Below are 228,982 nucleotides of genomic sequence, written 5' to 3'. Positions count from 1 at the left end.
ACAGTTCGACTTCAAGCATGCGGCGCAGGTATTTGACACCGCTTGTGCCCCCCGTGCCCCGCTTGAAACCGATGATGCGTTCCACCGTGGTGACATGGTTGAACCGCCAGCGCCGAAAGTAGTCTTCCAGATCCACCAGTTTCTCTGCCAGCTCGTACAGCATCCAGTGTTTTGCAGGGTCTTTGTACACTTGCGTCCACGCCTTAACCACGCTGTCGTCGCTTTGGTGTGGTTGATCCATGGCAAAGACCGCGGCATCGAAACGCACATCAAGCGCCCCTTCCAACATCCGCAGCGCCACATGATAAATCGAGGGCTGCGTCAGCTCATATTGCAGCATCTTGTGCAGGTCGGTGCGATGTTCATGCACTTTCATCATCGCCTGATTGCGGTTGCCCAGCATAAATTCGATCAAGCGATATTGATGTGACTGAAAGCCCGACGACGCGCCTAAATCCTCCCGAAACGTGGTGTAATCACTGGGCGTCATAGTCCGCAGAACATCCCAGGCATTGTTGAGTTGTTCAAAGATACGCGCCACGCGGGTCAGCATCTTAAACACCTGATCGACGTGGCCCTGCAGCATCAGTTGGCGGGCCGCATCCAATTCATGCAAAATCAATCGCATCCAAAGCTCGGACGTTTGATGCTGAACAATAAAAAGCATTTCGTCATGGGCTTGCGACAAGGGTTTGGCCGCGCCCAGAATGCCATCCATTCCAAGGTAATCGCCATAGCTCATGTCCTTGGCAAAGGACATCTGAGCCCCTTCCGTGGCGGGATTGTAGGCGCTTTGTCGCGGGTCTTCAGGGGCGTCGGCCATGTCAAATTCCTTTCGAATTTGGGGCCAGCTTATGCCTTGGCGCACATTCCTTCAAGCATGAAACTTTAGACATGAAGGAAATACACGGATGCTTTTTCTGGACTTAAACCGCAGCGCTTTGCGCCTGAATGTCTTGCGCGATTAAGTCCTTGTAAAGCTCTCTGATCCGCGCCGTGACGGGTCGATGGCCATCACCGATGGGCTTGCCATCAATCTCTGCCACAGGGGTCTGCGCCCCAAACGTTCCGGTCAAAAAGGCTTCATCCGCGCCATATGCCTCATACAGTGAATAGTTTTTCTCAAAAACCGGAATGTCGTTGGCGCGACACAGATCTATGACCTTCTGGCGGGTGACACCGTTCATGCAATAGTCTCCCGTCGACGTCCAAACAGCCCCTTTGCGCACGATGAAAAAGTTGCAAGCGTTGGTGGTGTTTACAAACCCATGGGGGTCCAGCATCAGCCCCTCGTCGGCCCCCGCCTGTTCGGCCTGCAGACAGGCAATGACACAGTTCAGCTTGGAGTGGCTGTTGTACTTGGCGTCTTGCGACATCGGCAAACCGCGCACTTGGGGCACTGTGGCCAAGCGGATACCTTTGGATTGCAGAGCATCTGCGGGTTTGGAATGTTCCATAATGATGACCAGCGTGGGGCCAGAGCGGCTGAGCGACGGGTGCTGGAAAGGTTTGACCTTTACGCCACGGGTCAGCATCAGGCGGCAATGCACATCGGTGTGCATGTCGTTGGCACGCGCTGTTGCGGTCAAAGCCTCCATGATGCCCGCGCGGTCCATGCCCACATCCAATGAGACGGCTTTGCAACTGTCATAGAAGCGGTCCATGTGATCATCAAAGAACGACCAAACCCCGTCATACAGGCGCATACCTTCCCACATGCCGTCCCCCAGCATAAAGCCGCTGTCGTAGACCGACACTTTGGCATCGTCGCGGTGCACAATATCACCGTTGACGTAGATCTTGATGTCGTGGTTGCGGGCATCTTCCAGCGCGTCATGGGTGGTATGTGTATCGGTCATGTAGGTCCCTTGGACAGGTGGTGGGCTGAAGCCCACCTTACGAGGTCAAAATCGTAAGGTGCACCTTGGTGCACCCCGCCTTAAAAGGCTTTGAACGTCATGGTCGTCAAAGACCGTTCGATCCCAACAATATCCAGCAAATGATCGTTGATGTATTTCCCGACATCTTCGTCACTTGGAATGTAGGCTTTCATCAGCAAATCATAGTCGCCGGATGTCGAATACAGCTCTGAATGAAATTCGCGCAGCGCAATATCTTCCGCGACTTTGTAGGTCGATCCGGGTTTGCAACGGATCTGGATGAATACACAGGTGCTCATGGGATACTCCTTCAAGCTGTTGCCCATTGCTGACACATCCCCCCAAGGGGGCGCAATCCCAAAGGCTGCATCTTGGCGCGGACGCACAACCTGCCTATAAGCGGGCCAACACCAGCCGGAGAGCCGATATGCGCCAAGCCACCATCACCCGCACCACCGCTGAAACCGAGATTTCAGTGACCGTCAATCTCGACGGCACAGGGGTCTACGACAACCAGACCGGTGTGGGCTTTTTCGACCACATGCTGGACCAGCTGGCGCGCCATTCCCTGATCGACATGACGATCCGCGCCAAAGGTGACACCCACATCGACGATCACCACACCGTCGAGGACACAGGTATCGCCCTTGGACAAGCCCTGACCCAAGCCTTGGGCGACAAACGCGGCATCGTGCGTTACGGCAGTTGCCTGTTGCCCATGGACGATGCCCAGGTGCGCACAGCTCTTGATCTGTCGGCCCGGCCCTACCTGATCTGGAATGTGGATATGCCAACCCAGAAGATTGGTGCATTCGACACCGAACTGGTGCGTGAATTCTTTACAGCGCTGGCCACCCACGGCGGCATCACCTTGCACATCGACATGTTGCATGGCTTCAACAGCCACCACATCGCCGAAGCCACTTTCAAATCTGTGGCCCGCGCCCTGCGTCAGGCTGTCGAAGTGGATCCACGCAAATCGGGCGACATTCCTTCGACCAAAGGGGCGTTGTAAGCAATGCTCACAGCCATCATCGACTATGAAAGCGGCAACTTACACTCTGCCCACAAAGCCTTTGAACGCATGGCGCGCGAATTGGACGCGGGCGAGGTTGTTGTGACATCGGACGCCGATGTCGTTGCGCGCGCCGACCGCATTGTTCTGCCCGGAGACGGTGCGTTTCCGTCGTGTCATGCGGCGCTTACCGGCACGGGTGGGCTGTTTGAGGCCATGAAGGAGGCCGTCGAACAAAAGGGCCGCCCCTTCCTTGGCATCTGCGTTGGCATGCAGCTGATGGCCACATGGGGACGTGAGTATCAAAACACTGCCGGCCTGGATTGGGTCGGCGGAGAGGTTGTTGAAATCAAACCCGATAGCGCGTCTTTAAAGGTGCCTCATATGGGGTGGAATGATTTGATCATTTCGCACCCGCATCCGGTTCTGGACGGGGTCGTGTCCGGCGACCATACCTATTTTGTGCACTCATTCCACTTTAAGGTCAACGACCCCGCACAACGGCTGGCGCATGTGGACTATGGCACCGATGTCACCGCAGTCATCGGCCGCGACACGATGCTGGGCATGCAGTTTCACCCCGAAAAAAGTCAGGGTGTCGGTCTGCGTATGATCGGGAACTTTTTGCGCTGGACGCCTTAGCCACCCCGCGCAGACCTAAACCGGCCCGATTTAAACAAGAAGGTGCGCCAAGGCGCACCTTACCCCGACACGAAAGCTGTTTAGTTTACACGCGTCCATGTCTGTTTTTTGCAAATTGGGCCAACGCAACCGGACACTTTCAAAGAATTGCCCGACAAAGACATCTTGGATTTGTAGACCTTATCCGTGGACGGCTGCCAGATTTTGCCCGACGCATAGTAGCCGTCGCCTTTTGGGACCATCGCCCAGACCAGTTTTTTGCCAACGTTGTCAGTTTGGATCGGGCCACTTGCGTCAAAAGCTTTGGCGATTGTACCGCACACTTTGTCACCGCATTTCGCCATTTTGATATGGGCATAGTTGCCATCGTCAACTTGGGTTTTCCATGTTCCCAATACGGGATCCGCCAATGCGCCCCCGGCCAGTCCAAGTGTCAGCGCTGCAGTTGCTATAAAAGTTTTCATGTTCGTCCTCCCATTTGCCCCACAGCTTCCCTTAAGTGTCCCCGTCTGGCAAGCCTGACCTTAGGGTCAGGACCCATTAATTTTGCGTCGTCAGCGCACATTTCACGAAATATCAGTGGTTTGCGCCGTGCGGCGAATAGTGGTTCTATTTGCAAGCGGGGGAGGCCGCTGAGATGAAGTGAAATGTGCGCCCAAAGGGTTTGTCAGAGTTTCCCTGTGAGAGGCGTCTTACCTGCTTGAAATAGATCCACTTTTCCTGCGCAGATATTCCTTTTCACAGGGAAACTCAGACAAACTGACGATGCAAGATTAATGGGTCCTGACCCTAGGTCGCGCTGCAAATGAGCCCCCGCGTTGCAAATCGGGCTGGGTCGTGCATAAAGCGGCCTATCATCATCACACGAAGGCACATCCTATGATCCTCTACCCTGCCATCGACTTGAAAGACGGCCAAGCCGTGCGCCTTGTACATGGCGACATGGATCAAAGCACCGTGTTCAATGACGACCCCGCAGCCCAAGCCCGTGCTTTTGTGGAGGCTGGGTGCGAATGGCTGCATCTGGTTGATCTGAACGGCGCTTTTGCAGGCACACCAGTGAACGCGGCCCCGGTCGAAGCCATCCTGAAATCCTGTCCCGTTCCTGCCCAGTTGGGTGGTGGCATCCGCGACATGGCCACCATCGAAGGGTGGTTGGACAAAGGGCTGGCGCGGGTCATCCTTGGAACAGTTGCTGTCGAAAACCCGGATCTGGTGCGTGAAGCGGCCCGCGCGTATCCGGGCAAGGTGGCGGTGGGCATCGACGCCAGAAACGGTAAAGTCGCGACCAAAGGCTGGGCCGAAGAAACCGATGTCATGGTGACGGACCTTGCAAAATCGTTTGAAGACGCAGGGGTCTCGGCCATCATTTATACTGACATTATGCGCGACGGCGCCATGGGGGGGCCGAATATCGACGCCACGGCGCAGTTGGCGCGGGCCGTCTCCATCCCCGTCATCGCCTCGGGTGGTGTGTCGTCGTTGCAAGATTTGACACAGCTAAAAGACACCGGCGTCATTGCAGGCGCCATCTCTGGGCGCGCCCTTTATGACGGGGCGATTGACCTGAACGCGGCCCTTACCGCCTTAAAGGGGTAAGCCGCATGTTCACAGTCTTTGGATTGATGGCCCCTTGTCTGGCCGCACTAGGTTTGGCGCGATTTGCCAAAAGCCGGATTGCAGCGCGTTTGCTCATATCGGGAGGACTGTATTTCCTGATCGTGCTATTTTTGTCCGTACTGTTTGGCAATCAATGCATTGGCGGGTCCTTGAACGGATTCACAGAATGCACACCTTCTTTTTTGACACCTGTCGCGCAAACCCTTGCCGGACCTCTGTTAATCTCTTTCTTGGGGTACCTTTTTGTAGGGCCCGCAATTCTGGTTGTGGCTGGAATTTTCGAATTTCTCAATCGGCGGGCGCAGGTCCAGTGATGGTCCAAAGCCCTTCCCCCGCCCCCAATTCCAAGCGATAATGCGCCCATGTTAAAAACCCGTATTATTCCCTGCCTTGATGTCGCTGACGGTCGTGTCGTCAAAGGCGTAAACTTTGTGGGCTTGCGCGACGCAGGCGATCCCGTGGATGCAGCCCGCGCATATGATGCCGCCGGCGCAGACGAACTGTGCTTTCTGGACATTCATGCGACACATGAAAACCGTGGCACAATGTTCGACGTTGTGACGCGCACCGCTGAACAATGCTATATCCCGCTGACGGTGGGTGGGGGCGTGCGCACAACTGCGGATGTGCGTGACCTGCTTTTGGCGGGTGCAGACAAAGTCAGCTTCAATTCCGCCGCCGTGGCAAATCCCGATGTGCTGGCAGAGGCGTCAGACCATTTTGGCAGCCAATGCATCGTTTGTGCCATCGACGCCAAAACAGTCAGCCCCGGCAAATGGGAAATTTTCACGCATGGCGGGCGCAAACCCACAGGAATAGACGCTGTTGAATTTGCACGCACGGCTGCGGCCAAGGGGGCGGGCGAAATCCTGTTGACCTCCATGGATCGCGACGGCACGAAACAAGGCTTCAACCTGCCTTTGACGCGTGCCATTTCGGATGCTGTTACAATCCCTGTGATCGCCTCCGGAGGCGTGGGAAATCTGGATCATCTGGTGGATGGTGTGACCAAAGGCGGGGCATCTGCTGTGTTGGCGGCCTCAATCTTTCACTTTGGCGAATACACCATTCAAGAGGCCAAGCAACACATGGCTGACGCCGGTATCGCGATGAGGCTGACATGACCCTGCAAGACCTGTTTGAGACAATTCAATCGCGCAAAAACGCAGATCCCACGTCAAGCTGGACGGCACAATTGCTGGCCAAAGGCCCGGAAAAATGCGCCGAAAAGTTCGGGGAAGAAGCGATCGAAGCGATTATCGAAGCTGTGAAAGGCGACCGTGCCAAACTTACGTCAGAAGCTGCCGATGTAATGTATCACTTGATGGTAATGCTTGCTGCGCGCGATGTCACTTTGGACGAGGTCGTGACGGAATTGGCCAGTCGTCAATCCAAATCCGGCATCGCTGAAAAAGCGAGCCGCTGAAACGATCACAGCTTGGAACTGATCACTCCGGTCGCGAATCCACCCTGCCGCAATTCTCCAAACAGGCGTTGGTATTCAATCTTTGGACACCGGTTTTGGATCACCGCGACACCGCGCGCTTGTGCCAATGCCGCGGCCTCGGCGTGTTCAACGCCAATCTGCATCCATATTGTTTTCAGGTCGGGAAAACACGCCAATGCTTCGTCTACGATCGCGGGCACAGCTTCAGAGCGGCGGAAAATATCAATCATATCAACCGGTTTCTCGATGTCACTCAGGGTTCCGACAACCGTTTCACCCAAAAGTGTCTTGCCGGCATGACCGGGATTTACAGGCACGATGGTGAACCCTTTCAACCCAAGATACCGCGCCACAAAATAACTGGGGCGCACTGGGTTCATCGACACCCCCACAATTGCAATGCGTTTGGAGCTTTGCAGAACAGTCTTCAAAAACGAGTCAGTGTAAGTCATGAAGAATCTCTACACATAAAATCACGCAGAAAAAAGCGCCCACAGGCCGAAGCCCGGGGCGCATAAAGTGCGGAACGAGGGACAGTAGTGCACCTGCGGGTGTTCCAATCCCGCGTGCTGTAAATTGCACATATGATGTTTTGTGCGCCTTAAAAGACCCTCGACGGATTGTGTGAACAAAGCGCTAATTTTCGGCGGGTTTTTGCCGAAATTCTCAAGCGCGAAATGCACTAATCAAAAATATCCTCAACAAAATCAACGGCCTCTTCGAGAAAGTCTTTGAAAAAGCCCTTACGCTTTTTTGACTTCTTCTTTTTGGGCGGCTTTTTCTCGGGTTTGTGCGACTTAACAGGTTTCGGCGACCGCACCGCACTGGGCCGCACCAATTCACGGTCGCCCATCTTGACCATTGGCAAGCGTTTCAGATCATGCAAGGGTGCACCACAACTGCTGCACATCAACTCGTGCCGCCCGGAGTTTTTCAACACCAGCGCCGCGCGTGTGCCGCAATAACAGCATGTCATAATCTTTGTTGGAAAGCCCAAATACCTGTCTCCTAGCCCCTGCTCTGAGACGCATATAGGGCCAAAGCTGCAGCATTTGAGACGTTAAGCGATCCAAATGCACCAGATGCGTCAATCCGCACCAACATATCGCATGTTTCTTTGGTCTTTTGACGCAATCCTGGCCCTTCAGCCCCCAAAACAAGCGCAACGGGGCGGTCCTGAACACCGTCCACGGCCGCTTCGATGGTTTTATCGGCCTCGCCATCCAGACCCAGCACCAGATATCCCATGCCCTGCAATGCCACGATGGCATCCGACAGATTGCGCACCCGCAAATAGGGCTGGCGTTCCAACGCGCCACTGGCCGTTTTCGCCAAAGCCCCTGTTTCGGGGGCCGAATGGTGGCGCGTGCCAATCACGGCGGATGCACCAAGCACTTCAGCCGATCGCAAGATCGCACCTACATTGTGCGGATCGGTCACGCGGTCCAACAAAATCAAACGCGGCGCTTCTCGCCCGATGGCCACATCGTCCAGACGCCCCCAATCCAGCGGCTTGACCTCTAACGCGGCCCCCTGATGCACGGACCCCGGATCAAGCGGCGCGTTGAATTTGCGCGGATCGACCAACTCGGGAGTCATTCCCGATGCCGCAATCGCATCTTCCAGCTTGTTTTGTGCATTCAGCGTCACAATCAAACGCAACCGCTTGCGCGCGGGGTTCATCAAAGCATCGCGCACCGCATGCAAACCAAACAGCCAAACCGTCTCGTTCGCTTGCGCTTTTTTGCCCTGTTCTTTCTCAACAACCCACTTTGGTTTTTTCATAAAATGCACCTTTGTATTGATGCCACGCCACGTATGCGCATTTCGCGCAATTTCCGTCTTGACGGGCCTTTAGGTCGCTTGTAATCACGCCCTCACGTCAGACGCAACGCGTTAGACAGTGGGCGACAGGCCGCAAGGTGTGGCAGGGGACTGTAACTCCCTCGCGGAGACGCACGCCTGGTTCGATTCCAGGGTCGCCCACCATTTTCTAAGTATTTGAAAGTTAACAATAAAAACTTTCCCGCCCCGACGCAAATGTATCGATTGCGCATGGGCAAAAACTTCTCATCTCAAGGCAAGTTCGGATATTTCAAAATCATTGCAATATGTTACCAGCATGATCCACGTGTTCAGGCATCGTCCCTGCTCTCACGGGCTTCTAGTTTCCTGAGGCTTCATCAAAATGCGCACGTGCGGTGTCGATTGTCGACAGATTACCAAGCGCCCAGTGGCCCAATGCGACAACGGGTTCCCGGAATGACTCTCCCAACGGCGTTAGGTTGTATTCGACTTTTGGCGGAATCGTCGGGTGGTACCTGCGATTGACCAGACCGTCGCGCTCAAGCTCCTTCAAGGTGAGGCTTAGCATGCGCTGTGAGATACCCAAGTTTCGCTTTAACTCATTAAAACGAAGCGTCCCGTACTCGGCCAGCGATATGACAACGAGAACACTCCAGCGATCACCGACACGCGAGAGGACTTCGTTGATACGTTTGCAATCAGGGCATCGCTCTGCGTCAAGCATGTTGGTTCCTTTCGTGTGACCGAGGTTCATTTTTGTGCCTTCTTGCAGCTGGCATGGGTTCCGAATACATCGTAAGTAACAAAAGTATACCGCACCCCATGAGTGCCAGCAACAGGAACGTTCCCATGACCAAAAGCACCCTTATCGAACAGTTGAATTGGCGCTATGCGACCAAAAAAATGGACCCTAGCAAATCTGTTCCACAAGAAAAGTTGGACACGATCATCGAGGCTATCCGCATGGCCCCTACATCAAGCGGCACCCAGCCCTTTGAAGTGGTCGTTGTGACCAATAAGGCCGCGCGGGAAAAAATCCAAAAAGCCGCAGGCGATCAGGGCCAGATTACAGAGGGTTCTCACCTTTTGGTCTTTGCGGCCTGGGATAACTACACGTCTAACCGGATCGACGAAGTTGTCGATCTCAACGTTGCAGCGCGTGGTGACCTGCCAATGTTGCACGCCTACTACGACAACCTGAAAAGCAATTATGTTCCTCGTGACGCCGAGGTGAACTACGCCCATGCAGCCCGCCAAGCCTATATCGCATTGGGTGTGGCCCTCGTTGCTGCCGCAGAACAAGAAGTCGACAGCACCCCGATGGAAGGGTTTGACCCTGCCCAAGTCGACGACATTTTGGGCTTGAAAGAACGAGGCCTACGCTCTGTTGTCTTGCTGCCCTTGGGGTATCGTGACGAAAGCGGCGATTGGTTGCTGCCAATGGGAAAAGTGCGCAAATCCCGCGACACCATCGTCACAGAGGTCAACTGATATGAGCATTCTTCGCAAACTTTTCCGTGCCTCGCCGACGCCAACATCAGATGGCGCATTTAGCCCGTCACCCCTGGCAATCAAGCTGGGGACATCTTCGACAACGAACTATGACGGCGGCGACTACGACACTCGATACAAAGGCGACACATCAAAGGTGCTGATGATCTGCACCCAAGAACGCAACATGACGATGGCGAACGGCAAGAAATTCTCGACCGGCAACCATCCCGTCGAAATGGGGCTGCCCATGTTGCACCTCATCAACGCCGGGTTTGAAATTGACATTGTGACGCCGACGGGCGCACCCGTCGCAATCGAAATGTGGGCAATGCCTAACGATGACGCAGATGTGCAAAAACTATACCGCGACTATGCGGATGCGTTCGCAAACCCAGGTAGTCTTGCCGAATTCGTTGCCAACGACATGACCGACGTTGCGCCCTACGCCGCCGTCTACATCCCAGGTGGCCACGGTGCCATGCTTGGATTGCCGGATAATGCCGATGTAGGCAAAGCTCTGCATTGGGCGCATAATCAGGGCCTGTACACACTCGCACTTTGCCACGGACCAGCCGCCCTGTTGGCGGCAAAAGATGAAGATGGCTTCTTGTACTCGGGCTACAAAATGACGGTCTTTCCTGATTCAGTGGACAAACAAACCCCAATGATCGGGTATCTGCCCGGCCCTATGCCGTGGTGGGTTTGCGAGAAACTGAACGCGTTGGGCGCACAAATCATCAACAAAAAGGCAGACAATTCATGCCATGTTGACCGCCGTTTGATCACCGGTGCAAGCCCACAAGCAGCCAATGATTTCGGAAGATTGGCGGCGATTACTTTACTGGCTAGCTCAACGGCAGCGTAGCGAACAGCATAACGCTTTCTAAACTTCGATCCCGGGTTTGCCTTTGGTGGGCGCACTCGCGGACCGAGGCGAAGAATAGAAGTAGTGGCTTCGATACATCTTGACTACTTCTCGATACAATCTGAGCATTCAGCAAGACAAAAATAACATTAATATTTTGATTTTATAAGATAAAATACGTCATGGCGAAGCATGCTAAATTCGATTCCAGGGTCGCCCACCATCTCTTAAACAAACTGAACAGCTGTCTATGACTATCTCTGCTTAGTCGGCGAACCCTCTCCAAATCGAGCGGTGCGGCGCAATGCGGCTAATATGCCCGCAAACAATCGTCTAGGGTCAGGACCCTAGGGGCCAGTCGCTTCATCATAAGTTGCGCGGGCCGCGTCGATGGTCGACAAATTTCCAAGCGCCCATTGCCCGAGGGCCGCAACAGGTTGGCGAAACGATTCTCCCAAGGGGGTCAGGTTGTATTCCACCTTGGGCGGAATGGTCGGATGGTATGTGCGGTTGACCAGGCCATCGCGCTCAAGTTCTTTTAGCGTCAGGCTGAGCATCCGTTGCGAGATGCCCAAATTACGCTTTAATTCATTGAAGCGCAGCGTTCCGTATTGGGCCAGCGAAATAATGATCAGAACACTCCAACGGTCCCCGACACGCGAAAGCACTTCGTTGATACGTTTGCAATCGGGGCAACCCTGTTCGTCTAGCATGGTGGTTCCTTCTTTGTGACCAAGGTCCATTTTTGTGCCTTCTTGCGACCCATGTCGGTTCTGAATACATCGTTAGTATAAAATGTATACCGCACACACCCTGTGCCAGCAATAGGACTGTTTCTATGACAAAAAGTACCCTGATCGAGCAATTGAACTGGCGCTATGCCACCAAAAAGATGGATCCCGCCAAATCTGTCCCACAAGAAAAGCTGGACATCATCCTTGAGGCCATCCGGATGGCCCCAACGTCAAGCGGCACGCAGCCCTTCGAGATCATCGTGGTCACCAATCCCGACGTTCTGGCCAAAATCCAAACGGCGGCTGGTGATCAGGCACAGATCACGGAAGGATCGCATCTGTTGGTCTTTGCAGCGTGGGACACCTACACGGCAGACCGCATCGATGAAGTGACCGATCTGAACGTGGCTGCGCGCGGCGACTTGCCGATGTTGAACGCCTACTATGACAATCTGAAAAACAATTATGTGCCACGTGACGCCGAGGTGAATTACGCCCATGCCGCCCGCCAAGCCTATATCGCGTTGGGTGTCGCCCTTGTCGCTGCCGCGGAACAAGAAGTCGACAGCACCCCGATGGAAGGGTTCGATCCAGCCGCAGTGGACGATATTCTGGGCTTGAAGGCACGTGGGTTGCGCTCTGTTGTCTTGCTGTCCTTGGGGTATCGTGACGAAAGCGGCGATTGGTTGTTGCCAATGAAAAAAGTGCGCAAGCCAGCCGAAACTATCGTCTCTCACGTTGATTGAGTTTCCATAAAATCGACAGCGGCCGGGCCGAAAGCATGCCCGGTCGCCTTAAACGTCGCGCCCGCCCTTTGCGCGGTATGCCTTCAAAACTACGTCAGCGATTGCAATATCCTGGGCTGCGATCCCTGTCAGGTCGGCGATGGTGATGTGACCCGGGCTTTTGCGTCCCGTTGCAGCTTGCAACAATACCTGCCCAAGCTCCAAAACGTCCTGCCCCGCGATCAGGCCCTGAACTGCTGCATGGGACATTTCCCCGTGATCCAGGCATTGCGCAGCCAAATCCACCACCCGCAGATCAGCACGTGCCACCAGATTGACATCCAGTTCTTGTTTGCCCGGCGCATCTGCCCCAACAGCGGTGATGTGAGTGCCTGCACTGACCCAATCGCTTTGAAACAATGGCTTCGTTGATCCTGTGGCCGTCACAATGACGTCGGCACTGCGCACCGCCGTCTCAAGATCGGACACAGAACGCACAGCAAACCGGCCCCCGAGCTTATCTGCCAGCTGCGCGGCTTTGGATGCGGACCTGCCCCAAACCTCGAAGTTTAAATGGTCCCCCATCACTGCCGCGTGACTTTCGATTTGCCGCATCGCTTGTGGACCAGTGCCCACAATCAGAACCGTGCGACTGTCCGACCGCGCCAAAGCTTGTGTGGCGATGGACCCCGCAAGACCGGTGCGCATGTCCGTCATTACCATCTCATCATGCAAAATTGCCTGAACCGCGCCAGTCGTGGCAGACAGAACCAAAGACATCCCGTTGCCTGTGCCGCCTTCTGTTTCTGCGTTTTGTGGAAAACCCGTCGCAATTTTGATCACAAAGTCAGGCTTGCCCTGCATGTGACCGTATTTGATGTGGCAATCCCCCGACACCTGCGGAAATGTAATATGCCCGACCGGGGGCAGATTTACCTCACCACGGCTTGTGGAACAAAAAGCATCACGGATGGCAGTAGCCGCCGCAGGCAAATAGATTAGGTCTTCGATTTGGCGTCGATCCAAGATAATCATAAAGTGTTGCCCTTTCCTGAAAGCCCTTCTGATAATGCCCACATTGCCTGACTTTCGCCTAGAGACCCATTTTGCAAAATGGGAATTCAAAGCCCGCTATCATATGACGGCATCAGATGCCGAAAGCCTGTCTTTGCGTGATTTACTGGCGATGGCCACCCCGCAAGAACGCGAATCCTTTGAGGGCATGTGGCTGGGATACACCGAAACCTACGGCGCACCCGACCTGCGTGAAACCATCGCCACCACATACCAGCGCCAGACTGCGGATGACATTTTGTGTTTTGCCGGGGCCAGCGAAGGCATCTTTGCCGCCAACAACGTGATCCTTGACCAAGACAGCCACGCCATTGTTGTCACACCAAATTATCAAAGCCACGAAACCCTGCCCCTTGCCATTTGTGACGCCACAGGCGTGCCATTGGACCCCGACGACAACTGGTCTTTGGACATTGACCGCATCAAAGCCGCCATTCGGCCCAACACCCGTCTGGTCACAATCAACTTTCCGCACAACCCGACCGGCGCCATTTTGCCATTGGACCGCTATACCGCGTTGGTTGATCTGTGCCGCATCCACGGCATCTACATCCTGCACGACGAAATTTTCAACGGCTTGGGACCGTCCGACGCCACACATTTGCCCTTCATCGCCGACATCTATGAACGCGGATTGTCTTTGGGTGTGATGTCCAAGTCCTATGGTTTGCCGGGGTTGCGCATCGGATGGATCGCCTGTCAGGACCATGATGTCCTGTCCAAGATGGAAAGGATGAAACACTATCTGTCGATCTGCAATTCTGGTCCAAGCGAACGTCTGGCGCAAATCGCGCTGACACACCGCGCCGCCTTGCTGCAACGCAACTGCCAGATCGTGGATGAAAACCTGCCCAAGTGGGACGCCTTCTTTGCACGTCATCCCGATCTGTTTGACTGGCACCGCCCGGGTGGGGCCTGCATGGGCTTTCCCAGATACAAAGGGCCGGAAGGCGCGCAAGAGTTCTGCCGCGCCCTTGTCGAAGACAGTGGGGTTCTGTTTTTGCCCAGCGCAATATACCGCTCTGACCTTGGCCCCACCCCCACAGATCGCTTTCGGTTGGGGTTCGGGCGCAAAGGTCTGGATGAAGGTTTGGCGGCACTTGAAGCACATGTGATGAAAAATAAGCCAAACTAGGCCCGCACAAGCGCAAATCTGACCACAAATTTCTACCCGCACGGCCATCGCCCTGCTAGCATTGCATGGAACGGCAATATGCAACGCGGGACGGATCATATGGAAACAGCGGAACTGATCGTGGCTTTGGCACGTGTTTGGGGCTGGGTTGGCGCGGCTGTGGCCTTGGCATTCCTGACGATCGGCATCGACCGTATCGACGCGGACGCGCAAGGCGCTTATGTGTTCCGCCCCTTGCTGATCCCCGGTATCTTGTTGCTGTGGCCTTTGGTCTTGTGGCGCTGGTGGCAAATCGAGACCTCCGCCACCGGTTGGGCCGCGCGGTATCGCCCCGTGCGCCGGGCACATGGCATGGCCGCAATTGCCATGTGCGCAGGGTTGGCCTTGATCCTGGTCTTTGGCCTAAACGCCCGTCAAAGCTGGCCCGTTGACACCCCCCCTGTCCAACTAAGCGCAGGATCAAACCCATGAGCGTCAAATATATCCCCGTTCAATGGAACAAAAACAAATGGCGCTACAATGCTGTGATGCTGGCGGGCGTTGCGGCGTTTCTGGTGCTGTTCATTTACGTCACACCCGGTGTCCTGAACCACGACCGCGCCATCACACCGCAAATCCACAACGCCCGCGCCTTTGGGGCCTGTGCCTTCATCATGCTGACGGTCATTTTATGCATAGGGCCGATGGCCCGGCTGGATCGCCGGTTTTTGCCGCTTTTATACAACCGCCGCCACTTTGGCGTTATGACCACCTTTGTGGCGCTGACCCACGCAGGCTACGTCGTGAACTGGTATTTTGCCTTCTCTGCGACCCCGAAATTTGAAGCCGTTCTGTCGGCCAACACGTCCTTCGGGCAGCTTGCCGGTTTCCCCATCGAAGCGTTGGGGCTGTTTGCGTTGTTGTGCTTGTTGGTGTTGGCCACAACCAGCCATGATTTCTGGCTGAAATTCTTGACGCCGCCTGTGTGGAAGCGCCTGCATTACCTGATTTATGCCGCCTACGTCGCCATCGTAGCCCATGTGACCTTGGGGGTATTGCAAGACCAGCAGAACCACCTTTTGACCTTCATCGTGATCGCAAGTGCGGCCTGCGTAGGGGGCACCCATTTGGCAGCTTGGCGGATGGACGCCGCTGAAACGCGCCTACAGGCCAGCGACGCATGGGTCACAATCGGTGATGTGGCGCAGATGCGCGAGGGCTATGCAAGGATCGGACTGTTGCCTGATGGTGATCGCGTTGCGGTGTTTTTGCTGGAGGGCAAACTGAGCGCCATTTCCAATGCCTGCGCCCATCAGAACGGACCTTTGGGGGAAGGCAAAATCATTGCCTGCCTTGTGACCTGCCCCTGGCACGGGTTTCAGTACGATGTGCTGTCGGGCCGATCCCCTGCCCCTTTCACAGAAATGGTGCCCACCTACCGTGTGCGGGTGCAAGACCGGGCGGTGCAGGTGCACCCGGATGCCAACCCACCGGGCACGCATGTTGATCCTATACCGTTGGCCGCAACGCCAGAACCGGAGGTTATGACATGAAACCCAAACCGTTTTTTGTCGGCTACTTTCCGATCCCGAAAGCCTTACGGATGTTTTTGCTCTGTGCCGCGTTGTTTGTGGTCACGCTGATGGCCGCCATGGGCTTTGTGATGGGCGCAGTTCAAGACGATCCCGGCCCCGGCGCCTACCGCTTTGACTATGGCCGCCAAACGGTCACAGGCGTTGTCGAACTGACGCCCTATCCCTTGTTGCATGTAACGCAAGGCAACGACCGCATCAAAGCAGGCGATACCTTGATGATGTCCGCGGGGGGCAAAGCCGGCGTCGATGCTCGCGCCGTGTCCCTTGATGGCCAGATGGCGCAGGTGTCAGGCGTGGTGCTGGAACGGGGCAGCTTGAACATGTTGCAACTGCGCGGCGGTCGAAATGGCATGCAAGCGGCCAAAGGCACAAGCCGTGCGCCCGCACCCGTGGATGAAGGCCGTTGGAAACTGACCGGAGAGATTTGCGACGGCAAATGCGTGGCGGGTTCCATGCGGCCCGGGCGTGGATTGGCACATAAAGCCTGTGCAAACCTGTGTTTGCTGGGGGGGGTACCGCCGGTATTTGTGTCTTCGCAACCTGTTTTGGACAGCGAATTTTTGCTGATTACCGGTCCCGACAACACCCCCCTACCACCTGCAGCCTATGACGCGGTGGCGCAGTTCATTTCTGTCGAAGGCCACATCACGCGTCGCGGCAGCCTGCTGGTCTTTGCCATCGACACAGACACATTGGAGCTGGTGCAATGATGCGACGTCTGGTGGCTTTGTCTGTGGTTGCATGTCTTGCGATTGCGCTTTTTTATGTATCGCGCTTCTGGTTTTTGGACCTTTGGGGACGCCCGGGCCTGTTTGGCTTCGCAGAACTGCCGGCGCGCGGCGGGCTTTTGGCAGGATGGTTGCGCGGCACGGTGTTCGCCCCCTTTGAGCTGTTGATCTGGGGCTGCGGCGTATTTTTGGTGCTGACATGGGCCGAAAAACTGTTTGCGCGGTTCAAACGCGGCAAAGACGAGCTTTAGGGGATTAAGATGGCGCCTCGCTCAAACCTCGCCTCGTCCACGGTCAAATCATCATAGGTCACACGGACAGACAGGTTTGCAACGGACTGCAAGGCAAAGACGGCATAAGGCAATCCGTCGCTGTCTGTCACGCTGTTGGGTTGCGCTGTGCCAGAGTGACATGCAGGCATGGGCCAAACCGCAAAGCCCGCGTCGTTGACGGACACTTCAATCTGCGCAAGCCCGCAGCGCCATGCCCAAAGATGGGTGACATAGACCAGATCCTGCCCGTCCCATTCGCGCACAGCAATCCAGTTGCCCCGCGTGGCGTTCAGGATTGGCTTAACTTCCGTGGCCGTGGTGAATTTGCCGGTCGGTGTCTGATCTTCCGCCACCAAAGTGCTTTGGGCCTGCGCTGCGGCGGCAGCCCCCATCCAAAATGCCACAACCGCTACTTTCAAACCCTGCATATCGCCCTCATTCAAATCTTACCGCTAAATCGCTTTTTTCGCGGATCATTCCACCCTATACTCTTCCACAAAAAAGAGGCTTAGGGCAGCATGGCACGAAAACCTGGCAAACAACAGAATTTCAACGTGGTGGTCGTCGGGCAATCCGGGCGCCTTGGCTATGAAGCCGTGCTGTTTGCGGCATCTCTGCGCCACCATTGCCCGGATTTCAAAGGCCGTTTGTTGGTGGTAGAACCGCAAGCGGGACCATTGTGGCCCAACGATCCCACAATGAAAGGCCCTGTGCGCGAAGCTTTGGAAGCCTTGGGCGCAGACATCGTGCCGTTTCAGTCGCAGCACTTCGGTGCCGACTATCCCTATGGCAACAAGATCGAGATGTTGCAGGCCTTGCCAAAAGGTGAGCCGTTTGTGTTTTTTGACACGGACACTCTTGTGACGGGTGATCTGACAAAAGTGCCGTTTGACTTTTCACGCCCCACTGCGTCCTTGCGCCGCGAAGGCACATGGCCCCATCCGCCCCTTTATGGCCCGGGATACAGCGGCATCTGGAAGGCGCTATACGACCGCTTCGATCTTGATTTTGAAAGCAGCCTCGATCTGTCAGAACCGGATGAATACTGGAAGCGCTATTTGTACTTCAACGCAGGCTTTTTCTTTTACACCTGCCCCCACGCATTCGGCGCCGTTTTCTTGGAATATGCGCTGAGCGTCAAAAACGATGTGCCCCCTGAGCTGGCCTGTCAGGAACTTACCCCCTGGCTGGATCAAATCGTTTTGCCTTTGGTTATTCACAAACTTGGTGGCGGGCGCGACACCCTGCCCCAAGGGCTGTTGGATGGTGCCGTCACATGCCATTACCGTCTGTTTCCGCTGCTTTACGCGCGTGAAAGCGATCAGGTGATCGAGGCACTGGAAACAGTCGCCGCCCCCAACAAGATCAAGAAAGTCCTAAAGACCTACGATCCGATCAAACGCACTGTCTATCAGGGGCGGGGTCACAAGGTGCGGGCGTTGTTTGATCAAAACAACATGCCGCGCCGTGAACAGGCCATTCGCAACAAAATCAAGTCTGAAGGCTTCTGGATGCGTTAAGCCGAAACGATGTTCTGCTTTGAGCTACCTTAACAGAACAAACACGCCATCTGCGCCCACGACAAGGCCGTTGGACTTGTACCCTCTTGGCCCTTCCCGTACCCCTGTGCGCAACTGATGTAATCCAATGGAGACCCAAGATGACCGACGGCCCGACATATGGCTTCGACACGTTGCAAATTCACGCAGGCGCACGCCCTGACCCGGCAACCGGGGCACGGCAAACGCCAATCCACCAAACAACGGCTTATGTGTTCCGTGACGCCGACCACGCAGCGGCTTTGTTCAACCTGCAAGAAGTGGGCTTCATCTATTCGCGCCTCACGAACCCTACCGTGGCTGTTCTACAAGAACGCATCGCCACGCTGGAAGGTGGCGTGGGCGGCGTTTGTTGTTCTTCGGGGCACGCCGCACAAATCATGGCGCTGTTCCCCCTGATGGGGCCGGGCCTGAACATCGTGGCTTCGTCGCGCCTTTACGGCGGCACGATCACCCAGTTCAGCCAGACCATCAAACGCTTCGGCTGGGAATGCACCTTTGTGGATTTCGACGATCTGGACGCGGTCAAAGCGGCCATCGACGACAACACACGCGCGGTGTTCTGCGAAGCCATCGCCAACCCGGGCGGCTACATCACCGATCTGGATGCGATTTCCGCCATCTCTGACGACGCAGGCATTCCGCTGATCGTCGACAACACCTCTGCCACACCGTACCTGTGCCGCCCAATTGAACACGGTGCGACGCTTGTGGTGCATTCCACCACCAAATACCTGACAGGCAACGGCACGGTCACAGGCGGCTGCGTTGTGGATTCGGGCAAGTTTGACTGGTCCGCCAACGACAAATTCCCGTCGCTGAGCCAACCGGAACCTGCCTACCACGGTCTGAAGTTCCACGAGACCTTCGGCCCGCTTGCCTTCACCTTCCACGGCATCGCCATCGGTCTGCGCGATTTGGGCATGACCATGAACCCCCAAGCCGCGCACTACACGCTGATGGGCACCGAAACCCTGTCCTTGCGCATGGAACGTCATGTCGAGAACGCCGAAAAAGTCGCAGCATGGCTCGAAAAAGACCCGCGTGTCGATTACGTCACCTACGCTGGCCTGAAGTCATCGCCTTACCATGACCGTGTGAAGAAGATCTGCCCCAAGGGGGCGGGTGGTTTGTTCACCGTGGCGGTCAAAGGCGGCTATGATGCATGCGTGAAACTGGTCAATGCGCTGGAAATTTTCAGCCACGTTGCCAACTTGGGCGACACGCGGTCTTTGATCATCCATTCGGCGTCCACAACGCACCGTCAGCTGACAGTCGATCAGCAACGCGCGGCCGGGGCCGCCCCCGAGGTCGTGCGGATTTCCATCGGCACCGAAGATGCCAATGACCTGATCGCGGATCTGGATCAGGCGCTGAGCAAAGCCAGCAGCTGATCGTCCACGCCGATCAGCACATCATGGTGCACTTGAAAAACACATTAACGCGCCGCTCTTTTCTTGAGCGGCGCGTTGCTCTATCTTAGGACTGACGCACACGCGCCAACCTTGGTTAGAACAGGCTTAACAGCAACACTCATGACGCCCAAATTCGCGCTCTCATTGTCTTATGACGGCATCCGTCTGGCTTATCGGGCCAATGACGGCTGGCAAACTGTGGGCGACGTGGCCTTCGATACCGCCGATCTGACAGGCGCATTGGAGGATTTACGCGCACAGGCCGAAGATATCGCACCGGGCAATGTGGCGTGCAAACTGATCATCCCCGACGATCAGATCAAGTTTCTAGCATTGGATCACAGTGCCAATAGCAGTGCGGATGACACGGCCCGCGCCGCACTTGATGGCGCCACACCCTACGCTGTGGAAGACCTGGCATACGACGTCAGCACCACAAAGCATCAGATTTTTGTCGCAGCCGTCGCCAAGGAAACACTGGCCGAAGCGCATGCTTTTGCAACCGAACATAAATTCAATCCCGTCAGCGCCGTCGCACAACCCGACGCCACCGCTTTTGTCGGTGAGCCTTTTTTTGGGCCGACGGGAGATGCACAAGACATCAATCGCTACGATGATCTGGTCATCATTACAGGGCCTTACATTGCTCCGGCACCAGCGGTCGTAGAAACCGTGGAAGAAGACATCCAGCCTGCGCCCACGAAGCCGGATGTTGATGTATCTGCCTCTGTTTCACAGCAACCCCCGGTGGACGATGGTGAGCTGCTGACCAAACGACCCGATGACATTGCGGCGGCATCCGGTGCCGAAACGCCCCAAACCGCCACATCCGCTGCTTTGGATGATGATAGTCCCGCATCAAATGCCGACAAAAACCCGCAAAACGCGCCGCTTGCCGTTGGGTTTGCCAGCCGACGCGCCCCATCCAGTGGCGCCCCATCACTTGCGGGCGTTGCGCGCGACGACGTGCCCGCGACAAAAGCGCAAGTCGCAAAGCCGGTTCCCGACGCCGCCCCCCAGTCAAAAGCGCCGCAAAAACCCAAAGTCGATGTCGTCGCAGCGACCATCCCGATTGAAGACGACACATCTGCAACCGCCAGCGCTGGCGGTGCCGCTTCCACCGCTGCTGCGTCTACAGCCAAGCAGGCCATGCGGTTTTTAAGCAGACGCAAACCTGCAAAAACCGCACCACCGGTCGCAAAAGCTGCACCCGTTGCAGCTGCCATAGCGACCGCGCCGACATCCGAAGCACAGCGCCTAACCGTTTTCGGTGCCCGAAAATCCGACCCGATTGTCGTGGGTGGAAAGCCACGGTTTTTGGGATTGATTCTGACGGCCACATTGCTGGTGTTTCTGGCAGGTGTCGCAGCCTGGGCCACAGTGTTTATGGATGACGGCCTGGCCCGGTTCTTTGGCAAAGACACACAAACCCCAACTTTGGCCGCACCTGCCGAAATCATACCACAAGACGCCACCACAGAAGACGCAACCACAGTTGTGGCATCGCTGGACCCCACGCTTAGCCCTGAAGATGCGGCTGTGCTGGATGCCTTGCAAGACCCTTTGCCCGAACCCGAACTGGACCAACCTGACCTAAGCCTTGCCGAACAAGAAGCGCGCTACGCAGTCACCGGCATTTGGCCCGTCGCACCCTCGACCCCTGAACCTGCAAGTCTGGTGTCTTTGGATGACCTGTATGTCACCGGCATTGATCCCTTAAGCCCTGCGCAAGACGCTGTGGCGTTGCCGGATGCGGCCTCTTACCAATCCGATCTGGCCTTAGCAGCCGTTCCCGCGCCCGCAGCAGCAGGCACCGCATACACGTTAGACGATCGCGGATGGGTTATCCCGACACCCGAGGGGGCTGTGACCCCGGACAATGTCACTGTTTATCTTGGACGCCCTCCCGTTGTGCCGCCAACCAGACCTGCCGCACCCGAAGCGGCACCAGAAATTGACGTTGCAACGGCAGCATTGGCAGGGTTTCGCCCCAAATCACGCCCCTCTGATCTGGTTGAAAACACCGAACGTTCCAATTTGGGCGGTGTAACCCTGTCGGAGCTGGGCGGATTGCGTCCGCGTTTGCGCCCCGGCGTGCAGCGGACCACCGAGGAACAGGAAATTGAAGACGCGCCGGAGGTGATCGAAAATCCGCTGGCGACCGCGACCAAACTGGCAACAGCCGCCTCTGCGCGCCCCGACACGCGGCCTCGTAACTTTGCCAGAATTGTTGCCCGTGCCCGCCAGAAACAAGCGGACGCGCCTGCGGCCGAAACAACGCGTGTGGCTGCCGTCGCGCCACGCACCGTGACGCCAAAAATCCCCACAGCGGCCAGCGTGGCCAAGGAAGCCACCGTGCGCAACGCAATCAATTTGGGTCGCGTCAATCTGATCGGTGTGTCTGGCAAACCGTCCAGCCGCCGGGCGCTGGTACGTTTGGCCAATGGCCGTATGAAACCGGTTAAAGTTGGCGACCGCATCGACGGGGGGCGTGTCACCGCTATCGGGGATGCCGAACTGCGCTATCAAAAAGGCAGCCGCAATTTGGTTCTGAAAATGCCCAAAGGTTAGGATCATAACCTAACCTCCACAAAAAAGGCGCAGATCACACTGCGCCTTTTTTGTTTTTGATTGGCGGCCGGTCTTATCCCGCTGCAACCTCTGCGTTGATCTCACCATTGTCGATCTGTTCTTGTTCGATGCTTTCAAACAAAGCTTTGAAGTTCCCTTCCCCAAAGCCATCGTCGCCTTTGCGCTGGATGAATTCGAAAAAGATCGGGCCAATCACGGTTTTCGAGAAGATTTGCAGCAGGATTTTTGTCTCGCCGCCGTCCACGACCCCTTCGCCGTCAATCAAAATTCCATGGGTTTTCATCCGGTCTAACGGTTCGTCATGGCCCACAACACGCGATTTGCTCAGGTCATAATAGGCATCGGGGGGGCCCGGCATAAACTTCAGCCCGTTTTCGGCGATGATGTCCGTGCTGTTGTAAATGTTATCCGATCCCACTGCGATGTGCTGGATGCCTTCGCCTTTGTATTTTTTCAGATAGGCCACGATTTGCCCCGTCTCGCCACGGTCCTCATTGATGGGAATACGAATGCGACCACAGGGCGATGTCAGCGCACGACTGAGCAACCCGGTAAATTTGCCTTCGATGTCAAAAAAGCGGATTTCCTTGAAGCCAAACAGATCGCCGTAAAAATGGAACCATGTGTCCATGTTCCCTTTGTGGACGTTATGCGTGAGGTGATCGAGATAGAAAAACCCGACGCCTTGCGGCTTTGACTGTGCGATCCAGTCGTATTCGTCGTTGTAAGGCGACGTGTCGAAATATTGGTCCACAAAATAGATCAAAGACCCGCCAATGCCTTCGATGGCCGGCACATCCAACACTTTGCCGTGGCCTGTGTAGGGCGTGGCCCCTTTGGACACCGCATGATCAAAAGCGTGTTGGGCATCCCGCACCCGCCATCCCATCGACGGGGCGCATGGGCCGTGATCCGCGATGAACCCATCCGCAAAACTGTCTTTTTCCGCATTCAAAACATACGTAATGTCGCCCTGCTGCCAAAGCTCGATGGCTTTGGTTTTGTGGTTGGCCACATGTTCGTACCCCATGCGCGAGAACAGATCGCGCAATTCTTGTGGTTCGGGGTGGGCAAATTCGACAAATTCGAACCCGTCTGTGCCTGCAGGGTTTTCTGCGGTGATTTCGGCGCGCGGTGCGCTGTGCGGGAAAGGACCCATGTGTGCGTCTCCAAGAATGCAGCGGTGTTTGATTGCGAGGATACGGCTAAAACGATGCGCAGTGTGCGCAAAGTGCAGCGCATGGATGGACAAATATGCGCCAACTGTGCAAATATTACCAAAAAATCAAAAAAGCGACGCATCATGCTGGACCCCACTGACCGCGCCCTACTGGCAGCACTGCAAAACGACGCACACTCAAGCGCAGGCCAGCTCAGCGAAATGCTGCATTTATCGGCCAGCCAAATCAGCCGCAGACGGCAACGACTAGAGACGGAAGGGTTCATTCAAGGCTATACTGCAAAGGTCGATGCGACGCGGATGGGTTTAAGTGTGCAAGGCTTTGTACAGGTGCATTTGGCCACGCATGGTCCTGACAATTCAACCAGCTTTGCGCGGATGGTTGATCTGCGTCCAGAGATCACCAGCGCATGGACAATGACCGGCGATGCGGATTATCTTCTAAGGGTCTACTGTGCCGATCTGGCCGCGCTGAACACCTTGATCCATGACGTTTTGCTACCCCACCCTGCTGTGGCACGGGTGCAGAGCCAAATTGTGATGGACCAGTTGAAACGGGATGGGCCGCTGCCAACAGGGTGACGCCCGCAATATAAGGAAACCCCATGGAAGGGTTCTTTTACCAAGCCTCGATCTATCTTGCCGCCGCTGTCATAGCCGTACCCATCGCCGCCCGTTTGGGGCTTGGGTCTGTGCTGGGATATCTGGCCGCAGGAATCGTCATCGGACCTGTGTTGGGCTTGGTGGGTGCTGAAACCAAAGATCTGCAACATTTTGCAGAGTTTGGCGTCGTGATGATGTTGTTCCTGATCGGGTTGGAGCTGGAACCACGCGCGCTCTGGGACATGCGGCACCGGCTACTCGGGCTTGGGGGCATGCAAGTGGTCCTTAGCACAGCGGCTTTGATGGGTGTCGCCATGGCGTATGGCCAACCCTGGGGCACCGCGCTTGCCATTGCGTTGTCCCTGTCTTTAAGTTCGACCGCGATTGTCCTGCAAACCCTGTCCGAAAAGGGTCTGATGCAAACCAACGGTGGGCGGTCGGTGTTTTCCGTGCTGTTGACCCAAGACATCGCGGTCATCCCGATCCTTGCGTTTTTACCGCTTTTGGCTGTGACTGTGCCGGCGCAGGTTAGCCCGGACGGATCTATTCACCGCCTTGCCGTTGAAGATCACGGTGGTGGCCACCATGCCGCCGCCATGAGCCTTGTGGAAGGTCTGCCAGCTTGGGGCGTGACCGCTGTCACGATAGGCGCTGTGGCGGCTGTGATCTTTGTGGGGGTGTTTCTGACGCGGCCCGTGTTCCGCTTTATTCACGCGGCCCATCTGCGCGAGATGTACACGGCATTGGCCCTGCTTATTGTGGTTGGTATTTCATTCCTGATGACGCTTGTGGGCCTGTCTCCGGCTTTGGGTGCGTTCATTGCGGGTGTCGTTCTGGCATCCAGCGAATTCAGACACGAACTGGAATCCGACCTTAACCCCTTCAAAGGTCTGTTGTTGGGGTTGTTTTTTATCACCGTGGGGGCAGGCATCAACTTTGCGCTGCTCTTTTCCAACGCACCTGCCATCATAAGCATGGCATTGTTGGTGATATTGCTGAAAGGCCTGATTTTATGGGTGCTGGGCCGCGCCTTTAAACTGAAAGGCCGCGATCATTGGTTGTTTGCGCTTAGTTTGGCACAAGCGGGGGAATTCGGATTTGTCCTTGTTGGGTTTTCAGCATCGCAATCCGTGATTTCACCGGGTGTGGCTGATACGTTGTTGCTGGTCATTGCTTTGTCGATGTTGATTACGCCACTTTTGTTCATTTTGTACGAGATGATCAGCCGGTCTATGAAGGACACTGCCACCGATCACGAAGCTGACGAGATCGACGAAGAAGGCCCTGTAATCATCGCGGGGATCGGGCGGTTCGGACAGATTGTGAACCGGCTGGTTCAGGCATCCGGTTTCAAAACCGTAGTTCTGGACCATAATATGGAAACCATCCAGCTGATGCGCCGCTTCGGGTTCAAAGGCTTTTTGGGCGACCCGACACGCCCTGACATCCTACATGCCGCCGGTTTGGATCAGGCGCGGGTGCTGGTTGTTGCTTTGGACGACAAGGCCGCCGCCATTCGTTTGGTGGAAGTGGCGCGTAAGATCAGACCTGATCTGCACATCGTGGCCCGCGCCTATGACCGCAGCCACACCTACCGCCTGTATCAGGCAGGTGCCAACGACATTGTGCGCGAAATGTTCGACAGCTCTTTGCGGGCGGGCCGGTATGTTCTGGAAAACATTGGCCTCAGCGAATTTGAAGCGGCAGAAGCTGAAAAGGTGTTCTATCACCATGACCGCGAAGCTGTGAAAGAGCTTGCGGCCCTTTGGAAGCCCGGTGTGTCAGCGGCTGACAATGAAGCGTATGTGGCCCGCGCAAAAGAGCTGCAAAAGGATTTGGAGACGGCGTTTCTGGCCCAGACAGACGAGCGCAAAAAAGCCTGACGGCCACGGTCGGGTGCGCCAAGGCGCACCTTACCAAAAAACCGCAGGCCTCCTGCTATGCGTCCGACACGCCTGCCTCTGCAAAGGTGGCCATTCCGCTATGGCAGGCCACAGCCCCTTGCAAGACGCCAATCGCAAGTGCCCCACCAGACGCCTCGCCCAATCGCAGCCCAAGCTGCAACAAAGGTGCCTTGCCCAAAGCCTGCAACATGCGTGCGTGGGCCTGTTCGTCGCTTTGGTGCCCTGCGACTGTATGATCCAATGCGCCCGGATGTGCCTTTTCAAGGCAGGCGGCCGCAGCCGTGCAAATGAAGCCGTCAAGGATCACAGGAATGCGCAATGTACGCGCCCGTAAAATCGCCCCCGCCATAGCCGCCAGTTCGCGCCCGCCCAAGGCCCCCAGCAGCGCCAAACCGTCGCCCGCCGCACTGTGCAGGGCCACGCCGTCGGCCACAACTTTGGTTTTTGCATCAAGTGCCGCACCGGCCACGCCCGTGCCTGCGCCCGTCCAATCGGACGCATCCCCCCCGAACAATGCGTGCCCCAAAGCCGCGGCAGATGTTGTGTTGCCGATGCCCATTTCGCCTGTCACCAACAGGTCTGCATCCACATCAACCGCGTCCCAACCCGTTTGAAGGGCAGCGCATAGCGCGTGTTCGGACATTGCAGGCCCTTGGGTGAAATCCTCCGTAGGTGTGTCCAGCGACAACGCATGCACATCCATCTTCGCACCAAACGTCTTGGCCAACTGGTTGATAGCGGCCCCGCCATGTTGAAAGTTCAACACCATCTGTTCCGTCACTTCAGGCGGAAAGGCAGAAACCCCCCGCGCCGCGACCCCGTGGTTGCCCGCAAAAACAATGATCTGTGGAGACGTGATGACGGGCCGGTCCGTGCCCCGCCATCCGGCATACCAGATCGCCAAATCCTCAAGCCGGCCCAAAGCGCCGGGGGGTTTTGTCAACTGTCCGTTGCGCGCTTCGGCCCCCGTGATCGCATCCGCATGCGCCCCCGGCAGTGCCACCATTACATTGCGCACATCCGTCAATGTCTTGAATATCGCAGTCATTCTAGATCCTATCGCTTGCCAGAGGCTTTGCGCCTGTTTACCCAAAGCCACAGCCCCTGCAACAGTTGAAAAAGGCGCAGATATGCAAAAAAGCGACCCTTCACGATCTGTGTTCTGGCAAGCCATCGCTGCTGGTGCGCTTTTGACGCGCCTTCCCTTGCCACATGCCCCGGACGAAGTGTTCCGCTACCAGGCACGCACAGTTTGGGCCTATCCTGTCTGGGGGGTGGTTCTTGGGTTCTTTGGAGTGGCAATCGCCTTGGCCGCACTGTGGTTGACAGGCTTGCCACTGGTTGCCGCGATCGCGGGCCTTGGCGCTGCCATGGTGATGACCGGTGCCATGCACGAGGACGGGTTGGCTGACAGCTTTGACGGATTGTGGGGCGGTTACACCCCCGAGCGACGTCTGGAGATTATGAAAGACAGCCACATCGGCACATACGGCGTTTTAGCTTTGGTGTTCAGCTCCGGCGCACGGGCTGTGATGATCGCCCCCCTGCTTGTGACGGCCCCGGTGGCCGTGATCGCGGCCATGAGCCTGTCACGCGCGATGATGCCCGTGGTCATGGCCGCCCTGCCCCACGCACGGCGCACAGGATTGTCACACAGTGTTGGCCAACCTGTCGTTTTTGCGGCAATGCTGTCGGTGGTTTTGGGCGGATGCATCTCAGTTATCCTCACAGGATGGGTGGGATTTGTGGCGGCGCTGATGGCCGGCCTCGCCAGCTATGGTGTTATCCGCGTGGCGCGGGCGAAGATCGGCGGGCAGACCGGCGACATCGTCGGGGCCACGCAGATCATCACGGAATTGGTGATTTTAGGCGCTATGGTGTCTGCCTTCACCAGCCTGTAACCCAAAGGCAAGACATGAAAAAACCCACGCTTGAAAGCCAAGCATGGGTTGTGTCGATATTAGAATTTGCAATCCGCTGACGCTTAGGCCGCAATACGGCTTTGCAAGACATCACCGATTTGTTTGGCGGCTGCCAGTTCGTCGCCACCGGCCACAGCGGACACTTCGCGTGTCAGACGTTCAAGGGCTGCTTCGTACAGCTGACGTTCCGAATAGCTTTGTTCACGCTGGTCATCGGTGCGGTGCAAATCACGGACCACTTCAGCGATGGCAATCAGATCACCGGAGTTGATTTTTTGTTCGTATTCTTGCGCACGACGTGACCACATGGCGCGTTTGACTTTGGCTTTGCCTTTCAGCGTCTTCATGGCATGGGCAATCACGTCAGGCGAGCTGAGGGCGCGCATGCCAATTTCAGTGGCCTTGTTTGTCGGGACACGCAGGGTCATCTTGTCTTTTTCAAAAGAAATCACAAACATTTCCAGCGAAAACCCTGCGACTTCCTGCTCTTCTACAGACACGATCTGGCCAACGCCATGTGCCGGATAAACCACAAATTCATTTGGGCGAAAGTCGAGCTTCTTCGATTTGGTCATTCATTTTCCTCTTGGGACATATGGCCTGTCAAAACAGTCAAAACCGCATGTACCCGAAACGCTTGGGTTTCGGCATGACGCGCGGGATTTCAGGTGATGTTGATAGGTGATCCAGCTTTTAGATCACGCAAAGGCCAATTCCGTTCTTTGGTTACAGCATAGACCATACCACAAAAATGACCCTAACGAAAGCTGACCTGAGGTTAACTTCCGCAAAATTTAGAAAAATCGGATCATTTTCAGCGCGTTATTGGCTGTTTTGCCCGCCACCACCGCAACCTTCAGGTGATTCGCTTATCCACCCTCACCAGGTGTTTCCGAAAAGTACTTCTCAAGCTTGCCTTGTTCGCCGTCACGCTCTTCGGCGTCTGGCAACGGGTCTTTCTTGGTGATGATGACCGGCCACATCTCGGAGTACTTGCGATTAAACTCAACCCATTTTTCCATGTCAGGCTCTGTGTCGGGACGGATCGCATCTGCCGGGCACTCGGGTTCACACACACCGCAGTCGATGCATTCATCGGGATGAATGACCAACATGTTTTCGCCCTCATAGAAGCAGTCCACAGGACAGACTTCGACGCAGTCGGTGTATTTGCAGGCAATGCAGCTGTCGTTGACGATATAGGTCATGAAGGCTCACTCATGTATCAAATGTTAGACAGTCGCTAAATGAAATGGCGCAATCATTCAAGACGGTCAAAGGTCTGAGATTTCAAAAGGTCCGCTTTACGGCGATCACGTTTTGTTGGGCGACCTTTTCCCTCATAGCCCGGATTTTCGGGTGGTTTGTCCTCGGGCTTGGGCGGTGGCGGGGACAGGTCGGTATACAGATCTTGCGCTTCGGTGGCCGGACCACGCCGTGTGCCCAAGGCGTCGATCTGGATCACCTTTACGTTTTTGCCAATCACAAAGGTCAAAACATCCCCCGGCGATATGGTCGTGGCGCGTTTGGTGACGGGTTCGGCGTTGACACGAATGTCCCCCGCCCCGACCTTGTTGGCCGCCAATGAGCGGGTTTTGAAAAAGCGCGCGAACCACAGCCATTTGTCCAGCCGTAACTTTTCGCGCGCTTGATCCATCACTTGTCGTTTTTGAGGCCCATCAAGGCCGCTGCAAACGGGTTATCGGGGTCGATGGCTTTTTCCTTCTTGGGCGGACGTGCCGAGAAGGATTGCTGCGCTTTGCCACCCGGCTTGCCCTTACCACGTGGGCCACCCTTGCCTTGCGGTTTGCCACGGCCTTTGCCTTGGGGCTTGTCGCCTTGACGTTGCTGCGGACGGTTGCCGCCACGCGCGGGCTGGCGGCCCCATGTGAAGGTGTAGAACACTTCCATCTCCGGGGCGGCACCGGCGTCTGCAGGGGTGCCAATTTCGGCCTCGGCAGCGGCGACATCGGGGATCGCGGCAGACACTTCCGGATCTGCGGCAGGTTCCGCCGCGATGGGGGCTGTACCCTCATCGGCAATCTGACCCACAGGCGCAGGATCGGGCGTTTGCGCGTCTGCTTCGGCCGGTGTCACAGGTGCGGCAATGGCGGCGTCCACGGCTTTGACCTTTTCGCGTTCGCCTTTTTCCGCCTTGTATCCCAATCCGGCCATAAGGTCGGAAAACTGTTCCAGCGTCATGCCCGTGATCGACAACATGTCTGCTTTGGCTTCAAAGCCGCCGCGCGAATCCTCTGACCGCAGCATGTCCGCCAGACGTTCCAGCATATCGATGCGAATGGCACGCGTGCCCGCATTGCGGTATCCCGACATGGTATCGGACCCTGCGGCAGCGTCCGCTTCAACCGGGATTGTCACCAATCCGGGTGGGGGCGATTCCGGGAAGATGTCCAACCCTTTGTGCAAAGACCACAGCACCAGACGCAGGCGTGTCGGTGCGGGTTTCAGCAACAAGGGCATAAAAATGGTGAATTGGCCAAAGCGAATGCCGTGCTTGCGCAGCGCACCACGGGCGTCTTGATCCAGTGCCTTTACGTCATCGGCCACAGTCGCACGGGGCAGAACGCCCAGACCCTCGACCATCTGAAAGGCGAAACCACGGGCCAGCCCCGTCAATTCTTCGTCACGGCTTAGGTTCAAAAGCGGTTCAAACAGGGCAGCAACCTTGCGGTCGATGAAATGCTGCAAACGGCGTTGAACCTTCTGGGTCACATCAGGGCCTGCCACCTCGTCGACAAACACCTCGACCTGAGGCTTCATCGCATCGGCGCCAGCCACAAGCTTGCCCACAGCATCTTTGCCCCACATGAGGCCACCTTGTTCGGTGAAATCAATTTCGGTATCGGGGGCATTGTAGAAACGATCCGCCCGCAGATGGAAATGCGGTGCCAACGCTTGCAGCGATGCCGTTTTGATCGTTTTGGCCTCAGCCGCCCCTGCGCCTTTGTCCTGGCTAAAGCGGAACCCGTCCAGCTTGCCTACAAATTCGCCCTCAATGGTCACTTCACCAGCGTCGTTTACGTCTGCCACTATGGCTTCCTTCTGTCCCAACCGGCGCAAAAGCACGGATGTGCGCCGGTCTACAAATCTTTGGGTCAAACGCTCGTGCAGCGCGTCCGACAGTCTGTCTTCTACGACACGTGTCTCGCCACGCCAATGGCTTTCGTCGTCCGTCCACCCTTTTCGCTGTGCGACATAAGTCCACGTGCGGATAAACGCCAATCTTTTGCTAAGCGCATCAATGTCCCCGTCGCTGCGGTCGATGCGTTTGATCTGACGCGCCAACCAGTCATTGGGCAACGTGCCGCTTTGGTGGAGGTAGTTGAAGATGGTTGCCGCCAAATCGCTATGTTCACCGTGGCTGATGCCCCGAAAATCAGGGATACGGCAGACATCCCACAGCAGTTTGATAGATGTCCCGTCAGACGCACGCGCTGCGACTTCGGTAATCTCGGAAAGGGTTTTTAGCGTTTTTAAATCATCCGCTTCGCGTGCTTTGACCAGCCGTTCATGATCGGCTGGCGCTTCCAGTGACCGGATCAAATGATCAATAGATCCGAATTTCAGTGCATGATTGCGGTAGTTCAATTTGGATTGTGGCGTAAAGCGGTGGTCCATGATCGCTTGCGCCATGCCGTCGTCCAAAGGCCGCGCATCCCCCGTCACACCAAATGTGCCGTTTTTCATTCCGCGCCCGGCGCGGCCCGCAATTTGCGCAAGCTCGTTCGGAGCCAAGGGGCGCATGCGGCGACCGTCAAATTTGGTCGTGGCAGAAAATGCGATGTGGTCCACGTCCAGATTAAGGCCCATCCCGATGGCGTCTGTGGCCACCAGATAGTCCACTTCGCCGTTTTGATACATATCGACCTGCGCGTTGCGGGTACGGGGGCTGAGGGCCCCCATAACAACCGCTGCACCGCCTTTCTGACGACGGATCAATTCGGCAATAGCGTACACATTTTCAACCGAAAATCCTACGATCGCAGACCTTGGCTTCATTCGGCTTATCTTTTTCTGACCAGTATAGGTCAGTTCGCTCATTCTGTCGCGGCGCAGGAATTGTGCGTGCGGCACAAGGTCCGCAATTGCGCCGCGCATCGTGTCAGAACCCAAAAACAGCGTCTCGTGCTGGCCTCTGGCACGCAGCAACCGGTCAGTGAAGACGTGCCCGCGTTCCGGATCAGCACAAAGTTGAATTTCGTCGATGGCTAGAAAATCGGCGCCCATTCCGTCCGGCATCGCCTCAACGGTGCAGACCCAATATTGGGTGCGCGGCGGCACAATGCGTTCTTCGCCGGTCACCAACGCCACAACAGACGGTCCCCGCAACGCCACGATGCGGTCATAGACTTCGCGCGCCAGCAAACGCAACGGCAGACCGATCACACCAGTGCGATGTGCAAGCATGCGTTCGATTGCATATGTGGTTTTGCCAGTGTTGGTGGGGCCGAGCACGGCCACAACACGCCCTTGGGTGGTCACAAGTTCATCCCCTTCGACTTCATCCCATGCGGTGGGCGTTAAAGCGTACGCCCAATGCCTTCACGCTCCAGACGCTTTAGCGCATCGGTGGCGTTTTGATGATTGGGATGCAAGTCCAAAACAGCCTGAAAGGCTTGTTCGGCCCGGTACAGATCGTCAAATTCGCTGAAAATAACGCCCAACCCGAAGATCGCGTTGTAGTTGTCGGGGTTGAACTGCAAAGCCTTTTGCAGATCGACAATCGCGGGACCGTATTTGCCGGACTGGAAATAGGCGGTCGCCCGCCCATGGTAGCCTTCGGCAAACTCCGGGGCGTGGTCCACAAGTGCAGTAAAGTGCTCAATCGCGGCGGTGTAGTCTTGTGATTCCATCGCATCACGGCCGCGGCGCAACAGCAAGTCAAGTGCAGTAGAGCCCGATTTGGACCATGCCAGCTCAAGGGCGCGTTCCACCTGTTTGGCCTGCGTGGCGTCAGCTGTTTTCAGCTGGTCCAACAGATCGGGAACAGTCCCTTCCGCGCTAAGGGGTAAGGAAAAACTGACTACAATTGCGGTTGCCGCAACGATAGGTTTGAGATTGCGTGTAATGATGCCCATACTATCAATGTAACAGGCGGCTTAGACAATTCCAGTGATCCTTTGCCGCCGCACATCACAATCAGGCCAAAAGGGCATTAAAAATGAGCGACGTAGTCTCCCAAGCTGTTGAAGCATTGAACGAAAAACTTGGTGGTGACGGTTTTTCCGGCACAGCAAAATTCGAGATCGAAGGCGAAGGATCGGTCATTATCGATTCGAACGGGGCGCGTGCCGGTGATGACGACGCCGACGTGACCATGACGGCAGACGTCGAAACCTTCCAAGGCATCATGTCCGGCGACACAAACCCGACAAGCGCCTTCATGACAGGCAAGCTGAAGGTCGACGGCGACATGGGCATGGCGATGTCTTTGGCCTCTTCTTTGGCATAAACTATATGTCCCTTTCCATTGCCCCCCTGTTCACTGACGTTTGTGCAGGTCCCCCAAGCGGAGCTGCGTTTTGGGTGCACACCGAAGACGGTTTGCGCCTGCGCTTCGGGGCATGGAACCGCGAAGGGACCAACAAAGGCACCATTCTGGTGTTTCCCGGCCGCACCGAATACGTGGAAAAATACGGCCCCGCAGCGTGCGAATTCGCGGCCCGCGGCTATGCAACGGTGGCCATCGACTGGCGCGGCCAAGGCTTGGCCGACCGCATGCTGGATGATCCGCGCATTGGTCACGTTGGTGATTTTGAAGATTACCAAAAAGACGTGGCGGCCATCATGGACGCATTGGACCAGCTTGATTTGCCCAAGCCCTATTTCATGGTGGGCCATTCCATGGGTGGCTGCATCGGTTTGCGCGCCCTTTACAACGGCTTGGACGTGGCGGCCTGTGCGTTTACGGCCCCCATGTGGGGCATCCGCATATCACCCTTTTTGCGCCCGCTCGCTTGGGCTTTGGGGCATTCTATGCCTGTTATGGGGCAGGATCACAGGATCGCACCGACCACCTTTCCCGAACCCTACGTGCATATCGCGCCCTTCGAAGACAACAAGCTGACCACAGATCCCGACACCTACACGCGCCTGCAAGACCAGCTTACAGCCCATCCCGGTCTGGCATTGGGGGGCCCAAGTTTCGCATGGCTGCGCAAAGCGTTGTTCGAAACCCAGGACCTTGCAAAATTGCCTGCACCGAACCTGACTTGCGCCACATTCCTTGGCACAAACGAACGTATCGTTCACGTCCAGCGCATTGAAGACCGTATGGCAGGCTGGGAAAATGGCACGCTTGTGATGGTCGAAAACGGCGAACATGAAGTCTTGATGGAAACGCCACAGATGCGCGCCAGCGTGTTTGACGGCATAGCCAAGACATTTCGATCGGTGACAACGCCCGCAGCGTGATCCCTGCGCCCCGCCGTCTTGCGCAAAAACACCCCTAGAAAACCGGCCTGTCCACGCTAACTTAATGGCATGAAACCATTGGCCCTGACATTCACCGACCGCGGCATTTACTGTGCTGCGGGCGACTTCTACATCGACCCGTGGAAGCCCGTCGCACGGGCCCTGATCACGCATGGACACGCCGATCACGCACGGCCCGGTCACGGCTCATATTTATGCACCGACTTGGCAGCCCCCGTCATGCGTCACAGGCTGGGCGACATCAAGATCGACACCGTGCCATACGGAACACCCCTGCGCATCGGAGACGCCACGGTGTCTTTCCATCCCGCCGGACATGTCCCCGGCAGCGCCCAAATCCGCGTCGAAGTAAAAGGCGAAATCTGGGTCGCATCAGGTGACTACAAGGTTGAGAACGACGGGCTGTCCACACCTTTTGCTCCGGTCAAGTGCCATCACTTCATCACCGAAAGCACCTTTGGTTTGCCCGTGTTTCGCTGGCAACCACAAGCCGTAATTGCGAACCAGATCAACACATGGTGGGCCGCGTGCCGGGATGCAGGCCAAACCGCGTTTTTGGGGGCCTATGCATTGGGCAAAGCGCAGCGGTTGCTGTCTATGCTTGATCCGGACATTGGCCCGATTTTGACGCACACTGCGGTTGAAAACACCAATGAGATTTTGCGCGGGCAAGGTCTTCGTTTGCCCGATACGATCCGCGCCGATGCAAGCCTTGATCCCAAGGCGCACCCCGGCGCGCTGGTGCTGACGGTGCCATCCGCTTTGGGCAGTGCATGGGCGCGAAAATTCGGACCGCAACAGACTGCATTTGCCTCGGGCTGGATGGCGATGCGCGGTGTGCGCAGACGACGGTCGGGCGACCGAGGCTTTGTCATTTCGGACCATGCGGACTGGGATGGCCTGCTATCTGCCATCCAGCAAACCGAAGCGGAAAATATATACGTAACACATGGTTACACTGATACCTTTACGCGCCACTTGAATGAATGCGGCTGGAACGCCCAAGTGATCCCGACACAGTTTGAAGGCGAAAGTCTTGATGCCAGCGCTGCGGAAGAAGACGCCGCATGAAGCAGTTCGCCACCCTGTTTTCCGCCATCGACCAAAGCACGAAAACGAACGCCAAGGTTGCGGCTATGGCGCGTTATTTCACACAGGCCAGTGACACGGATCGCCTTTGGACAATCGCGATTTTTTCCGGCCGCCGCCCAAAGCGCGCCGTCACCACCACCAAACTACGCGAATGGGCGTCCGAGCGTGCAGGCATTCCCCTGTGGCTCTTTGAGGAATGCTATCCGGTCGTAGGCGATCTGGCCGAAACCATCGCATTGGTTTTGCCCCCCGCCACCCATAATATTGACCGATCTCTGTCCGATTGGATCACTATTTTACGTGACCTGAAAGACGCGGAAGACGACGTTAAAAAGCAAACGGTTCTGGACGCATGGGACGGGTTGCCGACAACGGAAAGATTTTTGTTCAACAAACTGATCACAGGCGGGTTTCGAATTGGTGTCAGTCAAAAACTGATGACACGCGCATTGGCGCAGGCCACCGACAAGCCAGAGGCCGAATTGGCCCATCGGTTGATGGGCGACTGGACGCCAGACACGATCACATGGCACGCCTTGATTGAGGCGGAAGATGCCAGCGCACACGCCTCGCGCCCCTATCCATTTTATCTGGCCCATGGACTGGAAGACAGCCCTCAGGCTTTGGGGCCACCAGACGACTGGCAAGCCGAATGGAAATGGGATGGCATACGCGGGCAGCTTATCTTGCGCGACAACCGGTATTTCGTGTGGTCGCGTGGTGAAGAACTGATGACCGACCGTTTTCCCGAATTGGCCCGCGCACTTGATCTGCTTCCGCAGGGCACCGTGCTGGACGGCGAAATTTTGGTATGGGGTGAAGGTGGGCCACAATCGTTCAATGCTTTGCAAAAACGCATCGGGCGCAAAACCGTCCCGAAAAAGCTGCTTCAGGACGCACCGGTGGTTTTATATGCCTATGACGTTCTGGAATGGGGCGGACAGGATCTGCGCGAAACCCCTTTGGAGGCGCGGCGCGACATTCTGGAACGCGCCCTCGCTGACGTGCCGGATGATGCACCGGTGCGCCTGTCCCCTACTGTGCCCTTTACCGCTTGGGACGATCTGGCCGCGATCCGTGCGGACGCGCGCGCCGCCAGCGCAGAAGGCTTGATGCTGAAGCGCAACGACAGCCCCTACAGGATCGGGCGTAAAAAAGGCGATTGGTGGAAATGGAAGCTGGATCCGCTAACCATAGACGCGGTGATGATCTATGCTCAGGCCGGTCACGGGCGACGGGCCAATCTGTTTACGGATTACACCTTTGCGGTCTGGAACGGCAATGAACTGGTGCCATTCACCAAAGCCTATTCGGGGCTCAAAGATGAAGAGTTCCGCAAAATCACCGCTTGGGTCAAAAAGAACACGCTGCAACGCTTTGGTCCTGTGCGACAAGTGACACCGCACCATGTGTTTGAAATCGCCTTTGAAGGTATTCAAGCCAGCACACGTCACAAATCAGGGGTCGCTCTCAGGTTTCCACGGATGCTGCGTTGGCGGCAGGACAAACCTGTGCAAGAAGCAAACACACTGGATGACTTGAACGAGATGCTTGCGACCTATGGATAAACCCGACGCACAAATGCCGCCACGACCCACGGCCCCAAAGATACAGTTGCCGAAAGGCGCGTGTGATGCCCATGTGCATCTGGTAGCGGGCCGCGATGACTTTCCCCTTTGGGAGGGTCGCGTAGAAAACCCCGCCCCCGGACCAAACTTTAACCAATGGTTAAGCTTGTACCAGCAACATCTTGATATCATGGGATTTGAGCGCGGCGTTATTGTGCACTCGATCCTGTATGGCACGGACAACTCAGTCACGGTCGCGGCAGTGCGGCGCATGGGGAGAAACTTCAAAGGTGTGGGCCTGCTGCCCGACGGGGCGACGGAAACACAGATAGACCAATTCGCCGAATGGAACATGTGCGCCGTGCGGCTGAACTATGTGCATGGCGGCGTGCTGACGTGGGACGGGGCCAAAGCAATGGCGCCCGCACTGGCCGACCGCGGCCTGCACATTCAAATGCTCTGCCACGCCGATCAGCACATGGACGCCTTGGCGGCAGACATCAAATCCTTGCCAGTGCCAGTGGTCTTCGATCACATCACATGGCCCACACAAGGGCTCGCCGCGGATGGAAGAGGCATCGACACGTTGTGCGCCCTTCTGGACAGCGGGAAGATCTGGATCAAATTGTCGGCGCTTTACCGCATGTGCGACGCCCCCTTTGACGCAGCGGCAAAGCTGGTAGAGCGATTGATCAGAACAAATCCGGATCGTTGTCTGTGGGGGTCGGATTGGCCCCATCTGATGCTCAACGGTGCGGACATGCCCAACGGCGCAGATTTGTTGGACGCACTCGACAACGTCGCATCGACACAGGATCGTCAAAAGATCTTCGTGGACAATCCAAAAGCACTTTTCAAATTCGCAGATTGATTTCTTCTTGCCGAAAATATCTCGGGGTGTGCGCGAAACGCGCGAGGGGCAGAGCCCCTGCAGCCGAAGCTGGCACGCGCAAATCTTACGTTTTAACCTTGCCCTAACGCCATAGGCTTCATACCTATAAATCTGTAAAAAACCGGCAGCTCGTACACGCAGATGCCGGCCCAAAAGAAAGGTTTCCTTCAATGTTCCAACTGCCCTTCCCCGTTCGCGATGCACATGCCGACACCGGGGGCGAACCGCTGGGCAATTTGCCCGAATGGAACCTTGATGACCTTTACACCGGCGAAGATGCGCCCGAGTTGAAGCGTGATCTGGACTGGCTGGAACAGGCATGTGCCTCATTCGCCACAGACTATGAAGGCAAATTAGACACACTCGACGCCGCTGGCTTGCTGGACTGCGTGCTGCGCAACGAAAAGATCAATCAGGTCGCAGGCCGGATCATGTCTTACGCTGGCTTGCGCTACTACCAGCTGACCACAGACGCGGGTCGCGCAAAATTCATGTCTGACGCGCAGGAAAAAATAACCAATTACACCACGCCGCTGGTCTTTTTCACGCTGGAACTGAACCGCTTGGACGACAGCCATATGGAAGGGTTGCTCGCTGAAAACGCGGACCTCGCCCGCTACAAACCTGTCTTTGACCGCATCAGGGCCATGAAGAAATACCAGCTTTCAGACGAGCTGGAAAAGTTCATGCACGACCTCGGCGTGGTCGGGGACGCATGGGAACGGCTGTTCGACGAAACCATTGCTGGGCTTGAATTCGAGGTCAACGGTGACGCGCTGAACATCGAAGGCACGCTAAACCTGCTGACCGACCCCGACCGCACCACCCGCGAGGCGGCCAGCCGCGAATTGGCTGCTGTCTTTGGCAAGAACATCAAAACCTTTGCGCGTGTGCACAACACACAGGCCAAGGAAAAGGAAATCATCGACCGCTGGCGCGGCATGGAGACGGCCCAAACCGGACGGCACCTCAGCAACCACGTCGAACCCGAAGTTGTCGAGGCCCTGCGCAACGCAGTGGTCAACGCCTACCCCAAACTCAGCCATCGCTACTATGAGCTGAAACGCAAATGGCTGGGGCTGGACAAAATGCAGGTCTGGGACCGCAACGCCCCCCTACCGATGGAAGACACCCGTGTCGTGGACTGGGCGCAGGCCGAAACCATGGTGATGGACGCCTACAACGCTTTTGATCCGCGTATGGGTGAAATCGCGGAACCCTTCTTTTCCAAAGGGTGGATCGACGCGGGTGTGAAACCCGGCAAAGCGCCCGGGGCTTTCGCCCACCCGACCGTCACAGACGTGCACCCTTATGTGATGCTTAACTATCTGGGCAAGCCACGCGATGTGATGACACTGGCCCACGAATTGGGCCACGGCGTGCATCAGGTGCTGGCAGCGGGGCAAGGCGAAATGCTGTCCTCGACCCCTCTGACGTTGGCCGAAACCGCGTCTGTTTTTGGCGAAATGCTGACCTTCCGCACCATGCTCGACAATGCCAAAACCACGTCTGAACGCAAAGTTCTGCTGGCTGGCAAAGTCGAGGACATGATCAACACCGTTGTGCGCCAGATCGCCTTCTACGACTTTGAATGCAAACTGCACGCGGCGCGTGCGCAGGGTGAACTAACGCCGGAAAATATCAATGACATCTGGATGTCCGTGCAAGGCGAAAGCCTTGGACCAGCCTTCGAATTCATGGACGGCTATGAAACCTTCTGGGCCTATATCCCGCACTTCGTCCACTCGCCTTTCTACGTCTACGCCTACGCCTTCGGAGACGGCTTGGTGAACGCGCTTTATGCAGTCTACGCTGAGGGCGACGCAGGGTTTGAAGACAAATACTTCGACATGCTCAAAGCAGGCGGATCCAAACACCACAAGGACCTACTGGCCCCCTTCGGGCTTGATGCCTCAGACCCGAAATTCTGGGACAAAGGCCTGTCGATGATCTCGGGCTTCATTGACGAATTGGAAGCCATGGAAGAGTGAACGTCACCCTCTATCCTCTGACGTCCAATGACCTGCCACGCGTCGCCCATCTGCGCGTGGCCCCCGACCAAATTCGATTTTCTGGCACAGTGCATGAGGCCTTCGCGGCAGCCGAACCACTGGTCGATTTCCATGCCATCGCTGTGGACACAGACACCGTAGGCTTTTTCAAGATCGACCGCGGTTACCACAAGAACTACCCGTTTGCAGGCCCCAGCGATGTTGGCCTGCGCGCATTTCTTATTGACCTGCACCACCAGGGCAAAGGGTTAGGCGCCGCCGCTTGCGGCGCCCTACCCGCCTACCTGAACGCCCACTATCCAAACGCCAAGATGTTGTGGCTGACGGTAAATATGATCAACCCGGCCGCCATTCGCAGCTACATCAAGGGTGGATTTACTGATACCGGCAACACATGGCCCCACGGCGACGCCGGACCACAGCGCATCATGCGGCTTGCCATATGCTAAGGTTGAAACAGTACCTCACCTTAAAGACCCAAACGAAATCATTGCATTTGACGAGATAGATTTTTACGCTCAGCGAAATATAGTCAGTTTCGGGTGTTCGATGTCTTTTTTCAAACCGCTTTTTGTCAGTGTTCTTATTGCTTCCGCCGCATCCGCCGTCCCTGCCAAGGCCAATGAATGCATGGCCCTTTGGCTTGAACGAAATGCAATTTTCAAAAACGCCGGGTACTGCTTTGGATCTGCATTGGGCCAAGGCGTTTTTGGCAACTCTGGCTGTTTCACCAAAAACCCGAACATTGGCAGTTCAAACAAATCCCGCGTTGCCCGCATCAAAAGCCGCGAATCCGCTTTGGGATGTGCTGCACAGAAAAAGCGCTGGTCCGTCAGCGGCGTTCGGAACTACGCGTCGCAATTGGCCGGAACCTCATCGCGCACACCTGCGCCACAGCCGCGCAAACCTGCTTGTCGCCAACAGGCAGAAATTTATTTCAACATCGCAAGCCGGTTGGAAAGCGTCCATGATTTGCAAGTGTCAGCCCCTTGGTATGTGACTGTCAGCGTGTCCGGATCGCAGGCCTTTCTCTATGCCAACGGCAGCAATTGCATTAGCGGCAACTACAAATACAGCTATACGGCAGAAGTTGATGATCTTGGCGACAACCCCGTCAAACGCTTTTCCGGCGGGTTCAGTCTGGGCAGTCAGACGCGCCACTGTGAGGTGAATATCACCTTCTACAATGGCGCGACGAACCTGTATTGCCAACAATAGTCTTGCTAGACGGCTGAGCAAAGCAGCGTTTGCGCTTTAGCTCAATGCGTCCGAACACCGCCCGCACACAGCCTCATGCGTGAAGCTGCCGACATCCGGCAACACCTTCCAGCACCGTGCACATTTCTGGCCTTCCGCTTTGGCAAACACGACAGACACACCGTCTACGTCGGGCAAGGTAAACGCACCCTCGGGGGCCGCACCGTCCGTCACCTCGATTGAAGATGTGATGCAGATGTCATCAAAGCGTTCCGCCTGCAAAGCTGCACGCAGCGCATCATCCGCAACGAACACAGTTGGTCCCGCCTCCAACGACGCACCAATCACCTTCTCGGTGCGCTGCACCTCCAACGCTGCCGTCACAACACGGCGCGCGGATCGAATTCCAGACCATTTCTGAGCCAAAGCTTCATTGCGCCACCCCTCGGGGGTTTCGGGCATATCGGTCAAATGCACGGAACTGTCTGCGCCGGGATACCGTTCCAACCAGACCTCTTCCATGGTGAACACCAACACAGGCGCCAACCAAGCGGTCAGCCGGTGAAACAGAATGTCCAGAACAGTCAGTGCCGCGCGGCGCTGCACGGTGTCGCCATCACAATAAAGCGCATCCTTACGCACGTCGAAATAAAACGCCGACAAGTCTACGGTGGCAAAGGTAAACACCGCCGAGAACACGCGCTGGAAATCAAACGCTGCATAGCCAGTACGCACAACCTCGTCCAACTCGGACAAACGGTGCAACACCCACTGCTCTAGCTCCGGCATATCGGCAGGATCCACACGGTCGCTTTCCGTGAAATCGTTCAACGATCCCAGCATATAGCGCATGGTGTTGCGCAAGCGGCGATAGCTGTCTGCCACACCTTTCAGGATTTCAGGCCCGATCCGCTGATCCGCGGTATAATCGGTCTGCGCCACCCAAAGACGCAGGATATCCGCACCGTATTGTTTGACAACTTCCTCGGGGACGATGGTGTTGCCGATGGATTTGGACATCTTCAAACCCTTGGAATCCAAGGTAAATCCATGCGTCACAACATTGCGGTAAGGTGCCCGCCCCGTGGTGCCCACAGATTGCAAAAGTGACGAATGGAACCAGCCACGGTGTTGGTCGGTGCCTTCCATATACACATCTGCAATGCCGTCTTCGGTGCCATCTTCACGATCACGAAGGGTGAAGGCATGGGTTGATCCGGAATCGAACCAAACGTCAAGAATATCCGTGACTTGCTCGTAGCCATCCACATCCACAAGACCGCCCAGAAAGCGCTCTTTCGCGCCTTCGGCATACCACGCATCGGCGCCTTCAACTTCAAAGGCCTCCGCAATGCGGGCATTCACGTCGGCGTTGCGCAACAGAAAATCATCCGCCGTCGGCAGCGCGCCTTTCTTGGTGAAACAGGTCAGCGGCACACCCCAGGCGCGTTGGCGCGACAGAACCCAGTCAGGCCGCGCTTCCATCATCGAATGCAAGCGGTTGCGGCCCGCTTTCGGCGTCCAGTTCACATTGTCGATCTCGGTCAGCGCACGTTCGCGGATGGTGGTGCCATGCATGTCCAAGCCGTCGCCCACAGGCTTATCAATCGCCGCAAACCACTGCGGCGTGTTGCGGTAGATAACAGGCGCTTTCGACCGCCACGAATGCGGATAGCTGTGCTTGATCTTGCCCCGCGCGAGCAAGCCGCCAACCTCAACCAACTTGTCGATCACCGCTTTGTTGGCATCCCCTTCACCGCCTTTGCGGGACAGGATGTATTTGCCCCCAAAGAACGGCAGATCATCGCGGAAACCACCATCGTCCTTAACGTTGTAGGTGATGACCTGAGACAACATGTTCAGATCGCGATACAGCTCATATTCCTCCATCCCGTGGGAGGGCGCACAATGCACAAAACCTGTGCCTTCAGTGTCGGTGACAAACTCGGCGGCGCGGAAATCACGCAGATCGTCCCATTCGCCGTTGCCACCTTCAGCGCCATGCAGCGGGTGCTTGAGCGAAACGCCCTCAAACTCGGCGACATCCACATCGCGGACGCGGGTCCATTGCCCGTCTTCCAGACGCGCACGCCCAAAAACATCCGCCGCCTGATTGTCGGCCAACAGATAGCGATCCCCGACAGAGGCCCAGCATTCATCAGGCGTTTCGGTCACCTCATAAAGGCCATAGGACATGCCTGCACCATAGACGACAGCCTTGTTGGACGGCATGGTCCAGGGGGTCGTGGTCCAGATCACCACCTTTGCGCCTTCCAACTCACCGCCACCCACAACATCAAACTTCACCCAGATCGTGAAACTGTCCTTGTCGTGATACTCAACCTCGGCCTCAGCCAGAGCCGTCTGCTCCATCGGCGACCACATCACAGGCTTGGAGCCCTGATAAAGCGTGCCATTCATCAGGAACTTCATGAACTCTTCGGCGATCACGCGTTCGGCGTGGAAATCCATGGTCAGATAGGGGTTTTCCCAATTGCCGGTGATGCCCAAACGCTTAAATTCCTCGCGTTGGATATCAACCCAACCTGCCGCAAACTTACGGCATTCACCGCGAAATTCGTTGATCGGCACCGCATCCTTGTTCTTGCCCTTCTTGCGGTATTGTTCTTCGATCTTCCACTCGATGGGCAGACCGTGACAATCCCAACCGGGGATGTAACGCGCATCAAAGCCCATCATCTGGTGGGAACGGACGATCATGTCCTTGATGGTTTTGTTCAGCGCATGACCGATGTGCAAGTGGCCATTCGCATAGGGGGGGCCATCATGCAGGGTGAAAGGTTTGCGACCACCCTTTTCACGCAAGCGATCATAAACCCCAATATCGGCCCAACGTGTCAGCCATTCAGGTTCGCGTTTGGGCAGACCTGCACGCATGGGGAAATCAGTCTTGGGCAGGTTCAGGGTTTGTTTATATTCGGGGGTGTCGGCGCACATATCAGGCGTCCTTCGGATCAGGGAATGTCAAGGATGGGGAACGGTGCGATGGCTCAAGCACCTAAGGCCCGGCGTCTCATGGTTCAGAGCGCCGGGGATATAATTCGCATAATGATCATTTGACCAAACATAGGCGCTGTATAAGCAGCGCAAACAAGGCTCACAAGCCCAGAGTTCTTCCCCGCCCCCTTCTTTTCGCCCCAAATATCCCGGAGCGCGAGGCAGCGCCTCGTAGGGCGCACACTGTGCGCAAAACATAACGTCTGCGCGAAAGCGCAGGCATTTTACAACAAATCAGATGGGCGGATCAGAAGGGCGCTTGGGGTCTGCGGCCTGTGACGCTTTCGTTTTCGCCCATTTGTTCAGCCACGCCAGACCGGCCAAAGACAGACCAAGCACCAACAGCGAAAACACGCGGGTCAACCCATCCAGTCCCGAGATATCAACCAAAAACACCTTTGCGACCGCCGCCGCAATGACACCCAGACCCGCTTTGCGCATCACAGCCGAATTGCGGGCCAGTGAATTATAGAACAATGCCGCCCCGGCCACCAAAAGCGCGATGGTGTAGCTGTACAGCTCCGGTTGTGACATGCCGCGGCCCAGATACAGGCCTTGATCGCCCTGCCAGAAATCGCGAATGACGCAAAACACCCAGTACAAAATCAAACCCGCGGCTACCGCTTTCATGGCCAGCACCAATTGCGCAGGCAACGTAGGAATGCGCCAAGCGCCAAGCGCCAGTACCGCTGCAGGCAACAAATACCCGATGATCAGCGAATTGAAGATCGGCAACCCAATGACCTCGGGGGCACCACGATCAAACAAAGGAGACAATGGACCAATAATGGCAAACAGCGACACAGCCCCCAAAGCTGCAAACGCCCCGCCCAAAACGACGCGCATCATCCACAGCCAGCGATGGCTTTGCAGTTGCAAGCGTTGGGCCTGCGCCAACGCGATGCCAAACCAGATTGTGACATACAAACCGATGCCCCAATGGCTTTCCGATCCGTCACTGCCCGCAATGGCTTCAAGTAAACGGAACAACACCACAGACACGAAAATGCCGCCTGTCGACCACAAGGCGCTGTCCAACATCACTTTTGCAGTAATGCGATAGGCCAAGCCACGCATCAGGTAAAGACTGGCTGCAAGCGCCACAACAGCGCCACCATGGGACAGCAACATAGCCCCCAAAGGCGCGTCGATGGCCCAACCAAGACCCGGATCCGCGACCAAACGGTAGCCGACCGTCACAACGCCTGCAGCGATATAATAAGACATCGGTTTCAGGTCATACTTCCTGTCCATCGCAGCCGCAGCAACGACTGTCACAGCAAGGGCCGCCGTCAAAGCCGCTTCCGAGAAAATCATAACCAGCGCAAAGCTGATACATGACAACATCGACAACACGAAAAAGGACATGCGCAACCGGTTTTGCGAGCCATCGATCCGCGCAAACCGCTCGGCCCAGAACAGCATCAGCACCGCCAAAGCCGCGCCATGTAAAGCCCAAGGATAAGCGCCGATCACCACGGCCGGACGCCAGGTCATTTCAATCAACACAGCAATCACAGGGGCCGCCAATGCAGCCGCCGCCGCCCATATTGCGCCGTGATCCCCACGGCTTAGACTGCGCCACGCAGCCAAAGCCGACAAAAGCCCGGCAATCGCCACCAATACGGTCACGCTCATCGGAAAGGGGGTTTCCGGTCCGGCATTGCCCGCCGCCGCAAAGGCGCGGTAGGCGTCTTGGTAATCGCCCTGCATCACAACAACAGCCGCAAAAGCCGCGAACTGCAAGGCAGCGGCGTCCTGCAAGGCGGGGGCGCGCAAGGACCACACCACAAACAGCGCTGTAAGACCGGCCAAAGCGACGGCAGAAAGCCAGAACGCGCTTTCACTGTCCAACGCCAAAGGCACCAACGACCAAGCAGCAACGCCCAAAACAGACACCGCCAGAAGCGTGGGGAAAATAGGCCGCACGTCTTTGTGCGGCTTGGCGACAAAAGCACTTACCATCAGGCCGCCATGATCGGGAAACAGCGACCTTGCGGGAATTGCGGTTGCGGCGACAGCCAACAAAACCAGATACAGTTGAAACGCCAAAATCAAACCACTGTCCGATAAGAACAGCGCCCACCCGACCAGGAACGCCAATACAACCGTCAGAACCGATACCCACGCCCATCGGCGCAGCGTATCAACGCCCAAGCCCACAATTGTGACAATCCCGAAGTATACATACAGGGCGCTGGCATCCGAATTGGACCCGCCCAACACCACAGGGGCAGAAAACGCGCCGATAATGCCAACTGCCGCCAAAAGCGGGCCATGAAACCACCCCAACACCAATGCGACGCAAGCCACGACAACCATGCCCAACAGGCTCATTTCGGGGCCAATCAGGCCGTATAGCATACGCGCCGACAATACGCCCCCGAACAACGACACGATACCCGCGCCGGAAAACACCGACGGAAGATAGGCCGTTGTGCTGTCCTCTGCTTCGCCAAAGCGGCGGCGGATAAATTCCCCTGCCCCGATCAATGCAGCCCCAAACGCCAAAGCCGCAGCGACCCTTGCGGCAGGGGGCAACAACCCGTTTTCCATGCCGTATTGCACCAAAAACAAACCGGCCAATGCCAGCGACAAGGCCGAAACCGCGTAAAACCAATTTTCGACGATCCATCCCAAAAAACGATCAAACACCGGGGGTTCTGTCGGGTGCAACGGCTGTGGCGACTGTGGCCGTGTCGGGGGCTTTTGGCTGGCATTGGACGCGTTGGACGGCATCGGGGTGTCTTTGGACACCTGTTCTGCGCGGGCAGCATTGCGGGCTGCAATCACTCGGGCTGCGGGCGGCAAATCTTCCAACGCCGGCTCTGCCGGTTGATCGGATACCGAAGGTGTTGCAAGGTCAGGCGTATCCGCATCATCAGCCGCAACAGGTTCCACATCTGTAGCGTCTTGCCCATCTGTAAGGTCCGGTTCCGAAGCCCTGTCCGCTTCGCCATCGGGGGCTTTTGACACAACGGGATCAACACGCGGCGCCACATCTTCGATGGAAGCCACAGGCAAACCTGTGCGGCGCAGCACCGCTATTTCGCGGCGCAGTTCAACGACTTGGGATTTCAAACCTGAATGGCTGACCAAAAGATACAAAACCGCAATCGGGATGGCCAAAACCAACAACCCGAGCAAAATCAACAAACCTTCCAAGGTGCACACTCCACGCAATCATCCCGTCACCAAGGTTAACGTGAAGCGACGGCAGCGAACAGTCTGAAATTCCAGACCTTTTGCACACCCCCCCGCGGGCTTGGATTTCAGGTTTCGTTGTTAAACAGCCCTGCAAGCGCCTGTTTGACAAGCACACGTGCCTTGGGGCGATCCAATGCATTGAATGCCATCGGGCGGCAGACTTCCATGGCCGCAACACCGACGCGGGCGGTCAGCGCACCATTGACCAAGCCTTCGCCAAACCGTCGCGACAGCTTACCCAAGATGGATCCGCCCAAGATCGGCTCAAGCATGTCGTCGCCCACAGCCACGGCCCCTGTCGCCACCAAATGTGTCATCACCGCACGGGTCAAACGCCAACTGCCAAACAGCCCAGAGCGCCCGCCGTAAACTTCCGCCACGCGGCGGATCATGCGCAGATTTGCCATAAGGGCTGCCACAACATCCGCCAGCGCCAATGGCACAAGCGCTGTCACGGTCGCCACTTGGCGCGCGGCGGCCTGCACCTCGCGTGCTGCAGCGGTATCCAAAGATGCCAGCACTTCGCGTTCTGTAAGATCCAGCAGCCCCGACGCATCAAGTTGATCGCCTTGCAACTGTGCCACCCGTTCCCTGCCCCACCGCGTGTCTTCGCGCCCTTTGTACAGCGCCAAAACACGGTCGGATGTAGCACGGGCCGCTTTCAAGTCATTGTTTTCGCGTGCTTCCAGCGTCGCATGCCGCAACCCGTCAATGCGGGTCAAACGACCCAAAGCCGCAAGTTCGCGCACCGCCATCAGCAAAAGCAGGATCACAAACAGCGCCATCAACCCTGAAAATACAAGCCCAAGCAACGGGTACGTTGCCATCACATCCGTCACAAAGTTCCACGCAGACAACGATACGATGCCACCCAGCAAAGCCAGTGTCACAAACCAAAACAATCGCGCCAGCCGTGACGGTTTGCCCGATGCGATCTTTGCGGCCACTTGCATCGCTTGGCCTTTGGGCGCTGCCCCGTCCAAATCCGGCACAGGCGGGGCCGCTGCCACATCTAGGTGTGCGGCGTCCTCAGGTTCAAGATCAATCAGAACAGGTCCTTTGGCCATTACATGCCCTTTCTTGTCCATTTCAAACGGATGTCGGGCAAACCTTCGTCGTTGCCTGCCCCATCTGTGCGTTCGATTTCTGTAAACCCTGCCGCTTTGTAAAAGCTTTGGGCCCCCGGATTGTTCTGGAACGTCCACAAATACAAAACGTCACAGTGCGCCTTTTCCCTGTCTAACAGACAGGTGCCAATGCCCTGCCGGTGCGCCGATGTCGCAATGTAAAGGGAATGGATTTCGCACCCATCACGGGCCACAAAACCTTGCACACCTTGCGTATCTTCAGCCACCGTCACCCACTCATTCGCGATCATGCGCCCTGCATGTGCCAAATCCTCAGCCCGTGTATATAGGCGCGGCATCCAAGGGGTTTCATCAATGAACTGGGACAAGATGGCACCCACGGCACCTGCGTCAGTGGATCGCGCCTTGCGCAGATGAAGGGTCACAATTTGTCTCCGATCAGGAATTGCGCGGCGCGGTCCAGTCGCAGATGCGGCGGCCCGTCGCCGGGGCGCAACGTCAAGGGCGCAGGCGCAAAACGCATCACTTGGTAATCCTGATCCAGCCACGCCTCTGCACCAGCACGTGCAGGGCCAAGAAGATGGTTGGGATCATTCGGCAAAGCCCCCGGATAGAAGGCCGCCGCCTTGCCTGTGCTTTCCAAAATACCGCGCACAACATCAAGATCAGCGCCCTCATGGGTCACAGTGTCTTCGGTGGTGGCCCGCAAAGATGCAATTGCCATGGCTTCGGTTTTTGCCCCTGCAAACTGTGCGCGATCATGGGCATCGCGGATCAAGGCTTGCATGATTGCGGACAATTGCGGGTGCTGACTGTGGTGCAAATGATCAGCTTTGGTCGCTGCAAACAGGATTTTCTCGACCCGCTTTCCGCGCAATAAATTCGACAGAAACGCATTTCGCCCCGGACGGAACGCCGACAAAATATCTGTCATGGCCCCGCGCATGTCTTCCACCGCTTGGGGGCCGTTGTGGATGGCGCCCAGCGCATCCACCAGCACGACTTGACGGTCAATCCGGCTGAAATGGTCCCGAAAAAACGGGCGCACCACTTGGGATTTATATGCCTCAAAACGCCGCTCCATCTCGCGGATCAGCGATCTGCGCGGGCTGGCGTCGGTGGCCGGCAAAGGCGCAAAGGTCAGCACAGGACTGCCCGCCAGATCACCGGGCAAGATGAACCGCCCCGGCGTGCAGTCATAAAAACCGGCATCACGCGCGGCATTCAGATAGGCGGCAAAGGCCGTCGCCAGCCCTTGGGCCTGCGGTTCTTCCAGCTTGGCTTGCGCGTCTACAGCTTGGGCCTGCGCCAGAAATGCGGCAGCTTGGGGGCGGTTTTCGATCCGTTCCAGCACTTGCGCCGACCATTGGGCATAACTCAGATCCAGCAACGCGAGATCCAGAAGCCATTCCCCGGGATAATCAACAATATCAATGTGAACCGTGCGCGGCCCCTGCAATCCCGCCAACAGACCGTTGGGTTTGATGCGCAAAGAGACCCGCAATTCACTTATGGCACGGGTGCTGTCGGGCCAGCTTGGCGTTTTGGACGTCAGAGCGCCCAAATATGTCTCATAAGCAAAGCGTGGCACCGTATCATCGGGCTGCGGTTGCAAAAAGCTTGCCACAATGCGTCCTTCCGCAGCGGCCAGCAAATGTGGCATGCGGCCATTGTCCAGCAGATTGGCCACCAACGACGTGATGAACACCGTCTTGCCCGACCGCGCAAGACCCGTGACGCCCAAACGGATCACCGGCTCGAACAGGGTTTCGTTGACGGTGTCCTGCACCGTCTCGACACCGCGCCAAATCCCGTCTGCGATTGCTGTGATAACCACCCTGCACTCTTTCTGTAGCCCTTTGACAGCAACATAGGGCCGCAAAGGGACCGCTACCAGTGGGGATTGCGTAAGGCTTTTCCCCGCGCTAGGTCGGGGCATGCCCCGTTACGCCCTTAAAGTTGAATACCACGGCGCCCCCTTCGCAGGATGGCAGCGCCAAAAAGACCACCCTTCCGTGCAGGGCGCGATCGAAAGCGCATTGGCGAAACTGGAACCCCGCGCCCATACCATTGCCGCAGCGGGACGTACGGATGCAGGGGTACACGGTCTGGGTCAAGTGGCCCATTGCGACATGGACAAAGACTGGGATCCGGACCGTTTGGCCGGGGCGTTGAATTTTCATCTCAAACCCGCACCTGTGTCCATCGTGGCCTGTGCGCAGGTGGCTGAGGACTGGCACGCACGTTTTTCCGCCCTGGAGCGGCAGTATTTCTTTCGCATTTTGTGCCGCCGTGCGCCGTCTACACATCAAGCGGGACTTGTTTGGCAAATCGGTCACCAGCTGGACGCCGCAATGATGCAGGACGGTGCAAATCACCTGATCGGCAACCATGATTTCACGACGTTCCGGTCGTCCATTTGTCAGGCCGAAAGCCCCGTAAAAACCCTAGATGCTTTGCGCATTGAAACCGTTGACACACGCTGGGGACCCGAAGTGCATTTTCATGTGCGTGCAAGGTCATTTTTACACAATCAGGTGCGCAGCTTTGTAGGGACTTTGGAACGTGTTGGGGCGGGTGCGTGGGCACCGGCGCGGGTGGGCGAAGCCCTGTCCGCTTGCGACCGCGCGGCCTGCGGCCCTGTCTGTCCGCCACAAGGATTGTATTTGGCGGCCGTGCGCTATCCGCAAGACCCTTTTGCCGGTGCGTAAAGCAAAGATGGCGTATGATGTTTCTCGGCGATATAACCTTTAAAGCCCCGCGATCCGCTTCAAGCAGCGACGCAGTATAATGCCTTCCTCAGGTGAAAATGACCGTGCGAAATCAGCATTAAAATCTTGTGCCGCTTTGTTGAGTTCCCCAAACACCTGAGCGCCTTGTGGTGTCAGGCTAAGTTCTTCCAAACGTCGGTCTGAGGTGTCTATTTCGCGCTTTAGGTAGCGCTTGCTTTCCAATGCTCCGACACCGCGGCTGATTTTGGTCTTGTGCATGTTGGTGCGGTCACAAATTTCCTTGGCGGTCATCGCACCGTAGCGGCCAAGGTGAAACACAATCCGCCATTCGGTCCGCAACATTCCATAGCGGGCTTTGTAAAAATGCTGGAATTCTATGCTGGTCGCCTCAGCCGCCTGATTCAACAAGTAAGGCATAAAGTCGACAAGATCGAAGCCCAAATCATCCGAACTTTTTGACATTTTATTCATCCCGGCGCTTGTTAGTTACAAAAACAACTAATATTCGATGTGAAACCTTGTCAATCATTTCCAGGGACATTCATCATGACCACCAGCTTTGCCCCCAGCGGCCTGCACCAAGCCACCTCACCGTTAGGCACAACTGCAGGCTACATGCCCGGCTTTGGGAATGACTTTGAAACCGAAGCCTTGCCCGACGCGTTGCCCCAAGGGATGAATTCGCCCCAGAAAGTGAACTACGGGCTATATGGTGAACAACTGTCAGGCACGGCCTTCACAGCCCCCTCACATCAGAATGAACGGACATGGTGCTACCGCATCCGTCCTTCGGTAAAACACACACACCGCTTTCAAAAAATCGACCTTCCCTTGTGGGCATCAGCCCCCAACGTCGATCCGGACATAATATCTCTGGGACAGTATCGCTGGGACCCGATTGAACATTCAAAAGAGCCTCGGACGTGGTTAACTGGCATGCGCACCATGACAACCGCAGGGGACGTGAATACTCAAGTGGGCATGGCAAGCCACGTCTATCTAGTCACCCAAAGCATGGTCGATGCCTATTTCTATTCTGCCGATTCCGAGATGCTTGTCGTTCCTCAAGAGGGGCGCATGCGCTTTTGTACGGAACTGGGTATTATCGATGTCGAACCACAAGAAATCGCCATACTGCCGCGCGGGCTTGTGTACCGTGTCGAGGTTCTGGACGGCCCATGCCGTGGTTTCGTGTGTGAAAACTACGGTCAGAAATTCGAACTGCCCGGACGTGGCCCTATCGGCGCCAACTGCATGGCAAATCCGCGCGACTTCAAAACCCCTGTGGCCGCATTTGAGGACCGCGATGCGCCCTCTACCGTCACCGTCAAGTGGTGTGGCCAGTTCCACGAGACCAAAATCGGCCACTCGCCGCTGGATGTGGTGGCATGGCATGGCAACTACGCGCCGTGCAAATATGACTTGCGGACATATTGTCCGGTCGGCGCGATCCTGTTCGACCACCCCGATCCCTCAATCTTCACCGTGCTGACCGCGCCTTCTGGCGTCGAAGGCACTGCCAACATTGATTTTGTGCTGTTCCGGGATCGCTGGATGGTGGCAGAGGACACATTCCGCCCCCCTTGGTACCACAAGAATGTCATGTCCGAGCTGATGGGCAACATCTTTGGAATTTACGATGCCAAGCCAAAGGGTTTCATTCCCGGCGGCATGTCTTTGCACAACATGATGTTGCCCCATGGACCGGACAAGATTGCATTTGAAGGTGCGTCGAATGCTGACTTGCAGGCCGAAAAACTGGAAAACACCATGTCGTTCATGTTTGAAACCCGCTTTCCGCAGCACCTGACATCCTTCGCCGCCAAAGATGCCCCCCTGCAAGACGATTACATCGATTGCTGGGCCGACATTGAAAAGAAATTCGACGGCACCCCCGGCAAAAAATAGGGGTGGGCCAAGCCCCACCTTACCCCACCTCTCAAACCGTGCCACTTTGCGGCGCAACACGGGTGGCTCCGCCCCCACCTGACACAAAGGAACGACAATGCCATTGATGAAAAGCTGGGTGCCCTCGGCCAATACACCCGACACCCCCTTTCCGCTCAACAACCTGCCTTACGGCGTGTTTTGCAGCACGGGGTCCGATACGCAGCCCCCCTTTGGCCCCTATTGTGGCGTCGCAATCGGCAATATGATCCTTAATATCACTGACCTCGAACACGAGTATTTCCAGTACAACGTCGATCCCGTCTTCGATATCGGATGCTGGAATGAGTTTATGGAATTAGGTCCAGACACTTGGGCCGAGTTCCGGGCCAAGTTGACCGAAATGCTGTCGGAAAACTCACCCTACCAACCCGAAATCGAAACCTATCTCGTGGCGCAATCCGATGTCGAAATGCTCATGCCTTTTGTCGTTCAAGAATACACCGACTTCTATGCGGGTCGCCAACACGCCGCCAACATGGGCGCAATCCTGCGTGGCAGCCCCGATCTGCCTGCCAACTGGCTGCACATTCCTATCGGCTACAACGGGCGGGCATCTTCCGTGGTGGTATCGGGCACTGACATCCACCGCCCCAACGGCCAAATGAAGGCGCCAGACGCAGAAATGCCCAGCTTTGGCCCCTCCAAACGGCTTGATATTGAACTTGAAATGGGGGCCATCGTGGGCACGGCATCGAAATTCGGTACCCCCATCACAGTGGACGAAGCCGACGCCATGATCTTCGGGTACGTGCTGCTCAACGACTGGTCGGCGCGTGACATTCAGGGGTGGGAATACCAGCCGCTGGGACCGTTTCAGGGTAAAGCATTTGGAACATCCATCAGCCCGTGGATCGTAACCACAGCTGCATTGGAACCGTTTCGCACGCCCACACCACCGCGCGAAAAAGACTTGCTGCCCTATCTCAACAGCACCGTTGACGGGCTCTACAACATTGACCTTGAAGTGCTGATGCAGCCACAAGGGGCCGCAACCGCCACGTCTTTGAGCAAAACAAACTACAACCGCATGTACTACTCAGCTGCAGAACAACTCTGCCACCACGCGGTTGGCGGATGCGGCATGAACGCAGGCGACCTGCTTGGCTCTGGCACGATCTCGGGACCCGACAAATCCGAATACGGATCACTGATGGAAGTCTCATGGGCAGGGCGCGAACCCTTCACACTCGACACCGGTGAAACCCGTACCTTCATCGAAGACGGGGACAGGCTGACATTGCGCGGGGCGGCCAAAGGCGACGGCTACCAAATCGGGTTCGGCGATTGTGCAGGCACTATTCTGCCAGCGGTGAAGCACCCCTGATCCGGACTTCATCTCGCGAAATAAACCTCCGCCGGAGGCATCCGACAGCGCCACCCAGACCAAACCCAAACGACAAAACATGAAGGCAACCGCAACGCGCAGGCCAAAGCCCCGGAGACCACACAACATGGCTGATGTCACCTTATGGGACTATCCCAAATCCTCTGCCAGCTACCGCGTGCGCATTGCGTTGAACTTGGCGGGCATCCCCTATGACATTGAAACGGTGGACTTGCAGGTCAAAGACCATCGACAGGCGGATCACTTGGCGCGAAATCCGCAAGGGCTGGTGCCTGTGCTGGACATAGACGGGCAACGCTTCACACAATCCATGGCCATTCTGGAATACCTCGACAGCACCCGCAGCATGGGTCTTTTGCCGCAAGGCGCAGGCCCACGCGCCCATGTTCAAGCCCTTGCACATATCATTGCCATAGATTTGCATCCGGTGTGCAATATGTCCGTTATGATGCACGCAACAGGCGGGGCCGACCCTGCACGCACAGACTGGATGCATCACTTTATTGCCCCGCGCCTGCGCGAATTTGAAACCGTTCTGGCACGTTTCCACCAAGCGCCCTTTGCGTGCGGCGCGGCACCGGGATTGGCTGACATTTGCCTTATCCCACAGCTTTACAACGCCAAACGCTGGGGGGTGCCTTATGGCAATTGCCCCCGTATTTGCGCGATTGAAGCGGCCTGTGCAGACCTGCCTGCTTTTTCCATGGCCCATCCGGATCATTAGGATGGGGTGCCCAACGCAATGTGGCGATCACTATTGCGGGTGTGCCGTTTGGGGCGCCCCCCTAGGGGGACTGTGATTTGGCGTATACCCATCCAAACCAGACAACACCAAAGCCCCCCACACCTTCGCGCCGTGTCGCGATCCTTGGGTTTGATGATGTTCTGATGATGGATATCGCGGGCCCTGCACAGGTCTTTGGGTGTGCCAACACCATTTTGGGCTATCCCGCTTATAGCCTGTCTGTTGTCACAAGCGACGGTGCCGATCCGGTCACAGACACCGGTTTGACTATCGGAACCAGCGACAGTTTTGCGACCATGCGCGCGTCAAAGTCCGATTGGGATGATATTGTGGTGCCCGGAGGGCCCGGTGTCGATGCAATTTTAAACGATGCGCATGTCCAAAGTTTCATCAGACACATGACCCACCGCACGAACCGCGTTTTGTCCATCTGTTCCGGCAGTTTGCTGACCGCTGCAGCGGGGTTACTGGATGGCAAATCCGCGACATCGCATTGGGAACGGTCCGCCCAAGCGCAGGACCTTTTTCCACAGGTGCATTGGCAGATGGACCGGATCTACACCTCAGACGGCAAGTTTCATTGCTCAGCCGGGGTCACAGCTGGCATCGATCTGACATTGGCGATGCTAGAGGCAGACCATGGCCGCAAACTGGCATTGGATGTGGCGCGTGAAATGGTGGTGTTTTTGCACCGGCACGGCGGACAGTCGCAGTATTCACATCCCCTAAAGGCTCAATCGGCCTCTAATGAAAAACTGGGGGGTCTGTACGCAAAGATCCAAGCCGAACCTGCGCGAAACTGGACAGTCAGCGCCATGGCGCACAGTGTTGGCACAACCGAACGCACATTGCACCGTGCCTTTGTGCGTGACACCCGCAAAAGCCCTTCGCAATTTGTACAAGACTGCCGCCTTGGCATCGCGCGCAGCTATTTGGAACATAGCGCGATGCCCATCAAGGACGTGGCGCGTCAGGCGGGGTTCGGGGATGCGCAATCCATGCGCCGCTGTTTTCAGAACCTTCTGGGCATAACACCCACCGACTATCAACGCCGCTTTGGTACAGACCCTCACAGGCGCGAAAGCCGCGGTACTGAATAACGCACCGAACAATCGACTTATATTGTCCGCCACACTCAAGATCGGGCCATTTTAATCTGCCACCCCCTTTTCCCTCGCATCAATCTCACCTACAAAAAAGCCAAGCCACCCTAAGGAGTTTCCATGAAAAAAGTATACGGCTCTGCCGCTGAAGCCCTCGACGGGTTGTTGTTCGACGGCATGTTTATCGCCTCTGGTGGGTTTGGCCTGTGTGGCATCCCCGAATTGCTGCTGGACGCAATCAAGGATGCAGGCACGCAAAACCTGACTTTTGCGTCAAACAACGCAGGCGTAGACGACTTTGGGATCGGCATTTTGCTGCAAACCAAACAGGTCAAGAAGATGATCAGCTCTTATGTCGGAGAGAACGCAGAGTTCATGCGTCAATATCTGTCGGGTGAGCTGGAACTGGAATTCAACCCGCAAGGCACATTGGCAGAGCGGATGCGATCCGGCGGCTGCGGCATTCCGGGTTTTTACACAAAAACAGGTGTGGGCACTGTGATTGCCGACGGCAAGGAACACAAAGACTTCCCGACAGGGGAAAACGGCACACCCGAAACCTACATTATGGAAGAAGGCATCTTTGCCGATCTGGCCATTGTAAAGGCGTGGAAAGCCGATGAAACGGGCAACCTTGTGTTTCGCAAAACGGCCCGCAATTTCAACCCGCCAGCCGCTATGTGTGGCAAAACCTGCGTGGTTGAAGTCGAAGAAATCGTCCCCACGGGATCGCTTGACCCAGACAGCATCCACTTGCCCGGTATCTATGTGCACCGCTTGATCCAAGGGGAACACGAAAAACGCATCGAGCAGCGTACTGTTCGGCAAGGTTAGAACAGAACAACCTACAGAAAACTACGCTTAAGTCCTGCAAAAAGGATCTTCCCATGCCATCGCCCTATGCAAATCTACCGTCCCGCGCCTATTGGCGCTCTGCTGTGGGGGAACGGGCATCGCTTGATCCGGGCGACGTGTTCCAGCCCAAGTTTCCAATCACCAAGGAAATGAAAGTCACAACCGCGGGGTCCTGTTTTGCCCAGCATGTGGGCCGCGCCTTGCGAGGGGCCGGTTTCAATGTGCAAGACACAGAACGCCTGCCCCCGGTGGTCAGCGATGCTGTCGCCACGCGCTTTGGCTACCGTTTGTATTCGGCGCGTTATGGCAACATCTACACCATGCGCCAATTGCTGCAGTTGAACGATGAAACAAAAGGCAAAGCCACCCCGGCCTTGCCTGTCTGGGAAAAAGACGGTCGGTTTTTTGACGCCCAGCGCCCCTCTGTGGAACCCGAAGGGCTGGCATCGGAGGCCGATGTCATGACACACCGCGCCTCACATTTGAAACATGTGCGCGCAACCTTTCGCAATTCCGATCTGTTTGTCTTTACCTTCGGGCTGACAGAGGCTTGGATTCATAAAGAAACAGGCACCGTTTATCCCACCGCCCCCGGCACGATCGCCGGTGAATTCGATCCGGATGTGTTTGAATTCAAAAACTTCTCATATGACGAAATTCGCTCTGATTTCCTGACCTTCCGCAAAAAAATGATGGTCGCAAACCCTGACATGAAGTTTCTGATCACTGTGTCACCGGTGCCTTTGACCGCCACAGCCAGCGGACGGCACGTCGAAGTCGCCTCAAGCTATTCAAAGTCCACTTTGGTGGCGGTCTGTGGGTCTTTGCGCGAAGAATTCGACAATGTGGATTATTTCCCCTCATACGAAATTATCACCTCTCAAAATGCGCGCGGTGCTTACTATGCGTCCAACAAGCGTGAAGTCAGCAGTCAGGGTGTGGCAACCGCGATGGGTGTTTTCCTGAAAAGCCACGGCTTTGCCCTAAGCGCTCCGCCCGCCACCGAACGCCAGACCCGCAGTGCCATGGTGCGCAGCTATGATGCGTCAGCCGGACGCGCGGCGGCTGCGTCGCGCACCGCCGAAGAAACCGCCGAAGACATTGTCTGCGAAGAAGCGCTTTTGGACGCATTTTCGAAATGAGCCGTATTCTGTTGATCGGAAACTCACATCTGGCAGCCTTTCGTACAGGCTGGGACACGATCCGTGCCGCATACCCCGATGTAACGATCGACTTTTTCGCCCAACCCGGCCCAGAGTATTACCATATGACTTTGAACCGGAAATTGTCGCAGTTCGGCGCCATAAACGAAGCGCGTTTTACCCCGCAACAATTGGAACGGCTGGACAGATTCAATGGCAAGCGCATCGTGTCGTTGGATGGATATGACCGGATCATGGTTGTGGGCAACCAACATGGCATGGCAGATGTGCTAAAACTGGTGGCGCACCGTGATGTGGTGGGATTGCGCGATACGGGGGCTGCCCATTTCCTGTCGCGTCCGGCGTTTGATGCGGTTGTCGACGATATTGCCGCGTCCTTTATGCCGCATCCGGCATGGGAACGGTTTTCGGCCACGCCTGTCACGTTTCACGCAATTCCGCGTCCCGCCGAAACGGCCTTTGATAAAGTGGACCGCGACAGCAACGTGGGCCGCACCTATACCAAAATCGAAGCCTGCACCGACGGCATAAAAACCGCTCTGGACCAATTGGCAGACGTGTTCACGCACCATATGGAGGCGATCGGCTTGCGCTTTTTACAGCAGCCCCAAGACACGGTGAATGCCATGGGCTTCACAAAAGCGCCCATGAACACAGAACTGGAAAGTTTCACGGGGCACTCAATGCCCGCCAAAGACTTTCAGCACATGAACGCCAGTTACGGTGCCGCGTGCCTCTGCGCGGCCTACCCCGACATTTTACCAAGCCGCGACGCGGCTTAGACACATCGACATACGCATATAGCAAGGAGAGACCCTTATGGCTTGGGATCGCAATCAAATGGCAGAACGCGCAGCACAAGAGTTGCAAGACGGCTGGTACGTGAACCTTGGCATCGGTATCCCGACGCTGGTCAGCAACTACATCCCCGAAGGCATCGAAGTTACGCTGCAATCGGAAAACGGCATGTTGGGTATGGGCCCCTTCCCTGTTGAGGGATCCGAAGATGCCGACCTGATCAATGCAGGCAAGCAAACCATCACCGAATTGCCCCAAACCGCTTATTTCGACAGCGCCCAAAGCTTTGGCATGATCCGTGGCGGCAAGATCGCCATGGCAATTTTAGGCGCGATGGAAGTGGCCGAAAACGGTGACTTGGCCAACTGGATGATTCCTGGCAAGCTGGTCAAAGGCATGGGCGGTGCCATGGATCTGGTGGCAGGCGTTGGCCGCGTGGTTGTGGTGATGGACCACACCAACAAACACGGCGACAGCAAAGTGTTGCCCGCCTGTACCCTGCCGCTGACAGGTAAAGGGGTCGTGGACCGGATCATCACCAACCTTGGTGTGCTGGATGTGGTCGAGGGCGGTTTGAAAATCGTAGAATGTGCTGACGGCGTGTCCGAAGACGAGCTGCGCACTGCAACACTTGCCAAAATCGTCTAGACGCATGTGCCAAGGGCGCAGGTCACAGGGGGCGCAGCTGAAGTGACACGTGTCGCGGTCATAGGCACGTCGCATGTCGCGGCCTTAAAGCTGGCGTGGGACGAGATTGGCGGGCGCTATCCGCACATCGAAGCCGAACACTTTGGCATGAACCGCGCCCGCTTTTTGAAAACATCGCTTAGGCCGGATATGACGTTTGGCCTTCCAGACGATATGCGCAGCGACGACGCAACCCCCAGACGGTTACGGGGCCTTGTTGATTTAAGCACCTTTGATGTTGTTTGGCATGTAGGCGGTTGGACCTTCTTGCAAAAGCCGATGCTAGAGCTGTGTGTCGATTTCAATATCGACGGGTTCGAGACCTCTGGCCATGCCCATTGCATGTCACAGGCCACGTTTCATGCGTGTCTGGATGCCATCACCACCAAAGCCATGCCAGACACAGCCTGGCACAACTGGACACCCGGGCGATTGTTCTTTTCCACAGTGCCGCGGCGCAATGAAATCGCGCGGCAAGATGCACTGTATCACACCGGGGAACCGCATTCCTTCAAGCGCGTATGGGACACCGCGGACAAGCACCTTAACGCGCGCATGTCAGCGGTTGCGATCCAGCGTGTACCGCAACCAGATTGCACTTTGGACGCTTACGGATTTACAAAACAGAAATTTGGAACCGAAAAACCAGTCAGCACTGACGGTTCTGTGGATACAGCGCATATGAACACCGCCTTCGGGGTCTGCATGTGGGACAGTTTCTTATCCCATGCGTTCCACTAAAATAACAGCCAACGCTTTCACCATCACACGATTTATCGGGGCACTTTGGATCAAATGACACGTATCGCAGTCCTAGGCTCATCCCACGTCGCAGCCTTAAAGACGGCATGGGACGAGATGAAGGGCGATTTCCCGCGCATCGACGTGTCTTTTTTGGCCATTGGCGGCAAGAAATACAGGAAAACCTTTCTACGCAAAGACATGCGTTTTGGATTGCCAGATGACATGCTGCAAGATGAAACGATTATGGCATCTTCACGAATTTTATTGGACCTAAGCCAATTCGATCACGTCTGGAACGCAGGCGTCTGGCAAGTTCCACAATCGGCCATGAACGAGATTTTACTATCGTTCAATATCGATGGGTTCGAAACCACCACCTTCAAACAGAACATGTCGCACACAGCGTTCGAAAGCATCGTACAGGACTTGGTGCACCGCGTTGTGCCGGGTCCGCAGTGGCACCATTGGACCACCCCGAAGCTGTGGTACTCTAGCATTCCAAGACGCAACGCCGCTTTGACGTCGCGCAAGCGCTTTCAAACGATGGACCTACAGGGTCATGCACGCGGGTGGACCCTTGTCGATAGTCGACTGCGCGAGGCGATGGCTAATGTGGGGATCACACATATCGCACAACCCCCCGACACCATGACACACACCGGGTTCACTCAGTCCCAATACGGCTCTGATCGGAAACTTATCCAGACCCAAGCACAAGACATGGCCCACATGAACACAGCCTTTGGCCAGCGCATGTGGCAACAGTTTCTGGAAACCTCCGCCCTGGGCCCGCTCAGTGAAGACATTGCAAAACGAGTCCAGTAATTTCGTATTGAACCTTATCGTGAAGCGGCTAATTGTTCCTCCTTTTCAAAGACTAACCGCAACATCGCGGCGTTGAAGAAAGTTCAAGAAACCCCTTGCACGTATATCGCGTTACGGGATAGACCCACCAGCGGAGACGTGGCCGAGTGGTCGAAGGCGCTCCCCTGCTAAGGGAGTAGGCTCGGAAGGGTCTCGAGGGTTCGAATCCCTTCGTCTCCGCCACCCACACTTTTAATCCTTGTTTTTCAGAACGATACTGCAAAACAAGGCTTTGTGCAACTTGCGTTGCTACAATAGACTGCTACAGTAGCAGTCATGAACCCACGTGTATCAGTCCCCAAAATCTTCCTTCGTGGCAACAAATGGTATGTCCGTGTGCAGGTGCCAAAGTCGATGCAGAAGCGGTTAAAGCGCAAGGAACATTGGGTATCACTGAAGACATCAAGCAAAGCCGAGGCCCTTCAGCGGGCGACTGCGGCGACCCAGCAGAAGCGTCGTGAAATAAATGCAGTGTATCGTCGCTTGGAGGATATCCGTGAAACGATCACTGAACTCACAGAGGAACAGTTGATCGCCTTGGGGCGCGAGGAATACGCCCGTCACTCACAGGCACAATCGGACTTGATTAACGACCAGAAGCAAAGCGGCCTATCTTGGGCTGAGTTTGTGGATACTCGTGCCGCAGCCATAAAGGGTGCGGTGGCAGAGCTTCGGGCTAACCACGACACCATCCCCATGACAGAGATCAGGGCACACCAGCTTATGGATGAGAACCAAGTTCTATTCCCGAAGAACTCAACGGCATACCAACAGTTATTGAAGGTCTGTGCTGATGCTTTCATTGACGCCAAACGAGCCGAATTGGCTGTGCTGGAGGGTTACTCAATTCACGAAAACCCGAACCCAATGTTCATCAATCTCGCGACGGGTCAACCACATCCGTTTACAGCGTTGAGTGATCAACTTGCTATGCCACCCGAACCGACGCCAAGTCTAACCGCATTGATGGAAAAGTTCCTGAACAACCCGACCAAGCTGCGTACCGACAAAACTAAGAAGTCGATCAGAGGTTACCTTGGCGTAGTATTTCAAATCCTCGGCGACGACGCACCTGTCGGTGACATCACCGAGGCGGATTGTGAACGTGTGCGTGATCTTATCGCCAGGCTTCCACCAAACTTCATGAAGCTGCCTGACGCGGACAAACACACCTTGGATGAGCTTGCTGACATAGCTGAGCGAAAGAAGATGCCAAAGTTATCACCAACTGGTGTGAACAACTATCTACGCTGGCTGCTGACTTTCTTGGCCTATTGCCACCGCAAGGGAATGATGGATCGGATGCCCACCGCCTATGCTGAGATCAAAGTGGCCGACCCTGTGCGAAAGCAAGACAAGCGCGAAGCGTTCTCCAACGAACAGTTGAATGTCATCTTTCGCAGTCGGGTGTATCAGGACCAAGAACGTGAAAGCAGCTTGTTCTGGGTGCCTCTGATCGCACTTTGGAATGGTATGCGTTCGAACGAAATCTGCCAGTTGGATGTGGCGGATATCAAACTGGAAGAAAATGTCTGGGGCTTCGATGTCACGCACATCAGCACCACGGGTGACGACGATAAGTCTGTGAAGACCAGCAGTTCGATCCGCTTTGTCCCAATGCACCCACGGTTGATTGATTTCGGTCTGTTGGATTTCCATGCAGCGCGGCCAAGGGATGCAAAGCTGTTCGGTGACATCACTCGTGGGGTTGATGGGTATTATTCAACCAACTTCAGTAAGAAGGTGAACCGCTACCTCAAAGGGATCGGTGCACATGGGCCGAAGCACAAGTTCCATTCGTTCCGTCACAACTTTCGTGATGCATTGCGAAGGGGTCGTGTGGACCGCGAGATTGGCAAAGCATTGGGTGGTTGGACAGGCGGTAACACGGACGCTTTCGATATCTATGGCAACGGGTTCGAAGTGGGTGAACTCAGCAACGAGATCGGTCTAGTGGACTATCCCCAAGTGGATTGGTCAAAAATTTAGCGACCACGCTCACCCGCCTGTATCAACTCGCCAATATCGATACTGGTGCATCTCTCGGCTGAATAGACCTTTTCGGCAAGACTTTTGATTGCTCAATCGAAGTTCGAACAAAACGAAGCACAGCTTCTGACAGTATAGGGGAAACACTATTTCCGATCATTCTGAACGAGTGCCACACAGTCGGATGGAAATCGAAATGATCGGGAAATCCTTGCAACCGTGCAGCCTCCCGCACAGTTATAACGCGGTGTTGTTCGGGGTGAATCGGTCTAACAGATTGAAAAGACCCTTTGTCCGATCCTGTTCCTGCTCTCAGTGTCGGCGCTTGCCCCAACCAATTTAACCTTGGATGTCTACCAACCTTGTCGGTCTTGCCCTGCTCAACAGTGGAAAACCGTTTCAGAACAGCATCTGTATGTTTCGTAAGTGCGTTGCCCGAAAATTGACGGTCACTAGTTACCAAGTTTGAAGCATAAGGGCTAAGTTTTCTTCTCCGATCTGCTTGCCAAATCTCAAAGCCTCCACGCTCTTCGGCGACGGGAGTTGGGTTCACCAAGTCAGAGATGGCATCTCTTACAGTTGTTGGAGGTCTTTGCAGATCATCAAGCAGCTTTTTTTCGGCTACTACACCCAAATCTTTTCTGAAGCCTATTACGAACACCCTGGGGCGCTTGGTAGCGGCACCAAAATCCGCAGCGTCCAGAACTATTGGGCCAAGAAGATCAAAACCGTCTTTGACCAAGTCTATTCCCTTAAATAGAAGCTCAGAGCTATGACCGTGTAGGATGCCTTTGACATTTTCCATGACAAAGAATTTTGGCTGCACTTCTTCAACTATCCTAAAGAAGTGACCCAGTAGACTCCGACGAGGATCGTCTGAATCGCGTTTGCCAATGGAGCTAAATCCTTGGCATGGGGGACCACCAATGATCCCATCTATGTTACCCCTCGTCATGCCAATACATTCCAAACCAGACAGGCCACCTACATCCTGCAATTTCAGATTAGAACTTGGGAAATTCTTGCGATACGATGACGTTAGAATTGGGTCTACATCAACTGAGAGAACAGTTTCAAAGCCAGCATTCTGAGCGCCGAGTGAGAATCCACCGCATCCGCAGAATAAGTCAACGATCTTCATTGAAAGCACCCCCAAGGGTTGTTCTTACAGTGATGCTGTGCGGATGTCGATCGTGCTGGTCCATTCTAGAAGACCACTTGCGCAAAGCTTGGATACTGCTTGTAGTATCTTTGAAATATCGCAATCTCTTCTTCAGATAGATCGAAGCCGAGTGCTTGAATTTGCTGCCTGCTGATGTCGTTTCCGCATGGGAGTAGGGCCTGGATACCCGCCGACTCTCTTACAGTTAGATGGGGCGCAGTAATCAACTCATCGACAATCCCCTGCCAGTCGGCGGCTTCTGTCACCTCTCTGACAGCATGGGAGTTACCTTCAGTTGCAAGTACGCCACCAACCGTTACCATCGGAGATCCGTCTTTATATGCGACACTGAACGCTGGCATGAAACCACCGAGACGATTGGCCTCAGCGGCTACCGACCTCATAAATTCGAGGCCATACTCAGCCAGTGTGGCTTGTAATCGTTCGTTCTTGCAGGCTCCTATGGCAAGATCATCTGGCACGACAGGTCCAAAAAGGTTTTGAAGGTCTTCGCGGCGCTCTCTAGGGTTGCCATATTTGTTACCAGCCGCGCTAACGGTGTAAAGCAGAACGCTGTTTTCGGGTGCTTGCTCGATTAACGTGCGCACATCCTCGATAACAGATTCTGTCAGTCCACCGTCATAATCAAGCCAGATAACCCATGGCCGCGCGATAAGCTCAACATCGTCAAGTAGATTGGGTAAGACCTCATTTGAATGGCCAGAATGGACACTGACCATTGAATAGGGCTTGTTGAAGTTAGCTCTGCTAAATCCAACGTCATCACTCTCTATCGATTCCATACGCTCAATGCCGAGACGATTATGGGCAAGGACGAAATCTGTGAACCAGATAGAGCCAAATCCGATATATGCAGCATTGTTTAGCCCCAAGATCGGTGAAAGACGTTCAAGGCAACTGAATATGACCTGACGCTGAATGGTTTTGCTGGGTCGGGTGCTGTAGTTGATAGCATTGAACGAAGGCATTAATCGTCCCCAGCCAGGTCTTCAAAAGCATATTCGAAGGACTGAAGACCTATTTCTCGGTAGCTTAGGTTCTGATTTCCAAGCCCTCTCGCCAATGCTCTCGCTTTAGAGACTGGTACCGAATACGCAATGTTGGCTTGCTTTTCGCCTCGAACCTCTCTGCTAAACTTTGGCAAGATCATCGCTGCTTTTGGCTGGACAGCATAAACGGAGACTGGAACGGTCGCATTCTCAAGCTTTTTAACTTCTTCTTGTTTTTCGTCACCAGCGCGATTCATAGTTTTTCGCTTGTTAGTGTAGTCGATCCAAGTCTGCGAAATTTTACCTAGATGTGGCCGAGACCGCCGAAAAACACCAGAAGCCCTATCAACGCTACGTTTCGTAGTAGTCAAAGGTAAATCTGCGGCGCTCTTTGCAGAGAAGACCAACAAGCCGATAAAACCAGCATATTGAGGGTGCCACTTTGGCCAAGCATCTCCCCAACCTGAAATTTCAGTCTTGTCGGCGGCAAGTACAATTCGACCATTGCAAACAATATACCATCCGTAAGGGTCTTGCTTTCGCCCTCTTTCATCTGGCTCAAGTCCATCGGGAGGAACCTCGGCCATCCCACCAATTATTTCAACCGAAACGGGCTGACCATCAGCCTCATCAACGAAGTCAAATCTTACTGGTTCAAACTCATCACTTGATTTGAAAGTGATTTCCCAACCCGTAACCTTCTTTCCGTTGACCAAGATATTCAGGCCCTGGTTGAGGTGAAGCGCGTAATCCCGACTGATCACTCTGGCCAATTGTTGGATAAATGCGGGGTTGCCAAAGGCAACCTTGGTAGATCGCGTTAGATTGGTAACGGCAATGCGAACGCCAGTCTGCTCTTCGGGATTGTCTGGAACTAGATCGAAATCCCAAGGCCCATCATGAATGGTCAACCAGTCATTGACATCGATCGGAACTCTGAAACCTAGTCTGTCACCATTTTGATCATTTGTAGTGCTATGGATCGAGATGTTCTCGCCTAGCTTAAAAACCGCTCTTTTCATACCAATTCCGTAGACGCCGATCGAAAATTCATCCGTTGGATCATCTTCTCGGCGGCCAAAACTGAAAGCGTATTCCACAGCGTCTTCGAGGCTCATGCCGCCACAGTTATCACTTATCGAAAATTCAGTTTCATTTGCTGTTATTTCGATCTGATATTTTTTCAGATCGACATTTTCAGCCAGTCCAGCAGGTCGGCTACCTTCGTTCTTCCACGCCCCGTCGACGCTATTGTCTATAAGATCTAGGATACTGTCCTCAAGAGTAATGTCTCTTGTGATCATTCGTACAAAGAACGCCTTCGTAGGGCTGACTTTGACCTTCTTTGGCATGTCATTCACGGTTTTGTACTCCAACAATCTTTGAAAGAATCGATGTCTTTAGATGCTATCGTTTGCAGTATTGCGCGGCGTCCTGTCATACGCCACCCAGGGTCCAGATATCTCTCACAAATCAAAGATGAAGCAGAACGCCAACACGTCAGGGTTTTGACGCACACGGACATTGACTGGAGTTGTAGGGTAATTGGGCTTCTAATCATAAGTCTGAAATCTGCTTAAAAAGGAGTGAGACGAGGCCCTGATACTTCATGGCATCAAGAGGGGTGATGTCTGGTGTTGTTTGCTGTCTAGTTTCCTGACGCAGGATTTCGACGACAGCCTCGCCGACCAGATGTGGTGGTGGTTTAACATCAAGGCGCTGGGCTTCTTCTTCGACCATGGCAACAACCTCCCCGATTCGGGCATAAAGCTTGTGCGGTGCCTCAGCAGCTTTTTCGCCATGCAAAAGCTTCCTAGGGTCTACGCCGTAAAGATCAGCGATTTCAAATAATCGTTCTGCACTGACCGTGTTCGACTTGTTCTCTAGCCGCCAAATCTGGACCTTGCTGACTCCAAGTGCAGCAGACGCATCTTCCTTAGTCATACCCGACCGTTCCCGTGCAAGCCTGATGCGGTCGAAGAGGTGTTCCAGTGAGTCGCGGTGTGAAGTTGCCATTTCACACCGTGTAACGATTTGTAAGAAAATGCAACAAACATGTAAATTACTCATGACGAATCATATATTACACGTTAGGTAATGCTCTTATGACATTAAAGGATTACCTCACCCAAAATAATCTTAGCCTGAAGGTATTCGGGGATCGCTGTGGGCTGAGCGCACCAACGGTTCTTCGCGCCCGTGATGGTATCAATATTCCGTCACGCAGAACGTTGCAGGCGATAGTTAATGCAACAGGTGGAACGGTGAGTATTCAGGACCTTATTACCGTGGAGGCTGACGAATAATGGGAGCATTGGTGAAATGGGTCATCGGAGGCGCAATCGTCGTCGGGATCGGCTTCTGGGTTGCCAAAGGTGTGGAGCGTCAGAACGTCAGAGACTGCTTGGCCGAGCAAAGCCAGCGATACGGTATTGCACAAGGTCATGATGTATATTTGACGGATGTCATCGAGGTGAACATCCATCGATCCTATCCTGATGGAACTGCCACACGGTTCGTGAAGTATTTGGTCCAAGGTTCGCAGAACCTCCAGTCCACGACCTGCCTGTGGTGATGGGTTCGATGAAAAGGCTTCTAACAAGCATCCCCTTAATCGCATTCGTTACATCAAATGCGGTTTCGGCGCAGGGCATCGATGGCCTCTACCAGCCGACAGGTTTAATGTGGTCGTGTTCACCTGATCAGATCGGGATGGATGGTGGTGCGCTTGCCATTCAGAACGGCGTCCTTGACGGTGTTGAGAACCGATGCGACCTGACCAATCCTACCCCTATGGATAGCAGCATTAGATTCACAGCAGTCTGTTCTGCTGAAGGCAGCACGTATTCCGAACGCATGACAATCACACCGACATCGACTGGCGTCAGAATAGAACGAAATGGCTTTACGTCCTCTTGGAGCCGCTGTGAGGGCCACCAGGCGGCAACAGGCCCTACGCCGCCCAGAAATGATCGATGGACCTTTGGTGGTGGCCAGGGCGTATACGAGAGTGCAACACGGGATAACCAAGGGAACTCCATAACATTCACCTGCAACGACTTGGGCGAGAACGGTGGCCTGTATGTTGAACTTGGGGGGCAGCCGATCTCTGGTGGGCAGGTCAGCTTTGATGTCGATGGGGCGACATTTGGCATGACAGCTTGGGCAGAAGGTGGTCGGATCAATACTGAATGCACGGTTTGCGGTGGTATCTACACATCGCTCTGGAACGCAACAGCAGCGGGCAATCTGATGACAGTTACGGCCTCTGATGGTCGCACGGCTGTGTTCAGCCTTGCAGGGTCGGGTGATGCCTTGGGCAATGTTGCTTGCCAACCAGACGACGGGTTCTGATCTGCTGGTTTCAGGTCAGGACAAGCAGGCCCTCTTCGAGATGCTTTGTCACAAAAACTCGATCAGGCGCAGACTCGGCGGTCGCCAGATAGACATCCCGACCGTCTACAGACGAAAGGTGAAGCTCATGACTGAAGATCGATTCATGCAACTGCTGGAACCGATTTTGGTTGAGAAGTTTGGGGCGGTCGATTGGCCTACGGGGTTTACACCAAGGCTTCTCTTGGCGGTGCGATTGCACAAAGATGCCATTGCTGAGATTCAGGAGAACCATGGCATCGCTGATCCGCGCACCCAAAATCCTGATATGCTCCAGATTATCGAACGATTGGCTCCTAAGGAATGCCGCCATTAGGATCAAGTAAACCTCAAGAAAGGCCCAGATCACCTATCGAAACGTGGCGGCTTGAGCCGCTCTTGATCTTTTGAGGGGCGTTATAAACTTGTTTTCATTCAACATTATCCGTTCAGACCACCGAAAAAGCATGATATAATAATATTAAGACGATCAGCCTCCAATTACATCATACTCAGATAGAGGTTTGATACGCTTCGCTTCTCAAACCTCTATACTGAATACTTTGAAAAGTGCCTGTCGGCACTATTTATTCACAGTCAGTAGAAGCGATAAGAAAAGTCCCCATCACGACTACCTTATCGTTGCTCTAACAGTGTTACCCGTTGATCGATTTGTTCTAACATTTCGCAAAACACGGACTCCAATTGGCCCAGCTTGATTTCGACTTTTCGTTCCAAATCATTCGTTACCTCAATGACTGTTTCACGAAGCTCGGCAATCTGAGTGTCTTCGATGGCCAATAGAATGTCTAACTCGCCACCCGTATATCCACTGGCTTCGACCAATTTGTCCCACATCTTTCGTCGAGAGGTGCCTCGCATAGCAAGACATTGATCATGGGTCCTACCTTTGTGCAGCTTTCCCCGACCAGGGATATGATACCACGATCCCATTTCTTTGTTGTGTGTATTGATCTGCACACTCGGCGGCCCGACATCGAGATCGGCCAACGTATTCAGAAGTGAGTGATATAACTCAGAGGTCAGATCGCGATTGTGGTCGAGGTGATGATGTTTCACCAAGGAAAGTATCCGCAACTGGTTCTGCGAAGGACCTGAGTCGAACGCGTCCAGCAGCGCACGATAAAACTCACGATCTTCTTTCAGTGTCGTCTTAATGAAATTAGGAAAAATCCTCATGTCATCACCTCAGGACTACAAGAGGTGACAGGATTTGGTGCCGCAACTGCGGTTGGCTTGTCATAAGTCATGCTTGATCTTTCATAGCACGGCGAGGAGTTGGACCTCGCGATTTCGCAGCTAAGCTACTGCTTACACATCAAGTAGAAATCAAGCACTGGCGTTTCAACCCATCTACGCAAATTATTTTCTTGTTTTATTCATGAAGAATAAACACTTACGAGGATTTCAGTGCGCAATACTTCTCTCGCGTCTTTGACATTTTCCACCACGCCGAACCTATACGTTCAGGCATCGTGGTAACTGTCCACCAAATTGGACCAGACCGACTAAATACATTCGAACCGTCAATTACAAGGAGACAACAATGACGAGTCGAACAACTATTAGAAACATCGACCCAGATGCTTTGTGGGATGCAAAAATTCATGCGGCTGCAACACAGCAGCGGCTGGGAGATGTAGTTACTGAAGCGATCCAGAAGCTGATTTTCCAATATGATACGGAACACACTGAAGGCGAGGGTATTACTGAAGGGCAACAACCAAACACCGCGCACAGATGGGGAGTTGCCGAATGATCAGAGCGCCATTCAAAGAGTTTCAGCAAATCCAATTCGATGAGAAACGTCATAATGTGCTACAGTTGCTTGCAACTGTTCAGCCTCCTGATCAGTCAAATAGTGCACCAAGCACTGAACTTTACGACATCAGAACGGCAACGATGCCACACGATCAAGGATGTCTGTGGCTGGAAGTCTATTCAGACGAAACACGTGTTGATCGTATCGGCTGGGCGCAGTTCTCAGGTGCCAAGGACGCATGTCGGTGTGAGAACATCCATGTTGAAATGCCATACCGCCGCACTGGCTTGGCAACGGTCATGTATGACTTGGCAGAGGAAATCTTCAACGTTGGCGCGGTTCCCACAAACAACCTGTCTTGGGATGCTGATCAATTCTGGAAGAACCGTGAGCCTTAATTGAAGCAGTCATACGACATCCATGACCTACAAGCAGGACATTGGGTGATCTGATCGATCAGAGCTAAGAGTTCTTCATGCAATAGGCGGAGTTCGATGAATAGCTGGTAGTGCTTTCAACAAACTCCGCCCAAGCAATTAAACAATCAGCTTTTGTCACTGAGTTGTTGGACGATCCCTCATACGGTGCAGTTGGAAGTGATGCATCCGAACAAGTAGATCACATCTGTGGGGAATGCGGTGGCCATCTGGTAGCTTTCCCAACCAAGGATGGTCGCACTTGGTACAGATGTGAACATGCTGACCTATGCGGGTTTTCACTGAATGCTTGCTCAGAGTGCGGAAGTGGCTTGCCAGAAGAGCGGGATGAATCAGGGCTGAAGACATGCGCATGTGGTGCGGAGTACCCAAGTTGCCCACAGTGTGAGAACGGCTGGCTCGTCGAACGACGGGGGCGATATGGCCGTTTCCTCGGATGCGTGAGCTACCCTCGTTGTAAAGGAAAGATGAAAGCAACTCCGCAGAATTGACGTACTTGATGGGATTTATCCTCACAGCCTGCCAGAACGAGCTTCCCTTAGCTACTCAGACGTACAACGCCTCATGATTTCTTCACCAAGTTTTTCAATTATGGCTGCGAAGTCCAAAACTGCTGGTTCGCGTATGATCAGACGTTGGCCAATAGAATATCGGGTGTCTTGGCTTCGTGTCAGATAGTAAGTATCAACAATTCCTTGTTGATGGGCCAATAGGTGTCTCTGCTGGTAATAGATGACCAGTTGTTTCATGGCTTCCAGTCCAAGGATGTCTGTGTAACTCACCCCCAACTCAGCTTCCCACAATCCCGAACCAGTATCGAGGCGCTGAAATACGTTGCGCTTCGGGGGGCGGCCAGTCTTCCGCTCATAAAATTGTTCTGACACCCGTTGAAAAGACATGACTGTGTCTTGCATGGCTTTCTCAAGAAGTGTTCGCGCCATTGCTTCCGCTTCATCTGGCCCCAACGCTTCTCGAAGAGTCGAGCCAAGCCCTGCGGCTGTCCGTATGGCTTCAAGCGTTTGAGAAAATGTGTGACTTGCAGAGTTTTGCCCACAGGATGGGCAAAAGTACGCGGCTCCCACGTAGGAGTAGCGACACCCGCATTCTTCGCAAGTAGTACGTAACCTCATGGGGTTTGCTGCTGCCACTGGCAATAGCACAGCATCACGGCCACCTTTGGCCTCCAAAGTGATGCTGATGAAAGAATTGCGCTTAGTGCGACGTTTCGATGCTGCTGCATCTGCCCGCATCGCAGCGTTAATATCGTTGGTAATTTGACCCATCGCATATTCTTTGGCCGACTCGATCTGCTCCGCAGTAAACCAAGATTGAGCATGAGTATTATGGCGGCAAGAAGGGCAAAAAACCTCTTCATCGCGAACAATTTTTTTCCAGTCCTCTTCCAATATTTTGAACTGGAACAAGCAAGTTTCAGATGGACATTCTTTATCAAGAAAGCCTTCTGAATCCGCCTCAAGTGGCACCGAAATCTCAGTCGTTTCAGATAGAGTTCGCAATTGACGTTGCAGGTGTTCAAACATGGTCTAACTCTCCAATGACTTCCAACCATACCTTGGAGCGGTTTACCGTGATGCACCAGGTAGCCATCGATACAAAGTTGGCACAGACACCCCAACCGCAGCCGCTGCATCCTTTACAGGCGTCCCAGAGGCCAGCAACTCACGAACAGCATTGATCTTTTCTTCGGTCATTTGTCGAGGGCGTCCACCGATCCGTCCTTTTGCTCTCGCAGCCTTCAGGCCCGCTTGAGTCCTCTCGATGATAAGGTCCCTTTCGAAGGCGGATATCGCGCCCATAACGTGGAAGAGCAGCCGCCCACCAGGCGTCTTCGTATCGATGGCCTCAGTCAGACTCTGGAACTCAACCCCGTCTGAGTTCAATCGATCCATGATCTCGATGAGGTGCGGAAGGCTTCGTGCCACTCTGTCAAGCTTGTATACCACCAGCTTGTCATCGGCATTCGGACGGAGGTATGCCAAAGCTTCTGCCAACACAGGTCGATCCTTCTTCGCCCCAGAGGCGGTCTCTGTGAATATCTTGTCACATCCCGCAGCCTTCAATGCAGTAATCTGAGCGACATGTGTTTGCCCGTCGGTCGAAATCCTGGCGTATCCTACGTTCATGAACCCTCCTTCTCAAAACTCGTCACCATGATAACGGTTGGCGTGTGTGGTTTCGATAGGGAGAACTGAGAACTCTGCGGCCCGTGTTTTCCAGGCCAGGACGTTCCCGACGACACGAAGGTATCGAGAAGTCGAATATGACCGTTTGTGAGAAATGGTTGGTGAGGTGGTTTGCGCCGTGAGGATGTGTGTGGCACCTACCGTGCATTCACATCGGCACCACTTCTGCCAACATATGGACAAAGTAGCCAAAATGGCTTTATGTGAACATATGAAGAACTTTTCCGCAAAAGATGCCAAGAACCAGTTTGGTAAGATGATCGATGATGCGAGGCTGGAACCAATCGTCATCGAGAAGCATGGACGCCCAGTTGTGGTGGTCTGCTCGGTGGAAGAATTCGAACGCCTCAGTGCCACACAGGTCTCTGCCGAACGGGATAAACGGGCATGACGAAGGTGCCTGAAAAAATTCATATCTACCACATCGTGCACATAGATCGTCTGCCTTCGATCATCGAGGACGGCTACCTGTGGTCTGACGCCGAAACTCGCCGACGCGGTTCACCTGGAACAACGGTCGGGATGCAGAGCATTAAGGATCGCAGGCTGACTTCGCAACTCAGTTCACATCCAGGCTTGGCAGTAGGCTCATGCGTCCCCTTCTACTTCTGCCCCCGTTCGGTGATGCTATATCTGCTGCATATGGGGAACCATGAGGAGATTACCTACACAGGTGGCCAACAAGATATTGTTCATCTCGTTGCTGACGTTCCCAAGGCAGTCAAATGGGCGGAACAAAAAGATCGTCGGTGGGCGTTCACCCTGTCGAACGCAGGGTCTGGATACTTCGAGGACCGCGCTGACCTGGATCAACTGGATGAAATCAACTGGGACGCGGTGAAAGCAACCCGCTGGGGTGGCAACGGCGTGGACAGAGATATTAAGGAAGGCAAGCAGGCGGAGTTCTTGGTGGAAGAGTCCTTCCCTTGGCGACGAATCCTGGGCATTGGGGTCTATTCGCAAAGCCAGGGCGAGAAGGTGACGCGGTTGATCTCTGGCTTGCCGCACAAGCCCCAAGTCAAAATTTTTCGAAAATGGTATTATTAGTGCGCGGGGAGGCGTGAGATGATTCGATATACGACAGGCGACGTTCTTCGTGCTGATGTTGACGCAATCGTTAACACAGTCAATTGCGTTGGTGTTATGGGGCGCGGAATTGCGCTGCAATTCAAGAGAGCTTTCCCGTCTAACTATGAAGAATATCGCACTGCGTGTGATAAAGGTGAGGTTGTTCCTGGCCAGATGTTCATCACGGAGCGGAAAGCCCTTACGGGTCCCCGTTACATCGTCAACTTCCCGACGAAGCGCCACTGGCGTGGTAAGAGCAGGATGGAGGATATTATTTCTGGCCTCCAGGCTCTGAAGGTGGAGATCGTTGAACGTGAAATTCAGTCGATTGCCATCCCACCCCTTGGAAGTGGACTAGGTGGATTGAACTGGTCGGACGTAAAGGCCGCCATCGACTCAGCCCTATCCGACCTGGAGATGGACATACTTGTCTTCGAACCAGGAGGTGTCCCTGATGCAAAGGTGATGGCGAGGTCAACCGATGCGCCCACGATGTCACCTGGTCGAGCTACACTCGTCACATTGGTGGATAGATATCTTTCTGGGTTACTTGACCCGTTTGTGACACTGATCGAACTGCACAAACTGATGTATTTCATGCAGGTGGCGGGGGAGCCACTCAAACTGCAATACAAGAAACATCACTACGGCCCCTACGCTGAAAACCTTCGGCATGTTCTCAATCGGATCGAAGGTCACCTCGTATCTGGTTACGCGGACGGTGGTGATATTCCAGAGAAACAAATTGAGTTGGTCCCTGGCGCAATGGCCGAGGCGTCGCGGTTCCTGGAAGATCATGCCGACACCCATGCAAGATTTAAGCGGGTGAGTGACCTGGTTGACGGGTTCGAATCCCCTGTTGGGATGGAGCTTCTGGCAACCGTGCATTGGGTCATCCACAACGATGGGGCCGAAGATGTCGAGGATGCAATCCGACTGACGCACTCGTGGAATGAGCGGAAGAAGAAGTTCACACCCAGACAAATCAATCTTGCCTACAACCATCTTCGAAGCACTGGGTGGGGTGTGCACTAAGCGGGTCTTCTGCCGAGTGAAGAACGCTGATAATAAGCATGATGCCGCGAATACGAACAACACGGATGGAACTGCATCAGAAAGTCTGGGCAAAGCCGCTTAAAGAAATCTCGGTGGAGTTTGGGATGACTGGCACGGGTCTGGCCAAGCTATGTGACCGCCATGGAATACCGCGTCCGCCGCAAGGCCATTGGACCAAATTGTCTTTGGGAGGGCTGGTCGAGATCGCACCCCTGCCACCGCTTCCCAAAGGCAAATCAGATGTCATCGTCATAACGCCTCTGACACCAAAGCCATCACATTCCGATGCCGTAGTCGATGCACAAGAGGAAGCCTTAAACGCGGTGGCCAAAATCACCGAACTAGATAGCTTCAGGAGTCTTCACCCTTCCGTAAGAGCATGGGTGAAACAACATCGTGACGACCAGGCTCAACGACGGCAAGAGCGGCGGGAACGTAGGCGTGAGGTCTGGGGCCATTTTTGGGACCCAATTCCAGACCTTACAGAACGTGACCGATACAGGTTCCAAGCAACGAGCACGGTCCTCAACGCTTTGGAGAAGGCAGGTGCGAAGGTTGTTGATGCTCAGATCATCGGCAAGTTCGACCTCAAGGTCGGCAACCACGTCCTCGAATGTGCAATCAAGGAAAAGATGCGTCAGGGTCTATCGGACGTCGATAGGTCCTGGTCTGCATGCCCCGATCACCACCAACATGGGTTGCACCCATCAGGCTTCCTACGGATCGCGGTGAACACCTATGTCGGCGGTGGCAGGCTGGAGTGGATCGAAAAGCAGAATAAATTAGTGGTCGATCTGCTTCCGAAGATCACAGATTCCATCATGGGATGTGGTCCACGGCTTGATGAGCAACAGGCCGAACGTGAAGCGCAGCGACTGCGGTATGAAGAAGAGCGGCGTCGGCAGTATGAGGAGCAGCAGCGGCGTGAGTTGGAAGCACGTCGATGGAAGCATTTCCGTGAACAAGCTGTATCATGGCAGGAGTGTCAGCGGCTGTGCGCGTTTGTCGATGCAATTGAACGCCGAATGCTGACCGAGCAGGTTGACGATATTGACGGTATGACTGCCGCTGAATGGGTTGCTTGGACCAGGGAAAAGATCAAAGACCTTGATCCGATGAACCGCGACTTAGAATGTCTGTGGAGACCACCATCCAAGTGGTAGTGAATGGCTGGTCACTATTCGTTGAAAGGCACAATTTGCTACAACATACTGCTACATCAAGTGATCTCCAATGAATGTAAATATCTGTAATTATTTATAATAAATAAACTTAGGTTATACTCCCTTCGTCTCCGCCAGACACACTCTTGAATCACACATGTAAGCCATTGATTTTAAGGGGAGTGTGGCGTTTTCGCTTGAGGATCGCGCCCTCTAAGACGTTTTTTGCTCCACATTTTGCTCCACAATTTCATTTCAAGGTGACTTAAGAATAGGGAGCAGTCACAGCTCTCCATGAGTATCTGTCGAGTACTGACGGGCGTTGGCTCATGATTGTGCAGCGAGATCCTTCACGTGCTCACGCAGGGCAAATTTTTGAATCTTGCCGGTCGATATTCTGAAAATTGTTGTTTCGACAAACCGACCGGGAACCTTGTAGGGTGCAAGCCTGTCACGGCACCATGTCCGCAGCGCCACGGTGTCAATCTCATGGCCAGGCGCCAGTTCGATGAACACGCGGGGTGTTTCGCCCCATCTCTCATGGGGCATGGCGACCACAGTGGCAATATCGATCGCGGGATAGCTGTAATGCATCTCTTCGACCTCGATCAAAAAAACGTTCTCGCCGCCCGAAATGATGATATCCTTCGAGTGGTCCTTGAGCTGGATATAGCCGTCCGGGTGCACCGCCCCCAGATCGCCTGAATGGAACCAGCCGCCCTGAAAGGCCTGTCGCGTGGCAGAGGGACTACGGAAATGGCCCTTCATCACGACGTTAACGCGGAACATGACCTCGCCCATCGTCTCGCCGTCGCGTGGGATGGGCTTGATAATTTCAGGATCAAGCCCATCGAGCCTCTCAAGGGGCAGATAGCGCACGCCCTAGCGTGATTTCAGCCGCGCCTTTTCTTTGCTGGGCAGGGCTGACCAGCTTTCATCCCAATCGTTCACCACGGCAGGGCCGTAGGTTTCGGTGAGTCCGTAGAGGTAGGTTACGTCAAAGCCTGCGGTTTTCATATCGGCCAACAACTTTTCGGGGAGCGGTGAGGAAGCGGTGACAAACTGCACGGTGTGATCGAGCACACGCTGGACGTCGGAAGACGCCGAGATCAGCAGCGACATGATGATTGGCGCGCTGCAGAGGTGGGTGACTTTTTCATCAGCGAGCGCGGCCCAAATCGGCTCGGCCCGGACCTGGCGCAGGCAAACATGGGTGCCGATGATCGCCCAGAGCGTCCATGGAAAGCACCAGCCGTTACAGTGGAACATTGGCAATGTCCAAAGATAGACGGCCTGCTTTTGCATCGACGTGGTAAACCCATTGCGTTAGGCCAGCAGATAGGCACCGCGGTGGTGCGAGACCACACCCTTGGGATCGCCCGTGGTGCCGGAGGTATAGTTGATCGAGATCGCGTCCCATTCATCTTCGGGCATGAGCCAATCAAATGTGGGGTCGCCTCCTACGACGAAGTTTTCACAGTCTGGCCCGTCAAACGCCATGCGCGCGCCATCATATTCAGGGTCATCCACCAAGATCGCCAGTGGGTCGACCTCGGCCAGCACCCGCGCCTCTTGCATCAGTGGCAGTAACTCTGAATCGACGATGACGATCTTCGACATCGCATGGTCCAACTGAAAGGCGATGATCGCTGCATCGAGCCTTGTGTTAATCGAATGCAACACACCGCCGCACATACGCACGCCATAGTGGCATTCCAGCATTGCGGGCGTGTTGAGCAGTAAGGCCGAGACCGTGTCGCTTCGCCCAATGCCGCGCTTTGTCAGAGCAGATACCAATTGCCGCGCGCGGGTGTAGAATTGCGCGTAGCTGCGCCGCAAACCGCCATGGATGATCGCCCTATGTTCCGGGAAAACGGTCGCCGCACGCTCTAGAGAGGTCAGCGGTGTGAGCGGCTGGTGATTTGCTGGAGTGCGGTCAAGTTCGGTATTTTAGGGGTTTGCGGCCATGGCTTAGGCGTCCTGCCATTGGGGCGCACGCGCTTTTCGAAAAAGGCGCCAATGCCTTCTTCGGCGTCGCGCGCCAGCATATTGTCGACCATTATTTGGCTGGCGTAATCATATGCCTCGGCCAAGGGCATCTCTCGCTGCGCATAAAAGGCGCGTTTGCCAGTGGCCAAGGTCATGCTGGATTTAGAGGCAATTTTACGTGCAACCTCGCCTGTTGCCTCTTGCCTCTTGCCTCTTGCCTCTTGCCTCTTGCAGAGTATCCTCGGCCAGAGCGCGGTTTACCAGTCCGATCTCGCAAGCGCGCGCCGCTGATATCATATCGCCGGTCAGCAGCATTTCCATCGGATATTTGTTCGCCGCGTTGCGTGACAGCGCAACCATCGGGTTGGAACAGAACAGTCCGATATGAACCCCAGGCGTGCTGAATTGCGCGCTTTGGGCCGCGATAGCGAGATCACAGCTTGCTACCAATTGGCAGCCCGCCGCCGTCGCAATCCCCGTCACTTCGGCAATCACCGGTTTGGGACAATTCACGATGCCTTGCATGACACCCGAACACATGACCATAATCTTGGCGAAATAGGCTTTGCTGCCATCATCGCCTGCGCGTCCTGTGGTCATTTCCTTGAGGCCGTGACTGGCACAAAAGGCTGGCCCGTTGGCCGCAAGAATGATCACGCTCACTGCGGGGTCTTTTCCTGCCTCTTCGAAAGCGGTGCCAAGCGCGCCCAGCATTGCCTCAGACAGCGCATTGCGCCGTTGCACATCATTGAGCGTCAGGCGCAGAACTCCCTCCTCGCTCAGCTCGCGCAAAAGAAAATCACTCGATGTCATGGGCCAATCCCCATTCTTGGGTTAGCGGATTTTGATCTCAACGCTGTCAGCCAGCGTGTTGGCAATAAAACAATAGCGGTGCGCGCGGTCCTGCATCTGGGCCAGCTCCACATCATTCATGAAAAACCCGGTGTCAAAACGCACTTCGGGATGAAGATCGATCCGCGTGACCGACATCTGGCCTTGAGGGTTCTTACCCAAATGGGCCTTGGCAAAGTCATGATAGCTTGCCACGGGCCAGCCTGCTTTTGCGGCCAACGCCAAAAAGGCATCATGTGGCAGCTTGACGGAGCAAAGGCCAATGCTTGCTCAGGATTGGTATTTGCGGGGTCAACGCCCCAATCCAGCGCGGAATCCACCAGAACATCGAAGGCGGTGTTGAACTGAACGGTATGTTCATTCGAATATTTGCCGGTTTGCAAAACAGGTTCGGCTCGCTGCCAGTGCAGCTCGATAGATAGATCAGACATGAGCGAAATATCCTACATTCAATTCAGCAGGGGCGCAGTGCGCGTTCGTAAAAAGTGAGCGCACTGCGGATCGAAACGGTTTTAGGCTGCTGCGATCTGCTTCTTTGGATCGTAGAAGGGGCGCTCGACCACGGTCACTCTGGCCGGACCGGACAGTGTTACGACCGCAACCTCGGCACCAAGCACTGTAGCATCGACATCAACCATCGCCAGCGCGATGTTTTTCTCCAGACGCGGCGAGTAGACCGTAGAGGTCACCTTGCCGATCTGAGCGCCATTTTGGGTGACCGCCCAGAAAGTTGTATTGGGGCCAGTGAACGGCTCGCAATCGATCACAAGGCCGACTTGCTTGCGCTTGGGGCCTTCTTCTTTGATGCGGCGCAGGGCGGCATTGCCGATGAAATCGGCTTCCATACCCAGATTGACCAGACGATCAAAGCCACGCTCAAACGGGTTGGTGTGGATATCCGCATCGGCGTGATAGGACAGCATGCCACCTCAGATCCGGCGGATCGACGAGGTGTGCCCCGGCTTGAGGCCATACTGCGTGCCTGCTGCCATGATCCGCTCCCAAAGCTGATCGCCCTTAGCGCCATCTCGTAGATAAAGCTCATAGCCCGGCTCGCTCGACCAACCGGTGCGCGACACGATCAGCGGGATGCCGTCGAGCTCGACTTCGCGTAGCCAGTAGTATTTCAGATCCATGATGTCTCCGCCGAAAAGCGCGACCATGATCTTTCCAGCGTTCGGGCCCTGAAGCTAAAGCGGCGACACGTCCGGCTCGGTGATTTGAACGTCGAGACCGGAATTGATCGCAATGCCCTGTGCCCAGAGCAGGATGTCGCTGTCGGCCAGAGAAATCCAGGAATGATTTTCCGCAAGGCGCAGCAGGATCGGATCGTTCAGGATGCCGCCGTCGGCATTCGTTATCAGGATGTATTTGCACTGCCCAACGGCCATCTTCGAAAGATCACGGCAAGTAAGCAACTGGGTGAATTTTGCGGCATAAGGTCCCGTGATCTCGACCTGACGTTCAACAGCCACATAACACAGGATCGCCTCGTTCACGAGGGTCCAGAAGTTCTGCTCCGGATCGCCAAAGTCACGGGGGATATACATATGGATATAACAGAAAACCCCTTGGCGCCCCAGCGAACAGTGGCGTCGAAATAGAGGAATTTTCGGATCTGCGTGCCGAAGCCACAGTCATCTGTCTGTGTCATATTTTCGCCTCACAGCAGGTGGCCTGATAGGCCGTTGAAGTGGTAAAACCTGTGGATGATCTAAATCAAATGACCAGAGGATATTGGTCTGAAAAAGCAATTTCTCAGGCTGAACAGCCTATTTAACGCGCAGCTTTTAGACTGTTCAGGCTACGCCTGTTTTTCATGATCTGTTTGCGACAAGTTTTTCCAGATTTGGCCGAATCGTCTTGACCTGCCGAGCTGCGATGTAGGTCATGTATCGGTCGATTTACAGATCGGCTGAGAGCATCTCTTCCATCATCGCTTGAAACACAGCCAGGCTTGGCGTTGCGGTCTTCATCACATAATCCATCCCACCAACCGTCGCGACGCAGTCTATCACCCCATCCAGGCCCTGAATATAGGCTTCAAAGCGTTCGAAATCCGTCTTACGATGATGGATGAGCGAAACCGTCGCGACGACTTGGGTGAAATCGACAATGCGCTCTAAAGCGAGCGTTGCGCGATAGCCTCGAATTCAGCCTGCAGCCTTTAGACGATTGAGCCGCGCCCAGCAGGGTTTTGGCGACAGCTTCACCAGCTCGGCCAATTTGGTTTTGCTCAGTTGTCCATACTTCTGAACAGCACTCAGTATGCGAATATCTGTTGCATCAAGGCTGAGTTTTCTCATGACCGTTGTTCCATTGGGGTGGGTGGCATAGTCTGACAATTGCCCAATTTTTGGAAGATGAAGATACATAGACGGTGAATGTCGTAGAATGCATCTCGTTTTCCGCCACTTTCTCTCCCAAGCACACCAGTATTGCCTTGCTACGCTTTAGGCCAGCAAATCTCCGACCCGAATTGAAGCCCTGGAAAACGACAAACATCTACGCCGCGATGGAAACTTTGGCGCATCATTCCAAGTACATCCGTATGGCAAGCAGACCTTGGCGCAGCCGCAGCGAATTGGCGCTTTGTCCGCGTAGCAGTCATCGATGCACCGCGCAGCAAATGTCCGGTTCGAGAATGCGCACAATCTCACTAAGACTGTGCGCACAACCAAATGAGACCCTTTCTCTCTGGCATAGACGCCACGGTACAGAACCCTCTCTCGAATGGTCAATTTCATCTTTAAAAAGACCATTCCATTAATTTACGCCGCCCATCAGTCTTTCCGCAACAGCAACCAAACCATTGCACCAATAAAGGCGAAGGTGGACAAATTCAGCAGCGTATCTATCGCCTCACCGACCAGCATTGCGCACCTCCTGTCGCAAGCCACGCACCAGGCAGACGCAAAGCAGAACGCAAACAAAGACAAATGGCAGCGCGCCGATGGCGATCAGCTTTTTGATCGCGTCGATAGATCCTGCAAGGATCATGGCTGCACCCAAAAGTCCCAGCAGCATGCCCCATATCAGGCGAATGCGCGGGCTTGGGTTCGGGTCTCCTCCAGTGGAAAAGGTACCCAAGACGAAAGCGGCACTGACAACGCTTGTAACGATGAACAGAAACGCCGCCGCAATGGTTGCTACAGTCGTCAGCCACGGCAGTGGCAGACGTTCAAGCAGCGTGAAGGTGACGCGTTCCACATTGCTTTCAGTCATCGCAAGCAGACCACCAGTCCCTTGCAAAGCGTCAAACAGACCGATCCCGCCAAAAGCACCAAACCAGATCACCGAAAACACCGTTGGGCCAATCAATACACCCAGAACAAATTCGCGAATTGTGCGACCTTTGGAAATGCGTGCAATAAATACGCCGACAAAAGGCCCCCATGCAATCCACCAGACCATATAGGTGAGCGTCCAATCCTGAAACCATGCCCCCAATTCATCGCCAAAAAACGTTAAGGTCTGAAAACCACGCGGGATGGCGGCAAAGGCGTAATCGCCAAAACTGTTGACGATGGAATTGAGCAGGAATTCGGTTGGCCCAAGGATCACGACATACAATACCAAAGCAATTGCAATGATCATCGCAGTGTTCGACAACCTTGCCATGCCTGCACCCAAATCCACCATCAGCGGCGGCAAATAGGCAGCAACCATGACAGCAAAGACGGCGGCCACAAGCCAACCCGCAGCCCCATCCCCCCCCATCATCACATCAACGCCGTCAGCGACCTGAAAAACGCCCATCGCGATGGAGCCACCCACGCCGATGGCAATTGCGACGATAGCCATGAAATCCGATAGCCAGCCCACGATTTTGGCCCATGTTTCATCCGGAAACAGCGCTTCAATTGGACCACTCACCAGCATCGGTGCCCCGCGTCGAAACGTAAAATATGCAATAGCGAGGGCCGTCGAGCCGTAAATGGCCCATGCGTGAATGCCCCAGTGGAAATTCGTCGCCAAAAGCGCTTGTTGCGCGGCAATGGGGCTGGGCATTATGTCTTTGGAAAACGCGAAATGCGTCAAAGGCTCGGCGACCGCCCAAAACAGCAATCCAACCCCCATGCCAGCCGCAAACAGCATGGCGATCCAGGACGGGGTCGAGAATTCGGGTTTGTCGTCATCCGCCCCCAATCGGATAGACCCGTACCGGGAGAACGCCAGCCAGATGCACAAGAACAGCATCCCGGTAACGGATAGCATGACAAACCAGCCACGGCTTTCAAAGTAGCGATCGACCACAACCGACGCCAAATCAATAAGGCTTTGCGTGTCGAGAACACCCCATCCGCCAATCCCGGCAATGGTCACAAGCGATGCGATAAGAAGCAATCGGGCGCGGGACATTTTAGCGCAACGCCCGCAGTGTCGCACGTCCCGCGACACCATCCGGCGTCAATCCAACATCACCTTGAAACGCTTTCAAGGCGCGTGCAGTACCGCGTCCGAATATGCCATCTGGGGTGCCAACGTTATAGCCGCGTCGCTTAAGGGATCGCTGCAATTGCAACACACGGGGTCCACGCATAAAGGGCTTGGTCAGGCGCATCGTTTCATTCGATGCGGTGCTGGCCCCGTCCCTGCCTGAAACTTCATAGACCATGTCTCCGCGCAGGTGCAGCGCTTTGTAATAGATGCCGTTGCATTTGTAGTAGCTTTGGCCGCCGCGGCGCACGCGCGTGCGGCACCCAGCAGGCAAGCCTTCGACAATAACAATTGTCCTGCCGCGAAAAACAATGCGGTGGTAGTAGCCAATGCCGCCGTAATAATACCAGGTTCCCCAAAACGGGTGCGGCGGACGAAAATATGGTGGGTTATTGCTTGGTGGGCGCCAGATCGGTGGCCGATTGGGGGACACATCATCGATGCCTTGCGGGGTGTCTACGAAATCAGGGTAGTGCGGGTAAGGGTTCGGACGCGCAGGACGGGTCGGGCGTGGACGCACGATGGTTGGACGGACCCCCTGCCCTGTGTTCGGGTCAAAAAGGGGTCGAGTTGAACCAACACCCGGTCGTGAAGGCCGCGTCGGAAAAGGCTGTGGTCGCACAGATGGCTTGTTGTAGCTGGGGCGTGTCATGCTGGGACGTGGACGCACCGGCATAGGCCGGGCCACATTCGGGCGCGGTCTTGCTTGTGGTGCAGGACGTGTCATGGGCTCGCGATTGCCCGGCATGACCGCAAGGTTTTGCGCCACGGCGGGCTTGATGAGGTTAACAGATCCAAAAATCGATGTGCTGATTACGCCCATCAGCGTCAACGCAATCGCAAGACACCATCTCATTGCGCCAACTCTGCAACGGGCGTCAGTGTGATCTGTTCAAAACTTTCAGGGGCGGCAAACTGGAACGGTGCGTCGCCAAGCTCTGCCGCAAAATCCCAATCAAACAGGACCGCGTTAAACTTGGGCCATCCGTGCGCGTAAGGATCAGCACCTGAAATCATCAAAGGCACTGGATTTGCGGGGTCGGTAGAAATCCACATTTCCCAGTCGCCTTCATATCGGCGAAAGGCAAGGTGATGGGCGGTTTGATCCCCAAAAAACACTTCGCCTACATAAACCGCGTCTGTAAGATCCACAAAGCCTGCCGCGCTGCCGGATTGGTCGATAATGTCTCCCATCGGAAGCTCAAGGGCGTAGTCTTGCAGCAACGTTGCGTTCAACTGTTCAAACGATCCGGGCGCTTCTATCTGAGCAAACTGACCTTCCCCCGCGAAAACGGCAGTAAAAGTTGTGCCATCAAACACATAGTCCCGCGCGTCGCGACCTTGAATACTGGAAGACCGATACCCTGCGCCCCGAACAATCGCGCTTTCGCCTGTCCACACGCTGGTGAGTTTCTCGCGGCCATCTTCGATGGTGTCATAGGTCACAAACCACCCAAAGGATATCTGCGGCTGGCCTGCTAAATAGTCAGAAGACGCTTTGGCGATTTCTATCGCTTTGGGGTCAATGCCGGGACCGTCTTGGGCCACGCCAGTTGTGCCACATGCGATCAAGCCTGCTGCCAGAAAAAAAGTGAGCCTCATATGATCCTCCAGAGCTTTCCGCATTCACAAGGGAACAGATAACAGCCTTTCAATCAAGACACTCCCTTTACGAGGTCAACGTGACCTATTTTTAGGCAATATCGTAGATGTCAAAAGCTGAATTCGAAAAACCGATGACTTACTTGGCTATTCAGGCGAACCGCACTGGTTTGTCATATGTTGTGTGTAGAAAATCGCAGGAATAAAATGCCCGAAACAAGCCTGCAAACTTTTCAAAAAATGCCACTTTTGAAAGGTATTGGTTAGGCCGTAAGCTTGGCCCGGAAACGGTCGAAACCTTTGGACTGGTAACAAGGTTCCAAAAAACAAATTCGGGTGGTATCCATGGTCATCAACAAGGCGAGGGCAAGGTGAGAATTCTTTTAGCCGACGACCATGAATTGGTAAGGGAAACGATCGCTGCGTTCTTGGAAAGCGATGGGACATTTCATGTTGTGCAATCCCCTGATCTTCCAAGTGTTGAAAAAGCACTGATTGCGCATGATCCGTTTGATTTGATCCTGCTGGACTATGAGATGCCGGGCATGAATGGTCTGGCGGGCTTGGATAAAATTCTCGAGGCTACGCGCCCGCGGCCCGTTGCACTTATTTCAGGATCTGCAAACAAAGACATTGCAGAACAAGCGCTTGAACGTGGTGCATCAGGATTTTTGCCGAAAAGTATGGCCGCAAAATCGCTGGTCAATGCAATCAAATTCATGGCAATGGGCGAAAAATACGCGCCAATTGATTTCATGACCCAAGAAGTAAACGAAGCAGACCACCCGCTGAAAGAGCTTCTTACAGACCGCGAAATGCAGGTTTTGCTATGCCTTACGCGTGGTTTGGCCAACAAGGAAATTGCACGTGAAATCGAGCTGCAGGAAGTGACAATCAAGCTGCATGTCAAAACGCTGTGCCGCAAACTTGAAGCCAAAAATCGCACACATGCTGCAATGATTGCGAAAGAGGCAGGTCTGCTTTGACCCGCCTCCCACACTGTTCTTAAAGCTGCAAACCGTCCAGGACCTGATCGTAGAACTGATCCTGCAAATTTGCGTGATCAATCAAGATGATAGACATTCCATCCAAACCGATTGTGACACTGTTGTCGGCGTTCTGCATTATGTGATCGGCAATCCAGTCTGCCGACGATCCGCCATCAGATAACACATCAAAACTGCGCAGATCGAGGCGGTCATTTTCCACACCATCATGCGTGTAGTCATGTACCGTATCGATGCTGTTGGTCGCGTCTGAACTGCGGAACACGAACCAGTCTGTGTCCGCGCCCCCCCAAATCTCATCCGATCCGGCCCCGGACAGGATCTTGTCCCGCCCCTCGCCGGCATAAACGGTGTCATCGCCCTGCCCTGCGTTGATGTAGTCACTGCCCTGGTCGCCATGGATCACATCATGTCCAGTGCCGCCATACAGTTTGTCTTTGTCGCTGCCGCCGTTCAGGGTGTCGTCGCCCGTGCCGCCTTTCAGGACGTCGCGGGCCTCGGCCCCTGACAGAACGTCGTCGCCTGATCCTCCGATCAAGAGATCAACGCCGCCCCCCCCCGTCAAGTCGTCGTGCCCTGATCCGCCTTTCAGCGTGTTGTCACCGCCTGCATCGCTCAGTGTGTCGTTGCCGGTGCTGCCTTTCAGAAGGTCATCCCCTGTTCCACCGACCATCACGTCGTCTCCGACACCGCCGCTTAACACGTCGTTGCCCGCACCACCGTCCAATGTGTCAGCGCCCGACCCACCCGAAAGGTTGTCGACACCGTCGTCGCCAGACAGCATGTCATCTCCGGAACCGCCGATCAGCAGATCGTCACCGGCCCCGCCACTGGCCACGTCATTTTCCGATCCGGACGCGAGAATATCGTCACCTGCCCCGCCGTTCAGCGTATCATTCCCAGAGCCCCCATTCAGGTCATCCTGACCAATCCCGCCATCAAGCACATCATGACCGGCGCCACCGTGGATGTTGTCGTTGCCAGCACCACCGTCCAAAACGTCGTTTTCTTCAGGCAACAGATTGCCATCAGCATCATATCGATTGCCGAATTCATCATAGTAGTAGTGTTCGACCGGGGCGGTTTGATCGGAATTTCCCCCGAAAAGATCATCGTCCCCGTCACCGCCGACAAGCGTATCATTCCCGCTTTGGCCTGCAATTGTGTCTTCGCCAATACCACCATCCGACTGGTCCGCGCCGCTGCCGTTTTCGATTTGATCATCATACGTATCCTGTGCGTCCGGCACGACCACCATATCCAGATCGCGGATCAGAACCGTCGCGCTCAAATCGATTTCAGAAAACGGATCGGCAGCGCGTGGATCGGACGTTCCGTCGTTGGAAGACGACCGGGGACTTGTCGCAACCAAAACAAGGTGCGCACTTCCTGTTTGTGGATCCGTCACAACACGGTAGATGCCACCCGCACTTTTCGTGGCGTCGTTCATGTCATGGTCACCACTGTTGCCTGCAACGTAAAAATTGCCATCTGCGTCGTGAATGGCGGCTCCGAACGTTACCGCAGGCACACCTGCATGCATCACCCCGTCGATCATTGTTCCGACGACGTCCAAAGTTTCAAACGTCGGCATACCGCCGTCCGCAACACCAGAGACATTGATGATATACATTGTCGCGTTTTCACCTTCTGCGGAAGGGCGCGTCACCCCGCAAAAGCACTGCGATGCAGCATCAAACGCGACATCCCATAGCTGATCAGTGATCATTTCCTTTGGGAATTTGAAGGTTTTGGTTGCCACATCACCATTCGCATCGACATTATCCACATCGATCATAGTGATCCGGTCCATACTCGATTGAAACGCCCACAAGTTGCCACTGGCATCAAAATCACCGGTCCAAGACCTGTAAGGTGTTGCGCCAATCTTGTAGCTGTTGCCAGCCGCATCCAGCATCACCAGATCAGTCTTGCTGACCGAATTCCCCAAGCTGTCGACCCCGTCGCCAACAGCAATCCCGTAGATCAAACTGTCTTGCACATTGAAACCGATCGCATTGACTGTAACGGTCGCTTCGCTGCCCAACACTGTGTAGGTTCCGTCGACAGGGTCAAAAACTTGCAAGGTTCCATCAATGACTTGATAGATTCCAGCCTGCCCTTCAGCAAAAGCTTTCACCTCAACTGTTTCGCCGCCGATCTGCTTGTCTTGAAGCGTATAGAACGCCGGTCCATCGGTATTTACCGTTGATGCAGTGTCGTCAGAGCTGTCTATGGAGATAAATGTCAGCTCGCCCGAACCATCTACACCTTCAAATGTAAAAGTATGGTCGGAAAAATTGGCACTGTTGGTGTCAAACGTGTCTATCACGTCTCCGTTCCAGACAATCTGTACGGCCCCACTGACGGATTGGGCGTTGTAGTTGGCGGCCAGGTCAAAACTGATTTCATATGTTTCGCCAACTTGAGTGTCGATCACCTGTGTCATGCTGGTGTGACCGCCATCTTCAGCCTGGACTTGCCATGCGCCTGATTGCCCATACTGTGAAAAACTGGATGCGCCGTCTGTGCCAGCCAGCAAGTTTTCAGAGGCGAAATCGCCATACACAACATCATCGCCCCCACCAGACGTGATCGTGTCGTCGCCAGATAGACCCAGAACAACATCTGACCCTTCCGTACCATTCAGTGCATCAGACACATGTGTGCCTGTACTATGATTAGTCGTGTGATTTGTATTCATGATTTTCTCATTAAAAGTAGACAGTTGAGGGAAAGGAGCGATTTACCAACCGATCCCGTTGTAGTTTGGGCGCGACGCAGCCTCGCGCTTAAGACGGACCAGATCGATGACCGGCGTCGCACCGGAATTCGCCACTGCATCGCGGTACAAATCGTTGGCATGTGTGACGATCAAAGCATCCGCGGCCTCGACAACAGCTGAACAATCGCCGCGCAACATGGACGGTAAATCTGCCGCCAAAGACTTCAAACCAGCACTGCCATGGCGGACATATGCCAACTGGCCCGCCAATGGGGTCTCGGGCGTAATGGCCGGGTCGTGAACAACCACCTTCACACCTTCGCCATTCAAAGCAGCAATGACTTCAAGAATGGGACTTTCACGCAAGTCATCTGTTCCAGGCTTAAATGCCAGCCCGAGAACACCCACAGTTTTTGCCCCCGTCTCGCGCACCATTTCGATAGCCCGCGCGATATGCGTGGTGTTTGACACGCCAAGACTTTCGATCATTGGCAACGATACGCCGGCTTCTTTGGCGATATGCGCAACAGCGCGGACCTCTTTGGGCAGGCACGACCCGCCAAAGGCAAAGCCCGGTTTCAGGTAATACGAAGACAGGTTCAGCTTTGTGTCCTGAACAAAAACATCCATTACGTCGTGGCTGTCGACACCCAAAGGCTTACACAAGCGACCGACTTCATTGGCAAAACATACTTTTGTGGCATGCCATACGTTATCAACGTATTTGACCATCTCGGCCGTTTCGATTGAGGTCACGATCGGCGCTTCGTCGACGGCCTCGAAGATGCGCGTCATGATCATTGCACTGCGGTCGTCGTTCGCCCCGATAACGGTTTTTGGCGGCGCGTAGAAATCCTCAACGGCGACGCCTTCGCGTAAGAATTCCGGATTAAAGCACACACCAAAATCAAGCCCCGCGACTTTGCCTGATGTTTCTTCGATAATGGGGGCCATGAAGTTCATCGTGACCCCGGGAGGAATAGAGCAACGCATGACGACGACGTGAAAACCGTTCTTATGCTTAAGACCTTCGCCAATGGCACGGGCAGCGGCTTCGATGTAGCTGTGATCACAGCCGCCATCTGGGCCTGTTGGTGTTCCCACCGATACAAATGTAACGTCGGTGTCGACAACAGCCTGGACAAGGTTTGTGGTAGCAGTCACCAAACCATTGTCGACACCTTCACGTAACAAGCGTTCAAGATCTTGTTCGTGAATCGGGGATTTGCCACCGGCGATACAGTCAACCTTGTCAGCATCAATATCGACGCCGATGACATAATGACCCAAGCCGGACAAACATGCTGTCGAAACAGCGCCAACATATCCAAGGCCCACAACACTGATGGAGGGTTTTTCATCGATGACGCGCAGTGGTGCAAAAGCCGTTTGACCCGAGAGCTGGTCGTTGAACTGTGGCGGTAAATCAAACATATGTTCATTCCTAACTTGTGATTAACCACTGTATAGGTGATTGATTTTATTGATTCTATTTCGCCAAAGGGTAATTTCGACGCCTGAAGTATGCGCGGCCTATCCTTTGGCATAGCTCAATATATCCTTGTCGAAATATGCAGTTTGCACAAAAAAAGACGGCGCCCGAAGGCGCCGCTGAAGGTGGTGTGAGAGTGCTTGTTGGTCTTGGTTTATGCAGCTTTGTCATCGGTACGACTGCGGGCATAAATGTCCTCGTAGCGCACGATGTCATCTTCCCCCAGATACGCACCGGTTTGCACTTCGATCAGATGCAAAGGTACTTTTCCGGGATTCTCCAACCGGTGAATTGCACCAAGCGGGATGTATACAGATTGGTTTTCAGAGACGAGTTTCACCTCGTGATCGACGGTCACATTTGCGGAACCCGCAACCACAATCCAGTGTTCGGACCGATGGACGTGGCTTTGCAAGGACAATGCAGCGCCGGGGCGAACAACGATCTGCTTGACTTGAAAGCGGTCGCCCAAGGACAATGTTTCGAAATGACCCCAAGGCCGATGGTCTTTCGGGAACAGCTCGGCCTGTTTTATCTTTTCAGCCTTAAGCATTTTGACAGCGGTTTTGACGTTTTCAGACTTGCTCATGTCCGCGACCAAAACTGCGTCACCTGTGGCAATCGCAGTGATATTGTTAAGACCGATACCCACCAATTGCACGCCGTCCGTTTCCGAACGCAGCAGCGTGTTTTTACAGTCAATAGACGTGGTATTTCCATTCTGAACGACGCCATTTTCGTCGGCATCGCCCGTTTTCCAAACAGATGCCCAACTTCCCAAGTCGGACCAACCACAATCCAGAGGGATCACAGACAAGGTTTCGCAGACTTCCATAATGGCATAATCGATCGAAATATCGTCAGCCATTTTGTACGGAGCCTCATCAAGGCGGAAAAAATCCAGATCGCGTCGCGCCCCGTCAACCGCGCGACGTACCGGCATCATCAAACGCGGGCAGAGCACTTCGAAAGCTTCCAGAATTTCAGAGACCCGGAACATGAAGATACCCGCATTCCATAGGTGGCGGCGTGACGCTAGAAATTCATCCGCAATGGCTTGCTCTGGTTTTTCGACAAACCCCTTCAGCGGTTGCGCACATGGGACCGTACCAGTGATAGGGTCAAACAGTTCAAGATAGCCATACCCGGTTTCAGCGCGATCCGGTGTGACACCAAAGGTTATCAGTTTGCCGGCTTCGGCGGCTTGTTCTGCGACGCGAACAGCTTGATCAAACGCATCCTCATCCGCAATCGCGTGATCGGACGGCATGACCAGCATAATGGTATCGGGTTGCTCATGCAGGCTCAGTGCTGCTGCCAGAATTGCCGGTGCTGTGTTGCGTGCTTCGGGTTCGATCATAATAGTCGGGGCGTCGGCCCCCGCCGTCTGCAACTGCTCTGCGACGATGAAGCGGTAGTCGGTATGTGTAACAACGATCGGATCGGCAATGCCGGGGCGCTGAACGCGTTTGACCGTTTGTTCAAACAAGCTGGTTTCGCCGTTCAGCTGTGCAAATTGTTTCGGGTAGCTTTTGCGTGACAAAGGCCAAAGACGGGTGCCGCTGCCGCCACACAGAATAACTGGATGGATCATGGGTTAACTCCTAACACTCTCACATGCAGCCGCGCGTTGATCGCGTGGCTTATGGGTCAGGTTTAAAGGTGTGTCAGAAAAAATTCTTGGTGCCACAAGGACACTCAAAGGCCCAATGGGATGCCCGACATAGCCAGAAGTATAGGAAGGCCCCTGCACCATTCTCTGCCTTAAAACAGTGTCGGCAGCGGCAACAGCTCAATATACACTGCCAAGCCGATCAGAAATCCAATAACCGATGTAACCAATTGGAACATCGCAGTCGCATTTTTGATTTTATCAAGTGTTGCAGTACCACCACCTGCACTTTGATTGCCGCGATTTGCCCATTTCTGTTTGCTGAGATGAAAGATCATATACACCTTCACACTCGCGTTGATGATTTGGTTAAAATACAAAATGAACGGCCACGTGATGTCAGGGGCACGCGCATACCGGAACAGAAACAAACACAGCAAAGTGCGGCTTAGAACAATCCAGATCAGACAATGCACGATGTAGAGTGGTTCAATAAACAGTGTCAAAATGGCCAAAGCCGGGCTGACCAGCATCGTCCACATTGCAATGCGTTGATCTACCAGACACCACCAAATGAACGGCTTTGCCACGAAGGGACCAAGCGCAATCGCCCGTGATCCGTTGCGCAACATGTTCCCGGACCACCGGCGGAAGTTCTGGACCATACGGCCAGTGCCGGAACCTTCGATTTGCTCGATCGTGTAGACACACGCATCGGGGACGTAAGTCATTTTGGCGTGCTTCGACAAAAGGTAGTACCAAGTGCTTTTGTCGTCGCCTGACAGAAACCGAAAGCGCCCCCAAAGCCAGTGATCAAGGTGGTCGGCTTCAATTGTGCGGATGAACTTTTCGTCGATAATGTAGCGGGCGCGAAAAACGCTCATGCGGCCGGTAAGCGTGAGAACTTTGTGCGACATGGCGTGGCTTTGCATTGCCAATCGGCGTTGCGCAAATCGCATCGACAACCAGCTTTGAATCCATTGCGGGCCGTAACAGATGACTTCTTCGTTTGTCGTCAAAGCTTGCAGGTCAGTATCCGCCCCAAACATTGAACAGGTCTTTTCCAACACGTCGATCCCGTACACCGCGTCGCCATCCATAAATATCACCAGGTCATCAGGCCCAACGCCGGCACGGTTGATCGCACGCAAAATCATACCAATTGCCATACGTTTGCCCGGCTGGTTCTGGCGCAAGAAAACGATTTCAGCATCGACATCAGCACCGTGCGTTCGCACAAAATCTGTTATGATTTCTTCATCATAGGAAGAACCTGTCCCAATCCAAAGCGTCGTTGGAATCCCCTCTCGTCTAATTTGCCCAAGTATGGATCCGATAACCCGCCGTGTGATTGCGGGTTCTTCAAAATAAGTGGTCATTTGAATATGCAAATGCGGCGGCCGCCAGCCCGCTTGCCAAACAGCATTTGCGCGTGTCCGCATTTTGGGGAATCTGGACCGCGCAAAAATCTCCGCACGGATTGCATGGGTAAACCACCACCCGAAACGCCAGATGCCCAGGGATCCCATGACAAAGGTTATGTGGATAAGATTGGGTTCAAAAAAGTTGTTTGGCCAAAAGACCAACGCCGCAATCAACAATGCCAATAGGGTGGCAAACTGCGCGATCCGGTGCGGCGACCACTTGTCAAATCCAGTCGGTGACGGCCCCGAAAGGCTGCGCAACCATCCATCCAAGTGCTTTTCGAACGCATAGACCGTTTTAGGAGCGTCCATTGTCACGCTCAAACCAAGAGGCAAAGAGCCCGCGTTTCAATCGGATGCGCGCGGGGGCGTTGCGCCGAAACCACTTACGGGTCTTTTTCAGGCCTGCATCATCGGCTTGAATGGTTATCACCATGCCAAATTTGTCGGGTTGGGCGATGTCTGTCCCAGCCTGAATGTCAATAACTTGGCCCTGATTGTGTTTGGTTTGGCCGCGAAAAACATACGAAATGTCTGCAGTCATTCCAATATGCACAGTTGTGGCCATGCTGTCGTCGATCCAGCCCACGGCCATGCGCGGGGTGTTGTCTTCGATTTCAACAACAAGGTCATCGCGTGCAATATAGCTGCCTTTAAGGGCATACACCCCAAACACAGTCCCCTCGAATTTTGCGCGAACAACCAATTCGTCGGCTGCGGCTTTTCGATGGCGCAATTCGCGTTTCCATCGACGCAGATCCAAATCCCGTTCGGTGACAGTTTCCTCAAGCGTGTCGAGCATATCAAAGTACCCCATCGCATTGGGGTCACGTTGGCGTTCAAAGTTGTACAGTGCCAGACGCGCGGTTTCGATCTGGTCAGGATAGGCCAAGGCATGTCGATCATTGACGCGCCACGGCGTCCACAACGTTTGGAACCTGGCCAAAAGCGCCGCATGTTGTGCCTTGCGTTGCAGGCGATGTTCCGCAACCCGATTTCGCGCAATGCGCAGGCGCCGCTCTGCCAGAAGGACTTCTGCCCGCACATCCTCTACATCGCTTTCGCGGTCGGGGTCTTCGATGCGCGCCAGAATATCCCCTGGATTGACCTGATCGCCCACCGCCACGTTGATGCGCGTCAGATACCCTGCTTCAGGCGCTTTGTATTCGGTGATCGGGGCAACAAAACGGGCATGATCCAACTGAACATGCGACAGCCGTTGCCAAATTTGTCCCCCCAGAAACAAAACCAGAAAAGCAGCCCCCGCAAGATAGAACGCGACATTCCAAAGAGCCCGCAACAGGCGCGGTTTTGCCTTGGCTTGACCTGCCGTTTCTTCTTGTTCCGTCTCGCCCATCGGGACCAGATCAACGGGCGTATCCAGACTGGTTATGATGTCGTATGTCGACACCATTTGGCCGGACAAAACACCCTTGTAGAAGGCGCCAAGGGTCTCCCGTTGACGAACGGTCAATTTGTGAAAAGTGTAATGCCCCGGCACATCAGTGGCCTTGAGCACGACAGGAAAGGAGACATCCACGCCTTGAAAGGGAACCGAAAGATAAATGTCACCAGAAAGATCATCGTCATCCGGCGCAAGCCATACCCCGGCCAAAGACCAACGGGTAGCAATCAATTTGCAGCCGTTTTCCTTATGTAAATGCAACGGTGCTGCCACTGAAAAGGACAGCTCCGGCATTGGACATTCGTGACGAATGTTCATTGCATACTCCAAGTTATGCCAGCACGCTGGCGACTCTCACCCGAAGTTTATATTCATTTTTACAGAGTTATTTGGGGACGCAGCGGTTCAGTTTTCCGCGCCTTTGCATAGGCCACCCTACCCTTAAGTATAGAATTTGGCCTTCAACTCAGTTTGTGTGTCTGGCCATGCAGCTTTGACACCATTGGCATGATATTGCGCATCATCACTGTTCCCTGACTTAGCGGCCTGTTCCAAACCGCGTAACACAGCTTGAAATTGATGCGCCCCGATCATGCCAGACGACCCTATGGATTTGTGGGTCTTCTCTGCCAAAGCAGCCATATCATTTTCCCTTATCAGGTGAGGGATCTCGACAAGAAGGGCTGAAATTTCGGCTTGGTAGTCTGACAAGAGTTTTTGAAGTTTCGCAGGCTTCAGCAGGTTTTCCAAATCCGAAAAGGTACTTTGATCAATCGCTTGACCGGTGTGTGTGGGCCCATTTGAATATTGGTACAAATTGTCGCCTTGAACCGCCATCAATAACGCACCCAGCAACGTCGACTGCGAAATGGGTTTGCTTAGGACTGTGTTCATTCCGGCAGCAAGAAACCGGGCTTGTTCGTCGGCCAGCGCATGGGCCGTCAGACCAATAATTACTGTTTTTTGGTTGCGACCAGAGTTTGCCCGAATAATTTCAGTAGCGTCCACGCCGTTCATCACCGGCATGCTTATATCCATCAAAATGGCTGCATATTGGCGCATGTTTGCAAGGTCGACGGCTTCTTGTCCGTTGTGTGCTTCGTGCACGATCAAGCCGTTGGCCTTTAGCATTTCATGCACGATCAACCGGTTGATTTCGTTGTCTTCCACCAAAAGTATCTCTTTGCCCTTCAACGCGGACATATCGACCTTGGGTTCGGTTATCTGTGCTACCGGTTTGGCCGAGGTGTCGGATTTGAAGGGTATGGTAACAGTGAATGTCGACCCGATCCCCACCTGACTTTGCAGCGAAATGGAACCTCCCATCATGTCGACCAGCTGTTTGCAAATCGCAAGACCCAGACCAGCGCCAGATGCGAAACGGTCATAAGACCGTTCTTGCGTATAAAACCGGTCAAAAACATGGGCTTGATCTTCGGTGCGAATTCCAACACCGGTGTCCGTCACGGAAAACTCCAGAAGCGACTGGCCATCGTGATCAATGGATGTGTTCGCCCGCAGTGTGACGATACCGTCTGTCGTAAATTTCAACGCGTTGCTAATAAGGTTGTAGGTCACTTGGCGCATACGGCGTTCATCTAAAAGTACCGCATTCTTAGGCATTTTTTTGAGATCAATTTTTAGCGCATTGCCCTGCCCTTTTGCCGTTGCTTCATTCGCAGTGATCACATCTGAAAAGAACTGGCTAAGGTCAAAGCTGTCTTCGACCAATTCCATTTTGGCCGCATCCATTCGGGAAATATCAAGGACATCATTGACGTGGTGCAGTAAAATGTCCCCCGAGCGTTTTGCAATATCAAGATAACTGCGTTGCTTTTTGGTGATCTTGGAATTGCCCAGCAATTCAAGCGTGCCAAAGATGCCGTTCAAAGGGGTACGCATTTCATGGCTCATGACGGCCAAGAAGTTCGATTTTGCCTTTTCCGCAGCAAGCGCTTCGTCGCGCGCGGCTTTCAGGTTCTCTTCGGCAGCCACACGTTCGGTAATATCGCGCAGATACGATATAAAGATCGTGCCACGGTGGTCAGAGGCCATGCCAATCGAGATTTCCACAGGAAACTCTTCGCCCGATTTACGAAGCGCCGTTATTTCTATTCGCCCTTTGCCAACCAAATGCGGTTCTTTGGTTCTGTTAAAACGCTCCATTCCGGCGATGTGGGCGTCGCGCAGATGCTCCGGAACGATCATTTCTGACATGTCCTGCCCCACCGCCTCGGCGGCGTTGTATCCAAAAACGGTTTCGGCCGCCTCGTTGAATTCCAAAATTGTGCCATCGGTATTCGCAACAACAATCGCGTCCAATGAAACATCAAAAGTCGATTTCAAACGGGCATTGGCGCGCACAACAGCCTTTGATGCCTCATGGCGCAGCCGGTATTGACGCACAATCACGAACAAAACGAAGCCCAGGAAAAGGATCGTGGCAAGGCTGATCACCGCTGCTGCAAGCAGCAAACGGACAAGCGTTGCGCGTTCAGCGTCCGCGGCTTGGGATCGCAAACCGATACCCGTCAATGCGATTGCGTGTGCTTCTTCGCGGATGCGCTTTAGATCAGAAATCAACGGCTGCAAATTGGCCACAAGGTTTGCATCCGTCCCGTCAATGATCTCTGTCAGCTTTAACAAACAGCGTTCAAGCGTTACGAGTTGTTCGTTAAAAACGCTATCCCTGCGCATCTCAGCGAAAACAGGTGCGTCACGCAAAGTACTGGTACGGCTGTAAAGATTATCAAATCGGCGGCGAATTTCGCTTACATCCTTGGTCTCCGACTGTGCGGCCAACAAGGATTCATCCATCAAAACCAACACATCAACTTCAACTTGCGACAAGGTCCATGTCAGATTGTCACCCGGCGCTCCGCGAAGTTGGTTCATGCGTTGGGTAATGCCCAAAGCCAACGCCGCCAGCACAATGATTCCAATGAGAATAATCGCAAGCGGCCAAAAACGCCGCAATTTGTCTTTCTTGTCAAACACGGCGACGGTCTTTCCGGGCGCATTGGGCATCCAGATGCCCTTCAGTTAGCAATTTCTATTCGGTCCAATTGCCAGATCGAACGTGAATAGACCACTTCTGTACGATATTTCGCATCATCATCGTAGGGGTAAACGACCCAAAGCGGACCCTTGCCGCGGGCGGACATTTCCTCTCCGTTCATAAAGTAGGCCACAATCGGAGCGTCTGCCGATACTCCGTCTGCCGGGATTTCCACTTTGTAATCATTTGACGCAATCGCACGAACAGCAGCACCTGTTGCACCGGCATAGGTCAACACGTCGCGCAGGCTCACTCCGGTAAATTCAACATCACCTTCAATCCAAATCGTGGAAGTCGTGAAGATTTGGGTTTCCAATGACTGCAAAATATCAAGATCCAACGTCACGGTTCCATCGACGGCACCCGCGGTCTGATGTTCCAGTTCCCCCGAAATCGTCAGAAGAACCGGGCCTTTTGGTGCCGCAAGTACTTCAGCGAATGCGGGAAATGCCGTCAACGATAGGGCAGTTACGGTGGCATACAACGTGTTAATCAAGGACATGTCGGTTCCGATCTTGAGGATAGTTTCAACCGGACTTAACAGCGGAACCTTAAATCCTCCAATCATCAGAGGTATAGAAGGCTATACTTTAGTATAGTACTCCCCTGTAGGATTGCCCTTCAGTAGATGAAATGGATGGTTGCCGCTTCCTGTTTTTCCGATTTCGGAAGGCGCAATTTAATGCGAACAATTTGACCGATTGGCAATCCCGACAGGGACAACGCCCATCTATTGCTGCGCAGGTTTGCAGCCACCCGGTTGGATTTAACCAGTTTCGTCCGTGTCTTTTCACCAGCTCCGTCAATGATTTCAACAAGCAATTGTCCGGTGTCGGTTCCTTCTGTCACAATCTCAAGTCCTTGAACTTCTTCCATCGAAACACTGTGTTCGATGCTGATCCAGTCCTTGCCAATACGCGCATCAAGGCCTTCGGTGTGGGACACCAGCGCCGCAGATTTCAGGGCACCCAGAATCTGGCGCAACCCGTTTACATCAGTCAGTGGCGCAGAATACGGCGCTTCCCAAACGACGGTCTTGTAGGATGTACTGGCCAAGGCCCCACTGCGAATAAACGCTTCCATAGAGCCCACTAGCCCCCCACCCGTCACCGAGAAATTGTCGACATGGACATCCATCATGAAGGCCAAAGCATCCGCAACCTGGTAGGCATCGCGTTGGTAACGATCCGAAAAACTGGTGCCAACAAGCGCCAGTTTTTCCAACTCAGGTGCCGCACCAAGCAAGGACGCAGCACTGCCTTGTATGGCGTATTGGGGCGCAGGAACAGTTTCTGTCTGGGGACGTTTTCCGCATGCGTCTTTGACAACACCGGCCAAAGACCCTTTTTCGTCGTAGGTCCCTGTCGAAGTAATCCGCGCCAAGTTGGCGTCGATTGCCCCCTTGCCCATCGCAGCATTCAGATACGCGACCGACACCGCAGCCCCCATGGGTGTCCAATGCGTATCGCGTGCGAAATAGTACTCTGCCGCCAAGGGACTTTGTGCAACACGCGATAGATCAGGTGCTACTATTCCCGCAGCATTCAGGGCTGCAATATACGCGCTGAATCCGTCTTGCAAAACAGGCAGCTCCGCGTCCAAGGGCATACCCAGCGCATCAAGGGCGGACTTTGGTACAAAAAGCGGACGTGGAGGAGCCGCCAGAACAACCAGATCAATGGCGTGCTTTTCAAACTCGGCCCTGATATCGTGCCACAGTGCAACGGCTTCATCCGAAACCGCGTATTTGTTCCTGAGCTGGTCCTGACCAACAATCCAACCTGACGAGGTGTCCGAATAAAACGGTCCTCGTTTTTGATACTTCTTGGGCAGTTGGTCCTTTACGGCCAAGCTTTCGCAATATGGCGTGGCATAGCCCCCAGAAGCTAAAAGAGTAGCAGCTGCAAAGGCCAGAGGTGTAAGCAGACGTTTCATTGGTTCATGTCCTTGGAGGTGTAACGTACAGGGATTTCCCAAACGACAAGTTTGGGGGGTGAATTTTGGAATTTTTCTGAGGCAAGATAGGCTTGCATTGGCTTGAAGGGCCCTTGTCCAACGGCAGACATGTTCAACAGGTCCGCACCGAGCGCGTCTTGCAAAAAGCCCGCAAAGTTCCATTCCGGCTTGGCGCTAAAGCTGGTACCAACCAGTGCGACGTCGACGTCCGTGTCACCGAACAGCCCGCCAGAAGCTTCGACGGTGGTAATATACGTCTCTATTTGATTTTGCGCGGGCCCGAATACCGTTCGGAAAACTCCGGTCGGTACAAATTTCAAAAGATCGCCGTCAAAGTCAGTTGACGGGCCTTGTATCGTTTTGACGGCCACGGGTGCCAGCCCGAGGTGTGCAAGTTCAACATATGCAGCAATTTGTTGTGCGACGGCACGGCTACCTCGGGGGGACCAGTGGGTATCGTCGCGCATAAAACCGGTCTGCACGGCTTTGATCGCGCCAAAGGCGTCCAAAGCAGCGACATCCAAGTCCGCCAGCAATGACATAAAATGCAAGCGCCGATGTTGCACGTCGTCGGGGCGAACTTGCCGCAACATTTGTGAAAACACATCCGCTTTGTCTGGCACGATAACAGGGACAAGTACGGTGCCCTTTTGCGCCATCACAGATTGCACCCGCGCAATCTCTGTTGCGGCACGGGACATGTTGGCATGAAATTCTTCCCTGACTTCCAACTCTTCCGCCGTGAACAGCCAACCATCCTTGCCAACGATTGCTCCGGTTTTGGCTTGTCCAAACACTGCGTATTTAAAAGTACTCATGACTGAGACTGAAACAGTGTTCAAAGGGTTGGATCTGTTGAACCCTGCTTCGTACTTCGACTGCAAAGCGCCACCAAGAGCGCCTTCACCCCTGTCGACCGGGTCCATCAAACAATGCGTCACAAGACCAACAAGACCCAAAAAACCAACAAAGCCGATTGCAATAAGGCGCTGTGTATATTCGTTTAAAATCATCATGTGCGCGGCTTTCAAAACTGGAAATACAAAAAGGGAGAGTGGCTTTGAGACAGCAAGGCCACACAGGCTAAGCCCATCAACGCAAAAGAAGACGTCACGCGCAAAACCTCGGGTGTTTGTCTCGCTAGCGTGCCAAGATGGCGTCCGCATAATGAAAACAGCACCCCACACGCCAGCATTGCGATTTCAACGGATTGAATTTGCCATGCAAAGTTTGAAGACAATGCCCAACCGTTCGACCCGACCATACCTGCATAGATGATGAACGCGTCTGTGACGGTCGCCGCGCGAAACATCACCCACCCGATCATCACGATACCCATCGTCAGGGGCCATGCCACCAAAGCTGGCCAGACGCTGGTTTTGGATTTTGCCCCCAAAGCGCGTTCTATCGCCAACCAGCCACCATGCCATGCCCCCCACAAGATGAAGGTCCAGTTGGCACCATGCCACAGGCCACCCAGAACCATCGTCAAAGCGAGGTTCATGTAGGTCCGCACCGAACCGCGGCGATTACCGCCAAGCGGCAAATACAGATAGTCACGCAACCACAAAGACAGGCTGATATGCCACCGACGCCAGAATTCTGTGATGGATTGACTGGTGTAGGGCGCGTTGAAGTTTTCGACAAATCGGAAACCGATCATCAGACCAAGGCCAATCGCCATGGCAGAGTATCCGGCAAAATCAAACAACAACTGGATCGAATAGGCGCCCGCGCCCAGATAGCTTTCAGCGGCCGTTGGATGTGCCAGATCAAACACACGATCAGCCAGCGGCGCGACGTTATCGGCGATCAGCAGCTTCATCGCCAATCCTTGGGCGAACCGTGCGACACCTTGTAAAAACTTCTCGGCTGTGTGGGTGCGGTTGGCAAATTGATCCGCAAGGTCTTTGTAGCGCAAAACCGGCCCCGCGATCAGCTGGGGAAACAAGGATCCAAATGCCAGAAAATCGATGAAATTTCGCGCGGGCAGCGCATCTTTTCTGGCAACATCAATGATATAGCTGATGGATTGAAACGTATGAAAGCTGATCCCGATCGGCAGAATAATCGCGGGTACCGTGATGTCTGCGCCGCCCATTGCGACCGACAGATCGGCAAGGCCGGACATCACGAACATCGTGTATTTGAAATAGCCCAACACCGCCAGATCAAAGCAAACCCCCAAACGGACCGCCCATTTTTTGACGGCTTGAGTTGGCGCAGAATACGCAACAAACGCAGCCAAATAACTGATTGCGGACATCCCGAAAACAACCACCAAATAGTCGATGCGCCACCAGCCATAAAACGCATAGCTTGCAATCAAGATTATGACCGAACGGGCAGATTTGGGGACGCAGTAGTAAGCTGTCAGAAACAGCGGCAAAAACCCGAACACAAAGATGGCGCTTGAAAAGATCATGACATCAGCCCTTTTGATGGTCCGTTACTTGGCCAGAGGCGCAAATTGATTTTCAATCATGCGAACACCGTCGCCATCGGCAACGAAGCTGACATTTTGTCCCCGGCGCAGCGCGACATCAAACGTAGCGATCGGGGTGTCTTGATCAGCTGCAAAAACACCCAAGGTGATGGCCACCGGATTGACTTCGCGCAAAGCGGAGGCCGCAGGCACAACGGTTTCGATGACCGGAACGGAACCATCAGCCAAGCGCAACGCAAGGGGCCGGTCAGAGCCATTCACCAACAACAACGACACTTTGGATTGACGCGGTCGAGGGGCTTCTGGAACAATGATCCGGGTGCCTTTTTCGTCACGCAGGATCGAAACGAAAGATCCCGCTTCGACATTGTCCAGATCGGCCGCAGCCACAGGAAGGTACTTGTTCGCGTCTTCGGCGATCAGATCAAAAGTGAAACCGGCAAACTCGGCGCTGTCTTGGTAATCATACCCGAAAAACCGCACGAAACTGACATCCTCCGGCAGGGCTTCGGCATAAAGACTGGTGTCATTGGCTGATGCGAAAGACCCTGCCGAACAGATCGACATGCACATTGCCGAAAGAAATGGGAAACGTGTCATAGTGAACACCTCAAAATGTTGCTGTCATACGCAGGTAGACGCGGGTTGCGGGGGTCTGGTCGATGTAGGCAGGGCCAGGGTTGAAATGTCCGACACCAAATTCGACCTTGGTTTTTTTGCCAGGCCGCCAAGCGCCAACAAGGCTGACTTCGGTGCCAAGGAAGGCGGAGTTTCCGTTTGTTGCCCCGTGAAATCGCGCACTTGGGCCTGTTGTGGACTTGCTGAACTGTGCGTAGGCATGAACGCCAAGATCAACGGACAACTTGCGTGACGGGCGCACACCAACAGCAAGTGACCCCACAACCAGATTGGTCAGCTCAGGTTGAAAAGCGTACCCATACCGGTGCACCTGCGTTTGGCCGCGATTGTAGGTTTTGTTGGAATGCAAACCGGATTGCCGATAACCTTCGGTGCCCGCCGCGAACCCGAACATCATTTGCGGATTCAGGTCATTTGTGCCGAATTTTCGGATTGATCTAACATCAATTCCAAAGCCTGCGTTTTTGCCGTTTGCAGCATCGCCAATGACCGCACTAAGGTTCAATTCATATGACACTTTCTTGGACACGAATACATTGGCGTAGCCTGCGAGATGGGCGCGGGTGTCTGGACTATCATTTTCGAGAAGTGCCAAGACACCGTATCGATTTTGCTCCATCACACGTCCGTGATGCGCCATTAGATAAGACGCGGTTACGTCACCTGTCCCCCGGAACACCGCAAACTCTGTGACCTGCTGTTTGCCTTTGTGGCCGTAATGGACGCCATCCACGGCCAAATCGGCCACCCATTTATGCGGGTCGGAAAAACGCATTCGTCCAACTGTAATGCGGGCTTGCGCACCCACCTTGAACGAAACGAAAGCTTCTTTGGTCCTCCATTGGGTCGCAAGGTCATATCTGCGGTCCTGCGTAGACTTTGACCGCGTGTCCAATTCAGCGTGACCAAACGCAATCACGCCACGTCCCAAATCAGCACGACCTACAAATCCCAGATACAGCGCGTATTCTTCGGTGCGGTCATCAATACCTTCATCGCGGCGTCGATTGTGTTCGCCCTGATACCGAAAGCTTGAATACATCGAATAAGACAGGTGCTGCCCGATGTCGTGTTTGGTCTTTTTCCGCTTTTCAGCATTGAAAACCGTCGATGGCTGCATGGGTTTGGCGGTTTTTGTGCCTGCACGACCAAGGTCAGGCGTCACCAACATCACACTTGCCAACAAGGCGACGACACGCCCTGTCCTTTTGTCACTCATCATCATTTTCTCAGTCCTCACACTGAAAGGGATGAGTGATAGCTACCCAAGGCCAACAATTTCAGGCAGGCCTGCAAAGGTCTATTTGTTCGGCAATTTGCCTAGAGGTGCTATGCTTTGGGATAGGATCACGGACACACAAGGCACGTTAGGCCAAGATGCCCAAGGCTGCGTGACGCCACATGCGAACCGGCCCCGGGCCGCCAAATGCAGAAACTGCTGGCAGCGTCAGGAATTCAGAAGCTCTTCAAGCTCTGCGTTGAAGTCGTCCAATGGCTTCGAAGGGTCCAGATGCGTCACACGGTCAAGGCGCACATTGACGTGACGACGTCCTTTCTTGATGCCTAGAAAACTCCAGAACCCATCGTATCTGGCGGTTTGAAATTTACCCAAGCCATCAATGCGCAAAACCATAACAGGCGTATCGGGCGCGTACCCCATGATGTCATGAACCCCCGACAGGCCCGGCTTGATGATCTCGCGTTCCTGCCTACGCACCCGGCCCGCGGGAAACAGCAAAATGCAGCTGCCGTTTTCCATCACCTTGTGAATGATCTCAAGCGTGTCTTCTTTGCGTTTTTGACGCTTTTCGGCAGGCCATTTTCTCGGGGAACTCATAGGGATCGCCGACACCACATGCATAGGCAGCCACTGCGACCAGCTGTAGTATTCGTTGTAATGCACTGTGGGGCGCAATCGCGCTGTGGTGTAAAGGATCGCGGCCAGCATGGGGCCATCGTGGCGACTGACGTGAGTGGACAGGATCAAAGCCCCGGGCGTGTCTTGCAACAAGTGCTTGTTTGAACAGCTGACATTGTAAAACAACGCATAGTAGGTGCGCACCAGAATAAATAGAAAATGCCGCATGAAACGGCCCAATGTCGCGTCCAGAAAACGTCTCATACGTGGAACCTGTGATGCACTTGATAACCCTCAACTTCTTTTGTGACGATGCTAGCAGACAATCGCGTCGACCAGCAAACCATTGCGTCCGGTTTTGGTGTTTTTGTTGTGCCGTTGGCGTTGCGTGCCCCGCCTTGCGAAACGCGCGTCCATCTTCCCTGCATCCTTCGGCGGTTTTGCCCCGCCCCTCTTGCACCATCGCTTTGCCACGTTTACCTGTGAGCCATGCGTATTTCCCCTGCCCTCTTGCTGGCTCTGTGGCCCGTGTCGTTCGGCACCCAAGCGGCGGCACATCCGCATATTTTTGTGGATACCCGCTTTGAAGTTCTTGTGGACGCTCAAAACAACGTCACCCATATCCGGGTGTCATGGTCTTACGACGATCTCTATTCCCTGCTGCTGGCAGAAGATTTCGACATTGATCAAGATGGCGACGGGACGCTAACCCCAAAAGAGACGGCCTTGATCACCGGCTTCGATATGAAATGGATCCCCGGATACGATGGAGATCTGGATGCCATATCGGCGGGACGCAAACTAAAGCTGTCGGCCCCGATGGATTACACCGCAATTATGACTGATGGCATCATCACAACCACACATTTGCGTGCTGTGGAAGGCGCCCCGACCCTGACTGAAACCTTAACGCTAAAACCCTATGATGCGGGCTTTTACACAGCATACGACGTCACCCGACCCACAATCATCACCGGGGGTGTCGGATGCCAGGAAACCCTGATTTCCCCTGACATTGACGCGGCACTGGAAGATATGCGCACCCAAATTGCGCAGCTTGATCCCAATGTGGATCTGGAAGGTGAAGGATTTCCGGCCTTGGGTGAGAAATTTGCCCCAAAAATCGAAATCACATGTCCCGCAATCTGATCTTTGCACTGGCCTCAGCGCTTGCGCTTTGCCTGTTGGCCTTTCTATGGGGCACAGGCGGGTTGGACCGTTTGGCAATTTGGGCGGCTGAGGCACAACGGGACTTTCAAAACCAAATCGCCCGTACGCTGCGCGGTTTGCGGGCAGGCACACCCGGAGCGCTTATCGGACTGCTCACAGCCTGTTTTGCATACGGTTTTTTTCACGCCATCGGACCCGGCCACGGGAAGGTACTGATTGGCGGATACGGGCTTGGGGTACGTGTTTCGGTTTGGCGCTTGTCGGCAATTAGCCTTGCTGCAAGCCTTGGCCAAGCGGTCAGCGCCATTGTTTTAGTGTATGCAGGGGTTCTCGTGTTGTCATTGGGCCGCGACGTTCTGACCGACACCGCGGATCAGATCATGGCACCCGTCAGCTACGTTGCCATCGGCTTGATCGGACTTTGGTTGGTGTGGCGCGGGGTCCGGCATGCCCGCACAGCCGGGCACGTGCACGTGGGCCTTGGCGCGACCTGTTCAACATGCGGCCATGCACATGGCCCCACCCCGGAGCAAGTGGCAAAAGCAGAATCCCTGCGCGAGGCGGCCCTGTTGATTGCCGGTATCGCGATCCGCCCCTGCACCGGTGCGCTGTTTGTGCTGTTGATCACTTGGCAAATGGGCATCCCGCTGGCCGGCATTGTTGGCACCTTCGCCATGGCCATCGGCACAGCCCTTGTGACAATCGCAACAGGGTGGGCGGCCGTGTCTGTACGTAGCGGATTGCTGGCAGGGTTTTCAGGCAGCAGAATGCTAAGCCGCGCGGTCCCCTTGATTGAAATATCGGCAGGTTTGGTGGTCGCCGCAATTGCAGGTGGCTTGTTGATGCGCAGTTTCTGAACAAACAGTTAATGCCAACAGGACAAAGGCTTAGATCAAACCGTTAAAGCGCTCTGGCAACTTGTACTGGGTGTTGTATTCAGGCCGGTCAAAGTGGAAAAATCCCGTCTCGCCGCGTGGTTTGAAGCTGCGGCGCATTTTGCGGCGCAAGGGATGCATATTAAAGTCATCTTGCAGCTCCAACTCTGCAAAAGCTTCAAAAACTGCTCGGTCTTCGCCACGCGCCTCTGCGAACCAGTGGCGCCCGATAGATGCGTCTTTGATGCTTGCCTGCACAGAAGCCGTGACATCGTTACGGTGGTCCATAACGCCGACATACGCCCCGAAATCGCAGAATTTCAGATGCATCAAGAACAATTCATCGGGTGCATGTACCTTGTCATACTGGGTAAAGTGCCCGCCCCTTGCTATTTTCACAGGGGCCGAGACGATGCACGGCTTGGAATAATGTGGCGCAGGACGCACGTAGCGGCGCGGCCCCAAAATAACGTCGTCAATCGCATCAGGTTCCAGATCAATACGATGAATGACCTCAAGCCCCAAAGGCGTGACCACACGCCCCTCCGGTGCATCCTTTACAAAATCCAACAAGCTGCCGCCCAAATCGGGATCAACAACGACAAGTTCATCTACATCACCAACAATCACATGTTTGTAGTAGCGACGTAGCCCGCCCACGATATTGTTCAGTAACCCCCAGCGTTTGACGTCGAAATTCTTGTGGGGATCGCCGGGAATACCGATGATATTGCAGCCTTCGGCCAATGCCGCGACCTCTGCGCCACGGCCATGGTTGACGATGTAACAATTCTCGCGGCCAAACATTTCACCGTAGTGACGCAACCACGCCTTCAGAAAGAACGCATCGTCCCGTACCATCGTCACAGCTGCCACAGTCTGCATCGCCAACCCCTTATATCCGCGCTTTGTCACGCTTTGTCTCGCACAGTACCGCTTTGACTGATAAAAGAGAATCCTAAAATTCACGCAAAGATGCCAGTCCCATGCCCCTGCCCCATTCCTTCGCAACCACCGGTTTTCACGCCATCACATCAGGTGAAAAGGTAACGCGATATCAAGTGCTTGGGGAACGGTCATCGGGAACAAACTTTGTTAAACGTCTGCTGGGACGCAACAGTCCATTGACCCCGACCGAAGGTTTGGGTTGGAAACACGGCTTTGCGAACATGCGCGCAATCCCGGCCGATCTGGGGGTTGTTTGCGTGGTACGCGACCCCGTGGATTGGGTGCGGTCCATGCACGCGAAACCGTGGCATACGACACCGGCCATGCAATCGTTGCCCTTCTCCGATTTCATACGCAGCCCTTGGGACACGATCATAGATCGGCCACGTTACTTTGATGGCGAAACCGAGACGTTGGGGCAGCCACTGCAATACGACCGTGATCCGATGACAGGCAAACGTTTCGATACACTGTTTGCGTTGCGCACCGCAAAGCTGCGCGGATTGCTGAGCTATCTGAACCGTGATTGCACCTGCATTGTATTGCGTCTGGAAACCGCCGTGGCCGCACCACAGGCCACGCTAGAACAACTGTCACACACGCTGGCCTTTACATCACCACACGATAAATTTCGTCCGGTGATGAAGCGTTTAGGCGCGAAGTTTAAACCATCGGTTGATGCACGTCCCGATACACCAAAAACGCTATCACAAAGTGATACATCGTTTTTGAAAACCGAATTGGACCTGAGTTTGGAAAACAACCTCGGGTACTGCCTGTAAGGCCAAAACACCGTAAAAAGCCGCCATTTCAGGCAGCTTTCCCCGAAGGGAAATTGTCACATTTTTCGTATTCTGGATAATTCGCAGTGGCGCGGTTGACGGGGCTCGAACCCGCGACCTCCGGCGTGACAGGCCGGCACTCTAACCAACTGAGCTACAACCGCACACTGCGTGTTGTGGGTTCTATGGCGAGTGCTGGGGCGCGTCAAGCGGGGAAATCGACAAATTTGCAGTTTTTTTACAAAGGCTAAAATCAGTCCCTTAAGACCGCTTGCTGAGGTGCCAATCGATACGCATTTCGACAACGGTGTCGCCCTCTTCGTCTTTGATATCCACTTGAACTTCAAAGGAAACTTTGCCGACCTTTTCCAGTTCGTCCAAAAGTGCTGCACTGGGTTGGGACGTCTTGCCATGGGCTGTCAAAGTGCCCTTTGCAATTTTGGTAAACGCAATTTCCGCCTTGGCCGCCACGGGACGCACCTGCAAAATCACAGGCGCCATAGCACCGGCCATTGCAGCACCAGAAGCGGCTTCACCCAAGGTGAACATTGCGCCGGCATGCTGTGTGGAAATGTGATTGGACGTTTCCTTGCGTTGCGTCATACGCGCCGATGCAACACCGTCGCCAACCTCAAGCAATTCGATGCCCACGTGATTTTGAAATGGCACGACCTGCCCAAGTTGCGCTTTGATTACGTCATACGGGTTCATCTGAATATCTCCTATTTTTCAAAAGGTTAGAAAGGGCGAGACAACAGGTCAACCGTTCCCTCACGGCACCCTACCTTGCGATGACGATATCAGCTTTCAAACCACCAAGACGTTCTGATCCCCCCAAACGCAACACCCCGCCATGGGCGCGCGCCACATCCGTCGCGATGGCAAGGCCCAAGCCCACACTGCCGCCCTTGTCCTGATTGCGGGCCGCGTCCAGACGGCTGAAGGGGCGCTGTGCTTCGGCGCGGCGATCTTCGGGGATGCCAGGCCCGTTGTCTTCAACCCGGATTCGCAAGGATTTCTCCGTCAGATCAAACGACACTTCCGCTTTTGTTCCGTAGCGCACGGCATTGCCGATCAAGTTTCCCACCGCGCGGCGCATGGCCCCTACCCGCAGCATGACCTCTCCTGTGCCCTCTGCGTGGATCAGCGACACGTTCTGTCCGGCCCGTTGTGCGTCTTCAACAACCGATGCCATCCAAGCCGGTATATCCACAGGTTCCTGTTCGCCCTCATGGGCCCCTTTAGAGAAATCCAAAAACGCATCAATCATCGACTGCATTTCCGCGACGTCTTGTTCCAGTGGTTCGCGTTCGGCGTCGTCCAGCATGGACAGCGCAAGCCGCATGCGGGTCAAAGGGGTGCGCAAATCATGGCTGACACCGGACAACATCAACGTGCGCGTTTCAATCTGACGTTCAATCCTGTTCCGCATGCTTAAAAAAGCCGTGCCCGCTGCGCGAACCTCTGTGGCACCGGATGGCGCATAAGGCGTGCTTTGCCCGCGGCCAAAAGCATCTGCTGCCATCGCCAGGCGTTTGATCGGCCGCAACTGGTTGCGCAAATAAATCAAGGCGATGATCGTGAAGACAATGCTGAAAAACACCATATTCACAAGCAATTGGTGCGGATTGGCTGCCGAAATCCGCCGCCTGTCAAACACCAGCTCATAGGCGCCAGAGGGCAAGTCCAACACAAGGCGAACCATCTTGCTGTTCCTCAGATCCACCGTGGCCACTTCCGGCATGACGCGATTGAGACGTGAAATGATAACGCGACCGGTAAAATCATCCCAGTTGCGGCCATCAGCTTCGCGCAACGCATCAGGCGCAACCAATCGCGCCTGAATGGCCAGCTCTGGCAAATCACGCGCCACCGCGTCCACACCCTGATTTTCAATCAAATGTGACACCAGCCGCAATTCGCGCACCACCGCATCCGACATCTGCAAAGTCACGTCTTCAAAGTGACGCTGTGTGAAAACGACACCCACAACAATCTGCAACACCACCACCGGCAGCAACAGAATAAGAGCAGCACGGCCATACAAGCTGCGGGGCATATAGTGTTTGAGCCATGCGAAAGACATAAGGTAGACCTTAACCACCATAAACGTGCTGCGAAAGGGCGGGCGATGACACCACCAGATGATTTTGATCCCGAAATTGGCGCAGCTGTTACGTTGGAACCCGGATTGCGCCGGATCGTGGCACCAAACCCGTCCCCCATGACCTACCGTGGCACAAACACCTATCTGTTGGGGGGCACCGACATCGCTGTGATCGACCCCGGCCCAGCCAGCGACACCCATCTTCAGGCGATTCTGGACGCCGTCGGCCCCGACCACCGCATCAGCCACATTATCGTGACCCACACCCATCTGGATCACTCCCCCCTTGCACGTCCACTGGCAAATGCCTGCGATGCGCCCGTTCTGGCCTTTGGTGGCCCATCAGCCGGACGGTCAGACACAATGGCCGAGTTTGCGGCCACCGGATACGCAGGCGGCGGCGAAGGGGTAGATATGGACTTTGAACCCGATGTTATCCTTAGCGATTCAGACGTCATTTCCACCCAAGACTGGCGCCTTGAGGTGCTGCACACACCAGGCCACATCGGCAATCATATCAGTTTGGGATGGAACGATGCCTGCCTTACCGCCGATCATGTGATGGGGTGGGCCAGTTCGCTGGTGTCGCCCCCCGATGGGGATTTGACCGATTTCATGGCGTCTTGTGCCAAGCTGCAAGCCCGCCCGTGGCGTGTGTTCTATCCCGGTCACGGTGCCCCTGTGACAAATCCCGCGGACCGGCTTCAATGGTTGATAGATCACCGCACAGCCCGTGAAACGGCCATTTTGCAAGCTTTGGCAACTGGCCCCAAAACTGCGCACGCTTTGGCACTGCAAATCTACACGGAAACACCCCCTGCCCTGCTTGGCGCGGCTGCCCGTAACGTTCTGGCGCATCTCATTGATCTTATGGGGAAAAATTTAGTCACACCAAATGGCAACCTTTCCGCAGACACCGTTTTCACGCGACAAACATGAATCATGGATTTTTTTGGGATTCATCGGAAAAATCCACTGGACGGGGTAAAAGCACCTTGCTATATCGCACGGACCGTTCCGGCGTAGCTCAGCGGTAGAGCAGTTGACTGTTAATCAATTTGTCGTAGGTTCGATCCCTACCGCCGGAGCCATAATAAGCCACCAAGTTTGAACACTTGGTGGCTTATTTGCTTTTCAGACGATCCCGCATCTTTTCCGTATTTTTCAAAGCATGGGCTTTCAAAGGTACTGCAACGCCCGAGTTTATTTTTTTTGCTTTGGGCCAGACTAAAGGCACCTTCAAAATGAAAAAACGCCCAGTGAAAACACCGGGCGCTTGGGCAATTTCAGGTAGGGATTTTATACCGCGTACGCAAAATTACAGTGCGGTTGGGATCAAAGACCCAGATGCGCCTTGGCAGCGTCCAATGCGGCATCGATCTTTGACGCATCTTTGCCCCCCGCAACAGCAACACGCGGCTGTTTGCCATGGCCGCCGCCCATGACTGCAGAAATCGGGTCAAGCATGTCACTGGCCGTTTGATCAAATCCTTCTTTGGACACGGCCACGACAGATGGGCGCCCAGCAGATGTGACTGTGCCAATCACGACAGCGTCCAGATCGCCTTTTGCTTGCAAAGTCTCAGCCAAGCGCTTCAGGCCGTCAGCTTCAACACCTTCGACACGCAGAACCAGTTTGCCGTTTACGGCTTGTGCAACCAGCCCGTCTGCCATTGTGTTTTCCAACCGCAAAGACAGCGCCTTTTTCTCGGCCTGCAGATCGGACAATTCCGTCATGCGGCGGGTCAACCCGTCCTGCAATTGGCCAACCGGCACACCCGCGATTGCAGTTGCTGCGGCCACGTCGTCTTTCAGGCGACGGTATTCGTTCAGCACGCCTGCGCCGGTCACGGCTTCGATGCGGCGCAAATTCGACCCGATAGAGCTTTCGCTTAGGATAGTGATCAGGCCGATCTGTCCCAAGCTGCTGACGTGGGTGCCGCCGCACAATTCGATGGACTCTGGGCCCGCGAACATGACGCGCACTGTGTCGCCGTATTTTTCGCCAAAGAAGGCCAAAGCCCCCTTTTCGATTGCTTCATCACGGCCCATTTCCAGGTGCTGGCACGGGGCGTTTGACAGAACCTGAGCGTTAATCAAGTCCTCGATCTCGCGCAACTCATCTTCGCTAAGTGGATTGAAGTGGTTGAAATCGAAACGCAAACGATCCGCGCCTACATACGACCCCTGCTGCTTGACGTGGGTGCCAAGCACTTTGCGCAAAGCCCAATGGATCAAGTGCACTGATGTGTGGTTCCGTTGGATGGCGCCCCGGCGCACGGCGTCAATTTTGGCCGTGACCGCATCACCGATCTGCAATCCATCCGCATCAGTGCCAGCAGCAACCATATGTGCGTGCAATCCCGGCATGGCCGGACGTGTGTCCAACACTGCCAATTCCTGACCGCTGCCAAGGGTCAGAACGCCAGTATCGCCAATCTGGCCGCCACCTTCGGCATAAAACGGGCTGCGGTCCAAGACAACTTCGGTGCCTTTGTCCGATGCCACCAAGCCCGTGATTTTCGCAGTCGTCTCATACGTATCGCGCCCCACAAACTCGGTCGCGCCATAAGCGTCCATGATCGCCTTATAGTCGATGGCCTGATCGCTGACGTTGCCTTTTTTGCGGCTGGCACGGGCGCGTTCGCGCTGTTCGGTCATCAACTTGCGGAATGTATCGACATCCACATCATGGCCTGCGTCTTCCGCGATCTCGGCTGTGATTTCCAGCGGAAACCCGTGCGTGTCATGCAACACAAAGGCCGTTTCACCAGACAACATCGCGTCGCCCTTCAGGCCCTTCAACTCGGCCCCCAAGATGCTCAAACCCGTTTCCAACGCACTGCGGAACTTCGCTTCTTCGCTGGCCAGTGTCTTGCGGATCAAATCGCGTTGTTCGTCCAGTTCAGGGTAGTAATTCTTGTGTGTGTCAATGGCCAGATCCGCCATGTGCGGCATCATTTCATCCATGATCCCAAGCAGATAGGCGAAACGTACCGCACGGCGAATAATGCGGCGCAACACGTATCCACGCCCTTCATTGCTGGGGATGATGCCATCGGAAATCAAAAACGTCGCAGACCGGACGTGATCCGCGATAACGCGCATGGCTTGATCGTCTTTGGGGTGCGCCCCGACGGTCTTGCCTGATACTTTTGCGGCTTCATTTACCAAAGCTTCAAGAGTGTCACAGGAATACAGCGACGGGCTGCCACGCAAAACACCAACAAGGCGTTCAAGGCCTGCGCCCGTGTCGACATGCTGGTTTGGCAAAGGCGTCAACGTGCCCGAGGAATCACGGAAGGACTCCATGAACACGACATTCCAAAATTCAATAAAGCGGTGTTCTGCGTCGGGGTTCGCGGGGCCACCTTCGGGGCCGAATTCCGGGCCAAAGTCGTAAAACAGCTCGGTTGAGGGGCCGCATGGGCCAGTTTCACCCATTTCCCAAAAATTGTCTTTGTCCAGTCTTTGAATGCGGTCCGCAGGCACGCCAATGTCGTTCAGCCAGATTTGTTCGGCTTCGTCATCGCTGATGTGAACAGTGACCCAAACTTTGCTTGTGTCGATCTTCAACACGTCACTGACAAATTCCCACGCCCATTTGATGGCGTTTTCCTTGAAGTAGTCACCGAAGCTGAAGTTGCCCATCATCTCGAAAAAACTAAGGTGGCGCAAAGACTTACCAACCGCGTCCAGATCATTGTGTTTGCCGCCGGCACGTACACATTTCTGGACAGATGTCGCGCGTTTGGTTTCGAAGGGAACCGGTTCTTCGTCCAGAAAATACTGCACAAATTGCATCATGCCCGAATTCACGAACATTGGCGCTGTTGGGTGCGTTGGGATCAGGCTCGCCGATTTGACGACTTCATGCGAACGTGCGCTCCAGAATTCATACCATGCTGCACGCAACTGGGCTTCTGTGGTGATTTCTTGGGACATCAGCGGACCGAACCTTTCTTGAAACTTCGCCCGTGTCATTACTATTGCGCACGGCAAAAGAACAGACGGAAATTATGGGACTTGGGCTTGGGTCTTCAAGTGCGCCTCACAAGCCTAAAATGAATGAAAGCGCCAAGCCTACGGGGCCGGACGCTTTCACTGCAAATTCAATTCAGCTTCAAACGATGCTGCAAAGACGTGGTTCAGGAACAGCCTTTGGTGCCAATCGGGCAATCATATGTGGATTTCGCACGGCGTACGTGGCGCTTTGGCTTATGGCGCTTGGCCGCGTTCATCATCACATGCTGGTAGGACATGGACTGGTTGGGCGTACCGCAGCAGATAACACCGGAAATAGTGATGGGCTGAAGGCCTGCAGGGCAATAGTTGGCTTTGGCGTGGTATGGATAGATTTTTGCATCCGCAAACGCAGGGGCCGCGCCCATAACCATCAGGCCCAAACCTGCCAAAAGTGCTGTTTTGATACGCATATCATCCCTCGTTTTATTAAACGTGTTACATTTTATTTTGGTTAATATTGCCTGATTGCATGGGGCCGCGTCTACCCCTTTTGTGACGCTGACGCAGTCAAAGACCCCGCAATTAGGGGGCGCGGGCGCATCATTAACCATATTTAGAGATGATTGCGCCTAGTTTGGAGGCGAAAGGACAATCCCATGATCGAACTTTTACGCCTGCTTTCTCTGTATTACGCTTGCGATAACACTGCAGCCCAGCGCATGTTAACGGCAGATGAAATAGCAAGCTGCACAGGCCATTACGCGGCCATCAAATCCCACTTTGCAGACACTGACACCCCCGACCGGATGGCGGGATACAAGCGTTTCAAAATCTGGGAAACCGAAAACGCAGAGCTTGTGGTACAGCTGCGCAAGGGCCGCCGCCTGTAAAACTCAGCTGTTCAGGCGCGCCTGCAGCGCACTGTATCCCCGAAAGCGAACGCGCCCGCCTTGGGTGCGTCCTGTAATTTCGTAATCGGGAAACCGCGCCAAAAACCGACCAAGTGCAATCCGTCCCTCCATACGTGCCAAGGTCAGGCCGACACACACATGAGGTCCACCCGCAAACGCCAAATGGCGATTGGGTTTTCGCGAAACATCAAAGCGGTCCGGATCATCAAAAACATCCCGATCACGATTTGCAGCGCCGATGCACAAATGCAAGTTGGTGCCTTTGGCAATCACAATGCCACCGATTTCAACCTGCTCCGCCGTCTCGCGGTTGCCAAACTGGTTAGGGGAGGCCACGCGCAACACCTCTTCCACAGCACTTGCGATCAGATCAGGGCGTTCACGCAACGCCGCCCTTTGATCGGGGTGATCATGCAGCACAGCCAACCCGTTCCCGATCAAGTTGGTGGTCGTTTCATGCCCCGCATTCAGGATAAAAATGCAATTCTGGATCAACTCTATTTCACTTAGCTGTCCCTGCGTGTCCCCCTGTATCAATCGGGTCAAAACATCGGTGTCCACATCACCCGGATGCGCCTTGCGCCGTGCAATCAGGTCTTGAAGGTACAGCTTGAATTCACGAACAGCATCTTGCCCGCGCTGCAATTGCGCATCCGACAGCACAGGTTCCAAAGCCCCCAAAATGGCCAGCGACCAATCGCGCAACGGCCCGCGTTCGTCCATGGGGATGTCCAGCAAATTGCCAATGATCTGAATGGGAATGGTGCTGGCAAAATCCTCGATCAAGTCGGGGTTTGAGGGCATCGCGTCCAGCAAAGCATCCACAGTCTCGATCAAACCCACTTCCATCCGCTGTATCGCGCGCGGCGCAAGGGCCGAGGCCATGATGCGGCGCACACGGGAATGCAGCGGCGGATCGTTGAAGACGAGGCTGGTGGTGTGATGCTCATAAAGCGGAGTGCCGGCCCCGAACTTCGGCGCAAAGGCCGCGCGTTTGTCGCTGAGGAAGGTGGTGGTGTCTTTGTAAACCCGCTCAAGGTCGGCATGTTTGGAAAGGATGTAGGACCCGTCGGGTTGCGGGTGGACGGGGGCGTGGGCGAGGAGCTGGTCGTAGTACGGGAACGGGTTTTCGTGGAAGTCGGGGGGGAGGGAGGAGAGGGTGAGCATGGGAATTTTCCTACTCTTAGCTTATCTAGAAAAGACAATGGAATTAACAAGCGCTTTGTTAGAACCAGCTACCTCAGTACTTTGCCTGAACAGTTGCAAATTTATTTTTCTGACTTCAGATGCATCGATTTGTAGATGAAATGGAAATCCGCTGTTAGGTCCAGCGAAACCAATTAGAAGCTTTGGCGTCATAGCTGTCCAAAGTTCGACATATCCGTCACCCAACAGTGCCCCTTTCATATTCTCCAAACGAACAACAGGATTGCTGCCAACCAAAAACTGCTTTCCAAGAGGGGCGCTGGCAAAATGCAAACTCATTCGATTGAGTCTTTCATTTATCATAGGCGAAGATCGCGCCAGCGATTGAACGTGTGCATACTGGACAATTTCCGAAACTTTTTCCGGATCCAGCATTTCATCAATTTTGCACGGCGCAATCTCTCCAAATTCACGTTGGTATCGCTCAATCGCGTTTCGTATAGCCAAATCAGGTTGATCATAAATATCGTTATTTGAAGCAAAATCAGGATTCCGTTTTGCGTAGTAGTAGAAAAATTGCTGCAAGAATTTCCTTGTCTCGAGGTCAATAACCGGCTCTTTTCCAGTATATATGACCTGAACAAACTGGTTGATAAATTCAGCAAACTTGGAATCTAGAACTTGTAAGAATTCACGTTCCAGAACGTCCGATCTCTGCCCGTTTAGGGTAGTTACGGAGTAGTAGTGGCGCTTCCGAAACTTTTTACTGATATCTCTACTGGCAACCCCCTCTTCGGGCCGCCTCTTAGAAAAGTAGTAAAATTTGGTACCTTCATAGCAAAATTGCGACAGAACACCTTGGGGTACATAATGATGCCATTTTGACGTTTGGCTCATCCCCGAACCCACTCCCCCACAACACACCGCGGCCCGTCGCTTTCCAACTCCAGCTGAGACACCAACCGCCACTCCGACCCGTCAAAGGATGGAAAGAACGTGTCCGCCCCCTCGACCTCCAGATCGACCTCTGTCAGGCACAAGCGGTCCGCGATGGGTAGCATTGCGCCGTAGATGCCAGCGCCGCCCATACCGTAGATGCGGTGGTAGCCCATGGAGTGCGCCAGTTCGATGGCCTCGTCCACGGACCCCACGCAATGTTCTGCTGCGCAGCCTTGGGATGTCACCACGATATTCAGACGATTTTTCAAAGGGGTCACAGGCAGGCTGTCCCAAGTGCGCCGTCCCATGATGACGGCCCCGCCCATGGTTTCACGCATGAAATACTTCAAATCTTCGGGCAAGTGCCACGGCATGTCGCCGTCTTTGCCGATGGCGCTGCCTTTGGCGCGGGCTGCAATCAGGGTAATCATGTGTGGTCTCCTATACTGCGACGGGCGCGCGGATCAGTGGATCGGGGTCATAGCCTTCCAAGGCGAAATCTTCGTATTTGAAATCAAAGATCGACCCCACATCCCGCAAAATCTTCATTTGCGGCAGGGGTTTGGGGGTGCGGGACAGCTGTAATTCGACCTGCTCCATGTGGTTTGAATAGATGTGGGCGTCGCCCAGCGTGTGCACAAAATCCCCCGCCTCGTAGCCTGTGACATGGGCCAGCATCTGCAACAGCAACGCATAGGACGCGATGTTGAATGGCACGCCCAGAAACATATCGGCAGAGCGTTGATACAGCTGTAAGTGCATTTTGCGCCCCACAATGCGCACCTGCCACATCGTATGACACGGCGGCAACGCCATTTCGTCAATCTGGCCCGGGTTCCATGCCGACACCAGCAAACGGCGGCTGTCGGGGGTGGCTTTGATGGCTTCGATCAGCTTTGCGACCTGATCCACAGTGCCACGTTCGGACGCGAAGGCGCGCCATTGTTTGCCATAGACCGGACCCAAATCGCCATTTCCATCCGCCCATTCGTCCCAAATCGACACACCGTTGTCCTTAAGGTAGCCGATGTTCGTATCGCCTGCCAAGAACCACAGCAGTTCATGAATGATAGATTTGAGGTGCACTTTCTTGGTTGTGACCAACGGAAAACCATCCGCCAACGGGTAGCGCATTTGCATACCGAAACACGAAATTGTGCCAGTGCCCGTACGATCAGAGGACGCTTCGCCCTGCTCAAGAATATGGCGCAAAGCGTCGTGGTATTGCTGCATGTCTGTTTCCTTGTTGAACCATGGCTCTTTGGGACGGGCCACAGAATCTCATTGCTTGTCACCTTATATAGCGGTCTAGCGAAGATGTACCTCTATATCGTGGACGTTTTTTCGTCACGGTTGAAAGACAGAAATGCCCCGACCCTGCATCTGCGTTGACTTACAGCGTCAAATTAGAGATTCTTTTTATCAAAGGCAGCAGTAAAAAACAAAAAGGTTGGGCAAATGACCCGCATTTATACAGGTATAGCCGCGTTAGCGGTGCTGGCCGCGTGTGGCGGCAGCTCAAACCCATTTACATCCACAACAGGCGGAGGCGGCACGACTGGCAGCGGCGGCATCGAAGTGCCTGCGGCCATCGCAAACGATCTGGACAGTCTGAACTATGACGCCGCCAACAGGACTTTGACCGTTTCGGGTTTGACCCAAGACGGCGTGCCTTTGGTCAACACCTACAACTTCGTGTCTGAAGGCCAGCAGGTATTAACCACGTCAACCGGTCAATCCTACACCGCCTACATCGACGGCTACGCGACGTTCACGGCCCAAAACGACCCTCTTGGCCGTCACGCAACGGCATTTGTGGCCAGCCGAGAAGGTGTTCAAGCGGGTGTTGTTCTGACAGGCGGACAATTCGGGGATTTCTTCGGTGGCACGTTTTATGAACGCACCGGCACCTACACAGCGCCCGTCGCCCCCGAAGGCCGCTTCGATGTGACCTATCACGGCACATATGCGGCCGGTTTGAACGGACCCGGCCCCGTCACTGATCTTTTGCCAATCAACCCCACACTTGATCCCGACATCAACACCCCAAATCAAGCGGCCTATGTGCGCGGTTTGATCTTTGTGAACGTCGACCTGAACGACATGTCTGTTGAAGGCGAGATTTACAACCGAACGGCAGTCTTTCAAAGTAGTCTCGCCGCTGATGGGCCAGATGATGTGCAATTTGCAGCTTTGCCAGACATCTTTTTGGTGGAAGGGGCCTTGGAAGACGATGGGTCTTTCGCGGGTGTGACCGATGACGACGATGGTGAAATCGACACAAACGGCACCTTTGCGGGCGTTATCGGCGGTCCGAACGGCGAAAGCATGGTCGGAGGCACGTCATTGACTGATTTTGTTGATCAATTTGACAATGAAATCGAATATGGTGTGTTCGTTCTGGACCTGTGCCAAGCTGGCGATACAGACCCTGTCTGCCTGAACGCGCAGCCATAAGAACTGATGGGCGCTCCGCGGTCCAAGGTCATGCAAAAAGGGCGTCGCGCATTATGCGTGGCCGCCTTTGTTGCCTGTGCGACACCGGGCAGCCCGCAGCCGACTGAAACGCTCACCCTCAATCAGGCACGCAGTGTCGCCGCCCAAGCCATTCGCGGCGGTGATTTCGAATTGGCCCGAAAACTGGCTATGGGCCTTTTGCAGGCGGATCCCGAAGATGCCTACGCCTATTCGGTGCTGACTGCTGCACACACGCGGCTGAAAAATCCGGACCTCGCCCGACATGCTGCACGGCTGACGTATAAATACAGCGACACACCGTCTGCGTCCTTTAACGCCGCACGCAAGGCTGGCGAACTGGCCTACCAACAAAAACGATACAATGCTGCCCAATTGTGGTTGCGCAGGGCCGCGTTTCACGCCCCTGATGAAAAGCACACCAAATTACTGGGCCGCAACTATGCACAGGTGCGAAAAGCCAACCCTTTGACCTTGCGGTTCAATTTCTCGGTGACACCGTCGGACAACGTCAACAATGGCTCTGACGCCGTGTCCCATATCATCAATGGCGAGCCGACAGGTGGCAGCATCGGCGCAGGCAGTCGTGCTTTGTCCGGTATCGTTGGCACCGCAGACCTAAGCGTCAAGTACCGCCTGCGGCAAACCAAGAAAACACGCACCGTTCTAAATGCTCGGATCTTCACGCGTCGGGTCGCACTGTCGTCTTCTGCACGCGCAGCCGCGCCCAATGTCAGCAATGCAGAGCTGGGCAGCACCTATACCGATATTGGCCTGTCCCACAGCTTTGGGCTAAAAACACCAGGCGCATTCGCGACGGTCAGTGGAAATGTTGGCAAAACCTGGGCTGCGGACAACGCGCAATACACATTTGCGCGGGCAGGCTTTGCGCCCAGTTACAAACTGACAGATAGAAGCCGCCTGAACCTGAATGCCAGCATCGAACAACGCTGGTCTACCACCGACAATCGGCGCGATAGCACAATTGCGCGGGTCTCGGCTAAGGTGCATCAGAAGCTGAAGAACGGCAACAAACTTAGTTATGGCGTGAACTTGCAAGATGTGCGCAGCGACGCAACAAATGCATCCTACCTGTCTAGCGTGGTGACTTTTGAATACGGTTTTGGCAAACAAATCGGCCCCATGACCCTAAGCGCCGGCGTGTCGCTGGGGCAGACGGATTATAGCACCTATGGCCTTCCAACACCTGTTGCGGGCGGGCGGCAAGACACTTCCCTTTATGGGAATGTCACAATGGTGTTCACAGATTATGACGTGGCAGGGTTCGCACCGTCTTTGCGGGTTCGGGCGGGCGGCAAGACCTCCAACATCAGTCGTTTTGAAACACGCGAATTGTCCGTGACGCTGGGCATCCAGTCAAAATTCTGAGAGCCGCTGGCATCGCGCCGCGGACATGCTAGGTTGGAAGGTGACGTTATTCCAATACAGGACAAACACATGCCGCTGAAATATCTGCACACAATGGTCCGCGTGGCCGATCTGGAAAAATCCATCGCGTTTTTTGAATTGCTGGGGATGAAAGAAACCCGCCGGTACGACAGCGAAGGCGGCCGGTTTTCTCTGATCTTCATGGCGGCTGAAGGGGACGAAGACTGCCCCGTTGAGCTGACATACAACTGGGATGGTGATGACGGATTGCCATCAGACGGCCGTCATTTTGGCCATCTGGCGTACCGCGTTGATAACATTTATGAAACATGCCAACATCTTATGGACAATGGCGTCACCATCAACCGTCCGCCCCGCGATGGGCACATGGCGTTTGTACGCAGCCCCGACAATATCTCGATTGAGCTGCTGCAAGCCGGTGACAACCTTGAGCCTGCCGAACCTTGGGCCAGTATGGAAAACACAGGGCACTGGTGAAGCCCTACGCTGCATGCGTGGCCTTAGCGGCGGTGGCTTGCGTCACTTCCGCTCAGGCAGACTGCCGCTTGGCCTTGCTGCTTGCGGTGGATGTGTCCAATTCCGTCAATGCGACCGAAGACGCGCTTCAGCGCAAAGGACTGTCAAACGCCTTAAATGCTGCAAATGTGAAACGTGCCGTTTTCGCCACCGATCAAACCGTAGCCCTCGCCGCCTTCGAATGGTCCGGGCGCCATCACCAGCAGGTCATGTTGGACTGGACCATTTTGAAGACCCCCGCCGATCTTTCACGCGCGGCGCACACCATCGCACACAGCAAACGCGGCCAAATCGATTTTCCCACTGCCATGGGCCACGCCTTGACGTTCGGGGCCGAGATGTTTGCAAAAGCCCCTGACTGTTTGTTTAAGACATTGGACGTGGCCGGAGACGGCAAAAGCAACACAGGGTATCCGCCCAAGCTGGCCTACGCCGATCCGGCCTATGACGAAATCACTGTGAACGGTCTTGTGGTCCGGGTTTTGGATCTGGGCATGGATCTTGGCGTCACCGCCTACTACGAAGCTCATGTCAAACACGGACCAGGTGCGTTTATCGAAGTTGCCGACGGGTTCGAGGATTACACCCGCGCCATGACCCGCAAATTGATGCGCGAATTGTCCCCCACGGTGCTCAGTGCGCGACCAGCATCGGATAATCCCGGATGAGATCTGCCCTCTTTGCCTTTGCTCTGTCCGCCCTGCCCTTGCCCGCTTTTGCCTGCCGCCTTGCGTTACTTTTGGCGGTCGATGTGTCCAGTTCGGTTGATGCTGCGGAAGATCAATTGCAACGGGGTGGTATTGTTTCAGCGTTGATAGCCCCCGAGGTGCAAAATGCGTTCTTTGCGTCTGATGTTCCGGTGGCTTTGGGCATCTATGAGTGGTCAGGGCGCTACAATCAGGAAGTATTGCTGGACTGGGTCATCATCGACACGCCCGCCGATTTGCTGGCGGCTGCAGAAACCGTCGCTGATAGCAAACGCAGCCACAACGATTTCCCGACAGCCATGGGATACGCGCTTGGGTTCGGGGCGAAAATGTTGGCCCGCGCCCCGAAATGCGACACCAAGACGCTAGACATGGCGGGCGACGGCCAAAACAACGAAGGCTTTGGACCCCAAGCGGCCTACCGAGAATTCCCTTTTGACGATGTAACCGTTAACGGGTTGGTCGTAAACGGGGCCGACTTTGAAGCTGAAACCGGCCTGATCGCCTTTTATGAAGGCCAGGTCATGCACGGCCCGGGCGCATTTATTGTTGTGGCACAAGGGTTTGACGATTACGCCCGCGCGATGCGACGCAAACTGGTGCGTGAGCTGTCTTTGCCCATTCTGGGTGCTTTGCCGCTGCCTGGTCCGGGATAGGAATATGCATCGGTGTTCTCATCTGCCTTCTTCCCTTTATGCGATCGTTTTTGCGGTTTTCGCCACACAAACCATCGGTAGTTTGGCACAAGCACAATGCCGTCAGGCATTGGCGTTGGGGCTGGATGTTTCGGGGTCTGTGGACGCGCGGGAATACCGTTTGCAACTGGACGGTGTTGCCGCGGCACTGAATGCGCCAACGGTGCAAGCAGCACTTTGGGACACGCCCGGATCCCACGTCAGTTTGCTGATTTATGAATGGAGCGGTCCGGCGGATCAGGCGCTGATACTGCCTTGGACCCCGATCATGTCTGTAGCCGATCTGGATGACGTTACCGAAATCCTGCAACAGACCGTCCGTCGCGCCACCAGTCCCGGCACCGCCTTGGGGGATGCCATGATCCTGGGTGCCCGTCATCTTGCAATGCAACCTGAGTGCTGGAAGCATACCTTGGATATTTCCGGAGATGGGAAATCCAATCTCGGGGCGCGACCCAGAGACGTAAAACCCGTGTTGTTACATGATGACATCACAATAAACGCTTTGGTCATTGGCGCAGATGCGCCCCAGTCGGGCGATAACCGACAGGCCGACATTGCCGGCCTATCTGCCTATTTCCATGCAGAGGTGGTTTTGGGTCCGGATTCTTTTGTGGAAACGGCTTTAGGCTTTGATGCATACGCCCAAGCCATGCAACGCAAGCTGGAACGCGAATTGCAGACGCTGATGATGTCCGAACACGATCTGGACGCGGGGACCCAAAAACGCGACCTGCGCTGACCCGATTGGGGCAACGCAGCGGTCCATGTCGTCGCGATGACTGTGTTCTAGTAGATGTAGCGGATCTGATCTGTCCAATACCGTTCCACCCGCTTCAAAGAACTGGTAATGTTTTCGATACCATCCGGGCCAATCACGCCGCGCGATTGCAAACCTTCTGCGTGACGTTCAAACAAATCAGTCACCACATCTCGAATGTTGCGGCCTTTTTCGGTCAACCTAACGCGCACAGATCGCCGATCAATTTCGCACCGCTGATGGTGCATATAGCCCATTTCCACCAGTTTCTTTAGGTTGTAGCTGACATTGCTGCCTTGATAATAGCCGCGGCTTTTTAATTCGCCAGCGGTCACCTCATTGTCACCGATATTGAACAACAACAGCGCTTGAACCGCGTTGATTTCCAACACGCCGACACGTTCGAATTCATCTTTGATGACATCCAGCAACAACCGGTGCAGGCGTTCAACCAAAGAGAGGGCTTCGAGGTAGCCGCCCATAAAGCCCTTAACGTGGGCCGCCATCATTGGGTCTTGGATGCTCATTATGTTTCTCCGACTCAGTCTGCTCTTTGGAACAAAACTGGATCAAATTTCACAATAATGAGTTAAAAAGCGGGTGTTTAAGCAGTTTTATCCTGAAATTGGACCGCTATACGTGTAACGAGATCAGCCAATTCATCCGGTGGGCTATGTTGGCCCGTCACCCATTGATACAAGTCCTGGTCGTTTTCATTGAGCAACGAATCGTATTGCAAAAGTTCAGCGTCGGACATTTCTGCCAGATGCTCATCGGCAAATGCAGACAGAATGATGTCCATCTCTTTGATGCCCCGACGCATCGACCGCATACGCAAACGTTTCAGACGATGTTCATACAACTCAGCCATTCGAATTTGCGTCCAAAACTGTGCGCAACCGCTTTTCAAGCCGCGCAACTTGTTCCGCACGGGCCAGCAAATCAGCGCGCATATCGCGCAGCTCAAGCAAGATCGCGCGTGCCGTATCATCACGGGCGTCGGCATCGGCCGGCGCATCCATTCCGACACCCTCACCGTTGATGAGCCACATCATGGATACGTTCAACAAGCCCGCCATCATCGACAAACGGTTGGCACGCGGTTCGGACAAATCGTTTTCCCATTTGCGCAATGTATCAAGACGAATGCCCAACCGGCGTGCCAAATCTTTTTGCGCCATGCCGGCCTGTTCACGGGCTGCTGCCACCCTGTCCCCAAAGGTTGCCGCGTCTTGTCCGTACCAGTTTTCTGTGTCGTCCATGATATGCTTCGCCTTCTGCGGTTGATCGGAGGGCAAGCCCCCCCTATGACAGTTCTGCGACCAGCTCTAACCAAATCGAGGCCGAAATGAAACTGCTCTCCGACACTCTTGACCGCGTCAAACCGTCCCCGACCATCGCCGTGACGAACAAAGCGCAGGAATTGAAGGCTGCTGGGCACGATGTCATTGGCCTCGGTGCCGGTGAGCCGGACTTTGATACACCGCAGCACATTAAAGACGCCGCAGTGGTCGCCATTGCCATGGGCAAAACCAAATACACCGCTGTTGATGGTATCAAAGAACTGAAAGAAGCCGTATGCGCCAAATTCAAACGCGACAACAAACTGAGCTATGAACCCAACCAGGTCAGCGTGTCTTCTGGCGGCAAGCAGATCCTTTACAACGCGCTGATGGCAACCCTGAACGAAGGCGACGAGGTGGTGATCCCTGCCCCGTATTGGGTTAGCTACCCCGACATGGTACTGTTGGCCGGTGGCACACCTGTGATCGCGCAAGCCAGCGTGCAAACAAATTACAAGCTGACAGCAGACCAACTTGAGGCTGCAATCACACCCAACACCAAATGGTTCATCTTCAATTCGCCCTCCAACCCAACTGGCGCCGGGTACACGTGGGACGAGCTGAAGGAACTGACGGACGTGTTGATGCGCCACCCGCATGTTTGGGTGATGTCGGATGACATGTATGAATTCCTTGCCTACGACGGGTTCAAATTCTGCACCCCCGCCGAAGTCGAACCACGCCTGTATGACCGCACCCTGACCACCAACGGTGTGTCCAAAGCCTATGCGATGACCGGTTGGCGGATCGGTTACGCAGCGGGGCCTGTGGAACTGATCGCGGCGATGCGAAAGGTGCAATCACAATCCACATCGAACCCTTGCACCATCAGCCAATGGGCCGCGGTCGAGGCCTTGAACGGGCAACACGACTTTATTGCCGACAACAACGAAATTTTTGTGCGCCGTCGCAATCTGGTTGTGGACATGTTGAACGCGGCCGAAGGCATCAGCTGCCCTGTGCCGGAAGGCGCATTTTATGTCTATCCGTCCATCTCAGGCGTGATCGGCAAGACCTCCGCCGGTGGAACAAAGATCGAAAACGACGAGATCTTCGCCAACGCGCTGCTGGAGGAAACCGGAGTAGCGGTCGTCTTCGGAGCTGCATTCGGACTATCGCCAAACTTCCGCGTCAGCTACGCTACCTCTGACGAGGCCCTCAAAGAGGCCTGCGCGCGTATACAGACCTTTTGCGCGTCCATGACAGACTAAGGATAACGAGTATGGCAGGAGAATTGCCTGAGTATTATTTTCGCGTGCGTGAAAATGGCGCGATGGTGTTCCGCGTAGACACCGAAAACCGGCAACGGCGTATCGAAATGGATCAGGTCGCTGTGATCAACATTCGCAATGGCGAAATCAAGCCACACGGTGACCGCACCCTCAGTGATACCGACCTTTCCGAGATCAAAGCCTGGATGGAGCAACGGGCCGCAGTCCTTGCGCACCGCGACATCGACGACATTCACCGCGCCGTAGACTATATGAATCTGACGACCCAGTGGGTGCAGTCCAAAGCATCTGATGCGCAATTGGAAGACGTGACTGACGCATTACTATTGGCCATGCACGACTTGCGCAGCACCCTTGTGCGCAAAAAAGCGGACCGCCTGATGAAGGACTAAGACTGTGCAAATGGCGGTCTGGTACAGTGGTTGATACGGTTTCGCGACAATGTGACGTGGTTTAGCGTCCCGTTAAACTCTTTGTGGAAAAAGAGCGGCAGGACGCAACAACCCGGCACGCTTTATGCAAAAAATGACACCTGAACTGTTGGAAACCATCGGGCAACCGGCATTTTTGCTGGAACCTGATCAAGACGGTTTGCCGATCTATACTGGCGTGAATGAAGCGTGGCTAAATGGTGTGAAACGCCCACGCCACCTGACCCTCGGGGAAACTGCAATGACGGTTTTTCCGGGAAGGTTTGGGAAAGTCGCGTTTGAACACCACGTCTCGTGTTTGCAACATGGCGTCCCGCAGGCCTACATTTTGACTCTGCCTTTGGGGTCCGCGTTGCGCAGCGCACAGACCCATTTACGCACAATTCGTAATGCGCAAGGTCGGATCGTTCAAATCGTGGGTGTTTCACAGGACGTAACGGCCCAGACACTTGCGGACGAAGCACAAGCCAACACCGACACCCTCACACATGAACTGGAAGACTTTGTGGCGTTGGCAGCCCATGATCTGCGCACCCCGATGCGCCATGTCACCCTGCTTGCGGATATGTTGCGCGAAAACTTCGAAGACCTTGGGGATGGCAAGCTTGACCTGATCGACAGTCTGGAACAGGTGGCCGGAAAAGCGACCGAACTGATCACAGACTTATTGTCCCATGCACAAACGACGACAAATGTGCGTGCCCCAGAAGCGTTTTCGCTCAATACTATTTGCCGCGATGTGTTTGTGATGCTTGACCCGTTCGACCACCACGATTTCCAATGCGATGAGACATGGATTTTAGCTGATCGGGCCACTCTGCTGATCGCGTTGCGCAACCTGATCGACAATGCGTTCAAACATTGTGGTCGCGATCGCGTTCAGATGCGCATCCGCGCCAAGGCCAAAGACGATACGATCGAGATCATCGTGCAAGATAACGGAAAAGGGTTCAAAGACCCCGCGATGGCTTTCTTGGGCGGGGGCGGACTGCGTACTGACAGCGGATATGGCTTACTCGGGGTGCGCCGCATGATTGAAGCGCGGGGCGGTTTAATTTCTGCATCCCATGCGTTGGACGGCGTCGGCAGTATGATCCGCTTTACCTTGCCCGGCGCCGTTGTTCCGACCTTGCAAAACCCGAAAGTACCACAATCTGTACTGCTAGGGATGCGTCACTGAAACCGGACTACGACACCCGGTTTGGCGTTGCAGATTTCAAACGCCTGTACGACACGGCCCAGAACCGCAGCATCAAAAGCAACGCTGCAACTGCAAGCCCGACAACCAAGCCAGACCAAACGCCGACACCTTCATATCCGAAAACAAAACCCAACAGATAAGAACACGGGATGCCCACCGCCCAGTAGCTGAAGGCCGCAATCACCATCGGGACTGCCGTATCCTGAATGCCACGTAGCAACCCCAACGCAATCACCTGAATTCCATCCATCATCTGGAACAGGGCAGCCATCGCCAACAAGCCAACACCAATGGCCATGATTTCTGCGCGGGCCGGTTCATTTTCTTGCATAAATGCATTGATAAACGGCATCGGTATGCCAACGAAAACCGCGATTGTCAGCAATGCAAACACCAGTGACATCACCGTCACCACATGCCCGCCACGCGCCATATGTTTCCAATCCCGGCGGCCAAAGGCATTGCTGGCGCGAATTGTAGCCACATTGCTTAAACCAAGGTGCATCATAAACGTCAGCGCGACCAGTTGCATCGCGATCCCATGCGCGGCCAAGGGGACGGTTCCCAACCACCCCATCATCAATGTAGATCCCGCGAACAGGCCCGTTTCACTCAGTGACGTCAATCCGATCGGCAGGCCCAACTTAAAGACACGCCCCAGCATGTCCCAATCAGCCCGCCACAAACGCACAAACATCTGGTGATGCGGAAACACCCAGACCGCGTAGATTATGATCCCGATCAACGCCACAATCTGGGTCACCACCGATGCAACAGCAGCACCCACGACGCCCATTTCAGGCGCCCCCCAATTGCCAAAAATCAACGCCCAATTGACGATTGCATTGGCAAAGGCAGAGGCAATCGTGATCACCAACACCACATTCGTCCGTTCCAGCGCTGCAAGGTAGCTTTTGATGGTCATAACCAACAAAGCCGGCACAATACCAAAGCCCGCAATGCGCAAGTACCGCGCCGCGTCCTCGGCGACCCCCGGATCCTGCCCCAGCAAATCCAGCACCGGGCGCGACCAGAACATCAATGGCAAAACCAAAAGCGAATACGCAACAGACAACCACAAGCCCATGCGCGTGGTGCGGCGCAATGCAACCTCATCGCCTTCGGCCTCTTGGCTGGCAACCATCGGCATCACGGCCCATGCAAACCCCGCACCAAACAAAAATAACGTAAAGAAAAAAGTGGATCCCAAAACACCAGCAGCCAAAGCGTCGACCGAATACCACCCCAACATAACCGTATCAGTCACACCAATTGCCATCTGCGCCAGATGCCCGCCAATTAAAGGCAAGCCCAAAACCGTTACGGCCTTGACGTGGCCGGGATATGTCATTGTCTTAGTGTGCATATGCACAGGGATATCTGCGCCAAGCGCAAAGTCCATCCCAAATCGCAGCAGTCAACACAAACACCACTTGGAGGGCAAATGCCAAAGCTGACATTCTGGTACGAACTGGCATCAACTTACTCTTACCTTTCGGCCATGCGCATCGACAAACTGGCTGACGAGTTTGACGTGACGGTGACATGGCGCCCCTTTTTGCTGGGGCCGATTTTCGGGGCGCAAGGCTGGACGACATCACCATTCAACCTGTTTCCAGCCAAAGGCGAGAACATGTGGCGCGACATGGAACGGCAGGCGATCAAATATGGGTTGCCAGACATCAAGCACCCCGATCCGTTTCCTCAAAACACCATGCTGGCTGCCCGCCTTGCCACTTTGGGAGCCACCGAACCTTGGGGGCCCGCCTTCACAAAAGCGATGTATTCCCGCCAGTTTGCCCAAGGCTTCAGCATTGCGACATCCGAAGATGTGGCATCGGTTTTGCAAACACTGAACCTTGATGGTGAGGCTTTGATCACACAGGCGCAAACCGACCAGACCGTCAAAGACACGCTGCGTGCAACAACGCATTCCGCACAGGAATTGGGCTTGTATGGTTCCCCAAGCTTCACAACCGAAGACGGTGAACTGTTCTGGGGCAACGACCGTTTGGAAGACGCTTTGGCATGGGCTAAAGCCCTTTAAACACCCCACGCTGTTCAAAAACGTCCCAGACATTGCGATCCACCCAGTAGCCCGTGTGCCCCTTGGGACGCACGCGGGTGTTGGTGGCGGCGGTGCCATGGCCTTGTACTGTGGTGCCCACGAAGTCATCTGCACGGTAAATATTGTGCCAGTGCTTTAACCATTTTGGGCGCGGACCGTGGAACTGGTAGTCTTCATAGAAATATTGCCCGTAGATGTGGCTAAGCGGCGATCCCATCGTGATCAACGTGGTCTGCGGCAAGTCCAGATGAGACATCGCTTGAAGACCGCGCCGCGCAACAACGGTGCCTTGTGAATGAGACACAACTGTGATGCGGGCCACCTCTGGGCCTTCTTGTTCAAGCAATTTCTCAACCGTGTTGGTAAAACGGCGTTCAATCCGGTCGCGGTAGACATAGCGGCTGGGATTTCCGGGATCGGTCGGGTTTGCCCATTCGGACCGCGTCACGTAGATAATCACGTCCCGCGCCACGCCCAGGACCATGGCCACCACGTCCGAAAAATTGACAATCAAAAGCCCCAAAAGCGCGACAACGGCGATTGCACCGTGCCCGTAGGCTTTCAAGCCTGTGTCGACAACACAAGAGACACGCAGACCAAAGTGCACAAGCGTTTCACAGTCAAACGGGACCGATTGATGCCGCAAATGTTGGGACACAAACGGCAAAACAAACTCTGCCACCGCATAAAAGACCCCGAAGGCCAATATCAAAATGCCCGAAAACAATCCCATATTCAGGCTCGGATTCAAAATCAGCCGCCCGTACCACCGGTCCTGCTGAGACGGGGCGTCAGGGTCCATCGCCAGCACATGTTTAAACTGGCTACGGCGCACAACCACAATAGCCGCCACAAACCCCAACACCAACATCGCCAATACCGAATAGACCAAAGTTTGTGTTAAATCCGCAAAATGCACATCCAAAAACCGGATCAATGCGGCCTTTTCCACAATGTTCTCGGATCGCGCAATCGATGTCGCCACCTGCTTGAACACCCACCAGAACCCAACGGAAAACGTCATCCACAGCAGTAGCATGGCAGCACAAATCGCAAGGTAGATGGACCGCTTCTGCCCGAAGTCCCGCAAAGCACCCCGCACAGACACGACTACCAGCGCGATCAAAAGCCCGACTGCGAACACCCAAACCGACTTCAGGAACAAAGTCACGCTGCTGACATAGCAACTTAGCGCGGGCATATCCCCCAACAAACTGATCAACGGATCAGCGCACCCCGAAACCCCTGCAAAAAGGCTTTCGATCCAGTCCGGAGCCACCAGAAAAACCGTACCAAACAAGGCCGTAAACACAGCAAACCATCCAAAGGACCGCGCAAAACTGCGGGCCAGAAAGCTTTCGGAATGGGCCGCAATCACGCGCCCCAGAATAGCCAATCCTACCCCTAATGAGGTCAGATAAGCAGGTCCACGCCACGGCGCGACATTCAGATCATACACCATAGGATCAACCGCTAAAGCCGCGGCACAAATGAACAAAAACAAGTTTATCGGCGCAATGACCGCATAAAACACCCAAACAAACCAAGGCACCATCCAACGCACAGCTGCGCCGCGCGGAATGCCATTGTTTTCCACATTTTCCAACGCGAGGTACCCCAAACCAAGGACAAGGCGCATCAAATCCAACAGCGTCGCCAGAACGCCCGACGGGGCACGCGACAGATCCGCCCAGTGGGCTTCTGCAAACACCAGTTCGGTATCATCGGTCTGTTGGATGCGGCGCATATGGCAGGGGTACAAATCAAGTTGCCCGTCATCTTCATGTTCTTTGTCTGCCAACATCACTGTTGTGTTGGTCACCGGACCTTTCAGGTCCATCTGCTCACGCGCTGTTCCTGTTAACGCATCCACTGTCGTACCGGGCACCTGTTCACCAATGCCATGCACGCTTAAAACCAAATGCTTGCGCACGGGGTCGCTCCAATCACTTTAATCAAATGCCACATCTCTAGCATAGATTGCGTGGACCGCAGCAAAAATTGCAGCGGCTGCCGACGCCGGGCCTACAGGCGCAAAACCTGTGATGACCCTGCCGTGACCCTAGGGAACGCAAGGTCACTGCTTGATTTAAAACCGCCACATGTCACACTCAGACATGTAACCTTGTGTTTTGTTGCTATTTGCCCCCTCGCACGCAACAGGGGCCTAACGGGCGCCCTGCCCCTGCATACCGGAGAAACAATTTATGAAAACCGCCATTTCACTTGCCGTCGGAACCTGCATGTCACTTGCCACCTTTGCCGCCACAACTGCCAACGCCAACCCAATCGACGTAGTGCGCCCCGACGCACCGGAACTTGCCGTATATGGCGCACGTGTGATCGGCGTACAAACGCTTGAGTTTGTGAACCCGGGCCAAATCGACATTGTAAACACCACAGAAGACAACGCCCCGACCTACGACCGCGCCCTGACCGTAGAAGTCTGGTATCCAGCCGCAGCAGGCACCGAAGCCGGTGGAAGCTACACCGCGATCCTGCGCGACGGGAAAACGGAAGTGCCACTGACAGGCCAAGCTGCCCGTGACGCGGCCCCGGCCAGCGGCGAAACCTATCCGCTGATCATCATTTCGCACGGCTACCCCGGAAACCGCTACCTGATGAGCCATCTTGGCGAAAACCTTGCGTCCAAAGGCTATGTGGTGGCCTCGATTGATCACGCAGACAGCACCTACTCCGATCAAGCGGCCTTCGGATCAACGCTTTTGAACCGCCCCTTGGACCAACGCTTTGTTATCGACCAGATGGAAGCATTGGACGGCCCATTGGGCGCCATCACAGACGCATCGACCACGGGTGTCATCGGCTATTCGATGGGGGGGTACGGCGCACTGATTTATGGCGGCGCAGGTGTGACACAAGCCTCTACGGAATATGTATGGGGCACGCCAAACGGGCTGCTGGAACGGCACCTTGCCGGTTCCGAGACCCACGAAGCATTGGTGGACGACCGCGTCAAAGCCATGATCGCCATCGGGCCATGGGGCAAAAATGCGGGCTTTTGGGATGCACAAGGCATGTCCGGTTTCCGCAAGCCGTTGTTGTTGGTTGCAGGGGGTGTTGATGACGTATCGGTCTACGCTGCCATGCGTACAATTTTTGAGGAAGCGACAGGCACCGACCGCCATTTGCTGACATTCGAACACGCAAACCACAACGCGGCCGCACCGATGCCCGCACCAGCCGCAGCCTATGCTCTGGCTGCCGAAGGCGACAGCGGCCCGTTTGAACACTACGCCGATGCCGTGTGGGACAACACGCGGATGAACAACATCACGCAACACTTTGCCACAGCCTTTATGGATATGCACATCAAAGGGGACACCGACAAAGCGGCCTATTTCGATTTGGTGACCAAAGCAGGCGACGGTGTTGTGGCTGTTGATGATGCAGGAAAAGAAACGGCAGATCATAGCTATTGGAAAGGGTTTGCGCCGCGCACTGCGGCTGGCCTGACCTTTGAAAGCAAAGCAAAAGGCGAATAATATGAAAGGCACCAGCCATTTCGTGCAGCTCAATGGGGAAGAATTCCATGTGCAAACATGGGGGCAAGCCCACCTGCCGAAATTGCTGATGCTGCATGGCTTTCCGGAATATTCGGGAGGCTACGCCGACCTCGCGCCCAAGTTGGCAGGGATGTATCATTGTATTGCCCCGGACCAACGCGGGTACGGGCAAAGCTGGGCTCCGGCAGAGGTCGGGGCCTATACCACGTCGAAATTGGTCGGGGACATGGTGGCGCTGATTGAAAGCGATGTGATTGGCCACGGCCCGATTGCGGTGATGGGGCACGACTGGGGGGCCGCGGTGGCCTATGGGTTGGCTATGTTCCGACCAGATCTGGTGCAACGGCTGATCATTGCAAATGGAGTGCACCCAGTTCCCTTTCAAACGGCGATGGCTGCCGGCGGCGCACAATCCGAAGCGTCCCAATACATCAATTTTCTGCGCTCTGACCAAGCAGAAGAGGTATTGGGGGCAGATGATTGCGCGAAACTTTTGTCTTTGTTTTCTGCAAATATGGACATGGGCTGGCTGCAAGGCGACACCCGGGCCGCATACCTGACGGAATGGCAACGACCTGGGCGTTTGCGCGGAATGATCAACTGGTACAAAGCCTCTCCACTAAAAGTAGCAAATCCCGGGCAACCTTTGGAAAACCTGCCTCAGTTGCCACGCGAAAAACTGATGGTGCACTGCCCGCATTTGTTGATCTGGGGCGAAAACGACACAGCACTGTTGCCAGAAACAACACTGGGGTTGGAAGAGTTTGCGCCGCAATTAACACGCACAAACATCGCAAATGCGGACCATTGGGTGCTGCATCAAAACCCTGAAGCCGTTGCTGACGCAATTCTGGATTGGGTGATTGGACCGGAAACCTACATTCCCTGAAACCAATCTTCTTTTCGCCAAAAATATCCCGGGGGAGTCCGAATGGACGGGGGCAGCGCCCCCCGAAGGCAGACACGCAACAAAGCTTGACGCAAACCCAAAACACCTTCTGAATAGCGGCATTATTGCAAGACCTTTACAAAGGACCTCACAATGCACCGCTATAAAATTTCCGACGCCGTGAATTTGGCAGAAGCATCATATTCTGGCAAACGACACACAAGCCTGACGACAAAAATTAAACGCAGCTTGGACAAAGACGACGTACAGGCGCATCTGATGACCAATGGAATTTTACTTATTCCGGGATCAAATTCCCTAATGGATTACCTGCGCTTCAATCTACGGATCATGAACATTGGTGGCAAACGCTACCGGATGAGCGACGAAACAACGCAAAAAGGCGCCAGCGGAACAGTCTGGCACCAAGGGTTTCTGGCACATGCCAAAGTCATTTACGATTGGATCGAACACCATGACGAAAAGCCGATTTACATCATCGGTCATTCGCTTGGCGCAGCGGCCACGCAGATCCTGTCCAAAAGCTGGGCAGTGCCAGGCATCGGCTTTGCAGCGCCGCGCACCCGACGCAGCCGGGGACGGATCAAAAACGATGGCTTTTGTTTGTGCATCAACCGCAACGACGACACTGTGTGTGATCTGCCCACAAGCTTCAAGCATATGGGCAAAGTACACCGCTGCGCCCCCAAATCGTCAGTGTTCGGGCCAGACCATGCGATGAAACACTACCGCACAGCTGTTGCAGACCAACAAGGCGACAATACGCTGCCAGTTCAATGGCCCTAAACCGGCCATTTTCGGCGGTTGGTGGTGCCCGCTTCTTCCGGACTAATTGGTGGTACCTTTGCGGCTTGTCACATTCACAAACGCATTGAAAATTACAGTGCCGTCATAGTTCCCGATGTCCGTCAGGGGCTGATTTGGGTCTATAGCGACAGCGCCCAATGCAGCCATCAGCGCGTTGTCACCGGACAGGCGGGCCAGAGCATCCTCATGGGCCGGTAACGGTTTAAACTGGGCAAATTGCGGCGGCATCACAGTGTCCAACGTCAGATCATGTTTGCGCAATACGCGCCGCAGTTCTTTTTCTGTAAACAGCCCACCCACACCTTGGTGTTTGATACCGTTCAGCACTGTTGTGCGGGCCACCGACGCATCCAACGCCGCGCGTAGCGCCATCAGATCATCATCCATTTCGCCTGAAAACAACGTCACATGTGCCGCTCCGATCGCACCCTCCGGGCGCGAACGTGTGGCAAGGTCGGTGTGACCGGATTGCGCAAGAATTTCTTCAACCTCAAAACGTCCGTTGTTGGCATTGGGATCATCAAGGATCATACGCAAGAGCATTCCAGCACCGTAGGCTTCCTGTACATGGACCACACCGTCAGCGGCCAACACGCGCTTTAGTTCAGGAAACAAGGCGTCGCGGTCCATGCGAAACAGTGTTTGGCCATCCAGCCAGACGCCGTCAAAACTGTCATCGGCAAATGGTAGCGGCTTCAATGGGTCCAGCTGTGTCGCTTTCGCATCTATTCCGAAACGGGACACCACCGATGTCATAAAGTCGCCTTTGACACGGGAAAAGTCCGCCGCTTCAAAATGTGGATTAGCCTCAGCCAAAAACGGCGATGCCAGCGCATTGCGCAATCCAATTTGCAAGACACGACCAATTTGGAAGAACCTGTGTTTGCTGACCCGGCGCCGGTAAAACATGGTTTTATCTCTGAAAAGACGCACAGTTTTCCCGTTTGGTTTTACAAACTGCATGTCGCTTAAGCCTTCACCGATCTCGTTCAGGTCGCCGCGAAAAACGTCTTCTCGCAGTTTGCCTTCAATCGAGTGGTACAGCTTGCGTGTTTCGGTCTGCGCTTTACGTCGCCAATCGTAATTGTTCACAGCGCGTTTGTTCGATCGTACACAAATGTCACAAAAGGGCACTGCGTCCGTGGTGCCCATTCCGCCACGCATGCGTTGCATAAATGGATGGTTCCACATCTGGTCTTCTTTGTGAAAGTCTTCCGTGGTGGGCCAATCAAAACGCGGCAGGCGGATCGGAAAATCAGAACAAACCTTCGTTCGGTTGTCCCGCAACACAATGTCCAAACGGTTCCATGGGTATGTGCACCGCGGATCTTCGCCACGCGCAATCTGGCGGCCAAATTCTTTGGAAATTTCCCCTGAATGGCGGTACTTCAGATATTTTTCCTGGTTTCGATCTTTGACCGTTGGCCGCGGCGTCTCTTCGGCTTCAGAAGCGGCCGTATCTGTTACAACTTCGGGCTGTTTTTCGTCTGAAGACATGCTGTACCCTCTTTCAAAATGCCGGAAGTGGTTGGGTCAACCGGATGTTGTGAATACGGCATTCCGATTCAAATTCTTCAAATTTTTTCAGCGCGTGCGCCTTGTCATGGGATGCCACATCATCTTTGGTTAAAAGCTCTCGACTTTTGATGGGTTCGGGCACTTTCAATTCAATGATACGGCAGCCCGTAAATCCGATACTTTTCAACAAAGCCGGCAGTTCAGGCAATTCGTCCAAGTTGTGTTTGTTCAGAACGTAACCCGCCTGCAATTCGGGGTGTGCCCGACCTTGCCGCGCTTTTTCTTCCTGAATACGTTCAAGATTGCGCAAAATCCGGTCCCACTTTAATGGCGGCATCAGGAATTCGTATGTCTCTTTTCGTGCAGCGTTCAAGGAAATGATCATCAAATTCAAATTTGATACCAAAACCGGCAGCAGGCGGTCAGACACCAAAGACACATTGGTCGTCAAATGCATGTTGATGTGAGGCGCGTTATCCCGAACGATTTCAAAAATCTCTTCGATTTCGGGATGGATCAAAGGTTCACTTAGTCCGGCGTTGGGAAAGAAAGATCGCACATATTTCAACCATTTGGCACGACGCAGATCGTCTGCTTTGATCATGTTGGCCGTTGATCGTTCCGGCGCATATTGACAAAATGCGCAGCGTGCGTTGCAGACATCGTTCAAGCCGACATGCAGCTGGGTCGGGAAAGATTTCACCTTGGCAATGCCCAAGTATGCTTCCCAAGCCACCAACCTGTTGTTGATCTTTATGTGCTCGGGCGACGGTGGCGCGTCTTCTTCCAGCGCCTGCTCCATAGCCGCCAGGCTTTCTTCGTAGGTCCCGGGTGGCACAGGTTTGTTACCGCGCTGCGCTTTGATGGCCTCAAGGTCGATCATACGTTTCTCTCAAAGTGCAAAATCAATCAGGCGCCAAAAAAGAACCGCCCCATGAATTAACATAGGGCGGTTCTTTTTGCTTTTCCATCCTGAAATAAAGGGCGGTTCAGCATCGCAAACGAAATGTCACTTGTGCCTTTTTCGCGGCCGTCAATGCCCGCCTAAAATACCAGTACGTACTTGGTAGTTTACGGCGATTTCGTAGTCAGGATCATCATCACTGTCGATCATCAAATGCCCTGCTTTGGTCAACAACTGATGGCAATCGCGGCTCAGGTGGCGCAATTGAATGCGTTTGCCGGCAGCCTCGTATTTTCCTGCAACGGCTTCGATCGCTTGCAAGGCAGATTGGTCCACCACGCGACTGTCTGCAAAATCCACGATGATTTCTTTGGGGTCACCTGCAATGTCAAACATTTCAACAAATCCATCAGACGACCCAAAAAACAACGGTCCCTGGATCTGGTACACTTTTGCACCTTCGGGCGTGGTGTATGATTTGGCGTGGATGCGGCGTGCATTGTTCCACGCGTAGGCCAAAGCACTCACAATCACACCGACAACAACGGCTACAGCCAAGTCTTTGTAAACAGTGACCACAGTCACCAGAAGGATAACGAATGCATCCGTCAAAGGGACTTTGCGCAAAATTGTCAAAGAATTCCACGCAAAGGTGCCAATCACCACCATGAACATCACCCCGACCAAGGCCGCCAGCGGGATAAGTTCGATGACAGACGATCCAACCAGAATGAACAGCAACAAGAATACGGCTGCCGCAATGCCCGCAACACGCGTGCGACCACCTGATTTCACGTTAATCATGGATTGGCCGATCATCGCACAGCCCCCCATACCGCCGAAAAAGCCCGTTACGGTGTTTGCAACACCTTGGGCAATACATTCTTGCGATGCACCGCCACGCGAATTTGTCATGTCACCGACCAAATTCAGGGTCAAAAGCGATTCAATCAGTCCAATAGCCGCAAGGATCACAGCATAAGGCAGAATGATATACAGCGTCTCAAGCGTGAACGGCGCAAGAGCTGTCCCATACAGCCCCAACCCTTCCCCAAACGGATTATGAAACGGCGGAAACGTACCTGAAATACCGTCCGGTGTCAGATCGCCAACACGCGGCACATCCATGCCTGTGAAAATAACAATAGCCGCGACAATGCCGATGCCGGCCAACGGGGCGGGTATTAGCTTTGTTATACGTGGCATCACCCAGATGATGGCCATGGTGCAAACAACCAAAGCCAACATCAGATACAAAGGCCCGCCAGACAACCATTCGCCGCCGCCCATACCGTGGCCGGTGTTTTCCATAGTTCCGGGCACTTTGAACTGGCCCAATTGCGCTAGGAAGATCACAATCGCCAAGCCATTGACGAACCCCAACATCACGGGATGTGGCACAAGCCGAATGAACTTACCCCACTGCATTATCCCCGCAAAAATCTGCAAAAGCCCCATCAAAACGACAGTGGCAAACAGATATTCCACACCGTGTTGCGCGACCAAAGCCACCATAACAACAGCCAAGGCGCCGGTCGCGCCTGAAATCATGCCTGGCCTGCCACCAAATAATGCCGTGATCAGCCCAACCAAAAAGGCCGCATAAAGCCCCACCAACGGATGCACACCCGCGACAAAAGCAAATGCCACAGCTTCAGGAACCAGTGCCAAAGCCACAGTTAGCCCCGACAGCAGCTCAATCCGCAGTCGGCTGGGCGTAAACCCTTCCCCTGCGTTCCACCGCAAATCGGTGACGTCCATGTTCTTCGTAAATGCAGCCAAAGTCGCGCGCATACCTAATCCTGTCAGTGCAAGGGGTTTTTCGTTGTTTTGCTGGCCCTAACGGGTTTTACAGCCCTTGTGAACCCTCACACACCGCGCAGCGATACCAAGCGCAGGTAAATAACCCATTTAGACCGGTGGAGTATTCCCAATCCGGCCGATTTTGATAGCATCGCGAAAAGCACTTCCAAGGAGCCATCCATGGCGCATATTCGAACCCTTTCCGCGCTAGAAGACCTTGGGTTAACCCCCGCTGAACAAGCGCTTTTGCAAGCCTGCGAAACCGGATCCGAATGTGCCTTGGACGGCGGCGGCTTACCAGACACAGACATACCGCAGCACGCACGGGAAATCCGGGCAGAAGTCCTGAGGTTCTTGATTATTGGCGGGTGCGAAGCTTGCGCCTTTCATGAGGCAGGCGTGGTTCTGAAAGGCGCTGTGATCACTGGCGAACTGGATCTGAACTATTGCAAAGCGCCAGGTGCGATTGACATCCAAAACTCTGTTTTTGAACAAAAAATCAAAGCTGTAGGGCTGCGGTCGGAACTGATCAATTTTGACGGGTCACACTTGAGCGGCCTTGAAGCGCAGGGGATGGAGATCACCGGAAGCGTACTGATGCGAAGCACCCTCCACACCCGCAGCATTGAACTGAACGGTGCTACGGTCGGTGGGCAACTGTCTTTGCGCAAAGCCGTCCTGAACGTCACATCCAAAAACGCAATCAATGGGCAAAACATCCACGTAGAGGGGCACATGATCCTGCATGGCCTGCAGGCCAATGCAACACTGTATCTGATGAGCGGCGTCATCGGCGGCCAGATCAACTTCCGTGACAGCACCTTTGGGTCCGAGGAAGGCACTGCATTGCAGGGACAAAGCCTGACGGTGCATGATATGATGATCTGGAAGAACGTCACGGTCACAGGTGGCGCGATCCAGTTTCTATCTGCCAAGTTTCAAAGCATCTCGACAGATTTCGAAAACTGGCCCGGTCAGGGTGACTTGAAAATTGACGGTATGGTCTATGATCGCATCAGCGCGTCAAAAACCGGCGCAGACGAATTTCTGGCGTGGTTGGCCAAAGGCAGCAAACACAAAGGCACTTTCCGCCCGCAGCCCTACACACAATTGGCCAAGGTGCTGCACGACATGGGGCATGACACCACCGCCCGCAAGGTTCTGGAAAAACGCGAAGAACTGCTGCGCAAAGATGAACGTCGCAAAATGGGGGTCTGGGCCCCCTTGCACTATGTGTTTGCTGACAAAGCCTTGAAACATTTGATCGGGTACGGTCATCGCCCCTTCAAAAGCCTTTGGGCGCTGGCCTTTTTAATCCTGGCCGCAATCATCCCTGCCCACTTCGCATGGGATGAAGGCAGTATGACGCCCAATTCGCCTGTGATCCTAAATTCACAAGGGTGGGCTGCGCATTTAGACGCCCAGAACCCCGCTGACAGTTGGTCTGCCAAGGAAGCGGCCGGGCAGGATTGGGAAACATTCAACCGTTATGCTTATGGTTTCGATGTGGTCATGCCAATTATCAACTTCGGCCAAACAGACGCATGGGCCCCTTCGACAAACCGCGGATGGTGGGGCCAACAACTTTACTGGTTACGGTGGGTTTTGGCCGTTGCAGGGTGGATCGTGTCCGCCTTGGGCGCCGCAGCCATCACAGGGTTGATCCGGCGCGATTAATCCGCTTTTCAATCCGGTTTCAATCCATACACTCGTGCCAAATCAGGCTTCAGGAGACACCCCATGACAAAAACCAAAATCGCTGTGATCGGCGGCTCGGGTATCTATGACATTGACGGATTGGAAAATGCCGAATGGACTGCTGTGGACACCCCATGGGGTGCACCTTCCGATCAAATTCTGACGGGTGTGTTGAATGGCGTCGATATGGCATTTTTACCCCGTCACGGGCGCGGGCACATACACAGTCCGACAACCGTGCCCTACCGCGCCAACATCGATGTACTGAAGCGGATCGGCGTTACAGATGTAATTTCAGTCTCCGCCTGCGGCAGCTTTCGTGAACAGATGGCCCCCGGTGATTTTGTTATTGTGGATCAATTCATTGATCGTACTTTCGCACGGGAAAAATCCTTTTTCGGAACCGGATGCGTGGCCCATGTCAGTGTGGCGCACCCCACCTGCCCCCGCCTGTCGGCCGCCTGCCTTGCAGCCGCTATCGATGCAGGTATTACAGTACACGACGGTGGCACCTATCTGGCGATGGAAGGGCCACAGTTCTCGACGCTTGCAGAAAGCAAAATGTACCGGGAAAGCTGGGGCGCGGATGTCATCGGCATGACCAATATGCCAGAGGCAAAGCTGGCCCGCGAAGCAGAGCTTTGCTATGCGTCCGTTGCCATGATCACAGACTACGACAGTTGGCACCCGGACCACGGCGAAGTTGATGTGACCCAGATCATCCAGACTTTGATGGGCAACGCCGACAAAGGCCGCGATATGGTGAAACGGTTGCCCGATTTGTTGGGGGCCACCCGCGAAGATTGCCCGCATGGCTGCGACAAGGCGTTGGAATATGCCATCCTGACGGGGCCCGATGCACGTGATCCTGCGCTGATGGCCAAACTGGATGCTGTGGCAGGACGGGTTTTATGACATTTGAACTTTGGTTGACCTTTTGTGCGGCGTCCATGGCACTGCTTTTGATCCCGGGCCCCACTGTGCTTTTGGTGCTCAGCTATGCGTTAAGCAAAGGACGCTCGGTTGCAGTTGCGTCCGCCGCCGGGGTGGCCCTTGGTGATCTGATCGCAATGTGCGCTTCACTGGCTGGACTTGGGGCCTTGGTATTGGCTTCAGCCACAGCGTTTACTGTGTTGAAATGGGCCGGCGCCGCCTATCTGATCTGGCTTGGGATAAAGCTGATGCGCTCTGCACCATCCGCCGGTTTGGGTGTTCCGCAGGCCGAGGTCACGGCCAAAAGCGTCTTTGGTCACACAGCGGCGGTCACTGCGCTCAACCCCAAGTCCATCGCATTTTTCATCGCGTTCGTTCCGCAATTCGTCACGCCCGAGGCGCCTTTGTTGCCGCAGTTTGCCATATTGGTGGCAACCTTTGTGGGTCTTGCAGCCGCCAACGCCTTGGCCTATGCGCTTCTGGCCGACAAAATGCGGCATATGGTTGGGCAACCACATATCATCACTTGGCTTACACGCGCAGGCGGGGCGACATTGGTCGCGATGGGCCTTCTTACCGCCACGCTCAGGAGAGCTGCATGAAAACTGTTCAGGATTACATCCGCACCATCCCCGACTTTCCCCACGAAGGGATCATGTTTCGGGATGTAACAACTTTGTTCGCCGATCCACGCGGATTTCGTTTGGCGATTGACCAACTGTTGCACCCTTATGTGGGCCAGCAGATTGACAAAGTGGTTGGGCTGGAAGCACGCGGGTTTATCTTGGGCGGAGCAATCGCGCATCAGCTGAGTGTGGGCTTTGTGCCGATCCGCAAAGCCGGCAAATTGCCCGGCAAAGTTATCTCGCAGGCTTATACTTTGGAATACGGTGAAGCGGTGATGGAAATTCACGACGACGCCGTGCAACCGGGCGAAAAAATTCTGGTTGTCGACGATCTTCTGGCAACCGGCGGCACCGCGGCGGCAGGTATTCAGCTTTTGGAACAATTGGGTGCAGACATTCTGTCTTGTGCCTTTGTGATTGACCTGCCCGAACTGGGTGGCCGTAAAAAACTGGAAGCCATGGGAATGGATGTATCCGTGTTATGCGAGTTTGACGGCGCTTAGGGTCAGGACCCACATTCAGGTGCGTAAAACAGCACCGGGGTTCATGATACCAAAAGGATCAATTGCGGTTTTGATGGCCCGCATCGCGGCCAATTTGGCCGGATCGCCGTAGCGTTCCAGATCGTCGACTTTCAAGCGGCCCACTCCGTGTTCTGCGCTGACAGAACCGCCAAGTTCATGCACCAGATCATGCACCACACGTTTAATTTCGTCACGTTCGTTCATGTGGTCGGCGCGGCTGCGGCCGGGCATCGGAAACACATTGTAGTGCAGATTGCCGTCCCCCACATGCCCAAAGCAATTGATGCGAAACTCTCCGAGTTTATCGATGCGGTGTCCTGCTGTGTCGATGAACTCTGCAAGGGCACCCAAAGGCACCGAAATGTCATGGGACGACACAGACCCTATGCGTCTGTTGGCTTCTGGAATATGCTCTCGCACCGACCAGAACGCATCAGATTGTGCCTGTGATTGTGCGATAATGCCGTCGCTGACCAAACCACGTTCCAACGCTGTCTCGAACAGTGTTTCCAAGGCATCTGCCGGGTTCATGGCTTTGGGCAGGCCCACTTCGATCAAAACGGACCATTGTGGGGCGACCGTGAATGGCCGACGCACATCAGGCAAAGTTTCTTCCAAAAAATCAATGCCTTGCTTATGGATCAGCTCAAACGCAGAAACAGATTCCCCAATCTGGTCACGGGCCAGCGCCAACAACGACAACGCAGCTTTGGGATTGTCCACGACCAACATAGCTGTGCCCGTTCGGGCCGGACGCGGCGATAGCTTCAGGGCTGCCGCAGTGATGATCCCAAGGGTTCCTTCCGATCCGATCAGCAAGTGCCGCACGTCATAGCCTGTGTTGTTTTTGCGCAGGCGTGACAGCCCATTCAGAATTTCGCCGTTTGGCAAAACGGCTTCGACCCCAAGGCACAGGTCCCTGGTGTTGCCATATCTTAACACCCCCGTTCCGCCAGCATTGGTGGCGAGGTTACCGCCGATGCGGGCGGTGCCTTCAGCCGCCAATGACAGCGGGAACAAGCGGTTCACCTCCTGCGCTGCCGCTTGAACGTCGGCCAAAATCACACCGGCTTCTGCAACCAATACGTTTTCTTCGGGGTAGACCGCGCGCACGGCATTCATCTTTTCCAGCGACAAAATCAATGGCGCAGGACCCTTCACCATCACTTGGCCACCGACCAGACCTGTGCCGCCGCCATACGGTACGATCCCGATTTTTTGCGCATTGCAAAACGCGACCAAAGCACTGACTTCATTGGTATTTCTAGGTTGCGCCACAAGCCCGCTGGACAGGTGATACCGCCCCCGCGGCTCCTCCAGATACCGCGCATCTGCGGGTTTAAATCTGTCGGAAGGCAACAGGTTTTGTAATTCTGCCCAATGGTCTTCAGTTAACGCATTCAGCATACTCTACCCCACATCAGTTTTTCCGCGTCGGTCACTGCGCAAGGCCGCATACAAGACATGGGTGCGCCAACGTCCGTCAATTTGCAAATAGGACTGGGCCACGCCCTCGTACTTGAATGAACATTTTTCCAACAACCCGCGAGACGCGGCATTCTCGGGCAAACAGGCCGCTTCAATCCGGCTTAGGTCCAATCGGGCAAACGCGTGATGCACCACGGCCAGAATGGCCTCGCGCATGTAACCGTTGCGGGCATAGCCCTGCCCCGTCCAATACCCCAAGGTGCCCGATTGCGACGGACCACGGCGAATGTTGTCTAAGGTGATGGCCCCCAGCAACCGGTCGTCTTCGCGCCGGATCAGGAACAGCGGCATCGCTGTGCCTCCCGACACTGATCTTTGCGCCCAATAGACACGGTTGGTAAACGCTTTGCGCGTCAGGTGATCCTTCGCCCAGCTCGGTTCCCATGGGCTTAGAAAACCATGGCTTTGCTGTCGCAACGCACTCCATGCGCGGAAGTCGGAATGAACCGGAGGGCGCAATGTCATACGCTCCGTTTCAATCCGCAATTTGCGCTTGGCCAATAGCATCAGGCGGCCCGTTGCTCCTGTAGACGGCTTAATGTCGGTGCCGCCTCGACCGGCCCATACAGGGCCAACGCCGGTGTTGCGGTTGCGGCCATTGCTTCAGCAAATGCCCGCACGTCCCCCGTGGTCACAGCATCAATCATCGACACGGTTTCCTCCAAGGGCGGGACACGATCCCAGATTTGGACAAGACGCGCGAGACGTTCTGCCCGGTTAGAGGAACTTTCCAGCCCCATCAACAAACCGGCTTTCATTTGCGCCCGCGCCCGCGCCACCTCTGCGGGTGACATGTCTTCGGCGGCGCGCTTCATTTCGTCGATTGTGATCGACGCCAAATCCGCCACCTCATCGCCCGATGTACCAGCATAGACCGTCATCATGCCTGTGTCGGCATAGGCCCCGGCCTGCGCAAAGATCGTATAACACAAGCCGCGCTTTTCACGGATTTCTTGAAACAACCGCGACGACATGCCCCCACCCAATGCACTGGCATAGATTTGCGCCACGTAAATATCATCAGCGCGGTAGCCCGGGCTTTCAAACCCAAGCGCAAAATGCGCCTGTTCCAAAGGTTTGATCTGACGCGTTTCGCCCCCGATGAATTTGGCAGGGGCCACATCAAACTTGGGTGTTGGTTTGAGGCGCCCAAAGAGACTTTCGGCCAATTTGACCAACGCATCATGATCAACAGCACCTGCAGCCGACAAAATCATCTGTTCCGGACCGTAGTGCGATCCAACAAAATCCGACAGATCCTGCTGTGTGAATGATGACACGCGTTCCGATGGTCCTAATATCGTGCGGCCCATCGGTTGATCCGGAAAAGCTTCTTCCTGAAGCCAATCAAAGATCACATCATCCGGCGTATCCAATGCCTGACCGATCTCTTGCAAGATCACGCCGCGTTCGACCTCAATCTCGCTGTCTTCAAACACAGGGTTCAGCAAAATATCCGCCAAAACATCCAGCGCCAAAGGCACGTCGTTTTCCAAAACGCGAGCGTAGTAGGCCGTGACCTCGCGGCTGGTGTAGGCGTTGATATAGCCGCCTACATCTTCGATGGCTTCTGCGATCTGCAACGCCGACCGGCGCTCTGTGCCCTTAAAAGCCATGTGTTCCAGAAAATGCGCGATCCCGTTTTGCTGTGGCATCTCATGGCGTGCGCCTGCGCCCACCCAGATCCCCACAGTTGTCGAAGCCAGACCCGGCATGTGTTCTGTAACGATGCGAAAGCCATTGGACAGGCGGTGCGTTTGCAAGCTCATGAGCGGATGTTCTTTCGAATATGATCCATCAATGCGTCAAGGTTGTCGGGTACCCGCGTGACGCGTTCCGACCTGTCATAAAGGTCATCCATGCGTGGGGGAAGAGGGGGATGTACATCAGATGCCGCTTCGACCGCTGCTGGGAATTTCGCAGGATGCGCTGTGGCCAAGGTAATCATCGGTGTACCTGTAACGCGCTGTTCTTCAGCTACTTTCACACCAATCGCCGAATGGGGGCACAACAATTCCCCTGTAGATGCCAAGGCCGCCTTAATTGTCGCACGGGTGTCCTCTTCCGATGCGCGTCCAGAATCGTAGTGGCTTTGCAAAACCTGCATTGCGCCTTGGCTGACGTCAAAACCACCAGCTTTCAGTTCATCCATCAACTGTGCAACCGCGGCACCGTCCCGATCATAGGCGTCAAACAATGCCCGTTCAAAGTTGGAGCTGACCTGAATATCCATAGACGGGCTGATCGAGGGCACGGTGTCCCCCTTATGGTAGCCTTTGCCTTTCAGACAACGGTCCAGAATGTCGTTTTGATTGGTGGCCACAACCAGACGGTCAATCGGCAAGCCCATCTGTTTGGCGATGTAGCCTGCGAAAATGTCGCCAAAATTGCCTGTTGGCACGGTAAAGCTGATTTTGCGGTGAGGGGCGCCAAGGCTAACGGCAGAACTGAAATAGTACACCACCTGCGCAAGCACCCGCGCCCAATTGATCGAATTGACCCCGGCAAGACGCACGCCATCGCGGAAATCGAAGTCATTGAACATATCTTTAAGGCGCGCCTGACACGCGTCAAAATCCCCGTCCATGGCCAAAGCATGCACATTGTCCTCTGTGGGTGTCGTCATTTGACGGCGCTGCACCTCGGAAATCCGGCCATGAGGGTACAGAATAAAGACATCAACATTGTCCAAACCCCGAAAGGCCTCAATGGCGGCGGACCCTGTGTCCCCGGACGTGGCCCCCACAATTGTCACACGTTCGTTCCGCCGCGACAGGGCCGTTTGGAACAATTGGCCGATAAGCTGCATTGCAAAGTCTTTGAAAGCAAGCGTCGGGCCATGAAACAGCTCTAGCAAGAAATGCCCTTGATCCAATTGCACCAAAGGCGCACGGGCGTCGTGGCCGAACCCTGCATAAGCTTTGGCAATGATCGCCTTGAAATCATCATCGCTGAACGTGTCACCCACAAACGGCCGCATCACCGTAAAGGCGATCTCTTCGTAGCTTTGCCCTTCCATTGCGGCGATTGTGGCGTGATCCAACGTCGGGATCACTTCGGGCACATACAGCCCGCCATCGCGGGCAAGGCCCGACAACATGGCATCTTCAAAGCTAAGCGCGGGGGCTTTGCCCCGGGTCGAGATGTATTTCACGAAACTTTACTCTGTTTTGGCGCGGCGTCCGCGCGTGAGGAAATAGGCGGTCATCGCCAGCCAAATCGCAGCCAGCGAGAACCAGGTTATGGCGTATTGCAGATGGTTGTTGGGGATGTTTCCGGTCTCTACGGGCCATGGTGTGACACCCAGATCGACCTGAGGCGTCTCTGAAAGCACCATCAGTACAGGGCCCACCCCAAGTATCTGCGCCATGGCATCCACGTCGCGGGCAAACCAGACATTGTCTATCACATCCGGGTCCGGTGTGAATTGGTCGATTTCCTGCGGGCGGTCCAAATTGCCTTTGATCTGGACCCGGTCCATGGGTGCAGGCGCTACAGTGTCCGCTGTGCGTTGCCACCCTGTATCGACCAAAATCGTGCCAATGCTGTTTGACTGAAAAGGGCGAATGATACGGTACACGGGCCCGATGGTCTTGCGCGATGCCAGCACCCGCAAGTGGCCTTCCAAAAACACGCCGCTGGCTTTGACGGGGCTATAGCGGTTGTCTGCATCCGCGACCAACTCTGGCGTCAGGGCACGGGGGGACGCTGTTGCGCGGGCTTCGATTTCAGCCAAAAGGCCCTGTTTCCATGCCAGTCTCTGGACCTGCCACGTGCCAAGACTGATCAAAATGCCAGCGCCGCCCAGGCCGAAAATCACAAAGAAGAAGATACGCGACATCAGTGCAGTGGCTCCGAACAGCAAAGGCGCGTGAAAGTCTCACGCGCCTTACGGGTTTTAAGGGTTTCGAGGTTTAGTGCAAGCCAAACCACTGCAGATCACAAGGCTTAGACGCCCCAGAGATACACGGCGAAGAACAAGAACAACCAAACCACATCAACGAAGTGCCAGTACCAAGCAGCGGCTTCGAAACCGATGTGTTGTTTGGGGGTGAAATCACCCTTCATTGCCCGCACCAAACACACCGTCAAAAAGATCGTCCCGATCAAAACGTGGAAGCCGTGGAAGCCTGTGGCCATAAAGAAGTTAGAGAAGAATTCGTCCCCGCCAAATTCCCAGCCTTGCTTCAGAAGGTAGCCATATTCGTAGGCTTGCAATGCAGTGAACAAAACGCCCAAAGCGATAGAAATCGACAAGCCTGTAATCAGGTCTTTGCGGTTGTTTTCATGAACCAATGCGTGGTGCGCCCACGTCACGGCACAACCCGACAACAGCAACACAAGCGTGTTGATCAAAGGCAAGTGCAGCGCATCGACCTGATAGAAGATCGGGGCGACGTATTCGGTGCCGGCGTAGTCTTCCATTGGGTAAATAGCATGTTTGAAGAATGACCAGAACCATGCCGCAAAAAACATCACTTCGGACATAATAAACAGGATCACACCATAGCGCAGGCCGATTTGGACCACTGGTGTGTGATCGCCAATTTTGGCTTCGGCAACACATTCTGCCCACCAACCAAACATCACGTAAAGCACAGCGGCCAGCCCCATCAGGAACATCCAAGGGCCAGACAGTTCAACGGATTTGAAGAAGATCGTCAAACCGCCCGACATCCAGACGACCGCGCCAAACAGCATGACAAAACCGCCAACTGCGCCCAGCAGCGGCCACGTTGAGGGAGCGAGGATATGATAGTCGTGATTTTTTGCGTGGGCCATTAGAAGCGTCCCTTAGTTCAGGTTGGTGTCATTGTCTGTCTCAACGGCTGCAAAGCCTTCGGGCAGATCGATTTCGTAAAATGTATAACTCAGCGTGATCGTGTGCACGTATTTTCCGTCGCGGTCATCAACAATTTCCGGATCCACATAGAACGTGACGGGCATCATGACGCGTTCACCGGGGGCCAAAACCTGCTCTTCGAAGCAAAAACAGTCGATTTTGTTGAAAAAGTAACCCGCTTGATACGGGGCAACATTGTAGCTGGCGGACCCTGCGATGGGGCGGTCCGTCGGGTTATAGGCCTCGTAGAAAGCCAATCCCGTTTCGCCAATCCGCAATTCCATTTCGCGCACTTCAGGCTTGAAGTCCCACGACATATCCGCGTCCAGCGACGCGTCAAAACGGACTTTTATAGTCTGATCCAGGACGTCCTCGGATGCCACTTCCGACACGCCCGTGGTGCCACCAAAGCCGGTCACACGGCAGAACCAATCGTAGAACGGCACCGACGCCCAGGCCAGCCCGCCCATAACAACAACCAAAGCCACTGTTTGAGCGACAGTTTTTTGAGGACCTTCAAGCCGCATCATTGCAGTTCTTCCGCACGCGGCAGTTCAAAATCACCGCTTGTGACTTTTGTGAACGTCAAGGCAAGCACCAACACCACAAAGGCGGCCAGCATCAGGCCGACGCCCACATTACGCCCTTTGCGACGGCTGTGGATTTCATGTTCTGCTTTAATCGCCATTACCAGCCTCCCAGACCCCAAGGACGCAACAACGCCTCGGCCAGAATAGCACCGAAGTGCAAGAAGAGATAAAGAAGGGAAAGTTTGAAGAATTTCTTTTCAACCGCGTAATCGTCTTGGTCGGCGATGATTTCATCGCGCTGCCAAATATCATAGGCCCCCTTCAGGAACAGTGCATTCAAGATCACAGCGGCCAAAAGATAGATCGGGCCGCCAATGGACGTGAAGCCCGTACCGACAGCCAAAACAGCCAGCAAAACAGTATACGCCAGAATGTGGCGACGGGTTGAAGGACGCCCGTGGGTCACTGTCAACATCGGCACGCCCGCATCATCGTAGTCAGACCGCATGAACAGTGCCAATGCCCAGAAATGGGGCGGCGTCCACATAAAGATCAATGCAAACATCAGCCAAGGTTCAACGGCCATAGACCCGGTTGCCACAACCCAGCCGATCACAGGCGGAAAGGCCCCAGCCGCACCACCAATAACGATGTTCTGCGGCGTCGCGCGTTTCAACCACATGGAATAAACGACCACATAGAAAAAGATGGTAAAAGCCAAAAGACCAGCCGCAAGCAAATTGGCTGACAGCGCCAGCATCATCACCGCAAGGCCGGAAAGTGCCACACCAAGGTTCAGCGCTTCGCCCGGCTGGACCTTGCCTGCGGGGATGGGACGCTTTGCGGTGCGCTTCATCACCTGATCAATGTCTGCATCCCACCACATGTTCAGCGACCCCGAAGCCCCTGCCCCGATGGCGATAAACAAGATCGACGCAAACCCGATGACCGGATGCACAGACACCGGCGCCGCAAGCAGGCCAACCACGGCCGTGAACACCACCAATTGCATGACACGAGGCTTCATCAGCTCATAGTAGTCACGCAAAGAGGGCTCTGCCTCTTGGGATTGGGGGGAATAGCTGACGTCAGTCATGGGCTGGCTGTCCTCAATGAATGCGATGCGAATAGGCGGGGATTACACCCCGCCCAGCGCTTAGTTGGATGCGACCTGAATTGCAGCTGGCGCCTCTGCATATTCGTCGATAGCGCCCTTCAACCATGCGTCATACGCTTCTTGGCTGACAACTTTGACGGTGATCGGCATGTAGGCGTGGTCTTTGCCGCACAGCTCTGAACACTGGCCAAAGTAAATGCCTTCTTTTTCGGCAGCGAACCACAGCTCTGCCAGACGGCCCGGCACGGCGTCTTGCTTTACACCAAAGGCCGGAATTGTCCATGCGTGGATCACGTCCGCGCCTGTCACTTGCATAACGACGGTTTTCCCTACTGGCACAACCACAGAGGTGTCAGTGGCCAGCAGGTATTCACGTTGCGAATAACCGGCCGCTTCCAGATCTTCGCGTGGCAACATGAAGCTGTCGAACGCGAACTCGTGGTCTACATATTCATAGCCCCAGTACCATTGGTAACCTGTGACCTTGATCGTGATGTCGGCTTCGGGAATTTCTTGCTGCTTGAACAAGATCGGCAAGGAAAACGCGCCGATAAAGACCAGAATGACGATAGGGATAACTGTCCATGCTACTTCCACAGGTGAGTGGTGCGTGAAAGAGGCCGCTTCAGGGTTGCGCTTGCGGTTATAGCGATACGCCGCCCACAACAGCAGACCCGTGACAAACAACGTGATGACGGTGCAAACCACCAACAACATGCCATCCAGCCATTGAAGGTCTTCTGCCAGTTCCGTCGCAGCAGGCTGGAAGCCCATCTTGCCGTCGACCGGCGCCCCGATGATTTCCAGATCGCCCAAAGCGTCTTGTGCAAACGCAGGTGCCGCCGCGAAGGCCGCAAAAAGGCCAGAGAATGAGAATAGGTTTTTCATGTGTCGTCCTGATCTTGTGATCGCTTTGGGTTCGGGTGAAAGGTCAATCGCGCGCACCGCTTTCGCCTCCCGTTGTATTATCGTCGCTTACAATCATATTCTTAACTCAAGATAAAGTCTTTTGAGGCGCGGCAAACGGACGCTTTTTGTGTAAAGCGAAGGAAAGCCGCCAAAAACAGGAACACAATTATGGCCGATGCCCCCTTTTCTCCGTTCGAATCCAATCTGGATCGTGACGCCGCCCTGACCCATTTGCGCAGTGCAACAGCGGGCGCAGACGACGGAGAGCTGTTTTTGGAACGCCGCAGATCGGAAGCTATGGTGTTCGACGATGGCCGTTTGAAAACCGCCAGCTATGACGCATCCGAAGGCTTCGGGCTGCGTGCGGTGCGCGGCGATGTCGCAGGCTATGCCCATTCAACGGACATCTCCGAATCTGCACTAAAACGCGCAACCGAAACCGCCCGTCTGGCTGTTGGCGGTGGCGGTGGCACATGGGCTGACGCGCCGCAGGCCACAAATGAACGGCTTTATACCGATGAAGATCCCATCGCGGGTGCTGCGTTCCCCGTAAAACTGGACACGCTGCGCGACATGGATGCCTTCGCCCGCGATCTTGATTCGCGCGTGGTCCAGGTCACGGCCAGCATCGCCGCATCCCTGCAAGAGATCGAGATTCTGCGCCCTGAAGGCACATCGGTGCGTGATGTGCGCCCCATGACCCGCGTGAATGTATCGATCATCGTTGAACAGAATGGTCGCCGCGAATCTGGGTCGGCAGGCGGCGGCGGGCGCGTTGGGCTGGACGGCTTACTGGACCCCACCGACTGGCAAGGCAAAATCCGCGAAGCGCTGCGCGTGGCTGTTGTGAATTTGGACGCCGTCCCTGCCCCTGCAGGCATCATGGACGTGGTGCTTGGCCCCGGCTGGCCGGGCATTTTGCTGCACGAAGCCATCGGGCACGGGCTTGAAGGGGACTTCAACCGCAAAGGCACCTCTGCTTTTGCAGGGCTGATGGGCCAACGGATCGCGGCCCCCGGCGTCACCGTTTTGGACGACGGCACGATTCCCGACCGTCGCGGATCAATCACTGTGGACGATGAAGGCACGCCTTCCGCCAAGAACACGCTGATCGAGGACGGAATACTGGTCGGCTACATGCAAGACCGTCAAAACGCCCGCCTGATGGGTGTCAAAGCCACCGGAAACGGGCGCCGCGAAAGCTACGCCCATGCCCCGATGCCGCGCATGACCAACACCTACATGCTGGGTGGCGATGTGGCCCCCGGTGACATCGTAGCGGACCTGAAAGATGGCATTTATGCCGTTGGCTTTGGTGGCGGTCAGGTTGACATCACCAACGGCAAGTTTGTTTTCAGCTGCACGGAAGCTTACCGCGTGCGGAACGGCGTTGTGGGTGAGGCCGTGAACGGCGCGACGCTGATCGGGGATGGGGCCACCGCCCTGAAACATATCCGCGCGATCGGCAACGACATGGCGCTTGATCCCGGCATGGGCAACTGCGGCAAAGCGGGCCAATGGGTGCCAGTGGGTGTTGGCCAGCCGACATTGATGATTGGCGGGTTAACGGTCGGAGGTTCAGCAGCTTAGGGTCCTGCCCCTAGGCCCAACCCCGTAAGCACAAGTCGCACCGCAAAGGTTGACAGAAGTGTGTAACCAAATCTAAAAATATCCAATATTTTTAGATTTGCGGAACATAAATGATCTTCACCAGCAAGAAATCTGACGACAGCACCATCGTTGAACTGCTGGCGTCATCCTTGCGGCGCGACATTGCGTTTGGGACGCTGTTGCCGGACCAAAAGCTTAAAATTAACGAACTGCGCACCCGCTATGGCGGATCAAACCATTCCATGCGGGAAACGCTGCGCATTTTATCGACCGAAGGTCTGGTAGAAGCCACGGCCCAGCGCGGGTTCCGTGTTACCTCTGCCACCGAGGACGATGTGCGTGATATTCAACTGGTGCGGGTTGAGGTCGAAAAAGTGGCTTTGGCCCGCGCCATCGCTTTGGGCGACGTGGCCTGGGAGGGACGCGTTATGGCAGCGCATCACGCATTGCAAAAAGCCGAAAGCATGGCTGCAACCGATCCCGATGATCTGGTGGCCTTGGAATGGGACGAAGCCTGCCGTGCGTTTTCCTATGCGCTGTTGCAGGCTTGCGACAGCCCGCGCCTTATTGATTTGCACCGTAAGTTCTTTGATCAAAGCCGGCGGTTCCGGTTGGCCCAAATGCGCGAAGGACGACTGGACTGGACGGCCCGCAGGCTGCGCCAAAAAGGTCTGCTGGATGCAGTGTTGTCGCGCAACGAAACGGATGCGCTGCGCCTTCTACAAGAAGATGTAGAGGCAGAGCTGCGACATTAATCAAAACGCAAAACAAGTGATCAATCTGGGAGGATAACATGACACTATTCAATCGCCGAAAGGCACTGGCCCTGATGGGCGGCACAGTTGCGGCTTCGGGGCTGGCGGCCCCTGCTTTGGCTTCAAACCGAAAGATCAAAGTGGGTGCGTTGCGCTTTACATCCCACTCCGGCAATTTTGTAGCCTACGAGCGCGGCTATTTCGCCGAAGCCGGTCTGGATGTTGAGTTCGAATTTTTCCAAGCGGCCCAACCTATGGCCGTGGCCATTGCGTCAGGCGACGTGGACTATGCGGTCACGGCTGTGTCCGGCGGTCTGATCAATTTGGCCGAAAAAGGTGCCATTAAGGTGATTGGCGGCGCTTTAAGCGAAGAGGCGGGCATCGACGGGCAAAAATACCTGATTTCCGATGCGTCCTATCAGGCCGGCATCACATCGCTGAAAGATCTGGACGGCAAGACCTACGCCGTGACCCAAGCCGGGTCGTCCTTCCATTATATGGGATCCAAGATGGCTGCAGCAGAAGGCATTGATCTGCGCTTTACCCCCTTGCAAAAGGTCGGCGCGATCATTGGCGCGATGAAGTCCGGCCAAGTGGACGTATGGTCCATCGTTCCGCATATCGCCAAGCCGCTGGCCAAGGCGGGCGCATGGCACATGGTTGGCAATGTTTCGGACTATGTACCGGACTATCAGGTCACGACCGTTTTCACCTCGGCCAAGAATGCCGCAGACGAACGCGGCATGACCGAAAGCTTCCTTGCGGGCTTTTCCAAGGGTGTTGATGATTACGCCGCGGCGATGATCGATGGCACGGCAGATCAGGACGCCATGATCGATCTGATTCACAAATATGTCTACACGGACCGCGAACGGGCAAAAGCCGCACCATCCATCGTTAACGGCACGATGCGGATCAACAAGGGCGCGGCCCTGAACATCGCATCCATCAAGGACCAGCTTGCGTGGTTCCAGTCCGAGGGTCTGGTGGACACGGATATTTCGATCGAACAGCTGGTTGACCCGTCCTATGTGGACATGATTGGCGCTTGATCACCATATCATCACCGGGGCTTGCATGACGCTGGCCCCGTTTTCACTTGTGAAGGGTCCCCAATGGACATTCGGTTGGACGGCATTGGCCATTTCTATGATGATTTCGAAGTTATGCGAGACATCTCGCTGGACATTCCAAGCGGTCAGATCGTGTGTATCGTTGGCCCGTCCGGTTGCGGAAAATCGACTTTGTTGCGCTTTATTGGCGGGCTGGAGCGCCCCCAAAAGGGCCGTGTCCTGCAGGTGGGGGATGCACCGCGGGGGTGCCTGAACCCATTGACCTATATCTTTCAGGATTTCGCGCTGCTGCCGTGGCGGTCGGTGGCGGGCAATATTTCTTTGGTGCTTGAGGATCACGGAATCAAAGGGGCTGCGGCCAAAACAATTATCGCAGATGTACTGGCGCGCACCAAATTGACGGATTTCGCAGGGGCGCTGCCCAAGCAACTGTCGGGGGGAATGAAGCAACGCGTGGCCATTGCCCGCGCACTTGCAGTGAACCCGGCTGTGATGCTGATGGACGAACCGCTGTCGGCATTAGACAGCCAGACCCGTGAGTTGTTGATGGACGATCTGGTTGAGCTGTGGACCCGCCAGCCGTTTACGGCCATCTATGTCACACACAATCTGGCCGAAGCCGTGCGCCTCGGCCACAAAGTCGTGGTCCTGTCACGCCGTCCGGGCCAAATCCGTGAAATTGTTGAGATCGACAAACCCCTGTCCCAGCGTGAATTCGGTGATGCCGATCTAGACCGCGCCCAAAAACAACTTTGGCAGTTGATGCGCGACGAAGCGCGCGCTGCCGATCAGGAGCTGCTGCATGGATAATGCCGGAAAATCAGTTGCGTTTCGGGGCGGTGGTTTCGCACCGCAATCGCGCCGTTGGGTGGGTGTTGCGGTCTTTGTGGCGCTGATCCTTTTGACGGAATGGGGCACACGTGCAGGCTGGATTTCGTCGCTGTCCTTGCCCCGCCCGTCGGATGTTCTGGACACATTTCGCAAACTTTATGACAGCGGTTTGCTGTTCAAGCACCTGTTCCCCAGCCTGTCACGTCTGTTTGTCGGCGCGTTGATCGGCGCCAGCGTCGGCATCAGTGTCGGCATCCTGATCGGTCTGTTTTCTTATGTGCGCTCAGGGCTTGTGCCTTTGGTCGCGGCCATTTTTCCGATCCCCAAGATCGCACTTTTGCCGCTGTTCGTGATCTGGTTTGGCATTGGAGAAGGATCAAAATACGCATTGATCGCCTTTGGCACCTTCACCCCTACCGTTGTCGCAACCTATGGCGCGGTTGACAATGTGGACCGCACCTTGATCCGCATGGGCCAAAGTTTTGGACTGTCTTGGTGGTCGATTGTGCGCAAGATCGTTCTGCCTGGGGCCATGCCGGGCATTCTGTCCGGTCTCAGGATCAGCTTGGCGATTGCCATTATCCTATTGGTTGCAGCAGAAATGCTTGGGGCTGAATATGGCATCGGGGCCTATATCCTTGAGGCGGGATCGCTTTACGATCTTGAACGGTTGTTTGCAGGTGTTGTGATCTTGTCCTTGCTTGGGGTTTTGATCAGTGCCGTGATTGGAGTATTCGAGCGACGATTGCTGGGGTGGCGCACGTGAAGTCTTATTGCGCCTGAAGTGATCTGTAGCTTTTGACACTGCGCAGGCCGCTGAACACCGACACCAGAAAGGACGCAGCGAAAGCGGCAACCACCACAAACAGGCCCGCCTTGGCCCCAAAACCGCCCGTGACCATCCCCCCTGCAAGTGCGCCAAGGGGTCTAACGCCATAAATCGCTGTTTGAATGACCGCATTGACCCGTCCAAGCATCGCAGGCGGTGTCACGATCTGGCGCACAGAGTTTTGGGCGATCAGCCACATGGATGGCCCGAACCCAAGCAACAGAAAACAGGCGTACAGCCAGATTTCAGACGTCTCTGGCCCGATCATGGTCAGACCAATGGCCGCAAGAACCGAGCTTCCCGGCCCAAAAAGCAATATAACAGACGGGGCAATCCGATCCAGAACGCGCCCCGCCAGCCATGATCCAAAGACCGCGGCCAGCCCGAACGCCGATAACGCAAACCCGAATGCCCCCGGCGCGAACCCGTAGATGTCACGGATCACCGGAACCAACGCAACAAGAAGGGCTGCAAAAGCCAAATTCCAAAAAATTGCACATAGTGAAATCGGCAGCAAAAGCCGATGGCGCACCGCATAACGGCCCCCTTCGAATATCCGCGACAAAACTGAACCTTGTTGCTTTGGAATGACATCAAAGCGGGGCAAGGTTATCGACAAACCGAACGCGCACAGCGACCCAAAGCAAGCGGCGGCAAATATCACCCATGCAGGCACTTCGCTGACGACCAGCCCGACAACGAGGGGAACGGCAAAAGAACACAAGGCACGCGGGATTTCGACGGCGGCATTGGCACGCGCCAAGGTCCCCGCCGCGACGGCACGCGGCAGAATCGACAATACGGTCAAACCGAACAGAACCACGCCGAATCCCGCGACGGTTATCGCCACCCCGAACCAGACGACCGATCCGAACAAAGTGGCAAATACTGCCCCGGCAAAGCCTGTAAAAGACGTCATCGCAGACAGCGCCGCCAACGTGCGAAGATCTTTCTGATCGACCAGAATCCCAAACGGAATCGATCCCAGCAGATGGGCCATGGATTGGCAGGCAACCAAAACTCCGATCGTTTGCGACGAGGCCCCGAACGCCAAAGCCGCGATAAGCGGGACGGAAACGATTGCAATTTGATCAGCAAAATGAGTGCCATAGGCAGCCCCAGACAAGCGATGAAGTGCCTTCACCATAATTACTCCTGCGGTTTTTGGTGGTGCATAGGCTTGCCAAGATTTCGAAGCGACCCGTTACCTGCGCAATGGCCGTGACCGATGTATTTGATCTGTTTTGGGATGGGCTTTTGGTTTCTCGTGGTTCTAGGTTTTCCGCCCAGGACCCGGACAACAATCAAAGTTTGAACCAACAAAAAAAGACAATATCCCCATAAATAGTGAGGATTTCGTTCACCTGCTGTTAACCACCTTATCGCTATACAAGGTACAGCAACGGACGGAGCTACGGATGACTGACCAAGGATTTACTCCTTCTTCCACTCACCCCCCACTCCCACCCACCTCGGAAGTTGACCAGTTTCATCGTCTCCGTCTGTTGCGATCCCGCCGGGTCGGCATCTCTACGTACAAACGCCTGCTGATTGAACACGGCACTGCGCAAAACGCGCTGGCCGCGCTGCCCGAGGTAGCGCGTGCCGCCGGCGTTTCCGGCTATCAGCTATGCCCCGAAGGCGTGATCCACGCAGAAATGCGTGCGGCACGCGATTTTGGCGCGGTTCTGGTTGATCATCTGCATCCCGCCTACCCGTCTTCATTGGCCGAATTGGATGACGCACCCCCCTTTTTGTGGACGCTGGGCGACGTATCCATTTTGCAAAAGCCCATGATTGCAATGGTAGGTGCGCGCAATGCGTCCTCGCTTGGCACCCGCATGGCCAAAAAGCTGGCCGCCGACCTGGGCGAAGCCGGATATGTTGTTGTGTCAGGACTTGCCCGCGGCGTTGATGCAGCCGCGCATTTGGCCGCATTGCCGACTGGCACAGTCGCCGTGCAAGCGGGTGGGGTAGATGTGATGTACCCCGCCGAAAACACCGAACTTGCCTTGGGCATCGCCCAACAGGGCTTGCGTGTAAGCGAAATGCCGATGGGACAACAACCGATGGCGCGGCATTTCCCAATGCGCAACAGGATCATTTCGGGACTGGCGCAGGCCACGATCGTGGTGGAAGCCGCCGCAAAATCAGGCAGCCTGATCACGGCCCGTGACGCTTTGGATCAAGGGCGCGACGTGCTGGCGGTGCCGGGGCATCCTTTTGATGCCCGCGCGTCGGGGTGCAACATGCTGATCCGTGACGGGGCCACATTGGTGCGCGGCGCCGATGATGTGCTTGCGGCAATGGCGCCACTGTGCCAATCGCCCTCCCGACAAGCCGAATTGCCCCTTGTCGCCGAAGAAACGCCGCCCAAACATCCCAGCCTGCGGGACACATCCGCCTTGCATATGCAGATCTTGGACCGTCTTGGCCCCGCCCCCATGGCCGAAGACCAATTGATCCGCGACATTGCGATCCCTGCGTCTCAAATCACGCCAGTTCTTGTGTCGCTTGAGCTGGACGGGCAAATCCAACGACGCCAAGGTGGCCTTCTGACCAAAGCGTAGGATCAAAGCAATTTCTTGGGGCAAATCGGGGCAAATCCACCTGCGACATCATTGGCATCACGCGGCTTGGTTGACAATAAAAGCTTGCACCCCACATCTTGCGCAGCCATAGACGCCCTGAAATCCAGCCTAAAAGGTGCCTTAATACATGCCAGTTGTTGTTGTTGAATCGCCAGCCAAAGCCAAGACAATCAACAAGTATTTGGGTGACAACTATACTGTTTTAGCCTCTTACGGGCATGTGCGCGACCTGCCCCCGAAAGACGGATCTGTCGACACAGACAATGAATTCGACATGCTTTGGGAGATCGGCAGCGACAGCAAAAAACACGTCAAAGCGATTGCCGATGCGCTGAAAGACGACAACGAACTGATCCTTGCAACTGACCCCGATCGCGAAGGCGAAGCCATCAGCTGGCACCTGCAAGAGGCACTGACAAAGCGCAAATCCATCAAGAAAGACACACCTGTCAGCCGCGTGGTGTTCAACGCAATCACCAAGGCCGCTGTCACCGAAGCCATGCAAAATCCGCGCGAAGTGGACATGCCTTTGGTTGAGGCCTACCTGGCCCGCCGTGCGCTTGACTATCTTGTGGGGTTCAAGCTGTCGCCCGTCCTGTGGCGCAAACTGCCCGGCAGCCGGTCTGCTGGCCGCGTTCAATCGGTGTGCCTGCGCATCATCACAGAACGCGAAATGGAGATCGAGGCATTCCGCAACCGCGAATACTGGTCGGTCAAAGCCATCTTGTCGTCACCCACGGGTCAAGAATACGAAGCCCGCCTGACGACGCTTGCAGGTAAAAAGCTGGACAAATACGACATCGAGAACCAGCAACAGGCCGAAATGGCCGAAGCTGCAATCACCAGCCGCGACCTGACCATTCAATCTGTCGAAGCCAAACCCGCAACGCGCAACCCGTCTGCCCCGTTCATGACATCGACATTGCAACAAGAAGCCAGCCGCAAGTTCGGCATGGGCGCGCGCCAATGCATGAGCAGCGCCCAACGTCTTTATGAAGCCGGCCACATCACCTACATGCGGACCGATGGCATCGACATGGCCCCCGAGGCCGTCACGATGGCACGTGACGCAATCAAGGACCGCTTTGGCGGTGAATACGTGCCTGCCCAGCCGCGCATGTACAAAAACAAAGCCAAGAACGCGCAAGAAGCCCACGAATGTATCCGCCCGACGGATATGACCAATGATGCGGCGTCTTTGAAGATCATGGATGCAGACCAGCGCAAACTATATGACCTGATCTGGAAGCGAACATTGGCATGCCAGATGGAATCGGCCCGTCTGGAACGCACCACAGTCGAAATCGGCAGCGCTGACGGCCAAGTCGGCTTGCGTGCCACAGGCCAGGTGATGCTGTTTGACGGGTTTCTGAAAGTCTATGAGGAAGGCCGTGATGACGTTGTGGTCGATGACGACGACAAACGCCTGCCGCAACTTAACCAGAACGAAAAAGCCGATAAAAAGTCGATCACACCGGAACAACACTTTACCCAGCCTCCGCCCCGCTACACCGAAGCGACGCTGGTCAAGCGGATGGAAGAACTGGGCATCGGTCGCCCATCAACCTACGCTAGCGTTGTGACGACGATTCAGGACCGCGATTATGTGCGCAAGGAAAAGAACCGCCTGATCCCCGAGGACAAAGGCCGTTTGGTGATTGCCTTCCTCGAAAACTACTTCCGTCGCTATGTGGGATATGACTTTACCGCGTCTTTGGAAGAAGAACTGGATGACGTCAGCGCGGGCGATCGCAATTACAAAGACGTGTTGGGCTCATTCTGGCGCGATTTTTCTGCGGCCATCGCCGAAACCAGCGAATTGCGCATCACCGAAGTGCTCGAAAAGATCAACGAAGTGCTCGAACCGCATTTGTTCCCTGTCACAGAAGAGGGCGGCGATCCGCGTCTGTGCCCCAACTGTGAAAAGGGCCGCCTAAGCATGCGCACCGCCCGCTCTGGCGGTGCTTTCATCGGCTGTTCCAACTATCCGGAATGCCGGTATACCCGCGCCTTCGGCCCTCCCGGCGCTGAAGACACCGGTGGCATCCCCCCCGAAGGCAAACATCTGGGCGACGACGACGGCGACAAGATTTATGCGTTCAAAGGACGTTTCGGGCCGTATGTGCAGCGCGGCGAAGTCACGGACGACAACAAGAAACCGCCACGTCAGTCGATCCCAAAAGACTGGCCGCCTGCCGATGTGGACCTAAGCCAAGCGCTGATGCTGCTGTCCCTGCCCCGCGAAATCGGACCGCATCCGGAAGACGGCGTGATGGTTTGGGCCAATATCGGGCGCTATGGCCCCTATCTGAAACACGCTGCCAGCACATCAGAACGCGGTGGCACAAACGCCAACCTCGAAGGCATAGACGAAGTCTGGACAGTTGGTATGAACCGCGCTGTCCAGCTTTTGGCCGAAAAGGTAGCATCCCGAGGCGGGCGCGGCGTGGCCGCAAAACCGATCCGCGAAATGGGCGAACACCCCGATCAGGGCGGCAACGTCGCCATCATGAGTGGAAAATACGGGCCTTATGTGAAGTGGGAGAAAATCAACGCCACTATCCCCAAGGAAATCGAACCCGAAGATCTAAGCATGGATCAAGCTGTCCAGCTTTTGGATGAGAAGGCTGCCAAAAAAGGCACCGGACGCCGGAAAACCGCTGCGAAAAAGCCAACAAAAGCAGCGGCCGCCAAAAAAACCACAGCCAAAAAACCAGCTGCCAAGAAAAAGCCCGCCGCCAAAAAGAAGCCAGCTGCGAAAAAAGAATGATCTGATCCTCCCAAGGGCGCTTGCACTATATCGCATGCGCCCTTGTGCGAAAATCCGCCGTTTTCAGCAGGAAAACGGCCTTTTCCCCTCGTTTCTCAGCCAGATGACACAATTCTGGACATGTAAATTGACAGAATTCGTGTGCAACGGCATACATATATGAGTTGGTCAGAATACTCGGGGAAATTGTGGCCAACCCTACCCCCAAAAGAAACATAACGAACCATACGCATCAGCCAATGCGCAATGGAAGCCAAGGAAACAGTATGAAAACGGGCTATGGGTTTGTATCCAAGGCTTTAGGAACCAAAGCGTTCAGCGCTGAGGCAGCTTGCTGTGCCCGTCCGTTTTCCTTGCACGCGTCCAATGGTTTAATGACACGGGGAAAACGCCGCTATGCATGACACCATTGAAACCCATTTCGCCGAAGATGAACTGTTTCATAGTTTTGCTGGCGCGCAAGTGGCTATGATCATCACGAACCCAAACCTAGATGATAATCCGATTGTGTATGTAAATCAGGCGTTTACCGCTATGACCGGATACAAGCGCAGCGCAATCATCGGCCAGAACTGTCGTTTTCTGCAGGGCGAAAACACCCGCAAAAGCGACGTGGACCAATTGCGGCAATGCATCGAAACAAACACAAGCGTTTCTGTTGATATTCTCAATTACCGTTCAAACGGCGAACCTTTTACGAACCGCTTGGTCGTGGCCCCCATCCATGATGCGCAGGGACGCGTACAGTTTTTTATGGGCATCCAGAAAGAACTAAGCCCGCAAGACGTGTCGTCCTCTGCCAACGAAATCGACGATAGGCTGGTTGAAATCCAGAACCGCGTTCGGTCCGATCTGTCGATGATTATCAATATGATCCGGCAACAATCCTCCCAAGACAGCTCTGTTCCTGAAGATTTCGCGGCCCTGTCACGCCGTGTCGAAACGTTGCAAGTGCTGTATGATGAAATGAAGCTGGCCGATGCCAATTCCAACCGTGATGGTATTCAACTTGGAAACTTTTTGTCGCGCCTCATCGTGGCCATCGCGCATGTTCAAGGGCGGCCAGGTGTGCGCATGAACATGCAGCTGGAATCCCTGGTTCTGCCAATTGAAACAGCGGCGCGTGTGGGTCTTGTGGTTTCGGAGCTGCTGACCAATGCCTTTCAACACGCATTTGAGCGCCTGGACCAAGGTATGATCGAAGTGCGCATGTCCAGCCTGTCAGGTGGCGGGGTGCGACTAACGATCTCTGATGATGGTGTTGGCATTCCCACCGACATGGCATGGCCTGACCCAGCGAATGTTGGGGGGCGCATCGTAAACGGTTTGATCGAAGGCTTGGAAGGCACCTTGCATTTGGGACGCGGCGCAGCAGGCAGCTTTGTTACGATAGATGTGCCAGCGGGTGGCGACATGTCGGATCAATTCCTGTCCTAATATCTGATGCCTGCCGGTTACTTGGCGTTTAGTGCTGCAAAGACGCATCCATCCGTGACCAGTTCCGGTGGCGTCAAACACAAGCCCCGCGCCACCTGAAACGCTGCAAGCACTTTGGGAACGTAGTCGCGGGTTTCCGCAAATGGTGGAACACCACCGTGTTTGCGTACATTGCCTTCGCCCGCATTATATCCCGCAAGCACAAGAATAGGGTCCCGTTCGAATTCCTGCATCAACCAGTTCAGGTATTTTACACCACCCAGAATATTAGCGCCGGGTTGAAAGCTGTCCGTGACCCCGAACCGCGCAGCCGTGTCCGGCATCAATTGCATCAAACCCTGCGCCCCGGCCCCGCTTTCGGCGTCTGGGTCACCCGCTGATTCAACCGTCATGACAGCAAGAACCAAAGCAGGCGATACGTCTGTGTCTATGGTGGACTTCAAAATATCAATGCCGCGCGCCTGCGCGATGGTCTGCATCTGCTGCAGCCGTGGACTGGGCACCGTGCCATTTGCAGCCAAAGTGCGCATTGCAACGTCCAGACGCCCCGGGCCGGTTTTTGCGGCATCTGGTGATACTTTGTCCCAGAACCAGGCATAAGACCCTGCGGGTACAGAAACCGCACCAGAGGGTGTGATCGTCGCCGATGCTTCAGGGGCTTTGGGGGCTTGAGCCGCGGGATCAATCTGAATCGTTATCCGCTTTGCACCCGATTTTGGTGGTTTTACACGTTTTGCAGAGAATTCGGGAAAGGGTTTCGGGGTATCCGCCACGCAAAACGACGCAACACAGGCCAAGGCCAACGCTGAAATGGCAATTTTTGAGTTTTTCATGCCTGCTCGACACCGATTTTTTATAATTCTGGACAAAGTATCTCAGAAAATCGGCCCAAAAACCAGCCAATCGGGACAAGATCATGGCGAAACCGCCACATTTGAAGGTGTTAACGAGCTGTAAATCAATTAATGGAATTTAATTTATAATTTTTCCTTATACTTATCATATAGTTACAAGAAAAATACAAAGTTCTTCTACAGAAATTGCAAAAGCCATATTTGCCGCCAAATTCATGCCCCATTCAAAGTGCAAAACATGTTCATACCAAGTCGGACAGGTTCAAATGAGAGAACGAGCCGCTACGGACGACAAGGTTGAAACTGAAAAAAACACACTGATCCTTTGGAGGGACACTACCATGATGAAATTTATCAAAAACTTCCGTAAAGACGAAAACGGCGCCGTAACAGTTGACTGGGTTGTTTTGACAGCCGCCGTTGTTGGCCTGGCCGTTGCAGCTTACTCTTCCATCGAAGGCGGCGCGTCCGAGCTGACAGCAGACACAGACACATTCTTGGGCAAGCAAGACCCTAACCTGTAAGGTTAGCCCAGTTTGAACGAGTGCGAGGCCGCATCCAGGATGCTGGATGCGGCCTTTTGCTTCTCACCACACAAGAGTATTTGAACCGGCGAGGGTCAAAGGATGTTAAACTTTTTTAAATCATTTTTGAAAGACGAGGACGGTGCCATCACCGTTGACTGGATCGTTTTGACTGCTGTGCTTGCCGGTGGCGGCCTGCTCCTGACCGGTTTTTTAATAGAGTCTGTTCTGGCTCTTGCCGCGCAGATCGTGGCGTTTCTGGCCGACTGGAAACCTTAAGGTCTCCACACAAAATGCTATGATTGCGCCACGTTCGTTCGTTGGCGCTTTTTGGCCGTTTGGCCCCCCCGTGTTGCGCGTGTTTGCGTATCAATTGCGGACACAAGAGACGTCGCACAACCGTCACGGCCCTACCCTATTTCAACCACAATTGCGTGACATTGATAAAAGGGACAAAAACCGAGGGCACCAAACGCCCTGACAGTTATATGAGGTGATAAAATGCGTATGGTATTTGGGCTTGTTCTTCTGGTGGGTGTCGCGCTCGCAGGCGGGGCTGTTTACATGGCCAAAAACTATATCGGAGCGTACCAGAACGAGCTGGCGCGCGAACGCGCAGCCCGTGCGAAGGTTGTTCCCACCGTAGACGTGTACGTCGCAGATCGCGCACTCAAGTACGGTGAAGAGATCACCACTGAAGATGTTCGGATGGTAGCTTGGCCCGAAAATGCCATCCCCGAAGGCACATTCCTGGACGACGGCACACTGTTTCCAGAAGGCAAAGACGAAAAACGCGTTGTCCTTCGCGCCATGGAAAAGGACGAGGCCGTGATGGCCATCAAAGTGACACTTCCTGGCGAAGAAGCCGGCCTGACGTCTAGGTTGGAACGCGGCATGCGAGCCTTTGCTTTGCGTGTTGACGTGGCATCTGGCGTGTCCGGCTTCTTGCGCCCCGGCGACCGTGTCGACGTTTACTGGACAGGTCAGGTTGTCACCGATGGTGGCCGTGATCGCTCTGAAATCACAAAACTGATCGAACCGGGCATCAAATTGATCGCCATTGACCAAAGCGCCACAGGTGATTTGGAGGGCGCTGTCATTGCACGCACGGTAACTGTCGCCTTGCGCCCAAATCAGGTCGCCGCATTGGCACAGGCCCAATCGACAGGATCCTTGTCCCTGTCTTTGGTTGGCGCTGACGACGACACCGTGGCGGGCGAGATCGAAGTAAACCAACAGTCTTTGTTGGGTTTGGCGACAGAAACCGTCAAGGTCCAAGCCAAAAAGGAAGAAGTCTGCACCATCCGCACCCGCCGTGGCGCAGAGGTTCTGGAAATCCCAATCCCTTGCACAAATTAAGCAATATCAAACGGTTGAAAGGCGCTGCATCCCCGCAGCGCCTTTTGTCTTTTGGGGCTGTTGCCCTTTATCCACATACACAAACACGATCAACCCATTGATTCTTGCAAAAAAAATGGAATTGACGCATGGTGATCCAAACGTGGGCAAAAAGACCCAATATTGAGGCGTGATCACAAAAGGCAGGTCACATGAAAATTGATAGATTTCTAAAAGCAGCCCTTCTGGGGCTGGCTGTAAGTGCATCGCCTGTTGCGATGATGTTCGCCACAGATGCGGCGGCCAACAACTTGCGTGTGGTCAAACAAGGCACCTCGCGGACGCTAGATGTACCGATGAACCGCGCTGTTGTGGTTGAAAGCGACGTGCCTTTCGCGGAACTGAGCATCGCAAACCCCGGTATCGCGGATATTTCGTCCCTGTCGGATCGTACAATTTATGTTTTGGGCAAAGCGCCTGGCTTAACCACGCTGACCCTTTTGGATGCAGCGGGCAAACTGATCACAAACGTCGACGTGCGTGTGGCCGCCGATGTGTCCGAATTCAAAGAACGCCTGCGTCAAATTCTGCCCGGTGAAAAAATCGAGGTGCGTACAGCAAACGACGGGATCGTTTTGTCTGGCATCGTGTCCAGCTCCTCCCGTTTGCAACGCGCACTTGATTTGGCCGAACGCTATGCGCCGGACCGTGTTTCCAACCTTATGAGCGTCGGAGGCATTCAACAGGTCATGTTGAAAGTCCGTTTTGCCGAAATGCAGCGCTCTGTTTCGAAATCCCTGTCGTCTTCCTTGGCTTTGAACGGATCTGTTCTGGGCAATAGCGTGGGCGTCAACGGCGGGTCGGGCACGTTGAATTCGTCGGGCGGTGTTGGCACCGCATTAGGTGGCAATGTGCCATCCGTGAACGAAAACGCCGGCGCATTGCTGTTCGGGTTTAGCGCAGGCAACACGCAAGTGGGTCTGTTGCTTGAGGCCTTGGAAACCAAAGGTGTCGTACGCACCTTGGCAGAACCAAATCTGGTGGCGTTGTCCGGTCAAGAAGCTAAATTTCTGGCGGGTGGTGAATACCCCGTCCCTGTCAGCCAAGACAACGGCGCCATCACGGTTGAATTCAAACCCTTCGGAATTGAATTGAACTTTATTCCCCGTGTCGTCGACAAAGACTTGATCAATTTGGAACTGGAAGCCGCCGTATCCGCCATCGACCCAACAAACGGGTTCTCGGTCAACGGCTTTGAAATCGACGCCTTTTCACGCCGCGAAACATCGACCACGGTCGAGATGCGCGACGGCGAAAGCTTTGCGATTGCAGGTTTGCTGCAAGACGACTTCACCGACGATAATTCACAGTTGCCATGGCTTGGCGATGTGCCCGTCTTGGGCGCTTTGTTCCGGTCCGCCAGCTACCAGCGGCAGCAGACGGAACTGGTGATCATTATCACCGCGCATTTGGTGTCACCAACACGCGGCGAAGCCTTGTCGTTGCCCACCGACCGGATCAAACCACCCACCGAAAAAGACCTGTTTTTGTACGGTCGCACAGCTGCGGGCACCCGCACCCCCAAGAAAGGGGCCGCTGGCGAGGTTGCCAAACAGGACTTCTCCGGGTCATATGGCTATGTACTGGATTAATATCATGCGAGCCTACATGCGAAACACACGACATATTGTTGGTTTGACTGCCCTTTTGGGTACGTTGGCCGCCTGTGGCACCAGCAGTGATCCAGTTTATACGCAGTTCTACCGGGAAGCAGGCGCTTTGACCGACACAGGCGAGTTTGGCAACGCCACCTTGAACAACACACTCGTGTTGACAGGCGAACGCCAATACACCTTTGATCTGGCAAATCGGTTTTCCTCCGAAGTCCTCACCACAGTCAATTTTGCCTTTAATTCTGCACAGTTAGATGGTGGTGCGCGCGACACCCTGCGCGAACAGGCCCGCTGGATCAAACAGTTTCCGGAAATCCGGTTTCGGGTCTACGGACACGCAGATGCCGTGGGCAGCAGCAGCTACAACAAACGCTTGGGCCAACAACGCGCAAACGCAGTTGTCCATTATCTGACGTCCCAAGGCATCAGCCGCAAACGTCTTGAAGCGGTCGCATCCTTTGGGGAAACCCAGCCTTTGATCGTGACCCAGGGCCGCGAACGCCGCAACCGCCGCACCGTGACCGAAGTCACCGGATTTGTGCGTGGTCACCAGAATGTTCTGGACGGCAAATACGCACAGATCGTGTACCGCGACTATATCAACAGCGCCGTGCCACCGTCCCAATTGGATGGCATTCAAGGTTCTGACTTGCGTACAGAAGAATAACAGTAAGGGGGATTTCCCCCTTACCGTGTCAAAAGACCCAACAATAGAAGTTTTTTGGCCCCAATCTCGCCCCACTTCACAGCGATAGTCGATCCAATAGGACACGTGTGTCTGGCTAAAATGGCCGGGCATGGGCTTCCGCGAATGGGTTAAGAAAAGGTTAAGGCCTTAGATAAGACTCATCCGCCAAGCCCCTGAGAAAAGGACGATTTGGCAATGAGCAGTGTGATGCCACAACCCGAGACCGCGCCCATCGTGGCCTGCACCATCAGTCGTGATGTGCAGAACTTTGATCTGTTGATCGAAGACATGGAAACCGCCATGGGGGAATCCTGGGGTGACCTTGGTTTCGCAGAGGCTTTGGCCTTCTTCGGGCAACCCGAAGCAAGTGCAATGGAATTTGTGGCCCTTGCCATGGACGACATCGACGAAGACAACCTTGTTTTGATGGGCGAAATTATCGTTCAAGCCAAAAAACGCGACATCAAAGTCATTTTGATCGCTGAGGATATGACACCTGCGTCGCTGCATTCGTTGTTGCGTAAAGGTGCTGATGAATTTGTCCCCTACCCGCTGCCAGAAGGGGAATTGCAACAGGCGATTGACCGCGTGCGCACGGCGGATGTGCCGGTTGTGTCTGAACCAGCGGGTCCGCAGTTGAAAAGCGGTGCCAACAAACAAGGTGCCGTCATTGTATGTCACGGCTTGGCAGGTGGAACCGGTGCAACAACTTTGGCCGTTAACCTTGCGTGGGAATTGGCAAATGTTGCATCCGACAATGCGCCAAGTGTGTGCCTCTTGGACTTCGATTTGCAGTTCGGTGCCGTATCCACGTTCCTGGATTTGGCCCGTCGCGATGTTGTTTACGAAATGCTGTCAGACACAGACAGCATGGATGCCGACATGTTCAGCCAGGCGCTGTTGACCTTTGAAGACAAGCTTCAGGTGCTGACAGCGCCCGGTGATATGCTGCCTTTGGATCTTATCAGCCCCGAGGACATCCAGCGCGTGTTGGACATGGCCCGCAACCACTTCGATTTTGTCGTGATCGACATGCCGTCCACTCTGGTGCATTGGTCTGAAACAGTTCTGACCGCCGCCCATGTCTATTTCGCGACACTTGAGCTGGACATGCGGTCTGCGCAAAACACGATGCGTTTCAAGCGCGCGCTGCAATCCGAAGAATTGCCGGTCGAAAAGCTGCGCTATGTGATGAACCGCGCGCCGAAATTCACGGACCTAAGCGGCAAAAGCCGGATCAAGCGCATGGCTGAAAGCCTTGATATTTCTATCGATGTTCAATTGCCCGATGGCGGCAAACCCATCACCCAAGGTGCAGATCATGGCCTTCCACTGGCCACCTCTGCCCCCAAAAACCCACTGCGCCGCGAAATCGCCAAACTGGCCGCGTCGCTTCATGAAATTAAAGACGATCAGGCCCACGCAGCCTGATCACCTCCTTGGGGTAGAGCAATGTTTTCCAAATATAAAAAACCTACAAAAACGGCGCCCGTTGCAGAAGCTGCGCAAATAGCAGCCGTAGACACACCCGCCGCCAAAGTCACCGAATTGCCGGTGAACTCTGCCGCGTCGCAGGCGTCGGTTTCGCGCAAGTCCCACAATCAAGTGGCCGCAACAGCTGTGCCCCTGGACAAGGAACGCAAACGCAAGGAACGCATGGGCGAGCTGAAGCTGGAACTGCACCGTGCGTTGCTGGACAACTTGAACCTTGCAGCTTTGGAAAGCGCCTCGGAAAACGATCTGCGGTCTGAAATTCAGGCCATTGCCAGTGAATTTCTGCAAGACAACAACATTGTGCTGAACCGCGAAGACCGTCAGACGCTGAACCAGGAACTGTATGACGAGGTTACGGGCCTTGGCCCCTTGGAAACCTTGCTGCAGGACGAATCCGTCAACGATATTCTGGTCAACGGCCCGCAACAAATCTTTGTGGAGCGCTCAGGCAAGCTGGAATTGACCGATGTTACGTTTAAAGACGAAAAGCATCTCCTTCGAATCATTGATAAAATCGTGTCTGCCGTGGGTCGTCGCGTTGATGAATCCAACCCCTATGTGGATGCGCGGCTGAAAGACGGGTCACGTTTCAACGCCATGGTCCCCCCTGTCGCCGTAGACGGCAGCCTGGTTTCCATCCGGAAGTTCAAAAAAGACAAGCTGGGCATCGACGATCTGGTCAATTTCGGTGCCTTCACAGAAGAAATGGCTGCATATTTGCAAGCCGCTGTTGCCACACGTCTGAATGTTATCGTCTCTGGTGGTACGGGTTCGGGTAAAACAACAACCCTGAACGCATTGTCGTCGTTCATCGACAACGCCGAACGCATCCTGACCATCGAAGACACCGCCGAACTTCAGCTGCAACAGACCCACGTGGGCCGGATGGAAAGCCGCCCCCCCAACGTGGAAGGCAAAGGTGAAGTATCTCCGCGTGACTGTTTGAAAAACGCCCTTCGGATGCGACCTGACCGGATCATCGTTGGTGAAACGCGTGGCGAAGAAGTTATCGACATGTTGCAGGCGATGAACACCGGCCACGACGGCTCGATGACCACCATTCACGCCAACTCTGCCCGCGATGGGGTCAGCCGTTTGGAGAACATGATCGCAATGGCGGGCATTGAGATGCCTTTGAAAGCAGTTCGGTCCCAGATCTCTAGCGCTGTGAACCTGATTGTGCAGGCATCGCGTTTGCAAGACGGCTCCCGCCGTATGACATCCATCACGGAAATCACCGGGATGGAAGGCGATGTTATCTCGATGCAGGAAATCTTCCGCTACCAACGTGTGGGCCTGACGCCTGACAACAAAATCATCGGTCACTTCACTGCGACCGGCGTGCGCAGCCACTATGCGGAACGTTTCCGCATGTGGGGTTACGATCTGCCCGCCGCCATCTACGAACCCATCGCAGCCGAGTAAACGATATGTGTCCCACCATCCCAGTTATTATTGAGGAAATGAAATTATGAGCGCGGAACCCATTATTTACGGTCTCATCTTCATCGGCGTATTGGTGTTGGTTGAGGGGCTTTATCTGGTCGCTTTTGGCAAATCGATCAGTCTGAACAGCCGTGTGAACCGCCGTCTTGAAATGCTGAATAAAGGTGGCAAGCGCGAAGAAGTGCTGGACCAGCTGCGCAAGGAAATGCGCCAGCACATGAACGCGAAATCCATTCCCTTGTATTCGCTTCTGGCTGACAAGGCCCAAAAAGGTGCCATCGCCTTTACACCACAGCAGTTGATGATGGTGATGGGCGGGTTGGCCTTTGTCGCGTTCATCGGATTGTCGATTGGGACCGAAACCGAGGTTCCTTTGCGTCTGCTGTTGTCTGTCGGCATCGGTATCGGGGCCGTCTATTTCTGGATCAGCTCAAAGGCCAGCAAACGGTTGGCGATGATCGAAGAACAGCTTCCCGACGCTGTGGAACTGATGGTGCGGTCGTTGAAAGTGGGGCACCCGTTTTCCTCTGCCATCCAGATCGTGTCCAAAGAAGTGCAAGACCCGTTGGCATCCGAATTTGGCGTCATCGCGGACGAAGCAGCCTATGGCCGTGATATGGGCGAAGCCCTTAAAGACATGGCAGAACGTCTGGACATGCAAGACATGCGCTTTTTGGCCGTGGCCGTGACCATCCAGTCCCAATCCGGTGGTAACTTGGCCGAAATTCTGGCTGGCCTTGCATCTGTGATCCGCGCCCGCTTCCGCCTGTTCCGCCGTGTGAAAGCGATCACTGCTGAAGCAAAATGGTCAGGCAAGTTCCTGTCTGCCTTCCCGATTGTGGCCTTGATCGTCATCAACATTGCCGATCCGCATTACTACGACGAAGTCCGCGAACATGCGTATTTCATCCCCGCTTGTATCGCGGTGGGCCTGTTTCTGGCCGTCAACCTTGTGGTGATGCGTGTCCTCACCAACATCAAAGTATAATGAAAGGGAGCCCTGCTGCATGGAACTCTTCAACTCTGTAAACACTGCCATTCAAGACGTTTTAGGTCCGCTTGGTCCGATGATCTTGGTGGGTGCTTTGGGCACGGTTATGGTTGTTTTGACCGTGATCATTATGCTGCGTCAGCCCGAGGACCCGCTGAACAAGCTTAAGCGAGACGCTGCGAACCGAAACGGTGGCTCTGTTCATCGCGAAAAACTGCGTCAAGGCGGGCACAACGAACAGTTGGACCGGTTTGCCAGCTTTCTTGAACCCAAAGACGTGGCCGAACTTAGCGCCAAGCAACTGCAACTGCGTCAGGCGGGCTACCAGTCCAAAGATGCGGTACGCATGTTCCACGCGGCCCAGATGCTTTTGGGACTGCTTGGCCTTGGTCTTGGTGTGTTCTATTACACCTTCTACATGAACGTGGACGGGGCCGAAGTTTCGACCCAGAAAATGATCATGTATACGGTCGGCCCGGGTGGCATTGGCTATTACCTGCCCCAATATTGGGTGACGCGCCGTGTCGAAGAACGCAAAGAACAGATCACACAAGGCTTTCCCGACAGCTTGGACATGATGCTGGTCTGCGTCGAAGCCGGCCAATCACTAGAGCAATCTATTGTGCGCGTCGCCCGTGAATTGCGGGCCTCGTTTCCGGCGCTGGCAGACGAATTCGACGTGGTTGCCTACGAGATGAAAGCCGGTAAGGACAAAGCCACTGTTCTGAACGACATGGGCGAACGCTGCGGCGTGCAGGACGTGGCCAGCTTTGTGACCGTTTTGGTGCAATCCACTAGCTTTGGTACCTCTATCGCCGACGCTTTGCGTGTTTATGCAGGGGAAATGCGTGACAAACGTGTTATGCGTGCGGAAGAAGCTGCAAATAAGTTGCCAACCAAAATGACACTTGCCACAATGATGTTAACCGTGCCGCCATTGCTGATCATCCTTGTGGGTCCATCGGTGATGGGGATTACGAAAATGGGGAGCTTAAGTGCTGGTGGCAACTGACCGCATTTTAACAAAGCTTCGGCGCATCTGTGCCGGAGCCTTCCTTTTTGGACTTGCCGCCTGCGGAACGGGCGGCATTTCCACGTCTGACAGCGGGCCTTATGCGCCGGGCGTCGACAGATCCAAACAAGCCGTTGACGGTGTAGAAGTCGGGCACCGGTTGATTGCTGCAGGCGAATATGAATTGGCCATTCGCGCCTTTAACCGCGCAGCTTTGGCAAATGGACTGGACGCCGAGATCCTATCCGGCTTGGGCACGGCGAACCTTGAACTGGGCCGTTTGGGTCAAGCCGAAACCCTTCTTAGGCGCGCCACAGCCCAAGATGACGCGTGGCCGGAAATCTATAACAATCTTGGCGTTGTGTTGATGGAACGCGGCAAAACCGCTGAAGCACAGCAAATCTTTCGCAAAGCCTTTGCCCTAGACAATGGCGAAAGTGCACTAATCCGCGATAATCTGCGCTTAGCACTCGCAAAATCGGAAAATACTGTTAATACTGCTGGACAAAACAATAACTATAAATTGGTGCGACGCGGGTCCAGTGACTATCTGATCCGCCCGACGCCATAACCGAGGCAGAGCAGTAAAGGACGCAAAAATGCGCCATTCTTTCGTTGTACCTACCGTTTTGGCAGGGGCAGTATTCCTGTCCGCATGCGCCCAAAAGAACGCCGATGACACCGTCGAACGCGCCTTTCAGGACGTCAATGTGGTGGATGAAACCAATCTGACCGATGTCATGTTGACTGTGGCCGATCCAAACGAGGCCGTTGCGTATTTCACGCGCTCCGTTGGCGAAGACCCCGACCGCCTGGAATTTCAACGTGGTTTGGCCGTCAGTCTGGTCCGCGCGAAACGCTATACCGAAGCGGCCGCGGCCTACACCAAAGTCATCAAGATGGAAGGCGCCACACAATCCGACACCGTCGATTACGCCGATGCGCTGATCCGGTCCGGTGACTGGGCCAAAGCCGAAAAAATCCTTGATACCGTGCCCCCCACCTTTGAGACCTTCAAACGCTACCGCCTTGAAGCGATGGTGGCCGACAGCAACAAGGAATGGACCAAGTCCGACAGCTTTTATGAAACCGCCGTGGGCCTGACGACCCGGCCTGCCGGTATCATGAACAACTGGGGGTATTCCAAATTGACGCGTGGTGATTACAAGGCGGCAGAACGCTTGTTTGGCGATGCCATCCGTCAGGATCCATCGCTGTTCACGGCCAAGAACAACCTTGTGTTGGCACGCGCAGCCCAGCGCAATTATGCGCTGCCTGTTGTTCCTATGGACCAAACGGAACGCGCCCAGTTGTTGCACACAATGGCTTTGTCAGCGGTGAAACAAGGCGATGTTGAAACGGGCAAGACCCTGTTGCGTGACGCCATTGAAACCCATCCACAGCACTTTGAAGCCGCAGTGCGTGCGCTGAACGCGCTCGACAATTCCAACGGTTAAATGCTGTATATTCCTGCCTCTGCCGCGTTGTGGTTTTTGCCATTCGTGCTGCCGTTATGCCTGTACACGGCCTTCACAGACATGCGCGAGATGCGGATCACAAACCAAACGGTGATCGCACTGGCTTTGGTTTTTGTGGTCGTTGGACTGGTTGCATTGCCCTTTGATGTCTATGCATGGCACCTTGTTTATATGGTGGTTGTGTTTGTGATCTGCGTATTACTAAACGCGGTTGGTGCTATGGGGGCCGGAGATTCCAAGTTCATTGCGGCCGCATCCCCCTTCGTTTTTATGGGCGACTTGCGTCTGGTTATGGCAATCGCCGCCGCCAATCTTCTGGCGGCCTGGGCGACACACCGATTGGCCAAACATACAAGATTGCGCAACATAGCACCCCATTGGCAAAGCTGGGATGACGCCCTTGGCAAGAAATTCCCAATGGGTCTGGCCTTGGGCTGCACATTGGCGATTTACCTGATCATGGGCGCCATCTGGGGCGCGTAAGTGCCCCAAAACTGGCGCCGTACCAAAGGCAATTGCCCTGCTAATTCCCGCACCCGGTCACAATCTGGGCGCATTAATCCGTCAGGTTGAAAGGTGACCCAAATCGCCCGAGGCCAGATCATATGAACATGCAGACCAGCGCCGTAATGGCCCCCCCTGCCCCGAAACGCATCGAAGAGATGAAGCTGCCCATCGTTATGATGCGCGACATCCTTTTGAAAACGATCTTCCGTAAAAATATTGATATGGTGTCTGATCTGGCAAAGGCGCTTCGCCTGCCGATCCCAGTGACGCAAGAACTGATCGATATGGCCCGTGAACAGCGTTTGCTTGAAGCCACAGGCACATTGAACGCCAACAACGGCAACGAAATGGGCTATCAACTGACAGACGCCGGCAAAGCCCGTGCTTTGGATGCTTTGGCGCAATCGGAATACTTCGGGGCGATGCCTGTGCCTTTGGATGTGTACCGCGAACAGGTCAAACGCCAGTCCATACGCAACCTGATGGTCACGCGCGCCCAACTGACCAACGCTATGGGGCATCTGGTTTTGCCTGATGCGTTGATTGGCAATCTTGGGCCTGCCGTCTCCGCAGGGCGCTCCATTCTGATGTATGGCCCCCCCGGCAATGGTAAATCCAGTATTTCCAACGGCATCCGTGACGCGCTTGGGGATATGGTTTATGTGCCCCACGCCATTGAATACGCGGGCCAGGTGATCACCGTTTATGACCCTATCGTGCACAATGCTGTGGCCGACGAAGTTGACGATCCCAATGTATTGCGGAAAACATCCGGCAAGTTCGACACACGTTACATGAAATGCGAACGCCCCACCGTGATCACCGGGGGCGAGCTGTCGTTGAACATGTTGGATCTGGTCTACAATCCAACAGCCAAAACCTATCAGGCCCCGCTGCAATTGAAATCCACCGGTGGCATCTTCATCGTGGACGACCTTGGCCGCCAAGCCGAACCGCCCCAAGCCTTGGTCAACCGCTGGATTGTGCCTTTGGAAGAAAGCAAAGACATCCTTGCCCTGCAGTCGGGCGAAAAATTCGAAGTGCCCTTCGACACGCTGGTGATCTTTTCGACCAACTTCCACCCCAATGAAATCTTTGACCAAGCGGCTTTGCGCCGGATTTTCTTCAAGATCAAAATTGACGGGCCAAATCAGGAAAACTTCCTCAAAATCTTTGCGATGGTCGCCCGCAAACGCAATATGCCGCTGAACGAAAAGGCGTTGGTCCATTTGCTCAAAGTGAAATATCCCACTATTGACAACGTCTATGCGAACTACCAGCCGATCTTTCTGATCGATCAGATGATTTCAATATGCGAGTTTGAAGGCATGCCGTACCAAATGACACCGGAATTGATTGATCGTGCTTGGGCAAACATGTTTGTCAAAGATGAAACGATTGTGAAATGATCGGTGTCGCAGGATGTGGGCGCATGGGCCGTCCCATGCTGGACAGCCTGCGCAATATGGGTGTGCGTGCAAAAGGGTTTGATGTTGCCGATGTAGGATCAGCCTGGGTGACGCAAGATGCTGCACGCTTTGCCCAAGACCTTGAAACTCTGATCACCGTGGTGCGCGATCAACCGCAAACCGATGAAGTGCTTTTTGGATCGCAAAACTTTGTCGAAACGGCCCCGAAGCTGTCGCGTATCATCATCAGCTCGACCCTGTCACCCCGCTATGTGCGGGATCTGCGCGACCGCGTTCCAAGCCATGTAACCTTGATTGATGCGCCCATGTCAGGCGCACAGGTTGCCGCTGAACGCGCCAGCCTCAGTTTTATGTTGGGGGGCAGCAAAGATGACATCGAAGCGGCGCAGCACCTGTTTTTGGCCATGGGCAAACATATGCATCATATGGGTGACTTTGGCGCGGGCATGCAGGCCAAGGTGCTCAACAATTTACTGGCGGCCTCAAACACCGCCATGACACGGTTGGTTCTGGATTGGGCGGATCAAGCGGGGCTGGATGAAGGCAAGCTGTTGCGTTTGATCCATACGTCTTCGGGACAAAACTGGTTCGCAAGCGGGTTCAACGACATCGAATTCGCACGCGACGGACTGCAAGACGACAACACCATCGGCATATTGGTCAAAGACGTCGCATCCGCTTTGGATGGGGCACCACAAAGCGCCGACACGCGCCTGCCCCGGCAAGTACAAGACACCATCCGCACCCTCAAACCGCGCAACTGACCGCCTTCTAAATCAAAATTCCCAAAATCCACCTCTGGCCATAGGCGCAGGCTGCGTTAACTATGCGCTATGGTTCAACTTCCACAGCGCTTTCATGACTGGTTTGCCACCAAAGGCTGGGCAGTACACCCCCACCAACAGGCCATGCTGGACCGCGCAGCGGATCCTGCACTGCTGCTTATTGCGCCGACGGGCGGGGGCAAGACTTTGGCGGGCTTTTTGCCAACATTGGCCGATTTGGCAACGTCACCACATGATGGCATCCACACGCTGTATATCTCTCCGTTGAAAGCGCTGGCCGCAGATATCAAACGTAATCTGTCAACGCCTATAGCAGAGATGGGCCTGGATATCCGCGTGGAAGATCGTACCGGAGACACCCCAGCCAGTCGCAAAAGGCGGCAGCGGGCGGACCCGCCCCACATCCTTCTGACGACACCTGAATCCTTGGCTCTTTTGACAAGCTTTGACGATGCACCGCGCATGTTTCGCGGTCTCAAACGTGTCATTGTCGACGAAATCCACGCGCTGGCCGAAAGCAAGCGCGGCGACCAGTTGTTTCTGGCACTGGCCCGGTTGCAAACCCTGTGCCCGGACATGAAGCGCGTAGGACTGTCTGCTACGGTGGAAGACCCCGCGGCCATCGCCCATCTGCTGGCCCGCCATCCCGACCCCTGTGACATTCTGCTGGCAGATCCCGGCCCTGCCCCCGACATTCAGATGCTGACCACCGATGAAGCCCCCCCCTGGTCTGGCTCTGGCGGCAAATACGCCATTCCTGCGGTGCTGGAAGAAATCAAAAAACACAAAACGACGCTTATCTTTCACAACACCCGCGCACAGGCAGAGCTGTATTTTCACAACATATGGCTTGCCAATGAGGACAGCCTGCCCATTGGCATTCACCACGGGTCTTTGGACAAGGTGCAACGCGAAAAAGTCGAACAGGCCATGGTGCGCGGCGATTTGCGAGCCATCGTATGCACAGGATCGCTAGATCTGGGCATCGACTGGGGGGATGTGGATTTGGTCATCCAGATCGGCGCCCCCAAAAACGTCAAACGTCTGGTACAGCGCATTGGGCGTGCAAACCACCGTTACAACGCGCCATCCAAAGCCCTTTTGGTGCCTGCCAACCGTTTTGAGGTCGTGGAGTGTGTGGCAGCACTGGACGCGGTGCGCGAAGGGCAATTGGACGGTGAACCGCGCAGCCCGGGGCCGCGTGACGTTCTGTGTCAACATATCCTGATCACAGCTTGCGCCGGCCCCTTTGATGCAGACACGCTGTTTGCCGAAATCAAAAGCGTGGGCGCCTACAGTGCTCTGTCACGGGCTGACTTTGACGATTGCCTCGATTTTTGCGCCACAGGCGGCTACGCGCTGCGCGCCTACGACCAATGGAAACGCCTTTTGCAGCGCCCGGATGGCACATGGCAGCTGCGCGATCCGCGTGCCACGCAGAATATCCGTATGAACATCGGCACAATTCAAGACACCGACACATTGAAAGTGCGCATGAAACGTGCGCGTGGCGGCAAGCCATTGGGCGAAATCGAAGAAAGCTTTGCAGCCACCCTAACCCCCGGCGACACGTTTTTGATTGGCGGCCAGATTGTGCGGTATGAGGGACTGCGCGAAATGACTGTCGAGGTCAGTCGGGACAAAGGCAAAAAGCCCAAGATTGCCACATTCATGGGCACCAAGTTTGCGACGTCCACACAGTTGAGCGAACGGATACTACACAAATTCCAACAAGACACCTGGCCTGATCTGCCCGACCACACCGCTGAATGGTTGGCTTTGCAACGCAAAGTGTCCCGCCTGCCAGAACCCGGACGTTTGTTGATCGAAAGCTTCCCCCACGATGGTCGCGCGCACACGGCCGTCTACGGGTTTGCAGGACGCAATGCCATGCAAACGCTGGGCTTGCTTTTGACAAAACGGATGGAGGAATTGGGGCTGAACCCGCTTGGATTTTTGGCGACAGATTACGCCATCCTGATTTGGGGGCTTGATCCCGTCACCGACCCGGCCCCTTTATTCGACATTGACGCTTTGCGCGACGGCTTGGATAAGTGGTTGGCTGGCAATGCTGTGATGAAACGTACTTTTCGGGCCTCTGCCACCATCGCGGGGCTGATCCAGCGCAACACCCCGCAACAGAAAAAATCGGGGCGACAGGCCACGTTTTCATCCGACATACTCTACGACACATTGCATAAATATGACCCCGATCACGTCATGATGCACATCACCCGCGAAGAGGCCATGAAGGGCCTGATCGATTTCAGTCGCATCGAAGATATGGTGGCGCGTGTGGGTGGGCGGATTGATCTTATCGCACATGATCGCGTCACCCCGTTGGCGGCCCCGCTTTTTCTGGAAGTTGGACGCGTGCCCGTAAAAGGTATGGCAGAAGAAAAGCTGTTGGCCGAAGAAGCCGCGCGCCTTATGGCAACGGCCGGATTGCCCCCCATCACAAGCTGAAGAAATCGCTGGCGGTTTAATGGGTTGGGCACTAAGAAACAAAACATGAACGGCTGTGCAGCACAACTTAATCAAGCCCGATTGACGGCGTTAGGGTCCGGTGCTTTGTGGTGGGCGGACCAAAGTCTTTTGTGTGTCTCTGACCTGCATCTGGGAAAATCCGACAGTATGGCGCGGCGCACGGGCGTCCAAGTCCCGCCCTACGACACAGGCGATACCCTGCTGCGGTTGTCACAGGATCTGGACCGGACAGCCCCACGGACAGTTGTGTGCCTTGGGGACAGCTTCGATGACCTTGCCGCAGCAAACGCATTGTCCGAAGACGACCGCCTTTGGATTACAAAGCTGCAAGCCGGGCGCACATGGATCTGGATCGAAGGCAACCACGATCCCGGCCCCATTGATCTGGGGGGCACGCATATGGACAGCTACACATTGGCAGGCATCACGTTCCGGCACATTGCGAACCCTGACGAACGTGACGAAATTTCGGGGCACTATCACCCCAAAGTGCAAATGGCGTTGCGGGGTCGCGTGATCTCGAGGGCCGCGTTTTTGATGGACAGCCTGCGCCTGATTATGCCGGCCTATGGCACTTACACAGGCGGACTGCGTACAACCGATCCTGTGATCACAGCGTTAATGGCATCAGATGCAACGGCCATCATGACGGGGCCGGTGCCCCATCGCGTGCCGATGCCGCGCTAGATCACACCTTCTTCTTCCAGCGCCGCAACATAGCTGCGTGATACTGGAACCAGCGCCCCATCGACCATGCGCAAATGGGGCTTGCCCGACGTATCGCGTGCCGCATCCGCAACAGCATCCGCCACAACCCAATGCGACCTGTGGGTGCTAAATCCATGAACATCCGTCATCTCGTCAATGGCGTCCGCCAGACGCATCCGGACATCGAATGTGCCCTCTGTGGTTTGGATCATGACACTGTGCCCTTGTGCAGTCAGTCGCAGAATCCTGCCGGAAAATGCGTCTGGCAAACGCTTGGATAGTCTTGGTTGTACTGCAGGGCTTTCTGGCGTTGTCCGGCCTTGCAATGACAAAGACACCGTCAGCATCAACACACTTAGGCTAAGGCAAATCAAAAGCACCAGCAAAAAGAGATAACCCATGCTTGGCACAGCATCTTCGGCGGGCGAAAACAGCGTTATCAGCCAAAGGTGCAAAACGGGTGTGAACACACACGTCGTCATCACAACCACGACAAACTCACGCACCAAAGCGGATTGCGTTCCCAACATAGTTGAAATGATGCGCTTGCTCATCAGCGCGATGACAAGGCTGGTCGCAATCAAACCAAGCCAATTTGCAACGCTTGTCCAGAAATTGGCCATGCCGAGTGTGCCAAATGGTCCAGCCACGGTCAAAACGACCGCAGCAGCAATGGCAATAAAAAAACAGGCCATGCAGTGCGGCAGCACCCGCGCTATTTTTTGAGTGAATGACGATCCGCCTGTGGCAGACGTCTGGTAAGGGTCGAATGTCAAAGGCAAAGATCCGTCGGTTGGTCGGATCAAGTTGATGCTAAAGCGCATCTATTTCAACCTAAAACGCAATTAGAAAAATTCTACACAACCTCATGTTGCAAACACCACACGCCGGGCTGTGCGTGTAAAATCAAAGTCACAACAAACCTGCCGCCTTTGCCGCCTGTTTGTGTCCCCTGCTGACAGGCACAATACTGTCATCACGCATAACCAAAACATCACGCCGGTCCTGTTTTGCAGATCGCGCGACAGCCTTTTTGTGCACCCAGTGCGATCGATGCACACGCAACCCAACATCAGGACCAAGCGCCCCGATAGCATCGCTTAAGCGCATCAAAATCAGGGCCTCTCCTGCGTCGGTCACGACATTAAGATAGTGGTCCTGTGCTTCTATCCGTACAAGCGGGCCGCGTTTGTCCAACGGTAAACGCCGCAAAAACTTATCGATCGGATCGACGTCACCACTTTGTTCTACAGTCGGTTGTCTACGTTCCAGAACCCAAACCAGACTGTGCACCATAGCCGCAACAAGCGCGACGATACCCAATAGATAGAAAAACTGGCCCCATCCGCTCCAAACTGTAAAAACAAGCGAATTGACGATGTGCACAATGGACGTGATCGCCAGAACATAAACGATCCAACATAAGACCCAACGCATCGGTTCCTCACGGCTGCTGATCGCAGATACAACACAGCTTAGCCCCACAGACGCGCCAATTATGGCTGCCCAATACATCAAACGTTGCGAAAAGCTAAGGACGTCAAACGTTGCAAACGGTCCGGCAACGGCGGCCATCAAGGTCAGCACCAACCAAATCAAAAACGGCAATGCAAAGTTGGGCAATTGGCGATGCGTCAATGGTTCAGGCATACGAAACCTCGTGATTGACGAAGGAAATGGCGCGTTGACGCAACATGCATTGATCGGTGGCCGGTGCAGTGGAAAGCAAACGTATCATGCTTCAACTATAGGTGCGCCATGTCGTTTTCGCCACTCCTCTCCGCCACTATGCCTGTGATCTTTCACGCAATTGTTGCATTGGCGCTGTGTCTGCTGACCATCGTGATGTTCACCTTGCCAAAAGGCAATCGTATGCATCGTACCCTGGGTTGGGTGTGGGTCATCGGTATGGGGTTTGTCGCGATCAGCAGTTTCTGGATCAGCGGTTTGCGCCACATCGGCCCGTTCAGTGCAATACACGTGTTGTCAATCTACACATTGTTTTCGCTGGTGGCGAATGTGCGCGCCGCACGGTCTCACAACGTAAAAGCGCACCGAAAAGGAATGAAATCCCTTGTGTTCGGTGCGCTTGTTCTGGCTGGGCTGTTTACCTTACTGCCCGGCCGCATCATGTTTGATATGGTGACAGGGGGTTAGGCGGTCAACCCTTCAGGCTCGTCCAGCCCATTGGCACGGCAACACGCAGTAACTGTGTTTGCCAACAGGCAGGCGATGGTCATTGGACCTACACCACCGGGCACAGGTGTAATGGCACCGGCGCGCGCGGCACAGCTTTCGTAATGTACGTCGCCCACCAGTTTGGTTTTGCCTTCGCCCTTTTCAGGGGCATCAAGGCGATTGATGCCAACATCAATGACGGTCGCGCCTTCCTTGATCCAGTCGCCGGGGATCATCTCTGGACGTCCAACAGCAGCCACAACGATATCGGCACGGCGCACGACATCAGGCAAATCTTTGGTCCGCGAATGGGCGATTGTCACGGTGCAGCTGTCGTTCAACAACAATTGCGCCATGGGTTTGCCGACAATGTTGGACCGGCCCACAACAACGGCGTCCATACCGGAAATGGACCCATGGTGATCACGCAACATCATCAAGCACCCAAGCGGTGTGCACGGCACCATAGACTTCTGCCCGGTGCCCAACAAACCCACATTGGAAATATGAAAGCCATCCACATCTTTGGCGGGAGAAATGGAATTGATCACCAGATCCTCGTCCAGGTGCTTTGGCAAAGGCAATTGGCACAAGATACCGTGGATTTCAGGATCATTGTTCAACTGATCAATCAAGGCCAGCAAATCGACTTCGGAGGTGTCCGCATCCAAGCGATGCTCGACAGACTTCATGCCAACTTCGACGGTCATTTTACCTTTGGAACGAACATAGACCTGGCTGGCCGGGTCTTCACCCACCAAAACAACAGCCAAACCGGGCGTGATGCCATGATCAGCTTTCAAACGGGCAACATGCTCGCCAACTTTTCCGCGTACCGTGGCCGCAAAGGCCTTCCCATCAATCACCGTCGCCGCCATGACGTTCTTCCTTCATTCATCTCGCAAAATAAACCTCCCGCCGGGAGGCATGAAGCGCCCAAAGGCGCGATCGGGCGCAAGGGGTTCGAAGCCCCTTGCGCCCGACATGTTTGTTTAGAACAGGCCTTCGATTTGACCGTCTTCGTTCAACATAATGCTTTCAGCAGAGGGTGTACGCGGCAAACCCGGCATTGTCATGATCTCACCGCAAACCGCGACAATAAACCCTGCACCGGCGCTCAGGCGTACTTCACGCACTGGCACAGAGAAACCGGTGGGCGCGCCACGCAAAGACGGATCCGTTGAGAAGCTGTATTGGGTTTTGGCCATGCATACCGGCAAGTTGCCATATCCCTGCTCTTCCCAAAGCTTCAGCTGATCGCGGATTTTCTGGTCCATAAGGGCTTCGTCGGCGCGGTAGATGCGTTTGGCAATGGTTTGGATTTTATCCGCCAAAGACATCTCGTCCGGATAGATCGGCGCAAAGTTCGCAACACCGGAATCGGCCAGTTCTGCAACTTTGGTTGCCAAATCAGCAGAGCCTTCTGATCCCAATTCCCAGTGACGCGACAGGACCGCTTCTGCGCCTTGTGCCGCTACAAAGTCTTTGACCGCTTGCACTTCGGCATCCGTGTCCGTGACAAAGTGGTTGATGGCGACAACAACCGGAACACCAAAGGATTTCAGGTTTTCGATGTGACGACCCAAGTTCGGGCAACCGGCTTTCACCGCATCAACATTTTCTGCACCCAAGTCAGCTTTGGCCACGCCACCGTTCATTTTCATGGCGCGCACTGTAGCCACACAAACGACAACGGACGGGGACAGACCAGCTTTGCGGCATTTGATGTTCAGGAACTTCTCAGCGCCCAAATCCGCACCAAAGCCAGCTTCGGTCACAACGTAGTCGGCCAGCTTCAGGGCCGTTGTGGTGGCGATGACGGAGTTACAACCATGCGCGATGTTGGCAAACGGGCCGCCGTGTACGAAGGCGGGGTTGTTTTCCAGCGTTTGTACGATGTTTGGCTGCATTGCGTCTTTCAGCAACACAGTCATCGCGCCGTCGGCTTTGATGTCGCGTGCAAACACAGGGCTGCGGTCACGGCGGTAGGCCACGATCATGTCGCCCAAGCGTTTTTGCAAATCTTGCAAGTTGTTGGCCAGGCACAAGATCGCCATGACCTCAGAGGCCACCGTGATGTCAAAGCCCGCTTCACGTGGGAAGCCGTTCGCAACACCACCCAAAGACGCGGTGATCTGACGTAAAGCACGGTCGTTCATGTCGACAACGCGGCGCCACACAACGCGGCGCACGTCGATTTCAAGCTCATTGCCCCAATAGATGTGGTTGTCGATCATTGCAGACAAAAGCGAATGCGCAGACGTGATCGCGTGGAAGTCGCCTGTAAAGTGCAGGTTCATTTCTTCCATAGGTACAACTTGCGCATAACCGCCACCGGCAGCACCACCCTTCATACCGAAGTTGGGCCCCAGGGATGCTTCGCGAATGCAAACGCATGCCTTTTTGCCGATCCGGTTCAGACCATCACCCAAGCCGACTGTTGTCGTGGTCTTGCCTTCGCCCGCAGGCGTGGGGTTGATCGCGGTCACAAGGATCAGCTTACCATCCGCGCGGTCCTGAACCGAGTTGATGAAAGACTGGCTGACTTTGGCCTTGTCGTGGCCGTAGGGCAGCAAATCTTTGCTTTCGATGCCCAGCTTGGCGCCGATCTCTTGGATCGGCTTTTTATCGGCTTCACGCGCGATTTCGATGTCTGATTTATAGCCCATGGTAATTCCTTACGTCGGCGGTCTGGCAAAATGCTGCGTCCTCTCTACAGCCCGACCCTTGCAAAGACAGGTGGCATTTCCGACATTTCGACGAGTGGTTACGTCGAAATGTCGCAGGTGCGTTTCTTTTCGGAAACCGTTGTGCGTCATGGTCAGTGTGCGCTCGGGGGCCAGCCCCCGCCGCCTTATGGCGTCTCCCCCCGGGATTTTTTGGGAAAAAGACACGTAAGTGATGTGCGCCAATAAAAATGATCCGTTAAAGCGTTTCGTGATGGGCCCACAGGCGTTGATCTGGCACGTGAAGCGTGAGGCTATCACCAAGCGTAAGATCGCCTTCGCGCTCCACCCAAGCGGTGACGCCGCGCCGGTCCTTTGCGGCAGGTTTGTAGCGCCCACCAAACCCGGCCGCCTCTACCTCAATTTCGCGACCGGGCAGGATGCAAGGGCGGTTTTCCATATCAACCACCAAGGTCACGCCGCTTGGTCCTTGCAACCGCGAAGACGGCGGAACATGGGTAAAGTCAGATAGTCCTTCAACGATCATTGATGCCCCGATCCATTCAGGATCAATCGCATCTAGCCCCATTGCTTGCGCTGTTTTGGTAAGTTCTTCTGCGCTGACGATGCTTAATTGCCGTGTGTTCCGGATTTCGGTGCCCCGCGGATGTTGCGCAAGTACGCGCGAACACGAAGGCCGCGTTGGCCCGCCATGTGCCTCGCCTGCAATCCCGTCAAAGCTGGCGAAGGCCGTCTGCAATGCTTGGGACCGCAAGCCTTGATCCGGAGACACACGTCCCAACCAGGTGATCGTGGCGCTAAAGCTGGTAGGTTTAAGGGCTGGCATTTATGAAGACTCCGGATGTGGTGTGTTCGGATAGCCTGATCTGTCGTCTCTCAAAAGAAAAGGCCCCGCCGCAGCGGAGCCCCATGAAATTTTGTGAGATGCCCATTTCGGGCAATGATCCCCATTTAGGTCGGTTCGGGTTCCATCCCACCGTCACCGGATGGGCCGGACTTTTTGCCCTTTGCTTTTGGGATCGCTGTGACACTGGCGTTGCCTTCGTCGGGTTTATTGCTGTCATCGTCTTCGTCGATATGGGGTGGTTCCCCCTTTACGACACGTGCGATTTCTTCGCCCGTCAGCGTTTCATATTCCAGCAGACCTTGGGCAAGGCGTTCAAACTCCACGTTTTTTTCTTCGATGATTTTATAGGCCAGATCATAGCCTTCATCGATGATACGCTTCACTTCGCTTTCGATCAGCTCTTTGGTTGCTGCTGAGACAGAAAAGCCCCCTGCACCACCACCACCCTGATAGCCAGCTGCTGCTTCTTGATAGTCGATGTTGCCGACTTTATCGGACATGCCGTAGCGCATCACCATGGCGCGCGCCAATTGGCTGGCCTGCATGATGTCGCCCACAGGACCAGAAGATACAGAATCCGCACCGTATTTGATGATCTCAGCGGCTTTGCCCGCCATCGTCATCGCAATACGCTGTTCGGCTTCATCTTTGAACATCTGCAATTTGTCCATTTCAGGCAGGCTCATCACCATGCCCAACGCCCCGCCGCGCGGAATGATGGTGGCTTTGTAGACAGGATCACATTTCTCAAGGTTGATGCCGACAATAGCATGGCCCGCTTCGTGGTAGGCGGTTTTTTCCTTTTGATCCTGCGTCAGTACCATAGACCGGCGTTCAGCGCCCATCATGATCTTGTCTTTGGCCTGTTCAAAGTCGTGCATCGCCACAAAGCGACGCCCGACGCGGGCCGCCATCAAGGCCGCCTCATTCACAAGGTTCGCAAGATCCGCACCGGAAAAACCGGGTGTGCCACGCGCGATGATGCGCAAGTCAACGTCCGGACCAAGCGGCGTTTTACGTGCGTGTACATTCAGGATCTTTTCACGACCTTTGATGTCGGGATTGCCAACGGTGACCTGACGGTCAAAGCGACCCGGACGCAGCAAAGCAGGGTCCAACACGTCTTTACGGTTGGTCGCCGCGATGATGATGACGCCTTCGTTGGCCTCAAAGCCGTCCATTTCGACCAGCAACTGGTTCAACGTTTGCTCACGTTCATCGTTGCCGCCACCGTAGCCTGCGCCACGCGATCGGCCCACAGCGTCGATTTCATCGATAAACACGATGCAAGGTGCGTTTTTCTTCGCCTGTTCGAACATGTCGCGCACGCGGGACGCACCAACACCCACGAACATTTCAACAAAGTCGGAACCGGAGATTGTAAAGAACGGCACACCCGCTTCACCGGCAATCGCGCGTGCCAGCAAGGTTTTACCGGTGCCGGGAGGGCCCTCAAGCAGGGCACCTTTCGGGATTTTGCCGCCAAGACGCGAAAACTTCTGCGGGTTGCGCAGGAATTCAACGATCTCTTCCAGTTCTTCTTTGGCTTCGTCGATGCCGGCCACGTCGTCAAAGGTGACACGCCCGTGTTTCTCGGTCAGCATCTTGGCTTTGGATTTGCCAAAGCCCATCGCGCCGCCTTTGCCGCCACCTTGCATGCGGTTCATAAAGTAAATCCACACACCGATCAGCAGCAGGAACGGCAGAATTGTCATCAAGAAGGCCTGAAAGCCGGATTGCGCTTGTTGTTCGGCTTCAACAGGCACGTCGTTGGCGATCAACAGGTCGGTAACTTCGGCATCACCGGGTTTGATCGTTACATATTCCTTGCCACCTTTGACGAAACGAACCTGTTCGCCATCCAAGGTCACATCGCTGACGTTGCCGCCCTCGACGTCATCAACAAACGTTGAATAGCTGACGGTTTGGCTTTGCATAGAGCCGCTGCTGCCATTGTACATCTGGAACATTGTGAAAACCAGAAGGAACAGGACCACCCAAAAGGCGATGTTGCGTGCATTTCCCAAGGAAACTCTCCTAAATACGGATTACCGGCGCGATATGCGTCGGGCTTTTCTATAAGATAGAGATGTAACGGCTGTGTTCAATGCGATAATAGCGCACCAAAGAACCCATCAGCCCCACCTTCCAATTCAACGGACCATTCATCCGTGTCCTCAACCGCAGGGGCCGCGATCAATTCGCCGTTCAAGAACACACCCGGCGTCACCATCAAAGCCGCACGTGGCACACCCAATTCGCGCCAGTCTTTGGTCTTTGCAAGCCCGTCCGCCCCAAGGGCGCGCACCCGGTAAACGGGGTCTTCTTCTTCGCCCTCGACATACCAGCGATCGTCCCATGCATCGCCAATATCTGACGTTAAGTCTTTGATTGCATTGAATTCCCGGTAGATCCAAAGTGTATTGCCTTCGCGCTGAATCTGGCAGCCATGCAGGGTGTGTCCGACCCCGTCACGGATGGAATGACGGGCCACTTCAACCGCATTGCGGCGCGGCGGGTACTCTGCATTGCTAAGCCATCCCAAAGCATGCACCAACAACCGACGCGAGATTTCGACCGGCAAAGTGCGATAGACTTTCATGTTAAAACACACCGCACCGTGCGACACTTCGACAACCTCACGGGCCGCTAAAAAAGTTTGCCAATTCAACGCGGCACGCGCTTGAGACATTTGATCGGCCACCGCAGTCAGGTTTTCTGTCGAAAACCCCAAGGGCTCCAGAATGCGCAGTGCATCGCGCATGCGAATGCGTTCGTAATCGCGATCCTCATTGGACGGGTCTTCTGCCCACACCAGACCTTCGCTTTGCAAATAGCTGCGCAAATCACGCCGTGTGATCCCCAAAAGCGGGCGCACCCACGTGACTCCGTTTTGCATACGACGCGCGGACATCGCTGATAATCCATCCACACCCGCACCACGGGCCAACCGCATCATCAGCGTTTCCGCCTGATCGTTGGCGGTATGGCCCAACAACACCACAGAAATGCCATTGCCTGCGGCCCAATCTCCCATCAATTCGTACCGCGCAACGCGCGCACGATCCTGAAGGTTGCCGCCGCCGTCCCAACCCGACCAATACTCCAAATGGTGCTGACAGCCGATGTCTGCGCACATTTGTGTCACCAGTTTCAGTTCCTGATAGGCATCGGCCCGCAGGCCGTGATCAATGCTGATGACGTGCAATTCAATCCCGTGTTCTTCGGCGAATATGGCCGCCAAAGACAGCAGGGCCACGGAATCACCCCCACCCGATACTGCCACCCCTAGTTTGCTAGGTGGTTTGGGCAGAAGCTGTTGTGCGAAGGCGTCCGAAAGGTCTGCCTTGTTCATTATGAGGAACACCCGATGTTGCGCATTTGCGCATTGGCTTGCAGTGCTGCATCTGCGGTTGGAAAGCGGACTGACACTTCCGATAACATCACGCAAGCTTCGTCGACTTGGTTGAGACGCCCCAAAGCCGCCCCCAACCGGAAAAGCGCGTCTGGCGCTGTCGGTCCGGTTTGGTCGGCGCTGAAACTGTCCAGATAGGCGCGGGCAGCGGCACGAATGTCGCCCAGCCCTTCCAAAGCCTCACCGCGCTTGAAGTCAGCCTGAACCGCTAACGGTCCGCCGGGATAGGTTTGATTAAAGGTCGCAAACTGGTCAGCGGCGCCGCGAAAGTCACCGGATGCGAGCGCCTCCGACGCCCGCTCGAAGTCTGCTTGTTCTGTGCCTGCCAATTGCGTTTCAGGTTGCGTTGGGATTGGCTGGCTGGGGGTTTGTACCGCGCCAGTTTCTCCGCCAAGCGTCGATGTTTCACCCAAAGCGCCGATGTCGCCGCCTTCCAGTTCAACAAGACGGAATTCCAGGTCGCCAATACGGTTTGTACCGTCTGTCACAACGCGGTTGATGCGAAATTCAAGTTGCTCTGTTTTGCCGGTCAGCGACTGCAAGGCGAACTCGATGCTTTCGATACGCTGCAACACAGATCCACCGGCAACACCGCCTGTGGCGCTGCCCGTGGTGTTCAATTCACGCTTTAGTTTCTGAATTTCCACATTCAGCACGGTCAGTTCTTGGCGAATGTCAGCCAAAGTCTGTTCGTCTTGCGCCGCCGCCCCAAAAGGCAGCGCCATCAAGCACACCGCAAAAAGCATTTTGTAACGCATTTCGGTCCTAACCTGTCAGGCCACCCGCCAAAACAGTGACGGCGCGGCGGTTCTTCGCATAGCACGCTTCATCACTGCATACCTCAGCTGGACGCTCTTTGCCATAAGAGACTACCTTAAGGCGAGCACCTGAAATTCCCTTTGAAATCAAATAGGACCGCGCCGCATCGGCGCGTCGTGCACCCAAGGCTAGGTTGTAGGCTGTTGTACCCTGTTCGTCGGCATGGCCTTCAATGACAGCTGTGTAATCGGTGTTCGTGATCAGCCATTGCGCCTGACCATCCAGAATTGTGCGCCCTTGATCGGTCAGGGTGGATTGATCCACCACGAACAAAACACGGTCCCCGACCGCTTGCTGGAAATAAGCAACAGAAGTGGGATCGGACACCGATCCCGGAATGACCCCTCCGGTCCCTGCACCGGCTGTGCCATCCGTGACACCACCGCCCCCCAAACCTGCGGGGTTTGTACAAGCAGACAGCGCCAGCGCCCCTGCAACCAGTATCATTTTAACTTTGGTATTCATCTGCTCTGCCTCTTTTGGACTGAATTATTAATGTCTCTTAACACGTTTCGGGCAAGGCCCATATCATTTCTGCAGCGGAGACCAAGACGGCTCTGATCCGCCTTCGGGCGTGCGCACAGGACGTAGGTTCCGACCCGAAATATCAACCGAATACAACGTCGATGTGCCAGACGCGCCTTGCGTCTCACGGTGGAACATAATCACGCGCCCGTTTGGCGACCAGGTTGGCCCCTCATCCAGAAACGATGCTGTCAGCAACCGCTCTTCGGATCCGTCCAAACGCATCACACCAATGTGAAAGCGTCCTTTGGATTGCTTGGTAAAGGCGACCAGATCGCCGCGCGGTGACCACACAGGCGTGCCGTAGCGGCCTTGCCCGAAGGAAATGCGTTTCGCCTCACCGCCACTTGCGGGCATGACATACAGCTGTGGGCTGCCTGAGCGGTCGCTTTCAAACACGATCTTCGTGCCATCGGGGGAAAAACTGGGGGCTGTTTCAATGGACGGCGCGGACGTCAGGCGGGTTGTGGACCCGTTGCTGATGTTCATCGCAAACAGATCGGTGTTGGACCCCGAAGCCTGGCTGTAAACCACGGTCTGCCCGTTTGGGGCAAAGCGCGGTGCAAAGCTCATGACACCATCCTGACTTTCCAGAACGCGCCTTTGAACCGATCCCACATCCAACACGTAAATGCGCGGAAAACCCGTCTCATAAGAGGTATAAAGCACACGATCACCGGTAGGGCTGAACCGCGGCGCCAGAACAATCGCGCGGCTGTCTGTCAGATATTTCACATTCGCGCCGTCATAATCCATAATCGCCAAACGCTTCTTGCGATCACCCTTTGGACCACTTTGGGACACATAGACCACACGACTGTCGAAATAGCCGGTCTCGCCTGTAATGCGGCTGTAAACGGCATCGGCCACTTTGTGGGCCATGCGCCGCCAACCGTCTGTGGTGCCTTGAAACTGCAATCCGCTGCCAAGTTCCCCGCCAGAAAACACATCGTAAAGGCGAAATTTGACTGTCAGATTGTTACCGGACACATTGACGGCGCCTGTGACCAAAGCTTGCGCATTGATCGCTTTCCAGTCGGCAAATTGCACGGGCGCCCCGAAATCACTGACCTGGCTGATATAGGCGCTGGACGGGATTTCACGAAACAACCCCGACCCTTGCAAATCAGCCGCCACAACACGGGCCAACTGTGCGCCCATCTCGGCGCTGCCGGCATTTTCAGCGACAAAGTTGGGGGACGCGAAAGGCAACGGCTCAATCACACCTTCGTCAATGACGATACGCAAGGGTTCTGCGCGCAACGGCAAAACACTCATGCTGATCAGCATCACGGCACAGGCCAGGAGAACTCGAAGTATCATTTGATCCGCATCCTTTCAGGATTGAAGGTCATCTCAATCTCTTTCCATTGATCGTATTTGTCAGCAGGCAACGGAAAACCGCGTGCACCACAGCGAATTATCGCGCGCCGTGCGGTCTCATAAGCCTGTTTCGCCGCCGACGCCGTGCCACCTTCCGACGACAGCATTCGAACAGAGCTTGCTATCGGCTTGCCGTCTTGGGACATCGCAACACTGACCGTAACGGTGGTCTGCAAGGCGTCCGATGACAAAGACCCGACGTTCCAACAGCTGGATACAGCAACACGCAATGCATCCTTTTCACCGGCTGACATTGGCGGGCCGCTTGGCGCAGCCGGCGCATCATTGGTGGCGTTCAACGCCGCATCCAGCGCCGCCTGCACGGCCGCGTCCGTATCAGAGCTATTGTCGTCCTGCGTGGTTTGCGTTTGTGGCTGTGTTTCCGGCTGCGGGGTCTGAACCGCAGGAACGGGGCGCGACGGACGCGACGGCGGCCGCAGCGACGCATTCGGTGCAGCGGCGGGTTCTTCCGCTTCTGTTACAATCTGGTCAGAGGCCGCTTCAGGGGCTGTGGCCTCTTGTGTTTCTTGCGGAGTTTCGCCCGTATCGCTTTCAGTCACCGCATCTTGTTGCACCGGATCAGGTGCCGCTTCGGGGTCGGGCTGCGCAACAGGGTCCGGGGCCACGCGGTCCGATGGCAGTGGAACCGCCTCTTCGGCTTGTTCAGGCACCAAGACGGCAGTCTCTGCCGGGGGCGTGGGCAGCACAGGCGCCACATCATCCACCTCTGCCTCAGGGGGCGGGGCCAATTCGGTGACGTCAGGAACCTGATCTGCAGGGGGTGTTTCAACCACTTGCGGAACCGGTGTTTCCGCCACGGAATCAGATGCTTGCGGCACCTCGGGGGCATCATCAACGGGGTCAGGCTGCGCAGGTTGTGCCACATCGGTGGCGGAAGACGGCGCGTCTTGCCCCGCCATAAGCGCTGCAAAATCCGCACCGGAAATCACCGACACTTCTGTCGCTTCAATCGGCAAAGGCTCTGATTGAAAGACGCCGCCCAGCAGCACCCATCCAATCAGTGCCACATGGCCGGTCCCGGATATGACTTGGCCCACATCCATGCGCTATTGCTCGACTGTCCCATCAAGGGTCGGACCGCCAATATCCGTCACCAAACCGATGTTTGAAAATCCGCCTGCGTTCAACGCGCCCATAACTTGCATGACCAGTTCGTAAGGCACCGCACCATCGGCACGCAAAAACACCTTGTCGCTGTCGCGTTCTGACGCGATGGCACGCAGTTTTGGCACCAGATCATCACGCGCCGTGGCGGTGGTCTGGATTTGCACTTCGCCCTGGGCCGTAATGGTCACTGTCAGCGGTTCTTCTTGTTCCACATCCAACGCACCGGCTGCGGTTTTGGGCAGTTCAACTGGCACCCCCACAGTCAACAAGGGGGCCGCGACCATGAAAATAATCAGCAACACCAGCATCACGTCGACAAACGGCGTTACGTTGATCTCGGCCATCGGGCGGGTACGCCCTGCCCCGCGCCGCCTGCGTCGCCCCCCGCCCTCTTTTTGAACAACCCCTGCGCCCATGACTAGCTGTCCAGCTGGCGGCTGAGGATGGTGGCGAATTCGTCTGAAAACGCCTCATAGCTGGCAACAATGCGATCACTGTCCGCGCTTAGCTTGTTGTAAAAGATCACAGCCGGGATGGCAGCCAGCAACCCCAGACCCGTGGCCAAAAGGGCCTCGGCGATGCCTGGGGCCACGACAGCCAGGTTCGTGTTTTGCTGCTCTGCAATTTCGATGAAGGCATTCATGATGCCGATGACTGTACCAAACAAACCAATGAACGGCGCAGACGATCCAACCGTCGCCAGAACCGTCAAACCCTTTTGCAGGTCCTCCGCCTCTTTGTTGATCGCCACATCCATAGACCGGTCGATGCGGGCTGTGGCACCCGCAATCAAACCACCATCATCACGGTGCGACCGGCGCCATTCCATCATTCCGGATGCAAAAATCTTTTCGGATTGGCCATCAGGTGTTGCACCGATCTGATCAAAAAGCCCGTCCAAAGGCTCCCCCGACCAAAAGCGTTCATCAAAGGCCTGCGCCTCGGACCGCGCCTTGCGGTACTGGATCAACTTTTGCACGATTATGGACCAGGCCCAGAACGAGGCCACGATCAGCATGATCATCACAAGTTTTACAGTGAACGTCGCACGTGCGAATAGGGCCCACATGGAGAAATCAATCTCCTGCGCAAGGGCCAGCGCCTCATTTTCCATATGCCTGCTCTCGTTGCGGTTCGTTTTTCGAACCATTATTGCGCCCGATTCTAACCAAAGAACACGGGGAAAGCTATCACTATGGTGTCATATCAGCCTTGTTTAGGCAGGGATGCGCGGATTTTCGCAGGCAAACGGGTCGGTTTTCCGGCTGTTGACATGCAAGCCGCAGTGACTTTGGCACGGAAAATGACCTTTTCGCCCAACAGCACCTCTTGGTCGAACACCCAACGCACAGCGCCTTGACCGTAATGCGTGCTTTTCACAACCAGACGATCCCCAAGGCGGGCCGACCCAAGGTAATCAGCCTCCACACGGGTCACGACGAACACAATCTCGTCTTCGCGCATCGCCCGTTGGTCAACACCCATATCTTCCACGATCGTAGACCGCGCCCGTTCAATAAACTTCAGATAGTTGGCGTAATAGACAACGCCCGCCATATCGGTGTCTTCGTAGAAAACGGTGACAGGAAACCGGTGGATCATTGTGCAACTCCTACCCTTGCCGCCAGACGCAGCGCATGTGTTTTGTCCATTGATGCGCCGGGCAACACTGGATCATAGGCTGCCCGGATCAACGCGCCGATCTCAGGGCGCAATACAGTGACGTCGCCTGCCACAGCCAAAGGTGAACGATCGCGAAACGCCACATCCGACCACAACAGCACCGATTGCACGACCTGCGACAATGCCAATGTTTCGGCAGGCACATCGCTCAGATGCTGGTCCATGCGCAAAAACACAAAACAGCACTTGATCGCCTCCGCCTCATCAAAACGAAACACACGGTACTGATTGGCATCTGCAGCCTTCAGACGCGCGACCAAAGGCACCAGATCTGGCACCAACCCATCCAAACCCGGAACCTCGGGCAGTTCGTCCCATTCGGAAAAGAAAAACCACATGAAATTGCTACCAAGCTCTGGGTCGGTCTCAACCACTTCCAAGCCCGCAAGGTTTGAGACAGCCTCAATCGCGCCTTTCACAACGGATAAGGTCTCTTCTTGCACGCCAAATACCACAGGGGCCATCGGACGGCCCCAACGCGCAAATACAAACGCACCATCGCCACGCGTAAACAACGGCTCTATCTCGGAATGATCCATCTTCATCTCGCTCAATAAACCTCCCCCGGAGGGTCCCCAAGGATCAGCCAAACAAATCGCTCTGCGACTTAGGTGGCTCTAGCCCCAAATGCGCCCAAGCCTTGGCCGCCAACATACGACCGCGCGGGGTGCGCTGGATCAAGCCTTGCTGCAACAGATAAGGCTCAATCACCTCCTCCAAAGCATCACGGCTTTCACTCAGGGCGGCACTCATTGTTTCAATCCCAACTGGACCGCCACCATAGTTCTCGGCAATCAAGGACAGATAGCGCCGATCCGCCCCATCAAGTCCCAAGTGATCCACACCAAGGCGGGTCAAGGCACGGTCCGCAAGCGCTTTCGTGACGCGCCCGTCGCCTTCCACCACGGCAAAATCAACAACACGGCGCAAAAGACGGCCAGCAATACGCGGGGTGCCGCGGGCGCGACGGGCAATTTCGCGTGCCCCCGCCTCATCCGCAGGTGCGCCAAGTTTGCGGGCGTTGCGCTCAACAATCACAAACAACTCGTCTTCGGTGTAAAATTGCAACCGCGTCGGAATGCCAAAGCGATCGCGCAAGGGCGTTGTCAAAAGCCCCATACGTGTCGTCGCTCCGACAAGTGTAAAGGGCTGCAATTCGATGCGCACGGTGCGGGCCGCCGGGCCTTCACCGATGACCAAATCCAGCTCAAAGTCTTCCAAGGCCGGATAAAGAACTTCTTCCACAGCCGGATTCAGGCGGTGAATTTCGTCGATAAACAAAACATCACGCGCTTCCAGATTGGTCAGGATCGCGGCCAAATCCCCAGCTTTGGCCAAAACCGGACCAGAGGTCATGCGAAAATTCACGCCCAACTCGCGCGACATAATCTGTGCAAGTGTGGTTTTGCCCAACCCCGGAGGGCCATGAAACAAAGTATGATCCATCGCTTCGCCGCGTTGCTTGGCGGATTGGATAAACACCTTCAGATTTGCACGCGCCTCTGCTTGGCCCACAAACTCGTCCAAGGCCTGCGGACGCAAAGCGCGATCGAAATCTTCGGGTTGTGCCTCGGGGCGCAAAGTTGGGTCAGGTTCGCTCATGGCTTCACCTAGCCTTTAGGGGCCAGCAACTTCAAGGCTGCGCGGATCAAGGCGGGTGTTTCGGCGCTTGGGTCTTCGCCTGCGGCTTGTGCAACTGCGCCTGCAGCGTCACCGGGGCCGTAGCCAAGATTGCCCAAAGCTGACAGCGCTTCGGCTTGTGCCGACGGGTTCTGCGGCGGCACGGGGGCAGTTGGTGCTTCGATCACCTCTGCCTCGGCGTCGCCCAGCGCTTGCGCCACTGTGCCACCCATTGCCATCACGCTTGGGGCTTTGTCCTTCAGGTCCAACACAACCCGTTGCGCAATTTTGGGACCGATGCCTTTGGCCGCTTTCACCGAATTCCAATCACCCAGCGCAATGGCACGGCTGACACCATCGACGCCCAACGTGCCCAAGATGGCCAAGGACGCTTTCGCCCCGACCCCCTGCACAGACGTCAGCAGACGGTGCCATTCCTTTTCAGCCAATGTCGGGAAGCCATAAAGCTGCATTAAATCCTCGCGCACCACCAGATCGGTGAACAACGCGCAGATCTCGCCCGTCCCTGGCAAACCAGCCATCGTGCGTTCCGAGACAAACACAATGTAGCCCACCCCGCGCACATCGACCAAAACGTGGTCGGTGCTGCGATAGTCGATACGACCTGTGATTTTTCCAATCATGCGATGGCCCTTTCCACGGCTGCGGCCAAACCTGCGGCACCACCGTGATGGGCGTGGCAAATGGCAATGGCCAAGGCGTCCGCAGCATCGGGGCTGTCAATCACCACGCCGGGCAATTGCAGTTTGACCATATGCAGCACTTGTTGCTTTTCCGCGTGGCCAACACCAACAACGGTTTTTTTGACCTTGTTCGGGGCATATTCGCCAACAGGCAACCCCGCTTGTGCCGGCACCAGCATGGCAATGCCTCGGGCTTGCCCCAGTTTCAAAGTGCCTGCGCCGTCTTTGTTGACAAATGTTTGTTCAACGGCGGCGGTGCGCGGGCGATACTGCGCAACAACGCCACTAAGCCCTTCATGCAAAGCCAGAAGACGCGCGGCCAAATCCGGCCCCGCTGAATGGATGACCCCGTTCGCCACGTGGCTTAGACGGGGCCCTTCGACATCGATAATGCCCCACCCCATGTTCCGAAGTCCGGGATCAATGCCCAAAACACGTATTTTCACCACTGTGCCCTGCTCTTTTATCTATTTGTTAAGCCTGTAGCACGAAAGGCGAACATCCGCCAAGCGCGGATTGAAATGCTGCATTGCGGCATGAAAGCGACACAAGGCGATCAAAGACGACATTCAAGACCTTCCTTGATCCCGTAAATTGCTAAAATGGACACTGCCGTAGGTCCATTTTTTGCCTTATTTACGGTACGTTAACTACATTTCAGACCCATGCACAGAATGCATATCACACATGCAAAGAAACATTCTTGTAGCGCGTAATATTTGAGCATAGATGCCTTTCACACAAAGACCGGAACGTCCCGGCCAACAATTTAAAGGACTGCTACAATGGCAACTTTCGACACAACACGCACAACATACGGCTCAGCTACAGTAGCAGGCCAAGTTACACGTTTCTTCCACAATGCACTGTCTGCAGTTCAGAACTGGAACGAAGCACGCATCACACGCAATGCACTGTCCGCTTTGACCGACCGCGAGCTGGAAGACATCGGCTTGTCACGCGGCTCTATCGAAACATTCATCGGTCGCTAATCGCGACGCAAACAGAACGATCTCTCAAGGTCAGCGATCCTCCCCGTGAGTTTACCTTGATCGAGACGGCAAAAGCCGCGTGTCCTAACGGATGCGCGGCTTTTTTGTGCCTGTAAACTGTGTCAGTGTCTGTGTCTGTGGATGCATCGACGTGCAGGCGCCGAACCGGTTCACGCCAACGGGGTCAAAATAAACCCCGTAGCGTTGTCAGTATAAATTCCGGGATCAGCGCAGGATGGGACCAATCATTCCGGCTGCATATTGGGTGGCCGGATCGATTTGCATGGCCCAAGCGCCAGCTTGCTCAAATACCGTTCCGGTTTCCAGCTTGCCCAAGCGATCCGAATAGGCGTCTGGCCCGACCGCCGCCAACAAAAAGGTTTTGAACAGCAGCAACGCCGCAATCGCAAACATCGCAAACTTGAATGGCATAAAGGCATTTTTGCGCTTTGGTTGGATAACGATCAAACCGTCGGCACGTACCTTCGGAGTATAGCCATTGGCCATTGCAGCATGCTTACGGCCCAAATCGCGTAAGCGGTGGTCAAATTGTGTTTTTGCATCAATCATAGCAGCCTCGAAAATCAGTACCCCCACCAACTTTCATAAAACTGTATGCACTGAAAATGTGGCAAAATCTGGGCAAACCCGTCAAATGCGGTTAAAACACGGCATGAATTACGCGGGTTTTTGCAGCATTAACGTTGTCCATTCAACAATCTCTTCGCGGTGAACAAGATTGATACCGTTTTGTGCATAAACCTCGATGATTTCATCCGCTTGCTCATTCAGGATTCCGGACAAAATGGCAAAGCCGCCTTTTTTGAGTCGCGCCGCCATATCAGGTGACAGCGCAATCAACGGTCCTTTAAGGATATTGGCAAAGACCAGATCAAATGGCGCGCTTTCAGCCAGTGCAGGCGCATCAAATCCTGCCGCCTCTACACATGTCACGCGCCCTTCAAGGCCGTTTGCCCGCACGTTTACCTCGGCCACATCAACTGCAACCTGATCGATATCACTGGCCAACACTGTGTTCGGCCAAATCCGTGCAGCGCCCATCGCCAGAACTGCAGTACCGCAGCCAATGTCCACCACGCTTTCACCGACAAATCCATCGCTTGCCAAACGATCCAAAGCCCGCAGGCAGCCCAATGTCGTGCCGTGGTGGCCCGTGCCAAAGGCCATCGCGGCTTCAATCAACAAAGGTTCACACCCTGTCGGCACCTTGTCGGCATCATGCGACCCGTACACAAAGAAACGCCCAGCCTCGACCGGCGCCAATTCGCGGCGCACATGGGCCACCCAGTCGGTTTCGGGCAATTCCGAAATCACGAAGGGTTTCGCGCCAAAAGCAGTTGTCAACAACGCCAAGCTGGTGGTGTCGGGCGCTTCCGTGAAATATCCGCCGATCTCCCAAAGCCCCGATCCATCTTCGACCTCGAACACGCCAATACCTGTGGGTTCGGGCACAAGACGTTCCATCGCCTCGCCCAGTTTTTCGGCGGCGTCTTTGCCTTCAAGCGTGGTCAAAGCGGTGAATGTGGGCATCTAACGGCTCCTGTAGCGGTCTGGGTTCGGATAGGGTTTGGGCGGCGCAGGCTGCGCTACCATGTCGGGTGTTAAGGATGCCACATAGCGCCAGCCCCAAAGCGCTGCAAGCGCCCCAACAATGACACCTGCCATAGCTTGCCCGTAAACAACGCCTGCCGGACCAAAACTGGCCGCCATCCATGTCGCGACAGGCCACATCAACGCGCCATCCTTGATCCAGTTCACAAAGGTAGACCGTCCCGGCTGGCCAAGGTTGTTAAAGGCGGCGTTGGAAGCAAACAATGCACCGACAAATACAAAACCGCCCACCCCAACAGAGGTGAAGGCGCGAATGACATCGGCCCCCTGACCGGTCAACCCGAACCCTGTGATGATGTAAGGCGTCGCACTGGCAAGAACGGCCCAAGTGATCACTGTATAGATCAAGCAAAACACCAGCGCATTTGCATAGGTGCTGCGCAATCGATCGTACTGCCCCGCACCATAGTTCTGGCCGAAAATACCGCCAATCGCCCCCGACAACGCAAAAATCCCCCCAAAGGCAAGTACTGTCAAACGACTGGCAACAGCCCAGGCGGCCACGGCCTCGTCTCCGAAAGGGGCCATGATCGACGTCAGGATGTAGTTGCCGACGGGCGTTGACATCTGCGTGGCGATGGCGGGCGCTGCAATCCACAGAAACGGACGTGCGGCTGCCTGCATGGTCTGCAAAGACGGACGCCCGATCAAATCGGTCTGATACACTGCAAAATACAGCCCCAACCCCATCAAAACGAAGCGAAACAGAACCAGTCCGACCCCCGCCCCCGCCAGCCCCCATTCCAACCAAAGGATCAAGAACGGGTCCACCACCATCAGCACCAGCCCGGACACCAGTGTCACATACATCGCTTTGGCTCCGTAGCCATCAGCCCGCAGAACGCCCGAACACACCAATGCCACGGCCATGGGCATCAGCGAAAATATCGTCAACGCCAAGTAGTCCGCAGCCATCTCAGCCGTGTCACCTGTGGCCCCGGCCAGCACGACCAGATCGTGGCGAAAAACAAAGATCAGCGCCGCCACCGCCCCCTGAACAAGCGTCGCCATAGCCGTGGCGGCACCCGCTTGCTGCCGTGCAAGCGCACGGTCGCCCTGTCCGATGCTGCGCGAGACAAGCGCTGCAGCACCAATCATCAGCCCCACGCCGACGGACACCGAAAAGAATTGGATGGCGTACGCAAAGCCAATGGCCGCGACGATTGTGGGATCACCCAGCTGCGACAACCACAACAGGTTGGCCGCGTCGACCAAAAACACAACGGTGATACCAAAAGCGCCTGTGGCCGTCATACGCGCCACATGCCCCAAGGTCGAGCCGGTCAGAAAGCGCCCCTGCTGCATCTATTCCGCAGGCGCCGGAGCCGCATTTGAAAATACGGTCTCATGGCCCGGTTCCGGATTGCGCGGAATGAGCATGGCCAAAATCAGCGAAACCCCCGCCATGCCTGCCGCGATCAAAAAGACCAACAATGGCGAAACCAGCCACAAAAGCCCCAAAACCACCGGCAAAAACACCGCCGCTATGTGGTTAATGGTAAAGGCCACTGCCGCCGTCGGGGCGATATCGGCGGGGTCCGCGATTTTTTGAAAGTATGTTTTCAAAGCCAACGCCAACCCGAAGAATATATGATCCACAACATACAGAAATGCCGCCACGGCCACGCCCCAACCAAGGTAATAAACGCCACCATAGGCCAAAAACACCGCAACCAGCCCTGTGTATTCAAACATCAGCGTATTGCGCTCTCCGAACTTGAACACGACGCGGCCCAATACCGGCGCCACGGCCATGTTGATCAACAAGTTGACCAAGAACAGGGCTGTCAAATCATGCACCTCATAGCCAAATTTTTCGACCATCATAAAGCCTGCAAACACCATGAAAATCTGTCGCCGCGCCCCCGCCATGAACTGCAAAGCGTAATACAACCAGTAGCGTTTGCGCAGAACCATCTTTTTGGTTTGGGGGGTAGCGCCTTCGAACTGGGGATAAAAAATCATGCAAAACAACGCGATAGCAGCAGTGATCAAACCACCGGCCATAAAGACCATGTTATAGGTCAGGCTCCATGCCTCCCAGAACACCATGATCACAAGATACACAGCGAAAGTTGCGGCCGATCCCGCGGCAATCAACCACCCAAGGGTCTGTGGCGCGCGGTCTTTCGGGATCCACTGCAATTGCAAGGACTGGTTTACCGTCTCGTAATAGTGAAAACCGATCGAACTCAGCATGGTCAGCGTCAAAATTCCGCCCAAACTGGGGTATTGCGCCGTGATGGCAGACGCCACGCCCAGCAAAATCAGCGACACCAAACCCAAAATCTGTTCACGCACAAAAATAATGATCGCGATAACGCCCACAGCCAGAAATCCGGGGATCTCGCGCACTGTATGCAGCAGGCCGATGTCCGCGCCGTCAAACGCTGCGACTTCAACGACAAAATTGTTTAAAAGCGCAAACCATGTGTTCAACGCAATCGGCATGGCAATGGCCATCAGCAACAGCAATGCGATGGGACGACGCCAGAACGGCAAGTGATGAGTGTCAGAGACTGGAAGGATACGCATGCCCTTCGCTTACGCCCAATTCCTTAAAAAGGCGATAGAGCAATCACGCACATCTGATGCGCGCTGTGGGGCTTTGGTCAGGTCTGAACTCTCAAATTGCACACCAAGCCAACTTTAAACCCTTCAAAAAAAGCCATTCTGCACGGGAAAAGCAGGGCTTCAGTAGAAACTTTGCGGATCAATATCCACAGCCAGCCGCAAATCGCCTTTGACCTGCACCTGTGATGTCCACCGCGCAATGGCGGCTTGCAGCGCGACCCCTTTTCCAGCTTTGACCAGCAACCGAACACGGTGACGCCCGCGCACCCGTGCAATCGGGGCGGGTGCCGGGCCGTACACTTGCGCCCCAATCGCTCTGAGGGGCTGGTCGCGTCGCGCCAGTTCATTCGCAATATCAAAAACCTGGGCCACATCTGGGCCGCTGACGATGATGCCCGCCATGCGTCCATAAGGGGGAACCCCCGCCTGTTCGCGCTCTGCGGCTTCGGCACGCCAAAACCCTTCTTCGTCCCCGGCCAAAATCGCGCGAATGACAGGGTGTTCAGGCTGATAGGTCTGCAACAGGGCCGTCCCCGGTTTTTCCGCACGGCCCGCACGGCCCGCAACTTGCCGCATCAACTGGAATGTGCGTTCAGCCGCCCGTAGGTCCGATCCTTGCAGGCCCAGATCCGCATCAATCACACCCACAAGGGTCAAGTTGGGAAAATTGTGCCCTTTGGCCACCAATTGTGTGCCAATCACGATGTCGGCCCCGCCCGCCGCAATCGCTTCGATCTCGGCTTTCAACGCACGCGCAGATCCGTACATGTCGGACGACAGCGTGGCGATACGCGCATCCGGAAACAGCTTTGCAGCCTCTTCTCCCAAACGTTCGACCCCTGGCCCAACAGGTGCCATGCGCCCCTCTGCGTCACAGGACGGGCACTTGTCCGGAATTGGTTTGGATTCACCACATTGATGGCACACAAGCCGGTTCTGAAACCGGTGTTCTACCATACGTGCATCGCAATCGTCGCAGCCGACCTGATGCCCGCAAGCGCGGCACAGGGTGATCGGCGCATAGCCGCGACGGTTGATGAACAACATCGCCTGTTCACCCAGCGCGATGCGCTTGTCCACTTCGTTTTTCAAGCGATCCGACACCCAACGATCCGACGGCAGCTTGTCCAACCGCATATCGATGGTTTTCATTGTGGGCATGACCGCAGGCCCAAAGCGCGATGTCAGATCAAGGCGCTTGTACTTGCCGTTTTCTGCATTGGCCCAGCTTTCCAGTGACGGGGTGGCAGAGGCCAGCACAACATGTGCGCCGCAAATGGAGGCCCGCAGCACCGTCATATCACGGGCGTTGTACAACACCCCTTCTTCTTGTTTGTAGGATGTGTCGTGTTCTTCATCGACAACGACCAGACCAAGGTTCTGGTAGGGCAAGAACAACGCCGATCGCGCCCCGATCACAAGCTGCGCTTGTCCCTGCCCGACCATACGCCAGATCCGGCGGCGTTCGGTCATGGTGGCCCCTGAATGCCATTCCGCAGGCCGCGCACCAAAGCGTTCTTCGACACGTTTCAAAAACTCGGCGGTCAAGGCAATCTCGGGCAGCAACACCAAAGCTTGCCGGCCGGCTTTCAGTGCAGCGGCCACGGCCTCAAGATAGACTTCGGTTTTGCCAGATCCGGTCACACCACGCAGCAAAGTTGTGCCGTACCGTGCGGCCGCAATCTCGGATGCAAGACAGGTGGACGCCGCGGCCTGATCTTCGGTCAGCGTTTTGCTGGGCCGCGACGGGTCCAGTCGCGCAAAAGGCAGATCGCGCGGGCTGTCTTCTTCGGCGACCACGTTTTGCTTTACCAAACCCTTGATGACGGATGACGTCACCCCCGCCATTTCGGCCAGTTCTTTCAGAGTAAAGGACAGATCGCCGTACTCTGCCAAAGTCTCAAGAACACGCTTGCGCGCGTCGGTCACGCGGTCAGGTTCCCCTTCACCGCGTCTGTAAATTTTACGCATCGACGGCGGATCCCCAAGCCCCGGCGCACGGGTGGCCAGCCGAAGCATCGCAGACATGGGGGTCAGCGTATACTCTGCGGCACGGCGCAAAAATTCGCGCATCTCCAAGCGCATGGGGGCCGCATCCAAAACACGGTATGCGCGGCGCACCTTGTTGATGTCCCAATTGCCTTGCCCCGCGCCCCAAACGACGCCCAAAACTTTACGGGGGCCCAGAGGCACTTCGACAAATGCCCCTAAATGGCAACCGCCTTCGGGGGCTTTGTAATCCAACATCCGGTCCAATGGCTGCGTCGTCAATACACCAATCAAGGCACCTTCATGGAAGAATTCAGGGTCACTCACAGCGCGGCTTTCACAGATTTTCGGGGTTTGCTGATTTCATCCCAATGAGGTACACGCATCGCCAACGCAATACCACCACGCGGTGACAGATGTTACCGTGCGCAATCACAAGGATGCCACCCTATGAAATTCTTCGTCGACACCGCCGAAATCGATGCAATCGCCGAACTGAACGACCTTGGAATGGTCGACGGGGTGACAACAAACCCGTCGCTGATCCTGAAATCAGGCCGCGACATTCTGGAAGTCACAAAGGAAATTTGCGACCTTGTCGACGGACCTGTTTCTGCAGAAGTGGTCGCACTTGAATCAGACGCCATGATCGAAGAAGGCCGCAAACTGGCCAAGATCGCCGACAACGTGACCATCAAACTGCCCTTGACGTGGGACGGCTTGAAAGCCTGCAAAGTGCTGTCCGGTGAAGGCAACATGATCAACGTCACATTGTGTTTCTCGGCCAACCAGGCGCTGCTGGCGGCGAAAGCCGGTGCCACGTTCATCTCGCCCTTTATCGGCCGTTTGGACGACATCAATCTGGACGGTATGGACCTGATTGAAGATATCCGCACAATCTATGACAACTACGGTTTTGAAACGGAAATTCTGGCGGCATCCATCCGCTCTGTGAACCACGTGCAGCAATGTGCGCTGGTCGGCGCCGACGTGATCACGGCCCCACCAGAAGTCATCAAGAAGTTGGCGACACACCCGCTGACCCAAGCCGGTCTGGATCAATTCATGAAAGACTGGGCAAAAACCGGTCAATCCATCGTCTAAAGCGCTTGTAGCAAGTCCTTCAACGCCGATGGGCTTAGGGGAAAAAGATCATTGTGCGGGGCTTCGGCCCCGCCATTTTTTTGATTTACGTGTTCCATGGCTTATCAATACCGCACATATGGCCCCCAAGTGATGGGGAAAAACCGCCAATTCTTCCACCCTGACGCGCAATAGCAACAAAAACAGGCGAATTTGCGGTGCGCTTACAAAAAAAGAGCAGCTTTCAAATGACAGCCATGTTAAAACTTAGCAAATTTAAAGAGGCGCATTATGAGCAGTAGCCCGAAAATAGAAGACACTCTCCGCGAGGCGATTATTTCGCAGCCCGGCGTTATTCTGGATGACAAAGACGTCATGCACGCTTTGATCGCGGCGAATGAACGTGCGATGGGCGGCAACATCGTAGACCTGCGTGGCATCGCGATGGAGCGTCTGGAAAGCCGTCTTGACCGGCTTGAAGACACACACCGGTCGGTGATTGCCGCCGCTTATGAAAATCTGGCTGGCACAAATCAGGTGCATCGCGCCATCTTGCGCATGCTGGACCCTATCGAATTCGAACCTTTCTTGCGCAACCTGTCAGGAGAAGTGGGCGAGATCTTGCGCGTGGATGCCGTGCGTCTGGTCTTGGAATCCGTGCAAAACGACAACGATCCGGCAGTTCAGCGTCTGGGCGAAGTGCTGAGTGTCGCAGAGCCCGGGTTCATCGACGATTATCTGACGTTCGGGCGTGGTGGCCATGTCCGCCAAGTGACTTTGCGACAGGTCCAAGACGCATCAGAAACAATTTACGGCGAAAAGGCAGACTGGATACGATCAGAATCCTGCCTGAAACTGGATTTTGGCGACGGGCGTTTGCCCGGATTGCTGGTTCTGGGCGCAGAAGACCCGCATATGTTTGGCCCACAACAAGGCACAGACCTTTTGGCCTTCTTTGCGGGCGTCTTTGAACGCGCAATGCGCCGCTGGTTGTCATGAGCCTGATTTCTCCGGCTGCACGTGATGCTTTGCAAACGTGGCTGGAACATCAAAAATCGTTGAAAGGCGCTGCAGGCAACACAATCACCGCCTATCGGGGGGATGTGACCGAGTTTCTGGCGTTTATCACAAGCCACAAAGCTGCCCCTCAGGGTTTGACGGCGCTGTCCGATATCACAGTCAGCGATATGCGTGCGTGGATGGCCAACACACGATCTGCAGATGTGGGCCCACGGTCTTTGGCACGCAAACTGTCCGCGGTGAAAGCCTTCTATCGTTGGCTGGCCGCGCGTGAAGGGTTTGAACCCACGGCTGTTTTGCTGACGCGCAGTCCAAAGTTCACCCAAAAACTGCCGCGGCCATTGGCTGTGGATGCCGCGCAAGACCTCATCGACTGTGTCGAGCTACAATCGCAAACTCCCTGGATTGCGGCCCGCGATGTGGCCGTGGTCACGCTGCTGTGGGGGTGCGGTTTGCGGATATCCGAAGCCTTGGGGCTTACTGCGGGCGACGCCCCCCTTCCACAAGTCATGCGCATCATCGGTAAAGGTGGCAAAGAACGGATCGTGCCCGTGGTCGACGCCGCGCGGGATGCTGTCAGCGTTTACATAGACCTTTGTCCCTTTGCTCTGAAAGACGATCAGCCAATGTTTCGTGGCGTTCGGGGCGGCGCCTTGTCCCCTCGGGCCATTCAAAAGGTGATGGCTTCGGCCCGTATGCAACTTGGCTTGCCAGCCACAGCCACCCCCCACGCCATGCGACACAGCTTTGCGACACATCTGCTGAATGCCGGCGGCGATTTGCGGTCGATCCAAGAGCTGTTAGGCCACGCATCCTTGTCGACGACGCAGGCCTACACGGCTGTGGATACCGCACGTTTGATGGAAGTTTATGATCGTGCGCACCCCAAAGCGGGATGACAGACGCACATCACGAAAACGTGCAATACCGTTAAATGAAACGTGATCCCTTCTGTGCCAGTTTGTCGCAGTATGCCATATGCGGCATAAAATAACGCGCCAAACACAGGGAATATCAATGACACTTTTCACGCGCCTGAGCGCCGCCGCCATCGGGCTTGCACTGACCGCCACAACAGCCTTCGCAGAAGACTGTGCAGCCATCACCGTCGAAGATTCATTTGATCTGGAACCGGATGCCATTGTTGCCCTGTACGACTGCCTGAACGAAAAAATGGCCACCGGATACGCCAAGGAAGGCGACGAAATCGGCAGCAATTTCCGCAGTTGGGCCGCGACCTCAACGCGCCCTGCAGTCCAAGGCGCACACGGCAACCGGATTTTGAACACCTTCGCCAATGACATCGCAGCCGAACAGTATCTGAAGTATCAAGAAGAAGGCTTTACGATGCCTGTTGGCTCCATTCTGGCCAAAGAAAGCATCACAGTGTCGATCAAAAAGAAAAAGGCGCGTCCCGGTCCCTTGTTGATGATGACCAAAATGGAAGCGGGTTCTATCCCCGAAACCAATGATTGGTTGTACACAGGCATTCAACCCAACGGCAAAACCATGAAGGTCAAACAATCCTTCTGCCATGATTGCCATGAACCCTATGAGGATAGCGATTTTCTGGCATATCCAATCGAAGAAGTGCGTTTGGGGCAGTAAGTCACGCATGCACGCGCAAGGCTTGCTACAAAGGCCTGCATCATGAAAATCTGAAGCCTGCCAGTTTCACTGGCGGGTTTTGCTTTGCATCCGCTCTGCCGTTGCGGCATGTAAGGCGACATGACACCAAAATTCAAAGCCCTCAGTGTTCACCTGCTTACCGCCACAGGCGCTGTCTTTGCCATGTTGGCAATGCTGGCAGCGGTTGATGCAAAATATGATCTTATGTTTTTGTGGCTCGTTGTCGCTTTCGCGGTGGACGGAATTGATGGGCCATTGGCGCGGCACTACAATGTCAAAGACAATGCGGCGGAATTCGACGGAGTTTTGCTGGACCTGATCATCGATTACCTGACCTATGTGTTCATTCCGGCCTTTGCTTTGTTCAAATCCGGGCTGATGGACGGGTGGACAGGATGGTTTGCGATCATCGTGATCACCTTCGCCTCGGCGATGTATTTCGCAGATACCCGCATGAAAACAAAAGACAATTCATTCTCAGGGTTTCCCGGATGCTGGAACATGCTGGTGCTGGTGATCTTTGCACTGGAGCCGAACTTTTGGGTTTCACTGGGGCTTGTCACAGCCCTTGCCGTGGCCATGTTCTTGCCGTTGAAGTTTGTACATCCGGTGCGCACGGAACGCTGGCGCACTATAACTTTGCCAATGGCATTGGCGTGGACCTTCTTTGCGGGATGGGCCGCTTGGGTGGATTTCCACCCTGAAAGCTGGGCGCATTGGGGGCTGATCGTGACATCTGTCTACTTGTTGGGTGCAGGCATTGCGCAGCAAATGACCGAAAAGGCCGATTAACCCTGTCTTTTTCCTAAAAAACATCGGGGTACCGCAGGTAGGGCAGCGCGCCCTCACCACATCAAATCAACAAACCCGCCGCACCTTCGTGACGCAACAGGGCCACCTTGGTCTCAATACCCCCCGCGCCAGAAAATCCTGTCAGCCCCTTGGCGCCCATAACCCGGTGGCACGGGACAATGATAGGAATCGGATTTCCACCACAGGCGCCACCGACGGCCTGCGCGGGCGCACCAAGCGCCTTGGCAATCTCGCCATATGTGACCGTGTATCCAAAAGGAATGGCCGACATCTGGGCGCATACAGCTTGCTGAAAGTCGCTGCCTTTGATGCGCAACGGCAGTTCAAAAACCTCTAGGGTGCCTGCATCGTAACGCTGAAGCTGACACGCTGCTGCATCCAATACATCCGAACGATCAACGCAACCGGACAGTTTCCAGTCCAAGGCCACGATCGCGCCGTCTTCCTCGACCACGCATAAATCCCCAAACCGGGTTTTCACGTCTCTTCTTTTCATCTGAATCTCCTTGGCGCGACGCTAGGAAGAGACGCAGCCGAACTCAATCCGGATCACGCGTAAAGGTCATGTAATGCGGTGTGCGACCTTCGCGCAGTGCCTTTTGCTCGTAGCGGGTCGAAATCCAGTCGTCCCACGCCACGCGCCAGTCTTCGGGGCCTTGCGCGGTCCAGGTAAATCCGTGGCGCGGCACCTCTTGCATGGTTTGGCGCACATAATCGGGAATGTCCGTGGCCACACGAAACGTCGCCCCTGGTTTCAAAACACGGGCCAAAGGCTGCAAATGCTCTGCGGTGACAAAGCGACGGCGATGGTGGCGTGATTTAGGCCAAGGGTCAGGATACAGCAAAAACGCACGATCAATCGATGCGTCCGGCAAAACATCAAACATATCACGCACATCACCGGGGTAGACTGCGACACCATCTGTGCCAGCGCGGCGAATTTTCCCCAACAGCATGGCAACACCGTTGATGTACGGCTCACAGCCGATGATACCCACATCAGGGTTTTGTGCGGCTTGATGCACCATGTGCTCGCCACCACCAAATCCGATTTCCAGCCAGACCGGCTTTCCGTCAAACCGGGTTTGCAGATCAAGCGGCGTGCGATCCGGGTTCACATCCCAGTCCACAAGACCGAGCGACAACGCGGAAAGGTCTTCATCCAGATAGCCACGCTGGCTATTCTTAAGATGTTTGCCTTTAAGGCGGCCATAGAAATTGCGATGCGGGCGTTCAGGATGTGTCATGGCGCGGGGTGTAGCGGTGCAATCTGTTTGACGCAAGATGCCCATAGACCTGTAGATCACCCCGCCAGACAAAACACTTCATACGTTTTGGCAGTCCGGCGCACCGTGTCGCCGTAGGTGTCGGGATCAAGGCCATGCTTTAGCATCGACGACAATATCACCTGTCTGGCAGGATCCCCAATGTTCAGTAGATTGCGACGGGTGGGATAAAAGCTTTCGCTCAGCAAACCGTCCGAGAAAACGATAGAATGCTGAGGCAACACAAAGTGATAGTAGCTCATGATACTTCCGCTGGAGCCCAAGCTTATGCCAGGCCGCCCCAACAGCGCTTTGGCCGGGATCAACACCTCTTCGGTGCCATACAACAACTGCGCTTGTGCCCCCGCTAAAACAACGCGGTGGTTTTGCGACAAAACGATGGTGTCTTTGTTGCCCCAGGCCCCCGGCGCAAATTGCACAGCGCGGCTGGCCCCTTTTGTCAGAACGGTGGTCTGCGTCGCACATAGCACCGGCTGTGGGCCAAAATCGCGGGTCATGACCATGTCTCCCTCTTTCAGGGTTTCAACGGCTCTTGGTCCGGTCGGGGTCGTGATATGAGTGCCTTGGCCAAAGCACACGATTTCTTCGATGTTGTTGAAATAGACGACGCTGCCATCGTCTAATGTTAGATTGCCCGACATTTCCCCTGTCAGAGTGTCGGTGGAGACGATGTTTAGACTGGTGAAGTTAACCTGAGACACGTCCAGAACATCGTGATCCGTGTCCCCCTCTGTGCCGCCGTTAATAAAAATGTCGCTTGCGCCAGCTTCACCTAGATCCTGCAAGATGAAAGTATCATCGCCGTCGCCCCCTGTAACGGTATCACCTTCGGAGGTATAGATCGTGTCATCGCCAGCGCCCCCCGATGACATATCGGCCCCTGTGCCGCCATGTATCTCATCGTTATCCGCATCGCCATCAAGCGTATCGTTGCCACCATCACCGTACAGGACGTCGTCGCCTGCGCCGCCCGAAATCATATCAGCGCCACCACTGCCGCTGTCTGTTGTTGCAGGCACAAACGTGATGTTGGACACAGAGTAATCCGATCCGTCCGACCCGTCCGATTGCAGATTAGCCGTAAGGACAAGCTGATCAAAAGGACCAACACCTGAAATGTCTACTGTTCCCGATCCGCTTCCGGGGTTCGTTTCGCTGAAATCGCCTTCGGCAACCAGATTTCCATCATTGTAGACAGCCCAATGCCCCGTTTCCCCAAAATTCGAGGTGAACAGTGTTTCAAAACTGAAGTTTGCGTTTGTCACCGGTTCGTCAAAAGTGGCAGTCAGATTTTCGCTAAGGCCAGACGCCTTGTCATAGGCCAGTTGTGTATTTTGGCCACTGTCTGTGTCTGAAACAGCCCCGTTCGCGCCCAACGCACCGTTGGATGTCGAGATATTGCTGCTGCTGGCGGGCGATAAAACACCGCCCTCAACGTTCTGCGCGGTCAGCGTGAAGCCGTTTGATGTATCGTTGAAGTTGCTTGTGTTGATCGACACAGGGTCCGCAGGTTCTGCATCGCCATAGACCGTATCGTTGCCCTGACCTGCACTGATAGTGTCTGCGCCGTCCCCGCCATAGACAACGTCGGCCCCATCACCTGCGTCAAGACTATCATTGCCAGCTTGACCGTAAATCTCATCGTCGCCGCTGTCACTTTGAACCGTGTCATTGCCTGTGCCTGCGTAAACGGTATCGTTGTCATCACCCGAAAAGACCATGTCATCGCCAGCACCTGCTTCAACACGGTCGCCGTTGCCTGATACCCCGCCACCGTCTCCGTCATTCATCGCGTCGCCGTCGACTTCGGTGTATGAATTGCCGATCGTATCGTTGCTGTCCGTGCCGCTGACTGTTCCGTCACTTTGATGCGAATTGACCTGCGCAGAACTGACACTGTCCACCATTCCCCAGTCTGGCACGAAGTACACATTGCCGTTGTCGGCCAGCATGTACTGCCCCGGTTCAACAGAATCGACATAGGTGGTTCCGCCCGCTTCACCCGAGAACTGCCAGGTGCCCGGCCCCAAATCACGGTCCACAGTGAATGTCGCCGAAGCGCCTGTAATCGTGTCGCCCGGGTCCAACTTACCATCGCCAAGCGTGACCAAATACCCCACAGCCATGCGTATTCTCCATCAATTCCAATGCGGGCGCAGCCGCAGCCCCGTCTGAAGTACGCACATTTCTTTTCTCAGTCGTTAAACAGACAATTTGACAAGATTTCAGAACACCCTCGCGCCGTAACGTCCCGCGCCACAGCTCTGGTAATGCCCGCGTCAAAGGTTAAGCTGACACCATCACAACAGGAGCTCTACAATGTCCGATATGGTTCACGTCATTGCCGTCATCACCACAAAACCCGGCCAGCGCGCCACCGTTCTTGAGATCTTCAACGCCAACGTCCCTGCTGTTTTGGCGGAAGACGGGTGCATTGAATACGGCGCGACCGTTGATGTGCCAAACGCAGGCCCCTTCCAGACGCCCTACGGTGAAGACACATTTGTGGTGGTCGAGAAGTGGGCATCCATGGCAGCCCTTGGCGCACATGCCGCAGCCCCGCACATGCAGGCTTATGGCGCACAAACCAAAGACATGTTGGCGGATCGCAAAATCCATATCATGCAAAACGCCTGAAGCCTGTGTATCATGACAACCGCGAATATCGTGTCATTGCTGCGCAGTCTGTTCAACAAGGTCCTTTGGGCGGCTTTCGCTTTTACATATCCTTTGGTGTCTCAGGTTCAGGCGCAAACTGTGCCTGATCCGGCTATGGTGGCGCGGACCGTCGCAACTTTAGAGAAGACGCTGGATGCACGCGTTGGTGTTTATCTGTTCGACAGCGGCACAGGGTGGCAGTGGGGACACCGCGAAACCGAACGTTTCTTGATGGCCAGCACCTTCAAGCCCTTGTTGTGTGGCGCAATTTTGGCACAAGCCGATGCAGGGGCACTCAATCTTGAAGATCGTATTGACGTCCGCAAACAAGACGTGGTGCCCTATGCACCCGTTACCGAAACACATGTCGGTCACTCAATGTCCATCCATGATCTGTGTTTCGCGACGCTTGATCTAAGTGACAACACTGCGGCCAACCTGCTCACCAACCGTTTGGGCGGGCCGCAAAACGTGACGGCGTTTTTGCAAGCTATCGGGGATGACGTCACGCGACTTGATCGGCTGGAACCCGACGTGAACACCTTTGTGCCAAACGATCCCCGCGACACCACATCCCCAATCGCTATGACGCACAGCTGGGCGACTTTGCTTTTGGGGGATGCTCTGCAGCCAAAAAGCGCCACGCAATTGGCTGAATGGTTAAGTCATGGCGGCGTTACGGGGCAATTTATCCGTGCGCATGCACCGCAAGGCTGGCAGGTTTTAGATAAATCTGGCGGCGGTCGCCACCACACACGCAACCTTATGGCGATGGTCACGCCACCCGGAGAACCACCTGTGTTTGTCGCGATTTTCGTGTCTGACACACCCGCTGATTGGGACACGCGTAATGCAGCTGTCAGTACATTGGGCGCGGCGGTAATCGAGATGCTTTTGGCCCGTTAAACACGTGGCAGTCACCCGCAGAAACGGGGCCCAAAGGCCCCGTTTTCATTCTAGATGAAGCTGACGATCAGAGGGCCGCTTTGAGCGCGTCGACCAGATCGACTTTTTCCCATGAAAAGCCACCATCCGCTTCCGGGGCACGACCAAAGTGGCCGTAAGCCGCTGTGCGTGCGTAGATTGGCTTGTTCATGCCCAGATGCGAACGGATGCCGCGCGGGGTCAGGTCCATGACTTGATCAATGGCCCGCTCGATAGCTGCTGGTTCTACTTCGCCTGTGCCGAATGTGTCGCAATAAATCGACAGCGGTTTGCTGACGCCGATGGCATAGCTTAGCTGGATTGTGCATTTTTCAGCCAAGCCCGCCGCCACCACGTTTTTCGCCAAATAGCGTGCAACATACGCGGCAGAACGGTCCACTTTGGTTGGATCTTTGCCGGAAAACGCGCCGCCGCCGTGTGGGGCTGCACCGCCGTAGGTGTCGACGATGATCTTTCGGCCTGTAAGGCCCGCGTCTCCATCTGGACCGCCGATGACAAACTTGCCCGTCGGATTCACGTGCCATGCGGTGTCAGCATCAACCCAGCCTTCTGGCAATACTTCTAGGATGTAGGGTTCTACAACTGATCGCACGTCAGCGCTGGTCATGTTTTCGTCCAGATGCTGTGTGGACAACACGATGGATGACACGCCCACAGGCTTGCCATTCTCGTAGCGCACAGACAGTTGCGATTTGGCATCTGGGCCAAGCGTGGGTTCGGTGCCATCTTTGCGCACTTCGGCCAAGCGGCGCAGGATTGCATGGGAGTATTGGATCGGCGCTGGCATCAACGCATCGGTCTCATTGGTGGCATAGCCAAACATGATCCCCTGATCGCCCGCACCTTCGTCTTTGTCGCCAGACGCATCAACACCCTGCGCGATATGGGCGGATTGTTCGTGCAACAGATTGGTGACTTCGACAGTCTTCCAGTGGAATTTGTCCTGTTCGTAACCGATGTCTTTGATGCAATCGCGCGCGATTTGCTCAATGCGGCCCATGTAGTCTTTCAGCTTGTCTTGGTCAGACAGGCCCACTTCGCCCCCAATGACAACGCGGTTGGTTGTGGCAAAGGTTTCAGCGGCAACACGCGCTTCTGGCTCTTCAGCCAGGAAGGCGTCCAAAACTGCATCAGAAATGCGGTCACAGACCTTATCAGGGTGCCCCTCAGAGACGGATTCCGAGGTGAAGGTATAGTTTTGACGGGACATGAAGTGCTCCAAATATAAAATAAGCGCCACGTCAGGAAGCCGTTGTGGCGCGTTTCATCTGCGGTACTTGGCCAAAGCGTCCGCGTCAACGCCTAGATAGGGTGCCCTTTCGCCTTTTCAAACCCCCTGTGAGTACAAGCAACACCAACAACGTCAAAGTAACCGGAAAATCGCCTGTGCGGCTGTATAGGGTCGGCGGCAATGGCACGGGCAGACGCGCATCCACATGACCCGCTTGGTTCAAAGGCAATGACGCCAAAACTTGCCCCTTTGGCCCGATCATTGCCGAAATGCCTGTGTTGGCAGCACGCGCCATTGGCAGGCCTTGTTCGATGCTGCGCATTCGGGCTTGCGCCAGATGTTGAAGCGGCCCTTTGCCTGCGCCAAACCACGCGTCGTTTGTAACTTGCATCAAGAAGTCGGGCCGCGACGGCGCACCTGACACGTCATGGGCAAAAACGGCCTCGTAACAGATCAAGGGCAATGCTTTGCCAAGTTCTCCCAAATCCAGAACCTGAGGCCCCGGCCCCGCGCCGAACCCCGATCCGAAATTTTCGGCCAAACCACGCAGCCCCAAACGTTCCATCAGGGGGGCCAAAGGCAAGTATTCACCAAAAGGCACAAGATGATGTTTGTCATATGTATGCGATACAATTCCGCCGGTTTGCACAACCACCAGACTGTTGAAGTACTTGCCGTCCTCGTAACGCTGCAAACCGGTCACAACGGGGGCGCCGCGTGCGCGTTCCGCTGCAGCGGCAAACACGGGGCCTGCGTGTCGGGCAAGATAAGGCAAGGCCGTTTCGGGCCAGATCACCAGATCCGGGGCACCGCCCGCAGCCGTGGCGTCAAGCAGACGGTTCGTGAAGACCGGAAATTTGTCTGCGTCCCATTTTTCGTGCTGCGGTGCATTTGGTTGAACAAGGCGGACCGTATGATCTGTCAATGCGATGTCCGTGTTCGGCACAGGTGCGATCAACACCCCAAGCGATGCCGCCAAAAGACCCCAACGCGCCCAATGGCCGACACAGATGATGCCCCACGCCGCAAAGCACAACCCCAGCATCAGCCCATGCGGGCCAACCCATGCCAGCGCTTGTCCTGCCACCACATCAACAGTGGCCTGTGGCGGCATGGCCCAAGGAAATCCGGTAAAAATGTAAGCGCGGCTGATTTCGGCCAAAGGCCACGTCAGCACCAAGGCCCATGATGACCCAAATGCGCGCGCCACGCCAAATGCGGCCGCCCAAAAAAGGGCCAGCCCCGCGCTGAGAAGCACAAGGGCAAACGGCGCCATCCAGCCGTGTCGCGCCGCGTCCACCATGAAGGGTTCGGTGATCCAAGTCAGACACAAGAGGAAATATCCCGTGCCGAACAACCAGCCTGTGCGGGCAGCGTGCCAGTGGTTTTTGGTGCCCGCATGTAAAAAGAACCCCGCACACAGGCACACCAACAGTGTCCCCGGGATGCTGTAAGGTTCCTGCGCCAACCCGCCAATGGCGCCACACAACAGAGCCACACACATCTGCAGGGTTCGAGGCAACCGCTCGATCTTTGCGCGAAAGCTTTGGATCACGCGCTTTGACCGCTCAGTCGGACCCGCAGCCGCTTGATGCGGCGTGGGTCAGCGTCAATGACCTCGAATTCGGGGCCTTCGGGATGAATAACAACCTCACCTCGTGTTGGCACGCGCCCTGCAAGCATAAAGACCAGCCCGCCCAGCGTCCCTATTTCTTCTTCGTCCACGTCTTCGTGGTCGGTCAGCGACCGGCCGATTTCGGCCTCAAAGTCTTTCAACGGCGTTTTTGCCAACGCCAGATAGCAGCCGGTTTTTTCAAGGCTCCAGAACTGGCCTTCGTCCACATCGTGTTCGTCTTCGATTTCCCCCACAACCTGTTCGATCAGATCTTCGATCGTCAAAAGCCCGTCTACACCACCGTATTCGTCAATCACCAAAGCCATGTGGCGACGTTCCGCCTGCATTTTTGTCAACAATACCCCGATGGTCATGGAAGGCGGCACAAACAACAGTGGGCGCAGCATGGCCTGCATATCAAAATCCTTGCCGCCGCCGTTAAACCCATGGTTCAGCGCCAGATCCTTGAGGTGCGCAAACCCTAACGGCGTATCAAGCGTCCCATCGTAAACAGGCAACCGTGTCATGCCGCTGTCTTTGAACACCGCAACCAGTTCGTCCAGCGAAGCCGTGACCGCGATTGCCGTTATGTCAGCTTTGGGAATGGCCACATCTTCCACACGCATACGGCGCAAGTTCATCATGCCGTGGTCTTCGCGCCCCATTGCTGGCGCTTGTTCAGGTGCTACGGTTTCACCGACATCCGTAGGGCTAAGTGCCCCGATGACGCGCGAAAAGAAACCGCCCGGTTTTTCACCTTGTGTGGCAGGGGCCAATTCGTTCGAAGCCGTCGCAGTGTCCTGCGCGTTGTGCATCGGATTGTTTGTCATGCCTGTGTCTGGCTGCGCGCGTTGCGCCGCGTCAGACGATCCGTCAGTTGTGTCGCCCATTGGGTCCTTTGGTGGCTTAAGGCAGATTATCCTGCCGATGGTAGATAATATGGGTCATCCAACCCCAGTTTGCCAAGTATCTCGACCTCAGTTCGTTCCATCAACGTGGCATCAAGGTCACGGATATGGTCGTACCCCAGAAGATGTAACATTCCATGAACCAACAAATGCGTCACATGATCGGCCATTGGCTTGCCCGCCAGAGCGGCTTCAGATGCGCAGGTATCATAGCTGACCGCAACATCGCCCAATTCAAGCGTGCCGTCAAAATCCGGCGTCGGTGCAAGGGGCGCGCCCCCCGCGATCTCGGCCCCCAATTCAGCGTAGGGCCAGCTGAGTACATTTGTCGCTGTCGGTTTTTCACGAAATGCGCTGTTCAGTTCAGCAATGCGGTTGTCATTACATGCCAAAAGCGAAATTTCGCCTGTGGCCAATCCCAAATGCCCCAGAGTTTCATGCGCGGCCTTATGTGCCAAGCTGTCCAAAGACAGCGCATCCCAGCGTGTGTCTTCAATCGTGATGTCGAGCGTTATAGACATGGTGTGTTACCCGGGGGGCCAGCCCCCGGACCCCCGGGATATTTTTAGCGAAAAGAAAATCAGGCGTCGTCGGCCTCATAGGCTTCGATGATCGCAGCCACAAGCGGGTGCCGCACCACGTCCTTAGATGTGAAATAGTTGAAGCTGATATTCGGGATTGTTTTTAGCAACCGTTCTGCATCGGACAGCCCGGATGGCACACCACGCGGCAAATCGATCTGTGTACGGTCGCCAGTGATCACCATACGCGACCCTTCGCCAAGCCGTGTCAGGAACATTTTCATCTGCATTGATGTGGCGTTTTGGGCCTCGTCCAACACCACAAAGGCATTGGCCAGTGTCCGCCCCCGCATGAAGGCCAAAGGTGCGATTTCGATCTTTTTGTCTTCGATCAGTTTCGCCAACTGCTTGCCCGGTAAAAAGTCGTTCAATGCATCGTAAAGCGGCTGCATGTAGGGGTCTACTTTGTCTTTCATGTCCCCGGGCAAATACCCAAGCTTTTCGCCAGCCTCTACAGCGGGACGTGACAGGATAATTTTGTCCACATGTCCGCCGATGAACATGTTAACGCCCACAGCCACCGCCAGATAGGTTTTGCCTGTACCAGCTGGCCCGATCCCGAATGCCAATTCATTATCAAACAGCGATTGCACATAGGCTTTTTGCGCCTCGGTGCGTGGCTCAACTGTCTTTTTGCGGGTTTTGATTTCAATCGATGCGCCCACCGGCATTTCAAGCTGGTCACCGGACCGCACGCCTGTACCGGCCTCGGAGGTGCCCATGCGCAATTCGCGGTCCACATCGGCGGGTTCTACGTCTTTGCCCGCTTCAAGACGGCGGTACAGCCCGTTCAGCACTTCGGCGGCGCGTAATTGATTGGGATCTTCGCCCATAATCGCCAATTCGTTCCCACGGCGAATGATCTGCACCTCAAGAGCTGCTTCCACAGCCGCAAGATGCGCATCATACGCTCCGCATAGGTCGATCAACAGGCGGTTGTTGGCGTATTCAAGCAAAATAGGGCGCGCCACAGTCGTGGCGGATGTTGTCGTATCGCTGGTCGGCAAATCAAGGTCCTCTCAAGAGACGTGTCAGCCATGGAAATAGGATGAACCGTTATCAGGTCCATAAAACGCAAAACGGGCCGGAGTGTACAACACCCCAGCCCGATTTTTTGGATATCGGCACGCTTAGAGCGGATCGTTGATCGTTTGGTTGCCTTTGTAGGGGCCGGTTGCCGTGTTAGGCGGCGCAATGCCGGAACATACAGGCTTGCCAAATTGGTCAAGACGCTGGGACAGATAGCCTTCGATGCCATCGTCGATAATCCAGTGGTCACAGCCGTTCGGATCAACCCAAACACCAGCCACAAGCTGGCTCAGGTCTTTCTTTTTAAAGCCGTAATCGATGGTTTTGTTGGTATTTACTTTACCACCGCCGCCTTCGCCACACGCGGAGATCAGGCCGCAGCACCCCAGCACCAGAGCTGTTTTAAGAAATGTCATGTCAGCTCTCCCTTAGCGGATACAAATGATTTCGACGCGGCGGTTCTTCGCCATGCCACCAGCCGTCTTGTTGGACGCGGCAGGCAAACGTTCGCCGTAGCCACGCACGTCTGCGATACGTGCACCAGCGCTTTGCGCCACACCGGCCACAGCAGAGGCGCGGTTAAAGGATAAGCGCATGTTGTATTGGTCAGAGGCGCGGCTGTCTGTGTGACCTACGATAATGTAGCTGACTGCACCGGCAGACTGGAAGAACTGGGCCAAACGCGCTTTGCCATCCGCAGAGATGCGTGCGCTGTTTGTTTTGAAGAACTGGTCAGAGTTCATAACGCCACACACGTTGCCCCGGCGGCAGACCGGAATACCCTGACGGTTTGTGTGTGGTGACATGTAGCCTTCGTAGCCGTCGTCCATAACCCAATGTTCGCATCCATCGGGATCAACCCAGATGGTTGGCACATAACGTTCGTTCGTTTTGGCATTGTTGCGTTCAAAAATGCCTTGAGCAGACGCGCTGTCGACAACAGCCGTCAGGCCAACAGCAATTGTTGCTGTAGCGGCTAGACACGTGCGCACTGCTTTGGAAATCGAATATCCCACAGCCCTGTTCCTTTTATTATTCCCCCACAAAAGCCTCGCATCTGTCCCAGTTGGTCATTGGCTTTCGACGATACGGATCACGATATGAAAAAACGACTGACGTGTGAAGTCACTTTAACCATATATTGTGGTTTAATTGGCGGCAGTTACCACAATAACCCGCTGATTTCACACAATTGCATGCTGATTGGGCAAGATATTGCCTTACAGGATCAATTCACCCGCCAGAGAATTGGTCCCGGCAGAGACGATTCTTACCGGGCGCACCTCTCCGATTGCAGCAGAGCAATCCTTGACATGCACCGCATGCAAATGATCGGATTTGCCCACCATTTGGCCGTCCATGCGGCCCGGCTTTTCGAAAAGAACACCAACGGTGCGCCCGACCATCGCATCCTGAATAGCGCGTTGGTGATGCGTGATCAGCCCTTGCAGGCGTTGCAACCGGTCATCAGCGGCCGCCGCATCGACAAGCGGCCTTTCGGCTGCGGGTGTGCCCGGACGGGTCGAGTACTTGAAGGAATAGGCATAACCGTATTTGACCTCTTCGACCAAATCCATGGTTGCTTGAAAATCTTCCTCTGTTTCCTCGGGAAAGCCCACGATGAAATCACCAGACATGACGATATCGGGACGGGCCTCGCGGATGCGTTCGATCAGTCGCAAATAGCTTTCAGCTGTGTGGCTGCGGTTCATTCGTTTCAGGATGCGGTCACTTCCCGATTGCACCGGCAAATGCAGATACGGCATCAGCTTGGCACAGGTGCCATGTGCCTCGATCAGGTCATCGGTCATGTCGTTGGGATGCGATGTGGTGAAGCGGATACGTTCCAGCCCGTCCACTTTGTCCAGATCCCAAATCAGCTTTGCCAAAGTGTAATCCGACCCATCTGGTCCTGCACCATGGTAGGCGTTGACGTTTTGACCCAAAAGCGTGATTTCGCGTACTCCGCGTTCCACCAGATCGCGGGCTTCGGTCAGGATACGGTCCACGGGTCGGCTAACTTCTGCACCGCGCGTGTAGGGCACGACACAAAAGGCGCAGAATTTGTCGCAGCCTTCTTGCACCGTCAGAAACGCAGACGGGGCACGTTTTGCCTTTGGGCGTGCCTTCAGGTGTTCGAATTTATCCTCTTCGGGGAAATCGGTATCCAGCGCTTTTTGGCCCTTTTGGGTTTGCGCCTCCATTTCCGGCAAACGGTGGTAAGACTGCGGGCCCACCACCAAATCAACAAGCGGCTGACGGCGCATAATCTCGCCGCCCTCGGCCTGAGCCACACAGCCCGCAACGCCAATTTTCAAGTCCGGCTTCACGTCTTTGAATTTGCGCAAACGCCCCAGATCAGAATAGACTTTTTCAACGGCCTTTTCACGAATGTGACAGGTGTTCAAAAGGATCATATCGGCATCCTCCTGACGGTCCGTTTCCACATACCCCTGCCCGCCCAATGCCTCAGACATGCGTTCGCTGTCATAGACATTCATCTGGCAGCCATAGGTTTTAATGAATAGCTTTTTGGGGCCGGTCATTTTGGAGCTGGTCATGGGGCAATCCGGTCATGTGGGAGTGGGCGCGATTGCGGCACGACTTATCAGGCGCGTGTGACGCTTGCAATGCACGGCAAATTAACCGATTCTAGGCGATAAGAAGAAAAGCAGGCAGGCAATGCAGTACGACAGTTTAGATACATTCATCAAAGACGGGGCAGAGATTTTGGCCAAAGGGCCTATTTCTATCGTTTTGGTTGAGGATGAGGTGGAAGTCGCCACAACACTGCGCCACAACCAGCAAGCCGGATTTGTGAACATCATCGCCGTGATGCCGCCTGAATTTGACCTTCCACGCGATTTGCAAAACACCGTGCACCGCATTGATCACGCCTTGACCAGCTCTGAAGCGGCCACCGAGGCGATGAACCGCTTGATTGCAGCAGCAGCGCCAGGCGTCTGGATTTACTACTGCTTTAACGCTGAATACCTGTTCCATCCGTTCTGCGAGACCCGCAGCATCGGGGAAATGTTGGCGTTTCACACAGAAGAACGCCGCGATGCGATGCTGACATATGTGTTGGATTTATATGCAGATGATCTGGACAGGCACCCCGATGCAGTGTCGCTGGATGCCGCACATCTGGACCGTTCCGGATACTATGCGCTGGCGCGTGCCGATATTGAAAACCACGGCCATCCAAAAGATCGCCAGTTGGATTTCTTCGGGGGGTTGCGCTGGCGTTACGAAGAACACATCCCGCCCGCACGCCGCAAGATTGACCGGATTTCTATTTTCCGTACCAAACCGGGATTGCAGCTGCGTGAAGATCACACGTTCTCGGACGAAGAATACAACACCTACGCCTGCCCTTGGCACCACAACATCACCGCAGCGGTTTGTTCGTTTCGCACCGCCAAAGCGCTAAAGCGCAATCCGGGAAGCCGTTTTGATATCCACACCTTCAAATGGCACAACTCTGCCCCGTTCGAATGGCATTCGCGGCAATTGCTGGATTTGGGGCTGATGGAACCGGGGCAATGGTTTTGACACATCCAAAGATGTCTTGACTTAGAGTTACTTCAACCCGGTAACACGCCATAAGGGGTTTGAAGGAACACAGCATATGAAGATTTCGGAAGCAGCCCGCGCCAGCGGTTTATCGACCCACACGATCAGATACTACGAGGCGTCGGGCATGCTGCCGGGTGTTTTGCGTGGCACGGACGGGCACCGCCAGTTTTCACCAGAAAACGTTGATTGGCTGGCCCTGCTGGCATCGCTGCGCGACACTGGCATGCCACTCAAAACCATGCGCCACTTTGCAGGGCTGTACCGCAAGGGTGACGTGACGGTGCAAGACCGCAAAGACATTCTGTTCGCCCATGATACTTATCTTCAGGGTCAACAGGTCAAACTGACGGCGTGCCGCGCCTTGCTGGAACACAAGCTGGAACGCTACAACGATTTGTTGGGGGCAACATCATGAACATTCTTGTCATTGGTGCAGCAGGTGACATCGGACAGGCAGCTTGCGCCGCATTGAAAGCCAATCACACGCTGATCCGGGCCGGGCGTTCGGGCGGTGATGTTCACGTCGACATGTCGGACAGCGCGTCTGTGGATGCGATGTATGCGCGCATTACAGACACCTTCGGAACATTGGGCGCAGTGGTCTGCACGGCAGGTGACGCGCATTTTGCCCCGCTTTCCGATCAAACCAGCGACACGATGATGCTGGGCCTGCACCAAAAGGTCATGGGGCAAATCAATCTGGTACTGGGGGGATTGGGACATCTGGCTGATGGCGGATCTTTCACCCTGACCAGCGGCATTTTGGACCGTGATCCGATTGTCCAAGGGGTCGGGGCCGCAACGGCCAATGGTGCCCTTGCCGGTTTTGTCAAAAGTGCCGCTATTGAAATGCCGCGCGGGCTGCGCATCAACGTGGTCAGTCCCGGGATGCTGGATGTATCGGCAGCACGCTACGGGGCTTGGTTCGCGGGGCACACGCCCGTGGCATCAGACCGGGTCGGACGTGCGTTTGTCAAAAGCGTAGAGGGCGCGCAAACAGGCCAGGTGATCACAGTGGATTAAGCCCGCTTGCAGTTCGTGCAAAACCTTTCAGGCCAAGGCACGCGCAAATGCGATTTCGGGCTGTAAAGGCGATGCCGCAAACAGCGAAATATTCACATCATTCCACATGCCGTTTTGAAAAAGATATGTGTTTTGACCGACGGCATTCTTGTAAGTCATCGACTGCAATGCGCCGCCGATAGCATAATTCACGTGCAAATGCGGGGTCAAAGCCCACGGCTCACCCACACCTGCTGCAAAAAACAAGTCGGCTGGGAATCCGGAATAATGTTCCTGCCAACCACGGGCAGTAAAGGATGCTGGTGTGACTGTGGGCATAGTCTGTCTCCTGAAAAAGGCGCACCTGAAAAGCGGCGCAAAAGCTGAAATACATAACGAAAACACCAAGAAATGTTGGGGTGTCGACTGCGTACAGCTTGTCAGCCTTTGCCCGAGCGATCAAGTGCTATGCACGCAATACGCGTAAGCGATGCTGACCGTGGGTTCCGCACCGGGCCTTCAATTGCCCTTCAACATCGGAAACCAATCTTCACGCAACCGTTGGCCGGCCACCATGTCATGCCCCGGAAAGGGCGGTGACGTCGGCCCCGGCCGCTCCACGTAACGTGCATCGTCGCCAACAAGGCGCAACGAAAACGCACGTCTGCGCGACGAGGACGTATTGCCACGCGCACCATGCAACGTCCGGTAATGAAACGCCACGGCGTCGCCCGGCTGCATCGCATATTCAACGACGCGCATGCCTTCCGCCTCGGGGTCAGGCGCAGGGATATAGGGGGCCGGATCAAAGAAAGGGTCCCCTTTTGCCCAGCGCGTCGGCAACACATCTTTGTCCCAAAGATGTGACCCTGCAACACACCGCAAAGACGCATCCGTTACCTCGTCCAAAGGCGACCAAAAGCTAACAGTCTGCTGACCTTGCACAAAGTAATATGGTCCATCCGAATGCCACGGCGTCGCCATGGACGTACCGGGTTCCTTGACCAGAACATGATCATGGAACAATTGCACAGACGTTGACCCCATCAAGTCCGCAGCAACATCCGCCGCCCCCGACGTCCGAATGACCTCTTCAAACTCTTCGATGCGCTGCCAATTGCAGTAATCATCAAAAAACCGCCCCGTTTCCCCCTTGCGGTCGTTGTTGGAGGCATAGGGACCAGGGCGTTCCATGTTGCGTGCAACCCCGTCCCGCAATGTATCCACATGGTCCGCAAACAAGCCTGGAATCAAAACCACGCCGTCCGCTTGATAGGTGGCAATCATTTCAGGGGTGGCCATGACGGCGCTGGATTGTGCAGGCATTGCGGCATCTTCTCATGGGAATGTCATTTAGGCGGGATGATAGCGCGATTCGACGGGTCCCGCACAGTCTGCAATCATGTACACTGGTGGAAATCCTTACCTTGAGGCAAGATGCCTCACAGGCCAATACAGCGGTGTCGCGCAATTGTTGGCGCGGGCGTACTCAGGTAACGAGTAACCCTACACCTACCAACGATTGCGGTTCATCCCCCCTGATCTGAGGGGATAGGCATGGGAACAGTCCAAAGCTTTTGAAAGACCCGTAGGGTCAGGGCCGCGTTACTTGCGACGCAAACGGATAACCACATCCACGGATGCGATTTCGGCACCCGCTGGGACGTTCGGCAACTGCGAGATAACCAGTTGATCCGACGGTGCATCGGTCAAAACCGCTTCGTCTTCCCAATAGAAGTGGGGGTGGTCATGTGTGTTGGTGTCAAAATAGCTTTTTGAACCATCCACAGTCACCTCTTGCATCAATCCCACGTCGCAGAACGCGCTGAGGGTGTTGTACACAGTTGCCAAGGATACAGGATGGCCTTCGGATTTGGCCGCTTCAAACAGACTTTCAGCCGTGACGTGACGATTTTGGCCGTCACCCACAAGCAACGCCGCCAAAGCCACACGCTGACGTGTGGGGCGTAGTCCGGCTGAAGCCAACCAGTCAGAGCCAACCTGTTGATGCGACATTTCAATTCACCTTTCCAAGTGCGTTACTTGCATATGTAGAACTGTTGCGACTGATTTTCAATTCAAAACCCCCGCACTGTGACGAACATGCACTAAGGCGCGACACGGCAAAGCCATACAACGACAACGTCACGTATCCTGTGCATCCTGCAACGGGCGCGCCCTTGCAGTGCGCCAAGCGCAAATGCTAGAGGGAATTAACGAAACTTCGATCAGGAGACGCGCCAAAATGGCCGAATACCCAAGCAGCTTTGACAAGGACGACCTACTGAAATGTGCGCGCGGCGAGTTGTTTGGTCCGGGCAATGCGCAATTGCCCATGCCTCCTATGCTTATGATGGATCGGATCACCGATATCTCTGAAGATGGTGGGGACCACGGCAAGGGCCACGTGCTGGCCGAATTCGATATCACACCCGATCTGTGGTTCTTCGACTGCCACTTCCCAGGCAACCCGATTATGCCCGGTTGCTTGGGCCTTGATGGTCTGTGGCAATTGACCGGATTCAATTTGGGCTGGCGCGGATGGCAGGGCCGCGGTTACGCGCTAGGCGTGGGCGAAGTGAAGCTCACCGGCATGGTGCGCCCCGAACGCAAAATGTTGACCTACAAAATTGACTTCAAGAAAGCGATCCAGACGCGCCGTCTGACGATGGGTGTGGCAGACGGTATCGTCGAAGCTGATGGTGAAGTGATCTATCAGGTGACAGACATGAAGGTCGCACTCAGCGAAAGCTAATTGCGCGCAACATCACAGCAACACTTAAAAAAAAGCCCCCGCCGATAACCCGGCGGGGGCTTCTTTATGAAGACTGTCTTAGACGTCAAA

General features: G+C 54.9%; 225 protein-coding genes, 4 tRNA genes, 4 pseudogenes and 1 riboswitch (1 of these 234 running past the window's edge). Of the genes and pseudogenes, 113 read left to right on the top strand and 120 right to left on the bottom strand.

Annotated features, from left to right (window positions below):
• The 3 genes from ASD8599_RS07125 to ASD8599_RS07115 form a co-directional block, all read right to left on the bottom strand.
• Positions 1-823, bottom strand: the 5' portion of a protein-coding gene (locus ASD8599_RS07125) for a tryptophan 2,3-dioxygenase (protein WP_108827889.1). The gene continues 35 nt to the left of window position 1, outside the view; 823 of the gene's 858 nt are visible here — the first part of the coding sequence; its start codon is at positions 821-823; its stop codon lies beyond the left edge, outside the window.
• 103 nt (positions 824-926) lie between these two features.
• Positions 927-1,859: an aminotransferase class IV gene (locus ASD8599_RS07120; protein ID WP_108827888.1), complete on the bottom strand. Its 933-nt coding sequence runs from the start codon at positions 1,857-1,859 to the stop codon at positions 927-929.
• A gap of 80 nt (positions 1,860-1,939) precedes the next feature.
• Positions 1,940-2,179, bottom strand: a complete 240-nt coding sequence (locus tag ASD8599_RS07115) for an Lrp/AsnC ligand binding domain-containing protein (protein WP_108830051.1) — start codon at positions 2,177-2,179, stop codon at positions 1,940-1,942.
• Between the two features lie 128 nt (positions 2,180-2,307).
• On the opposite strand from ASD8599_RS07115, the gene hisB reads away from it, so the two are divergent.
• Both hisB and hisH read left to right on the top strand, forming a co-directional pair.
• The gene (gene hisB / locus ASD8599_RS07110) at positions 2,308-2,895 is read left to right on the top strand and encodes an imidazoleglycerol-phosphate dehydratase HisB (RefSeq protein WP_108827887.1); all 588 of its coding nucleotides are present in this window, start codon (positions 2,308-2,310) and stop codon (positions 2,893-2,895) included.
• Between the two features lie 3 nt (positions 2,896-2,898).
• Entirely contained in the window at positions 2,899-3,537 is a 639-nt protein-coding gene (gene hisH, locus ASD8599_RS07105; protein WP_108827886.1) for an imidazole glycerol phosphate synthase subunit HisH, read from the top strand.
• An 80-nt stretch (positions 3,538-3,617) separates the two neighbouring features.
• Here hisH and ASD8599_RS07100 read toward each other — a convergent pair whose 3' ends face one another.
• Complete coding sequence (locus ASD8599_RS07100; protein WP_108827885.1) at positions 3,618-4,001, bottom strand: DUF2147 domain-containing protein; 384 nt, start codon at positions 3,999-4,001, stop codon at positions 3,618-3,620.
• 415 nt (positions 4,002-4,416) lie between these two features.
• Between ASD8599_RS07100 and hisA the strand changes: the two genes are divergently transcribed.
• The 3 genes from hisA to ASD8599_RS07080 all read left to right on the top strand — a co-directional run bounded on the left by hisA (position 4,417) and on the right by ASD8599_RS07080 (position 6,583).
• Entirely contained in the window at positions 4,417-5,136 is a 720-nt protein-coding gene (gene hisA / locus ASD8599_RS07095; RefSeq protein WP_108827884.1) for a 1-(5-phosphoribosyl)-5-[(5-phosphoribosylamino)methylideneamino]imidazole-4-carboxamide isomerase, read from the top strand.
• A gap of 383 nt (positions 5,137-5,519) precedes the next feature.
• A complete protein-coding gene (gene hisF, locus ASD8599_RS07085) occupies positions 5,520-6,281 on the top strand; it encodes an imidazole glycerol phosphate synthase subunit HisF (protein WP_108827882.1) in 762 nt (253 codons plus the stop codon).
• Positions 6,278-6,583, top strand: coding sequence for a phosphoribosyl-ATP diphosphatase (locus ASD8599_RS07080; protein ID WP_108827881.1), 306 nt, complete (start codon positions 6,278-6,280; stop codon positions 6,581-6,583). The genes hisF and ASD8599_RS07080 overlap by 4 nt, the downstream gene beginning before the upstream one ends.
• Positions 6,584-6,588: 5 nt before the next feature.
• Here the strand turns inward: ASD8599_RS07080 and ASD8599_RS07075 are convergent, their stop codons facing one another.
• The 3 genes from ASD8599_RS07075 to rlmB all read right to left on the bottom strand — a co-directional run bounded on the left by ASD8599_RS07075 (position 6,589) and on the right by rlmB (position 8,389).
• Positions 6,589-7,056, bottom strand: a complete 468-nt coding sequence (locus tag ASD8599_RS07075) for a CoA-binding protein (protein ID WP_108827880.1) — start codon at positions 7,054-7,056, stop codon at positions 6,589-6,591.
• Between the two features lie 230 nt (positions 7,057-7,286).
• Positions 7,287-7,580: a hypothetical protein gene (locus ASD8599_RS07070; RefSeq protein WP_181364547.1), complete on the bottom strand. Its 294-nt coding sequence runs from the start codon at positions 7,578-7,580 to the stop codon at positions 7,287-7,289.
• 32 nt (positions 7,581-7,612) lie between these two features.
• The gene (gene rlmB / locus ASD8599_RS07065) at positions 7,613-8,389 is read right to left on the bottom strand and encodes a 23S rRNA (guanosine(2251)-2'-O)-methyltransferase RlmB (protein ID WP_108827878.1); all 777 of its coding nucleotides are present in this window, start codon (positions 8,387-8,389) and stop codon (positions 7,613-7,615) included.
• A gap of 120 nt (positions 8,390-8,509) precedes the next feature.
• Here rlmB and ASD8599_RS20260 point away from each other — a divergent pair.
• Positions 8,510-8,593, top strand: a tRNA-Tyr gene (locus ASD8599_RS20260).
• Between the two features lie 175 nt (positions 8,594-8,768).
• On the opposite strand, the gene ASD8599_RS07060 is transcribed toward ASD8599_RS20260, so the two are convergent.
• A complete protein-coding gene (locus tag ASD8599_RS07060) occupies positions 8,769-9,134 on the bottom strand; it encodes a winged helix-turn-helix transcriptional regulator (protein ID WP_245925961.1) in 366 nt (121 codons plus the stop codon).
• 125 nt (positions 9,135-9,259) lie between these two features.
• Here ASD8599_RS07060 and ASD8599_RS07055 point away from each other — a divergent pair, with 125 nt between their 5' ends.
• Both ASD8599_RS07055 and hchA read left to right on the top strand, forming a co-directional pair.
• Entirely contained in the window at positions 9,260-9,901 is a 642-nt protein-coding gene (locus ASD8599_RS07055) for an NAD(P)H-dependent oxidoreductase (RefSeq protein ID WP_108827876.1), read from the top strand.
• Position 9,902: 1 nt separating this feature from the next.
• Positions 9,903-10,769, top strand: a complete 867-nt coding sequence (gene hchA / locus ASD8599_RS07050; protein WP_181364427.1) for a glyoxalase III HchA — start codon at positions 9,903-9,905, stop codon at positions 10,767-10,769.
• Between the two features lie 347 nt (positions 10,770-11,116).
• Here the strand turns inward: hchA and ASD8599_RS07045 are convergent, their stop codons facing one another.
• Entirely contained in the window at positions 11,117-11,512 is a 396-nt protein-coding gene (locus ASD8599_RS07045; RefSeq protein ID WP_108827875.1) for a winged helix-turn-helix transcriptional regulator, read from the bottom strand.
• Between the two features lie 95 nt (positions 11,513-11,607).
• On the opposite strand from ASD8599_RS07045, the gene ASD8599_RS07040 reads away from it, so the two are divergent.
• Complete coding sequence (locus ASD8599_RS07040; RefSeq protein ID WP_108827874.1) at positions 11,608-12,249, top strand: nitroreductase family protein; 642 nt, start codon at positions 11,608-11,610, stop codon at positions 12,247-12,249.
• Positions 12,250-12,297: 48 nt separating this feature from the next.
• Here ASD8599_RS07040 and ASD8599_RS07035 read toward each other — a convergent pair whose 3' ends face one another.
• Positions 12,298-13,263 (bottom strand): ornithine cyclodeaminase family protein, encoded by a 966-nt coding sequence (locus tag ASD8599_RS07035; RefSeq protein ID WP_108827873.1) that lies wholly within the window; start codon positions 13,261-13,263, stop codon positions 12,298-12,300.
• Between the two features lie 34 nt (positions 13,264-13,297).
• On the opposite strand from ASD8599_RS07035, the gene ASD8599_RS07030 reads away from it, so the two are divergent.
• The 5 genes from ASD8599_RS07030 (at position 13,298) to ASD8599_RS07010 (ending at position 16,990) form a co-directional block, all read left to right on the top strand.
• Positions 13,298-14,437 carry an aminotransferase class I/II-fold pyridoxal phosphate-dependent enzyme gene (locus ASD8599_RS07030; RefSeq protein ID WP_108827872.1) on the top strand — a complete coding sequence of 380 codons (1,140 nt, stop codon included), beginning with the start codon at positions 13,298-13,300 and terminating at the stop codon, positions 14,435-14,437.
• Positions 14,438-14,515: 78 nt separating this feature from the next.
• On the top strand, positions 14,516-14,908 hold the full coding sequence (locus ASD8599_RS07025) for a hypothetical protein (RefSeq protein ID WP_245925958.1): 393 nt from the start codon (positions 14,516-14,518) through the stop codon (positions 14,906-14,908).
• Entirely contained in the window at positions 14,905-15,969 is a 1,065-nt protein-coding gene (locus tag ASD8599_RS07020) for a Rieske 2Fe-2S domain-containing protein (RefSeq protein ID WP_108827871.1), read from the top strand. The genes ASD8599_RS07025 and ASD8599_RS07020 overlap by 4 nt, the downstream gene beginning before the upstream one ends.
• Positions 15,966-16,721 carry a hypothetical protein gene (locus ASD8599_RS07015; protein WP_245925956.1) on the top strand — a complete coding sequence of 252 codons (756 nt, stop codon included), beginning with the start codon at positions 15,966-15,968 and terminating at the stop codon, positions 16,719-16,721. Before ASD8599_RS07020 ends, ASD8599_RS07015 begins: the two co-directional genes overlap by 4 nt.
• Entirely contained in the window at positions 16,718-16,990 is a 273-nt protein-coding gene (locus ASD8599_RS07010) for a hypothetical protein (protein ID WP_108827870.1), read from the top strand. Before ASD8599_RS07015 ends, ASD8599_RS07010 begins: the two co-directional genes overlap by 4 nt.
• On the opposite strand, the gene ASD8599_RS07005 is transcribed toward ASD8599_RS07010, so the two are convergent.
• Positions 16,987-17,439 carry a hypothetical protein gene (locus tag ASD8599_RS07005; protein ID WP_108827869.1) on the bottom strand — a complete coding sequence of 151 codons (453 nt, stop codon included), beginning with the start codon at positions 17,437-17,439 and terminating at the stop codon, positions 16,987-16,989. The two genes, ASD8599_RS07010 and ASD8599_RS07005, sit on opposite strands and share 4 nt — an antisense overlap.
• Positions 17,440-17,529: 90 nt before the next feature.
• Between ASD8599_RS07005 and ASD8599_RS07000 the strand changes: the two genes are divergently transcribed.
• The 3 genes from ASD8599_RS07000 (at position 17,530) to ASD8599_RS06990 (ending at position 22,556) form a co-directional block, all read left to right on the top strand.
• A complete protein-coding gene (locus ASD8599_RS07000) occupies positions 17,530-18,531 on the top strand; it encodes a hypothetical protein (RefSeq protein ID WP_108827868.1) in 1,002 nt (333 codons plus the stop codon).
• Between the two features lie 140 nt (positions 18,532-18,671).
• Positions 18,672-19,964 carry an O-acetylhomoserine aminocarboxypropyltransferase/cysteine synthase family protein gene (locus ASD8599_RS06995; RefSeq protein ID WP_108827867.1) on the top strand — a complete coding sequence of 431 codons (1,293 nt, stop codon included), beginning with the start codon at positions 18,672-18,674 and terminating at the stop codon, positions 19,962-19,964.
• Between the two features lie 141 nt (positions 19,965-20,105).
• Complete coding sequence (locus ASD8599_RS06990) at positions 20,106-22,556, top strand: hypothetical protein (protein WP_108827866.1); 2,451 nt, start codon at positions 20,106-20,108, stop codon at positions 22,554-22,556.
• Between the two features lie 73 nt (positions 22,557-22,629).
• Here the strand turns inward: ASD8599_RS06990 and hppD are convergent, their stop codons facing one another.
• Positions 22,630-23,736 (bottom strand): 4-hydroxyphenylpyruvate dioxygenase, encoded by a 1,107-nt coding sequence (gene hppD, locus ASD8599_RS06985; RefSeq protein WP_108827865.1) that lies wholly within the window; start codon positions 23,734-23,736, stop codon positions 22,630-22,632.
• Between the two features lie 144 nt (positions 23,737-23,880).
• Here hppD and ASD8599_RS06980 point away from each other — a divergent pair, with 144 nt between their 5' ends.
• Both ASD8599_RS06980 and ASD8599_RS06975 read left to right on the top strand, forming a co-directional pair.
• Positions 23,881-24,339, top strand: coding sequence for an Lrp/AsnC family transcriptional regulator (locus ASD8599_RS06980; RefSeq protein ID WP_108830047.1), 459 nt, complete (start codon positions 23,881-23,883; stop codon positions 24,337-24,339).
• Between the two features lie 23 nt (positions 24,340-24,362).
• Complete coding sequence (locus ASD8599_RS06975) at positions 24,363-26,243, top strand: monovalent cation:proton antiporter-2 (CPA2) family protein (RefSeq protein ID WP_108827864.1); 1,881 nt, start codon at positions 24,363-24,365, stop codon at positions 26,241-26,243.
• A 55-nt stretch (positions 26,244-26,298) separates the two neighbouring features.
• Here ASD8599_RS06975 and cobT read toward each other — a convergent pair whose 3' ends face one another.
• The gene (gene cobT / locus ASD8599_RS06970; protein ID WP_108827863.1) at positions 26,299-27,312 is read right to left on the bottom strand and encodes a nicotinate-nucleotide--dimethylbenzimidazole phosphoribosyltransferase; all 1,014 of its coding nucleotides are present in this window, start codon (positions 27,310-27,312) and stop codon (positions 26,299-26,301) included.
• 82 nt (positions 27,313-27,394) lie between these two features.
• Between cobT and ASD8599_RS06965 the strand changes: the two genes are divergently transcribed.
• A complete protein-coding gene (locus tag ASD8599_RS06965; protein WP_108827862.1) occupies positions 27,395-28,165 on the top strand; it encodes an adenosylcobinamide-GDP ribazoletransferase in 771 nt (256 codons plus the stop codon).
• An 83-nt stretch (positions 28,166-28,248) separates the two neighbouring features.
• Here the strand turns inward: ASD8599_RS06965 and ASD8599_RS06960 are convergent, their stop codons facing one another.
• The 5 genes from ASD8599_RS06960 to ASD8599_RS06940 all read right to left on the bottom strand — a co-directional run bounded on the left by ASD8599_RS06960 (position 28,249) and on the right by ASD8599_RS06940 (position 33,285).
• Positions 28,249-28,761: a CarD family transcriptional regulator gene (locus ASD8599_RS06960; protein WP_108827861.1), complete on the bottom strand. Its 513-nt coding sequence runs from the start codon at positions 28,759-28,761 to the stop codon at positions 28,249-28,251.
• Between the two features lie 294 nt (positions 28,762-29,055).
• Positions 29,056-29,394, bottom strand: coding sequence for a ferredoxin FdxA (fdxA, locus tag ASD8599_RS06955; RefSeq protein ID WP_108827860.1), 339 nt, complete (start codon positions 29,392-29,394; stop codon positions 29,056-29,058).
• A gap of 53 nt (positions 29,395-29,447) precedes the next feature.
• Positions 29,448-29,843 (bottom strand): RNA-binding S4 domain-containing protein, encoded by a 396-nt coding sequence (locus tag ASD8599_RS06950; RefSeq protein ID WP_108827859.1) that lies wholly within the window; start codon positions 29,841-29,843, stop codon positions 29,448-29,450.
• The gene (locus tag ASD8599_RS06945; protein WP_245925954.1) at positions 29,843-32,689 is read right to left on the bottom strand and encodes a helicase-related protein; all 2,847 of its coding nucleotides are present in this window, start codon (positions 32,687-32,689) and stop codon (positions 29,843-29,845) included. Before ASD8599_RS06945 ends, ASD8599_RS06950 begins: the two co-directional genes overlap by 1 nt.
• A 38-nt stretch (positions 32,690-32,727) precedes the next feature.
• The gene (locus tag ASD8599_RS06940) at positions 32,728-33,285 is read right to left on the bottom strand and encodes a tetratricopeptide repeat protein (RefSeq protein ID WP_108827858.1); all 558 of its coding nucleotides are present in this window, start codon (positions 33,283-33,285) and stop codon (positions 32,728-32,730) included.
• A gap of 83 nt (positions 33,286-33,368) precedes the next feature.
• Here ASD8599_RS06940 and ASD8599_RS06935 point away from each other — a divergent pair, with 83 nt between their 5' ends.
• The 8 genes from ASD8599_RS06935 (at position 33,369) to ASD8599_RS06900 (ending at position 41,424) form a co-directional block, all read left to right on the top strand.
• Complete coding sequence (locus tag ASD8599_RS06935; protein WP_108827857.1) at positions 33,369-33,659, top strand: SCP2 sterol-binding domain-containing protein; 291 nt, start codon at positions 33,369-33,371, stop codon at positions 33,657-33,659.
• 5 nt (positions 33,660-33,664) lie between these two features.
• On the top strand, positions 33,665-34,621 hold the full coding sequence (locus tag ASD8599_RS06930; protein ID WP_108827856.1) for an alpha/beta hydrolase: 957 nt from the start codon (positions 33,665-33,667) through the stop codon (positions 34,619-34,621).
• 69 nt (positions 34,622-34,690) lie between these two features.
• Positions 34,691-35,713, top strand: a complete 1,023-nt coding sequence (locus ASD8599_RS06925) for a ligase-associated DNA damage response exonuclease (protein WP_108827855.1) — start codon at positions 34,691-34,693, stop codon at positions 35,711-35,713.
• Positions 35,710-37,302, top strand: coding sequence for an ATP-dependent DNA ligase (locus ASD8599_RS06920; protein WP_108827854.1), 1,593 nt, complete (start codon positions 35,710-35,712; stop codon positions 37,300-37,302). Before ASD8599_RS06925 ends, ASD8599_RS06920 begins: the two co-directional genes overlap by 4 nt.
• The gene (locus ASD8599_RS06915; RefSeq protein WP_108827853.1) at positions 37,295-38,173 is read left to right on the top strand and encodes an amidohydrolase family protein; all 879 of its coding nucleotides are present in this window, start codon (positions 37,295-37,297) and stop codon (positions 38,171-38,173) included. The genes ASD8599_RS06920 and ASD8599_RS06915 overlap by 8 nt, the downstream gene beginning before the upstream one ends.
• 191 nt (positions 38,174-38,364) lie before the next feature.
• Positions 38,365-40,185, top strand: coding sequence for a M3 family oligoendopeptidase (locus ASD8599_RS06910; RefSeq protein ID WP_108827852.1), 1,821 nt, complete (start codon positions 38,365-38,367; stop codon positions 40,183-40,185).
• Positions 40,182-40,655 carry a GNAT family N-acetyltransferase gene (locus tag ASD8599_RS06905; RefSeq protein ID WP_108827851.1) on the top strand — a complete coding sequence of 158 codons (474 nt, stop codon included), beginning with the start codon at positions 40,182-40,184 and terminating at the stop codon, positions 40,653-40,655. Before ASD8599_RS06910 ends, ASD8599_RS06905 begins: the two co-directional genes overlap by 4 nt.
• A 100-nt stretch (positions 40,656-40,755) precedes the next feature.
• Positions 40,756-41,424 (top strand): YARHG domain-containing protein, encoded by a 669-nt coding sequence (locus tag ASD8599_RS06900; protein ID WP_108827850.1) that lies wholly within the window; start codon positions 40,756-40,758, stop codon positions 41,422-41,424.
• A gap of 36 nt (positions 41,425-41,460) precedes the next feature.
• Here ASD8599_RS06900 and ileS read toward each other — a convergent pair whose 3' ends face one another.
• From ileS to ASD8599_RS06875, 5 genes are all read right to left on the bottom strand, one after another.
• Positions 41,461-44,361, bottom strand: a complete 2,901-nt coding sequence (ileS, locus tag ASD8599_RS06895) for an isoleucine--tRNA ligase (protein WP_108827849.1) — start codon at positions 44,359-44,361, stop codon at positions 41,461-41,463.
• A gap of 294 nt (positions 44,362-44,655) precedes the next feature.
• A complete protein-coding gene (locus tag ASD8599_RS06890; protein WP_146188195.1) occupies positions 44,656-47,586 on the bottom strand; it encodes a DUF2339 domain-containing protein in 2,931 nt (976 codons plus the stop codon).
• A gap of 107 nt (positions 47,587-47,693) precedes the next feature.
• Positions 47,694-48,695: a YcjF family protein gene (locus tag ASD8599_RS06885; RefSeq protein WP_108827847.1), complete on the bottom strand. Its 1,002-nt coding sequence runs from the start codon at positions 48,693-48,695 to the stop codon at positions 47,694-47,696.
• A complete protein-coding gene (locus ASD8599_RS06880) occupies positions 48,695-49,141 on the bottom strand; it encodes a GNAT family N-acetyltransferase (RefSeq protein WP_108827846.1) in 447 nt (148 codons plus the stop codon). The genes ASD8599_RS06885 and ASD8599_RS06880 overlap by 1 nt, the downstream gene beginning before the upstream one ends.
• The gene (locus ASD8599_RS06875; RefSeq protein WP_108827845.1) at positions 49,138-50,553 is read right to left on the bottom strand and encodes a YcjX family GTP-binding protein; all 1,416 of its coding nucleotides are present in this window, start codon (positions 50,551-50,553) and stop codon (positions 49,138-49,140) included. Before ASD8599_RS06875 ends, ASD8599_RS06880 begins: the two co-directional genes overlap by 4 nt.
• Positions 50,554-50,653: 100 nt before the next feature.
• Between ASD8599_RS06875 and truA the strand changes: the two genes are divergently transcribed.
• The gene (truA, locus tag ASD8599_RS06870; RefSeq protein ID WP_108827844.1) at positions 50,654-51,427 is read left to right on the top strand and encodes a tRNA pseudouridine(38-40) synthase TruA; all 774 of its coding nucleotides are present in this window, start codon (positions 50,654-50,656) and stop codon (positions 51,425-51,427) included.
• Between the two features lie 39 nt (positions 51,428-51,466).
• Here the strand turns inward: truA and ASD8599_RS06865 are convergent, their stop codons facing one another.
• Complete coding sequence (locus tag ASD8599_RS06865) at positions 51,467-51,910, bottom strand: MarR family winged helix-turn-helix transcriptional regulator (protein ID WP_108830045.1); 444 nt, start codon at positions 51,908-51,910, stop codon at positions 51,467-51,469.
• Positions 51,911-51,994: 84 nt separating this feature from the next.
• On the opposite strand from ASD8599_RS06865, the gene hmgA reads away from it, so the two are divergent.
• The 12 genes from hmgA to ASD8599_RS06805 all read left to right on the top strand — a co-directional run bounded on the left by hmgA (position 51,995) and on the right by ASD8599_RS06805 (position 63,691).
• On the top strand, positions 51,995-53,356 hold the full coding sequence (hmgA, locus tag ASD8599_RS06860) for a homogentisate 1,2-dioxygenase (RefSeq protein WP_108827843.1): 1,362 nt from the start codon (positions 51,995-51,997) through the stop codon (positions 53,354-53,356).
• A gap of 97 nt (positions 53,357-53,453) precedes the next feature.
• Entirely contained in the window at positions 53,454-54,722 is a 1,269-nt protein-coding gene (fahA, locus tag ASD8599_RS06855) for a fumarylacetoacetase (RefSeq protein ID WP_108827842.1), read from the top strand.
• 127 nt (positions 54,723-54,849) lie between these two features.
• Positions 54,850-55,467, top strand: coding sequence for a maleylacetoacetate isomerase (gene maiA, locus ASD8599_RS06850; RefSeq protein ID WP_108827841.1), 618 nt, complete (start codon positions 54,850-54,852; stop codon positions 55,465-55,467).
• Between the two features lie 77 nt (positions 55,468-55,544).
• On the top strand, positions 55,545-56,588 hold the full coding sequence (locus tag ASD8599_RS06845; protein WP_108827840.1) for a GlxA family transcriptional regulator: 1,044 nt from the start codon (positions 55,545-55,547) through the stop codon (positions 56,586-56,588).
• Positions 56,589-56,711: 123 nt separating this feature from the next.
• Positions 56,712-57,425 (top strand): CoA transferase subunit A, encoded by a 714-nt coding sequence (locus ASD8599_RS06840; protein WP_108827839.1) that lies wholly within the window; start codon positions 56,712-56,714, stop codon positions 57,423-57,425.
• Between the two features lie 53 nt (positions 57,426-57,478).
• Positions 57,479-58,588 (top strand): GSCFA domain-containing protein, encoded by a 1,110-nt coding sequence (locus ASD8599_RS06835; RefSeq protein ID WP_108827838.1) that lies wholly within the window; start codon positions 57,479-57,481, stop codon positions 58,586-58,588.
• Positions 58,585-59,391: a hypothetical protein gene (locus tag ASD8599_RS06830; protein ID WP_108827837.1), complete on the top strand. Its 807-nt coding sequence runs from the start codon at positions 58,585-58,587 to the stop codon at positions 59,389-59,391. The genes ASD8599_RS06835 and ASD8599_RS06830 overlap by 4 nt, the downstream gene beginning before the upstream one ends.
• A gap of 37 nt (positions 59,392-59,428) precedes the next feature.
• Entirely contained in the window at positions 59,429-60,055 is a 627-nt protein-coding gene (locus tag ASD8599_RS06825) for a 3-oxoacid CoA-transferase subunit B (RefSeq protein ID WP_108827836.1), read from the top strand.
• Positions 60,056-60,097: 42 nt separating this feature from the next.
• Complete coding sequence (locus tag ASD8599_RS06820; RefSeq protein ID WP_108827835.1) at positions 60,098-60,835, top strand: hypothetical protein; 738 nt, start codon at positions 60,098-60,100, stop codon at positions 60,833-60,835.
• Positions 60,836-60,889: 54 nt separating this feature from the next.
• Positions 60,890-61,663: a hypothetical protein gene (locus tag ASD8599_RS06815; RefSeq protein ID WP_146188194.1), complete on the top strand. Its 774-nt coding sequence runs from the start codon at positions 60,890-60,892 to the stop codon at positions 61,661-61,663.
• A gap of 132 nt (positions 61,664-61,795) precedes the next feature.
• Positions 61,796-61,885 (top strand) — tRNA-Ser (locus ASD8599_RS06810).
• A 93-nt stretch (positions 61,886-61,978) separates the two neighbouring features.
• Positions 61,979-63,691, top strand: coding sequence for a site-specific integrase (locus ASD8599_RS06805; RefSeq protein WP_108827833.1), 1,713 nt, complete (start codon positions 61,979-61,981; stop codon positions 63,689-63,691).
• A 22-nt stretch (positions 63,692-63,713) separates the two neighbouring features.
• Here the strand turns inward: ASD8599_RS06805 and ASD8599_RS06800 are convergent, their stop codons facing one another.
• The 4 genes from ASD8599_RS06800 to ASD8599_RS06785 all read right to left on the bottom strand — a co-directional run bounded on the left by ASD8599_RS06800 (position 63,714) and on the right by ASD8599_RS06785 (position 67,879).
• Complete coding sequence (locus ASD8599_RS06800; RefSeq protein ID WP_108827832.1) at positions 63,714-64,832, bottom strand: DNA cytosine methyltransferase; 1,119 nt, start codon at positions 64,830-64,832, stop codon at positions 63,714-63,716.
• Between the two features lie 65 nt (positions 64,833-64,897).
• Positions 64,898-65,842: an O-methyltransferase gene (locus ASD8599_RS06795; protein WP_108827831.1), complete on the bottom strand. Its 945-nt coding sequence runs from the start codon at positions 65,840-65,842 to the stop codon at positions 64,898-64,900.
• Positions 65,842-67,215, bottom strand: coding sequence for an ATP-binding protein (locus ASD8599_RS06790; protein ID WP_108827830.1), 1,374 nt, complete (start codon positions 67,213-67,215; stop codon positions 65,842-65,844). Before ASD8599_RS06790 ends, ASD8599_RS06795 begins: the two co-directional genes overlap by 1 nt.
• A gap of 205 nt (positions 67,216-67,420) precedes the next feature.
• Entirely contained in the window at positions 67,421-67,879 is a 459-nt protein-coding gene (locus tag ASD8599_RS06785; protein ID WP_281261551.1) for a helix-turn-helix domain-containing protein, read from the bottom strand.
• A gap of 89 nt (positions 67,880-67,968) precedes the next feature.
• Here ASD8599_RS06785 and ASD8599_RS20550 point away from each other — a divergent pair, with 89 nt between their 5' ends.
• From ASD8599_RS20550 to ASD8599_RS06765, 4 genes are read left to right on the top strand one after another with little or no spacing between them, the layout of a single operon-like run.
• Complete coding sequence (locus tag ASD8599_RS20550; RefSeq protein ID WP_108827828.1) at positions 67,969-68,169, top strand: helix-turn-helix domain-containing protein; 201 nt, start codon at positions 67,969-67,971, stop codon at positions 68,167-68,169.
• Positions 68,169-68,438, top strand: a complete 270-nt coding sequence (locus ASD8599_RS06775; RefSeq protein ID WP_108827827.1) for a hypothetical protein — start codon at positions 68,169-68,171, stop codon at positions 68,436-68,438. Before ASD8599_RS20550 ends, ASD8599_RS06775 begins: the two co-directional genes overlap by 1 nt.
• A gap of 8 nt (positions 68,439-68,446) precedes the next feature.
• Positions 68,447-69,217, top strand: a complete 771-nt coding sequence (locus tag ASD8599_RS20130) for a hypothetical protein (RefSeq protein ID WP_146188193.1) — start codon at positions 68,447-68,449, stop codon at positions 69,215-69,217.
• Positions 69,174-69,572, top strand: coding sequence for a hypothetical protein (locus ASD8599_RS06765; RefSeq protein WP_146188192.1), 399 nt, complete (start codon positions 69,174-69,176; stop codon positions 69,570-69,572). Before ASD8599_RS20130 ends, ASD8599_RS06765 begins: the two co-directional genes overlap by 44 nt.
• Before the next feature lie 299 nt (positions 69,573-69,871).
• On the opposite strand, the gene ASD8599_RS06760 is transcribed toward ASD8599_RS06765, so the two are convergent.
• The gene (locus ASD8599_RS06760; protein ID WP_108827824.1) at positions 69,872-70,435 is read right to left on the bottom strand and encodes a hypothetical protein; all 564 of its coding nucleotides are present in this window, start codon (positions 70,433-70,435) and stop codon (positions 69,872-69,874) included.
• Between the two features lie 367 nt (positions 70,436-70,802).
• Here ASD8599_RS06760 and ASD8599_RS06755 point away from each other — a divergent pair, with 367 nt between their 5' ends.
• The 3 genes from ASD8599_RS06755 (at position 70,803) to ASD8599_RS06745 (ending at position 71,946) form a co-directional block, all read left to right on the top strand.
• Positions 70,803-71,015: a hypothetical protein gene (locus tag ASD8599_RS06755; RefSeq protein ID WP_108827823.1), complete on the top strand. Its 213-nt coding sequence runs from the start codon at positions 70,803-70,805 to the stop codon at positions 71,013-71,015.
• Entirely contained in the window at positions 71,012-71,416 is a 405-nt protein-coding gene (locus tag ASD8599_RS06750) for a hypothetical protein (RefSeq protein WP_108827822.1), read from the top strand. Before ASD8599_RS06755 ends, ASD8599_RS06750 begins: the two co-directional genes overlap by 4 nt.
• A gap of 110 nt (positions 71,417-71,526) precedes the next feature.
• Positions 71,527-71,946 carry a topoisomerase DNA-binding C4 zinc finger domain-containing protein gene (locus ASD8599_RS06745; protein WP_245925952.1) on the top strand — a complete coding sequence of 140 codons (420 nt, stop codon included), beginning with the start codon at positions 71,527-71,529 and terminating at the stop codon, positions 71,944-71,946.
• 51 nt (positions 71,947-71,997) lie between these two features.
• On the opposite strand, the gene ASD8599_RS06740 is transcribed toward ASD8599_RS06745, so the two are convergent.
• Positions 71,998-72,996, bottom strand: coding sequence for a hypothetical protein (locus tag ASD8599_RS06740; RefSeq protein ID WP_108827821.1), 999 nt, complete (start codon positions 72,994-72,996; stop codon positions 71,998-72,000).
• Positions 72,997-73,038: 42 nt separating this feature from the next.
• Entirely contained in the window at positions 73,039-73,599 is a 561-nt protein-coding gene (locus ASD8599_RS06735; protein WP_108827820.1) for a recombinase family protein, read from the bottom strand.
• Between the two features lie 235 nt (positions 73,600-73,834).
• Here ASD8599_RS06735 and ASD8599_RS06730 point away from each other — a divergent pair, with 235 nt between their 5' ends.
• From ASD8599_RS06730 to ASD8599_RS06715, 4 genes are all read left to right on the top strand, one after another.
• Positions 73,835-74,050: a type II toxin-antitoxin system Phd/YefM family antitoxin gene (locus ASD8599_RS06730; protein WP_245925950.1), complete on the top strand. Its 216-nt coding sequence runs from the start codon at positions 73,835-73,837 to the stop codon at positions 74,048-74,050.
• Positions 74,047-74,706 (top strand): type II toxin-antitoxin system toxin DNA ADP-ribosyl transferase DarT, encoded by a 660-nt coding sequence (darT, locus tag ASD8599_RS06725; protein WP_108827819.1) that lies wholly within the window; start codon positions 74,047-74,049, stop codon positions 74,704-74,706. Before ASD8599_RS06730 ends, darT begins: the two co-directional genes overlap by 4 nt.
• A gap of 18 nt (positions 74,707-74,724) precedes the next feature.
• Entirely contained in the window at positions 74,725-75,762 is a 1,038-nt protein-coding gene (gene darG, locus ASD8599_RS06720) for a type II toxin-antitoxin system antitoxin DNA ADP-ribosyl glycohydrolase DarG (protein WP_108827818.1), read from the top strand.
• A gap of 65 nt (positions 75,763-75,827) precedes the next feature.
• Entirely contained in the window at positions 75,828-76,946 is a 1,119-nt protein-coding gene (locus tag ASD8599_RS06715; RefSeq protein WP_108827817.1) for a hypothetical protein, read from the top strand.
• 327 nt (positions 76,947-77,273) lie between these two features.
• Here ASD8599_RS06715 and ASD8599_RS06710 read toward each other — a convergent pair.
• The 9 genes and pseudogenes from ASD8599_RS06710 to ASD8599_RS06675 form a co-directional block, all read right to left on the bottom strand.
• Positions 77,274-78,848 (bottom strand): annotated as a pseudogene (locus ASD8599_RS06710) (AMP-binding protein).
• Positions 78,845-79,090 carry a hypothetical protein gene (locus tag ASD8599_RS20545; RefSeq protein WP_422664743.1) on the bottom strand — a complete coding sequence of 82 codons (246 nt, stop codon included), beginning with the start codon at positions 79,088-79,090 and terminating at the stop codon, positions 78,845-78,847. The pseudogene ASD8599_RS06710 and the gene ASD8599_RS20545 overlap by 4 nt, the downstream one beginning before the upstream one ends.
• A gap of 19 nt (positions 79,091-79,109) precedes the next feature.
• The gene (locus ASD8599_RS06705; protein WP_422664742.1) at positions 79,110-79,748 is read right to left on the bottom strand and encodes an enoyl-CoA hydratase-related protein; all 639 of its coding nucleotides are present in this window, start codon (positions 79,746-79,748) and stop codon (positions 79,110-79,112) included.
• Positions 79,749-79,769: 21 nt separating this feature from the next.
• Positions 79,770-80,218 (bottom strand): annotated as a pseudogene (locus tag ASD8599_RS20515) (OsmC family protein).
• Positions 80,219-80,299: 81 nt separating this feature from the next.
• Positions 80,300-81,441, bottom strand: a pseudogene (locus ASD8599_RS06695) (glycine cleavage T C-terminal barrel domain-containing protein).
• Between the two features lie 163 nt (positions 81,442-81,604).
• A pseudogene (locus tag ASD8599_RS06690) lies at positions 81,605-82,093 on the bottom strand (Lrp/AsnC family transcriptional regulator).
• Positions 82,094-82,649: 556 nt separating this feature from the next.
• Positions 82,650-84,149, bottom strand: coding sequence for a BCCT family transporter (locus ASD8599_RS06685; protein ID WP_108827816.1), 1,500 nt, complete (start codon positions 84,147-84,149; stop codon positions 82,650-82,652).
• A 1-nt stretch (position 84,150) separates the two neighbouring features.
• Complete coding sequence (locus tag ASD8599_RS20340) at positions 84,151-85,083, bottom strand: peptidoglycan-binding domain-containing protein (RefSeq protein ID WP_219928852.1); 933 nt, start codon at positions 85,081-85,083, stop codon at positions 84,151-84,153.
• Positions 85,080-85,829: a DUF2092 domain-containing protein gene (locus tag ASD8599_RS06675; protein ID WP_181364425.1), complete on the bottom strand. Its 750-nt coding sequence runs from the start codon at positions 85,827-85,829 to the stop codon at positions 85,080-85,082. The genes ASD8599_RS20340 and ASD8599_RS06675 overlap by 4 nt, the downstream gene beginning before the upstream one ends.
• 371 nt (positions 85,830-86,200) lie before the next feature.
• On the opposite strand from ASD8599_RS06675, the gene ASD8599_RS06670 reads away from it, so the two are divergent.
• Positions 86,201-86,815: a response regulator gene (locus tag ASD8599_RS06670; protein WP_108827814.1), complete on the top strand. Its 615-nt coding sequence runs from the start codon at positions 86,201-86,203 to the stop codon at positions 86,813-86,815.
• 19 nt (positions 86,816-86,834) lie between these two features.
• Here the strand turns inward: ASD8599_RS06670 and ASD8599_RS06665 are convergent, their stop codons facing one another.
• The 13 genes from ASD8599_RS06665 to ASD8599_RS06605 form a co-directional block, all read right to left on the bottom strand.
• A complete protein-coding gene (locus ASD8599_RS06665; protein WP_108827813.1) occupies positions 86,835-89,540 on the bottom strand; it encodes a calcium-binding protein in 2,706 nt (901 codons plus the stop codon).
• 42 nt (positions 89,541-89,582) lie between these two features.
• Positions 89,583-90,995: a nucleotide sugar dehydrogenase gene (locus ASD8599_RS06660; protein ID WP_108827812.1), complete on the bottom strand. Its 1,413-nt coding sequence runs from the start codon at positions 90,993-90,995 to the stop codon at positions 89,583-89,585.
• Between the two features lie 212 nt (positions 90,996-91,207).
• Positions 91,208-92,647, bottom strand: a complete 1,440-nt coding sequence (locus tag ASD8599_RS06655) for a mannose-1-phosphate guanylyltransferase/mannose-6-phosphate isomerase (RefSeq protein WP_108827811.1) — start codon at positions 92,645-92,647, stop codon at positions 91,208-91,210.
• A 170-nt stretch (positions 92,648-92,817) separates the two neighbouring features.
• On the bottom strand, positions 92,818-94,401 hold the full coding sequence (locus ASD8599_RS06650) for a glycosyltransferase (protein WP_108827810.1): 1,584 nt from the start codon (positions 94,399-94,401) through the stop codon (positions 92,818-92,820).
• Positions 94,388-95,812: an HlyD family secretion protein gene (locus ASD8599_RS06645; RefSeq protein ID WP_108827809.1), complete on the bottom strand. Its 1,425-nt coding sequence runs from the start codon at positions 95,810-95,812 to the stop codon at positions 94,388-94,390. Before ASD8599_RS06645 ends, ASD8599_RS06650 begins: the two co-directional genes overlap by 14 nt.
• Positions 95,813-95,935: 123 nt before the next feature.
• Positions 95,936-98,521, bottom strand: a complete 2,586-nt coding sequence (locus ASD8599_RS06640; protein ID WP_108827808.1) for a hybrid sensor histidine kinase/response regulator — start codon at positions 98,519-98,521, stop codon at positions 95,936-95,938.
• 11 nt (positions 98,522-98,532) lie between these two features.
• Positions 98,533-99,054, bottom strand: a complete 522-nt coding sequence (locus ASD8599_RS06635) for a putative pterin-binding protein (RefSeq protein WP_108827807.1) — start codon at positions 99,052-99,054, stop codon at positions 98,533-98,535.
• 119 nt (positions 99,055-99,173) lie between these two features.
• Positions 99,174-100,487, bottom strand: a complete 1,314-nt coding sequence (locus ASD8599_RS06630; RefSeq protein ID WP_108827806.1) for an alginate O-acetyltransferase AlgX-related protein — start codon at positions 100,485-100,487, stop codon at positions 99,174-99,176.
• Positions 100,484-101,524: an alginate O-acetyltransferase AlgX-related protein gene (locus tag ASD8599_RS06625; protein ID WP_108827805.1), complete on the bottom strand. Its 1,041-nt coding sequence runs from the start codon at positions 101,522-101,524 to the stop codon at positions 100,484-100,486. The genes ASD8599_RS06630 and ASD8599_RS06625 overlap by 4 nt, the downstream gene beginning before the upstream one ends.
• 11 nt (positions 101,525-101,535) lie before the next feature.
• Positions 101,536-102,933: an MBOAT family O-acyltransferase gene (locus ASD8599_RS06620; protein ID WP_108827804.1), complete on the bottom strand. Its 1,398-nt coding sequence runs from the start codon at positions 102,931-102,933 to the stop codon at positions 101,536-101,538.
• A 24-nt stretch (positions 102,934-102,957) separates the two neighbouring features.
• Entirely contained in the window at positions 102,958-103,554 is a 597-nt protein-coding gene (locus ASD8599_RS06615) for an alginate O-acetyltransferase AlgF (RefSeq protein WP_108827803.1), read from the bottom strand.
• A 10-nt stretch (positions 103,555-103,564) separates the two neighbouring features.
• Positions 103,565-104,818 carry an alginate export family protein gene (locus ASD8599_RS06610; RefSeq protein ID WP_108827802.1) on the bottom strand — a complete coding sequence of 418 codons (1,254 nt, stop codon included), beginning with the start codon at positions 104,816-104,818 and terminating at the stop codon, positions 103,565-103,567.
• A 222-nt stretch (positions 104,819-105,040) separates the two neighbouring features.
• Positions 105,041-105,715, bottom strand: a complete 675-nt coding sequence (locus ASD8599_RS06605) for a 1-acyl-sn-glycerol-3-phosphate acyltransferase (RefSeq protein WP_108827801.1) — start codon at positions 105,713-105,715, stop codon at positions 105,041-105,043.
• A gap of 225 nt (positions 105,716-105,940) precedes the next feature.
• On the opposite strand from ASD8599_RS06605, the gene ASD8599_RS06600 reads away from it, so the two are divergent.
• A complete protein-coding gene (locus tag ASD8599_RS06600; protein WP_108827800.1) occupies positions 105,941-106,600 on the top strand; it encodes a DUF1007 family protein in 660 nt (219 codons plus the stop codon).
• The gene (locus tag ASD8599_RS06595; protein WP_108827799.1) at positions 106,585-107,478 is read left to right on the top strand and encodes a nickel/cobalt transporter; all 894 of its coding nucleotides are present in this window, start codon (positions 106,585-106,587) and stop codon (positions 107,476-107,478) included. Before ASD8599_RS06600 ends, ASD8599_RS06595 begins: the two co-directional genes overlap by 16 nt.
• Before the next feature lie 30 nt (positions 107,479-107,508).
• Here the strand turns inward: ASD8599_RS06595 and ASD8599_RS06590 are convergent, their stop codons facing one another.
• A complete protein-coding gene (locus tag ASD8599_RS06590; protein ID WP_108827798.1) occupies positions 107,509-108,381 on the bottom strand; it encodes a glycosyltransferase family protein in 873 nt (290 codons plus the stop codon).
• A 101-nt stretch (positions 108,382-108,482) separates the two neighbouring features.
• On the opposite strand from ASD8599_RS06590, the gene ASD8599_RS06585 reads away from it, so the two are divergent.
• Positions 108,483-109,226, top strand: a complete 744-nt coding sequence (locus ASD8599_RS06585) for a hypothetical protein (RefSeq protein ID WP_108827797.1) — start codon at positions 108,483-108,485, stop codon at positions 109,224-109,226.
• Between the two features lie 87 nt (positions 109,227-109,313).
• On the opposite strand, the gene ASD8599_RS06580 is transcribed toward ASD8599_RS06585, so the two are convergent.
• The 3 genes from ASD8599_RS06580 to ASD8599_RS06570 form a co-directional block, all read right to left on the bottom strand.
• Positions 109,314-109,390, bottom strand: a tRNA-Asp gene (locus ASD8599_RS06580).
• 97 nt (positions 109,391-109,487) lie between these two features.
• On the bottom strand, positions 109,488-109,937 hold the full coding sequence (locus tag ASD8599_RS06575; RefSeq protein WP_108827796.1) for a DUF4442 domain-containing protein: 450 nt from the start codon (positions 109,935-109,937) through the stop codon (positions 109,488-109,490).
• 70 nt (positions 109,938-110,007) lie between these two features.
• Positions 110,008-111,312 carry an ATP-binding protein gene (locus ASD8599_RS06570; protein WP_108827795.1) on the bottom strand — a complete coding sequence of 435 codons (1,305 nt, stop codon included), beginning with the start codon at positions 111,310-111,312 and terminating at the stop codon, positions 110,008-110,010.
• A gap of 45 nt (positions 111,313-111,357) precedes the next feature.
• Here ASD8599_RS06570 and ASD8599_RS06565 point away from each other — a divergent pair, with 45 nt between their 5' ends.
• Both ASD8599_RS06565 and ASD8599_RS06560 read left to right on the top strand, forming a co-directional pair.
• Positions 111,358-112,272: an MBL fold metallo-hydrolase gene (locus ASD8599_RS06565; protein WP_108827794.1), complete on the top strand. Its 915-nt coding sequence runs from the start codon at positions 111,358-111,360 to the stop codon at positions 112,270-112,272.
• Positions 112,273-112,349: 77 nt separating this feature from the next.
• Positions 112,350-112,424 (top strand) — tRNA-Asn (locus tag ASD8599_RS06560).
• A gap of 244 nt (positions 112,425-112,668) precedes the next feature.
• Here ASD8599_RS06560 and alaS read toward each other — a convergent pair.
• Together alaS and ASD8599_RS06550 are read right to left on the bottom strand one after the other, a co-directional pair.
• Positions 112,669-115,278 carry an alanine--tRNA ligase gene (gene alaS / locus ASD8599_RS06555; protein WP_181364424.1) on the bottom strand — a complete coding sequence of 870 codons (2,610 nt, stop codon included), beginning with the start codon at positions 115,276-115,278 and terminating at the stop codon, positions 112,669-112,671.
• 203 nt (positions 115,279-115,481) lie between these two features.
• Positions 115,482-115,769: a hypothetical protein gene (locus tag ASD8599_RS06550; protein ID WP_108827792.1), complete on the bottom strand. Its 288-nt coding sequence runs from the start codon at positions 115,767-115,769 to the stop codon at positions 115,482-115,484.
• A 186-nt stretch (positions 115,770-115,955) separates the two neighbouring features.
• On the opposite strand from ASD8599_RS06550, the gene ASD8599_RS06545 reads away from it, so the two are divergent.
• Complete coding sequence (locus ASD8599_RS06545) at positions 115,956-116,189, top strand: hypothetical protein (RefSeq protein WP_108827791.1); 234 nt, start codon at positions 115,956-115,958, stop codon at positions 116,187-116,189.
• Positions 116,190-116,192: 3 nt separating this feature from the next.
• Here the strand turns inward: ASD8599_RS06545 and ASD8599_RS06540 are convergent, their stop codons facing one another.
• The 4 genes from ASD8599_RS06540 to ASD8599_RS06525 are packed head-to-tail and all read right to left on the bottom strand — an operon-like array spanning position 116,193 to position 119,528.
• Entirely contained in the window at positions 116,193-117,377 is a 1,185-nt protein-coding gene (locus ASD8599_RS06540; RefSeq protein ID WP_108827790.1) for a cytochrome P450, read from the bottom strand.
• A gap of 21 nt (positions 117,378-117,398) precedes the next feature.
• Entirely contained in the window at positions 117,399-118,253 is an 855-nt protein-coding gene (locus ASD8599_RS06535) for a DUF4238 domain-containing protein (RefSeq protein ID WP_108827789.1), read from the bottom strand.
• Positions 118,250-118,726: a dihydrofolate reductase gene (locus tag ASD8599_RS06530; protein ID WP_108827788.1), complete on the bottom strand. Its 477-nt coding sequence runs from the start codon at positions 118,724-118,726 to the stop codon at positions 118,250-118,252. Before ASD8599_RS06530 ends, ASD8599_RS06535 begins: the two co-directional genes overlap by 4 nt.
• 10 nt (positions 118,727-118,736) lie before the next feature.
• Entirely contained in the window at positions 118,737-119,528 is a 792-nt protein-coding gene (locus ASD8599_RS06525; protein WP_108830042.1) for a thymidylate synthase, read from the bottom strand.
• A 225-nt stretch (positions 119,529-119,753) separates the two neighbouring features.
• Here ASD8599_RS06525 and ASD8599_RS06520 point away from each other — a divergent pair, with 225 nt between their 5' ends.
• From ASD8599_RS06520 to ASD8599_RS06495, 6 genes are all read left to right on the top strand, one after another.
• On the top strand, positions 119,754-120,752 hold the full coding sequence (locus ASD8599_RS06520) for a hypothetical protein (RefSeq protein WP_108827787.1): 999 nt from the start codon (positions 119,754-119,756) through the stop codon (positions 120,750-120,752).
• A 30-nt stretch (positions 120,753-120,782) separates the two neighbouring features.
• The gene (locus ASD8599_RS06515; protein WP_181364423.1) at positions 120,783-122,159 is read left to right on the top strand and encodes a tetratricopeptide repeat protein; all 1,377 of its coding nucleotides are present in this window, start codon (positions 120,783-120,785) and stop codon (positions 122,157-122,159) included.
• A gap of 69 nt (positions 122,160-122,228) precedes the next feature.
• A complete protein-coding gene (locus ASD8599_RS06510; RefSeq protein WP_108827785.1) occupies positions 122,229-122,657 on the top strand; it encodes a VOC family protein in 429 nt (142 codons plus the stop codon).
• A complete protein-coding gene (locus ASD8599_RS06505) occupies positions 122,654-123,364 on the top strand; it encodes a DUF1194 domain-containing protein (protein WP_306418869.1) in 711 nt (236 codons plus the stop codon). The genes ASD8599_RS06510 and ASD8599_RS06505 overlap by 4 nt, the downstream gene beginning before the upstream one ends.
• A complete protein-coding gene (locus ASD8599_RS06500) occupies positions 123,361-124,059 on the top strand; it encodes a DUF1194 domain-containing protein (RefSeq protein ID WP_108827784.1) in 699 nt (232 codons plus the stop codon). The genes ASD8599_RS06505 and ASD8599_RS06500 overlap by 4 nt, the downstream gene beginning before the upstream one ends.
• 4 nt (positions 124,060-124,063) lie before the next feature.
• Complete coding sequence (locus ASD8599_RS06495) at positions 124,064-124,840, top strand: DUF1194 domain-containing protein (protein ID WP_108827783.1); 777 nt, start codon at positions 124,064-124,066, stop codon at positions 124,838-124,840.
• A 47-nt stretch (positions 124,841-124,887) separates the two neighbouring features.
• On the opposite strand, the gene ASD8599_RS06490 is transcribed toward ASD8599_RS06495, so the two are convergent.
• From ASD8599_RS06490 to ASD8599_RS06480, 3 genes are all read right to left on the bottom strand, one after another.
• Positions 124,888-125,385, bottom strand: coding sequence for a MarR family winged helix-turn-helix transcriptional regulator (locus tag ASD8599_RS06490; protein WP_108827782.1), 498 nt, complete (start codon positions 125,383-125,385; stop codon positions 124,888-124,890).
• Positions 125,386-125,462: 77 nt separating this feature from the next.
• A complete protein-coding gene (locus ASD8599_RS06485) occupies positions 125,463-125,729 on the bottom strand; it encodes a succinate dehydrogenase assembly factor 2 (protein WP_108827781.1) in 267 nt (88 codons plus the stop codon).
• Positions 125,722-126,120, bottom strand: a complete 399-nt coding sequence (locus tag ASD8599_RS06480) for a helix-turn-helix domain-containing protein (protein WP_108827780.1) — start codon at positions 126,118-126,120, stop codon at positions 125,722-125,724. The genes ASD8599_RS06485 and ASD8599_RS06480 overlap by 8 nt, the downstream gene beginning before the upstream one ends.
• A gap of 86 nt (positions 126,121-126,206) precedes the next feature.
• Here ASD8599_RS06480 and ASD8599_RS06475 point away from each other — a divergent pair, with 86 nt between their 5' ends.
• The 3 genes from ASD8599_RS06475 to ASD8599_RS06465 all read left to right on the top strand — a co-directional run bounded on the left by ASD8599_RS06475 (position 126,207) and on the right by ASD8599_RS06465 (position 129,044).
• Positions 126,207-127,412 (top strand): pyridoxal phosphate-dependent aminotransferase, encoded by a 1,206-nt coding sequence (locus ASD8599_RS06475; protein ID WP_108827779.1) that lies wholly within the window; start codon positions 126,207-126,209, stop codon positions 127,410-127,412.
• An 11-nt stretch (positions 127,413-127,423) separates the two neighbouring features.
• A complete protein-coding gene (locus ASD8599_RS06470) occupies positions 127,424-127,825 on the top strand; it encodes a hypothetical protein (protein ID WP_108827778.1) in 402 nt (133 codons plus the stop codon).
• A gap of 124 nt (positions 127,826-127,949) precedes the next feature.
• Entirely contained in the window at positions 127,950-129,044 is a 1,095-nt protein-coding gene (locus tag ASD8599_RS06465) for a PAS domain-containing sensor histidine kinase (RefSeq protein WP_108827777.1), read from the top strand.
• 7 nt (positions 129,045-129,051) lie between these two features.
• Here the strand turns inward: ASD8599_RS06465 and ASD8599_RS06460 are convergent, their stop codons facing one another.
• Positions 129,052-130,416: an MATE family efflux transporter gene (locus ASD8599_RS06460; protein WP_108830040.1), complete on the bottom strand. Its 1,365-nt coding sequence runs from the start codon at positions 130,414-130,416 to the stop codon at positions 129,052-129,054.
• A 93-nt stretch (positions 130,417-130,509) separates the two neighbouring features.
• On the opposite strand from ASD8599_RS06460, the gene ASD8599_RS06455 reads away from it, so the two are divergent.
• Positions 130,510-131,112, top strand: coding sequence for a 2-hydroxychromene-2-carboxylate isomerase (locus ASD8599_RS06455; RefSeq protein ID WP_108827776.1), 603 nt, complete (start codon positions 130,510-130,512; stop codon positions 131,110-131,112).
• Here ASD8599_RS06455 and ASD8599_RS06450 read toward each other — a convergent pair.
• A complete protein-coding gene (locus tag ASD8599_RS06450; protein ID WP_108827775.1) occupies positions 131,099-133,066 on the bottom strand; it encodes a hypothetical protein in 1,968 nt (655 codons plus the stop codon). The genes ASD8599_RS06455 and ASD8599_RS06450 overlap by 14 nt on opposite strands.
• Before the next feature lie 274 nt (positions 133,067-133,340).
• On the opposite strand from ASD8599_RS06450, the gene ASD8599_RS06445 reads away from it, so the two are divergent.
• From ASD8599_RS06445 to ASD8599_RS06435, 3 genes are all read left to right on the top strand, one after another.
• On the top strand, positions 133,341-134,639 hold the full coding sequence (locus ASD8599_RS06445; RefSeq protein ID WP_108827774.1) for an alpha/beta hydrolase family protein: 1,299 nt from the start codon (positions 133,341-133,343) through the stop codon (positions 134,637-134,639).
• Position 134,640: 1 nt separating this feature from the next.
• Positions 134,641-135,549 (top strand): alpha/beta fold hydrolase, encoded by a 909-nt coding sequence (locus ASD8599_RS06440; protein ID WP_108827773.1) that lies wholly within the window; start codon positions 134,641-134,643, stop codon positions 135,547-135,549.
• Between the two features lie 153 nt (positions 135,550-135,702).
• Positions 135,703-136,356: an alpha/beta hydrolase family protein gene (locus ASD8599_RS06435; RefSeq protein WP_108827772.1), complete on the top strand. Its 654-nt coding sequence runs from the start codon at positions 135,703-135,705 to the stop codon at positions 136,354-136,356.
• A gap of 42 nt (positions 136,357-136,398) precedes the next feature.
• Here the strand turns inward: ASD8599_RS06435 and ASD8599_RS06430 are convergent, their stop codons facing one another.
• The 3 genes from ASD8599_RS06430 to ASD8599_RS06420 form a co-directional block, all read right to left on the bottom strand.
• Positions 136,399-137,874, bottom strand: a complete 1,476-nt coding sequence (locus ASD8599_RS06430) for a class I SAM-dependent methyltransferase (RefSeq protein WP_108827771.1) — start codon at positions 137,872-137,874, stop codon at positions 136,399-136,401.
• 13 nt (positions 137,875-137,887) lie between these two features.
• Positions 137,888-138,778: a radical SAM protein gene (locus ASD8599_RS06425; protein ID WP_108827770.1), complete on the bottom strand. Its 891-nt coding sequence runs from the start codon at positions 138,776-138,778 to the stop codon at positions 137,888-137,890.
• A gap of 150 nt (positions 138,779-138,928) precedes the next feature.
• Complete coding sequence (locus ASD8599_RS06420) at positions 138,929-140,593, bottom strand: SulP family inorganic anion transporter (RefSeq protein ID WP_108827769.1); 1,665 nt, start codon at positions 140,591-140,593, stop codon at positions 138,929-138,931.
• Between the two features lie 189 nt (positions 140,594-140,782).
• Here ASD8599_RS06420 and ASD8599_RS06415 point away from each other — a divergent pair, with 189 nt between their 5' ends.
• The 4 genes from ASD8599_RS06415 (at position 140,783) to ASD8599_RS06400 (ending at position 144,362) form a co-directional block, all read left to right on the top strand.
• Positions 140,783-142,279: a hypothetical protein gene (locus ASD8599_RS06415; protein ID WP_108827768.1), complete on the top strand. Its 1,497-nt coding sequence runs from the start codon at positions 140,783-140,785 to the stop codon at positions 142,277-142,279.
• Positions 142,280-142,342: 63 nt separating this feature from the next.
• Positions 142,343-143,215 carry an S-methyl-5'-thioadenosine phosphorylase gene (locus ASD8599_RS06410; RefSeq protein WP_108827767.1) on the top strand — a complete coding sequence of 291 codons (873 nt, stop codon included), beginning with the start codon at positions 142,343-142,345 and terminating at the stop codon, positions 143,213-143,215.
• Positions 143,212-143,835, top strand: a complete 624-nt coding sequence (locus tag ASD8599_RS06405; RefSeq protein WP_108827766.1) for a LysE family translocator — start codon at positions 143,212-143,214, stop codon at positions 143,833-143,835. Before ASD8599_RS06410 ends, ASD8599_RS06405 begins: the two co-directional genes overlap by 4 nt.
• Positions 143,832-144,362: an adenine phosphoribosyltransferase gene (locus ASD8599_RS06400; RefSeq protein WP_108827765.1), complete on the top strand. Its 531-nt coding sequence runs from the start codon at positions 143,832-143,834 to the stop codon at positions 144,360-144,362. Before ASD8599_RS06405 ends, ASD8599_RS06400 begins: the two co-directional genes overlap by 4 nt.
• Before the next feature lie 15 nt (positions 144,363-144,377).
• On the opposite strand, the gene ASD8599_RS06395 is transcribed toward ASD8599_RS06400, so the two are convergent.
• The 10 genes from ASD8599_RS06395 to coxB all read right to left on the bottom strand — a co-directional run bounded on the left by ASD8599_RS06395 (position 144,378) and on the right by coxB (position 153,249).
• Positions 144,378-145,790, bottom strand: coding sequence for an FAD-binding oxidoreductase (locus ASD8599_RS06395; RefSeq protein WP_108827764.1), 1,413 nt, complete (start codon positions 145,788-145,790; stop codon positions 144,378-144,380).
• 3 nt (positions 145,791-145,793) lie between these two features.
• Positions 145,794-146,378, bottom strand: a complete 585-nt coding sequence (locus ASD8599_RS06390; RefSeq protein ID WP_108827763.1) for a GNAT family N-acetyltransferase — start codon at positions 146,376-146,378, stop codon at positions 145,794-145,796.
• Positions 146,378-147,640, bottom strand: a complete 1,263-nt coding sequence (locus tag ASD8599_RS06385; RefSeq protein WP_108827762.1) for a M16 family metallopeptidase — start codon at positions 147,638-147,640, stop codon at positions 146,378-146,380. The genes ASD8599_RS06390 and ASD8599_RS06385 overlap by 1 nt, the downstream gene beginning before the upstream one ends.
• A complete protein-coding gene (thrC, locus tag ASD8599_RS06380) occupies positions 147,637-149,025 on the bottom strand; it encodes a threonine synthase (protein WP_108827761.1) in 1,389 nt (462 codons plus the stop codon). Before thrC ends, ASD8599_RS06385 begins: the two co-directional genes overlap by 4 nt.
• Positions 149,026-149,031: 6 nt before the next feature.
• Entirely contained in the window at positions 149,032-149,712 is a 681-nt protein-coding gene (locus ASD8599_RS06375) for an SURF1 family protein (RefSeq protein ID WP_108827760.1), read from the bottom strand.
• Positions 149,713-149,819: 107 nt separating this feature from the next.
• Positions 149,820-150,653, bottom strand: coding sequence for a cytochrome c oxidase subunit 3 (locus ASD8599_RS06370; RefSeq protein ID WP_108827759.1), 834 nt, complete (start codon positions 150,651-150,653; stop codon positions 149,820-149,822).
• A gap of 12 nt (positions 150,654-150,665) precedes the next feature.
• The gene (locus tag ASD8599_RS06365) at positions 150,666-151,241 is read right to left on the bottom strand and encodes a cytochrome c oxidase assembly protein (RefSeq protein WP_108830039.1); all 576 of its coding nucleotides are present in this window, start codon (positions 151,239-151,241) and stop codon (positions 150,666-150,668) included.
• Positions 151,241-151,402, bottom strand: coding sequence for a cytochrome C oxidase assembly protein (locus ASD8599_RS06360; protein ID WP_108827758.1), 162 nt, complete (start codon positions 151,400-151,402; stop codon positions 151,241-151,243). Before ASD8599_RS06360 ends, ASD8599_RS06365 begins: the two co-directional genes overlap by 1 nt.
• Positions 151,402-152,340 carry a heme o synthase gene (gene cyoE / locus ASD8599_RS06355; protein ID WP_108827757.1) on the bottom strand — a complete coding sequence of 313 codons (939 nt, stop codon included), beginning with the start codon at positions 152,338-152,340 and terminating at the stop codon, positions 151,402-151,404. Before cyoE ends, ASD8599_RS06360 begins: the two co-directional genes overlap by 1 nt.
• 60 nt (positions 152,341-152,400) lie before the next feature.
• Positions 152,401-153,249 carry a cytochrome c oxidase subunit II gene (gene coxB, locus ASD8599_RS06350; RefSeq protein ID WP_108827756.1) on the bottom strand — a complete coding sequence of 283 codons (849 nt, stop codon included), beginning with the start codon at positions 153,247-153,249 and terminating at the stop codon, positions 152,401-152,403.
• A 189-nt stretch (positions 153,250-153,438) separates the two neighbouring features.
• On the opposite strand from coxB, the gene tldD reads away from it, so the two are divergent.
• The 5 genes from tldD (at position 153,439) to ASD8599_RS06325 (ending at position 158,306) form a co-directional block, all read left to right on the top strand.
• Positions 153,439-154,860: a metalloprotease TldD gene (gene tldD / locus ASD8599_RS06345; RefSeq protein WP_108827755.1), complete on the top strand. Its 1,422-nt coding sequence runs from the start codon at positions 153,439-153,441 to the stop codon at positions 154,858-154,860.
• 110 nt (positions 154,861-154,970) lie between these two features.
• A complete protein-coding gene (locus tag ASD8599_RS06340) occupies positions 154,971-155,636 on the top strand; it encodes a GntR family transcriptional regulator (protein WP_108827754.1) in 666 nt (221 codons plus the stop codon).
• A gap of 38 nt (positions 155,637-155,674) precedes the next feature.
• Positions 155,675-156,688 carry an ABC transporter substrate-binding protein gene (locus ASD8599_RS06335; protein WP_108827753.1) on the top strand — a complete coding sequence of 338 codons (1,014 nt, stop codon included), beginning with the start codon at positions 155,675-155,677 and terminating at the stop codon, positions 156,686-156,688.
• 63 nt (positions 156,689-156,751) lie between these two features.
• Positions 156,752-157,519 (top strand): ABC transporter ATP-binding protein, encoded by a 768-nt coding sequence (locus ASD8599_RS06330; RefSeq protein ID WP_108827752.1) that lies wholly within the window; start codon positions 156,752-156,754, stop codon positions 157,517-157,519.
• Positions 157,512-158,306 carry an ABC transporter permease gene (locus ASD8599_RS06325; RefSeq protein WP_108827751.1) on the top strand — a complete coding sequence of 265 codons (795 nt, stop codon included), beginning with the start codon at positions 157,512-157,514 and terminating at the stop codon, positions 158,304-158,306. Before ASD8599_RS06330 ends, ASD8599_RS06325 begins: the two co-directional genes overlap by 8 nt.
• Before the next feature lie 4 nt (positions 158,307-158,310).
• Here ASD8599_RS06325 and ASD8599_RS06320 read toward each other — a convergent pair whose 3' ends face one another.
• On the bottom strand, positions 158,311-159,516 hold the full coding sequence (locus ASD8599_RS06320) for an MFS transporter (RefSeq protein WP_108827750.1): 1,206 nt from the start codon (positions 159,514-159,516) through the stop codon (positions 158,311-158,313).
• A gap of 271 nt (positions 159,517-159,787) precedes the next feature.
• Between ASD8599_RS06320 and dprA the strand changes: the two genes are divergently transcribed.
• From dprA to ASD8599_RS06305, 3 genes are all read left to right on the top strand, one after another.
• Positions 159,788-160,939: a DNA-processing protein DprA gene (gene dprA / locus ASD8599_RS06315; protein ID WP_108827749.1), complete on the top strand. Its 1,152-nt coding sequence runs from the start codon at positions 159,788-159,790 to the stop codon at positions 160,937-160,939.
• A gap of 148 nt (positions 160,940-161,087) precedes the next feature.
• On the top strand, positions 161,088-163,730 hold the full coding sequence (gene topA / locus ASD8599_RS06310) for a type I DNA topoisomerase (protein WP_108827748.1): 2,643 nt from the start codon (positions 161,088-161,090) through the stop codon (positions 163,728-163,730).
• Positions 163,731-164,126: 396 nt separating this feature from the next.
• Positions 164,127-165,167, top strand: coding sequence for a PAS domain-containing protein (locus ASD8599_RS06305; RefSeq protein ID WP_108827747.1), 1,041 nt, complete (start codon positions 164,127-164,129; stop codon positions 165,165-165,167).
• A 17-nt stretch (positions 165,168-165,184) separates the two neighbouring features.
• On the opposite strand, the gene ASD8599_RS06300 is transcribed toward ASD8599_RS06305, so the two are convergent.
• On the bottom strand, positions 165,185-166,000 hold the full coding sequence (locus ASD8599_RS06300) for a lytic transglycosylase domain-containing protein (protein ID WP_108827746.1): 816 nt from the start codon (positions 165,998-166,000) through the stop codon (positions 165,185-165,187).
• Positions 166,001-166,362: 362 nt separating this feature from the next.
• Here ASD8599_RS06300 and ASD8599_RS06295 point away from each other — a divergent pair, with 362 nt between their 5' ends.
• The 16 genes from ASD8599_RS06295 to pdeM all read left to right on the top strand — a co-directional run bounded on the left by ASD8599_RS06295 (position 166,363) and on the right by pdeM (position 182,561).
• Positions 166,363-166,545: a Flp family type IVb pilin gene (locus ASD8599_RS06295; protein ID WP_108827745.1), complete on the top strand. Its 183-nt coding sequence runs from the start codon at positions 166,363-166,365 to the stop codon at positions 166,543-166,545.
• Positions 166,546-166,647: 102 nt separating this feature from the next.
• Entirely contained in the window at positions 166,648-166,824 is a 177-nt protein-coding gene (locus ASD8599_RS20255; protein ID WP_181364422.1) for a hypothetical protein, read from the top strand.
• Positions 166,825-167,046: 222 nt separating this feature from the next.
• Positions 167,047-167,904, top strand: a complete 858-nt coding sequence (cpaB, locus tag ASD8599_RS06285; RefSeq protein ID WP_108827743.1) for a Flp pilus assembly protein CpaB — start codon at positions 167,047-167,049, stop codon at positions 167,902-167,904.
• Between the two features lie 191 nt (positions 167,905-168,095).
• Complete coding sequence (locus ASD8599_RS06280) at positions 168,096-169,535, top strand: type II and III secretion system protein family protein (RefSeq protein WP_108827742.1); 1,440 nt, start codon at positions 168,096-168,098, stop codon at positions 169,533-169,535.
• Positions 169,522-170,223: an OmpA family protein gene (locus ASD8599_RS06275; RefSeq protein ID WP_108827741.1), complete on the top strand. Its 702-nt coding sequence runs from the start codon at positions 169,522-169,524 to the stop codon at positions 170,221-170,223. Before ASD8599_RS06280 ends, ASD8599_RS06275 begins: the two co-directional genes overlap by 14 nt.
• Positions 170,224-170,439: 216 nt before the next feature.
• The gene (locus ASD8599_RS06270) at positions 170,440-171,675 is read left to right on the top strand and encodes a CpaE/TadZ family protein (protein WP_108827740.1); all 1,236 of its coding nucleotides are present in this window, start codon (positions 170,440-170,442) and stop codon (positions 171,673-171,675) included.
• Positions 171,676-171,696: 21 nt separating this feature from the next.
• Positions 171,697-173,163, top strand: a complete 1,467-nt coding sequence (locus tag ASD8599_RS06265) for a TadA family conjugal transfer-associated ATPase (RefSeq protein ID WP_108827739.1) — start codon at positions 171,697-171,699, stop codon at positions 173,161-173,163.
• A gap of 46 nt (positions 173,164-173,209) precedes the next feature.
• A complete protein-coding gene (locus ASD8599_RS06260) occupies positions 173,210-174,172 on the top strand; it encodes a type II secretion system F family protein (protein WP_108827738.1) in 963 nt (320 codons plus the stop codon).
• Positions 174,173-174,191: 19 nt separating this feature from the next.
• A complete protein-coding gene (locus tag ASD8599_RS06255; protein WP_108827737.1) occupies positions 174,192-175,187 on the top strand; it encodes a type II secretion system F family protein in 996 nt (331 codons plus the stop codon).
• Positions 175,177-175,758: a tetratricopeptide repeat protein gene (locus ASD8599_RS06250; RefSeq protein ID WP_422664762.1), complete on the top strand. Its 582-nt coding sequence runs from the start codon at positions 175,177-175,179 to the stop codon at positions 175,756-175,758. The genes ASD8599_RS06255 and ASD8599_RS06250 overlap by 11 nt, the downstream gene beginning before the upstream one ends.
• A 28-nt stretch (positions 175,759-175,786) precedes the next feature.
• Entirely contained in the window at positions 175,787-176,644 is an 858-nt protein-coding gene (locus ASD8599_RS06245; protein ID WP_108827736.1) for a tetratricopeptide repeat protein, read from the top strand.
• A gap of 3 nt (positions 176,645-176,647) precedes the next feature.
• Positions 176,648-177,148: a prepilin peptidase gene (locus ASD8599_RS06240; protein ID WP_108830037.1), complete on the top strand. Its 501-nt coding sequence runs from the start codon at positions 176,648-176,650 to the stop codon at positions 177,146-177,148.
• A 122-nt stretch (positions 177,149-177,270) separates the two neighbouring features.
• Entirely contained in the window at positions 177,271-178,581 is a 1,311-nt protein-coding gene (locus ASD8599_RS06235; protein ID WP_108827735.1) for an ATPase, read from the top strand.
• The gene (locus ASD8599_RS06230; protein WP_108827734.1) at positions 178,578-179,366 is read left to right on the top strand and encodes an NAD(P)-dependent oxidoreductase; all 789 of its coding nucleotides are present in this window, start codon (positions 178,578-178,580) and stop codon (positions 179,364-179,366) included. Before ASD8599_RS06235 ends, ASD8599_RS06230 begins: the two co-directional genes overlap by 4 nt.
• A 69-nt stretch (positions 179,367-179,435) precedes the next feature.
• Positions 179,436-181,853 (top strand): ligase-associated DNA damage response DEXH box helicase, encoded by a 2,418-nt coding sequence (locus ASD8599_RS06225; RefSeq protein ID WP_108827733.1) that lies wholly within the window; start codon positions 179,436-179,438, stop codon positions 181,851-181,853.
• Positions 181,854-181,898: 45 nt separating this feature from the next.
• On the top strand, positions 181,899-182,561 hold the full coding sequence (pdeM, locus tag ASD8599_RS06220) for a ligase-associated DNA damage response endonuclease PdeM (protein ID WP_108827732.1): 663 nt from the start codon (positions 181,899-181,901) through the stop codon (positions 182,559-182,561).
• Here pdeM and ASD8599_RS06215 read toward each other — a convergent pair.
• Together ASD8599_RS06215 and ASD8599_RS06210 are read right to left on the bottom strand one after the other, a co-directional pair.
• Positions 182,558-183,406, bottom strand: a complete 849-nt coding sequence (locus ASD8599_RS06215; RefSeq protein ID WP_108827731.1) for a LytTR family DNA-binding domain-containing protein — start codon at positions 183,404-183,406, stop codon at positions 182,558-182,560. The two genes, pdeM and ASD8599_RS06215, sit on opposite strands and share 4 nt — an antisense overlap.
• Positions 183,407-183,494: 88 nt before the next feature.
• On the bottom strand, positions 183,495-184,232 hold the full coding sequence (locus tag ASD8599_RS06210; RefSeq protein WP_108827730.1) for a LytTR family DNA-binding domain-containing protein: 738 nt from the start codon (positions 184,230-184,232) through the stop codon (positions 183,495-183,497).
• Between the two features lie 108 nt (positions 184,233-184,340).
• Between ASD8599_RS06210 and ASD8599_RS06205 the strand changes: the two genes are divergently transcribed.
• Entirely contained in the window at positions 184,341-184,739 is a 399-nt protein-coding gene (locus ASD8599_RS06205; protein WP_108827729.1) for a DUF2306 domain-containing protein, read from the top strand.
• Here the strand turns inward: ASD8599_RS06205 and folD are convergent.
• From folD to ruvC, 16 genes are all read right to left on the bottom strand, one after another.
• A complete protein-coding gene (folD, locus tag ASD8599_RS06200) occupies positions 184,736-185,638 on the bottom strand; it encodes a bifunctional methylenetetrahydrofolate dehydrogenase/methenyltetrahydrofolate cyclohydrolase FolD (protein ID WP_108827728.1) in 903 nt (300 codons plus the stop codon). The two genes, ASD8599_RS06205 and folD, sit on opposite strands and share 4 nt — an antisense overlap.
• A gap of 114 nt (positions 185,639-185,752) precedes the next feature.
• On the bottom strand, positions 185,753-187,429 hold the full coding sequence (locus ASD8599_RS06195) for a formate--tetrahydrofolate ligase (protein WP_108827727.1): 1,677 nt from the start codon (positions 187,427-187,429) through the stop codon (positions 185,753-185,755).
• A gap of 256 nt (positions 187,430-187,685) precedes the next feature.
• The gene (locus ASD8599_RS06190; protein WP_108827726.1) at positions 187,686-188,273 is read right to left on the bottom strand and encodes an MOSC domain-containing protein; all 588 of its coding nucleotides are present in this window, start codon (positions 188,271-188,273) and stop codon (positions 187,686-187,688) included.
• A gap of 125 nt (positions 188,274-188,398) precedes the next feature.
• Positions 188,399-190,321, bottom strand: a complete 1,923-nt coding sequence (gene ftsH / locus ASD8599_RS06185; RefSeq protein WP_108827725.1) for an ATP-dependent zinc metalloprotease FtsH — start codon at positions 190,319-190,321, stop codon at positions 188,399-188,401.
• A 77-nt stretch (positions 190,322-190,398) separates the two neighbouring features.
• Positions 190,399-191,649: a tRNA lysidine(34) synthetase TilS gene (gene tilS / locus ASD8599_RS06180; RefSeq protein ID WP_108827724.1), complete on the bottom strand. Its 1,251-nt coding sequence runs from the start codon at positions 191,647-191,649 to the stop codon at positions 190,399-190,401.
• The gene (gene ybgF, locus ASD8599_RS06175) at positions 191,649-192,467 is read right to left on the bottom strand and encodes a tol-pal system protein YbgF (protein WP_108827723.1); all 819 of its coding nucleotides are present in this window, start codon (positions 192,465-192,467) and stop codon (positions 191,649-191,651) included. Before ybgF ends, tilS begins: the two co-directional genes overlap by 1 nt.
• A 7-nt stretch (positions 192,468-192,474) precedes the next feature.
• Positions 192,475-192,993 (bottom strand): peptidoglycan-associated lipoprotein Pal, encoded by a 519-nt coding sequence (gene pal / locus ASD8599_RS06170; protein WP_108827722.1) that lies wholly within the window; start codon positions 192,991-192,993, stop codon positions 192,475-192,477.
• Positions 192,994-193,056: 63 nt separating this feature from the next.
• Positions 193,057-194,343, bottom strand: a complete 1,287-nt coding sequence (gene tolB / locus ASD8599_RS06165; RefSeq protein WP_422664761.1) for a Tol-Pal system beta propeller repeat protein TolB — start codon at positions 194,341-194,343, stop codon at positions 193,057-193,059.
• A 29-nt stretch (positions 194,344-194,372) separates the two neighbouring features.
• The gene (locus ASD8599_RS06160; protein ID WP_306418866.1) at positions 194,373-195,464 is read right to left on the bottom strand and encodes an energy transducer TonB; all 1,092 of its coding nucleotides are present in this window, start codon (positions 195,462-195,464) and stop codon (positions 194,373-194,375) included.
• A gap of 39 nt (positions 195,465-195,503) precedes the next feature.
• Entirely contained in the window at positions 195,504-195,980 is a 477-nt protein-coding gene (gene tolR / locus ASD8599_RS06155; protein WP_108827719.1) for a protein TolR, read from the bottom strand.
• A gap of 2 nt (positions 195,981-195,982) precedes the next feature.
• Positions 195,983-196,678 carry a protein TolQ gene (gene tolQ, locus ASD8599_RS06150; protein ID WP_108827718.1) on the bottom strand — a complete coding sequence of 232 codons (696 nt, stop codon included), beginning with the start codon at positions 196,676-196,678 and terminating at the stop codon, positions 195,983-195,985.
• Between the two features lie 92 nt (positions 196,679-196,770).
• Positions 196,771-197,166 carry a YbgC/FadM family acyl-CoA thioesterase gene (locus ASD8599_RS06145; RefSeq protein WP_108827717.1) on the bottom strand — a complete coding sequence of 132 codons (396 nt, stop codon included), beginning with the start codon at positions 197,164-197,166 and terminating at the stop codon, positions 196,771-196,773.
• A complete protein-coding gene (locus ASD8599_RS06140) occupies positions 197,163-197,786 on the bottom strand; it encodes a hypothetical protein (protein ID WP_108830036.1) in 624 nt (207 codons plus the stop codon). The genes ASD8599_RS06145 and ASD8599_RS06140 overlap by 4 nt, the downstream gene beginning before the upstream one ends.
• Positions 197,787-197,829: 43 nt before the next feature.
• On the bottom strand, positions 197,830-198,849 hold the full coding sequence (gene ruvB / locus ASD8599_RS06135) for a Holliday junction branch migration DNA helicase RuvB (protein ID WP_108827716.1): 1,020 nt from the start codon (positions 198,847-198,849) through the stop codon (positions 197,830-197,832).
• Between the two features lie 8 nt (positions 198,850-198,857).
• The gene (gene ruvA / locus ASD8599_RS06130; protein WP_108827715.1) at positions 198,858-199,511 is read right to left on the bottom strand and encodes a Holliday junction branch migration protein RuvA; all 654 of its coding nucleotides are present in this window, start codon (positions 199,509-199,511) and stop codon (positions 198,858-198,860) included.
• A complete protein-coding gene (ruvC, locus tag ASD8599_RS06125; RefSeq protein ID WP_245926127.1) occupies positions 199,508-199,975 on the bottom strand; it encodes a crossover junction endodeoxyribonuclease RuvC in 468 nt (155 codons plus the stop codon). Before ruvC ends, ruvA begins: the two co-directional genes overlap by 4 nt.
• Positions 199,976-200,356: 381 nt before the next feature.
• Between ruvC and ASD8599_RS06120 the strand changes: the two genes are divergently transcribed.
• Positions 200,357-200,563 carry a DUF1127 domain-containing protein gene (locus ASD8599_RS06120; RefSeq protein WP_108827714.1) on the top strand — a complete coding sequence of 69 codons (207 nt, stop codon included), beginning with the start codon at positions 200,357-200,359 and terminating at the stop codon, positions 200,561-200,563.
• Positions 200,564-200,788: 225 nt separating this feature from the next.
• Here ASD8599_RS06120 and ASD8599_RS06115 read toward each other — a convergent pair whose 3' ends face one another.
• From ASD8599_RS06115 to ASD8599_RS06095, 5 genes are all read right to left on the bottom strand, one after another.
• On the bottom strand, positions 200,789-201,133 hold the full coding sequence (locus tag ASD8599_RS06115) for a hypothetical protein (protein WP_108827713.1): 345 nt from the start codon (positions 201,131-201,133) through the stop codon (positions 200,789-200,791).
• Positions 201,134-201,241: 108 nt separating this feature from the next.
• Entirely contained in the window at positions 201,242-202,114 is an 873-nt protein-coding gene (locus ASD8599_RS06110) for a 50S ribosomal protein L11 methyltransferase (RefSeq protein WP_108827712.1), read from the bottom strand.
• Positions 202,115-203,500: an MATE family efflux transporter gene (locus tag ASD8599_RS06105; protein ID WP_245925946.1), complete on the bottom strand. Its 1,386-nt coding sequence runs from the start codon at positions 203,498-203,500 to the stop codon at positions 202,115-202,117.
• Positions 203,501-204,730 (bottom strand): MFS transporter, encoded by a 1,230-nt coding sequence (locus tag ASD8599_RS06100; RefSeq protein ID WP_108827711.1) that lies wholly within the window; start codon positions 204,728-204,730, stop codon positions 203,501-203,503.
• A 159-nt stretch (positions 204,731-204,889) separates the two neighbouring features.
• Positions 204,890-207,085 (bottom strand): primosomal protein N', encoded by a 2,196-nt coding sequence (locus tag ASD8599_RS06095; RefSeq protein ID WP_108827710.1) that lies wholly within the window; start codon positions 207,083-207,085, stop codon positions 204,890-204,892.
• 123 nt (positions 207,086-207,208) lie between these two features.
• Between ASD8599_RS06095 and fsa the strand changes: the two genes are divergently transcribed.
• The 5 genes from fsa to ASD8599_RS06070 all read left to right on the top strand — a co-directional run bounded on the left by fsa (position 207,209) and on the right by ASD8599_RS06070 (position 211,282).
• Positions 207,209-207,862, top strand: coding sequence for a fructose-6-phosphate aldolase (fsa, locus tag ASD8599_RS06090; RefSeq protein ID WP_108827709.1), 654 nt, complete (start codon positions 207,209-207,211; stop codon positions 207,860-207,862).
• Between the two features lie 270 nt (positions 207,863-208,132).
• The gene (locus ASD8599_RS06085; protein WP_108827708.1) at positions 208,133-208,840 is read left to right on the top strand and encodes a DUF484 family protein; all 708 of its coding nucleotides are present in this window, start codon (positions 208,133-208,135) and stop codon (positions 208,838-208,840) included.
• On the top strand, positions 208,837-209,760 hold the full coding sequence (locus ASD8599_RS06080; protein WP_108827707.1) for a tyrosine recombinase XerC: 924 nt from the start codon (positions 208,837-208,839) through the stop codon (positions 209,758-209,760). The genes ASD8599_RS06085 and ASD8599_RS06080 overlap by 4 nt, the downstream gene beginning before the upstream one ends.
• A gap of 118 nt (positions 209,761-209,878) precedes the next feature.
• Positions 209,879-210,469, top strand: coding sequence for a cytochrome P460 family protein (locus ASD8599_RS06075; protein WP_108827706.1), 591 nt, complete (start codon positions 209,879-209,881; stop codon positions 210,467-210,469).
• Between the two features lie 120 nt (positions 210,470-210,589).
• Positions 210,590-211,282 carry a CDP-alcohol phosphatidyltransferase family protein gene (locus tag ASD8599_RS06070; RefSeq protein WP_108827705.1) on the top strand — a complete coding sequence of 231 codons (693 nt, stop codon included), beginning with the start codon at positions 210,590-210,592 and terminating at the stop codon, positions 211,280-211,282.
• Between the two features lie 61 nt (positions 211,283-211,343).
• Here the strand turns inward: ASD8599_RS06070 and ASD8599_RS06065 are convergent, their stop codons facing one another.
• From ASD8599_RS06065 to ASD8599_RS06055, 3 genes are read right to left on the bottom strand one after another with little or no spacing between them, the layout of a single operon-like run.
• Positions 211,344-211,799, bottom strand: coding sequence for a methylated-DNA--[protein]-cysteine S-methyltransferase (locus ASD8599_RS06065; protein WP_108827704.1), 456 nt, complete (start codon positions 211,797-211,799; stop codon positions 211,344-211,346).
• A 43-nt stretch (positions 211,800-211,842) separates the two neighbouring features.
• Complete coding sequence (gene trmB / locus ASD8599_RS06060; protein ID WP_181364420.1) at positions 211,843-212,550, bottom strand: tRNA (guanine(46)-N(7))-methyltransferase TrmB; 708 nt, start codon at positions 212,548-212,550, stop codon at positions 211,843-211,845.
• A gap of 56 nt (positions 212,551-212,606) precedes the next feature.
• The gene (locus ASD8599_RS06055) at positions 212,607-214,715 is read right to left on the bottom strand and encodes a Hint domain-containing protein (RefSeq protein ID WP_108827702.1); all 2,109 of its coding nucleotides are present in this window, start codon (positions 214,713-214,715) and stop codon (positions 212,607-212,609) included.
• Between the two features lie 193 nt (positions 214,716-214,908).
• Between ASD8599_RS06055 and ASD8599_RS06050 the strand changes: the two genes are divergently transcribed.
• Positions 214,909-215,226, top strand: a complete 318-nt coding sequence (locus tag ASD8599_RS06050) for a putative quinol monooxygenase (RefSeq protein ID WP_245925945.1) — start codon at positions 214,909-214,911, stop codon at positions 215,224-215,226.
• Positions 215,227-215,238: 12 nt separating this feature from the next.
• On the top strand, positions 215,239-216,153 hold the full coding sequence (bla, locus tag ASD8599_RS06045) for a class A beta-lactamase (protein ID WP_108827701.1): 915 nt from the start codon (positions 215,239-215,241) through the stop codon (positions 216,151-216,153).
• Positions 216,154-216,220: 67 nt separating this feature from the next.
• Here bla and metK read toward each other — a convergent pair whose 3' ends face one another.
• The 8 genes from metK to miaB all read right to left on the bottom strand — a co-directional run bounded on the left by metK (position 216,221) and on the right by miaB (position 224,102).
• Positions 216,221-217,402: a methionine adenosyltransferase gene (gene metK / locus ASD8599_RS06040; protein WP_108830032.1), complete on the bottom strand. Its 1,182-nt coding sequence runs from the start codon at positions 217,400-217,402 to the stop codon at positions 216,221-216,223.
• Positions 217,403-217,406: 4 nt separating this feature from the next.
• A riboswitch (SAM-SAH riboswitch) is annotated at positions 217,407-217,456 on the bottom strand.
• A 31-nt stretch (positions 217,457-217,487) separates the two neighbouring features.
• Complete coding sequence (gene lnt, locus ASD8599_RS06035) at positions 217,488-218,945, bottom strand: apolipoprotein N-acyltransferase (RefSeq protein WP_245925943.1); 1,458 nt, start codon at positions 218,943-218,945, stop codon at positions 217,488-217,490.
• Between the two features lie 29 nt (positions 218,946-218,974).
• On the bottom strand, positions 218,975-219,928 hold the full coding sequence (locus ASD8599_RS06030) for a hemolysin family protein (RefSeq protein WP_108827699.1): 954 nt from the start codon (positions 219,926-219,928) through the stop codon (positions 218,975-218,977).
• Between the two features lie 26 nt (positions 219,929-219,954).
• Positions 219,955-220,467, bottom strand: coding sequence for an rRNA maturation RNase YbeY (ybeY, locus tag ASD8599_RS06025; protein WP_108827698.1), 513 nt, complete (start codon positions 220,465-220,467; stop codon positions 219,955-219,957).
• A 59-nt stretch (positions 220,468-220,526) separates the two neighbouring features.
• The gene (locus ASD8599_RS06020; RefSeq protein ID WP_108827697.1) at positions 220,527-221,534 is read right to left on the bottom strand and encodes a PhoH family protein; all 1,008 of its coding nucleotides are present in this window, start codon (positions 221,532-221,534) and stop codon (positions 220,527-220,529) included.
• Between the two features lie 123 nt (positions 221,535-221,657).
• Entirely contained in the window at positions 221,658-221,972 is a 315-nt protein-coding gene (locus tag ASD8599_RS06015) for a hypothetical protein (RefSeq protein WP_108827696.1), read from the bottom strand.
• 12 nt (positions 221,973-221,984) lie between these two features.
• Complete coding sequence (locus tag ASD8599_RS06010; protein ID WP_181364419.1) at positions 221,985-222,572, bottom strand: OmpA family protein; 588 nt, start codon at positions 222,570-222,572, stop codon at positions 221,985-221,987.
• A gap of 204 nt (positions 222,573-222,776) precedes the next feature.
• Complete coding sequence (gene miaB, locus ASD8599_RS06005) at positions 222,777-224,102, bottom strand: tRNA (N6-isopentenyl adenosine(37)-C2)-methylthiotransferase MiaB (RefSeq protein WP_108830030.1); 1,326 nt, start codon at positions 224,100-224,102, stop codon at positions 222,777-222,779.
• Positions 224,103-224,238: 136 nt separating this feature from the next.
• On the opposite strand from miaB, the gene ASD8599_RS06000 reads away from it, so the two are divergent.
• The 3 genes from ASD8599_RS06000 to ASD8599_RS05990 all read left to right on the top strand — a co-directional run bounded on the left by ASD8599_RS06000 (position 224,239) and on the right by ASD8599_RS05990 (position 226,158).
• Positions 224,239-225,111 carry a glycosyltransferase family protein gene (locus ASD8599_RS06000; RefSeq protein ID WP_108827695.1) on the top strand — a complete coding sequence of 291 codons (873 nt, stop codon included), beginning with the start codon at positions 224,239-224,241 and terminating at the stop codon, positions 225,109-225,111.
• A 76-nt stretch (positions 225,112-225,187) separates the two neighbouring features.
• Positions 225,188-225,550: a MerR family transcriptional regulator gene (locus tag ASD8599_RS05995; protein WP_108827694.1), complete on the top strand. Its 363-nt coding sequence runs from the start codon at positions 225,188-225,190 to the stop codon at positions 225,548-225,550.
• Complete coding sequence (locus tag ASD8599_RS05990; RefSeq protein ID WP_108827693.1) at positions 225,547-226,158, top strand: short chain dehydrogenase; 612 nt, start codon at positions 225,547-225,549, stop codon at positions 226,156-226,158. The genes ASD8599_RS05995 and ASD8599_RS05990 overlap by 4 nt, the downstream gene beginning before the upstream one ends.
• Positions 226,159-226,185: 27 nt before the next feature.
• Here ASD8599_RS05990 and ASD8599_RS05985 read toward each other — a convergent pair whose 3' ends face one another.
• The 3 genes from ASD8599_RS05985 to irr all read right to left on the bottom strand — a co-directional run bounded on the left by ASD8599_RS05985 (position 226,186) and on the right by irr (position 228,153).
• Complete coding sequence (locus ASD8599_RS05985; protein WP_108827692.1) at positions 226,186-226,476, bottom strand: hypothetical protein; 291 nt, start codon at positions 226,474-226,476, stop codon at positions 226,186-226,188.
• Positions 226,477-226,656: 180 nt separating this feature from the next.
• The gene (locus tag ASD8599_RS05980; RefSeq protein ID WP_245925941.1) at positions 226,657-227,463 is read right to left on the bottom strand and encodes a phytanoyl-CoA dioxygenase family protein; all 807 of its coding nucleotides are present in this window, start codon (positions 227,461-227,463) and stop codon (positions 226,657-226,659) included.
• Between the two features lie 279 nt (positions 227,464-227,742).
• Positions 227,743-228,153: a Fur family transcriptional regulator Irr gene (irr, locus tag ASD8599_RS05975; RefSeq protein WP_181364418.1), complete on the bottom strand. Its 411-nt coding sequence runs from the start codon at positions 228,151-228,153 to the stop codon at positions 227,743-227,745.
• Between the two features lie 229 nt (positions 228,154-228,382).
• On the opposite strand from irr, the gene fabA reads away from it, so the two are divergent.
• Positions 228,383-228,892, top strand: a complete 510-nt coding sequence (gene fabA / locus ASD8599_RS05970; protein ID WP_108827690.1) for a bifunctional 3-hydroxydecanoyl-ACP dehydratase/trans-2-decenoyl-ACP isomerase — start codon at positions 228,383-228,385, stop codon at positions 228,890-228,892.
• Positions 228,893-228,982 lie beyond the last annotated feature (90 nt).

It is taken from the genome of Ascidiaceihabitans donghaensis, assembly GCF_900302465.1.
GTDB classification, from domain to species: domain Bacteria; phylum Pseudomonadota; class Alphaproteobacteria; order Rhodobacterales; family Rhodobacteraceae; genus Ascidiaceihabitans; species Ascidiaceihabitans donghaensis.
This window is presented reverse-complemented; position numbering and strand designations above follow the sequence as displayed.

Excerpts from the sequence above, each read along its gene's own strand:
- ASD8599_RS06105 (WP_245925946.1), bottom strand. The coding sequence starts at position 203,500 with ATGCAGCAGGGGCGCTTTCTGACCGGCTCGACCTTGGGGCATGTGGCG.
- ASD8599_RS06475 (WP_108827779.1), top strand. The coding sequence starts at position 126,207 with ATGAAACTGCTCTCCGACACTCTTGACCGCGTCAAACCGTCCCCGACC.
- ASD8599_RS07115 (WP_108830051.1), bottom strand. The coding sequence starts at position 2,179 with ATGAGCACCTGTGTATTCATCCAGATCCGTTGCAAACCCGGATCGACC.
- ASD8599_RS06245 (WP_108827736.1), top strand. The coding sequence starts at position 175,787 with ATGCGCCATTCTTTCGTTGTACCTACCGTTTTGGCAGGGGCAGTATTC.
- ASD8599_RS06800 (WP_108827832.1), bottom strand. The coding sequence starts at position 64,832 with ATGAAGATCGTTGACTTATTCTGCGGATGCGGTGGATTCTCACTCGGC.
- ASD8599_RS20340 (WP_219928852.1), bottom strand. The coding sequence starts at position 85,083 with ATGAGATGGTGTCTTGCGATTGCGTTGACGCTGATGGGCGTAATCAGC.
- ASD8599_RS06440 (WP_108827773.1), top strand. The coding sequence starts at position 134,641 with ATGAAAGGCACCAGCCATTTCGTGCAGCTCAATGGGGAAGAATTCCAT.
- ASD8599_RS06910 (WP_108827852.1), top strand. The coding sequence starts at position 38,365 with ATGTTCCAACTGCCCTTCCCCGTTCGCGATGCACATGCCGACACCGGG.
- ASD8599_RS20550 (WP_108827828.1), top strand. The coding sequence starts at position 67,969 with ATGACATTAAAGGATTACCTCACCCAAAATAATCTTAGCCTGAAGGTA.
- ASD8599_RS06485 (WP_108827781.1), bottom strand. The coding sequence starts at position 125,729 with ATGGCTGAGTTGTATGAACATCGTCTGAAACGTTTGCGTATGCGGTCG.
- ASD8599_RS06930 (WP_108827856.1), top strand. The coding sequence starts at position 33,665 with ATGTCCCTTTCCATTGCCCCCCTGTTCACTGACGTTTGTGCAGGTCCC.
- maiA (WP_108827841.1), top strand. The coding sequence starts at position 54,850 with ATGGCTGATGTCACCTTATGGGACTATCCCAAATCCTCTGCCAGCTAC.
- ASD8599_RS06915 (WP_108827853.1), top strand. The coding sequence starts at position 37,295 with ATGGATAAACCCGACGCACAAATGCCGCCACGACCCACGGCCCCAAAG.
- ASD8599_RS06715 (WP_108827817.1), top strand. The coding sequence starts at position 75,828 with ATGGAACTGCATCAGAAAGTCTGGGCAAAGCCGCTTAAAGAAATCTCG.
- hppD (WP_108827865.1), bottom strand. The coding sequence starts at position 23,736 with ATGGGTCCTTTCCCGCACAGCGCACCGCGCGCCGAAATCACCGCAGAA.
- ASD8599_RS20545 (WP_422664743.1), bottom strand. The coding sequence starts at position 79,090 with ATGACCTTGGCCACTGGCAAACGCGCCTTTTATGCGCAGCGAGAGATG.
- ASD8599_RS06330 (WP_108827752.1), top strand. The coding sequence starts at position 156,752 with ATGGACATTCGGTTGGACGGCATTGGCCATTTCTATGATGATTTCGAA.
- ASD8599_RS06085 (WP_108827708.1), top strand. The coding sequence starts at position 208,133 with ATGAGCAGTAGCCCGAAAATAGAAGACACTCTCCGCGAGGCGATTATT.
- ASD8599_RS06470 (WP_108827778.1), top strand. The coding sequence starts at position 127,424 with ATGGCAGGAGAATTGCCTGAGTATTATTTTCGCGTGCGTGAAAATGGC.
- ASD8599_RS06080 (WP_108827707.1), top strand. The coding sequence starts at position 208,837 with ATGAGCCTGATTTCTCCGGCTGCACGTGATGCTTTGCAAACGTGGCTG.
- ASD8599_RS06365 (WP_108830039.1), bottom strand. The coding sequence starts at position 151,241 with ATGCGGCTTGAAGGTCCTCAAAAAACTGTCGCTCAAACAGTGGCTTTG.
- ASD8599_RS06980 (WP_108830047.1), top strand. The coding sequence starts at position 23,881 with ATGCTGGACCCCACTGACCGCGCCCTACTGGCAGCACTGCAAAACGAC.
- ASD8599_RS06195 (WP_108827727.1), bottom strand. The coding sequence starts at position 187,429 with ATGGGCTATAAATCAGACATCGAAATCGCGCGTGAAGCCGATAAAAAG.
- ASD8599_RS07030 (WP_108827872.1), top strand. The coding sequence starts at position 13,298 with ATGCCCACATTGCCTGACTTTCGCCTAGAGACCCATTTTGCAAAATGG.
- ASD8599_RS06595 (WP_108827799.1), top strand. The coding sequence starts at position 106,585 with ATGTCCCGCAATCTGATCTTTGCACTGGCCTCAGCGCTTGCGCTTTGC.
- ileS (WP_108827849.1), bottom strand. The coding sequence starts at position 44,361 with ATGTGCGCCGACACCCCCGAATATAAACAAACCCTGAACCTGCCCAAG.
- ASD8599_RS06940 (WP_108827858.1), bottom strand. The coding sequence starts at position 33,285 with ATGGGCATCATTACACGCAATCTCAAACCTATCGTTGCGGCAACCGCA.
- ASD8599_RS06370 (WP_108827759.1), bottom strand. The coding sequence starts at position 150,653 with ATGGCCCACGCAAAAAATCACGACTATCATATCCTCGCTCCCTCAACG.
- ASD8599_RS06030 (WP_108827699.1), bottom strand. The coding sequence starts at position 219,928 with ATGGGCGACACAACTGACGGATCGTCTGACGCGGCGCAACGCGCGCAG.
- ASD8599_RS06255 (WP_108827737.1), top strand. The coding sequence starts at position 174,192 with ATGGAACTCTTCAACTCTGTAAACACTGCCATTCAAGACGTTTTAGGT.
- ybeY (WP_108827698.1), bottom strand. The coding sequence starts at position 220,467 with ATGTCTATAACGCTCGACATCACGATTGAAGACACACGCTGGGATGCG.
- ASD8599_RS06535 (WP_108827789.1), bottom strand. The coding sequence starts at position 118,253 with ATGAGCCAAACGTCAAAATGGCATCATTATGTACCCCAAGGTGTTCTG.
- hisF (WP_108827882.1), top strand. The coding sequence starts at position 5,520 with ATGTTAAAAACCCGTATTATTCCCTGCCTTGATGTCGCTGACGGTCGT.
- ASD8599_RS06625 (WP_108827805.1), bottom strand. The coding sequence starts at position 101,524 with ATGATGATTTTAAACGAATATACACAGCGCCTTATTGCAATCGGCTTT.
- fahA (WP_108827842.1), top strand. The coding sequence starts at position 53,454 with ATGCCATTGATGAAAAGCTGGGTGCCCTCGGCCAATACACCCGACACC.
- ASD8599_RS06435 (WP_108827772.1), top strand. The coding sequence starts at position 135,703 with ATGCACCGCTATAAAATTTCCGACGCCGTGAATTTGGCAGAAGCATCA.
- ASD8599_RS07100 (WP_108827885.1), bottom strand. The coding sequence starts at position 4,001 with ATGAAAACTTTTATAGCAACTGCAGCGCTGACACTTGGACTGGCCGGG.
- ASD8599_RS06665 (WP_108827813.1), bottom strand. The coding sequence starts at position 89,540 with ATGAATACAAATCACACGACTAATCATAGTACAGGCACACATGTGTCT.
- ASD8599_RS06520 (WP_108827787.1), top strand. The coding sequence starts at position 119,754 with ATGACCCGCATTTATACAGGTATAGCCGCGTTAGCGGTGCTGGCCGCG.
- ASD8599_RS06050 (WP_245925945.1), top strand. The coding sequence starts at position 214,909 with ATGTCCGATATGGTTCACGTCATTGCCGTCATCACCACAAAACCCGGC.
- pal (WP_108827722.1), bottom strand. The coding sequence starts at position 192,993 with ATGAATACCAAAGTTAAAATGATACTGGTTGCAGGGGCGCTGGCGCTG.
- ASD8599_RS06990 (WP_108827866.1), top strand. The coding sequence starts at position 20,106 with ATGACGCCCAAATTCGCGCTCTCATTGTCTTATGACGGCATCCGTCTG.
- ASD8599_RS06225 (WP_108827733.1), top strand. The coding sequence starts at position 179,436 with ATGGTTCAACTTCCACAGCGCTTTCATGACTGGTTTGCCACCAAAGGC.
- rlmB (WP_108827878.1), bottom strand. The coding sequence starts at position 8,389 with ATGAAAAAACCAAAGTGGGTTGTTGAGAAAGAACAGGGCAAAAAAGCG.
- hisB (WP_108827887.1), top strand. The coding sequence starts at position 2,308 with ATGCGCCAAGCCACCATCACCCGCACCACCGCTGAAACCGAGATTTCA.
- ASD8599_RS06640 (WP_108827808.1), bottom strand. The coding sequence starts at position 98,521 with ATGCCCAATGCGCCCGGAAAGACCGTCGCCGTGTTTGACAAGAAAGAC.
- ASD8599_RS06795 (WP_108827831.1), bottom strand. The coding sequence starts at position 65,842 with ATGCCTTCGTTCAATGCTATCAACTACAGCACCCGACCCAGCAAAACC.
- hisA (WP_108827884.1), top strand. The coding sequence starts at position 4,417 with ATGATCCTCTACCCTGCCATCGACTTGAAAGACGGCCAAGCCGTGCGC.
- ASD8599_RS06415 (WP_108827768.1), top strand. The coding sequence starts at position 140,783 with ATGGCGCATATTCGAACCCTTTCCGCGCTAGAAGACCTTGGGTTAACC.
- ASD8599_RS06265 (WP_108827739.1), top strand. The coding sequence starts at position 171,697 with ATGTTTTCCAAATATAAAAAACCTACAAAAACGGCGCCCGTTGCAGAA.
- ASD8599_RS06630 (WP_108827806.1), bottom strand. The coding sequence starts at position 100,487 with ATGAAACGTCTGCTTACACCTCTGGCCTTTGCAGCTGCTACTCTTTTA.
- ASD8599_RS20130 (WP_146188193.1), top strand. The coding sequence starts at position 68,447 with ATGAAAAGGCTTCTAACAAGCATCCCCTTAATCGCATTCGTTACATCA.
- metK (WP_108830032.1), bottom strand. The coding sequence starts at position 217,402 with ATGTCCCGTCAAAACTATACCTTCACCTCGGAATCCGTCTCTGAGGGG.
- ASD8599_RS06525 (WP_108830042.1), bottom strand. The coding sequence starts at position 119,528 with ATGCAGCAATACCACGACGCTTTGCGCCATATTCTTGAGCAGGGCGAA.
- ASD8599_RS06015 (WP_108827696.1), bottom strand. The coding sequence starts at position 221,972 with ATGACATTTCTTAAAACAGCTCTGGTGCTGGGGTGCTGCGGCCTGATC.
- ASD8599_RS06750 (WP_108827822.1), top strand. The coding sequence starts at position 71,012 with ATGATCAGAGCGCCATTCAAAGAGTTTCAGCAAATCCAATTCGATGAG.
- ASD8599_RS06420 (WP_108827769.1), bottom strand. The coding sequence starts at position 140,593 with ATGCGCGCGACTTTGGCTGCATTTACGAAGAACATGGACGTCACCGAT.
- ASD8599_RS06885 (WP_108827847.1), bottom strand. The coding sequence starts at position 48,695 with ATGGCCAAAGGACCTGTTCTGATTGATCTTGAACCTGAGGACGCCGCA.
- topA (WP_108827748.1), top strand. The coding sequence starts at position 161,088 with ATGCCAGTTGTTGTTGTTGAATCGCCAGCCAAAGCCAAGACAATCAAC.
- ASD8599_RS06230 (WP_108827734.1), top strand. The coding sequence starts at position 178,578 with ATGATCGGTGTCGCAGGATGTGGGCGCATGGGCCGTCCCATGCTGGAC.
- ASD8599_RS05980 (WP_245925941.1), bottom strand. The coding sequence starts at position 227,463 with ATGCCTGCACAATCCAGCGCCGTCATGGCCACCCCTGAAATGATTGCC.
- ASD8599_RS06960 (WP_108827861.1), bottom strand. The coding sequence starts at position 28,761 with ATGACCAAATCGAAGAAGCTCGACTTTCGCCCAAATGAATTTGTGGTT.
- fsa (WP_108827709.1), top strand. The coding sequence starts at position 207,209 with ATGAAATTCTTCGTCGACACCGCCGAAATCGATGCAATCGCCGAACTG.
- ASD8599_RS06340 (WP_108827754.1), top strand. The coding sequence starts at position 154,971 with ATGATCTTCACCAGCAAGAAATCTGACGACAGCACCATCGTTGAACTG.
- ASD8599_RS07040 (WP_108827874.1), top strand. The coding sequence starts at position 11,608 with ATGACAAAAAGTACCCTGATCGAGCAATTGAACTGGCGCTATGCCACC.
- ASD8599_RS06320 (WP_108827750.1), bottom strand. The coding sequence starts at position 159,516 with ATGGTGAAGGCACTTCATCGCTTGTCTGGGGCTGCCTATGGCACTCAT.
- ruvC (WP_245926127.1), bottom strand. The coding sequence starts at position 199,975 with ATGGGGTGGGGCATTATCGATGTCGAAGGGCCCCGTCTAAGCCACGTG.
- ASD8599_RS06920 (WP_108827854.1), top strand. The coding sequence starts at position 35,710 with ATGAAGCAGTTCGCCACCCTGTTTTCCGCCATCGACCAAAGCACGAAA.
- ASD8599_RS06280 (WP_108827742.1), top strand. The coding sequence starts at position 168,096 with ATGAAAATTGATAGATTTCTAAAAGCAGCCCTTCTGGGGCTGGCTGTA.
- fdxA (WP_108827860.1), bottom strand. The coding sequence starts at position 29,394 with ATGACCTATATCGTCAACGACAGCTGCATTGCCTGCAAATACACCGAC.
- ASD8599_RS06360 (WP_108827758.1), bottom strand. The coding sequence starts at position 151,402 with ATGGCGATTAAAGCAGAACATGAAATCCACAGCCGTCGCAAAGGGCGT.
- ASD8599_RS06335 (WP_108827753.1), top strand. The coding sequence starts at position 155,675 with ATGACACTATTCAATCGCCGAAAGGCACTGGCCCTGATGGGCGGCACA.
- ASD8599_RS06685 (WP_108827816.1), bottom strand. The coding sequence starts at position 84,149 with ATGTCCCGCGCCCGATTGCTTCTTATCGCATCGCTTGTGACCATTGCC.
- ASD8599_RS06515 (WP_181364423.1), top strand. The coding sequence starts at position 120,783 with ATGCAAAAAGGGCGTCGCGCATTATGCGTGGCCGCCTTTGTTGCCTGT.
- ASD8599_RS06270 (WP_108827740.1), top strand. The coding sequence starts at position 170,440 with ATGAGCAGTGTGATGCCACAACCCGAGACCGCGCCCATCGTGGCCTGC.
- ASD8599_RS06825 (WP_108827836.1), top strand. The coding sequence starts at position 59,429 with ATGGCTTGGGATCGCAATCAAATGGCAGAACGCGCAGCACAAGAGTTG.
- ASD8599_RS07000 (WP_108827868.1), top strand. The coding sequence starts at position 17,530 with ATGGCACGAAAACCTGGCAAACAACAGAATTTCAACGTGGTGGTCGTC.
- ASD8599_RS06815 (WP_146188194.1), top strand. The coding sequence starts at position 60,890 with ATGACACGTATCGCAGTCCTAGGCTCATCCCACGTCGCAGCCTTAAAG.
- ASD8599_RS06675 (WP_181364425.1), bottom strand. The coding sequence starts at position 85,829 with ATGAGGCTCACTTTTTTTCTGGCAGCAGGCTTGATCGCATGTGGCACA.
- ASD8599_RS06075 (WP_108827706.1), top strand. The coding sequence starts at position 209,879 with ATGACACTTTTCACGCGCCTGAGCGCCGCCGCCATCGGGCTTGCACTG.
- ASD8599_RS06500 (WP_108827784.1), top strand. The coding sequence starts at position 123,361 with ATGAGATCTGCCCTCTTTGCCTTTGCTCTGTCCGCCCTGCCCTTGCCC.
- ASD8599_RS06730 (WP_245925950.1), top strand. The coding sequence starts at position 73,835 with ATGGACAAAGTAGCCAAAATGGCTTTATGTGAACATATGAAGAACTTT.
- ASD8599_RS06110 (WP_108827712.1), bottom strand. The coding sequence starts at position 202,114 with ATGCCCACATTCACCGCTTTGACCACGCTTGAAGGCAAAGACGCCGCC.
- trmB (WP_181364420.1), bottom strand. The coding sequence starts at position 212,550 with ATGACACATCCTGAACGCCCGCATCGCAATTTCTATGGCCGCCTTAAA.
- ASD8599_RS06790 (WP_108827830.1), bottom strand. The coding sequence starts at position 67,215 with ATGCCAAAGAAGGTCAAAGTCAGCCCTACGAAGGCGTTCTTTGTACGA.
- ASD8599_RS06995 (WP_108827867.1), top strand. The coding sequence starts at position 18,672 with ATGACCGACGGCCCGACATATGGCTTCGACACGTTGCAAATTCACGCA.
- ASD8599_RS06545 (WP_108827791.1), top strand. The coding sequence starts at position 115,956 with ATGATCGAACTTTTACGCCTGCTTTCTCTGTATTACGCTTGCGATAAC.
- ASD8599_RS06705 (WP_422664742.1), bottom strand. The coding sequence starts at position 79,748 with ATGACATCGAGTGATTTTCTTTTGCGCGAGCTGAGCGAGGAGGGAGTT.
- ASD8599_RS06760 (WP_108827824.1), bottom strand. The coding sequence starts at position 70,435 with ATGAGGATTTTTCCTAATTTCATTAAGACGACACTGAAAGAAGATCGT.
- ASD8599_RS07035 (WP_108827873.1), bottom strand. The coding sequence starts at position 13,263 with ATGATTATCTTGGATCGACGCCAAATCGAAGACCTAATCTATTTGCCT.
- ASD8599_RS06645 (WP_108827809.1), bottom strand. The coding sequence starts at position 95,812 with ATGAACATTCGTCACGAATGTCCAATGCCGGAGCTGTCCTTTTCAGTG.
- ASD8599_RS06775 (WP_108827827.1), top strand. The coding sequence starts at position 68,169 with ATGGGAGCATTGGTGAAATGGGTCATCGGAGGCGCAATCGTCGTCGGG.
- ruvB (WP_108827716.1), bottom strand. The coding sequence starts at position 198,849 with ATGAGCGAACCTGACCCAACTTTGCGCCCCGAGGCACAACCCGAAGAT.
- ASD8599_RS06145 (WP_108827717.1), bottom strand. The coding sequence starts at position 197,166 with ATGATCCACCGGTTTCCTGTCACCGTTTTCTACGAAGACACCGATATG.
- ASD8599_RS06460 (WP_108830040.1), bottom strand. The coding sequence starts at position 130,416 with ATGACATATCCCGGCCACGTCAAGGCCGTAACGGTTTTGGGCTTGCCT.
- ASD8599_RS06620 (WP_108827804.1), bottom strand. The coding sequence starts at position 102,933 with ATGATCTTTTCAAGCGCCATCTTTGTGTTCGGGTTTTTGCCGCTGTTT.
- ASD8599_RS06655 (WP_108827811.1), bottom strand. The coding sequence starts at position 92,647 with ATGATCCATCCAGTTATTCTGTGTGGCGGCAGCGGCACCCGTCTTTGG.
- ASD8599_RS07055 (WP_108827876.1), top strand. The coding sequence starts at position 9,260 with ATGACCAAAAGCACCCTTATCGAACAGTTGAATTGGCGCTATGCGACC.
- ASD8599_RS06465 (WP_108827777.1), top strand. The coding sequence starts at position 127,950 with ATGCAAAAAATGACACCTGAACTGTTGGAAACCATCGGGCAACCGGCA.
- ASD8599_RS06900 (WP_108827850.1), top strand. The coding sequence starts at position 40,756 with ATGTCTTTTTTCAAACCGCTTTTTGTCAGTGTTCTTATTGCTTCCGCC.
- ASD8599_RS06965 (WP_108827862.1), top strand. The coding sequence starts at position 27,395 with ATGCAAAAAAGCGACCCTTCACGATCTGTGTTCTGGCAAGCCATCGCT.
- ASD8599_RS06975 (WP_108827864.1), top strand. The coding sequence starts at position 24,363 with ATGGAAGGGTTCTTTTACCAAGCCTCGATCTATCTTGCCGCCGCTGTC.
- ASD8599_RS07020 (WP_108827871.1), top strand. The coding sequence starts at position 14,905 with ATGAGCGTCAAATATATCCCCGTTCAATGGAACAAAAACAAATGGCGC.
- ASD8599_RS07045 (WP_108827875.1), bottom strand. The coding sequence starts at position 11,512 with ATGGACCTTGGTCACAAAGAAGGAACCACCATGCTAGACGAACAGGGT.
- ASD8599_RS06740 (WP_108827821.1), bottom strand. The coding sequence starts at position 72,996 with ATGTTTGAACACCTGCAACGTCAATTGCGAACTCTATCTGAAACGACT.
- ASD8599_RS07080 (WP_108827881.1), top strand. The coding sequence starts at position 6,278 with ATGACCCTGCAAGACCTGTTTGAGACAATTCAATCGCGCAAAAACGCA.
- fabA (WP_108827690.1), top strand. The coding sequence starts at position 228,383 with ATGGCCGAATACCCAAGCAGCTTTGACAAGGACGACCTACTGAAATGT.
- tolB (WP_422664761.1), bottom strand. The coding sequence starts at position 194,343 with ATGCTGATCAGCATGAGTGTTTTGCCGTTGCGCGCAGAACCCTTGCGT.
- ASD8599_RS07070 (WP_181364547.1), bottom strand. The coding sequence starts at position 7,580 with ATGACATGCTGTTATTGCGGCACACGCGCGGCGCTGGTGTTGAAAAAC.
- ASD8599_RS07015 (WP_245925956.1), top strand. The coding sequence starts at position 15,966 with ATGAAACCCAAACCGTTTTTTGTCGGCTACTTTCCGATCCCGAAAGCC.
- ASD8599_RS06455 (WP_108827776.1), top strand. The coding sequence starts at position 130,510 with ATGCCAAAGCTGACATTCTGGTACGAACTGGCATCAACTTACTCTTAC.
- ASD8599_RS06305 (WP_108827747.1), top strand. The coding sequence starts at position 164,127 with ATGCATGACACCATTGAAACCCATTTCGCCGAAGATGAACTGTTTCAT.
- ASD8599_RS06650 (WP_108827810.1), bottom strand. The coding sequence starts at position 94,401 with ATGGACGCTCCTAAAACGGTCTATGCGTTCGAAAAGCACTTGGATGGA.
- ASD8599_RS06840 (WP_108827839.1), top strand. The coding sequence starts at position 56,712 with ATGAAAAAAGTATACGGCTCTGCCGCTGAAGCCCTCGACGGGTTGTTG.
- ASD8599_RS06735 (WP_108827820.1), bottom strand. The coding sequence starts at position 73,599 with ATGAACGTAGGATACGCCAGGATTTCGACCGACGGGCAAACACATGTC.
- ASD8599_RS06120 (WP_108827714.1), top strand. The coding sequence starts at position 200,357 with ATGGCAACTTTCGACACAACACGCACAACATACGGCTCAGCTACAGTA.
- ASD8599_RS06070 (WP_108827705.1), top strand. The coding sequence starts at position 210,590 with ATGACACCAAAATTCAAAGCCCTCAGTGTTCACCTGCTTACCGCCACA.
- ASD8599_RS05995 (WP_108827694.1), top strand. The coding sequence starts at position 225,188 with ATGAAGATTTCGGAAGCAGCCCGCGCCAGCGGTTTATCGACCCACACG.
- ASD8599_RS06295 (WP_108827745.1), top strand. The coding sequence starts at position 166,363 with ATGATGAAATTTATCAAAAACTTCCGTAAAGACGAAAACGGCGCCGTA.
- ASD8599_RS06300 (WP_108827746.1), bottom strand. The coding sequence starts at position 166,000 with ATGAAAAACTCAAAAATTGCCATTTCAGCGTTGGCCTTGGCCTGTGTT.
- ASD8599_RS07075 (WP_108827880.1), bottom strand. The coding sequence starts at position 7,056 with ATGACTTACACTGACTCGTTTTTGAAGACTGTTCTGCAAAGCTCCAAA.
- ASD8599_RS06140 (WP_108830036.1), bottom strand. The coding sequence starts at position 197,786 with ATGGATCATTCCGAGATAGAGCCGTTGTTTACGCGTGGCGATGGTGCG.
- ASD8599_RS06610 (WP_108827802.1), bottom strand. The coding sequence starts at position 104,818 with ATGATGATGAGTGACAAAAGGACAGGGCGTGTCGTCGCCTTGTTGGCA.
- pdeM (WP_108827732.1), top strand. The coding sequence starts at position 181,899 with ATGAACGGCTGTGCAGCACAACTTAATCAAGCCCGATTGACGGCGTTA.
- ASD8599_RS06830 (WP_108827837.1), top strand. The coding sequence starts at position 58,585 with ATGAGCCGTATTCTGTTGATCGGAAACTCACATCTGGCAGCCTTTCGT.
- ASD8599_RS06190 (WP_108827726.1), bottom strand. The coding sequence starts at position 188,273 with ATGCCAGCCCTTAAACCTACCAGCTTTAGCGCCACGATCACCTGGTTG.
- ASD8599_RS06575 (WP_108827796.1), bottom strand. The coding sequence starts at position 109,937 with ATGAACCCGTATGACGTAATCAAAGCGCAACTTGGGCAGGTCGTGCCA.
- ASD8599_RS06430 (WP_108827771.1), bottom strand. The coding sequence starts at position 137,874 with ATGTCTTCAGACGAAAAACAGCCCGAAGTTGTAACAGATACGGCCGCT.
- ASD8599_RS06805 (WP_108827833.1), top strand. The coding sequence starts at position 61,979 with ATGAACCCACGTGTATCAGTCCCCAAAATCTTCCTTCGTGGCAACAAA.
- ASD8599_RS06325 (WP_108827751.1), top strand. The coding sequence starts at position 157,512 with ATGGATAATGCCGGAAAATCAGTTGCGTTTCGGGGCGGTGGTTTCGCA.
- ASD8599_RS06490 (WP_108827782.1), bottom strand. The coding sequence starts at position 125,385 with ATGAGCATCCAAGACCCAATGATGGCGGCCCACGTTAAGGGCTTTATG.
- ASD8599_RS07010 (WP_108827870.1), top strand. The coding sequence starts at position 16,718 with ATGATGCGACGTCTGGTGGCTTTGTCTGTGGTTGCATGTCTTGCGATT.
- ASD8599_RS06495 (WP_108827783.1), top strand. The coding sequence starts at position 124,064 with ATGCATCGGTGTTCTCATCTGCCTTCTTCCCTTTATGCGATCGTTTTT.
- ASD8599_RS06590 (WP_108827798.1), bottom strand. The coding sequence starts at position 108,381 with ATGCAGACTGTGGCAGCTGTGACGATGGTACGGGACGATGCGTTCTTT.
- ASD8599_RS06635 (WP_108827807.1), bottom strand. The coding sequence starts at position 99,054 with ATGTCCTTGATTAACACGTTGTATGCCACCGTAACTGCCCTATCGTTG.
- ASD8599_RS06275 (WP_108827741.1), top strand. The coding sequence starts at position 169,522 with ATGTACTGGATTAATATCATGCGAGCCTACATGCGAAACACACGACAT.
- darT (WP_108827819.1), top strand. The coding sequence starts at position 74,047 with ATGACGAAGGTGCCTGAAAAAATTCATATCTACCACATCGTGCACATA.
- ASD8599_RS06260 (WP_108827738.1), top strand. The coding sequence starts at position 173,210 with ATGAGCGCGGAACCCATTATTTACGGTCTCATCTTCATCGGCGTATTG.
- ASD8599_RS07025 (WP_245925958.1), top strand. The coding sequence starts at position 14,516 with ATGCAACGCGGGACGGATCATATGGAAACAGCGGAACTGATCGTGGCT.
- tldD (WP_108827755.1), top strand. The coding sequence starts at position 153,439 with ATGGCCGATGCCCCCTTTTCTCCGTTCGAATCCAATCTGGATCGTGAC.
- ASD8599_RS06065 (WP_108827704.1), bottom strand. The coding sequence starts at position 211,799 with ATGAAAAGAAGAGACGTGAAAACCCGGTTTGGGGATTTATGCGTGGTC.
- ASD8599_RS06600 (WP_108827800.1), top strand. The coding sequence starts at position 105,941 with ATGCGTATTTCCCCTGCCCTCTTGCTGGCTCTGTGGCCCGTGTCGTTC.
- tolR (WP_108827719.1), bottom strand. The coding sequence starts at position 195,980 with ATGGGCGCAGGGGTTGTTCAAAAAGAGGGCGGGGGGCGACGCAGGCGG.
- ASD8599_RS06950 (WP_108827859.1), bottom strand. The coding sequence starts at position 29,843 with ATGGATCAAGCGCGCGAAAAGTTACGGCTGGACAAATGGCTGTGGTTC.
- ASD8599_RS06390 (WP_108827763.1), bottom strand. The coding sequence starts at position 146,378 with ATGCTATTGGCCAAGCGCAAATTGCGGATTGAAACGGAGCGTATGACA.
- darG (WP_108827818.1), top strand. The coding sequence starts at position 74,725 with ATGATTCGATATACGACAGGCGACGTTCTTCGTGCTGATGTTGACGCA.
- ASD8599_RS06530 (WP_108827788.1), bottom strand. The coding sequence starts at position 118,726 with ATGATTACCCTGATTGCAGCCCGCGCCAAAGGCAGCGCCATCGGCAAA.
- folD (WP_108827728.1), bottom strand. The coding sequence starts at position 185,638 with ATGGCGGCGACGGTGATTGATGGGAAGGCCTTTGCGGCCACGGTACGC.
- ASD8599_RS06205 (WP_108827729.1), top strand. The coding sequence starts at position 184,341 with ATGTCGTTTTCGCCACTCCTCTCCGCCACTATGCCTGTGATCTTTCAC.
- ASD8599_RS06395 (WP_108827764.1), bottom strand. The coding sequence starts at position 145,790 with ATGCTGAATGCGTTAACTGAAGACCATTGGGCAGAATTACAAAACCTG.
- ASD8599_RS06615 (WP_108827803.1), bottom strand. The coding sequence starts at position 103,554 with ATGACACGTTTCCCATTTCTTTCGGCAATGTGCATGTCGATCTGTTCG.
- ASD8599_RS06785 (WP_281261551.1), bottom strand. The coding sequence starts at position 67,879 with ATGGCAACTTCACACCGCGACTCACTGGAACACCTCTTCGACCGCATC.
- tilS (WP_108827724.1), bottom strand. The coding sequence starts at position 191,649 with ATGAACAAGGCAGACCTTTCGGACGCCTTCGCACAACAGCTTCTGCCC.
- ASD8599_RS06765 (WP_146188192.1), top strand. The coding sequence starts at position 69,174 with ATGCCTTGGGCAATGTTGCTTGCCAACCAGACGACGGGTTCTGATCTG.
- ASD8599_RS06375 (WP_108827760.1), bottom strand. The coding sequence starts at position 149,712 with ATGTCGCGTATCTTCTTCTTTGTGATTTTCGGCCTGGGCGGCGCTGGC.
- truA (WP_108827844.1), top strand. The coding sequence starts at position 50,654 with ATGCCCCGTTACGCCCTTAAAGTTGAATACCACGGCGCCCCCTTCGCA.
- ASD8599_RS06235 (WP_108827735.1), top strand. The coding sequence starts at position 177,271 with ATGAACATGCAGACCAGCGCCGTAATGGCCCCCCCTGCCCCGAAACGC.
- ASD8599_RS06540 (WP_108827790.1), bottom strand. The coding sequence starts at position 117,377 with ATGCTCACCCTCTCCTCCCTCCCCCCCGACTTCCACGAAAACCCGTTC.
- ASD8599_RS06410 (WP_108827767.1), top strand. The coding sequence starts at position 142,343 with ATGACAAAAACCAAAATCGCTGTGATCGGCGGCTCGGGTATCTATGAC.
- ASD8599_RS06565 (WP_108827794.1), top strand. The coding sequence starts at position 111,358 with ATGACACCACCAGATGATTTTGATCCCGAAATTGGCGCAGCTGTTACG.
- ASD8599_RS06605 (WP_108827801.1), bottom strand. The coding sequence starts at position 105,715 with ATGAGACGTTTTCTGGACGCGACATTGGGCCGTTTCATGCGGCATTTT.
- ASD8599_RS06570 (WP_108827795.1), bottom strand. The coding sequence starts at position 111,312 with ATGTCTTTCGCATGGCTCAAACACTATATGCCCCGCAGCTTGTATGGC.
- alaS (WP_181364424.1), bottom strand. The coding sequence starts at position 115,278 with ATGTCCCAAGAAATCACCACAGAAGCCCAGTTGCGTGCAGCATGGTAT.
- ASD8599_RS06425 (WP_108827770.1), bottom strand. The coding sequence starts at position 138,778 with ATGATCGACCTTGAGGCCATCAAAGCGCAGCGCGGTAACAAACCTGTG.
- coxB (WP_108827756.1), bottom strand. The coding sequence starts at position 153,249 with ATGAAAAACCTATTCTCATTCTCTGGCCTTTTTGCGGCCTTCGCGGCG.
- cpaB (WP_108827743.1), top strand. The coding sequence starts at position 167,047 with ATGCGTATGGTATTTGGGCTTGTTCTTCTGGTGGGTGTCGCGCTCGCA.
- miaB (WP_108830030.1), bottom strand. The coding sequence starts at position 224,102 with ATGACCGGCCCCAAAAAGCTATTCATTAAAACCTATGGCTGCCAGATG.
- hchA (WP_181364427.1), top strand. The coding sequence starts at position 9,903 with ATGAGCATTCTTCGCAAACTTTTCCGTGCCTCGCCGACGCCAACATCA.
- cobT (WP_108827863.1), bottom strand. The coding sequence starts at position 27,312 with ATGACTGCGATATTCAAGACATTGACGGATGTGCGCAATGTAATGGTG.
- ASD8599_RS07120 (WP_108827888.1), bottom strand. The coding sequence starts at position 1,859 with ATGACCGATACACATACCACCCATGACGCGCTGGAAGATGCCCGCAAC.
- ASD8599_RS06755 (WP_108827823.1), top strand. The coding sequence starts at position 70,803 with ATGACGAGTCGAACAACTATTAGAAACATCGACCCAGATGCTTTGTGG.
- ASD8599_RS06400 (WP_108827765.1), top strand. The coding sequence starts at position 143,832 with ATGAAAACTGTTCAGGATTACATCCGCACCATCCCCGACTTTCCCCAC.
- bla (WP_108827701.1), top strand. The coding sequence starts at position 215,239 with ATGACAACCGCGAATATCGTGTCATTGCTGCGCAGTCTGTTCAACAAG.
- ASD8599_RS06210 (WP_108827730.1), bottom strand. The coding sequence starts at position 184,232 with ATGCCTGAACCATTGACGCATCGCCAATTGCCCAACTTTGCATTGCCG.
- tolQ (WP_108827718.1), bottom strand. The coding sequence starts at position 196,678 with ATGGAAAATGAGGCGCTGGCCCTTGCGCAGGAGATTGATTTCTCCATG.
- cyoE (WP_108827757.1), bottom strand. The coding sequence starts at position 152,340 with ATGACTGACGTCAGCTATTCCCCCCAATCCCAAGAGGCAGAGCCCTCT.
- ASD8599_RS06115 (WP_108827713.1), bottom strand. The coding sequence starts at position 201,133 with ATGATTGATGCAAAAACACAATTTGACCACCGCTTACGCGATTTGGGC.
- ASD8599_RS06215 (WP_108827731.1), bottom strand. The coding sequence starts at position 183,406 with ATGCGCTTTAGCATCAACTTGATCCGACCAACCGACGGATCTTTGCCT.
- ASD8599_RS20255 (WP_181364422.1), top strand. The coding sequence starts at position 166,648 with ATGTTAAACTTTTTTAAATCATTTTTGAAAGACGAGGACGGTGCCATC.
- ASD8599_RS06925 (WP_108827855.1), top strand. The coding sequence starts at position 34,691 with ATGAAACCATTGGCCCTGACATTCACCGACCGCGGCATTTACTGTGCT.
- ASD8599_RS06585 (WP_108827797.1), top strand. The coding sequence starts at position 108,483 with ATGCCCCTGCCCCATTCCTTCGCAACCACCGGTTTTCACGCCATCACA.
- hmgA (WP_108827843.1), top strand. The coding sequence starts at position 51,995 with ATGACCACCAGCTTTGCCCCCAGCGGCCTGCACCAAGCCACCTCACCG.
- ASD8599_RS06935 (WP_108827857.1), top strand. The coding sequence starts at position 33,369 with ATGAGCGACGTAGTCTCCCAAGCTGTTGAAGCATTGAACGAAAAACTT.
- ASD8599_RS07060 (WP_245925961.1), bottom strand. The coding sequence starts at position 9,134 with ATGCTTGACGCAGAGCGATGCCCTGATTGCAAACGTATCAACGAAGTC.
- ASD8599_RS06660 (WP_108827812.1), bottom strand. The coding sequence starts at position 90,995 with ATGTTTGATTTACCGCCACAGTTCAACGACCAGCTCTCGGGTCAAACG.
- ASD8599_RS05985 (WP_108827692.1), bottom strand. The coding sequence starts at position 226,476 with ATGCCCACAGTCACACCAGCATCCTTTACTGCCCGTGGTTGGCAGGAA.
- ASD8599_RS06510 (WP_108827785.1), top strand. The coding sequence starts at position 122,229 with ATGCCGCTGAAATATCTGCACACAATGGTCCGCGTGGCCGATCTGGAA.
- ASD8599_RS06550 (WP_108827792.1), bottom strand. The coding sequence starts at position 115,769 with ATGCGTATCAAAACAGCACTTTTGGCAGGTTTGGGCCTGATGGTTATG.
- ASD8599_RS07005 (WP_108827869.1), bottom strand. The coding sequence starts at position 17,439 with ATGCAGGGTTTGAAAGTAGCGGTTGTGGCATTTTGGATGGGGGCTGCC.
- ASD8599_RS06445 (WP_108827774.1), top strand. The coding sequence starts at position 133,341 with ATGAAAACCGCCATTTCACTTGCCGTCGGAACCTGCATGTCACTTGCC.
- ASD8599_RS06100 (WP_108827711.1), bottom strand. The coding sequence starts at position 204,730 with ATGCGTATCCTTCCAGTCTCTGACACTCATCACTTGCCGTTCTGGCGT.
- ASD8599_RS06835 (WP_108827838.1), top strand. The coding sequence starts at position 57,479 with ATGCCATCGCCCTATGCAAATCTACCGTCCCGCGCCTATTGGCGCTCT.
- ASD8599_RS06405 (WP_108827766.1), top strand. The coding sequence starts at position 143,212 with ATGACATTTGAACTTTGGTTGACCTTTTGTGCGGCGTCCATGGCACTG.
- hisH (WP_108827886.1), top strand. The coding sequence starts at position 2,899 with ATGCTCACAGCCATCATCGACTATGAAAGCGGCAACTTACACTCTGCC.
- ASD8599_RS06480 (WP_108827780.1), bottom strand. The coding sequence starts at position 126,120 with ATGGACGACACAGAAAACTGGTACGGACAAGACGCGGCAACCTTTGGG.
- ybgF (WP_108827723.1), bottom strand. The coding sequence starts at position 192,467 with ATGCGTTACAAAATGCTTTTTGCGGTGTGCTTGATGGCGCTGCCTTTT.
- ASD8599_RS06000 (WP_108827695.1), top strand. The coding sequence starts at position 224,239 with ATGCAGTACGACAGTTTAGATACATTCATCAAAGACGGGGCAGAGATT.
- ASD8599_RS05990 (WP_108827693.1), top strand. The coding sequence starts at position 225,547 with ATGAACATTCTTGTCATTGGTGCAGCAGGTGACATCGGACAGGCAGCT.
- ASD8599_RS06865 (WP_108830045.1), bottom strand. The coding sequence starts at position 51,910 with ATGTCAAAAAGTTCGGATGATTTGGGCTTCGATCTTGTCGACTTTATG.
- ruvA (WP_108827715.1), bottom strand. The coding sequence starts at position 199,511 with ATGATTGGAAAAATCACAGGTCGTATCGACTATCGCAGCACCGACCAC.
- irr (WP_181364418.1), bottom strand. The coding sequence starts at position 228,153 with ATGTCGCATCAACAGGTTGGCTCTGACTGGTTGGCTTCAGCCGGACTA.
- ASD8599_RS06385 (WP_108827762.1), bottom strand. The coding sequence starts at position 147,640 with ATGAGCTTGCAAACGCACCGCCTGTCCAATGGCTTTCGCATCGTTACA.
- dprA (WP_108827749.1), top strand. The coding sequence starts at position 159,788 with ATGACTGACCAAGGATTTACTCCTTCTTCCACTCACCCCCCACTCCCA.
- ASD8599_RS06055 (WP_108827702.1), bottom strand. The coding sequence starts at position 214,715 with ATGGCTGTGGGGTATTTGGTCACGCTTGGCGATGGTAAGTTGGACCCG.